At 45.2% G+C, this 230,686-nt stretch carries 241 protein-coding genes, 14 tRNA genes, 4 rRNA genes, 4 pseudogenes and 2 riboswitches (2 of these 265 cut by a window edge); of the genes and pseudogenes, 211 read left to right on the plus strand and 52 right to left on the minus strand.

Translation table 11 applies throughout. The features are described 5' to 3' along the window. The 27 genes from HUG15_RS05700 to HUG15_RS05830 form a co-directional block, all read left to right on the plus strand. Positions 1–687: the 3' portion of a terminase large subunit gene (locus tag HUG15_RS05700; RefSeq protein ID WP_200127665.1), read on the plus strand. 864 nt of this gene lie to the left of the window's left edge; only the last 687 of its 1,551 coding nucleotides appear in the window; its start codon lies beyond the left edge, outside the window; its stop codon occupies positions 685–687. Between the two features lie 9 nt (positions 688–696). Then, positions 697–867, plus strand: coding sequence for a hypothetical protein (locus HUG15_RS05705; RefSeq protein ID WP_200127667.1), 171 nt, complete (start codon positions 697–699; stop codon positions 865–867). Next, complete coding sequence (locus HUG15_RS05710) at positions 836–2,863, plus strand: phage portal protein (RefSeq protein ID WP_211202349.1); 2,028 nt, start codon at positions 836–838, stop codon at positions 2,861–2,863. Before HUG15_RS05705 ends, HUG15_RS05710 begins: the two co-directional genes overlap by 32 nt. A gap of 15 nt (positions 2,864–2,878) precedes the next feature. Beyond that, positions 2,879–3,571, plus strand: a complete 693-nt coding sequence (locus HUG15_RS05715; protein WP_200127672.1) for an HK97 family phage prohead protease — start codon at positions 2,879–2,881, stop codon at positions 3,569–3,571. Continuing rightward, the gene (locus HUG15_RS05720) at positions 3,568–4,803 is read left to right on the plus strand and encodes a phage major capsid protein (RefSeq protein WP_200127674.1); all 1,236 of its coding nucleotides are present in this window, start codon (positions 3,568–3,570) and stop codon (positions 4,801–4,803) included. Before HUG15_RS05715 ends, HUG15_RS05720 begins: the two co-directional genes overlap by 4 nt. Further along, on the plus strand, positions 4,803–5,078 hold the full coding sequence (locus HUG15_RS05725) for a hypothetical protein (protein ID WP_200127676.1): 276 nt from the start codon (positions 4,803–4,805) through the stop codon (positions 5,076–5,078). Before HUG15_RS05720 ends, HUG15_RS05725 begins: the two co-directional genes overlap by 1 nt. Further along, positions 5,071–5,562, plus strand: coding sequence for a head-tail connector protein (locus HUG15_RS05730; protein ID WP_200127678.1), 492 nt, complete (start codon positions 5,071–5,073; stop codon positions 5,560–5,562). The genes HUG15_RS05725 and HUG15_RS05730 overlap by 8 nt, the downstream gene beginning before the upstream one ends. Continuing rightward, the gene (locus HUG15_RS05735) at positions 5,562–5,897 is read left to right on the plus strand and encodes a phage head closure protein (RefSeq protein ID WP_200127731.1); all 336 of its coding nucleotides are present in this window, start codon (positions 5,562–5,564) and stop codon (positions 5,895–5,897) included. Before HUG15_RS05730 ends, HUG15_RS05735 begins: the two co-directional genes overlap by 1 nt. Further along, positions 5,890–6,249, plus strand: coding sequence for an HK97-gp10 family putative phage morphogenesis protein (locus HUG15_RS05740; RefSeq protein WP_200127682.1), 360 nt, complete (start codon positions 5,890–5,892; stop codon positions 6,247–6,249). The genes HUG15_RS05735 and HUG15_RS05740 overlap by 8 nt, the downstream gene beginning before the upstream one ends. Continuing rightward, complete coding sequence (locus tag HUG15_RS05745; RefSeq protein ID WP_200127684.1) at positions 6,246–6,662, plus strand: DUF3168 domain-containing protein; 417 nt, start codon at positions 6,246–6,248, stop codon at positions 6,660–6,662. Before HUG15_RS05740 ends, HUG15_RS05745 begins: the two co-directional genes overlap by 4 nt. Positions 6,663–6,664: 2 nt before the next feature. Then, a complete protein-coding gene (locus HUG15_RS05750; RefSeq protein ID WP_200127732.1) occupies positions 6,665–7,126 on the plus strand; it encodes a phage tail tube protein in 462 nt (153 codons plus the stop codon). 86 nt (positions 7,127–7,212) lie between these two features. Continuing rightward, the gene (locus HUG15_RS05755; RefSeq protein WP_200127688.1) at positions 7,213–7,467 is read left to right on the plus strand and encodes a hypothetical protein; all 255 of its coding nucleotides are present in this window, start codon (positions 7,213–7,215) and stop codon (positions 7,465–7,467) included. A gap of 49 nt (positions 7,468–7,516) precedes the next feature. After that, positions 7,517–7,882, plus strand: a complete 366-nt coding sequence (locus tag HUG15_RS05760; RefSeq protein WP_200127690.1) for a hypothetical protein — start codon at positions 7,517–7,519, stop codon at positions 7,880–7,882. 23 nt (positions 7,883–7,905) lie between these two features. Then, entirely contained in the window at positions 7,906–8,208 is a 303-nt protein-coding gene (locus HUG15_RS05765) for a hypothetical protein (RefSeq protein WP_211202350.1), read from the plus strand. Between the two features lie 46 nt (positions 8,209–8,254). Beyond that, positions 8,255–12,598 carry a phage tail tape measure protein gene (locus HUG15_RS05770; RefSeq protein ID WP_200127733.1) on the plus strand — a complete coding sequence of 1,448 codons (4,344 nt, stop codon included), beginning with the start codon at positions 8,255–8,257 and terminating at the stop codon, positions 12,596–12,598. Next, positions 12,598–13,446 carry a phage tail family protein gene (locus HUG15_RS05775; protein WP_200127698.1) on the plus strand — a complete coding sequence of 283 codons (849 nt, stop codon included), beginning with the start codon at positions 12,598–12,600 and terminating at the stop codon, positions 13,444–13,446. Before HUG15_RS05770 ends, HUG15_RS05775 begins: the two co-directional genes overlap by 1 nt. A gap of 13 nt (positions 13,447–13,459) precedes the next feature. Beyond that, the gene (locus HUG15_RS05780) at positions 13,460–13,648 is read left to right on the plus strand and encodes a hypothetical protein (protein WP_200127734.1); all 189 of its coding nucleotides are present in this window, start codon (positions 13,460–13,462) and stop codon (positions 13,646–13,648) included. 50 nt (positions 13,649–13,698) lie between these two features. Beyond that, a complete protein-coding gene (locus HUG15_RS05785) occupies positions 13,699–14,868 on the plus strand; it encodes a hypothetical protein (protein ID WP_200127702.1) in 1,170 nt (389 codons plus the stop codon). Beyond that, entirely contained in the window at positions 14,868–15,200 is a 333-nt protein-coding gene (locus tag HUG15_RS05790) for a hypothetical protein (protein ID WP_200127704.1), read from the plus strand. The genes HUG15_RS05785 and HUG15_RS05790 overlap by 1 nt, the downstream gene beginning before the upstream one ends. Continuing rightward, positions 15,172–15,426, plus strand: coding sequence for a Gp37-like protein (locus tag HUG15_RS05795; protein WP_200127706.1), 255 nt, complete (start codon positions 15,172–15,174; stop codon positions 15,424–15,426). The genes HUG15_RS05790 and HUG15_RS05795 overlap by 29 nt, the downstream gene beginning before the upstream one ends. Before the next feature lie 40 nt (positions 15,427–15,466). Then, a complete protein-coding gene (locus HUG15_RS05800; protein ID WP_200127708.1) occupies positions 15,467–16,216 on the plus strand; it encodes a hypothetical protein in 750 nt (249 codons plus the stop codon). A gap of 1 nt (position 16,217) precedes the next feature. Beyond that, positions 16,218–16,391 carry a hypothetical protein gene (locus tag HUG15_RS05805; RefSeq protein ID WP_200127709.1) on the plus strand — a complete coding sequence of 58 codons (174 nt, stop codon included), beginning with the start codon at positions 16,218–16,220 and terminating at the stop codon, positions 16,389–16,391. 86 nt (positions 16,392–16,477) lie between these two features. After that, on the plus strand, positions 16,478–18,205 hold the full coding sequence (locus tag HUG15_RS05810; RefSeq protein ID WP_200127710.1) for a Gp37-like protein: 1,728 nt from the start codon (positions 16,478–16,480) through the stop codon (positions 18,203–18,205). Positions 18,206–18,215: 10 nt separating this feature from the next. After that, positions 18,216–18,539, plus strand: a complete 324-nt coding sequence (locus HUG15_RS05815; RefSeq protein ID WP_200127711.1) for a hypothetical protein — start codon at positions 18,216–18,218, stop codon at positions 18,537–18,539. Positions 18,540–18,552: 13 nt separating this feature from the next. After that, positions 18,553–18,888 (plus strand): Gp37-like protein, encoded by a 336-nt coding sequence (locus HUG15_RS05820; protein ID WP_200127712.1) that lies wholly within the window; start codon positions 18,553–18,555, stop codon positions 18,886–18,888. Then, positions 18,889–19,263, plus strand: coding sequence for a phage holin, LLH family (locus HUG15_RS05825; protein ID WP_200127713.1), 375 nt, complete (start codon positions 18,889–18,891; stop codon positions 19,261–19,263). It abuts the gene before it with no gap. Positions 19,264–19,304: 41 nt separating this feature from the next. Continuing rightward, on the plus strand, positions 19,305–20,276 hold the full coding sequence (locus HUG15_RS05830; RefSeq protein ID WP_211202351.1) for a peptidoglycan recognition protein family protein: 972 nt from the start codon (positions 19,305–19,307) through the stop codon (positions 20,274–20,276). 116 nt (positions 20,277–20,392) lie between these two features. On the opposite strand, the gene HUG15_RS05835 is transcribed toward HUG15_RS05830, so the two are convergent. The 6 genes from HUG15_RS05835 to HUG15_RS05860 form a co-directional block, all read right to left on the minus strand. Further along, the gene (locus tag HUG15_RS05835; protein ID WP_200127715.1) at positions 20,393–20,575 is read right to left on the minus strand and encodes a hypothetical protein; all 183 of its coding nucleotides are present in this window, start codon (positions 20,573–20,575) and stop codon (positions 20,393–20,395) included. A gap of 29 nt (positions 20,576–20,604) precedes the next feature. Then, positions 20,605–20,877 carry a hypothetical protein gene (locus tag HUG15_RS05840; RefSeq protein WP_200127717.1) on the minus strand — a complete coding sequence of 91 codons (273 nt, stop codon included), beginning with the start codon at positions 20,875–20,877 and terminating at the stop codon, positions 20,605–20,607. A gap of 32 nt (positions 20,878–20,909) precedes the next feature. Then, positions 20,910–21,125: a hypothetical protein gene (locus HUG15_RS05845; protein WP_200127719.1), complete on the minus strand. Its 216-nt coding sequence runs from the start codon at positions 21,123–21,125 to the stop codon at positions 20,910–20,912. 386 nt (positions 21,126–21,511) lie between these two features. Further along, the gene (gene sda, locus HUG15_RS05850) at positions 21,512–21,646 is read right to left on the minus strand and encodes a sporulation histidine kinase inhibitor Sda (RefSeq protein ID WP_200128852.1); all 135 of its coding nucleotides are present in this window, start codon (positions 21,644–21,646) and stop codon (positions 21,512–21,514) included. A 455-nt stretch (positions 21,647–22,101) separates the two neighbouring features. After that, positions 22,102–23,070 carry a hypothetical protein gene (locus tag HUG15_RS05855; protein WP_200127721.1) on the minus strand — a complete coding sequence of 323 codons (969 nt, stop codon included), beginning with the start codon at positions 23,068–23,070 and terminating at the stop codon, positions 22,102–22,104. Positions 23,071–23,082: 12 nt separating this feature from the next. Continuing rightward, entirely contained in the window at positions 23,083–23,475 is a 393-nt protein-coding gene (locus HUG15_RS05860) for a hypothetical protein (RefSeq protein ID WP_200127723.1), read from the minus strand. 120 nt (positions 23,476–23,595) lie between these two features. Here HUG15_RS05860 and HUG15_RS05865 point away from each other — a divergent pair, with 120 nt between their 5' ends. From HUG15_RS05865 to HUG15_RS05880, 4 genes are all read left to right on the plus strand, one after another. Further along, positions 23,596–23,772 carry a helix-turn-helix transcriptional regulator gene (locus HUG15_RS05865; RefSeq protein ID WP_200127725.1) on the plus strand — a complete coding sequence of 59 codons (177 nt, stop codon included), beginning with the start codon at positions 23,596–23,598 and terminating at the stop codon, positions 23,770–23,772. A 131-nt stretch (positions 23,773–23,903) separates the two neighbouring features. Beyond that, positions 23,904–24,806: a hypothetical protein gene (locus HUG15_RS05870; protein WP_200127736.1), complete on the plus strand. Its 903-nt coding sequence runs from the start codon at positions 23,904–23,906 to the stop codon at positions 24,804–24,806. A 143-nt stretch (positions 24,807–24,949) separates the two neighbouring features. Next, positions 24,950–26,308, plus strand: coding sequence for a transposase (locus HUG15_RS05875; protein ID WP_200127738.1), 1,359 nt, complete (start codon positions 24,950–24,952; stop codon positions 26,306–26,308). A 216-nt stretch (positions 26,309–26,524) separates the two neighbouring features. Continuing rightward, positions 26,525–28,009: a BCCT family transporter gene (locus tag HUG15_RS05880; protein ID WP_200127740.1), complete on the plus strand. Its 1,485-nt coding sequence runs from the start codon at positions 26,525–26,527 to the stop codon at positions 28,007–28,009. A gap of 28 nt (positions 28,010–28,037) precedes the next feature. Here HUG15_RS05880 and HUG15_RS05885 read toward each other — a convergent pair whose 3' ends face one another. Both HUG15_RS05885 and HUG15_RS05890 read right to left on the minus strand, forming a co-directional pair. Next, the gene (locus HUG15_RS05885; RefSeq protein WP_200127742.1) at positions 28,038–28,355 is read right to left on the minus strand and encodes a DMT family transporter; all 318 of its coding nucleotides are present in this window, start codon (positions 28,353–28,355) and stop codon (positions 28,038–28,040) included. Then, positions 28,352–28,693: a DMT family transporter gene (locus tag HUG15_RS05890; RefSeq protein WP_200127744.1), complete on the minus strand. Its 342-nt coding sequence runs from the start codon at positions 28,691–28,693 to the stop codon at positions 28,352–28,354. The genes HUG15_RS05885 and HUG15_RS05890 overlap by 4 nt, the downstream gene beginning before the upstream one ends. 107 nt (positions 28,694–28,800) lie before the next feature. Here HUG15_RS05890 and HUG15_RS05895 point away from each other — a divergent pair, with 107 nt between their 5' ends. The 14 genes from HUG15_RS05895 (at position 28,801) to HUG15_RS05960 (ending at position 39,516) form a co-directional block, all read left to right on the plus strand. Next, positions 28,801–29,388 carry a TetR/AcrR family transcriptional regulator gene (locus tag HUG15_RS05895; protein WP_200127746.1) on the plus strand — a complete coding sequence of 196 codons (588 nt, stop codon included), beginning with the start codon at positions 28,801–28,803 and terminating at the stop codon, positions 29,386–29,388. 294 nt (positions 29,389–29,682) lie between these two features. Next, positions 29,683–30,474 carry an SDR family NAD(P)-dependent oxidoreductase gene (locus tag HUG15_RS05900; RefSeq protein ID WP_200127747.1) on the plus strand — a complete coding sequence of 264 codons (792 nt, stop codon included), beginning with the start codon at positions 29,683–29,685 and terminating at the stop codon, positions 30,472–30,474. A 388-nt stretch (positions 30,475–30,862) separates the two neighbouring features. Further along, positions 30,863–31,138 (plus strand): HU family DNA-binding protein, encoded by a 276-nt coding sequence (locus HUG15_RS05905; protein WP_200127749.1) that lies wholly within the window; start codon positions 30,863–30,865, stop codon positions 31,136–31,138. A gap of 111 nt (positions 31,139–31,249) precedes the next feature. Continuing rightward, on the plus strand, positions 31,250–31,834 hold the full coding sequence (locus HUG15_RS05910) for an EamA family transporter (RefSeq protein ID WP_246516509.1): 585 nt from the start codon (positions 31,250–31,252) through the stop codon (positions 31,832–31,834). Between the two features lie 61 nt (positions 31,835–31,895). Beyond that, on the plus strand, positions 31,896–32,258 hold the full coding sequence (locus HUG15_RS05915) for a hypothetical protein (protein ID WP_200127751.1): 363 nt from the start codon (positions 31,896–31,898) through the stop codon (positions 32,256–32,258). Next, a complete protein-coding gene (locus HUG15_RS05920; RefSeq protein WP_200127753.1) occupies positions 32,249–32,986 on the plus strand; it encodes an RNA-guided endonuclease TnpB family protein in 738 nt (245 codons plus the stop codon). The genes HUG15_RS05915 and HUG15_RS05920 overlap by 10 nt, the downstream gene beginning before the upstream one ends. A 204-nt stretch (positions 32,987–33,190) precedes the next feature. After that, a complete protein-coding gene (locus HUG15_RS05925) occupies positions 33,191–33,433 on the plus strand; it encodes an EamA family transporter (protein WP_246516510.1) in 243 nt (80 codons plus the stop codon). After that, positions 33,430–33,627 (plus strand): YwbE family protein, encoded by a 198-nt coding sequence (locus HUG15_RS05930; protein ID WP_200127757.1) that lies wholly within the window; start codon positions 33,430–33,432, stop codon positions 33,625–33,627. The genes HUG15_RS05925 and HUG15_RS05930 overlap by 4 nt, the downstream gene beginning before the upstream one ends. Before the next feature lie 21 nt (positions 33,628–33,648). Then, a complete protein-coding gene (locus HUG15_RS05935; RefSeq protein ID WP_200127759.1) occupies positions 33,649–34,872 on the plus strand; it encodes a M20 family metallo-hydrolase in 1,224 nt (407 codons plus the stop codon). A 14-nt stretch (positions 34,873–34,886) separates the two neighbouring features. Further along, on the plus strand, positions 34,887–35,420 hold the full coding sequence (locus HUG15_RS05940; RefSeq protein ID WP_200127761.1) for a GNAT family N-acetyltransferase: 534 nt from the start codon (positions 34,887–34,889) through the stop codon (positions 35,418–35,420). 206 nt (positions 35,421–35,626) lie between these two features. Continuing rightward, positions 35,627–36,940, plus strand: coding sequence for a peptidoglycan-binding protein (locus HUG15_RS05945; RefSeq protein WP_200127763.1), 1,314 nt, complete (start codon positions 35,627–35,629; stop codon positions 36,938–36,940). Positions 36,941–37,073: 133 nt separating this feature from the next. Continuing rightward, positions 37,074–37,913: a hypothetical protein gene (locus HUG15_RS05950; RefSeq protein ID WP_200127765.1), complete on the plus strand. Its 840-nt coding sequence runs from the start codon at positions 37,074–37,076 to the stop codon at positions 37,911–37,913. Positions 37,914–37,922: 9 nt separating this feature from the next. Then, complete coding sequence (locus HUG15_RS05955) at positions 37,923–38,699, plus strand: hypothetical protein (protein WP_200127767.1); 777 nt, start codon at positions 37,923–37,925, stop codon at positions 38,697–38,699. A gap of 544 nt (positions 38,700–39,243) precedes the next feature. Further along, positions 39,244–39,516 carry a hypothetical protein gene (locus HUG15_RS05960; protein WP_211202353.1) on the plus strand — a complete coding sequence of 91 codons (273 nt, stop codon included), beginning with the start codon at positions 39,244–39,246 and terminating at the stop codon, positions 39,514–39,516. A gap of 712 nt (positions 39,517–40,228) precedes the next feature. Here HUG15_RS05960 and HUG15_RS05965 read toward each other — a convergent pair. Then, positions 40,229–40,498, minus strand: coding sequence for a type II toxin-antitoxin system PemK/MazF family toxin (locus tag HUG15_RS05965; RefSeq protein ID WP_200127771.1), 270 nt, complete (start codon positions 40,496–40,498; stop codon positions 40,229–40,231). Positions 40,499–40,671: 173 nt separating this feature from the next. Here HUG15_RS05965 and HUG15_RS05970 point away from each other — a divergent pair, with 173 nt between their 5' ends. Continuing rightward, positions 40,672–40,854, plus strand: a complete 183-nt coding sequence (locus HUG15_RS05970; RefSeq protein ID WP_246516511.1) for an SE1832 family protein — start codon at positions 40,672–40,674, stop codon at positions 40,852–40,854. 88 nt (positions 40,855–40,942) lie between these two features. Then, positions 40,943–42,211, plus strand: a complete 1,269-nt coding sequence (locus HUG15_RS05975) for an NCS2 family permease (RefSeq protein ID WP_200127773.1) — start codon at positions 40,943–40,945, stop codon at positions 42,209–42,211. 52 nt (positions 42,212–42,263) lie between these two features. Here HUG15_RS05975 and HUG15_RS05980 read toward each other — a convergent pair whose 3' ends face one another. Next, positions 42,264–43,139, minus strand: coding sequence for a Cof-type HAD-IIB family hydrolase (locus HUG15_RS05980; protein WP_200127775.1), 876 nt, complete (start codon positions 43,137–43,139; stop codon positions 42,264–42,266). A 99-nt stretch (positions 43,140–43,238) separates the two neighbouring features. Here HUG15_RS05980 and HUG15_RS05985 point away from each other — a divergent pair, with 99 nt between their 5' ends. The 3 genes from HUG15_RS05985 (at position 43,239) to HUG15_RS05995 (ending at position 45,217) form a co-directional block, all read left to right on the plus strand. Continuing rightward, a complete protein-coding gene (locus HUG15_RS05985) occupies positions 43,239–43,886 on the plus strand; it encodes a TVP38/TMEM64 family protein (RefSeq protein WP_200127777.1) in 648 nt (215 codons plus the stop codon). A gap of 104 nt (positions 43,887–43,990) precedes the next feature. Then, a complete protein-coding gene (locus HUG15_RS05990) occupies positions 43,991–44,131 on the plus strand; it encodes a hypothetical protein (protein ID WP_200127779.1) in 141 nt (46 codons plus the stop codon). A 240-nt stretch (positions 44,132–44,371) separates the two neighbouring features. After that, positions 44,372–45,217, plus strand: coding sequence for a CAP domain-containing protein (locus HUG15_RS05995; RefSeq protein ID WP_246516512.1), 846 nt, complete (start codon positions 44,372–44,374; stop codon positions 45,215–45,217). Positions 45,218–45,835: 618 nt separating this feature from the next. Here HUG15_RS05995 and trhA read toward each other — a convergent pair. Continuing rightward, positions 45,836–46,465, minus strand: coding sequence for a PAQR family membrane homeostasis protein TrhA (gene trhA, locus HUG15_RS06000; RefSeq protein WP_200127781.1), 630 nt, complete (start codon positions 46,463–46,465; stop codon positions 45,836–45,838). Positions 46,466–47,134: 669 nt separating this feature from the next. On the opposite strand from trhA, the gene HUG15_RS06005 reads away from it, so the two are divergent. After that, positions 47,135–48,208, plus strand: coding sequence for a flagellin N-terminal helical domain-containing protein (locus HUG15_RS06005; protein WP_200127783.1), 1,074 nt, complete (start codon positions 47,135–47,137; stop codon positions 48,206–48,208). Between the two features lie 246 nt (positions 48,209–48,454). On the opposite strand, the gene HUG15_RS06010 is transcribed toward HUG15_RS06005, so the two are convergent. The 3 genes from HUG15_RS06010 to HUG15_RS06020 all read right to left on the minus strand — a co-directional run bounded on the left by HUG15_RS06010 (position 48,455) and on the right by HUG15_RS06020 (position 51,092). Beyond that, entirely contained in the window at positions 48,455–49,048 is a 594-nt protein-coding gene (locus HUG15_RS06010; protein WP_200127785.1) for a cell wall hydrolase, read from the minus strand. A gap of 545 nt (positions 49,049–49,593) precedes the next feature. Next, complete coding sequence (locus tag HUG15_RS06015) at positions 49,594–50,181, minus strand: cell wall hydrolase (RefSeq protein WP_200127787.1); 588 nt, start codon at positions 50,179–50,181, stop codon at positions 49,594–49,596. Positions 50,182–50,357: 176 nt separating this feature from the next. Then, entirely contained in the window at positions 50,358–51,092 is a 735-nt protein-coding gene (locus HUG15_RS06020; RefSeq protein WP_200127789.1) for a GerMN domain-containing protein, read from the minus strand. Between the two features lie 192 nt (positions 51,093–51,284). Between HUG15_RS06020 and HUG15_RS06025 the strand changes: the two genes are divergently transcribed. Next, on the plus strand, positions 51,285–51,851 hold the full coding sequence (locus tag HUG15_RS06025) for an RNA polymerase sigma factor SigX (RefSeq protein ID WP_200127791.1): 567 nt from the start codon (positions 51,285–51,287) through the stop codon (positions 51,849–51,851). Continuing rightward, a complete protein-coding gene (locus tag HUG15_RS06030; RefSeq protein WP_200127793.1) occupies positions 51,814–53,055 on the plus strand; it encodes a hypothetical protein in 1,242 nt (413 codons plus the stop codon). Before HUG15_RS06025 ends, HUG15_RS06030 begins: the two co-directional genes overlap by 38 nt. 34 nt (positions 53,056–53,089) lie before the next feature. Here the strand turns inward: HUG15_RS06030 and HUG15_RS06035 are convergent, their stop codons facing one another. After that, on the minus strand, positions 53,090–54,412 hold the full coding sequence (locus HUG15_RS06035) for a S8 family peptidase (protein ID WP_200127795.1): 1,323 nt from the start codon (positions 54,410–54,412) through the stop codon (positions 53,090–53,092). Positions 54,413–54,661: 249 nt separating this feature from the next. Next, a complete protein-coding gene (locus HUG15_RS06040; RefSeq protein WP_200127797.1) occupies positions 54,662–55,444 on the minus strand; it encodes a rhomboid family intramembrane serine protease in 783 nt (260 codons plus the stop codon). 102 nt (positions 55,445–55,546) lie between these two features. Here HUG15_RS06040 and acpS point away from each other — a divergent pair, with 102 nt between their 5' ends. The 13 genes from acpS to HUG15_RS06105 all read left to right on the plus strand — a co-directional run bounded on the left by acpS (position 55,547) and on the right by HUG15_RS06105 (position 68,542). Further along, positions 55,547–55,909 carry a holo-ACP synthase gene (gene acpS / locus HUG15_RS06045; RefSeq protein WP_200127799.1) on the plus strand — a complete coding sequence of 121 codons (363 nt, stop codon included), beginning with the start codon at positions 55,547–55,549 and terminating at the stop codon, positions 55,907–55,909. 1,512 nt (positions 55,910–57,421) lie between these two features. Further along, positions 57,422–58,459, plus strand: a complete 1,038-nt coding sequence (locus HUG15_RS06050) for a LolA family protein (protein WP_200127801.1) — start codon at positions 57,422–57,424, stop codon at positions 58,457–58,459. 887 nt (positions 58,460–59,346) lie between these two features. Then, positions 59,347–60,486 carry an alanine racemase gene (alr, locus tag HUG15_RS06055; protein ID WP_246516513.1) on the plus strand — a complete coding sequence of 380 codons (1,140 nt, stop codon included), beginning with the start codon at positions 59,347–59,349 and terminating at the stop codon, positions 60,484–60,486. A 295-nt stretch (positions 60,487–60,781) separates the two neighbouring features. Further along, positions 60,782–61,039, plus strand: coding sequence for a CopG family ribbon-helix-helix protein (locus tag HUG15_RS06060; RefSeq protein WP_200128856.1), 258 nt, complete (start codon positions 60,782–60,784; stop codon positions 61,037–61,039). A 198-nt stretch (positions 61,040–61,237) separates the two neighbouring features. Next, on the plus strand, positions 61,238–62,044 hold the full coding sequence (locus HUG15_RS23325; RefSeq protein ID WP_200127803.1) for an STAS domain-containing protein: 807 nt from the start codon (positions 61,238–61,240) through the stop codon (positions 62,042–62,044). 60 nt (positions 62,045–62,104) lie between these two features. Beyond that, entirely contained in the window at positions 62,105–62,461 is a 357-nt protein-coding gene (locus HUG15_RS06070; RefSeq protein ID WP_200127804.1) for an STAS domain-containing protein, read from the plus strand. 2 nt (positions 62,462–62,463) lie between these two features. Further along, positions 62,464–62,865, plus strand: a complete 402-nt coding sequence (locus HUG15_RS06075; protein WP_200127805.1) for an anti-sigma regulatory factor — start codon at positions 62,464–62,466, stop codon at positions 62,863–62,865. Positions 62,866–62,879: 14 nt separating this feature from the next. Then, positions 62,880–63,890, plus strand: coding sequence for a PP2C family protein-serine/threonine phosphatase (locus HUG15_RS06080; RefSeq protein WP_200127806.1), 1,011 nt, complete (start codon positions 62,880–62,882; stop codon positions 63,888–63,890). Between the two features lie 210 nt (positions 63,891–64,100). Further along, a complete protein-coding gene (locus HUG15_RS06085) occupies positions 64,101–64,433 on the plus strand; it encodes an STAS domain-containing protein (protein ID WP_200127807.1) in 333 nt (110 codons plus the stop codon). Then, positions 64,430–64,918: an anti-sigma B factor RsbW gene (rsbW, locus tag HUG15_RS06090; RefSeq protein WP_200127808.1), complete on the plus strand. Its 489-nt coding sequence runs from the start codon at positions 64,430–64,432 to the stop codon at positions 64,916–64,918. Before HUG15_RS06085 ends, rsbW begins: the two co-directional genes overlap by 4 nt. Continuing rightward, positions 64,872–65,669: an RNA polymerase sigma factor SigB gene (sigB, locus tag HUG15_RS06095; protein ID WP_200127810.1), complete on the plus strand. Its 798-nt coding sequence runs from the start codon at positions 64,872–64,874 to the stop codon at positions 65,667–65,669. The genes rsbW and sigB overlap by 47 nt, the downstream gene beginning before the upstream one ends. Then, a complete protein-coding gene (locus HUG15_RS06100) occupies positions 65,669–66,283 on the plus strand; it encodes a SpoIIE family protein phosphatase (RefSeq protein WP_200127812.1) in 615 nt (204 codons plus the stop codon). The genes sigB and HUG15_RS06100 overlap by 1 nt, the downstream gene beginning before the upstream one ends. A gap of 84 nt (positions 66,284–66,367) precedes the next feature. Next, entirely contained in the window at positions 66,368–68,542 is a 2,175-nt protein-coding gene (locus HUG15_RS06105) for a Tex family protein (RefSeq protein WP_200127814.1), read from the plus strand. Positions 68,543–68,614: 72 nt separating this feature from the next. Here the strand turns inward: HUG15_RS06105 and cmpA are convergent, their stop codons facing one another. Further along, positions 68,615–68,737, minus strand: a complete 123-nt coding sequence (cmpA, locus tag HUG15_RS06110; protein WP_114375086.1) for a cortex morphogenetic protein CmpA — start codon at positions 68,735–68,737, stop codon at positions 68,615–68,617. 107 nt (positions 68,738–68,844) lie between these two features. Here cmpA and HUG15_RS06115 point away from each other — a divergent pair, with 107 nt between their 5' ends. From HUG15_RS06115 to tsaD, 40 genes are all read left to right on the plus strand, one after another. Continuing rightward, entirely contained in the window at positions 68,845–69,294 is a 450-nt protein-coding gene (locus tag HUG15_RS06115) for a SprT family protein (protein ID WP_200127816.1), read from the plus strand. Between the two features lie 148 nt (positions 69,295–69,442). Next, positions 69,443–69,517 (plus strand) — tRNA-Asn (locus tag HUG15_RS06120). A gap of 2 nt (positions 69,518–69,519) precedes the next feature. Next, positions 69,520–69,610: transfer RNA gene (locus HUG15_RS06125), tRNA-Ser, on the plus strand. Positions 69,611–69,634: 24 nt separating this feature from the next. Next, positions 69,635–69,709, plus strand: a tRNA-Glu gene (locus tag HUG15_RS06130). Positions 69,710–69,713: 4 nt separating this feature from the next. Beyond that, positions 69,714–69,789: transfer RNA gene (locus tag HUG15_RS06135), tRNA-Val, on the plus strand. A 41-nt stretch (positions 69,790–69,830) separates the two neighbouring features. Next, positions 69,831–69,906, plus strand: a tRNA-Asp gene (locus HUG15_RS06140). 21 nt (positions 69,907–69,927) lie between these two features. Beyond that, positions 69,928–70,002, plus strand: a tRNA-Gln gene (locus HUG15_RS06145). Between the two features lie 37 nt (positions 70,003–70,039). Beyond that, positions 70,040–70,124 (plus strand) — tRNA-Leu (locus HUG15_RS06150). Between the two features lie 5 nt (positions 70,125–70,129). Then, a tRNA-Leu gene (locus tag HUG15_RS06155) sits at positions 70,130–70,217 on the plus strand. 1,687 nt (positions 70,218–71,904) lie between these two features. Then, on the plus strand, positions 71,905–72,096 hold the full coding sequence (locus HUG15_RS06160) for a hypothetical protein (RefSeq protein WP_200127817.1): 192 nt from the start codon (positions 71,905–71,907) through the stop codon (positions 72,094–72,096). Between the two features lie 653 nt (positions 72,097–72,749). Then, positions 72,750–73,103, plus strand: a complete 354-nt coding sequence (locus HUG15_RS06165) for a PadR family transcriptional regulator (protein WP_200127820.1) — start codon at positions 72,750–72,752, stop codon at positions 73,101–73,103. After that, positions 73,090–73,752, plus strand: a complete 663-nt coding sequence (locus HUG15_RS06170) for a permease prefix domain 1-containing protein (RefSeq protein ID WP_200127822.1) — start codon at positions 73,090–73,092, stop codon at positions 73,750–73,752. The genes HUG15_RS06165 and HUG15_RS06170 overlap by 14 nt, the downstream gene beginning before the upstream one ends. A gap of 606 nt (positions 73,753–74,358) precedes the next feature. Then, a complete protein-coding gene (locus HUG15_RS06175; RefSeq protein ID WP_200127824.1) occupies positions 74,359–75,912 on the plus strand; it encodes a spore germination protein in 1,554 nt (517 codons plus the stop codon). A gap of 12 nt (positions 75,913–75,924) precedes the next feature. After that, complete coding sequence (locus HUG15_RS06180) at positions 75,925–77,118, plus strand: Ger(x)C family spore germination protein (RefSeq protein WP_200127826.1); 1,194 nt, start codon at positions 75,925–75,927, stop codon at positions 77,116–77,118. Then, positions 77,119–77,271, plus strand: coding sequence for a hypothetical protein (locus tag HUG15_RS06185; RefSeq protein ID WP_200127828.1), 153 nt, complete (start codon positions 77,119–77,121; stop codon positions 77,269–77,271). A 27-nt stretch (positions 77,272–77,298) separates the two neighbouring features. Beyond that, positions 77,299–78,399: a GerAB/ArcD/ProY family transporter gene (locus HUG15_RS06190; RefSeq protein ID WP_200127829.1), complete on the plus strand. Its 1,101-nt coding sequence runs from the start codon at positions 77,299–77,301 to the stop codon at positions 78,397–78,399. Positions 78,400–78,580: 181 nt separating this feature from the next. Next, positions 78,581–79,180: a class I SAM-dependent methyltransferase gene (locus tag HUG15_RS06195; RefSeq protein WP_200127831.1), complete on the plus strand. Its 600-nt coding sequence runs from the start codon at positions 78,581–78,583 to the stop codon at positions 79,178–79,180. A gap of 118 nt (positions 79,181–79,298) precedes the next feature. Then, positions 79,299–79,826, plus strand: coding sequence for a GrpB family protein (locus tag HUG15_RS06200; RefSeq protein WP_200127833.1), 528 nt, complete (start codon positions 79,299–79,301; stop codon positions 79,824–79,826). 133 nt (positions 79,827–79,959) lie between these two features. Further along, on the plus strand, positions 79,960–80,469 hold the full coding sequence (locus tag HUG15_RS06205) for a YfiT family bacillithiol transferase (RefSeq protein ID WP_200127835.1): 510 nt from the start codon (positions 79,960–79,962) through the stop codon (positions 80,467–80,469). Positions 80,470–80,666: 197 nt separating this feature from the next. Continuing rightward, positions 80,667–81,437: a hypothetical protein gene (locus HUG15_RS06210; protein ID WP_200127837.1), complete on the plus strand. Its 771-nt coding sequence runs from the start codon at positions 80,667–80,669 to the stop codon at positions 81,435–81,437. 17 nt (positions 81,438–81,454) lie between these two features. After that, the gene (locus HUG15_RS06215) at positions 81,455–81,922 is read left to right on the plus strand and encodes a hypothetical protein (protein ID WP_200127840.1); all 468 of its coding nucleotides are present in this window, start codon (positions 81,455–81,457) and stop codon (positions 81,920–81,922) included. Then, on the plus strand, positions 81,915–82,745 hold the full coding sequence (locus tag HUG15_RS23330) for a glutamate synthase-related protein (protein WP_281393598.1): 831 nt from the start codon (positions 81,915–81,917) through the stop codon (positions 82,743–82,745). Before HUG15_RS06215 ends, HUG15_RS23330 begins: the two co-directional genes overlap by 8 nt. Further along, a complete protein-coding gene (locus tag HUG15_RS23335) occupies positions 82,697–83,317 on the plus strand; it encodes a glutamate synthase-related protein (RefSeq protein ID WP_281393599.1) in 621 nt (206 codons plus the stop codon). The genes HUG15_RS23330 and HUG15_RS23335 overlap by 49 nt, the downstream gene beginning before the upstream one ends. Before the next feature lie 77 nt (positions 83,318–83,394). Next, positions 83,395–83,862: a CBO0543 family protein gene (locus HUG15_RS06225; protein ID WP_200127842.1), complete on the plus strand. Its 468-nt coding sequence runs from the start codon at positions 83,395–83,397 to the stop codon at positions 83,860–83,862. A 331-nt stretch (positions 83,863–84,193) separates the two neighbouring features. Next, positions 84,194–84,538, plus strand: a complete 345-nt coding sequence (locus tag HUG15_RS06230) for a hypothetical protein (RefSeq protein WP_200127844.1) — start codon at positions 84,194–84,196, stop codon at positions 84,536–84,538. 132 nt (positions 84,539–84,670) lie between these two features. Then, positions 84,671–84,747, plus strand: a tRNA-Arg gene (locus HUG15_RS06235). Between the two features lie 75 nt (positions 84,748–84,822). Further along, positions 84,823–84,899 (plus strand) — tRNA-Pro (locus tag HUG15_RS06240). A 7-nt stretch (positions 84,900–84,906) separates the two neighbouring features. Then, positions 84,907–84,980: transfer RNA gene (locus HUG15_RS06245), tRNA-Gly, on the plus strand. A 2-nt stretch (positions 84,981–84,982) separates the two neighbouring features. Continuing rightward, positions 84,983–85,059, plus strand: a tRNA-Ile gene (locus HUG15_RS06250). A 174-nt stretch (positions 85,060–85,233) separates the two neighbouring features. Then, positions 85,234–86,790: ribosomal RNA gene (locus tag HUG15_RS06255) — 16S ribosomal RNA — on the plus strand. Positions 86,791–86,987: 197 nt separating this feature from the next. After that, positions 86,988–89,922, plus strand: a 23S ribosomal RNA gene (locus HUG15_RS06260). 69 nt (positions 89,923–89,991) lie between these two features. Beyond that, positions 89,992–90,108: ribosomal RNA gene (gene rrf / locus HUG15_RS06265) — 5S ribosomal RNA — on the plus strand. A 526-nt stretch (positions 90,109–90,634) separates the two neighbouring features. Continuing rightward, positions 90,635–90,793 (plus strand): DUF1540 domain-containing protein, encoded by a 159-nt coding sequence (locus tag HUG15_RS06270; RefSeq protein WP_200127846.1) that lies wholly within the window; start codon positions 90,635–90,637, stop codon positions 90,791–90,793. A 396-nt stretch (positions 90,794–91,189) separates the two neighbouring features. Next, positions 91,190–91,306, plus strand: a 5S ribosomal RNA gene (gene rrf, locus HUG15_RS06275). Together the 16S, 23S and 5S rRNA genes with 5 tRNA genes alongside form the textbook arrangement of a ribosomal RNA operon. An 8-nt stretch (positions 91,307–91,314) precedes the next feature. Continuing rightward, positions 91,315–91,391 (plus strand) — tRNA-Met (locus tag HUG15_RS06280). A 240-nt stretch (positions 91,392–91,631) separates the two neighbouring features. Further along, entirely contained in the window at positions 91,632–92,603 is a 972-nt protein-coding gene (gene thiL, locus HUG15_RS06285) for a thiamine-phosphate kinase (protein WP_200127848.1), read from the plus strand. A gap of 10 nt (positions 92,604–92,613) precedes the next feature. After that, a complete protein-coding gene (gene tsaE / locus HUG15_RS06290) occupies positions 92,614–93,075 on the plus strand; it encodes a tRNA (adenosine(37)-N6)-threonylcarbamoyltransferase complex ATPase subunit type 1 TsaE (protein WP_200127850.1) in 462 nt (153 codons plus the stop codon). After that, positions 93,072–93,770 carry a tRNA (adenosine(37)-N6)-threonylcarbamoyltransferase complex dimerization subunit type 1 TsaB gene (gene tsaB / locus HUG15_RS06295; protein ID WP_200127852.1) on the plus strand — a complete coding sequence of 233 codons (699 nt, stop codon included), beginning with the start codon at positions 93,072–93,074 and terminating at the stop codon, positions 93,768–93,770. The genes tsaE and tsaB overlap by 4 nt, the downstream gene beginning before the upstream one ends. Then, entirely contained in the window at positions 93,763–94,215 is a 453-nt protein-coding gene (gene rimI / locus HUG15_RS06300) for a ribosomal protein S18-alanine N-acetyltransferase (protein ID WP_246516514.1), read from the plus strand. Before tsaB ends, rimI begins: the two co-directional genes overlap by 8 nt. Before the next feature lie 22 nt (positions 94,216–94,237). Continuing rightward, positions 94,238–95,251 carry a tRNA (adenosine(37)-N6)-threonylcarbamoyltransferase complex transferase subunit TsaD gene (tsaD, locus tag HUG15_RS06305; RefSeq protein ID WP_200127854.1) on the plus strand — a complete coding sequence of 338 codons (1,014 nt, stop codon included), beginning with the start codon at positions 94,238–94,240 and terminating at the stop codon, positions 95,249–95,251. Positions 95,252–96,030: 779 nt separating this feature from the next. On the opposite strand, the gene HUG15_RS06310 is transcribed toward tsaD, so the two are convergent. Further along, a complete protein-coding gene (locus HUG15_RS06310) occupies positions 96,031–97,965 on the minus strand; it encodes an ABC transporter ATP-binding protein (protein ID WP_200127856.1) in 1,935 nt (644 codons plus the stop codon). 59 nt (positions 97,966–98,024) lie between these two features. Between HUG15_RS06310 and HUG15_RS23480 the strand changes: the two genes are divergently transcribed. The 4 genes from HUG15_RS23480 to tatC all read left to right on the plus strand — a co-directional run bounded on the left by HUG15_RS23480 (position 98,025) and on the right by tatC (position 99,936). Next, positions 98,025–98,201, plus strand: coding sequence for a hypothetical protein (locus HUG15_RS23480; RefSeq protein WP_343073150.1), 177 nt, complete (start codon positions 98,025–98,027; stop codon positions 98,199–98,201). 118 nt (positions 98,202–98,319) lie between these two features. Beyond that, the gene (locus HUG15_RS06320; protein ID WP_200127858.1) at positions 98,320–98,952 is read left to right on the plus strand and encodes a redox-sensing transcriptional repressor Rex; all 633 of its coding nucleotides are present in this window, start codon (positions 98,320–98,322) and stop codon (positions 98,950–98,952) included. A gap of 19 nt (positions 98,953–98,971) precedes the next feature. Continuing rightward, positions 98,972–99,160 carry a twin-arginine translocase TatA/TatE family subunit gene (gene tatA, locus HUG15_RS06325; RefSeq protein WP_281393600.1) on the plus strand — a complete coding sequence of 63 codons (189 nt, stop codon included), beginning with the start codon at positions 98,972–98,974 and terminating at the stop codon, positions 99,158–99,160. Between the two features lie 14 nt (positions 99,161–99,174). Further along, entirely contained in the window at positions 99,175–99,936 is a 762-nt protein-coding gene (gene tatC, locus HUG15_RS06330; protein WP_200127860.1) for a twin-arginine translocase subunit TatC, read from the plus strand. 165 nt (positions 99,937–100,101) lie between these two features. Here the strand turns inward: tatC and HUG15_RS06335 are convergent, their stop codons facing one another. Further along, on the minus strand, positions 100,102–101,574 hold the full coding sequence (locus tag HUG15_RS06335; RefSeq protein WP_200127862.1) for an MDR family MFS transporter: 1,473 nt from the start codon (positions 101,572–101,574) through the stop codon (positions 100,102–100,104). 819 nt (positions 101,575–102,393) lie between these two features. On the opposite strand from HUG15_RS06335, the gene HUG15_RS06340 reads away from it, so the two are divergent. Continuing rightward, a complete protein-coding gene (locus tag HUG15_RS06340; RefSeq protein ID WP_211202354.1) occupies positions 102,394–103,590 on the plus strand; it encodes a DUF418 domain-containing protein in 1,197 nt (398 codons plus the stop codon). A 341-nt stretch (positions 103,591–103,931) separates the two neighbouring features. Here the strand turns inward: HUG15_RS06340 and HUG15_RS06345 are convergent, their stop codons facing one another. Together HUG15_RS06345 and HUG15_RS06350 are read right to left on the minus strand one after the other, a co-directional pair. Next, positions 103,932–104,123, minus strand: a complete 192-nt coding sequence (locus tag HUG15_RS06345) for a DUF4305 domain-containing protein (RefSeq protein WP_246516515.1) — start codon at positions 104,121–104,123, stop codon at positions 103,932–103,934. Continuing rightward, positions 104,123–104,845 carry a CPBP family intramembrane glutamic endopeptidase gene (locus HUG15_RS06350; protein WP_200127866.1) on the minus strand — a complete coding sequence of 241 codons (723 nt, stop codon included), beginning with the start codon at positions 104,843–104,845 and terminating at the stop codon, positions 104,123–104,125. The genes HUG15_RS06345 and HUG15_RS06350 overlap by 1 nt, the downstream gene beginning before the upstream one ends. A gap of 337 nt (positions 104,846–105,182) precedes the next feature. Between HUG15_RS06350 and groES the strand changes: the two genes are divergently transcribed. Both groES and groL read left to right on the plus strand, forming a co-directional pair. Then, complete coding sequence (groES, locus tag HUG15_RS06355) at positions 105,183–105,467, plus strand: co-chaperone GroES (protein ID WP_200127868.1); 285 nt, start codon at positions 105,183–105,185, stop codon at positions 105,465–105,467. Positions 105,468–105,522: 55 nt separating this feature from the next. Next, a complete protein-coding gene (gene groL / locus HUG15_RS06360; RefSeq protein ID WP_200127870.1) occupies positions 105,523–107,166 on the plus strand; it encodes a chaperonin GroEL in 1,644 nt (547 codons plus the stop codon). Positions 107,167–107,265: 99 nt separating this feature from the next. Here the strand turns inward: groL and HUG15_RS22865 are convergent, their stop codons facing one another. From HUG15_RS22865 to HUG15_RS06380, 5 genes are all read right to left on the minus strand, one after another. Next, positions 107,266–107,523, minus strand: a complete 258-nt coding sequence (locus HUG15_RS22865; RefSeq protein ID WP_246516516.1) for a tyrosine-type recombinase/integrase — start codon at positions 107,521–107,523, stop codon at positions 107,266–107,268. A gap of 117 nt (positions 107,524–107,640) precedes the next feature. Continuing rightward, on the minus strand, positions 107,641–107,850 hold the full coding sequence (locus tag HUG15_RS22870) for an Arm DNA-binding domain-containing protein (protein WP_246516517.1): 210 nt from the start codon (positions 107,848–107,850) through the stop codon (positions 107,641–107,643). Between the two features lie 121 nt (positions 107,851–107,971). Then, positions 107,972–108,547: a DUF4352 domain-containing protein gene (locus HUG15_RS06370; RefSeq protein ID WP_200127872.1), complete on the minus strand. Its 576-nt coding sequence runs from the start codon at positions 108,545–108,547 to the stop codon at positions 107,972–107,974. A gap of 85 nt (positions 108,548–108,632) precedes the next feature. Beyond that, entirely contained in the window at positions 108,633–109,601 is a 969-nt protein-coding gene (locus HUG15_RS06375; protein WP_200127874.1) for a DUF4352 domain-containing protein, read from the minus strand. A 101-nt stretch (positions 109,602–109,702) separates the two neighbouring features. Then, positions 109,703–110,053 (minus strand): ImmA/IrrE family metallo-endopeptidase, encoded by a 351-nt coding sequence (locus HUG15_RS06380; protein WP_425504030.1) that lies wholly within the window; start codon positions 110,051–110,053, stop codon positions 109,703–109,705. A 668-nt stretch (positions 110,054–110,721) separates the two neighbouring features. Between HUG15_RS06380 and HUG15_RS06385 the strand changes: the two are divergent. Further along, positions 110,722–111,279 (plus strand): annotated as a pseudogene (locus HUG15_RS06385) (class I SAM-dependent methyltransferase); the annotation flags it as partial. A gap of 122 nt (positions 111,280–111,401) precedes the next feature. Here the strand turns inward: HUG15_RS06385 and HUG15_RS06390 are convergent. After that, positions 111,402–112,619, minus strand: a complete 1,218-nt coding sequence (locus HUG15_RS06390; RefSeq protein WP_200127876.1) for an IS110 family RNA-guided transposase — start codon at positions 112,617–112,619, stop codon at positions 111,402–111,404. A gap of 239 nt (positions 112,620–112,858) precedes the next feature. On the opposite strand from HUG15_RS06390, the pseudogene HUG15_RS22875 reads away from it, so the two are divergent. The 10 genes and pseudogenes from HUG15_RS22875 to HUG15_RS06435 all read left to right on the plus strand — a co-directional run. Further along, positions 112,859–113,047 (plus strand): annotated as a pseudogene (locus HUG15_RS22875) (class I SAM-dependent methyltransferase); the annotation flags it as partial. A gap of 390 nt (positions 113,048–113,437) precedes the next feature. Further along, positions 113,438–114,141 (plus strand): annotated as a pseudogene (locus tag HUG15_RS06395) (nucleotidyltransferase domain-containing protein). A 317-nt stretch (positions 114,142–114,458) separates the two neighbouring features. Continuing rightward, positions 114,459–114,722 carry a hypothetical protein gene (locus HUG15_RS06400; protein WP_211202355.1) on the plus strand — a complete coding sequence of 88 codons (264 nt, stop codon included), beginning with the start codon at positions 114,459–114,461 and terminating at the stop codon, positions 114,720–114,722. Between the two features lie 540 nt (positions 114,723–115,262). Beyond that, positions 115,263–116,009, plus strand: coding sequence for an SDR family NAD(P)-dependent oxidoreductase (locus HUG15_RS06405; protein WP_246516518.1), 747 nt, complete (start codon positions 115,263–115,265; stop codon positions 116,007–116,009). A gap of 200 nt (positions 116,010–116,209) precedes the next feature. Beyond that, positions 116,210–117,760, plus strand: a complete 1,551-nt coding sequence (gene istA, locus HUG15_RS06410) for an IS21 family transposase (RefSeq protein WP_200123701.1) — start codon at positions 116,210–116,212, stop codon at positions 117,758–117,760. Beyond that, positions 117,757–118,539, plus strand: a complete 783-nt coding sequence (gene istB, locus HUG15_RS06415) for an IS21-like element helper ATPase IstB (RefSeq protein WP_200123700.1) — start codon at positions 117,757–117,759, stop codon at positions 118,537–118,539. Before istA ends, istB begins: the two co-directional genes overlap by 4 nt. Before the next feature lie 28 nt (positions 118,540–118,567). After that, positions 118,568–118,885 carry a hypothetical protein gene (locus tag HUG15_RS06420; RefSeq protein WP_200123699.1) on the plus strand — a complete coding sequence of 106 codons (318 nt, stop codon included), beginning with the start codon at positions 118,568–118,570 and terminating at the stop codon, positions 118,883–118,885. A 168-nt stretch (positions 118,886–119,053) separates the two neighbouring features. Further along, positions 119,054–119,749 (plus strand): SDR family oxidoreductase, encoded by a 696-nt coding sequence (locus tag HUG15_RS06425; protein ID WP_200127881.1) that lies wholly within the window; start codon positions 119,054–119,056, stop codon positions 119,747–119,749. Between the two features lie 171 nt (positions 119,750–119,920). Continuing rightward, positions 119,921–120,409 carry a hypothetical protein gene (locus tag HUG15_RS06430; RefSeq protein WP_200127883.1) on the plus strand — a complete coding sequence of 163 codons (489 nt, stop codon included), beginning with the start codon at positions 119,921–119,923 and terminating at the stop codon, positions 120,407–120,409. Beyond that, positions 120,390–120,824, plus strand: coding sequence for a VOC family protein (locus HUG15_RS06435; protein WP_211202356.1), 435 nt, complete (start codon positions 120,390–120,392; stop codon positions 120,822–120,824). Before HUG15_RS06430 ends, HUG15_RS06435 begins: the two co-directional genes overlap by 20 nt. Before the next feature lie 35 nt (positions 120,825–120,859). Here HUG15_RS06435 and HUG15_RS06440 read toward each other — a convergent pair whose 3' ends face one another. Next, the gene (locus HUG15_RS06440; protein ID WP_200127885.1) at positions 120,860–122,074 is read right to left on the minus strand and encodes a CynX/NimT family MFS transporter; all 1,215 of its coding nucleotides are present in this window, start codon (positions 122,072–122,074) and stop codon (positions 120,860–120,862) included. A gap of 255 nt (positions 122,075–122,329) precedes the next feature. Here HUG15_RS06440 and HUG15_RS06445 point away from each other — a divergent pair, with 255 nt between their 5' ends. The 10 genes from HUG15_RS06445 (at position 122,330) to HUG15_RS06485 (ending at position 129,543) form a co-directional block, all read left to right on the plus strand. After that, positions 122,330–123,256: an aldo/keto reductase gene (locus HUG15_RS06445; protein WP_200127887.1), complete on the plus strand. Its 927-nt coding sequence runs from the start codon at positions 122,330–122,332 to the stop codon at positions 123,254–123,256. A gap of 46 nt (positions 123,257–123,302) precedes the next feature. Beyond that, positions 123,303–123,599 carry a hypothetical protein gene (locus tag HUG15_RS06450; RefSeq protein ID WP_200127889.1) on the plus strand — a complete coding sequence of 99 codons (297 nt, stop codon included), beginning with the start codon at positions 123,303–123,305 and terminating at the stop codon, positions 123,597–123,599. 662 nt (positions 123,600–124,261) lie between these two features. Continuing rightward, on the plus strand, positions 124,262–124,495 hold the full coding sequence (locus HUG15_RS22880; protein WP_246516620.1) for a type I restriction enzyme endonuclease domain-containing protein: 234 nt from the start codon (positions 124,262–124,264) through the stop codon (positions 124,493–124,495). A 58-nt stretch (positions 124,496–124,553) separates the two neighbouring features. After that, entirely contained in the window at positions 124,554–124,697 is a 144-nt protein-coding gene (locus HUG15_RS22885; protein ID WP_246516519.1) for a hypothetical protein, read from the plus strand. Positions 124,698–124,822: 125 nt separating this feature from the next. Then, positions 124,823–125,395 (plus strand): Uma2 family endonuclease, encoded by a 573-nt coding sequence (locus HUG15_RS06460; protein ID WP_200127891.1) that lies wholly within the window; start codon positions 124,823–124,825, stop codon positions 125,393–125,395. A 203-nt stretch (positions 125,396–125,598) separates the two neighbouring features. After that, positions 125,599–125,736 (plus strand): hypothetical protein, encoded by a 138-nt coding sequence (locus HUG15_RS06465; RefSeq protein WP_200127893.1) that lies wholly within the window; start codon positions 125,599–125,601, stop codon positions 125,734–125,736. Continuing rightward, positions 125,737–125,976, plus strand: coding sequence for a hypothetical protein (locus tag HUG15_RS06470; protein ID WP_211202357.1), 240 nt, complete (start codon positions 125,737–125,739; stop codon positions 125,974–125,976). A gap of 163 nt (positions 125,977–126,139) precedes the next feature. After that, entirely contained in the window at positions 126,140–126,955 is an 816-nt protein-coding gene (gene zupT / locus HUG15_RS06475; protein ID WP_200088545.1) for a zinc transporter ZupT, read from the plus strand. 632 nt (positions 126,956–127,587) lie between these two features. Next, positions 127,588–128,355: a 3-hydroxyacyl-CoA dehydrogenase gene (locus HUG15_RS06480; RefSeq protein WP_200127896.1), complete on the plus strand. Its 768-nt coding sequence runs from the start codon at positions 127,588–127,590 to the stop codon at positions 128,353–128,355. Positions 128,356–128,391: 36 nt separating this feature from the next. Then, positions 128,392–129,543 (plus strand): acyl-CoA dehydrogenase family protein, encoded by a 1,152-nt coding sequence (locus HUG15_RS06485; protein ID WP_200127897.1) that lies wholly within the window; start codon positions 128,392–128,394, stop codon positions 129,541–129,543. An 885-nt stretch (positions 129,544–130,428) separates the two neighbouring features. Here HUG15_RS06485 and HUG15_RS06495 read toward each other — a convergent pair. Genes HUG15_RS06495 through HUG15_RS06510 form a run of 4 tightly spaced genes read right to left on the minus strand, consistent with a single transcriptional unit; the run spans position 130,429 to position 133,349 of the window. After that, positions 130,429–130,905, minus strand: coding sequence for a thioesterase family protein (locus tag HUG15_RS06495; protein WP_200127899.1), 477 nt, complete (start codon positions 130,903–130,905; stop codon positions 130,429–130,431). Next, complete coding sequence (locus HUG15_RS06500) at positions 130,895–131,860, minus strand: 3-hydroxyacyl-CoA dehydrogenase NAD-binding domain-containing protein (protein ID WP_200127900.1); 966 nt, start codon at positions 131,858–131,860, stop codon at positions 130,895–130,897. Before HUG15_RS06500 ends, HUG15_RS06495 begins: the two co-directional genes overlap by 11 nt. An 18-nt stretch (positions 131,861–131,878) precedes the next feature. Then, entirely contained in the window at positions 131,879–132,763 is an 885-nt protein-coding gene (locus HUG15_RS06505) for a beta-keto acid cleavage family enzyme (protein ID WP_200127902.1), read from the minus strand. Beyond that, entirely contained in the window at positions 132,756–133,349 is a 594-nt protein-coding gene (locus HUG15_RS06510) for a GbsR/MarR family transcriptional regulator (RefSeq protein WP_200127904.1), read from the minus strand. Before HUG15_RS06510 ends, HUG15_RS06505 begins: the two co-directional genes overlap by 8 nt. A gap of 285 nt (positions 133,350–133,634) precedes the next feature. Between HUG15_RS06510 and HUG15_RS06515 the strand changes: the two genes are divergently transcribed. From HUG15_RS06515 to HUG15_RS06535, 5 genes are read left to right on the plus strand one after another with little or no spacing between them, the layout of a single operon-like run. Beyond that, positions 133,635–134,792, plus strand: a complete 1,158-nt coding sequence (locus tag HUG15_RS06515; RefSeq protein WP_246516520.1) for a betaine/proline/choline family ABC transporter ATP-binding protein — start codon at positions 133,635–133,637, stop codon at positions 134,790–134,792. A 19-nt stretch (positions 134,793–134,811) separates the two neighbouring features. Then, on the plus strand, positions 134,812–135,456 hold the full coding sequence (locus HUG15_RS06520) for an ABC transporter permease (protein ID WP_200127908.1): 645 nt from the start codon (positions 134,812–134,814) through the stop codon (positions 135,454–135,456). Between the two features lie 12 nt (positions 135,457–135,468). Further along, a complete protein-coding gene (locus HUG15_RS06525; protein ID WP_200127910.1) occupies positions 135,469–136,380 on the plus strand; it encodes an osmoprotectant ABC transporter substrate-binding protein in 912 nt (303 codons plus the stop codon). After that, positions 136,380–137,042, plus strand: a complete 663-nt coding sequence (locus HUG15_RS06530) for an ABC transporter permease (RefSeq protein ID WP_200127912.1) — start codon at positions 136,380–136,382, stop codon at positions 137,040–137,042. Before HUG15_RS06525 ends, HUG15_RS06530 begins: the two co-directional genes overlap by 1 nt. 16 nt (positions 137,043–137,058) lie before the next feature. Continuing rightward, positions 137,059–138,717: a CocE/NonD family hydrolase gene (locus tag HUG15_RS06535; RefSeq protein WP_200127914.1), complete on the plus strand. Its 1,659-nt coding sequence runs from the start codon at positions 137,059–137,061 to the stop codon at positions 138,715–138,717. A gap of 717 nt (positions 138,718–139,434) precedes the next feature. Here HUG15_RS06535 and HUG15_RS06540 read toward each other — a convergent pair. Next, a complete protein-coding gene (locus tag HUG15_RS06540) occupies positions 139,435–141,123 on the minus strand; it encodes a penicillin-binding transpeptidase domain-containing protein (protein WP_425504046.1) in 1,689 nt (562 codons plus the stop codon). A gap of 57 nt (positions 141,124–141,180) precedes the next feature. Continuing rightward, positions 141,181–141,875, minus strand: a pseudogene (locus HUG15_RS22890) (transglycosylase domain-containing protein); the annotation flags it as partial. Between the two features lie 226 nt (positions 141,876–142,101). On the opposite strand from HUG15_RS22890, the gene tlp reads away from it, so the two are divergent. Both tlp and HUG15_RS06550 read left to right on the plus strand, forming a co-directional pair. Next, a complete protein-coding gene (gene tlp, locus HUG15_RS06545) occupies positions 142,102–142,329 on the plus strand; it encodes a small acid-soluble spore protein Tlp (RefSeq protein ID WP_200127916.1) in 228 nt (75 codons plus the stop codon). Positions 142,330–142,412: 83 nt separating this feature from the next. Next, positions 142,413–142,592 (plus strand): hypothetical protein, encoded by a 180-nt coding sequence (locus tag HUG15_RS06550; protein ID WP_200127918.1) that lies wholly within the window; start codon positions 142,413–142,415, stop codon positions 142,590–142,592. Between the two features lie 300 nt (positions 142,593–142,892). Here the strand turns inward: HUG15_RS06550 and HUG15_RS06555 are convergent, their stop codons facing one another. Next, the gene (locus tag HUG15_RS06555; RefSeq protein ID WP_200127920.1) at positions 142,893–143,594 is read right to left on the minus strand and encodes an ABC transporter ATP-binding protein; all 702 of its coding nucleotides are present in this window, start codon (positions 143,592–143,594) and stop codon (positions 142,893–142,895) included. Then, positions 143,591–144,679 (minus strand): ABC transporter permease, encoded by a 1,089-nt coding sequence (locus HUG15_RS06560; protein ID WP_200127922.1) that lies wholly within the window; start codon positions 144,677–144,679, stop codon positions 143,591–143,593. The genes HUG15_RS06555 and HUG15_RS06560 overlap by 4 nt, the downstream gene beginning before the upstream one ends. Positions 144,680–144,964: 285 nt before the next feature. Between HUG15_RS06560 and HUG15_RS06565 the strand changes: the two genes are divergently transcribed. After that, a complete protein-coding gene (locus HUG15_RS06565; protein WP_200127924.1) occupies positions 144,965–145,639 on the plus strand; it encodes a response regulator transcription factor in 675 nt (224 codons plus the stop codon). Beyond that, a complete protein-coding gene (locus HUG15_RS06570) occupies positions 145,636–147,018 on the plus strand; it encodes a sensor histidine kinase (RefSeq protein WP_200127926.1) in 1,383 nt (460 codons plus the stop codon). The genes HUG15_RS06565 and HUG15_RS06570 overlap by 4 nt, the downstream gene beginning before the upstream one ends. A 6-nt stretch (positions 147,019–147,024) precedes the next feature. Here the strand turns inward: HUG15_RS06570 and HUG15_RS06575 are convergent, their stop codons facing one another. Continuing rightward, on the minus strand, positions 147,025–148,188 hold the full coding sequence (locus tag HUG15_RS06575) for an MFS transporter (RefSeq protein ID WP_200127928.1): 1,164 nt from the start codon (positions 148,186–148,188) through the stop codon (positions 147,025–147,027). 145 nt (positions 148,189–148,333) lie between these two features. Here HUG15_RS06575 and HUG15_RS06580 point away from each other — a divergent pair, with 145 nt between their 5' ends. The 13 genes from HUG15_RS06580 to HUG15_RS06640 all read left to right on the plus strand — a co-directional run bounded on the left by HUG15_RS06580 (position 148,334) and on the right by HUG15_RS06640 (position 164,065). Continuing rightward, positions 148,334–149,341, plus strand: a complete 1,008-nt coding sequence (locus HUG15_RS06580; RefSeq protein WP_200127930.1) for a zinc-binding alcohol dehydrogenase family protein — start codon at positions 148,334–148,336, stop codon at positions 149,339–149,341. 29 nt (positions 149,342–149,370) lie between these two features. Beyond that, the gene (gene lhgO, locus HUG15_RS06585) at positions 149,371–150,552 is read left to right on the plus strand and encodes an L-2-hydroxyglutarate oxidase (protein WP_200127933.1); all 1,182 of its coding nucleotides are present in this window, start codon (positions 149,371–149,373) and stop codon (positions 150,550–150,552) included. Positions 150,553–151,934: 1,382 nt separating this feature from the next. Beyond that, positions 151,935–152,891 carry an AAA family ATPase gene (locus HUG15_RS06590; protein WP_200127935.1) on the plus strand — a complete coding sequence of 319 codons (957 nt, stop codon included), beginning with the start codon at positions 151,935–151,937 and terminating at the stop codon, positions 152,889–152,891. Then, positions 152,888–154,069, plus strand: a complete 1,182-nt coding sequence (locus HUG15_RS06595) for a DUF58 domain-containing protein (RefSeq protein ID WP_200127937.1) — start codon at positions 152,888–152,890, stop codon at positions 154,067–154,069. Before HUG15_RS06590 ends, HUG15_RS06595 begins: the two co-directional genes overlap by 4 nt. Before the next feature lie 37 nt (positions 154,070–154,106). Further along, positions 154,107–156,290: a transglutaminase domain-containing protein gene (locus HUG15_RS06600; protein WP_211202358.1), complete on the plus strand. Its 2,184-nt coding sequence runs from the start codon at positions 154,107–154,109 to the stop codon at positions 156,288–156,290. A gap of 135 nt (positions 156,291–156,425) precedes the next feature. After that, positions 156,426–157,976: a glutamine-hydrolyzing GMP synthase gene (gene guaA, locus HUG15_RS06605; protein ID WP_200127939.1), complete on the plus strand. Its 1,551-nt coding sequence runs from the start codon at positions 156,426–156,428 to the stop codon at positions 157,974–157,976. Positions 157,977–158,435: 459 nt separating this feature from the next. Beyond that, positions 158,436–158,972, plus strand: a complete 537-nt coding sequence (locus HUG15_RS06610) for a TetR/AcrR family transcriptional regulator (protein ID WP_200127940.1) — start codon at positions 158,436–158,438, stop codon at positions 158,970–158,972. Positions 158,973–159,081: 109 nt separating this feature from the next. Next, complete coding sequence (locus HUG15_RS06615; RefSeq protein WP_200127941.1) at positions 159,082–160,209, plus strand: MFS transporter; 1,128 nt, start codon at positions 159,082–159,084, stop codon at positions 160,207–160,209. A gap of 397 nt (positions 160,210–160,606) precedes the next feature. After that, the gene (locus HUG15_RS06620; RefSeq protein WP_200127942.1) at positions 160,607–161,653 is read left to right on the plus strand and encodes an IS30 family transposase; all 1,047 of its coding nucleotides are present in this window, start codon (positions 160,607–160,609) and stop codon (positions 161,651–161,653) included. 315 nt (positions 161,654–161,968) lie between these two features. Next, positions 161,969–162,520 (plus strand): hypothetical protein, encoded by a 552-nt coding sequence (locus HUG15_RS06625; RefSeq protein WP_200127943.1) that lies wholly within the window; start codon positions 161,969–161,971, stop codon positions 162,518–162,520. Between the two features lie 213 nt (positions 162,521–162,733). Then, on the plus strand, positions 162,734–163,087 hold the full coding sequence (locus HUG15_RS06630; protein WP_200127944.1) for a PadR family transcriptional regulator: 354 nt from the start codon (positions 162,734–162,736) through the stop codon (positions 163,085–163,087). Next, positions 163,075–163,830, plus strand: a complete 756-nt coding sequence (locus tag HUG15_RS06635) for an HAAS domain-containing protein (protein ID WP_200127945.1) — start codon at positions 163,075–163,077, stop codon at positions 163,828–163,830. Before HUG15_RS06630 ends, HUG15_RS06635 begins: the two co-directional genes overlap by 13 nt. Positions 163,831–163,870: 40 nt before the next feature. Then, positions 163,871–164,065: a hypothetical protein gene (locus HUG15_RS06640; RefSeq protein ID WP_200127946.1), complete on the plus strand. Its 195-nt coding sequence runs from the start codon at positions 163,871–163,873 to the stop codon at positions 164,063–164,065. 217 nt (positions 164,066–164,282) lie between these two features. Here the strand turns inward: HUG15_RS06640 and HUG15_RS06645 are convergent, their stop codons facing one another. Then, positions 164,283–165,224: an AEC family transporter gene (locus tag HUG15_RS06645; protein ID WP_200127947.1), complete on the minus strand. Its 942-nt coding sequence runs from the start codon at positions 165,222–165,224 to the stop codon at positions 164,283–164,285. Between the two features lie 213 nt (positions 165,225–165,437). Then, positions 165,438–166,847, minus strand: a complete 1,410-nt coding sequence (locus HUG15_RS06650) for a catalase (protein WP_200127948.1) — start codon at positions 166,845–166,847, stop codon at positions 165,438–165,440. 294 nt (positions 166,848–167,141) lie between these two features. On the opposite strand from HUG15_RS06650, the gene HUG15_RS06655 reads away from it, so the two are divergent. The 3 genes from HUG15_RS06655 to HUG15_RS06665 all read left to right on the plus strand — a co-directional run bounded on the left by HUG15_RS06655 (position 167,142) and on the right by HUG15_RS06665 (position 169,924). After that, positions 167,142–167,834, plus strand: a complete 693-nt coding sequence (locus HUG15_RS06655; protein ID WP_200127949.1) for a DsbA family oxidoreductase — start codon at positions 167,142–167,144, stop codon at positions 167,832–167,834. A gap of 81 nt (positions 167,835–167,915) precedes the next feature. Then, positions 167,916–168,017: riboswitch (purine riboswitch) on the plus strand. A 60-nt stretch (positions 168,018–168,077) separates the two neighbouring features. Next, positions 168,078–169,385 carry an NCS2 family permease gene (locus HUG15_RS06660; RefSeq protein WP_200127950.1) on the plus strand — a complete coding sequence of 436 codons (1,308 nt, stop codon included), beginning with the start codon at positions 168,078–168,080 and terminating at the stop codon, positions 169,383–169,385. Positions 169,386–169,489: 104 nt separating this feature from the next. Continuing rightward, the gene (locus HUG15_RS06665; protein ID WP_200127951.1) at positions 169,490–169,924 is read left to right on the plus strand and encodes a hypothetical protein; all 435 of its coding nucleotides are present in this window, start codon (positions 169,490–169,492) and stop codon (positions 169,922–169,924) included. Here the strand turns inward: HUG15_RS06665 and csaA are convergent. From csaA to HUG15_RS06680, 3 genes are all read right to left on the minus strand, one after another. Then, positions 169,921–170,253: a chaperone CsaA gene (gene csaA, locus HUG15_RS06670; protein WP_200127952.1), complete on the minus strand. Its 333-nt coding sequence runs from the start codon at positions 170,251–170,253 to the stop codon at positions 169,921–169,923. The genes HUG15_RS06665 and csaA overlap by 4 nt on opposite strands. 510 nt (positions 170,254–170,763) lie before the next feature. Next, a tRNA-Ala gene (locus HUG15_RS06675) sits at positions 170,764–170,839 on the minus strand. Between the two features lie 100 nt (positions 170,840–170,939). Next, entirely contained in the window at positions 170,940–171,725 is a 786-nt protein-coding gene (locus HUG15_RS06680; protein WP_200127953.1) for a class I SAM-dependent methyltransferase, read from the minus strand. A 108-nt stretch (positions 171,726–171,833) separates the two neighbouring features. Between HUG15_RS06680 and HUG15_RS06685 the strand changes: the two genes are divergently transcribed. From HUG15_RS06685 to HUG15_RS06755, 16 genes are all read left to right on the plus strand, one after another. Beyond that, on the plus strand, positions 171,834–172,409 hold the full coding sequence (locus HUG15_RS06685) for an LOG family protein (protein WP_200127954.1): 576 nt from the start codon (positions 171,834–171,836) through the stop codon (positions 172,407–172,409). A gap of 83 nt (positions 172,410–172,492) precedes the next feature. Beyond that, positions 172,493–172,879, plus strand: a complete 387-nt coding sequence (locus HUG15_RS06690; protein ID WP_211202359.1) for a hypothetical protein — start codon at positions 172,493–172,495, stop codon at positions 172,877–172,879. A gap of 85 nt (positions 172,880–172,964) precedes the next feature. Beyond that, a complete protein-coding gene (gene queC / locus HUG15_RS06695) occupies positions 172,965–173,627 on the plus strand; it encodes a 7-cyano-7-deazaguanine synthase QueC (protein ID WP_200127956.1) in 663 nt (220 codons plus the stop codon). Continuing rightward, entirely contained in the window at positions 173,627–174,052 is a 426-nt protein-coding gene (locus HUG15_RS06700; RefSeq protein ID WP_200127957.1) for a 6-pyruvoyl trahydropterin synthase family protein, read from the plus strand. Before queC ends, HUG15_RS06700 begins: the two co-directional genes overlap by 1 nt. After that, positions 174,049–174,771: a 7-carboxy-7-deazaguanine synthase QueE gene (gene queE / locus HUG15_RS06705; protein WP_200127958.1), complete on the plus strand. Its 723-nt coding sequence runs from the start codon at positions 174,049–174,051 to the stop codon at positions 174,769–174,771. Before HUG15_RS06700 ends, queE begins: the two co-directional genes overlap by 4 nt. Positions 174,772–174,783: 12 nt before the next feature. Further along, the gene (gene queF / locus HUG15_RS06710) at positions 174,784–175,272 is read left to right on the plus strand and encodes a preQ(1) synthase (protein WP_200127959.1); all 489 of its coding nucleotides are present in this window, start codon (positions 174,784–174,786) and stop codon (positions 175,270–175,272) included. A gap of 147 nt (positions 175,273–175,419) precedes the next feature. Further along, the gene (locus HUG15_RS22895) at positions 175,420–175,749 is read left to right on the plus strand and encodes a MerR family transcriptional regulator (RefSeq protein ID WP_246516523.1); all 330 of its coding nucleotides are present in this window, start codon (positions 175,420–175,422) and stop codon (positions 175,747–175,749) included. A gap of 171 nt (positions 175,750–175,920) precedes the next feature. Further along, on the plus strand, positions 175,921–176,217 hold the full coding sequence (locus HUG15_RS22900) for a hypothetical protein (RefSeq protein WP_246516524.1): 297 nt from the start codon (positions 175,921–175,923) through the stop codon (positions 176,215–176,217). A 515-nt stretch (positions 176,218–176,732) separates the two neighbouring features. Next, complete coding sequence (locus HUG15_RS06720; protein WP_200127960.1) at positions 176,733–177,302, plus strand: Uma2 family endonuclease; 570 nt, start codon at positions 176,733–176,735, stop codon at positions 177,300–177,302. Positions 177,303–177,438: 136 nt separating this feature from the next. Continuing rightward, positions 177,439–178,500 (plus strand): type III polyketide synthase, encoded by a 1,062-nt coding sequence (locus HUG15_RS06725; RefSeq protein WP_200127961.1) that lies wholly within the window; start codon positions 177,439–177,441, stop codon positions 178,498–178,500. A 3-nt stretch (positions 178,501–178,503) separates the two neighbouring features. Further along, positions 178,504–179,034 carry an isoprenylcysteine carboxyl methyltransferase family protein gene (locus HUG15_RS06730; protein WP_200127962.1) on the plus strand — a complete coding sequence of 177 codons (531 nt, stop codon included), beginning with the start codon at positions 178,504–178,506 and terminating at the stop codon, positions 179,032–179,034. A gap of 118 nt (positions 179,035–179,152) precedes the next feature. Continuing rightward, complete coding sequence (locus tag HUG15_RS06735; RefSeq protein ID WP_425504047.1) at positions 179,153–179,641, plus strand: DUF2179 domain-containing protein; 489 nt, start codon at positions 179,153–179,155, stop codon at positions 179,639–179,641. Continuing rightward, the gene (locus tag HUG15_RS06740; RefSeq protein ID WP_200127964.1) at positions 179,642–179,821 is read left to right on the plus strand and encodes an NETI motif-containing protein; all 180 of its coding nucleotides are present in this window, start codon (positions 179,642–179,644) and stop codon (positions 179,819–179,821) included. Positions 179,822–180,053: 232 nt separating this feature from the next. Continuing rightward, on the plus strand, positions 180,054–180,410 hold the full coding sequence (locus tag HUG15_RS06745; protein ID WP_200127965.1) for a hemerythrin domain-containing protein: 357 nt from the start codon (positions 180,054–180,056) through the stop codon (positions 180,408–180,410). Positions 180,411–180,525: 115 nt separating this feature from the next. Next, the gene (locus HUG15_RS06750; protein WP_200127966.1) at positions 180,526–183,210 is read left to right on the plus strand and encodes a cation-transporting P-type ATPase; all 2,685 of its coding nucleotides are present in this window, start codon (positions 180,526–180,528) and stop codon (positions 183,208–183,210) included. Beyond that, positions 183,207–184,481 carry an acetyl-CoA hydrolase/transferase family protein gene (locus HUG15_RS06755; RefSeq protein ID WP_200127967.1) on the plus strand — a complete coding sequence of 425 codons (1,275 nt, stop codon included), beginning with the start codon at positions 183,207–183,209 and terminating at the stop codon, positions 184,479–184,481. The genes HUG15_RS06750 and HUG15_RS06755 overlap by 4 nt, the downstream gene beginning before the upstream one ends. A gap of 293 nt (positions 184,482–184,774) precedes the next feature. Here the strand turns inward: HUG15_RS06755 and HUG15_RS06760 are convergent, their stop codons facing one another. Then, positions 184,775–184,936, minus strand: a complete 162-nt coding sequence (locus HUG15_RS06760; RefSeq protein ID WP_200127968.1) for a hypothetical protein — start codon at positions 184,934–184,936, stop codon at positions 184,775–184,777. A gap of 156 nt (positions 184,937–185,092) precedes the next feature. On the opposite strand from HUG15_RS06760, the gene HUG15_RS06765 reads away from it, so the two are divergent. From HUG15_RS06765 to HUG15_RS06790, 6 genes are all read left to right on the plus strand, one after another. After that, a complete protein-coding gene (locus tag HUG15_RS06765) occupies positions 185,093–186,046 on the plus strand; it encodes a LytTR family transcriptional regulator DNA-binding domain-containing protein (protein ID WP_200127969.1) in 954 nt (317 codons plus the stop codon). 10 nt (positions 186,047–186,056) lie between these two features. Continuing rightward, positions 186,057–186,749, plus strand: coding sequence for a hypothetical protein (locus HUG15_RS06770; protein ID WP_200127970.1), 693 nt, complete (start codon positions 186,057–186,059; stop codon positions 186,747–186,749). Positions 186,750–187,145: 396 nt separating this feature from the next. Further along, entirely contained in the window at positions 187,146–187,442 is a 297-nt protein-coding gene (locus HUG15_RS06775; protein ID WP_200127971.1) for a YfzA family protein, read from the plus strand. A gap of 1 nt (position 187,443) precedes the next feature. Further along, positions 187,444–188,301: an ABC transporter ATP-binding protein gene (locus tag HUG15_RS06780; RefSeq protein ID WP_200127972.1), complete on the plus strand. Its 858-nt coding sequence runs from the start codon at positions 187,444–187,446 to the stop codon at positions 188,299–188,301. Continuing rightward, positions 188,298–188,957 carry an ABC-2 transporter permease gene (locus tag HUG15_RS06785; RefSeq protein WP_200127973.1) on the plus strand — a complete coding sequence of 220 codons (660 nt, stop codon included), beginning with the start codon at positions 188,298–188,300 and terminating at the stop codon, positions 188,955–188,957. The genes HUG15_RS06780 and HUG15_RS06785 overlap by 4 nt, the downstream gene beginning before the upstream one ends. Positions 188,958–189,749: 792 nt before the next feature. Next, positions 189,750–192,860 (plus strand): efflux RND transporter permease subunit, encoded by a 3,111-nt coding sequence (locus tag HUG15_RS06790; RefSeq protein ID WP_200127974.1) that lies wholly within the window; start codon positions 189,750–189,752, stop codon positions 192,858–192,860. Between the two features lie 59 nt (positions 192,861–192,919). Here the strand turns inward: HUG15_RS06790 and HUG15_RS06795 are convergent, their stop codons facing one another. Genes HUG15_RS06795 through HUG15_RS06805 form a run of 3 tightly spaced genes read right to left on the minus strand, consistent with a single transcriptional unit; the run spans position 192,920 to position 195,370 of the window. Continuing rightward, a complete protein-coding gene (locus HUG15_RS06795) occupies positions 192,920–193,693 on the minus strand; it encodes an ABC transporter permease (protein WP_200127975.1) in 774 nt (257 codons plus the stop codon). Further along, the gene (locus HUG15_RS06800) at positions 193,690–194,637 is read right to left on the minus strand and encodes an ABC transporter ATP-binding protein (protein WP_200127976.1); all 948 of its coding nucleotides are present in this window, start codon (positions 194,635–194,637) and stop codon (positions 193,690–193,692) included. The genes HUG15_RS06795 and HUG15_RS06800 overlap by 4 nt, the downstream gene beginning before the upstream one ends. Next, positions 194,618–195,370: a MerR family transcriptional regulator gene (locus HUG15_RS06805; RefSeq protein ID WP_200127977.1), complete on the minus strand. Its 753-nt coding sequence runs from the start codon at positions 195,368–195,370 to the stop codon at positions 194,618–194,620. Before HUG15_RS06805 ends, HUG15_RS06800 begins: the two co-directional genes overlap by 20 nt. A gap of 253 nt (positions 195,371–195,623) precedes the next feature. On the opposite strand from HUG15_RS06805, the gene HUG15_RS06810 reads away from it, so the two are divergent. The 9 genes from HUG15_RS06810 (at position 195,624) to HUG15_RS06845 (ending at position 203,297) form a co-directional block, all read left to right on the plus strand. After that, positions 195,624–196,085 (plus strand): universal stress protein, encoded by a 462-nt coding sequence (locus HUG15_RS06810; RefSeq protein ID WP_200127978.1) that lies wholly within the window; start codon positions 195,624–195,626, stop codon positions 196,083–196,085. A 47-nt stretch (positions 196,086–196,132) separates the two neighbouring features. Further along, on the plus strand, positions 196,133–196,654 hold the full coding sequence (locus tag HUG15_RS06815; protein ID WP_200127979.1) for a GNAT family N-acetyltransferase: 522 nt from the start codon (positions 196,133–196,135) through the stop codon (positions 196,652–196,654). A gap of 117 nt (positions 196,655–196,771) precedes the next feature. Next, the gene (locus HUG15_RS23340) at positions 196,772–196,864 is read left to right on the plus strand and encodes an RAxF-45 family protein (RefSeq protein WP_425504048.1); all 93 of its coding nucleotides are present in this window, start codon (positions 196,772–196,774) and stop codon (positions 196,862–196,864) included. Positions 196,865–196,984: 120 nt separating this feature from the next. Further along, entirely contained in the window at positions 196,985–198,604 is a 1,620-nt protein-coding gene (gene abc-f, locus HUG15_RS06820) for a ribosomal protection-like ABC-F family protein (RefSeq protein WP_200128864.1), read from the plus strand. Between the two features lie 15 nt (positions 198,605–198,619). Continuing rightward, positions 198,620–199,648: a DUF2332 domain-containing protein gene (locus tag HUG15_RS06825; RefSeq protein WP_200127980.1), complete on the plus strand. Its 1,029-nt coding sequence runs from the start codon at positions 198,620–198,622 to the stop codon at positions 199,646–199,648. A gap of 139 nt (positions 199,649–199,787) precedes the next feature. Continuing rightward, positions 199,788–201,611, plus strand: a complete 1,824-nt coding sequence (locus HUG15_RS06830) for a UbiD family decarboxylase (protein ID WP_200127981.1) — start codon at positions 199,788–199,790, stop codon at positions 201,609–201,611. Continuing rightward, positions 201,611–202,117 carry a GNAT family N-acetyltransferase gene (locus HUG15_RS06835; protein ID WP_200128865.1) on the plus strand — a complete coding sequence of 169 codons (507 nt, stop codon included), beginning with the start codon at positions 201,611–201,613 and terminating at the stop codon, positions 202,115–202,117. The genes HUG15_RS06830 and HUG15_RS06835 overlap by 1 nt, the downstream gene beginning before the upstream one ends. A gap of 128 nt (positions 202,118–202,245) precedes the next feature. Next, positions 202,246–202,563 (plus strand): hypothetical protein, encoded by a 318-nt coding sequence (locus HUG15_RS06840; protein ID WP_484593359.1) that lies wholly within the window; start codon positions 202,246–202,248, stop codon positions 202,561–202,563. Positions 202,564–202,667: 104 nt separating this feature from the next. Further along, the gene (locus HUG15_RS06845; RefSeq protein WP_200127982.1) at positions 202,668–203,297 is read left to right on the plus strand and encodes an N-acetylmuramoyl-L-alanine amidase family protein; all 630 of its coding nucleotides are present in this window, start codon (positions 202,668–202,670) and stop codon (positions 203,295–203,297) included. A 390-nt stretch (positions 203,298–203,687) separates the two neighbouring features. On the opposite strand, the gene HUG15_RS06850 is transcribed toward HUG15_RS06845, so the two are convergent. Then, positions 203,688–204,905 carry a cation:dicarboxylate symporter family transporter gene (locus tag HUG15_RS06850; protein WP_200128867.1) on the minus strand — a complete coding sequence of 406 codons (1,218 nt, stop codon included), beginning with the start codon at positions 204,903–204,905 and terminating at the stop codon, positions 203,688–203,690. 346 nt (positions 204,906–205,251) lie between these two features. Here HUG15_RS06850 and HUG15_RS06855 point away from each other — a divergent pair, with 346 nt between their 5' ends. From HUG15_RS06855 to HUG15_RS06875, 5 genes are all read left to right on the plus strand, one after another. After that, positions 205,252–206,130, plus strand: a complete 879-nt coding sequence (locus tag HUG15_RS06855; RefSeq protein ID WP_200127983.1) for an Rpn family recombination-promoting nuclease/putative transposase — start codon at positions 205,252–205,254, stop codon at positions 206,128–206,130. A gap of 151 nt (positions 206,131–206,281) precedes the next feature. Then, a complete protein-coding gene (purU, locus tag HUG15_RS06860; protein ID WP_200127984.1) occupies positions 206,282–207,169 on the plus strand; it encodes a formyltetrahydrofolate deformylase in 888 nt (295 codons plus the stop codon). A gap of 107 nt (positions 207,170–207,276) precedes the next feature. Then, complete coding sequence (locus HUG15_RS06865) at positions 207,277–207,906, plus strand: TetR/AcrR family transcriptional regulator (protein WP_200127985.1); 630 nt, start codon at positions 207,277–207,279, stop codon at positions 207,904–207,906. A 2-nt stretch (positions 207,907–207,908) separates the two neighbouring features. After that, positions 207,909–208,817, plus strand: coding sequence for an ABC transporter ATP-binding protein (locus HUG15_RS06870; protein ID WP_200127986.1), 909 nt, complete (start codon positions 207,909–207,911; stop codon positions 208,815–208,817). Beyond that, positions 208,817–210,409 carry an ABC transporter permease gene (locus tag HUG15_RS06875; protein WP_200127987.1) on the plus strand — a complete coding sequence of 531 codons (1,593 nt, stop codon included), beginning with the start codon at positions 208,817–208,819 and terminating at the stop codon, positions 210,407–210,409. The genes HUG15_RS06870 and HUG15_RS06875 overlap by 1 nt, the downstream gene beginning before the upstream one ends. 112 nt (positions 210,410–210,521) lie before the next feature. Here the strand turns inward: HUG15_RS06875 and hmpA are convergent, their stop codons facing one another. Further along, positions 210,522–211,706, minus strand: a complete 1,185-nt coding sequence (gene hmpA / locus HUG15_RS06880; protein WP_200127988.1) for an NO-inducible flavohemoprotein — start codon at positions 211,704–211,706, stop codon at positions 210,522–210,524. A gap of 128 nt (positions 211,707–211,834) precedes the next feature. Between hmpA and HUG15_RS06885 the strand changes: the two genes are divergently transcribed. From HUG15_RS06885 to HUG15_RS06900, 4 genes are all read left to right on the plus strand, one after another. Beyond that, positions 211,835–212,275 (plus strand): Rrf2 family transcriptional regulator, encoded by a 441-nt coding sequence (locus HUG15_RS06885; protein ID WP_200127989.1) that lies wholly within the window; start codon positions 211,835–211,837, stop codon positions 212,273–212,275. Between the two features lie 141 nt (positions 212,276–212,416). Next, positions 212,417–213,262: an alpha/beta fold hydrolase gene (locus tag HUG15_RS06890; protein WP_200127990.1), complete on the plus strand. Its 846-nt coding sequence runs from the start codon at positions 212,417–212,419 to the stop codon at positions 213,260–213,262. 15 nt (positions 213,263–213,277) lie between these two features. After that, positions 213,278–213,637: a hypothetical protein gene (locus HUG15_RS06895; protein ID WP_200127991.1), complete on the plus strand. Its 360-nt coding sequence runs from the start codon at positions 213,278–213,280 to the stop codon at positions 213,635–213,637. Positions 213,638–213,767: 130 nt separating this feature from the next. Beyond that, entirely contained in the window at positions 213,768–214,346 is a 579-nt protein-coding gene (locus HUG15_RS06900) for a histidine phosphatase family protein (RefSeq protein ID WP_200127992.1), read from the plus strand. Between the two features lie 763 nt (positions 214,347–215,109). On the opposite strand, the gene HUG15_RS06905 is transcribed toward HUG15_RS06900, so the two are convergent. The 3 genes from HUG15_RS06905 to HUG15_RS06915 form a co-directional block, all read right to left on the minus strand. Next, positions 215,110–215,637, minus strand: coding sequence for a GNAT family N-acetyltransferase (locus HUG15_RS06905; protein WP_200127993.1), 528 nt, complete (start codon positions 215,635–215,637; stop codon positions 215,110–215,112). A 114-nt stretch (positions 215,638–215,751) separates the two neighbouring features. After that, a complete protein-coding gene (locus HUG15_RS06910) occupies positions 215,752–215,940 on the minus strand; it encodes a hypothetical protein (RefSeq protein WP_200127994.1) in 189 nt (62 codons plus the stop codon). Between the two features lies 1 nt (position 215,941). Next, positions 215,942–216,418 (minus strand): hypothetical protein, encoded by a 477-nt coding sequence (locus tag HUG15_RS06915; RefSeq protein WP_200127995.1) that lies wholly within the window; start codon positions 216,416–216,418, stop codon positions 215,942–215,944. 189 nt (positions 216,419–216,607) lie between these two features. Then, positions 216,608–216,709: riboswitch (purine riboswitch) on the plus strand. A 75-nt stretch (positions 216,710–216,784) separates the two neighbouring features. On the opposite strand from HUG15_RS06915, the gene purE reads away from it, so the two are divergent. From purE to purD, 12 genes are read left to right on the plus strand one after another with little or no spacing between them, the layout of a single operon-like run. Continuing rightward, on the plus strand, positions 216,785–217,276 hold the full coding sequence (purE, locus tag HUG15_RS06920; RefSeq protein WP_200127996.1) for a 5-(carboxyamino)imidazole ribonucleotide mutase: 492 nt from the start codon (positions 216,785–216,787) through the stop codon (positions 217,274–217,276). After that, positions 217,273–218,388 carry a 5-(carboxyamino)imidazole ribonucleotide synthase gene (purK, locus tag HUG15_RS06925; protein ID WP_200127997.1) on the plus strand — a complete coding sequence of 372 codons (1,116 nt, stop codon included), beginning with the start codon at positions 217,273–217,275 and terminating at the stop codon, positions 218,386–218,388. The genes purE and purK overlap by 4 nt, the downstream gene beginning before the upstream one ends. 18 nt (positions 218,389–218,406) lie before the next feature. After that, complete coding sequence (gene purB / locus HUG15_RS06930; protein ID WP_200127998.1) at positions 218,407–219,699, plus strand: adenylosuccinate lyase; 1,293 nt, start codon at positions 218,407–218,409, stop codon at positions 219,697–219,699. A 12-nt stretch (positions 219,700–219,711) separates the two neighbouring features. Next, a complete protein-coding gene (gene purC, locus HUG15_RS06935) occupies positions 219,712–220,422 on the plus strand; it encodes a phosphoribosylaminoimidazolesuccinocarboxamide synthase (protein WP_200127999.1) in 711 nt (236 codons plus the stop codon). Further along, on the plus strand, positions 220,415–220,666 hold the full coding sequence (gene purS, locus HUG15_RS06940) for a phosphoribosylformylglycinamidine synthase subunit PurS (RefSeq protein WP_200128000.1): 252 nt from the start codon (positions 220,415–220,417) through the stop codon (positions 220,664–220,666). Before purC ends, purS begins: the two co-directional genes overlap by 8 nt. After that, a complete protein-coding gene (gene purQ, locus HUG15_RS06945) occupies positions 220,663–221,349 on the plus strand; it encodes a phosphoribosylformylglycinamidine synthase subunit PurQ (RefSeq protein ID WP_200128001.1) in 687 nt (228 codons plus the stop codon). The genes purS and purQ overlap by 4 nt, the downstream gene beginning before the upstream one ends. After that, complete coding sequence (gene purL / locus HUG15_RS06950; RefSeq protein WP_200128002.1) at positions 221,333–223,561, plus strand: phosphoribosylformylglycinamidine synthase subunit PurL; 2,229 nt, start codon at positions 221,333–221,335, stop codon at positions 223,559–223,561. The genes purQ and purL overlap by 17 nt, the downstream gene beginning before the upstream one ends. Further along, positions 223,537–224,955 (plus strand): amidophosphoribosyltransferase, encoded by a 1,419-nt coding sequence (gene purF, locus HUG15_RS06955; protein ID WP_200128003.1) that lies wholly within the window; start codon positions 223,537–223,539, stop codon positions 224,953–224,955. Before purL ends, purF begins: the two co-directional genes overlap by 25 nt. Positions 224,956–224,968: 13 nt before the next feature. Then, the gene (gene purM, locus HUG15_RS06960; RefSeq protein ID WP_200128004.1) at positions 224,969–225,991 is read left to right on the plus strand and encodes a phosphoribosylformylglycinamidine cyclo-ligase; all 1,023 of its coding nucleotides are present in this window, start codon (positions 224,969–224,971) and stop codon (positions 225,989–225,991) included. Further along, on the plus strand, positions 225,988–226,557 hold the full coding sequence (gene purN, locus HUG15_RS06965; RefSeq protein WP_200128005.1) for a phosphoribosylglycinamide formyltransferase: 570 nt from the start codon (positions 225,988–225,990) through the stop codon (positions 226,555–226,557). Before purM ends, purN begins: the two co-directional genes overlap by 4 nt. Positions 226,558–226,559: 2 nt before the next feature. Then, positions 226,560–228,089, plus strand: coding sequence for a bifunctional phosphoribosylaminoimidazolecarboxamide formyltransferase/IMP cyclohydrolase (purH, locus tag HUG15_RS06970; RefSeq protein ID WP_200128006.1), 1,530 nt, complete (start codon positions 226,560–226,562; stop codon positions 228,087–228,089). A gap of 13 nt (positions 228,090–228,102) precedes the next feature. Beyond that, complete coding sequence (purD, locus tag HUG15_RS06975) at positions 228,103–229,365, plus strand: phosphoribosylamine--glycine ligase (protein ID WP_200128007.1); 1,263 nt, start codon at positions 228,103–228,105, stop codon at positions 229,363–229,365. A 257-nt stretch (positions 229,366–229,622) separates the two neighbouring features. On the opposite strand, the gene HUG15_RS06980 is transcribed toward purD, so the two are convergent. Continuing rightward, positions 229,623–230,686: the 3' portion of a Vga family ABC-F type ribosomal protection protein gene (locus tag HUG15_RS06980; RefSeq protein WP_246516526.1), read on the minus strand. The gene runs 517 nt beyond the window's last position; the window shows 1,064 of its 1,581 coding nt (coding positions 518–1,581); its start codon lies beyond the right edge, outside the window — the gene reads right to left on this strand; the stop codon is at positions 229,623–229,625.

Genomic DNA, 230,686 nt, shown 5'->3' on the forward strand with positions numbered 1-230,686 from the left:
TGGCTCCCTCTCTCTCTGTGGGATCAGACGCAGGGTGAATGGGATTTGTCCGAACTGGTTGGCAAACGTTGTTATGTCGGCCTGGACTTGGCAAGCACGATTGATATTACAGGGGCTTGCTATCTGTTCCCGCCACAATCAGGCGTGGACGAGTGGAGAGCCATTTTTGATGCATGGATACCCGAGGATAATATGAAAGAGCGGATCAAGCGGGATAAAGCGCCGTATGATCGTTTTGTGAATGAAAAGATACTGCAAGCTACACCCGGTGATGTGGTTGACTATGAGTTTGTAGAAAGCCGTTTGATTGGAGCGAGCAAGCAATATAATATTCAAACGCTCGGCACCGACCCATGGAATAGCCGGATGCTTACCCAACGCTTAATGAAGCAGGGTGTTAACGTCATTGAAATATCCCAAACGATCAAAGGGTTAACTGAAGCTATGAAAATGATCGAACGTATGATGCGGTCAGGGCAGTTTACGCATGAAAAAAACTCTCTCGCTCGTTGGTGCTTCGGGAATATGATCGTTTCCACAGATGGTAATGAAAACATTAAACCTATGAAAAATAAATCAAGGGAACGCATTGACGTTGCTGTGGCACTTATCAATGCAATGGCAACGGCGCTTATGTACGAGGAGTCTAGATCCGTATACAACGTACGTGGTATTCGGGCGTTTTAGGAGGGAGACATGGATCTAAGGGACATAACCGCACTGATAGGAATATTACTTATCTCTGTCGGTGTGGGATTAATCTATATACCAGCAGCGCTAATTATATTAGGGCTGTTTTTTATATTACTAGCATTCTTCGGTATTGGAGGTGATGATGATAGGGATAATTACGAGAATGAAGGGTGAGTTTCGTTCGTCTGATGGTGAACGGTTCACGCTAAAAGACGGAAGTTCTATTTTCGGTGGCGGCACCAATACTAATTCAGGCGTGAATGTCTCTGAATCAAGGGCGATGCAGTTAACCGCCGTGTACGCATGCGTACGTATATTATCAGAGACTGTGGCACATTTACCGTTCCCTGTATATAAGCGTGTTAATCACGGTAAGGAAAAGGCGACAGATCACCATTTATATAATATTTTGCAGAGTCGGGCTAACCCGCATATGACGGCGTTTAATTTTAGAGAAACGGCGATGAATCACCTGTTATTGCGTGGGAATTTCTACGCTGAAATTGAGCGAGATGAAGCCAACCGACCTAAGGCGTTATGGCCTCTCCGCCCGGACAAAATGGATGTAAAACGAACGAGAGACGATAGAGGATTGGAATACTATTATGTTGATCCTGATGGCGGTAATAAAATTTTCCCTAACCACCTCATTTTGCATATTCCGGGTATGGGATTTGATGGATTGCTCGGTTATAGCCCTCTCACACTCGCCCGTGAAGCTATCGGAATGGGCGTTGCGGCCGAGAAATACGGTGCAAGCTTTTACAAAAATGGCGGGCGACCATCTGGCGTGCTTGAAAGCCCTCAAGCGATTGGTGATGAAGGGGCAACGCGCATGCAAGAGGATTGGGAAAGGTTGCATGATGGTCTTGAAAATAAGCACCGTGTAGCTTTATTGGAGCAAGGAACAACGTACAGGGAGATTGGCGTTACCCCTGACGAAGCCCAATTTTTGAGCACAAGGAAGTTTCAAACAGAGGAAATCGCGCGGTTTTTCCGTGTTCCTCCTCATATGCTTGGCGATTTAGAACGCGCTACTTTTAGTAACATTGAACAGCAATCCATTGATTTTGTCACCCACTCTATAACCCCATGGATTAAGAGATGGGAGCAAAATGTACACATGCAGCTATTCGGGCAAGGAACACAAAAGACACACTTCCCGGAATTCGTACTTGAAGGATTGCTTCGCGGAGATACTGAAAGTCGATATAATGCTTACTCGAAAGCTATACAAGATGGTTGGATGAGCCCGAATGATGCCCGAGAAAAAGAAAATAAGAACCATGTTGACGGGTTAGATATTTACAGATTCCCTGTTAACATGGTGCCGGCTGATAAGGCGTATGAAAGGATGGAACAACAACCCACGCCGCCTGATAATAACAGTCCGTTTGAGCAAGAGGGCGAAGATCGCTCCATTAAGTACCACACGCAACAATTAAAACCTGCTCAAAAGCGGGCTATTCATTATAGATCAAATATCCGTGACTCGAATAAGAAAATTATTCGTAGCACCTTAAAACGTATTTTTGAACGAGAAGAAAAAGACGTGATGGCTAAGGTCAAGGATACGTTTGAAGAACGAAACGTCGATGAAACCTTTGCGTCTTGGCTCTCTGACTATTACGGGGAAGAACGAGAAACAATTGAACAAGAAATGGCTCCGGTTATGGAATCGATAGGAACACAGGTTTATGCTTCTGTTCAAGATGAATTGGGAACAGCAAGCGATATGCCGACAAGTGTTCAAGATTTCATCCAAGACTATATACAGGGTATGGCGAAACGGATTAGTGGTAACTCGTTTAGTCGATTGATAACCCAATTAGAAAATAACCCTGATGATGTGGTTTCAGCTTTTCAAGGTGAATTTAATCACTGGCAGGAAAATCGTATTGATTCAGTTGCTGACGAAGAAACCGTACGATCGAGCGGTGCTATTACAACGACGGCTTTTGTGTTACTCGGTGTTGTTACTATGCGCTGGGTGTCACAAGGATCAGAGTCTTGCCCGTATTGTCAAGAAATGAACGGAACGGTTGTGGGTGTGAATCAGAAGTTTGTTAATAGTGGCGATACAGTTGGCGAGGATTTTGTAACAAGTAATGATGTTGGGCATCCGCCCCTCCACGGCGGTTGTATTTGTGAAATCGTTGCGGAAGATTAGAAAGGTGGTGAGCAGATGAAAGAACGGCGCTATTTTGAAACAAAGATTGAGTTACGGGATGAAGGTGAAGATAAACCGTCATCTATCATTGGATACCCTGCTTTATATAACTCACTAAGTGAGGATTTAGGCGGTTTCCGTGAAAAAATTGCAGAAGGAGCATTTACACGGACATTGCAAGAGGGTTCAGACGTTCGTGCATTAATGAATCACGACCCCAATTATGTTCTTGGTCGTAACAAATCAGGAACATTGAAACTTGAAGAAGATGGTCGTGGTTTACGCATGGAAGTTGATCCACCTGACACTGGATGGGCAAATGATTTGCGAACATCCATGTCCCGTGGCGATATCAACCAAATGAGTTTTGGTTTTATGGTTGACCGTGATAACTGGGAAGTCCAAGGCGGTCAAAATATACGAACGCTGGAAGAAGTTGAACTATTTGATGTATCGGTAGTCACTTACCCAGCTTACCCCGAAACGAGCGCAAATGTGCGTTCGTTTTTTAATGATGTTGGATTGGAATTTGACCAGATCGCGGCGATCATTGCCCGGTCAAAGCACGGGTTGGATGTATCCGACGCTGACCGGGAGGTGGTTAAGCGGTCGATTGGCTACCTTGAAAGTCTTCTGAAAGATGGAAATCAAGAATCTATGAATCTTAGAAAAGCAAGACTCAAATTACTGGAGGTCGAAAATACATGAATGTACAAGAAATGAGAGAAAAACGGGCGAATCTCGTTAGCCAAGCCCGTGATTTGATTGAGACAGCGGAAAAAGAAAACCGAGAACTGGACACGAAGCAATATGACAAAATCATGGCTGATGTGGACGATCTGAAAGCCAAAATTGACCGTCAAGAAACACTTGAGCAAGAGGAACGTTTTCTTGAGCAATCTCAAGGGCGCGTTGCTACAAATTATCAACCGGGTGAAATGCCTGGTGAAGAACGTGAAACTAATCCACGCAAAACAGAACAGTACCGTAGTGCGTTCTGGGAAGCGCAGCGGAAAGGCAAAAATGCGATCAATTCAGAACAGCATAATCTATTGCACCGCCAAGACGTTCGCTCCCTTGCTATCGGTAATGACGCTGTGGGCGGTTATATTGTTCCGGATGAATTTGAAGCTAATCTCATTCGATTAGTAGAAGATAACAACGTCATGCGTGGATTAGCTACAACCATTCAAACCGGAAGCGGTGTGCGTGAATTCCCGATTGAACGTGATCGTGGCGAAGCGTTTTGGATTGGTGAGGAAGAAGATTATGAGACTAGTGACGCTGAGTTCGGAAACATCACGCTTGGTGCTCACAAGCTGACAACTGCAACGTTTGCGTCGGAAGAACTTTTAAACGACGCTTTCTTCGACATTGAAGCGTATGTATCTGACATTTTCGGAACCCGGATTGCGGAGAAAGAAGAACTGGCGTTTATTGATGGTGATGGAGATAACAAACCGACAGGCGTACTTGAAGATGCTACGGACGAAGTGGAAGTTTCTTCAGCTAGTCAACTAAAAGCGGACAAGCTGCTTGATTTGTACCATTCCTTGCGTCGGAATCATCGCCGAAACTCCACATTCTTGATTCATGATTCGATGGCTAAAGCGATCCGTAAATTGAAAGACGGAAACGGTCAGTTTATCTGGGCGCCGGGCATCCAAGCTGGACAACCGGATACAATTTTAAACCGCCCTGTCGCTATATCTGACCACATGCCTGAGGCTGAAGCAGGCAACCAAGTGATTGCGTTTGGTGACTTTTCTCGTTACTACATTGCTGACCGTGTAGGTATGGCGATGCAACGGTTGGACGAAGTACGTGCCATGAGGGGGCAAATTGGTTTCCGTATGTATCGACGTTTGGACGGTCGATTGATGGATAGTACGGCTGTTAAAACACTATCATTTGCTGATTCGAGTGGAGGCGATAGCTAATGGCTCACGAACCTAAAAACTATAAGACAGACGGTGGCGACACATGGGTTGTCACCGGTAAATTAGATGTCACCGACGGCGAGATTGAAGGTGTTGACGGCGGGAGCGGTGAGAGAGGACCGGAAGGACCACAAGGTCCACCGGGCGAAGATGGCGAGCAAGGACCGCCCGGTGAAGATGGTTCGGACGGTGCTGATGGTTTCCCCTCTGAATCCGACTGGGATGACCTAGTAGCGAGGGTTGAAGCGCTAGAAAATGGTGGCGACGATGAGTAACCTCATGATCGTAACCTTAGATGAAGCAAAGTTATACCTCCGTATTGATAACGATATGGAGGATGACTTTATAAAAGGATTGATTATCACCGCCGAGGAACACATCAAAAACGTCACTCGTTCTAGCTTGAAAGTGCATGATAGAACGTATGTTGTGGATAACCCTGATTCGGTCGTGGAAATACCTGACAAAGACATTGTCCAACTTGACGAGGTGAAGGCATTCGATTCAAACGGTATTGGGTTTAAAACAAAAGCTTTCCGTGATGGAAACGTAATCACCCACACAACACCGGGAGTTCCGCAAATGGAAATCAAATATAAGGTGTATGACGAGTATGTGCCGGAACCATTACGGCAGGCAGCCCTTTTGCTGATTGCTCACCTATACGAAAACAGAGGTATTATCACAGATACCAACGCCACGCAAATACCGTTTACGTTCCAAGCCCTTGTCGCTCCCTATCGAAAGGGCTTTTTCTGATGCGTGCGGTCAGGATAGGTAAGCTGGACAAGCGTATCGAAATTGGCGATGTGGAGGAAGTGCGGCAGGAAAACGGGCGATATGAGGAAGAATTTGTTTCCTATCATAAGTGTTGGGCACGGGTACACCCTCTCTCTGGATCGGAAAAGTTTGCGGCACAGCAAATAGAGTCTGAACTCACGCATCGTGTGGAAATTAGGTATTTCCCCGGCATTCGTCCACAGCAGGTGATTAAATACGGCAGTCGAACGTTTGAAATTGAAGCTGTGATTGATTTGGATGAGCAGCACCGGGAAATGCATCTCGACTGTGTGGAGGTGGTTGGTGATGGCTGATGTTGAAATCGAAGGTCTTGAAAAGGCTATGCGGAAGTTTTCTAAAATAGCTGGTCAATCGAAGAAAGACATGAAAGAAGCGATTAAGAAGAATGCAGAAGCGATTGAGCAGGATCAAAAAAGATCTGTAGCACAGCGATCAGGGGCGACTGAAGGAAGTATCTCCATTGAATATGAGGATGACGGTTTAACAGCCGACATTCGCCCACGAGGAAGCGAAGGGTTTCGCCGGCACTGGATCGAATTTGGAACGGTCAACCACGGAGCGCAGCCGTTTATGATACCCAGTTATGAAAAAAACAAAGATAACTACGTCAAAGATGCGAATGATGTATTGAGGAATCTCAAATGATTGTCGATTATCACGCAATACAAAACAATATTGACCACTTGCTTTACTACGATGACAAACTAAATAACCTTGTCAAAGGCATTTATATCAACAGGGGCGTACCTGACGGTGCGTCCTTTCCTTATGTCTCAAAAGGTTCGGGTTTCGCCAACCCCGGCGACACCAAGCAAACAGACGGTGCTAATGTCACCTATCAAATAGATGTTTGGGGTCGAAGGGATGACTGGGAAATCCACGAAATTATGATGGCGGTACAAGACGCCATGCAGGGCTTCCGGGCGGAGACAGACCGTACGGAAGTTTTTGATTGCCGTTTGAATTACACAGACGTGCAACTTGATCCCGATGGTTACACACGCCATGGGATTTTGCAGTATCGAATCTTTCAAACTCAAAAAGAAAGAAGGTTTTAGCTATGCCAAGAACAGGTGTAGACGTGCTCATTGCAATTGAGGATGAAGATGGGGACAAGAAGTTTATCGGTGGTCAGCGTGAAGCGACGTTGAACCGTGAAAAAGAGGAAATTGATGCTACTCATAAGCTTACGGCTGGTTGGGCTTACAATCTCGCTGGTCAGGGTTCATGGTCCATTGAAATGGATGGTGTCATGCTCGAAGATGATGAAAGCCTAGAATTGCTTGACGATGCTTTTGAAAACGATGAAACCATCCATGTCCACTGGACAAATAAAAGCGGCACGAACTACGAAGGTGACGCTATCCTAACAGATTACCCGATCGAAGCACCGATGGATGATGTTATGACTTACTCCATGACATTTAACGGTCAAGGAAAATACACCAAGACACGCAGGAGCGATAGTGACAATGGTGATGGCGGCGACGGTGGCGATGGGGGAGAGTCCGACGGAGATTGAGGTGTCCCCGTCCTCAGTCTCCATGACAGTAGGGGATACCCAATCATTGACTGCCACAGCTATATATAGCGAGGAGGATGATTAACATGGACGTAACCGAGGAAGCAAGCTATGAAAGTGGCGATACAGATGTTGCGACGGTTAGTGATAGTGGAACGATTACTGCCGTTGGTGTTGGTGAAACTGAAATCACTGTTTCGTATGAAGGTGAAACCGCAACGGTATCTATCACTGTGGAAGAACCTGAGCCGGAAGTGCAAGGGATTTCGGCGTCACCTTCTGAAGCCACTATGGAAGAAGGCGACACCCAAGACATTGAAGTAACAGCAGATTATAGCTAATTCAGAGAGGGGCCTTCCCTCTCTTTTTAATTTATAGGAGGTATATGGAATGGCTAAAAATACAACAAAACCAGTACGTGTGGAATTGGACGGGGAAGAAAAGTTACTTAGGTTTGATTTTAATGCGATGGCGGACTTTGAGGACGTAATGGGGTACGGTTTGTTTGCGGCTGTGCAAGAAGGACAGATCGGATTTAGAACAATCCGTGCTTTTTATTGGGCTGGATTGAAGTGGAAGGAAAAAGGTTTAACTATAGATCGAACTGGACAAATCCTAGGCAAGGAATTGAACAACGGAACTGACTTACAGGATCTCATGTCACCAATTGAAAAAGCACTAACGAACTCCGGTATTATCCCCGATCAAGATGAAGAAGAGGACGTTAGCGAGGAAGATGAAGGAAAAAACGGGTAACTCAGTGGGAGTATGAGGATCTCATGAAATACGTTCTTAGCATCTCTGATATGAGACCATGGGAATTTTGGGAACTTACCCTCGCTGAGTTTAACGTTATGATTGATAGTTACTTATGGCTTGACTATCAGGAAAATGCGAAATTAGCTAAGCACGCACGATGGGTGATGAGCGCTCACGTTAAAGAAAACAAGATACCAGCTATTGAAAAGATGATCGGCAAACCACCGAAAACAGAAGCGGATAAAAAGAAAGAAAAAGAAGAAAAACCGGTCACAGCCAAGCAAGACTTGGAAGATATGAAAAAGAATATGGGAATGGGTTAAGTCTCGCTGTTAGCGGGGCTTTTTTATTTATAAGGAGGCCCTGCTTATGGCAGAGACAGCAAATCTAACGGTTAGAATCGGTGCAAATATATCCGAATTTGAAAAGAAAATGCAAGAGACGCAAAAGAATTTTGACAAACTTGGCGGCGCCCTAAAAACAGCCGGTAAAGGTATGACGGCGGCTGTTACGGCTCCAATTGTTGCTATCGGTGGCGCTGCATTTGCGGCGGCGAATGATTTTGACAAGGCGTATAACCAAATACAGGTGCAGACAGGCGCAACCGGAGATGATTTGGCAGGTCTTGAGAAAAATTTCAAAAGTGTTTTCCGGAGCATCCCGGTTGATAGCGAGACTGCATCATCTGCTATTGCATCTTTAAATAGTAGTACAGGTGCCACTGGCGAAACATTGGAAGGTATGACTACAAGCGTTCTTGAAGCTTCCCGAATGATGGGAGAGGATGGAGCGGCGAATGCCGAAGCATTTGGACGGGCTATGAACCAATGGCAAATACCGGCTGAAGAAGGCGAGCAAGCAATGGATCGCTTGTTTAAAGCCTCGCAAGAATATGACATCGGTATGGGCGATTTGATGGGAACTATGAGCGCTTATGGACCCGTTCTACAAAACGCTGGTTTTGAAATGCATGAAGCGGCTGACTTGTTCGCTCGCCTTGAAGACAGCGGTATATCTGTCTCCCGTGTCATGCCCGGGCTCAATAGTGCTTTTCGTAACTGGGCATCTGAAGGTAAGGATGCGAGAGAGGAATTTGACAAGGTCGTTGCCCAGATGCAGGATGCGGAAACAGAAACCGAAGCTTTGTCTATTGCCACTGAAGCATTTGGAGCAGAAGGTGCGCAACGATTGACCACAGCGATTAGAAACGGTGTTATTCCATCCACGGACGAACTAGGGGATGCATTGGAAGATTCTGAAGGGGCTATTTCTGATCTTTCAGAGGAAACCATGACTGTTGGCGATCGGTTTCAGTTGATGAAAAACCGTATACAAGAAGCGATAGCACCCCTCGGTGAAGTCTTTATGGATATTCTTGAGGATCTTGAACCTTTCTTCATGGATTTGATTGGATGGATAGAAGATTTAGGTAAATGGTTTAGCGATCTTAGTCCTGCGGCTCAACGTATGGTTATTGCTATAGGTGGAATTGCGGCGGCTATTGGTCCCTTGTTAGTCGTAGCCGGAACGCTCATATCATCTATAACAAAAATAGGTGCTGTGTTTAAACTATTCACACCAGTGGTGGCGGGAGTAGGAAAAGCGTTTGCGTTGTTGTCAAATCCAGTCGGATGGGTCATTGCGATTGTAGGCGCATTGATAGCCGTATTTACGTATCTATGGAACACCAACGAAGGATTTAGAAATGCCGTCATCAATATATGGGAAACCATTAGGGATGCAGCAATAGCGATATTCGAAGCAGTCGCTGGTTTTCTGACTGATACATGGGATTGGATTTCAGAAACGGCTATAACCGTGTGGAATTGGCTTAAAGATACCCTTTCCAGTATATGGAACTCTATTTATGACACTGTCGCCCCAATATTTTCTGCTATTGCAGATTTTCTCGCTGCTACGTGGGAAGTTATCTCAACTACAGCTCAAGCGTGGTGGAACGTTGTCACTACTATCCTGAGCGAAGCTTGGGAAGGTCTAATGGCTATTGTTATGCCGATATTCAACGCTATTTCTGATTTTATTTCCAGTGTGTGGGGAACGGTTAGCAGTACATCATCCAGTGTGTGGGGAACGATTACCGATGTCCTTAGTACAGTGTGGGGTTGGATTTCTGACACAGCACTAACCATTTTCGGGTACATTTCAGATTTTCTTACAACAATATGGGAGCCGATTAGAGATACAATCACCACGGTGTGGGGATTCATTTCAGATTACCTTTCTCATTTATGGACATTAATTGTTGACATAGCGGTCGCTGTTTTTGAGCCAATAGCGGCGTTTTTCTCTGGAATTTGGAACACGATTAGTGACGTCACGTCCACTGTATGGGATGGAATTACTAGTGCCCTTTCTTCCGTGTGGGAAATGATTAAAACGTTAGCTTCCGGAAACTTCGACTCGGTTAGAGATATTATTGACATTGTTTGGAATACCATTAAAGATGTTACATCCACAGTCTGGGATACGATTAGAAATATATTTTCAACCGTTGTGCGAGGAATTGTAAATACAGCGTCATCATGGTTCAGTTCTATGCAAGACAGTATTGTTTCAATATTTACTGCGATTTCCACCTTTTTCTCAAACATCTGGTCAACGATTCGTAACACCTTCCAGCGACTGATTCGCATAATCGTCAATTTTGTACGTGATCGCTGGAACGGCACTCTTGATACGACACGGAACATATTTAACAGCATAAGCACATTCTTCTCCAATATTTGGTCCAGCATCCGTGACGCCATATCTAATTTTGTTACCAGAATATGGAATAATATCCGTGATGCTTGGAACAACACAATGAGTACCACTCGAAACATATTCAACCGCCTATTTAACTGGCTATCTGATTTGTGGGACTCTCTCTGGTCTACTGTGACAGGTTTTGCAGATGATATCTGGTCAGGGGTGTCTGATGCGTGGGATAGCTTGTGGTCATCCACACGGCGGATGTTTAACCGGATTAAAAATTGGATATCTGACACATTTGACGATATTGTCGATTGGGCGAAGGAATTACCTGGTCGAATCGGTGATGCCATATCAAACATGGCGAGTGCAGCAGTCGATGGCGCTAAAAGCATGATAAACTCAATGGCTGACAGCTTAGAAGAAGGTGTCAATTTTGTTATTGGCGGCTTGAATGATTTGCTTTCAGCGATTGGCTTGAGTGTAAGCATTGATGAGTTATCTATCCCTCGATTGGCAAGAGGGACAAATAGCCATCCTGGTGGACCAGCTATGGTCAACGACGGGCGTGGTCCGGAACTCATTAAAACGCCCGGTAACCACCCCGGATTTGTGAGTGGTCAAAACAGAGTTGTAAACCTACCACGTGGCAGTAAAGTTGCTTCTTATGAAAAATCTAACCGCATGATGGGCGGTAACCTACCTGCTTACTCCGGCGGCATCGGTAGTTGGGCGTCAAATGCTTGGGATAATGTCACCTCGTTCGGAAGCGACGTTTGGGATGGTATTACAGGTACAGCGTCTGCGGCATGGGATTTTCTCTCAGACGGTGCGAGTGCGGCGATAGATGGATTGTTTGATATGGTCGGCTTTGATATACCAGACGGGGACGATTTCCTCTCTGGTTTAGGTAGAGGGGTCATAGAACAAATCAAAGAAGGTTTGATCGGGTTCACCGATGCGCAAACAATGGCTTTTTCTGATTTTCAAGGAATTGATTTTGGTGATGCCTTCACTCGGACAAGCGGATACGGATGGCGTGTCCACCCAATCACAGGCGACAGACGCCACCATTCAGGTGTTGACTACGCCGCTCCGATGGGTACGCCGTATCCTGCACAGGCAAGCGGTCGTGTGGTCACATCTGGATGGGCTGGCGGTTTAGGTAATTTGGTAGAAATACAGTCGGGAAATATCTTGTACCGTTACGGTCACAACAGCAAAAACCTTGTCGGCGTCGGTGATGAAGTTAGTCGTGGCGACATGATTGCAGAGGTTGGAAGCACAGGTAACAGCACAGGTCCTCACGTCCACTTTGAAATTCATGAGGATGGAGAATCTCAGAATCCAGAAACATGGACGCCGCCAACGTCTGATCCGGGTGGTTCAGGCGTGCAAAGATGGCGCTCGGTGATCCAACAAGCATCCGCACGTATGAATGCAAACGCAAGTTCTTCTGATATCAGCGCTATATTGTCACAAATACAGCTAGAATCAGGCGGGAACGAAAAGGCTGTGCAATCACCTGGGGTCAACGATATAAACATGCGGATGGGTAACCCGGCGCAGGGTCTATTACAGTATATCCCGTCCACATTCGCCGCCTATTCCATGCCCGGACATAGCAACATTTTGTCCGGTTTTGACCAATTGCTTGCGTTTTTTAACAACAGCACGTGGCGACGAGATAACCCAGGAGGCACACGGGGATGGAGCCCCCGAGGTGCGAGAAGGTTCGCCCGTGGCGGTATTGTCAACCAGGATCAAATGGCAAGAGTCGGCGAGCGTGGACCGGAAGCGATTATACCGTTGTCCGCTAATCGACGTGGACGTGCCCAGCAACTCCACAGCGATGTTGGTCGCATGATTGGTGCTGATGACAGTGGCGGAGAAACAAACATCACAGTCAACAACACCTATACCGATGCCAATCCTACGCCAAGTCAATTGGCACGAAAACAAAAACAGCAGTTACGACGCCTCGGAATGGAGTGGGGTTGATGAATACAACACTAACGATTACGAACGCACGTGGAGAGTCCATGACGTTTACAAGCGAGGATCGAAAATGTAAACTCATGGACTTTGAATCAGAGTTGGATGCGGAAGTGCAAACAGAAAAGGCTCCGTTTCAGCAGGGTGAAAGTTATGTGGATAGCTTGTTAGAAACTAAATCTATGACGATGGAGTTTCTTCTATTAAATAAGGATCAAATGGAACTTGAAAAATTGAAACGGAAAGCGTCGAAAATCATGAATCCCACACTGGGATTGTGTGAATTGAAATACGAAAATGACGGCGGTGTGTGGGTGATCAATGCCGCCCCCGAAACGGCGGTTAGCTACCCTACAGGTAGTGAAAACCGTGTCCCGGGATTACAGAGGGGAATGGTTGATTTTCTTGCACCTTCGCCGTTTTGGAAATCGACAGAAATAACCACAGAATCCATGGACTCCTTCCGGGGTCTTTTTATTTTGCCTATGACATTTCCAACGCAGTTTGGGATACAGGGATCATCTGTGGTGATTGACAATACAGGAGACGTTCCTTGCCCTGTGCAAGTGGAATTTCAAGGTCCTTCAGATCGCCCAGAGATACGAAATAATCGAACCGGTGAATATATCCGAATCGATGATGAGTTGGGCGAGGATGATGTTTTGACGATCGATACCACGCAGGGGCAAAAACATGTTCGTATTAATGGCAGAAACGTGATCAACTGGATAGACAGAGGGTCAACATTTTGGCAATTAGAACCCGGAGATAATGAGGTCGAATATTTAGCATATGCAGGTTCGGAAGATGCACAGGTGACAATTAGTTATCAGTTCAGGTATGTGGGGATATAGGAGGGTTTATGTGATGGAAGGTGAATTCCACGGCCTTGAAATTTATGGTCATGAAGGGATGACATATCTCAAGTTTACCCTTATTGAAAAAGATGGCGATCGTATAGATTTTGATGAAATGATGCGAATTGAAAACCCAGAGGATTGTGACCTATTGCGTTCTGTAGAGACATTCATCAATGAAAAAGTAAAGAAAGATTAAGAAGCCTTCCGGGGCTTCTTTTTTATGTCGGAATATAGGAGTGATAAGCAGTGGTTGAAGTATATAGATTCTTTAATTCCACCGAAGGCGACGAGCGGCTATACGAAGCCGATGATTTCGGTCAATTCTTCCAAAACTTTTTAAGCAATGGCTTTTTTATGGGGCTGGGTGTATCCCCTGAAGGTGGAAACATGGACGTCATTGTGTCCGAAGGCAGCGCATTTATTGAAGGTTATGATTACGCAAACACAGATGATCTTACCCTCACTCATGACAGCGCCGACGCACAGTATGACCGGATTGACCGGATTGTGATTAGATTGGATAGACGACAAGAAGAACGAACAATCCATGCTGCTATCTTGAAAGGCACAGCAGAAGGTGATGTGGAAGCGCCGGAGTTAACCCGGGATGATTATATATGGGAATTGTCGATTGCACAGGTACTCATTGAAGCAGGAAAGTCGTTTATTGAGGATAGTCAGATTACGGATGAGCGTGGGGATCGTGATGTATGTGGTCGTGTAGAGCGCCCGGCGAAAATTAATGATCAGGTCCATTCGGTTGATATTAAACGTCCGACCACACGAGCGTATCAATACCACCATGAGGCATCGGCTTTTTATATCCATGGGGATAACCAATCCGAGATATTTCAGGAGTGGTTAGATAGTATAGGCATTGATCATTATTATGGCAGGGATTTAAGTGATTTGCGCATGTACGTAGAAACTTACGCAAGTCAGACCGATACAGGTATCCAAACGGTCACCATTTTTGATTGGGCGCATCAGCAAAATTATCAAATATACGGTAAATTCAATCGTGCCTCCAATAGATTAGGTGCTGATTTGACCTGGGGAAGTTGGCACGAAGAAGTTTTGGAAGCTGAGAGAGTAGAAAGCAGCGCCGGATCGTACTGTATTAGGTATACAAACGGACAACAAGTTTGTTACCACAGTGGTAGAAGCATCACAGGTGTTTCCAACTCGGTTGGTGCTTTATACCGAACACAAGCGCAGAATTGGGTAGTACCATCTCCTTTTCTTGAAGGATCGGGTGTTTATGTGAGTATAACCACAACGGGCAATAACAGGTGGGCGGCTGTTACAGGTGGTACAAGCGATGGGGAAACAATCCCTTATCGTGTCTTTTCTGCGGAAAGTGACCCTAGTGTTAATACAGATATCCGTATTAAAGCAGAAGGCAGGTGGCGTTAATGAAAGTCCTTTTAACTCCGAGACAACATAAAGATCGTATTGAATACGTGTTCACAGATGAAAGGACGGTCGTTGTTACGTATAACGGCGAATTTGAAGAAACGTTTGATCTAATCAATGATTTTGAACAACCGTACGAAGGCGACGATATGATAACCCGGAAAAGGTCTGAAGTATTGCCGATTAATCCTATCATATCTGTACGTTATGAAAACGATGAAAGGCATGTGGATGTCTTTCGTTATCACGGACCGAACCCTTCCGATGACGTTGTGTTTCCTGACTGGCAAGAGGTGAGATTCGGTGAAACCTATCCGTATCCTCTCTCCTAACTTTGTCCTGCAAGCAGAAATAGACCGTTATTCATCTTATCAGCGTACCAACCGCTGGCATTCACCGGGCGAGTTTGAATTACACGTCAATCGGCATATGCAGGGAGCTGATTTATTAAGAAAAGGTAACTATATCGTGACCATGGAACCGGAAACGGAGCAAACGAGCATTGAACGGGATGAGGATTTAAGCAGTGGTATGCTGGCTAACTTGGAGGTTACGTAGCTAGATTAAGGCATGAAGCTAAGCAAAGGAGAGTGACATGATGAGCGTACAACCGCAGCAAATGATGCAACAGTGGGCGGATATGAATGAGAAATTGCAGGAACAGATTGAGAAGCAGGGTGAGATTATTGACCGATTGGGTGAGCAACTGTCCACACAGGATGAAGCCGTGGCTGAGCGGTTGCAGGCGATTGAGGATAGGTTGGATGAGCCGATAGATACTCGACTAACTGGGCGAAATGTTGAATTGATAACAATAGCTGAACAGGTTGAAATTCGGGATGAAAATGTCCATCCATTCTCCTTTAATATACCTGCCGGTTTAAGTGATTTTGATATTATCTTTACTGATACGCACGCAACAAATACTGGCGGAAATAGGTATACATCGTTTGATCTTTACTTTTCAATATATAGACACTCAACTTGGGCGTTTGGTGATTTTAGCGTTTTTGCAGATGATGGCGATTTTTATAATTGGGTGACGCGGACATGGGATTTTTCTAATTTACGCAGACTTAGAACAAAATTACCAGCTAACACGGGGAGAGAAGGAGAAAACAGGAAAAGATTAACGTTAGAACAAATGCTACGGGCAGCAGACCATGAATTTTTTGTAAATCAATCTTTACAAGAAACGAGTTTTGCGGATGCGGATTTTCCGGTTGAGGATATGAAACGGTCTGTTTTGTCGAATGACAGAATGCACTTCAATGTTCAATTTGATGGACTTCCCGAGGAGGATGATATACAAGGGAGCATCTCCGTAATATTTAGGGGGTATTATTAAAATGAAAGAAGCTATTGATTGGGCACTTGAAAATATGAATAAAAAAGGCATTGACTCACCAAAACAGCACGGTTTTATTGATTTAGTGAGGCGCTATTTTAATGAGAATGGTATTGATCACGAGCCGATGAATTTCCAAGATGTTAAGAGGTATTTGCCGGATAAATACAAATGACGTTATTCAACTAACTCCCCAATCATTTGAGTTTTAATAACCACACGCCGAAAGGCGTTTTTATTTTGCTTTCAAGGAGGTGACACATGCTAACCCTAACCTACCAACCCGCCTGGGAAAATGACCAATCACAGGATGATGACCACGATATTCCGCTTGACCGCAATTATTACGAATTTCATGAGGTCTGGGATGATATTTTCGGCGACCATCACCGCCAATACGACACCTACGGCGAGCGACTCTCGCAAAATATCAATCTATCGCCTATCGTCAATTATGTTGACAGCGAAATTACATGGGAGTCAGACGAACCGGATGACACAAGCGTCACTGTCGAAGCTCGTGTCAATGGCGGTGATTGGCGGCAGATCAGAAATGGCGGCAAAATACCATTGCAATCCGGCACGGAAACAAACGGTATGAGGGTCTGCACAAGGCAGATGCTACGAACGTCAAACAACCGTGTCACGCCTGAATTAACTCGGTTTGAAATCAATATATACGGCGAACATGAGGTCTTGCGAATGAACGGCGATAAGGTTGGCATGATCCGTCACAGAGAAATTGAAATGGATGATACCGGTAAAGCATCCGAAGTGTGGACGACACAAGGACCTGATCTTAAAGGTATTGCAGAACAGAGAATTACTGTGCCGCCAGAAGGTAGGGCAGAAGATAGACTCCAAGCGCCAGCCGAAACAATTATGAAACAGTGGGTGGAAAACAATCTTGTCAATCCCACAGACAGTGATCGTGCTATTCCTAACATGCGTATTGCTCCTGATCAAGAACGGGGAGAGACAATCAATAGGGGGACACGATACAAGAATCTTGCAGAAGAATTGGAATCCATCTCTCAATTTACGGGATTAGGCTGGAATATATACGCTGACTTTGAAGAAAATGAACTGGTATTTGACGTGTATGAAGGTGTGGACAGGACAGCCGGGCAGGACGAGAATCCACGGGTGATATTCAGTCCTGAGTTTGACACCCTTGGTGAACTCCATTTTGTGGACAGTCAAACGGATTATAAAAACACAGCTTATGTTGCCGGCCAAGGTGAAGGGGAAGAACGGTTAGTTACTATTACGGGTGAAGGAACAGGCCTTGATCGTCATGAAATATTTATTGATGCCCGTGATGTCGGTGATGAAGATGACGACGGCAACGAGATTGATGAGGATGAACAGATAGATATCCTTCAAGAACGTGGGCAAGAAGAATTGTCGGAAACTGAAGTGGAACAGATGCTTGAAGGTGGCATCCTTACACACTCCACATTTCAGTATGAGAGGGATTACCGATTGGGCGATAAAGTTACCCTCCAAAAAGAAGGTTGGCATTTCATCCCGACGGTTACCGGCAGACCGTTATACAATGGCGAAACTTTTGCAACAGCCCACGATGATTTGTGGCTTGCAGAGAGTGATTTTATTGGCGATTTGCAGGAGTTGCTGGTTAAAGCAGACCGTGACATTGGCGACCACGGGATAGATCGTGTGTTTGGTCAAAATACTTTGGACGCTGTCAGGGATTTTCAGGAGCGGTACGGTATCAGCTATCACGGAGACTATGAATATGGCGTACCCACGGATGAAACCATAGCGGCACTTGAAGCTGTGGTCAATGGCGATGAAGCCAATATACCAAAACCTGGTTTAGCCATAGACACACCCATCACAGAGATCAAGGAAGTATTTGAACCAGGGACCACTGAACTGGAAGCTGTATTCGGGAAGGAAATGCCTAACTTGATATCTAAAGTAAAACGTGAAATATCGCAAATTGGTAACGAAATAAGGCGTTAGGAGGCATACGGTGGATGGCGAAAATAACAAAGCTATGGCTGAAGTGCGTGAATGGCTGACACGCATTGATACGAAGCAAGAACACATCATCCAATTGCTAGAAGATAGCCGAGCAAGGGCAGATGATGCGTACGAAAAAGCAGACAAGGCAGAAGATGATGCGCAAGAAGCACTAAGAACTGTCTACGCTCACCAAAAGGAGTACTACAAGCGACTTGATCGGGACGACGCAAACCGGAAATTTACAATTAAAACGGCAGTAGGATTAATCGGGACGGTGGTGACCATCCTGATTTTTTTAACGCCAATTTTGATTAGTTATTACACGCCTTAAAGGAGAGATTTAAATGCCAGTCGTCGAACTGAACAGTACAGCAAGTCAACGTATCACAATGCCGCCCGAGGGTAAGCAGGCGGACGTGATCAAAGCGCCTGCTGAAACGGTTATGAAGCATCTGGTTCGGAGGAACCTTGTCGAAGCAACTGAACCAGGTAGAAACATTGCTGACCTTATTATTGCTCCTGATAAGGGTCGTGGTCCGGTGGTAGAGGTGACCACAAGATACAGAAATTTAGAGGATGAATTAAACGAGCTGTTAATGCGCTCGGGGTTATCGTGGTCATTTTATGAGTATAGAGAAGGAACGGTATTCGAAGTAAAAAGCATAAGGGAGGAAGCATAAATGGAATTTATCACAGAAAGTTTAATGGAATCCGTTTTTACGATCGTGGGTGTACTGATCGCCGCAATCGTTTCTTATTTAGCGCCGAAAGCTAAGCGGCTAATTGCCATTGCATCCGATGCTGACAATCTAGGGATCATCGACGCTATCACGGATTGGGCGGTTGAGTATGTGGAAGAAGAATTCCAAGGTAAGGAAGGGAAGGAAAAGTTTAACCAAGCGGCAACCGCAGCAGCTCAATTGCTGAACAATTATGGTATTGAGGTGTCAGACGAATTGATTAAAACATCCATTCAAAAAGGATACAACAACCTAGTTGCTGATGGCAAAGAGAAGAAAAAGCAACCTCATAACGGCGAGTTAGAGCAAGGGTAATAGCCTTTGCTCTTTTTAATCTTATAAAGGAGTGATCAATAATGAGTGAAATTAATTATCCTAACCTACGCTGGAACGGCAGTTTGACAAGCCTCAATCCTAGTAATATTAGAGGCACAGCCATACATCACTTGGCACACCCTTCTTGGGGATTGATGGATACTCACACTTATCACCGTGACACGCTGGGTTGGGCGGGTATTGGATATAATTACCTGATACTAAGAAGCGGCACAATTTACGAAGGTCGTGGAGATCATGTAGGCGCTCATGCAAGCGGGTATAATAGCACGTATATTGGCGTGGCGCTTACTGGTGACTTTGAAACAGGTAGCCAAACACCAACCAGTGATCAGATGGATTCGCTTTATTGGCTTATTCCAGAATTAAAAAAGACGTACCCCAACGCTGACAACATTGTCGGTCATTATGATTTGGGGCAGACAAGCTGCCCGGGCAGACGTTTTCCTATGTCTGAATTTAAGCGGAATGTTGGTAGCGGCGGATCAGGCGGTAGCGCACCACGATACGGAGATAACAACGAATCCTTTGCCAACTACCACAGTGATTGGTGGGGGCGAGATGACGAGACAGTAAAGACAATACAACGATTGTTGCAATTGGTCGATGAGCTTCCGTCCGGTTCGGCAGACAGCATATTTGGTCAGCAAACACTAGACGCTGTACGATCATTCCAGGATAAGCACAGCCTTTCTCAAAGTGGTGCTAACTTTTATGGCGTACCTGGACCAGCTACCCTCGAAAAACTTGCAGAAGAAGGAAACACCACAGCAGCTATGCCCGGTGATGTAGTGAGGATGATAAGAAGCTTCAACTATCGCAGTCGCGCCAATTGGGCCGACGATGCTATTGCCGGCACAGTCAGCGAGGGTGAAGCGTTTACGGTTGTGCGACGGGCGATCATGAGCCATACTGGCGATTTGTATGAAATCAAGTCAGGAAACTATATAAGCGTGCTCCCGAGCCATGTGGAAGTTGTTAAACAATCATGATATAATGCAATCAACAGAACCCGCCACGCCTCTCATTTGAAGCGGAAGTGGCGGGTCGTTCATTTTAGAGGTTAGGCTACCTCTAGTCGTGCCGGGGCAGTGGGAGCCTCGGTTTTTCATTCATCGTTTACATTCATTTCACGAAACATGCCTTCAATTTTCATCATTATCCCCGCCCATTCGTCAGTTGAAAAGATTTGCTCCAACACTTCTTTTTTCTGCTCGTCTGTAACTTCAAAATCTAAATTTTGCGCCACATCGTTGATTGTGTCTTTCATAAGTTCTAAGCTTTGTTCCATTTCAATCAACCTTTCGGGCGTTTGCCCAGTTAAATATTTAGATCCCCTTTAATTTTATAAGCCCTTTGCCTTTTGCGCGGGCGATCCCAGTCATAATAACGCAGATCAAATTCCAATATTCCCACAATATATTCAGATGAATTTTTAACGGTTAGTTGATTATCACTAGTTTTTTCAGCATATAACCCTTTATCGTACTTATGCTGTAACACGTTATTTACATCCTTGATCATATCGGCATCGCGAAGTCTCTCTGGCGGTTTATCACCGCCCATTATATTTACCGTGTACTCAAACTTCATTGAAATATCCTCCCTAAAGGAGCGCCTCGGTTTCATTCATAAAATGCTTCTTTGAGTGCTTGTTCAAAACTACCACACTTTTCGCATATTGTCTCTACATCCGGCAAAGCTGCAATAAAAAGATCAAGTTCAATAAATATATACCGCAACCGTTCATACGTTTCTTGATTGATAGGATCGTCCAGTTCCTCGCTTGCTAATCGTAAAGCATTTAAACAGTCATCTTTTGTGTAATTTATTGCGGTCACTCCTCTCTAAAAACGGAGAATGGTGAATTAATTGACTGTCTATTTATCGTACATTTTACTATATATGCAAAGATAAAGTCACACTAAAGCAAAAAACACGAGCCGTAGCCCGTGTAAAAAAATCATCTATTTAATATTTCATAGACGATTCAAGTACATCTAAAAACTCATCAAAAGTTTCAACCTCATTAATTTTATCTTCATCAACCGGCAGAAGATGAGTTATACCTTTCGCCTCATTAAGTAATTCTTTGTTCTGATCGTTAATGAAAATACCTCCATAACGACCCTTCTTGATACGCAGACAATACCAATTGTAGGATAATTATGTAAATGTGACAAGTGCTATAAAAAAACACGAGCCGAAGCCCGCGCTGTTTATAAAATTAATCGTTGTTCAAATCTCGACGTTGGATTTCGCTTTCTAAATGCATGAGAAAGTCTTTATTTAAGTTTAGCTTTTTTGCTTTCTCGTAAGCTTCTGCTAGCAATTCATCAGATAAGGCTTTGAGGGTATTCATGTTCACCTGCTTATAATCTATTGGATTTCTCTTTTGCATATTTTTCAGTGAGCCATTCTAGGAATTCTTTTTCATCATCTGATAAACCTCGTCTAAGACCATCTTCGAATTCACGTTCTAAATTAACGTATATAGATGTTTCGAAGTCTTTGATCAAATTCCTATAAACCCCCTATCCCGAGCTTATTTGTAGTATACCATAACTTAATTTTCACACAACAAAAAACACGAGCGTTGGCCCGTATTAAAAGGGAGTTGTTTTTTGTATAAATAGGCACATGCATTACATACAAAATACAACCTTACATAAAGTACTACATACCCCATTGAGAATAGAAGTGTTTTCAGCGCTTTCTAACTGATCAATGGTATCAGGCAGTTCCCCTATCGCATTCCCTCGGATTTTGTCCGGGGGTTTTTTACATACTCACAAAAACACGAGCCGGAGCCCGTGTTTAGTCGAGTGCTTGATTTTCCATCTGCCTAAATGTTTCGGCGTTTATCGATAACATTTCCATGTCGTGCGTTAGCGCATCATAATCCATGTTTTCTGGGTCGTAATCCAATTCATCTGATATGTTTTGAGCATGTTCACTGAGCGTTTCAGTATTGTTTACGTAAGCATCATGAAAGTCTTCATGTTCCTCCGGTATGTCTCCGTCATAGTCTCTGGCTTGGTCGTGCCAATTGGTGATGTGGGCTAAATCTTCCTGCATTTCCTCGACCCATAAGTCATCTTCGAATGCGCCTTCCTGCATAGTCATACCCACTAAAGACAAAGCGTTGTCCATATAATCGTAGTTTTCTTGTATGAATTCTTTATATTCCTCTGTAGATGATTCATTATCCCCGCCTGTAAATGTAATCTCAAACTCAGCCCTCAAATTATGTCTATAACCATCTTCAGCTTCTTCCTGATTGTAATAACTGGAACTAGAATAAATGTTCTCGCCTGTTTCACCATAGATATTTTGTATATCTTCGCTTTGCACGGAAGGTTCAAAAAGGACGATCATTTCAGCTTGCGACCATGCAGTTTGATCTAAAGCAGGGAAATCAGAAATATCTATTTCCTCGCTTAAATTGGAGTTTGTAACTTCAATTTCTCCGGTTGAAAAATCGTCAATATCTTCACCGATAATATCATAATGAAGAACCGAACCTTCGGCTAGGTTTGTATTAATGTCGAGTTGTATGATGTCATCGCCCATTTCTGCATCGACACTCATTTCAACCTCTTGGTTTCCTTCGTATTCTTCCGTTTCTGTGGACGAAGACGCATCCACACTTTCGTCTTCATCCCCGTCGTCCGCAACTTCTTCACCGTCATCAACAAATGCTCCAAATATCCCCATTACCAGGATGATGGCTCCCCAAAATGTCCACCGTTTATAAATCGGCTTTTTTTGTTTTTCTTCCGCCATATTAACCCCTCTTTATTTCTTTTTCTTCTTTTTCTTATCCTGCATCCACTCAGGTTTATTCGTCCATTCAATGCGGAAGTGGTTTTTACAAGCGCTACACTTTCCGTTTTCAGTTATGAAGTTAGATGCATATTTTGCGCTCTCTTTCCCGCATGCAGGGCAGTCAACACCGACGATTGGTATAGCTAAAACAAAGAACAGGGCGCTTGTTATAACCATTCCGATTCCCGGTATTATCCCGAGGATTGTAAATATGAGAAATAACCCAGCGATTAAAATAGCAGCACCGGTTGTACCTAAAATAATCCCTTTCGGTAATGTCCACAGATAAAATGTTTTCTTACCCGGTCTTTTTCCTTCGGCGTATGCAATGTTTGGGTTTGGTTGTGTTGCTTGATCTTCCATGTGATTCCTCCTTTTCCTATTATATATCTACGTATATAGTACTACAAATTGCATATTGTTGGTAGTCTAAAGTTATGCGTATAATAAATTAAACTGTCTTAAAAATGAGGAGCGATTCAAGTGCGCAAAGTACGAGGCGTCAAAAAAGTTGCTGAATATCTAGAATCTATAAACTGCCCAATCAGTATATCCACGATTCAACGTTACATGCGAGAAGGCGATTTTCCTTATTCCAAACCGACCGAAAGAATTGTGATTTTTGATTTAGACGAAATCGACAAGTGGTTAGGGGAGTGAATCTTTACACTTAAAACTTTTTTACACATATTTTACACACGGTTAAAGTAAAACCCTAATTAGAAGCGGGTTTCTTTCATTATATAGAAGCCTCTCTGAGGCTTCTCCTTTTTTAATCGGAGGGATGTTTCATGAGATGGAGCAAGGGGTTAATTACGGGAGTTTTTCTCTTATTGATTTCGGCGTGTTCGGATGAGGATGTAGAAGAAAATGAAGCGGCCGATTCTGCTGAAGATCTAAACGAGGCATACGGGGACGATGTCGGATTGACGGTCGAAACGCCTGAAAATCTATCTTTTGCGACAGAGGGTACATTTACGTTTGAAGGGAATATTGAGGCGCACGAAACGTTAAATGACGATTACCTATGGGTGATCCTCGACACCGAGGATGACGATGAAACCGAAACCGGCAATGAATCGTTTGAATATTTTGTTCCAATCGATGAAAATGGTTCTTTTTCTGAGGAAATTGCCTTACATTCCGGGGACTACAATCATCACGTAAGTGTGCGGGTGCCGAGCAATGACTCCGGTGAAGAAAATACATTTTATGAAGGCTTGAATTTGGACGTACATAATGCAAGTGAAGAAGTGCAACGGGAGATTGAGTACACGTTATTGGGTCATGAATACGGGCTTCAGATCGAGCAACCGGCCCAAAGCTATATTGAAGAAGAAAATGCGGTTCCGTTAGCGGGGACACTTACCGAGGCAAGTGATGATCAACTTGTAATGGTTCAAGTTGAAAAAGATGGGGAAGAATCCCAATTTACAACCCCAGTTGAAAACGGGGAGTTCAACATAGATGTGCCGTTAAGCTTTGGGGAAGGGGTCCATACCATTAATGTGATGGTTTACGCAGAGGACGAAGACTTTTATTATGATGCGGCTTATCTACTGGCGGACGCTTCTTCCGATGAAGAACTGGTTCAGGTGGAAGCTTATGAAGAGTATTACGATTATGGTATTGAACAAAAAGTTAGCGCCGCATTCCCCTTCAAAATCTTTGATTTAGTGGGGGTTAGGCGCTAAGGTCTTGGTCTGTTTATTTTTAAAATCATTTTGGATAAGTATAGAATTAGACTTTGCATAAAGAGTAAGGTATAATAAAATCAAACAAATGTTTCCGTTATAAATAAATTACCTTGGAAAACGTTTGGAAGGAGGGTTTGATGATGAAGATAGCCAAAACATTGTCGCATAAGATTACGAATCACTCTCGTATCTTTGATGAAACGCTAGATATATACAACGACGCACTGGCTTTTATCATCGAAGTCATAGACAAAGAATTTGATAAACTTGATGATATGACGACGAAGTCTATTACTGCTGCGGTGGAAAGGCTCATTCATACAACTGCATCAAACCCTTCTCCAAAGTACCGGGCATTTAACGCTCGTTTTTATAAGTTTCCTTCGTACTTTCGCAGAAGTGCCCTTGCTTCGGCTTTCGGGAAAGTGAAAAGCTATCGTTCCAATTTGCGTAACTGGGAAGAAGAGAAGGCAATTGCGCTTTCTGAGGGGAAAAATTTTAAAAAGAGCCCTCCGAAATTGCAATTAAAACACAAGGAATTCCCAGTGTTTTATCGAGGCAATATGTTCAAACGAACATCGGATACTACGGCTCAAATCAAAATTTTTCATAACAATGATTGGGTATGGGTCGATATCAAATTCAAAGACCAAGACTTATATAAACGGGGCGTTTGGGATTGGAAAGAAAACAACCCTACGCTTGTTAAAGTCGGAAAAAAATATTTCCTGAATTTTAGTTATCAATCAAAAGTAAAATTAAATAAAACAAAAATCAACGACCAAAAAATCTGTGCGGTAGACCTTGGCATTAACAACTCTGCGGTTTGTTCGGTCATGGATATAAAAGGTGCTGTCTTGGCTCGAAAGTTTATCAACCAGCCAAAAGAAAAAGACCGGTTATATACGTTGACGAACAAGCTGCGCAAAGCGCAACGGGTGTCGGGTTGGATTGCTGCACCTAATTTTTGGCGTCGTATCAATGGGATTCAAAAACACATCGTGAATGATACATCGCATGAAATAATAACGTTCGCAATGGATAATGATTGCGATGTCATTGTTTTTGAATACTTGGATAAGATGAAGATGCCGAAAGGGTTTTGGGGCGCAAAAAAACTTCGCTTCAAACTTCGTTACTGGCGAAAGAAAGGGATTCAAAACAAAGTAACGGAGATGGCACATTATCTCGGTATGCGTATGTCAAGAGTGAATGCTCGTAATACAAGCAAGTTGGCATTTGATGGTTCCGGAGAAGTCGAGCGAAATTGGAAAAAAGACCTCGCCACATTTTCAAGTGGAAAAGTCTATCATGCCGATTTATCGGCTTCGTATAATATCGGTGCACGATACTTTGTTCGAGGTATCCAAAAATCCATGTCGGAAACGAAATGGTTGTCACTTCAGGCAAACGTTCCTGAAGTGGCAAAAAGGACATATACGACTTTGTCTTCATTAATTAGCCTTACGAAAGCATTAGAGTCGCCGAAGGTGACTTAACCGCTTTTGTTTGTGCTGTATTTAAGATAAGGGATGCTCCATCAAAATCTTTGATTTAGGTGGAGAGGTTCACCCTGATGAAGAATTTTTGGAAGAGACACATACACGAACAGAAATTATTTATTAATGACGATTGATATTCATATTGCTGACGAGATTGGGTCAAATTAATGATAAGCGTAGCGATCATTTGACCGAAAGGATCTCGAATAAAATATGAAAAAACACAGCGTGCTGATCTTTTCCATCATCATCATTTTAATATTAGTGGCGGTCGGTTTTTTACTTCCTGAACAGTTGGAACGTTTTACCGGGGGATTGCAGGGGTTGATTAGTGACACGTTCGGGTGGTATTACCTTCTGCTCGTCACATTATTTTTACTCACGAGCTTGTATTTTCTCGTCAGTCCGGCAGGGAAATTGAAATTGGGAAAACCGGATGAAAAACCCGAATTTGGAAGAATTTCTTGGATCACAATGTTATTTAGCGCGGGTTTGGGCATTGGCCTTTTGTTTTTCGGTGCTTACGAACCGTTAAGCCATTACGCGGTACAGTCGCCGACGGGGGAGGTCGGCACACCGGAAGCAGCCACCAATGCGTTAACGTTTTCCTTTTTTCACTGGGGGTTACACGGCTGGGGCGTGTACAGTATGCTTGCCTTGGCTTTAGCCTTTTATCATTTTCGTAATGATCATCCTGCCTTAATCAGTTCGACGGTACAGCCTATCTTTCGGGGCGCCGTGAAGGGTGTTGTCGGCAAAATCATCGATGTTACTGCCGTGATTGCAACGGTGATCGGTGTGGCAACGTCGCTTGGCTTTGGTGCAACGCAATTAAATGGAGGAATTTCCTACTTATTTGGATTGCCCTCGAACTTTTTCTCTCAAGTCATTATTGTGCTCATTATTACCGTCTTATTTATGATTTCTGCATGGTCGGGTTTATCGAAGGGGATTCGCTTTTTAAGCAATACAAATATGTTGGTTGCTGCAGTATTATTCATTCTCATGTTGTTCATTGGCCCGACGATCTTTAACTTAAATCTTTTTACGGATACACTGGGTAATTACATCCAAACGCTGCCGCGAATGAGTTTTCGCATCGCGCCTTTTGATGCGGAGATTAGGGATTGGATCAATGATTGGACTCTCTTTTATTGGGCGTGGTGGGTCGCGTGGGCACCATTTGTGGGAACGTTTATCGCGCGAGTTTCCCGGGGGCGGAGTGTGCGTGAATTTGTTTTTGCGGTCTTGCTTGTGCCATCGATTATTGTCTTTTTATGGTTTGCAATATTCGGGGGTACGGCTATTAACGTGGAACAAAGCGGTGCCGATCTAGCCTCATTATCGGAGGAAATCGTTTTATTTGGCATGTTTATGAATGTCGATTTTGGGATGTTTTTGTCGATTTTGGCGATGCTGATGCTCGTGATCTTTTTCGTTACATCCGCAGATTCTGCCACGCTTGTATTAGGGATGTTTACGACGAATGGATCCGATTCGCCGCCGCAACGATTAAAATTAATTTGGGGGACGCTGCTTTCCGCTACCGCTCTCGTATTGCTTTATTCCGGAGGTTTGCAAGCGGTGGAGAATGCGTTAATTATCGCTGCTCTGCCATTTTCTGTCGTTATGTTATTAATGACTTTAGGGTTAATTGTCGTTATGACAAAAGAAGGACGAAAAACCCGGAACAAATGATTTCCCGGGAAATAATTTTGATAGGCGGTTAATTCGAAACGAGACGCAACCCAACAATGGCGATAATGACAATGCCAATGAAAGTTAATCGCAGACGGTCCTTTGATTCATTATAAAAAATCATGCCGACGAGGGCACTTCCAACGGTGCCAATCCCCGTCCATACCGCGTAAGCGACGCCTAACGGAATGACTGCCATCGCGATAGACAGCAAACTTAAACTGATGATAAATCCGCCAATGAGAACGGTAAAACCTATATATTTTTGCCGCTTTGTTATCATTTGTATACCGGTCACGCCGACAACTTCAAAGAGGCCGGCAACAATAAGCGCAATCCAACTCATGAAGAAGCCCTCCTTGGTTCTTTTTCACCGGTAACCATCTTTAATCCAATCACGCCGACGAGGAGCAACGCAACGAAAAAGAGCATCCAACCATTGATAGGCGCGCTGAAAAGGATAATATCGACAAGGACGGTGCCAACCGCCCCCAAACCGACAAATATAGCATAGACGGTGCTGGTTGGGAGTGCCATTGCCGCGTTGATTAACAACCCAAAGCTAACAATAATAGCAATAACCGTTAACGTCCACGTTGTAAAATCAGTTGCATATTTCAGTCCTGTTGCCCAACCCACCTCAAAGGCAGCGGCTATGACAACCTGAAACCATCGTCCATTCATTTGCAAACACCTCGATTTTTGGTATGATTATTACAAACTAACGTTAGTTAGTCTAACACGCAATGACGGATTTGGCAATCGATTGGTACTAAAGGGGAGAAGGCGAGATGGCAACAAACACGAGAGAAAAAATAATCCAAGCGGCACTTTCTTCATTTGCCACCCGTGGCTATGAAGGAACGACGCTCGCCCAAATTTCAGGTGTTGTTGGGCTTCAAAAACCGTCGCTGTACAATCATTTTTCCGGAAAAGCGGCACTATTTTTAACAGTAGCTGAAAAAGTCCTGGGTGAAATGCTGGAAGTGATGAAGGACAGTTGGGAAAAGCACAAAGATGAACACATAGACAAAAGATTATATTTAGTATTAACAGAAAGTACATCTTTTACTATTCGGGAACACGAAGGGATGATTTATAGACGTTTACTGTTATTTCCGCCGCCGGAACTTGAAGGGGATTTACAAGCGTTGGTTCAATTTGGAGACCAAGCCATCGATCAGCTTTTGCGGGAGATTTACGAGCAAGCGGAACGTGAAGAGGCCATTCGTGATGTATGTTTTTCTGTATTCAGAGCATCCTTTTATTGTTTAATGGACGGTTTGTTTACGGAAAGCATTATCTATGGGGGAGATGAGTTTCGAGAGCGTTTTGACGGATCATGGGATGTATTCTGGAGAGGAATAGCTGCAGGATAAAAAAGGCAGTGGTGGTGTCTCTGTTTCACATGGCGCCCGAAATCGAGGTGATCGTGGTGAAACGGTCGCCATGGAAGTTTCATGGTGCCCGAAATTGCTAAGCAACCAGTGAAACAGTCGCCATGGAAGGTTCATGGTGCTCGAAATCGTTAAACATCCAGCAAAACAGTCGCCATGGGGTTTCGTTACCCCGCGAACCCGGGAAGAAACCGGCTAACAACCTTATGCTAACTTGAAAAACGTTTCAGGAACCATTGTAGGCTTAACCTAACATAAACGGGCAGGTGTTACAGGGTGCGGAAAAAAACAGTGCTAATCACCGGAGCGTCAAATGGTATCGGCCGAGAGTATTCCTATTTTCTCGCGGAAAAAGGCTATAATGTGATCCTCGTTTCCCGTTCAAAAAGCAAGTTGGATCAGTTGGCAGCAGATCTTATAAAGCGATATAACATCGATGCAAGTGTGATTGTCCAAGACTTGAGCGAAGAATGGGCTGCCAAGCATGTATACGAAAAAGTTACGAAAAAAAATCTTACCGTTGATATGCTAATCAATAACGCAGGCTTCGGGACGACAGGTGCTTTTTTGGCCAGCTCCGAAACGAATACACATAAACAAGTCATGCTCAATGTGAATGCAGTCGTGAACATGACGCAAAAGTTTCTTCCGGATATGGAAAGGAGGGGCACGGGGGCGATTGTCAATATCGCGTCAACGTCTTCCTTTTTGCCTATTCCTTACATGAGTGTGTACGCAGCGACGAAGGCCTTCGTGTTATCGTTTAGCGAAAGTTTGCATAAGGAATATAGAGGCAAAGGGATACGGATCTTGGCGGTTTGCCCTGGTACCACTCAAACTGATTTTTTTGATTCGGCGCCTGACACAATTACAGCAGGTGGAATGCGCACGACCCGGCAAGTAGTCCGGACAAGCTATAAAGCATTGATTAAAGGAAAAAATTATGTCGTAGACGGAAAACTCAACTATTTAATTTCATTATCGCCGAGAATCTTTTCCCGAAAATTAATATTAAGAATTACGTCAACATTGATGAGAAGAAATATATTCCGATCAGAATCCAAGTAAGATCGATGAAGTAATTCCTCTCGGTACGGCATTTCGTCCATTTGAGGGATAGGATTGTTGAAGTAATCTCTCCCGGCATCGTAATCTATGCGCTTGAGGGATTAGATTCGGAAAGTAATCCCTCTTGGCCACGCAATTAGCCCGTTTGAGGGATAAGGCCGTTGAAGTAATTCCTCTCAGCACCGCCTCCCACCCGTTTGAGGGATAAGTTCTAAGTAGGACTCCTCCCTCTCGGTATCACTTCCCCTCCACGCCGCGCTCTGCTAATGGGTGTTTCATAACAGTTGAAAGTGACCGCTTTTTAAAAGGAAAAATTGACCAAAACATGTATAAATGTCTGCTAGATCTCCCAAACTATGATTAACCTAAACGTATGGGAGGAAAAAGCATGAACAAATCGGATTTGGTAAAAGTCGTTGCCGAAAAAAGCGACCTTACAAAAAAACAGGCTGAAATCGCGGTGAATGCCACGTTTGATGCTATCACGGAAAATTTGCAAACGGGAGAACGCGTGCAACTGATTGGCTTCGGGCAGTTTGAAACGAGAAAGCGCGAGGCGAGAAAAGTGCGCAATCCGCGTACGGGCGAAGAAATACAAGTCGCCGCAAGCCAAGCACCCGCGTTTAAACCGGGCAAACGATTAAAAGAAGCCGTAAATGTGTAAGGAAGATCTTCGGTCGCTTCGTCAAAAAGAAGCGGCCGATTTCTTTTTCATGTATGAAAATATGTTAAAGTGAATGATGATGTTCCTATTTCTATGAATCGAGGGAGAAAAATGTCCAAAACGAAGGCATACCTTTGTGCGCTGTCAGGAGCTGCCGCGTGGGGGCTGATTGGCGTTTTTGTTGCCCCTCTTTATGCGTGGGGCTTCACGGCTTGGGATGTCGTCGCGATTCGCGTGATCCTTTCCTTTGTTTTTCTTTTTTTATTGATGTTTCTTTTTTTTCGGCCGCAATTGCGTACGCAGTTTCGTGATCATTTGTTTTTTGCCGGGGCCGGGATTTTGAGCATGGTTTTTTTTAATTTCTTTTATTTTGAAGTATTTGCGCAATCCTCGTTATCGCTGGCGGTAACTTTATTGTATACGGGTCCGTTGTTTGTGACGGTTTTGTCCCGGCTTTTTTTAAAAGAACCGTTTTACGTCACGGAAAATGATCGCGTTGGTATTGGCGGTTTTTGGTTGCGCTTTCGTCGTTGGGCTTTTGCCGTTTTGGGAAGCGCAAGTGTCGCTTCAAGTGTTCGTTATGGGGATTTTGCCCGCCTTTTGTTTCGCCCTTTACAGCATTTTCGGCAAGGCGCTCACCCATCGATATTCCGCGTTTACAATTTCGACGTATATTTTTCAATATTGAAAAAATAAAGATATAGCTTGCATTGCAAACACTTGTTTGCTACAATGCTAATTAAGGAGGTGAAAAATCATGGCGATTCAAACGATTCTTGTTCAACTTAAAAATCCGTCCAAATCAAAGCAAAAACAATGGTTATATGAACAACAAGTTTTTGTTTCAACCGTAAACACATGTGTAGAAAGAATGAAAAACGGCGAAAAGCTCTCGTTTAAAAATGTGGATGCTGATCTAAAGGCTGCGATTAAAAATGAAGCAATTCGTTTGGCTAAAAAAGCTGTCACTGACGTCAGAAAGAAAAAGGCTAAGAGCGTTCCGAGGTTTAATCAATCGCTTGGCGTGAAAATAAATTTTCAAAATTGGAACACCGTCGAAAAAACGGTCGCTGGTACATTTCTTTCACCGGAAATAACGGAAAGAAAACAATGCCAGTAGCGGAAAATAGCGACGTCAAAACGTATTTTCCATGGTTAACCAAAAAACACCATAATTATCGTGGAACAATCCAGCTTTTAAGAAAAGGTCGTAACTGGTACATTGCGATTCCTATTCAAGTATCTTCGGCATTAAATCAAGAAGTGAATGTGCAGGCTTATACGCCGATCGGTGTGGATCTGGGTTTAAGGCATCTGGCTGTCCTTTCCGAGCCGATATCAGGCAAGCGTCAATTTTTTTCGGGCAAAGAAGTCGGATACATCCGTCGTCACTTTCGTTCCCTACGACGTTCGTTAGGCAAGAAGAAGGCTCAGCGAGCCATTGAACGTATAGGTCAAAAAGAGACACGTTGGATGAAAGATTACAATCGGAAATTAGCCAAAAATATGATCGATTTTGCTTTGCAGTTTGATCGGCCTCTTATCAAAATGGAAGCGTTGGATGATATTCGCCAAACCGCAAAATCAATGAAAAAAGCGGATAGGACGATTCATTCTTGGGCGTTTTATCAATTGAAGCAGTTTATTAAAGAACGAGCAGTCAAACATAACATTCCTGTGGTAGATATAAACCCTTTCAAAACCAGTCAAACTTGTTTCGTATGCCGCCATGTAGAGAAAGACAACCGACATAGGGGTGCATTCCAATGCAAAAACTGTGGACGTAAAACCCATGCTGACTTGAACGCTGCGAATAATATTGCAACAAGCACGAGCTTGGCGGAGTAGGAACATCGTTCCGATAGACCAAGTGCCTATGCGGTACAATCTGACATAGGAGCCTCACTGTGGCATGAGGTATGGTTGTCGCGTAAGAATGGTGGGCCCGAAAGGGAACAACGGGGCACATAGCCTGAACGGTATAAGCCCTCCACAGGAGCGAGCAACCCCCATTGCATTCACATGGATGCTCGGCATTTCAGTGCCGAGAGGATGTCACTCGCAATCGTCTCGACCGTTCTCGGTTATTTGCTTTATACGACGGGCTTAAAGCATATCGAGGCAAGCAATGCATCGATCTTGGGGACCGTTGAGCCAATTGTGGCCGTCATTACCGGGGTTCTTTTTCTGGGGGACCATCTCATGTTTTGGCAAGTCATCGGTATCGCACTGGTATTATATGCTGCTATACTTGTAACACAAAAACCTCATCGAAAGGAGGCTGTTCAACAGTGACTGACGGAAACCAACGAGCTAACATCCACACCGGCGCCGATGTCGAAATCGTTTTGAAAAAAGACCAAAGAACGGGAAAAAGAACGAAAGGAAAAGTGAAAGAGATTTTAACAAATGCCCCAACACATCCCCATGGCATTAAAGTGAGACTTATGGATGGCCAAGTCGGCAGGGTGAAAAAAGTGAATGAGTGAACAAAAAGGAGTAGGACAAAAATGATGATCAATTTGAAACGGCTCATGGAAACGGTCAATACGAGTGCAGCGATCGGCGCAACAGAAAACGGCGGTTTACATCGGTTAGCCCTCTCAAGGGAAGACACGGAAATGCGTGCCACGTTCGTTCAGTGGCTGGAGACGGCAGACCTTCGGGTTACGGTCGATGATTTCGGCAACATTTACGGCTGGCGTGAAGGCACAAATCCTGGCCTTTCTCCCGTAGTCATCGGGTCGCACTTGGATACCCAACCATATGGAGGAAAATATGACGGGGTCATTGGGGTGCTCACGGCATTGGAAGTGATCCGCACGCTAAATGATAAGGGCATAAAAACAGAGCGTCCGATCGTAATCGTTAATTTTACAAATGAAGAAGGGGCGCGTTTCATGCCCCCATTGCTCGGTTCCGGCGCTCTGATTGGAGATTTTTCAAAAACAAGCGTTTATGAAACGATAGATGCCGAAGGAATAAGCTTTGAAACGGCGCTTTACGAATCTGGTTACCCAGGAGAAAAAGCTCATCGTTTAAAGGATGCACATGCATTCATGGAGTTACATATTGAACAGGGACCGGTGCTTGAACAAAACCAAAAAAGCATTGGCATCGTCCAAGGGATTCAAGGGTTGGCTTGGTTGACGGTGCACGTTAAAGGGAAAGCGGATCACGCGGGCACGACCCCGATGTCCGACCGTAAAGATGCGCTCGTCGCTGCCTCTGCCATGGTTACCGCCTTATCTAGATATGCAGCGTCTGTCGAGGAGTTGGTGATCACTGTCGGCACGTTGCAAGTCGAGCCGAGTGCTCCGAACGTCGTTCCAAGTGGGGTCACCTTCACCATTGATATGCGCCATCCCGATGACCATATGCGCAAAGGGGTCCCGATGGCCATTCGCAAAATTATATCGGATACGTCGAAAATGTATGATGTTGATTTTGAGTTGGAAACGAATGCGCGAGCGGACACGGTTCATTTTCCCGGAAGAATTCAAAACATCCTTTTAGAGGAGACGTCATCACTTGGATATGAAGCGAAACAATTGTACAGCGGTGCTTCCCACGATGCGAAAAATATGATCCGTATTGCGGAAACGAGTATGATTTTCGTGCCGAGCGCCAACGGGAAAAGCCATCATGAAGAGGAATATACGAGTGATGCCGACATCGAAAAAGGGGCGAATGTGTTGCTTTGGGCAACAAAACGGTTGGCGGATGAAAAATAGCGCAGGAGGTCAATATGACTTATACGATTCGTGAGATGAAAGAAGGGGATGCACACGGCATTGCTTATGTGCATGTGCATAGCTGGCACACGACTTATCAAGAGATCGTTCCCCGAAGTTACTTGGATCGCTTACACGTGTCGGAACGTGAGAAAAAATGGGAAAGCATCCTAGCTGAATATCCCCGGAAGTCTAATCATGGGCTCGTAGCTGTCAATGACGACTCAGAGATTATCGGTTTTGCCATCTGCGATCAGGCTGATGAAAAAGAACCGGTGGAAGGGGAACTGAATGCAATATACATTCTCGAAAACGATCAACAACGAGGCATCGGCCAAGCGCTCCTGCAACAGGTGCTCACGAACTTTCGCGAAAAAGGTTGGGCAACATTCATGATTGTTGCCCTCGCCGACAACCCTTCCTTTCCATTTTATGAAAAACTAAATCCTCATTATTTGCGACTGGATACATGGACGGTGGATGGTGTAGACCTCAAGGAATGGGTCATGACGTTTCGTGTTGCGGAAGTAGAAGCATCGCTCCGCTGAGGTTTTCACACACTTTTTCACGATAATTATAGATTTTCGGACAAACAAAAGACGGAGATATGACCTAGTATTTCCTCTGTTACAGTTCCTTTGCAGTTTGTTTAAATATATGATTTACCCTTGCTTACTTTTTCATAGCTTGTTAGGATGCTTCTGGGTGGTTGAAAGGCGTTCGCCCATTAATTACCAAGAGGAGGCGTTGATTGGTGCTGAAGTTACAAGCGACAAACAGGCTAAGAAATTACGGTCTGTCTGCTGTAGCGGCAGGGTTTGTTTTCTTTGCCGGACCGATAGCCGCTGATGCCAGTGATTTCGGAGGCAAATTACTTACCGATGGCATAGAAAATAGTCACGTCGAAACGTTACAGAATCTACTCGTTGAAGAAGGATATTTGCAGCAAAAGGATGCCGATGGCGTCTATGACAATGCAACAACCGATGCTGTTACCGATTATCAAGAAGACCAGCAATTACTTGTAGATGGCTTGGCGGGCGTGCAAACGCTCGGTGCGTTAAAAGTACTCGGAAAAGGTGACGAAAATGAGCTCGTTACCGATTTACAGGGAACGCTACAAGATTCCGGTTATTATAACGGTTCCGTAGATGGATACTTTGATGGTGAAACGCACGATTCCGTTAAATCCTTCCAGTCCGATGCTGACATTGCAGTCGATGGATTGGCCGGACCTGAAACGTTCGGAGCGTTATACTACGGAAAATCCAAAGCAGTAGAAGAAGATACTGCAGAGGAAGAAGTCGCTGAGGAAGAAGCAACAGAAGAAGAACCTGTAGAGGAAGAAGCTACGGAAGATGAAGCAACAGAAGAAGAACCTGTAGAAGAAGAAGCTACAGAAGATGAAGCAACAGAGGAAGAACCTGTAGAGGAAGATGCTGCAGAAGATGAAGCAACAGAAGAAGAACCTGTAGAAGAAGAAGCTACGGAAGATGAAGCAACAGAAGAAGAACCTGTGGAAGAGGCTCCTGAAGCAGAAGCTACAGAAGAAGATGAATCTACAGACGAAGAAGGAACGGAAGAAGAACCTGTAGAAGAAGATGCTTCAGAGGAAGAAGGAACTGAGGAAGACTCTGTTGAAGAAACTACAGGAGACGAAGTTACAGAAGAAGACGCTGTAGAGGACGAAGCTTCTGAAGCAGACGCTACAGAAGATGAAGAATCCACAGAAGACGAAGGCAATGACGAAAATATGACTCAATCTTCCGATGCGGAAGGCGAAACGTACACAATGGACGCTACCGCTTACACAGCTGATTGTGATGGTTGTAGCGGTATTACAGCAACAGGCATTGACCTTAACAACAATCGTGACGCAAACGTTGTGGCGGTTGACCCTAATGTCATCCCACTCGGCTCCACTGTCCATGTTGAAGGATATGGCGAAGCCGTTGCAGGTGACACAGGCGGAAACATCACTGGCGAAAGTATCGATCTTCATGTTCCAACACAAGAAGAAGCCGAACAGTTTGGCCGTCAAAGTGTTGAAGTTACAGTGCTGGATTAAGAATATATATGATCCCTTGCTACTCTGATAGCAGGGGATTTTTCTATGTGGTCGTTAGGAAAAAACTGTTGATTTCGGCCGCCCTGTCGTTTAAACTCCAGGATGGTTCTATGCGAGGGGAGAGGGAAGGCCTATGACAAAAGCAAAATATACGCTGATTTTGTTGGGGATTTTTAACTTGGTTCTTTTCATCGTTCATTTGACAGACTTTTCTTTCCTCTTTTTGAAACCTACAGGCTATATCATTCCTATAGTGATTAATATGATCGTTTTGGCTGTGCTTGGTTTTTGCTCCTCCCTTCGTAATGTATGGGTTTTTACTGGTTTATTCCTTAGCATGCCAATATTGCTCGTCCATAGTTTTATGGTCTTTATGTCGGATAATAGCTATACGACGATTCACTCTCCCCATGGCCAACAGTCACTCTTTATCGAATATAGGGACTTCACGCTCGGAGAAACTACCTATTTCTATAATTTTCACGAGACGAGGTTCGGTTTCATAGGCAGATACCTCGATGATCAGTCCATGCGTATTATGGACAGGAACTTCCCACCCGGTATAGATGGCAAAGAAGTTCTCGGGTTGCATGATGCAGAGTGGATCACCGATGAAACGGTGCGTTTGCCCACTTGGGAAGGGATGGAGGAGATTGAATTGGAATCATCTCCATCGACGCCAGACCCTACTCCACCTACAGCAGATGAGGGGGATATGGAGACTTTCATTGATGCAGTCGAAAAAGAAGAAGACGGCGAAACAATAACGATACATGGCAACGTGCTGGAAACGAGGTATGACGAGAATACCGGCCAGAGTTGGATAGATGTCTCCGACAATGAAGGCGAAGGCGCGATTCCCACCCAACAGTGTAGCCGTGTGGAAGAAGATGAAAAACGTGGCTATTATATGTTGGTGGAGTGTACCCATCAATGGGAATACCGTCTACAATCGTTAGACTCGGAGCAGTGAGGTGAACGTATGGGAGCAATGCTATTTTTATTATTGGTATCCTATGCTTATATAGCCGCGGGGCTTATCGGTTGTTTGTTCTTTTCTTTTTTCAAGAAAAAATGGCTCGTTTTTTTAGCGCCGTTGTTCCTGGTGGTTTTCGCAGTAATTTGGGATATTGGTCGTGGCGGTCTGGATACGCTCATCATATTGCCATTACTCATCACTACTGCGACATGGTCTCTTTTGATTTTTGTTTATCGGAATCCCCCACAAACGGATCAACGAGCATATCAATTTATCCCTTTGATGCGGTTCCTCATCTATTTATTGACGGGGCGAAGGAAATGGAAAGAAAAAGAGGTCACAGAAATAAACAATGTGCTGGAAAGTTACCGGAAGAGGCTTGTCGCCGATGATCGGTTGAGCGGGGATTTAACGGAAGGTACCCACCCCAACCAAAAGAAAAGCACACGAAGATTGGTAGATTCGTTTACATCTCTCCGTGAAAATAAGGATGAAGAAGATTATTATTTGCAAGTGGCACAGCACTGGGCGAGGGGGATGGACAAAAAAATACATGGGCTTTCGCTGGTTTCTATTATTCTTTTTCTATTGTTGTGGATAAGCGGTATTTTTCTTGCACAGTATATCGATGGGATTATGGTTTTTGTTTTCTTATTTGGATTTGTCTTTTTTCCAATTATTGGCCTCGTTTTAGCGCTTATGGGCAGAGGGTGGAAGAAATGGCTTTTAGCAGCGATTAATGTTCTCGCGATGATCGTTGCTGTAATGATTATTTTATGAACACATTGCGCACAAGCAAGTCATTTACACAAACTATTTTACGTCATCCGGAACTAGACGGAGAGTGGAAAAGAAAAAAAGATAAAATACTTTCCCGAGTAGCAGGTAACTCTTCACATATGAGGATGGCTATAATGATAAAACGAAACTTTAAAAAGCTATTGATCGGTTTATGGATTGTCTTACTTATCGGTTTCAGCTATAACCAATATAAAGAACGGGAAATGTATGAAGCAAATATTTAGAGTGATCTGAAGACTGACTTTCACAGTTTAGTTACTGCCATGACCCGTAGTCAAACTTATTATGCAGAAATACTGGAGACGGACCGGATCACGAAGCGCCACGCCCATTTGTTAGCACTTCGAACATACAACGGAGATATCTCGCGGATAAAAGATAAGTATGAGCGTTTGGCTATCGAATTCGAGCGGTTGGAGCCAAGAACAATTGAAAACGATACATCCGTAAACGCAATAAAGGTAGGCAGTTATTTTAGCGAATTGGCTGATTATCAAAGATTTGAACGGAAGAGATGGATGATGTGCTTATTGAACTTGACGCCGATGAAAGGGGGAAGATAGAGCATGTAAAAGCCTTAAACTCAGTATGGCTCGAAGCTGCAGAAAGAAATGTTGAAGGTGTGACGGTGAGGAACGGTAAAGCCAACTTCAATGCACGTACATATGAAAATTATTATGGAGAGGATAGTATTTCAAATGATTTTTGGGTAGATTTGCTCGTTGAATTAGATGAAGAAACACTTAAATTTTTAAAACAACGTAATGTACCCAATATTGGAGAACGGTTGGAGTGATATCGATTTCAATCATAGAGAATGGTCCCCGTCAAAGTCCAAATATAAACAATATGTCCGGTGCTTTTTGCTCCCGATCCTTCTCGAAGTAGCACTATCTTCGTTCGGTGGGGGCAATTTGATCACAAGTAATCCCTCTGATGGAGGTCGAGTTGCTCTGAGAGGAACAAGTGAAGCAAAGTAATCCCTCTGACGGGGGTCGAGCTGCTCTGAGAGGAACAAGTGAAGTAAAGTAATCCCTCAAACGGAGAACGAACTGCTCCCAGGGGAACACGTGAAGCTAAGTGTGGCTTTTGAGAAAGACAGATGAACCCTTATTACGATTAATAAATTGTTGTACTTTGACTTTACCCCCTAAATCATAGAGAATGTGCTATTGACGAGTTTCGTTGCAATTATAAAAGCAGGTATCCGAAGATACCTGCCCCGTGTGAGAACATCATAGTTCCCGATAGTAAACGGTAACGTTTGCCCGCGACCGCAAAATATGCGTCAGTATATGAATATGTCAAGGATCTTATGCGTCCATTTTTTTATTTCAGATTAAAAAAATACTTTAATCGTCGTTTATCATAGCCTTGGACAAAATCAATAACGTCTCCTACCCTTGCTTTACTTATGATTCGAACATCTTCACATTGGACATTGGACGATTGAATCAAATTTCAATTTATATTTAGATTTTTGTAAAATATATTGGCTATTTAAAAGGTTAATTTTCCCAGATTTTTTTCTTGTTTTCGATTTTGGTTAGTGGTACAACTGCAATATTCCCGCTAGTTTTATTGTTAGCATCATTAGATACGACAACGGAGGGTCTTAGGCCTGATTTTTCGTATCCGATATTCTCACCAAAAAATACGCTCACGATAGCTTTGCGAGGGAAAAAATGACCGGATCCTCCAGTGTAATTTTCATTTATCTTCGTTTGTAAAGCAAACCATCTTATATGATCCCCGTGCCTTTTGAATTTATAAGCCACTTTTTGAGCTCCTTTTATTCATATTTCTTTTAATATTTATCTCTGATTTCATCTTATTTGGCTCAATGTGACTAAACACCCCCTGCTAATCCAACACCTTTCGTCCGCCATTTGCCCTTCTTGACCGAAGATGTTACGTTAAAGGCAAAGCAAAGCGAAGGGGTTCCTTAATTATGACAGTGAAAGAATTGGAAGATGAATTAAGTCTATTAAAATCGGATTATGTCCGGGTTCAAGGTGATGTGGAAAAAATGGAATCCATTGGCGGAAATGTACGGCCTGCAACGCGGCAACTCCGTCATTTGGAGGAAGAGATCAATCGTGTTCGTCAACAGCTAAAAGAATCAAAACAGTAACCTAAACGGTGGACTATTTGATGCATGGGCTCCCTATTGACGAGGGGAGCCTGTATTTTTTGCTGAAAATAGACTGGAGAGAATGCTGATGTTGCAAAAGCTATTCCAACTACGGGAACATCATACAACGATCAAACAAGAATTAGTCGCCGGCATCACAATTTTTTTTGCGGCTGCGCACATCATTATCGTTAATCCGACGATTTTAGCTGACAGCGGCATTCCTTTTCAATATGCTATGATCGCGACGGTCCTTGTCACGGTCATTGGCAGTTTGCTCATGGGGCTATACGCAAATGTGCCCCTCGCACTTGCCCCGGGCATGGGGATTAACGCATTTTTTGTATATACGCTCGTCCAAGGGTATGACTTAAGCTGGCAAATGGGACTTGCCGTTGTCATTGTGTCAGGCCTGCTCCTCATGGTTGCTACGTTTACGCCGCTCGCAGCCAGGCTGTCCGATGCTGTACCCGTATCGTTAAAATACAGCATCAGCGCGGGGATCGGCTTGTTGCTAGTGATGATTGGCTTGCAGATGGGCGAAGTGATTGTCGCGGATCCTGAAACGTTAATCAGCCTTGCGCCGCTTGATTCTCCGTCACTCGCGTTTACGCTGTTCGGCTTATTGCTTATTTTAATTCTTTATGTAAAAAAAATAAGAGGCGCCTTTGTGATCGGTCTCTTGTTAACAACAGCGGTCATTTATTTAACGGGGTTCGGCGGGGAACCGGAGAGTGAGCCTCTGGATTTGGGTGGATACTTTGGGATTTTCACCGCGGCTGATTTTGGCGGGTTATTGCACGCCCCGTTTTGGATGGCTGTTTTTTCATTAACATTGCTCGTTCTTTTTGACACGTTGGGGCTCGTGCACGGACTCGTACCATACAATAAAGATGTGAGTAAAGTATATAAAACAAGCGCGATTAACGCCGGGATCAGCGGTTTTTTCGGGACTTCGCCGACAGTTCTCGTCGTCGAGAGCGCAGCTGGGATGGCTGAAGGAGGAAAAACAGGATTGACCGCTGTGACCGCCGGTTTTCTTTTCTTGACAAGTTTCGCGGTAATGCCGTTTATTTCCGCTATTCCGGAGGCGGCGATCGCGCCGATTTTAATGATCGTCGGCATGTCGATGGCGGAAAAATTGCGCGATATCCCGGGGGATTTTACCGAATGGTTTCCCGCCGGGTTAACGGCGATTCTCATCCCGCTCACGTACTCGATTATTGATGGCCTAGCCGCAGGATTCATTCTCTACCCGCTTTTGAAATGGGCGACCGGCCGGCGCAGTGAAGTGCACCCTTATCAATATGTGATCGCGTTGTTGTTTATCTGTAATTATGTGCTGTTAGTTATATAGTTGCACGCCGGGCATAACAAACGTGCCGAGCGCATACACCAATAGACGGGCATTATTGCCGAATACCGAAAATGTGTGTTTCAATTGCTTTTGCGACACCATTGTCATCATTATCGGCGGTTTCCGTATCGGCATATTGTTTGACCTCTGCTTCAGCGTTGCCCATGGCAATGCTGAGGCCGGCTGTCTTAAACATGGACAAGTCATTATAATTATCGCCGATCGCGACCGTGTTTGCGGGAGTGACGCCGAGCTGCTTTGCCATCAACGTCAATCCGCTGCCTTTTTCGGCATCAAAAGGCATGAGTTCAATGTTGTCTCTGCCCGAAGATGTCAGAGCGATGCTCGGGTTTGGTTCCCAAGCGGTGCGAATGGTTTGTAATTTTTGCGGGAATAGGGAGAGAACGAGAAATTTATAAGCGGTAAAATCATAACCCGGGATATCCTCGGGAGACGGAAGCATCTTAACTCCCATATTGTTGAGCTGGCGATCAGCTTGATCCCGTATGATGGCTGCCATTTTCCCCCCGTCGTTTTTTTCGCGGGCATACGCGTGTAGGTCATCCAAAAAGAACTGATAGGTGCCGTCCGTCGTATAAATCCCTTCGGACGTTGCCAGATGAAAATAAAATTGCCGTTCGTGCAACCAGGAAGCGATATCGGTGGCAACGTGAAGACCAAGGTGTTTTTCCGTTAAAATATGGCCGTTGCGGTCGGCGATCATTGCACCGTTTGCACAAATATAACCGTCAGCCGGGATGCCGGCGGTTGAGACAATTTTTTTGGCGTCTTGCAAGGTGCGGCCGGTTGCGATGATAAAGGCGTGCCCCTCCTTTTGAAGACGCTGAATAGCGGAAACCGTGTGATCACTGATTTCTTTTTCTGTATGTAGTAATGTTCCGTCCATGTCGATCGCTACTAACTTCATCGTTCCACCTACTTTACTTGAGGATACCCTTATTATTCTACAACAGTCCGGGTTGAGAGAAAAGCAAATGTCATTGAAAGTGAAAAAGGACGGTTTTATATGGACAAGGGAAAGATAAAAGGGATCTTCGTTGGCATTGCTGTCATCGTCATCGTTTATATGGCCTCGCAAGTCGGCGATGCCTGGAGTCCGGCACGTCTTCGTGATTATATCGAAGGATTTGGGATTTTTGCGCCGCTGTTATTTCTTCTTCTCAGCGGATTGCGGCCCATCTTTTTTGCCCCCGCTTCCGTTGTTGGTTTTGTCGGCGGGCTGCTTTTTGGTCTGTGGGGCGGAGCGGTACTCACCATCATCGGTTCGCTCTTTGCGGCGGCATTGGGTTATTTTATGGCTCAGTACCTCGGGGGCCGGTGGATAGAAAAAAAGATGCAAGGCGGGCGGTTGCTTGTCTTTAGAAACCAACTGTTACGCTACGGGTTTTATTACGTGTTATTTTTACGGCTCTTCCCGATGCTTAGCTTTGATCTAATCAGTTATGTTTGCGGATTCGCGCAAACGCCTTTTCTTAAATATATCACGGCGACAGCAATCGGCATTTTGCCTGGAGTTATCGTTTTCACCTTAATGGGCACCAGTGTAGCCGCCGGGGACACGGAAATGCTGCTTCTTATTCTTGGGATCGTGTTAATTTTGCTTATTGCCGGGTTGATTTACTATACTGTCAAACGACGTTCCGGTAATATATAAAAAAATCGTATTATTGTAAAAGAATCTCGAAAAGCAGGGTGGGACGCATATTTTTTTGCTAAAATGGATATAGATTATTGAGTTACAAAAAGGAGGAAACCAACATGAACAAGAAATGGTTGTATTCTTTGCTTTCCGGTGTATTCGCGGTAGGAATGCTCGCAGCGTGTAACGGGGATATGGATGATGACCCAGGCATGCCAGAAGAAGGCGACGACATGGGTGAAGAAGACGGCGATATTTAAAAATGTGACATAGGAGCACTGGCTTATGAATGAAGCTGGTGCTTATTTTTTAATACGATTGATATTGTTTTTTATCGAAACGTAGTCTTGTTTTTGTTGCCTTGAAATCTTTGAAAAACTATTGTAAATATCTTTCGCAATCTTACTATCGGTGCCAACATTTGGACCATGGTATAATCTTCCCTCCCCTTTTCACGGGCGTTTTGCGTTGCCATAATACATATCAGGAGGTGCTTATACATGCAAAAATATTTATTAGCATTGTCAGCTTTTTTACTCGTTCCGGCAGGAGCGATGGCAGAGGAAGAGGATGTCAGATACATAGAGGGGGATGATCATAAATCGATCGCCGTTTTCGGTTATGCCGGAAGCTTTAACGTCTCCGGCGAAGAATGGGAGACGGTAGAAGATAAGATCAAAGTCATTAGCGAGGAGCTCGATCTTCAAATCCCGGAAGACGTAGATGAAGGTCAAGAAGATAAGGATAAACCGGCAGATGACGAAGCTGAAGAGAATGAGAAAGAAGAAGGTCAACCGGAAGAAGAACCGTCTGATGAAGAACAGCCGGAGCAAGAGCAACCGGAAGAAAACAATGAAGGTTCCAATGAAGAAGAAGGAAATGACGACCAGCAAGAACCGGGCGACGGCCAATATGAAGAGCAAGACAATGAGCAAAATAATGATCAAAACTTCGAGACGGAAAGTGAATTTGAACAAGAAGTTGTTCGCTTGACGAATGAAGAAAGAGAAGCTCAAGGCCTTCAGCCGTTGGAAGCGCATAGCGACCTTTCCGATGTGGCCCGTGCGAAATCCGAAGACATGCGCGATAGCGATTATTTTTCCCACGATAGCCCGAATTACGGCTCGCCATTTGATATGATGGATGAGTTCGGCATTGATTATATGGGCGCGGGTGAAAATATTGCCGCCGGACAGCAATCCCCTGAACAAGTCGTTGAAGGTTGGATGAATTCGGATGGACATCGTGCCAACATTCTTAACGAAGACTTCACACACATCGGCATCGGCCATGTTGAAGGTGGCAGTTACGGCCAATATTGGACGCAAATGTTCATAACCGAATAGGAAAAAAGATAAGCAGCAGGTGGGCTTAATAAGGCTCGCCTGCCTTTTTATGGGAGGATGACAGGTTAAAACTCTAGGGCAAAAGTGCAAATATCCGATGCGTCTAGGGCTCGGATCTAGGTCTCGGACTAGCACCATTTCTTGCAGACGATATCACATGGGGGGCGTCTTGCGGTCTAATTTTAGCGAATGCACTGATATTATATCGTAAGAAGTCGTTTTACGGTTTAATTTTAGCGAATGCACTGATTTAATATCGTAAAGAGTCGTCTTGCGATCTAATTTTGGCAAATGCACTGATATTATATCGTAAGAAGTCGTTTTACGGTTTAATTTTAGCGAATATGCTTATTTACTATCGTAAGAAGTCGTTTTGCGATCTAATTTTAGCAAATACGCTGATTTAATATCGTATGGAGTCGTCTTGCGATCTAATTTTGGCAAATGCACTGATTTAATATCGTAAAGAAGCGTCTAACGGTCTAATTTCAATTAATGTACTGATTTTATATCGCATAAAACCGGGTTGCTGGAACTGCTAAACTAAGTTAACCATTTCCGCTAAATAAAAATGAACACTTTCGAAATTTTACTCCCCCGATCTTGCCCTCGAAGGGATTAAAGGGGGATAACATAGAATAGGATCGCGAAAAAGTGGGCAGCGGACCCGGCAATGACAAAGATGTGCCAAATGGCGTGATGATAAGGAAAGCGGCCCCACAGATAAAAAAATGCGCCTGTCGTGTAGAAAACGCCACCGATGAGGAGTAACACTAATCCACCCGTTGGAACTACAGCGGCAAGGGGGCCCCAAGCGATAACGATAATCCACCCCATCACAATATAAATGAGCGTAGACAACACGCGAAATCGTTTAACAAAAAGGGCCTTAAACACAATCCCGGTGATCGCGAGCCCCCATATGATGCCAAACAATGCCCAACTTAAAGCGCCATCCAAGGCATGGAAAAGGACTGGGGTATACGTCCCGGCAATAAACAAGTAGATCGAAGAATGATCGAGGATTTCAAACAGGTTTTTTGCTTTCCCTTTCGGAAAACTATGGACGAGCGTCGAGCATACATAAAGCAACAACATCGTGGCGCCGAAAATGGAAACACTGACGATGTGTAAAGGGGTGCCGATGTGGGTCGCGTAAACAATGAGCAGCACAAGCGCCGCGATGCTCAGAAGGCTTCCGATCCCATGGGTGACCGCGTTTGCTATCTCTTCTTTTTTCGTGAACATGCTGGAATGGTCAAGCAAAGTAAGCCCCCTTTCTCTCTTTAATTATAACAAAAACCAAGGTTAATGCGAATTTGTTTTAAAGTTTCGTTTATACACCGATATGAATCGTATCATGAGGTCTCTGGACGATGGTGCGATGACAACCGTTTGACGTATGCATATCAATCCGGAAACGAATGGTGGGTACACGAGGAACGATGCTTGGGAGTATTGCTTTCTGCATAGCGAGTATCGGATGAAAACTTGCCGATTCCTTTTCCTCTATCAAAATTAATACAATGGCTTGGGTGAATCCAATTGACATAGACTGCCCTATGTAACTGTCTATGTCAATTTTTATTTAAGTTTCGCTATTATATGTCTAAATATTCATAAATAAACCTTTATTTGAGTGGCCTATTTAAGAAGAGATGATAACAAGTGCAATTTTTTCGGTTTAGCCGCACGAAAAGATGAAAGGATCGGTCGATCAGAATGTTTGGTTGATTCAAGAATAATAAGTGAGTAAGTTTTTTTCATGGAAAGGTTAATATTTTTTTCATCCTGCCGATACGTAAATTAGAAGGGTAATTAGTACTAAAAACCTGGTACATTCTCCTGGAAACAGGGGTTGTATATAAAGGGACACAAGGATGTGGCCCACATTAAATCTACGGAGGGATGATCAGCATGATTATCAACAACAACCTAAGCGCGATGAACGCGCACCGTCAACTGGGCGTCAACCAGAATAACATGCAAAGTTCCATGGAGAAGTTGTCCTCAGGCGAGCAAATCAACCGTGCGGGAGATGACGCGGCAGGGCTTGCCATCTCCGAAAAGATGCGGGCACAAATCCGTGGCCTCGATCAAGCAAGTAGTAACGCCCAAGATGGCATTTCTTTAATTCAAACTGCTGAAGGGGCATTGGATGAAACACACCAAATCTTACAACGAATGAGAGAATTGGCCGTGCAATCTGCGAATGATACCAATCAAGATGACGTCGATCGCGAAGCCATTCAAGCAGAAGTTGATGCCCTCGCTGAAGAGATTGATCGTATATCGGACAACACAACATTCAATGATCAACAACTACTCAACGGGGATTTTGAAGATGAATCTTTGACTTTTCTTATCGGGGCAAATTCCGATGAAAATATTGAAGTGAACATCGATTTGATGTCTGCGGAAGCATTGGGCGTAGCAGGCGATGGAGAAGGTTCTGAAGCGATTACCGGGAGCATTGCAGAATCGGAAGTGGAAGATGGGGTAGAAACATCTGTTTTTACTAGTGCAGAAGGAGATACCACCGCCTATCTTGCTGAAGATGGATCTTGGTACAGTGAAGTCGAAGTGGAGGATGGGGACGTTGTTGCAGCAGACGGAGCCAGCACAGTGAATGTTGAAGTCGATGAGGATGATCCTGAGCAGGGTACGATCCCCGCATCAAGTGGCGATGGTATTGATGTTTCAAATCAAAGTGCGGCTGATGCTGCCATTGATCAAATTAACGAAGCCATAAACGATGTCTCCACTCAACGTTCTGATTTGGGTGCCGTACAAAATCGTCTCGAGCATACAATTTCCAACCTTGATAACGCATCCGAAAACCTTCAAGCGGCAGAATCTCGCATTCGAGACACGGATATGGCTCAAGAAATGATGGAATTCACACAAAGCAACATTCTTTCACAAGCCTCCCAGTCCATGCTTGCACAAGCCAACCAATTGCCGCAAAACGTCCTTCAGTTGTTGCAATAAGAATAGAGGAGAGCGGGGTGATGCTCCGCTCTTTTTTTGTTGTTGTTATTTAGGAGGTGTGCAAGCCGTAGCAGTCATGGCTCTGTGTTAACGCATGAGATTGATAAGCTGAAGACACTCCCCTATGATGGAAGTGTTGCATTTAATATTGCAATTTACGGATTTATTTTATAAAAGTATCAATAATCATCATCAAACAAAAACCGGGCACAAGGACATTCCCCTGCACCCGGTTTTTTTGCTCAGTTAACGCGAAAAGACGTGGTTCCCTATGACTTTTAGTTCTTCTTGCGTGGCATTCCAATGAATGTCCGCAGTTTCAGGATTGTAGAAAAACAGTGCCTCATATTCTTCTCCGTCTGTTGCCAACGCTTCGTGGGCTGCTTGTTTAGCGTCTTCGGCTGCCGGTTCATCGATCGTTCCGTCAAGAACAGGACTAAATTGATAATGGCCGCTTGGGGAAACCTCATGAACAATGTCATGAATGGAATCCGGGAACTGATCATCCGCAACACGATTAAGAATAACTGCTCCAACGGCTACTTTTCCTTCATAGGGCTCGCCTTTCGCTTCCGCGTGGATGAGACGGGCAAGAAGATCTTCCTCCTCAGACGTGGCCGCTAGCGAAGATGGAAGTTCCAATTCTTCACCTGCGTGAAGGGCGCCATCAGGTTTTCCGTTTAATTCTCGAATATCTTCCGGTGCTACACCATAGTCCGAACCTATCGACCAAAGGGATTCTCCTTCATCAACCGTGTGTATATGAGCATTGGCCATTGAAACGTCTATAAAGACGAAGAACAAAGCCAAGGGGAGAGTCGCGATTTTTAATCGTTTCATCGCTCATTAAAGCCTCCTCTGTTTTTGGTACACTTGGAAGATAACAAGGGAGCATGACAAAAGCATCAGGTAAAAATACCCAACGAAAATATGTTTCAACAAAAAAACTGCCATAACAGGCGTGAAAACGGAAATTATCATTTTAGTTACATGAGGTAATGTTTGAAACAATCTATGAGTGCTGGATATGGAAGGGTTTTGTGCTCAAACGGGTCACCAACCGAGGCAGATGAAGCCCTAACTAAAGTTTGCGGGAGCCGTTAGGTCGTCAACCGAGGCGGATGAGGCCCTAACTGAAGACTGCGGAAGCCGTTAGGTCGTCAACCGAGCTAAATGAACCCCTAACTAATGATCGGGAAGGCGTTAGGTCATCAACCGGAGAGAATGAACCTTACCGAGATTTCAGAAGATGTGTCGATCTGTCCCGACATTTTCACGCCTTTCAGATGGCCGTTCCATGTCTCGACTTCCTGCCCATGTTATTTTCCCAAGATAAAAAAGAACCGGGGACGAAAAGTTTCCCTCCCCGATTCTCGATCTCAAGATTAACGCGCAAAGACGTGATCCCCGATTGAAATGGTCTCGTCTCTTGTGGCGTTCCAATGGTTGGATGCTGTTTCAGGATTGTAGAAGTAGGTCGATCCTTGGCCTTGGCCGTCGAAGACAATCGCATCACGGGCGGCTTGTTTCGCTTCATCGTCAGCGGGTTCATAGAGCGTTCCATCCATAACAGGGCTGAACTGGTAACTCCCGCCTTCAATCTCATAGACGACCCCATTGATGGAATCCGGAAATTCATCAGCGGCCACGCGGTTAAGCACAACGGTTCCGACGCCTACTTTGCCGTCATACGGTTCGCCTTTTGCCTCGGCATGTATGATGCGGGCCAGTAAATCCTCTTCTTCGGGTGAGACGGAGGATTCGGGAATCTCCAGTTGTTCCCCGGGGTTAATCGCATCTTCAGACTTTCCATTCTCCGCTTTAATGTCCTCGGTCGCGACACCGTAATCAATCCCGATCGACCAAAGCGATTCTCCCTCGTTCACTTCGTGCGTACCGTCATTGGCTTCTGAAACCCCCGCAAAAGCAAAAAAAGCGGCAAGCGGCAAAGCCGCCCATTTTAATCGTTTCATAGATTTATGTACCTCCTTTATCAATATGTGCAATCTCAAAGTAACAAGGACAAAGGACTATTGCATCAGGGAATGAATCCCAATTACACAAAATGACAAAAGAAAGGTTGTATCCATAGGAAAGACCTAAGTTTTTAACATTTTCGTTACATCAAAAAAACCGGCATATGCCGGTTTCATCCGTCGATTTCTTCATAAGAATCCAAACTATCGTCCGGAGTGTAAGGCTCCGAAGTATCAATGTGCCCGAGCAGGGATTCCTCTATTTCTCCGTCGAGAAGAAATTGAGTGGAGTCATAGCCAAACTGTATCATGATGTGAGCGACTTGGTCCAAAAAAGCGATTTCTGCAGAAGAACCGAAATTGGCATCGGTGATTTCCGGAGAGAACGATATGTGCGCGGTGCCCTCTTGATCTTCTAAGTATTGGACGTGCACGCCCTCATCGCTGAGGAGGGTTGTCAATTCGTCACTTTCCGGTCCGTTTAACCATTCTTCCACCGCGGCAACAGGCAATTCTTCCGTAGAATCAGCGCTCACTGTGTGAGACTCCCGATACATGTTTAACGCTTCGTCATCATAGAAAAGAAGATCGATGTCTTCCGTGGCTGTGCCGTCTTCATTTTCCGCGCCATTTTCCTCTTCTGCTCCATCTTCTTCGGCACCTTCCTCTTCTGTTCCATTCTCTGTCCCCGTGTCGCCATCCGAAGCCTCTTCAGAGCCATTTTCTCCATTTTCGGGTTCTTCTACCGGTTCTTCTCCGATATCTGAATCGTCATCTGTTTCCTCTTCCGTTTCTTCTTCAGGCAGTTCTTGGTCGTTGTCGCCTGCTGAATCGTCTTCAGCATCGTTGCATGCAGCGAGCGTTATCGCCATGGTGGCGGTAACAGCAAAAATAAGCGGTCGTTTCATATGTTTTCCTCCCCGAATAAATGTTGCCACTTTAGTTTAAGAAACCCCCTTTCGTTTGTCAAAACTTTAATCAGGTTCTAGCAGGATGAGCAATCCATGCTATAATAGCAAAGACTGCTTTTTTACTATAAAAAATGATGACACATAATTGTAACGCTTCCGGTTAAAAAACGACTGTTAGGGGGAACGGAAGTGGCTGATCGTACGTTTGACCGCCTCTATGAACAATATCACCAATCCATATACCAATTTATTTATTATATGGTTCGGGATCGAAATGTAGCCGAAGAACTTGTGCAAGATGTCTATATAAAAGTTTTAGGATCGTATGAAAATTTTGATGGAAAAAGCAATGAAAAAACATGGTTATTTTCAATAGCGAAGCATTTGGCGATTGATTATATTAGAAAAGAAAACCGACAGAAAAGAAAATGGTTTGGGACGATCGTGTCGAATGAAAAAATTGATGCCCACGATCCTGATCCTTTGCCTGAAGAAATTGCTGTGAAGAAGGATGAAGTGCGAGTCGTCTATGAAGCTCTTGGCACTTGTTCACTTGCTCATCGCCAAGTGCTGATTCTTCGTTTTATCCAGTCATTATCCGTCAGGGAGACAGCCGAATCGTTAGGGTGGTCAGAGAGCAAAGTTAAAACAACACAACATAGGGCCATTCAACAACTTAGAAAGATTTTGAACACAGATGAAAGGGAGGAGGGAAACCTTGAGACGCAATCATCACGAAGACGAAATCGAACGTAATTTAAAAGCGCTCGATGGAATCAAAGATACGCGCAGCAAAGAAGAGATTTATCGCAACATCCAGCTGAAACTGAAAGAACCCAAGCAGTCGGTTCGCCGATTTAGAAAACCGGTTGTATGGGGTCTGTCGACAGCTGCTGTCGTCGTATTGACAGTGATTGTCGTCTCTCAAGGCCCTTCCCCATCCTCCCAAGGAGAGTTCGGCGCTGAGTCAACAGCGGAACGCGAAGAGGAACGTTCTTCAATGGATGAAGGGGACGTCGATGAAGATACGGAAGAGGACCAAGAGGAAATCGTTATTGAAGAAGATGAAGAGGAAATACAAGAAGAGACGCGGGAAGAAGACGCCCAACCCCCGGCCGATAGCAATGGCGAGGAGGATGAGCAAGAGGAAGATGTGGAAGAAGAGGATTCCATTGATCGAAGAGTAGTGGAAATGGACGAAGTGTATGCCGACGTTCATTACCGGCCCGCGGCTTCTCAAAACGAACAACAACTCCTTGCATTGCCGTTTTTAGCTCCTGACAATGAAACGATCGTGCCAATTACCGTTGACCATTCCGGGGACGCAGAAGAGAATGGCGCTGACGAGATGCTCGATCGTATAGACCCGGATGCACTTGGGTTGCAAGCGTCTCCGTTACTGGACATTGAAGAACAGGAGCAGGAAGATGTGAAAATCCGTGAAGGGCTAGAAGAAATTGCCCGTTTTGATATAGAGCAACCGTGGCCGTCCGAATGGGAGGAATGGTTCCAACAGGAGGATGCTGGCTCCGAAGCATCCGCCGGTTACTATGTTTTTCAAGCCGATGAAGGAAATGCTTATCTTGTAACCGGACAAAGCTTGGATATGGAAGGTGCCTCTGATGAGAATCTGGAAGAAACATTACAGCGGATGGAAACGGAAGAAAATGAATATGTCGATTCGGTGATTCCTCCCTATGTTGAACTGGATGACGTGGATGAACGCGGCGACGAAAGTGTTTTGTTATCATACTCCGGTCTGGATGAATGGAGTGAAAATGACGAAACACAATTGTTGATATTTGTCGAAGGCGTTTTATTGACGGCCGCTGATTTTGGCTATCATGATGTCGAATTTGATGGGGCTATGGACGAAATCGAACAAGTCGGACCATATGATTTAAGCGAAACAATCGATCCGCCCGTCTCCCCAAACTATATTGAAGAAATAGCAAATTAATGCCGGAAGCCCATGGAAGCTTCCGGCAGAGGACCTATACAAAATCAGCTGCACTTTCCATTGCATCGATGGAGCCTGCGCCTTGTGTGTTTTCGTCAAGCCCCATATCTTCTGCGCCTTCGAGCAGTCTTGTTTTGATGTCGTCCGGTCCCCAGTCGTTGTTTAATTCCAACATTTGGGCACAAATGCCGGCAACGATCGGTGTGGCCATCGACGTGCCGGACATGGACGTGTAATGATCATCGACGCGGCTGGATTTTGTTATTTTATCGAGAAACGAACGCGGCGATCGAACGGCAACAACATCGACGCCCGGCGCGAGAATGTCCGGTTTCGTTCCTCCATCGATCGTCGGTCCGCGACTAGAGAATGAAGCAACCGTATCATCGGCGCGCTCCGGGGTGTTTTGATCGTCGAGGGCACCTACGGTAATAATCCGGGGACTGATTCCGGGGGAAGAAATGGTGCCGGAACTCGGGCCTTCATTCCCGGCGGCGGCAACTACGACGATTCCTTCGTCCCAGGCTTCGTTCACCGCCTCCACGACCGGATCATCGTCGGCAGGTTCTGAGGCCGGGCTTCCCAAGGATAGGGATAAAATATCAATGTTGTATGCGTCTTTATTTTCCAAGCACCAATCAATGCCGGCAATGATGTTTGATAATGGACCGGCGCCTGATTTGTTAAGCACTTTGACACCGATAATATTCGCATTTGGTGCCGGGGCTACGTATTTCCCGTCGGATAAATACCCATTCCCGGCCGCGCTCCCTGCGCAATGCGTGCCGTGGCCATTATCATCGTACGGATCGGTACGATCGTTGATGAAGTCTTTAAAAGCTACAATGCGATTCTCCGGTTCGGTGAAATCTTTACTTGGGTGCACGCCGGTATCAAGGATCGCGACGGTTGCCCCATCACCGGTGATGTCGCTTTCTTGTAAAAAGCTGGAACGAGTCGTTTCTGTAGCGGTATTGAGCAGTGCGCTTACGGAACGATTTAAATAGATTTTTTCAATATCATCGCAGTTATTACATAGTTTTTCGAGCGCTTGAGCGGTTAACGTGCCGCTTTGGCATGAAAAACGTGGGAACGATTGTTGCACTTTACAACGGACATGAGCGTCAGCGATGTATTGGAATACGGCACTCCCGTTTTGATAACAGTCTGATTCACGCTTGAATTTGACGAGGACGGGAAAAGCTTTTATGCTGCGAATCCAGTTATCGGTCATATTTTGCAAAAAACACGGGGTGAATCGCAACGGCCTGATCGCCCCGACTAATGCGTGCCTAAGATGAGTGTCTATCAAAGGGCCATACGCGCGGGCAATCTTTACGGTTGATAAATGAAACATAGAAAAAGCCCCTTTTCTTTACTGGTTTCACAAGCACTTTATGCTTGTCGAACCAGCGTCGGGGCGGTTTTTGTTTAGAGATGGACAAAAATGATTGATGTGTTTATGTTTCTCTCGTCTGTTTTCATTTTTAGGTGGCGATCGAATGCAAAATAGCCGAATTCCCTGCTCGCACCTGTTATCCATGACGCCTCTGATTGGAATATTTTTGCTTTTATTGGTGTCATGATAGAGGTTGGAAAGCATGTTTTACAAAAAGAGGTTTGCCAAAACACCTACAATAACGAGAATAATAAAGATGACTCCCAATGTGTTAGCGATCCACGAGCCATTGACTCGAGGCCCTCGTCTTTTTTTCCAGCGGTTGGGGTTAAATTGCGGTGAACCGTCGTCATCTTTCGGTGGTCTGAACCGTTGATAAGGAACGAACGGCCGCGCATTTTTTAAAAACAGCGAAGCAAATGCCACTCCTGATAATGCACCGATAAGGTGTGCCAAAATGTTGATGCCGGGCATTAGAAACGTCATGATAATACCGATGAAGAGAATAATTGTAACGATTTGTCGGCTTTGGGGGTCGATGAGTTCTTTCCGAAAAAGCATCATATATACATATAACCCGAGCAGTCCGTAAATCGCGCCGGAAGCACCGACATGGCGGTAAGAGAGATCCTCCAACAGCAACGTGGCAACATTCGCCGTAACTCCGGTCAGAAAATAAAAAGCAATAAACTTTACTTTTCCGAGCATCTGTTCAAGAGCAGGTCCGAACAAAAAAAGGGCAAATGAATTAAATAACACGTGTTGCAGCCCCAGATGCAAAAAAATCGGTGTGAACAGCCGCCACCACTCACCGGCGAAGATCGCGGCGTTAAAACCGACGAAGTAATATTCGACAAAAAGACCGGGAGGAAATATCCCCCACTGACCGAGTGTTACAACGAGAAACAAAATTAAATGTATGCTAAGTAATGTTGTTATGACCGGATAGTTACGCGTGAACGAATAAAATGATTCATTACGGACGAACATTAGACCACCCTTTCCAAAGAGCTGTTTCCGACGCTTCCTAATATTCTATCATATGACGATGTGCATGATCGAATGAGAAAGAGAACATGAGGAGGAGCAGAAATGATTGTAGGCACCGGCATCGATATTGCGGAATGTAAAAGAATGGAAATGGTTATTTCAAGGCAACCCCGTTTCATATCAAGAATTTTAACAGTGGAAGAACAAAAAAGGTTGGATGAAATGACTGATCGCCGAAAAATAGAATTTATCACCGGAAGATTCGCGATTAAAGAGGCATTCGCAAAAGCGAATGGAAGCGGGATCGGCGAAGCGATCAATTGGAAAGACGTGGAGGTTTTTCATACAGAAGGCGGGGCGCCTCTGCTGATTTGCCCAAAGCTCGATGATTCAATCCACGTGCACGCCTCCATTTCTCATTCCCGCGACTATGCAATCGGTCAAGTCATTTTGGAGACAGTTTAGGGGAAAGGCAGGGGCGTGGTGATCGTTTTTCGAACGAAGTAGCCCGATAGAAAACGCCTATCGGTCTGTTTTCGGCGATCACTTAGATTTCGGATCGATAGAAGTCACCTATCGATTTGCTTTCGGCGGTCGCGTGGATTTTAGATCGATAGTAAGCGCCTATCGGTCTTTTTTCAGCGGTAGCTCAGATTTTAGATCGTTTGGCTACTTCTCACGATGTTTCTGTGAACGAAAAACATGGGCTTTTAAGAAATGACTTTAATCAACCGAAAACGCCTCGATATGAGCCGAAAAACATCAATATATCAGCCAAAAACGGCAATCGCCACGCTTTAGGGCTCCAATGTTGGCGCCCTAACGTTTTCCGGGCCCCACGTGGGCAACACAATCATCGGGTGACGATGAACATTGGGCGCTTCCCCTTTTGGCGCCACGATCACCGGATGGCGACTAATATTAGGTTTTTTTCCAATATACGGGGCCTCGCAATGCCAGGTGATCACGCATTGCAGACGTTCTGCATTAGTGCAAGATGGCTTAATTACCCGATCATGGGGACAGATGGAAGAAGTTCGGTCGGCACGCTTCTGGCTCCCTAACGGACAATTTACCGCATCATGGCGACCGAAACAACGGTCGGTTCTCGTGTTCGGTCGCCATAACCGTTTTATGATGACCGTAATGGCCTGTATCGAAAGAATTCGGGCGTCATAGCCGCTTCATGATGACCGAAAAGGCTTGTATCGAAAGAATTCGGTCGGCATAGCTGCCTCATGATGACCGAACGAGCAATTGGCTTTCGTGTTCGGTCACCATGAACCGTTTAATGGGGACCAGGGAGTCCTGCTTCGCAAGAAGACATTCAGTCATTGACGATAGCCTTTGATACCTTAACTCGGGCTGTGACCGTTTAATCCAATCGATTACTAACCCCAGTTTGAAGCTCTAGTCCAGTCTTCCGGTCGTCGGTGTGATCGCTTATTTCCGACAGGCTGTATTAGACTGTTGCAGGTCCCTCTGTATTTTTCATATGAATATTTCTCTTTCAGACGAGCCGGCATAAGTGCCCAGGTTGTCTCATATGATGTATTGCGGTTAGGAGGGGCCTGCCATGTAAGTGGGAAGGGACAGAATGTCTTGGATTGCGGGGTGCTGCCATAATGGTTGATGGATAATAGGGAGCAATAAATGGAATATTGGCTGTGAATCTTAGCGATCACTTGGCAGGTAAGAAAGTATAAATCAACTTTCTTACCTGCATAAGTGCAACTAAGGCTTTTCGCCATAAGAGCTTGGCGAAAAGCCAAGTTTTCTAATCCCCGTTGTGGCAAGACGGTAGTTGCTTTCGTGCCATCGCGCCGCGACAAAATGGGACCGGCATCACGATGGCGCCAAAGCAATGTCACCCACTAAGAGGATTCACCCCGACCACTTGCATTATCGATCTTTAAACAGCTGCTCAAAAAGGTACCCTCCTTTGTCGTTACATCTGAGACAAAGGAGAGATATTCGGTGAAAAAAGCAAGATGGCTATCTTTGGTAACATTGGCTTCGGTCTTATTGTTGGCAGCTTGCGGTGACAAATCACAAGAAGAAGTCATTGAGGAGCTGGATGAGACACTGCAGACAATGAGTGGTTATCAGACGGAAGCGACAATGACGATGCAAACAGGACAAGAGCCACGGCAATACGACGTAGAGATTGCGCATATGCAAAACGAAGAAAACCGTTACTATCGTGTAGAACTGCAAAATGAAGACGAGGAACAGAATCAAATGATTCTGCGGAATGATGAAGGTGTTTTTCTGCTCACTCCGGCACTGAATAAAAGTTTTCGGTTTCAAAGCGATTGGCCGAATAATAACAGCCAAATCTATTTGTATGAGTCGTTAATCGGGGATATATTAACAGATACCGAACGCGAATTTGCCGTGGAAGAGGATCGGTACGTATTTGAAACGAATACGAATTATCAAAATCAAAACCTTCATCAACAAGAAATTGTGCTCAACAGTGATGATTTATCCCCGCACGCGGTTCGGGTGTTTGACGAAGACTATAATACTTTAGTGGAAGTCGTATTCGAATCGTTCACGCTCAACGAAACATTGGAAAGGGAAGAATTCGATATGGATGCCAATATGGAGAGCGGGGAAGAAGGGGAAGAACCGACAGCGGTTGAGGAAGAAGAAGAGGGTGCAACAACCTTTGACGTGTTTATGCCATCCCATGAACCGGCGAATACAGAGTTGGCCGAAAGTGAAGAAGTTGAGACAGATGTAGGAAAACGTGTGATTTTAACCTATGAAGGAGACCAACCGTTTACCATTATCCAACAGCCGGCAAGCATCTCTGCCGCTTCCGGAACATCGCCAACGGAATTAGGCTATGGTGAGCCGGAAGTTTTGGGGGATGTGGTAGGTGTCATGTCAGAGGAAACACTGACATGGACGAGTGGCGGAATTGAGTTTATCATTGCTTCCGATTCAATGGAGTCCGAAGAAATGTCCGCTATCGCTGAATCCATGACATCTTCATCGGCAAAATAACCCGACATAAACGAAAATAAATAGTCCTAGACCCAGCGTATATTCTGGGTCTTTTTAAGGTAGGCGATTATCATAAACATCTTGTACCTCTCGGAGTAGCTCAACCTCCGTTTGAGGGATTACTTTGCGTCTCTTGTTCCTCTCGAAGTAGCTCGACCTCCGTTTGAGTGATTACTTTGCGTCTCTTGTACCTCTCGGAGTAGCTCGACCTCCGTTTGAGTGATTACTTTGCGTCTCTTGTACCTCTCGGAGTAGCTCGACCTCCGTTTGAGTGATTACTTTGCGTCTCTTGTACCTCTCGGAGTAGCTCGACCTCTGTTTGAGTGATTACTTTGCGTCTCTTGTACCTCTCGGAGTAGCTCGACCTCCGTTTGAGTGATTACTTTGCGTCTCTTGTACCTCTCGGAGTAGCTCGACCTCCGTTTGAGTGATTACTTTGCGTCTCTTGTACCTCTCGGAGTAGCTCGACCTCCGTTTGAGTGATTACTTTGCGTCTCTTGTACCTCTCGGAGTAGCTCAACCTCCGTTTGAGTGATTACTTTGCATCTCTTGTTCCTCTCGGAGTAGCTCGACCTCCGTTTGAGGGATTACTTTTCCTCTCTCGTCCCTCTAGCGGCAGTTTTCTTTTCCTTTGAGGGACGAGAACGGTTCCTCCATTGAAAAATGGTATATGTCATCAATTGTTTGGATCGGACAATTCCATGCCTTTCTCGAGCAAAACGGCCCGGTATAACCTTCTTTCGGACATTTTTTTCGTTCTCCCCCTCGATATGCGCCTCTGACCTCCAGCTTCCGAATTCCGTTTTCCGGACGATTGGTAGCTTGACATCAATAGTAAAGCGTCCAATAATAAAAATGAATAGATTGATAAACAAGGAGATATTATTGTGGATTCGTATCGAGGTCGAGACACTTGGATAGAAATCGATGTAAAGGCAATTGCAAGCAACGTCAAAGCAGTAAAAACGCTCCATCATCCGGATGTTCACATTATGGCAGTGGTGAAAGCGGATGGGTATGGCCATGGTGCGGTAACCGTTGCTCGAACGGCGATCGAAGCAGGGGCGGAATGGGTAGGCGTGGCTCTTCTGGAAGAAGCGGTGGAACTAAGGGAAGCAGGCATAGAAGCTCCAATTTTAGTGCTCGGTCCTATTAACCCCCAAGATGCGTCTGTTGCCCAACGATACCGCATTTCGATCACAGTTTTTCAAAGCGGATGGTTGACGGAGGCGGGCAGTTATCTTGAGCCGGAGCCACCTCTACACGTCCACCTAAAATGTGATACGGGGATGGGGAGAATTGGATTAACGGATGGACAGACATTGCTGGACATGATAAAGATACTGAAGGCTGACAAAAGGTTTGAAATGACAGGTATTTTTACGCACCTGGCAACCGCGGATGAATGGGAGAGCGATTATTTGTCTCGGCAATTAACAGCGTTTCAATCGTATGTTCAGTTGGCAAAAGAAACGGCCGGACACATCCCCTATGTTCATTACAGCAATAGCGCCGCGAGTTTGCGGTATCCTGGAAACGACTATAACATGATCCGTTTTGGCATCTCGATGTACGGCCTTGTCCCCGCGATTGAGACGGCGACGGATATTCCGGTTTCTCTAAAGCCGGCGATGTCGCTACACAGCAGATTGACACATGTGAAAAAAGTACAGCCGAAAACCTCCATCAGTTATGGAGCCACTTATATAGCAAGCGAAGAAGAATGGATCGGAACGGTGCCGATTGGCTACGGGGATGGATGGTTACGGGCGAACGCGACAAACGGGGGAGAAGTGCTTGTGGAAGGGGAGCGCTGTCCAATGATTGGCAGAATATGCATGGATCAAATGATGATCAGACTTCCCGCGGAAGTCCCGATCGGAACGAAAGTGACGTTAATCGGAAAACAGAAACGTGAAGAAATCAGCATAGAAGAAGTATCGGAACGCCTCTCCACCATTACGTATGAAATCCCCTGTACGCTAAACGGCAGGATTCCCCGTATGTATACAAACCTTGACTCCTAATAAAAAATATGATTAATTTTGGCAGAAGAAAGCATAAATCAATTTTCTTATCTGCATAAGTGCAACTAAGGCTTTTCGCCATAAAAGCCAATTTTTCTAAGATATATGCAGGAATTTCTCGAAACACGTCGAATCGTACTGATAATAGCTGTGGTTTTTGATAGCAAAATGGAAAAAATCTGTTTTGCAAATTGGTGGGCGGGATGCTATTATATGTACAGAGTAATAAAAGAGCGTGTCCGAATGGTGTGTGCAGGGGGTGTCCAACTTGTCTCAGGATAACGGCAGACAAATTATGATCAGCCTTCCGAACTATTTATTACAAGAGGTGGACCGAATGACAAAACGCGATGGGTTAAACCGAAGTGATTTTATCCACCAAGCGGCGACAAAGTATTTGCATGAGCGAAAACAGGTCGTGCGGGAATCCATGCAAAAGGGCTATATTGAGATGGCCACCATTAACTTGAACATCGCCGATGAGTCGTTTCAGTTGGAAGAGGAAGCAGAATCACAGGTTCATTACACGACTATTAGAGGGGTACAGCTTTAGTTTTTCTCTTATTATACTTTATATAAGACGACCCCTACGGATTATAGTTGCTTCGATCAAGATGATCGGTGGCAACTTTTTTATTGCACATAAATATCGGATCTGTCTCCTGTAAGGTTTGCGTTTGTGTGTAAATAATGAAATAATTAATCTATATGCTAATTTCCGATTTCACATTGCAATATGGGAGGAATATGAATGAGTTCTTCGGTTATAGATTTTATTCATCAAAGGAAAGATCACTATATTATTCGATGGAAAGAAGATATTGATCCACTTGTTTTTAACGATGCTAGCCTTTCGGAAGGTCTGGCGGACGAGTTAAGAATTGAAATAATAGATATCGTTTTAAATGATTTATATACCGAAGAGAAAGGGCAAGGAGAACGTCTGCGGCGGTTCGCTGACCGTTTGATTCATTACGGCCTCCCGTTGGGCAATTTTATTCGCGGTTTGCACTCCTTGCGGCGTATGCTTAGAAATGATTTGGCGGAAGAATATACGGAAGAATGCATTTTGGAATTTGAGGCTCAATTGGACGGATTGATCAGCAAATTGGCAGACGAGTCCGCGAAAATGAGAGAGAAGATTATTGACACGCAAAATCATGCGCTCAAGGAGTTATCCGTTCCCCTGATTCCGGTATTTGATGACATCAGTGTGATGTCTTTAATTGGCACGGTTGATACAAAGCGTGCCAAGTATATTATGGAGAATGTATTGGAAGGGATTGTCGACCATCGTGCCCAAGTGGTGCTCATCGACATTACCGGCGTGCCGGTCGTCGATACGATGGTGGCGCACCATATTATAAAAGTTTATGAAGCTGTGCGGCTTGTGGGAGTCCATTGCATTCTCGTTGGAATACGGCCGGAAATTGCCCAGACAATCGTTACCCTGGGCATCGATTTACGCAATTTCTCGACAAAAAGCACGTTGCAAAAAGGCGTTGAAGCGGCCTTGGAAATAACGAATCGTGAGATCAAAGAAGCCCCGACAAAATAAAACAGTGTTTCTGTTCACCGTTTTTTCTCACCTCTCACATCTATTACGGAGGTATACATTATGCGAATACCAATATTAAAACTAGGGAAGTATTTACTGATTTCTGTGCAAGTAGAACTGGATGACCAGACAGCACTTCAGTTCCAAGAGGATCTGCTAAACCGGATCCATGAAGAGGGTTCCGAAGGAATCGTCATTGATTTGACATCTGTTGAGATGATCGACTCCTATATTGCAAAAGTAATTGGAGACGTTGTCGAAATGTCCAATCTAATGGGCGCGAAAGTCGTTTTGACCGGCATACAGCCAAGTGTTGCCATTACATTGGTTGAGATGGGTGTCACATTAAACGATGTTCCTACAGCACTAAATTTGGAGCAAGGGCTTGAGAAATTGCAACAGGAATTGGAGGGTTGATCATGCGTGCGCAACCCTCTGTGGAAATTGGGACGGAATGGGGTATTGTATCGGCGCGTCAAGCCGGTCGAGACCTTTCAAAGGAAGTGGGTTTCAGCAATGTCGACCAGGCCCGGATAGCAACCGCCATATCGGAGCTGGCACGAAATATTCATCTCTATGCAGAAAACGGCATAATTGGTTTGGAAGTCGTAGAGCAAGGCATTTCAAAAGGCGTTAAAATTGTTGCCAGCGACGAAGGGCCGGGCATCGAAAATTTAGGAGAGGCTATGACGGATGGTTACTCATCATCAAATGGACTAGGGGCAGGCCTACCCGGGGTAAAACGGTTGATGGATGAGTTTGATATTGAAACCGAACCCGGAAAGGGGACAGTCATTACGGCAATTAAATGGCTTCGGTAGGGAGGTTTACGGAGATGGAAGCATATCAAGTACTGCATAGCAACTATAAACAAATTCTCTACAATTTTCTCCATCAAAAAAGTGAACAAAGCCTGTACGATGCGCAGCAATTTAGCAAAAAAGTGATTGAAGAAGACATTTCACCCGAAGAGATTGTCAGCATTCATCTTGAGGTCATTGAAGAATTATATCCAAATCTGTCGCCGGAAACACGGGAGTCTTTCGAGTTTTTATTGGAAGTGATGATCGGCTACGGAATGGCGTATCGCGAACACCAAATCCTGAAACAAAAACAGTTGGAATTGGAATCGGAAATCGATGTAGCGGCGAGTATGCAAGATACATTTTTGCCAACTGAGATTCCGCAAAGCGAAGGTTTAGACATGGGGGTGATCAGTGTTCCCGCTTCAAAGATGAATGGCGATTACTATAATATCGTCCAACCGGACAACGGAAGCATTAGTATCGCGATCGCAGATATAATCGGAAAAGGGGTGCCCGCGGCCCTTTGCATGTCGATGATCAAATACGCGATGGACAGCCTTCCCGAGGGGTTAATGCAACCTGGCCAATTATTGGCAAGCTTGAACCGGACCGTCGAGCAAAACATTGCGTCTCACATGTTTGTGACGATGATGTATGCGTTCTATGATTTTCGTACACATCTTTTTTCTTACTCAGGAGCAGGCCATGAGCCCGGTTTTTATTATAATGCCCATGAAGATTGGTTCGAAGAATTATACGCCAAGGGATTGGCCCTCGGCATTTCCCGTAACACCCAATACAGAGAGTACCAACTGGCGCTTTCTCCCGGAGATTATATTGTCTTGCTGACGGATGGCGTTACGGAATGCAGAGCAGGCGATGAATTTTTAGAGCGGGAGGAGCTGATGAGACTCCTTCGTCTATACCGAAACAAAAGTGCGCAGGAAATGGTTGAGCATGTTTATCAAGACTTGGAAAAATGGCAGGACTTTCAACTTCATGATGATTTTACCCTTATTATTTTACGGCGAAACGTTTAACTTAAAAGAATAATGGGTATGAACAATTACGGCCTACTCGGGCCGTTTTATTTTACACTATCAGAAGGTATAAATTGTTCGGATGATAGTATAAGAAAGACTTTGACTTTCGCCATGCTTGGCGATAAGTCAAGTTTTTCTAAGCTGCATTTATCTATTTTATACAAAAAAGAGATACCATCGCGAGAAGTCCATCAAGGAGGAAATAATATGAACTTGGATGTAAAGACAGAAACGCTGGGCAACGAGACGAAAATGTTCGTATCAGGGGAAATTGATGCTTATACAGCCCCGCAATTAAAAGAAGCATTAATGCCCTTGGTTGAGAAGCAGGAGCCAGCGGTCACCGTTGACTTGAGAGGCGTCGACTACATTGACAGCACAGGTCTCGGCATTTTTGTCGGTGCGCTGAAATCGACGGATCAGAATAATGGAACGTTACGTCTTGTATCCCTTAATGAGCGAGTGAAGCGTCTTTTTTCGATTACCGGGCTTGATGAAGTGATCGACATCGAGGAGCGAAGGGAGAGTGCCGGGAAATGACAGTGTATGAGGAGCTTATTGAAATGAAGGTGCCTGCAAAACCCGAATATGTAGGGGTTGTTAGACTGACGGTTTCAGGGGTTGCCAATCGTGTTGGTTACACTTATGATGAAATTGAGGATATTAAAGTCGCGATTGCCGAAGCTTGTACGAATGTCGTTGATCACGCTTACGATGATGAAGGTTTAATTTCTTTGCAGTTTCATGTCCATGATCAATTTGTCGAGTTCAAAATTGCGGACGATGGAACAAATGTAGATGTAGAGGAATTAAAAAAATACAGGGGTCCGATTCAGCCAGATGAGCCTATCCAGAAACTTAATGAAGGAGGGCTAGGCCTTTTCCTTATCGAAACATTAATGGATGACGTCGAAATTAGAAAAAACAAAGGCGTGGCCATTGTAATGAAGAAGTATTTTCAAAAGGATGGGGTAGCGCATGGGACCAACGGAATCGAAACAGAAACAATCAACAAACATCGATGAAGCGAACATTTACAAATGGATTGAAAGCTTTCAACAAGAACCGACAGAGGAGATTCAAACAGCGCTAATCCGTCACTACGACCCGCTCGTTCAATCGCTTGCGCGCAAATTCTCACGGAGCCAAGGGCACGATGACGACCTTTATCAAGTCGGTATGATCGGTTTACTTGCTGCGCTTCGCCGTTTCGACCCTGCCTATAAGCGCTCATTCGAGTCATTCGCCGTCCCCACGATTGTCGGTGAAATCAAGCGGTTTATCAGGGATAAAACGTGGAGTGTCCACGTGCCCCGACGAATAAAAGAGTTAGGGCCAAGGATCAAAAATGCTGTGGAAGAGTTAACGACTGAATACCAACGCTCGCCACAAGTGACTGAAATCGCCGCTCATTTGGAAGTTACGGAAGAAGAAGTGCTGGAAACGATGGAAATGGGAAAAAGCTATCAAGCGCTTTCCGTGGACCGTTCGATTGAAGCGGATACCGAAGGCAGTGAAGTAACGTTGTTGGACCTTGTTGGCTCAACGGAGGAAGGCTTTGAAAAGACCGATCAACGCCTTCTGTTGGAAAAGGCGTTTGCCGTGCTCACCGATCGTGAACAAGAAATTTTGCATTGTACCTATTTTGACAACCTTAGTCAAAAAGAGACAGGCGACCGTTTGGACATCTCGCAAATGCATGTCTCCCGTCTGCAACGGCGGGCACTGCATAAATTGCGTGATTCAATCCGCGTTGAACCATCGGAGTGTCTGTGATGGCCAACATTATCGAAGAGGACCATCTCAAAGGGAAAACAGTCGTATATCAAAAGGAAAAACAGGGATACTCGATATGTGGGGATGCTTACTACATGATTGAGAAAGATGGGTACTTTCTTGTTGCCATCGCCGATGGTCTCGGCAGCGGGGAGAATGCCAACCGCTCGGCCCGCATTGCCGTAAATATCATTAAAAAGCAACATGCCGGCACAAGCCTTGAAGGGTTGTTTTCCACCTGTAATGCAGCGCTCAGCAAAGAACGGGGCGTTGTGATGACGATTTTAAAAATCGATTATGATTCGAAAAGAATTTTGTATGGGAACATCGGAAACGTCGGTTGTATATTAACTATTGATGATGGGGTGTGCTATCGCCCGATCCCAGGTACCGGTTTCCTTGCCGGGCGTCGAATCACACCGAAAACATACGAATACCCTTTTGATTCGGAAGTTTCGTTTGTTTTATATTCCGATGGCGCAGAGGTACACAATATGAGAGATCGCTTTGTTCAATACGCTGCAGCACCTTCCGAGTTTGTGCAAAAAATGGTTGGCTCCAATGACGCTACACGCAAAGATGACATAACGATTATATCCGGGCATATGAAGTGAACAGGGAAACCGAGTAACCGTTTTGTCGTTCGCAGACAAGCGGTTTTTCGTATGGTTTAGTAAATTTTAAAAGGAGGATGACCGTTGGAAACTGTCACAATCGATACGGAAAAGACGATCGGGCGGATTGCCCGCGGTATATCAACGGAACAACGGTACGTAAAAGCCATTATTGATCTGCATGAGGATGGGAATACGATTCCTTTTATCGCCCGTTACCGGAAAGAACAAACCGGAAATGCGGATGAACTGAACATTCGCGAAGTGCTCGATCAGTGGCAATATGCGAATCAGCTTCACGATAGGCAGCAAGAGGTCCTTCGCTTAATCGACGAGCAAGGAAAACTTACTGATGAGTTAGCCGAAGCGGTTCAATCAGCGACCAAGCTACAAGATGTAGAGGACATCTATCGCCCTTACAAGCAAAAAAGACGCACAAAGGCTACGATTGCCAAAGAAAAGGGGTTGGAGCCTTTTGCAGAACGCCTTTTCCAATTGCCGCGCGAGATTGACGTGGAGCGGGAAGCGGATGCATACATAAATCCGGAGGAGGATCTTAACGACCGTGCCGCTGTATTGGAAGGAGCGAATAACATTATCGCGGAATGGACGGCAGACGATCCGACTGTTCGACAAACGATTCGGGAGTTGACATTTCAAAACGGACAGCTACAGACCGCACGCAAAAAAGATGCGGCAGACGAAGCCGGTACATACGAAATGTATTATGAATACGCCGAGCGGATAAATCGGATGCCTGAACATCGCATTTTAGCGGTGAACCGAGGAGAAAAGGATAACGTTCTAAAAGTGAATGTGGATGCAGATGATTCATTTTTAATTAATAAAATCGAAAATCTCGTCATTAAACGGTTTGGTTCACCGGCTGTCCCTGTCGTTCAGGAGGCAATAAAAGATGGATATAAACGTTTGATTGCCCCGGCTGTTGAACGAGAGATTCGAAATGAATTGACCGAAAAAGCGGAAACTCGGGCCATTCATGTATTTTCGGATAACCTGAAACAACTATTGCTGCAACCGCCATTCTTGGGAAAAATGGTCCTCGGCATTGACCCTGCCTATCGTACTGGTTGCAAATGGGCGGTTATTGATGAAACGGGAAAAATGTTGGAAACGGGTGTTTTTTATCCAACGCCCCCGAAAAATGAAAAAGAAAAAAGCGCAAAAGAGCTAGAAGCCTTGTTGAATAAGTACGATTGTAAGGTCATTGCCATCGGGAACGGAACGGCTTCACAGGAAACGGAATTGTTTGTTTCGGAGTTTTTATCCGAAACGGATTCAGATGCAGCGTATGTGATCATTAATGAGGCAGGTGCAAGTGTTTATTCTGCTTCAGAAATTGCCCGCGAGGAATTTCCTGACTTGGAAGTGGAGGAACGAAGCGCGATTTCGATCGCGAGACGACTTCAGGACCCCCTTTCCGAGCTTGTGAAAATCGATCCCCAATCGATTGGTGTCGGGCAGTATCAACATGATGTGAGTGCCAAATCACTGGGCAGTTCCCTTGATTTCGTTGTTGAGACGGCGGTCAATCAAGTGGGCGTCGATGTGAATACAGCTTCACAAAGCCTGCTTCAACATGTGTCGGGATTGAATAAAACGGTCGCGAACCAAATCGTCAAATACCGTGAAGACAACGGAAAGTACAATACGAGAAAGCAACTGAACGATGTCCCCCGCCTAGGGGCGAAAACATTTGAGCAAGCCGCCGGTTTTTTGCGGATTTCGGACGGGAACGAGCCGCTTGACCGAACGCCAATTCACCCGGAAAGCTATGCAGTTACCGAGCAATTGCTACAAGAAATGGATGTGCTCGAGAATGCTCTCGGGTCCAACACGATTCAGGAAAAAGTGGAACAACTTGATATCTCCGAGGCATCGAGACAATTGGATATTGGAGAAATGACGTTGCAAGATATCGCGAAGGCGTTGGCCCGTCCGAATCGTGACCCTCGTGAGGACTTGCCGCAACCATTGTTGAAAACGGGCGTTATGGCAATGGAGGATTTGGAGAAAGGAATGGAGCTTCAAGGGACCGTTCGGAATGTCGTTGATTTTGGCGCATTCATCGACGTCGGTGTGAAAGAAGATGGACTTGTGCATATCTCAAAGCTTGCCAATCGCTTCATAAAGCATCCGCAAGAGGTGGTTGCTGTCGGCGACATCGTTACCGTGTGGGTGGATGATGTTGATTTGAAAAAGGGAAGAATTGCTCTGACGATGAAAAAACCTGCGTGAGCGTCCGCAGGTTTTTTCATACCAAAATTGGAATTTGGAATGGTATGATGTATGAAAGGAATTTTTTCATCGTTATAGCGCCTGTTGGGCATTGCGTTTCAAATATGCGTACCAACATTGGTTAAGCATGACAATCTCATAGCGGTTTTTTTCAAAATAGGCTTTTTCCAATTGTTTTTTTAGCCAGTAAGGCACTTGAGATCCCTCCTTGTTCATGAGTCCTTAAAGGCTTTCATTTATTATATGTCGTGAGGCTTGTCAACGTTGAGCAAGATTTATCAGTTTCGGAAAGGACTAGAAAGATGAACGACGAACAACTGCAACGATTAACGGAAAGGTTGTCCGATCTTTATTTTAAGAAGCCTTTCCGGCATCAGACCCGCTTTAATTCACGGTTAAGAACGACCGGCGGGCGCTATATGCTTGCGAGCCATGATATCGAAATTAACCCTAAGCATGAAGAGCACTTCGGCCGTGAAGAACTAAAGTCGATTATCAAACATGAATTGTGTCATTATCACCTTCATTTAGAAGGCAAGGGCTACCAACATAAGGACAAGGATTTTAAACATTTGCTAAAAAAAGTGGGCGGCTCCAGGCATTGTCAAACAGTTCCCGGCATGAGGAGAACGTTGCCGGTTAAATATTATTATCAATGTGAAGGGTGTGGCCATGTTTATCCTCGGAAGCGAGCGATGGACACGAACCGGTATGTTTGCGGGGTTTGCAGCGGGAAGCTAAAAAAATCATGAAAGAGCATTGACGACACTTTATTCCTATGGTATATTATAAAAGGTCGCTTGAAGCGGAATACATAGGTTCAAACGTTTGCAATTATGAGTTGACAAGCGCGTTCAATTCATGTACTATCTTATTTGTCATTAATGAACTGAACCACATTCCACAGTAGCTCAGTGGTAGAGCAACCGGCTGTTAACCGGTAGGTCGCTGGTTCGAATCCGGCCTGTGGAGCCAGCGGAGAAGTACTCAAGTGGCTGAAGAGGCGCCCCTGCTAAGGGTGTAGGTCGCGCAAGCGACGCGAGGGTTCAAATCCCTCCTTCTCCGCCATTCCAGAATACAGAGTTCAGATATGGCCCGTTGGTCAAGGGGTTAAGACACCGCCCTTTCACGGCGGTAACGCGGGTTCGAATCCCGCACGGGTCACCATCTCGGAGGGTTAGCTCAGTTGGGAGAGCATCTGCCTTACAAGCAGGGGGTCGGCGGTTCGAGCCCGTCACCCTCCACCATGTCTTCCACGGTTTAGGGAAGGAAAAGGTATATTAATCAAGGGCCTGTGGTGTAGCGGTTAACATGCCTGCCTGTCACGCAGGAGATCGCGGGTTCGATTCCCGTCAGGCCCGCCATTTTATTTTTACTTTTACTGTTGGGCCATAGCCAAGCGGTAAGGCATCAGGTTTTGGTCCTGAGATGCGCTGGTTCGAATCCAGCTGGCCCAGCCAATAAATCCCCTCATGAACGGATGAGGACGTTGCACAAGCGGGTGTGGCGGAATCGGCAGACGCGCTAGATTTAGGATCTAGTGTCTTACGACGTGTGGGTTCAAGTCCCACCGCCCGCACCATTCTCGCGGTCGTGGCGGAATGGCAGACGCGCTAGGTTGAGGGCCTAGTGGGAGTTAAATCCCGTGGTGGTTCAAGTCCACTCGACCGCACCAACATAAACACTGACACACCAACACTTCGAGCGTGTTGGTTTTTTTCGTTTTGTGATAAAAAGTCGTTCCATGAGTGTATGTTTTTCACTTCGTTGTCAATTTGATTGATTGTTGCCTTAAGAGATACCGATGTTTTTAATTTCTGTAGTCGCCGAATTGATCATGATCGTTTGTTCAAAGAGTTGATTCAGCAATTCTTTGAGGCTTTATGATTCAAAAAAATAAAGAGGAACCCAATTCATTTAAAATGAATTTGCCCTTTTTCGTAGATTGTGGCTCTCCATTAAAATCTATCGTTGACGTCAGTGAATAGTAATGGTGATAACACGAGCTAGTGCAACGTTTCAAAAATTTCATGCACAAAAATCCAGCCAAACGCTGATCAGCCACGGCAACTGAGGACTCAAAATGCGGTTTTAAACCCTGTTGAGTCCTCAAACCAGTCAACTGAGGACTCAAAATGCGGTTTTAAACCCTGTTGAGTCCTCAAACCAGTCAACTGAGGACTCAAAATGCGGTTTTAAACCCTGTTGAGTCCTCAAACCAGTCAACTGAGGACTCAAAATGCGGTTTTAAACCCTGTTGAGTCCTCAAACCAGTCAACTGAGGACTTAAAATGCGGTTTTAAACCCCGCAGAGTCCTCAGATCAGTCAACCGAGGACTCAAAATGCGGTTTTAAACCCCGCAGAGTCCTCAGACCAGTCAACCGAGGACTCAAAATATAATTTTTGACCCCGCTAAGTCTACAAAGAATCGGGAGATATTTGAATAGGCGTTTTGATAAGAACTTCTGATATAGACTACTAACGGAGAAAACACGGATACTGATGTGGGAAAGCGCAGCGGGAAGACCCCGCAGAAAAAAGCGAACGTCTCTTTTGCAGGTAAGAATCAACTTTCTTACCTGTATGAGTACAACTAAGGCTTTTCGCCGTAAAAGCTTGACGAAAAGCCAAGTTTTCTAACGAGGAGGTTGAGCGCAAGTTCACGGAAAACGTCGTGTTTTTTCGTAACAGTTACCATAGCTCGTACTTACACTATTTGTCAGCTATAGATTTTAGTGTTGACCTCAGATTATTGGTTTAAGATTGTAGATGAAATGTGGATTAAGTGTAGATGCAAGTGAAGCCGCTGAAAGATGTTGGGGATGTGGCTGTGAGATCGGCTGGAACGTTGTCACATTGTTCCTAAAGCGCTAGGGATGACTCTGCTGGTAACACCAAATGGACATAGACCTTTTGTTCAGGTTTTCCTTTTTGTCTTTGGCGAGTGAAATAATTAAACAGAAATTTCAGTATTAAATTATGCGACACTAGTGAATGGAAGGTTCCTTTCGCTCTGTCATGCAAAGGAGCCCTTTTTTTCAAAAGTTGTGTAAAGCAGAGCATAATGGTTCCATGCAAATAAAGATTCAAATAGTTGGTTGCAATGAACAACAACTTTGATGGTCTCTTAATCGCAAATATGACGTACGACGAGACAGCCTATGGGGTATTGGAAATGAACGAAATGCGTTCCACCTTTTTCGAGTACACCTTCTCCGGCTTCAATGGCGAGTGAACGAACTTGAAATGACATATTTTACATACGTAATCAAATAGTTTAAAATGAAATATAGTTGTAATGAAAATGTAATGTAAAAATTAACTTAACAAAGATTAAGGTAAATGGAAAGGGGAAGAAGGGATGGACCAACTGGAATGTGTGATGGAAGTTCAACGCCGAGCGGATAATCTACTGAAAAATACAGTGACGAATGAACATGACGTTTATTCTCATGCGATTAATGATTTCATGAATGAACAAAGACAGTATATGCCCACGGATAAGGCTGATCATCTTCATGCCTTTTTACTCCATAATTTTGGTATTGAATAGCCATAACATATGGTTTTAGTAAATAATTACATAAAATGTGAGGGGGAGGAAAGATCAAGGAGATTTTAAAATATTAAGGAGAAGTAAAAATGAAAGGGGGTATTTGTGAATTTTATTATAAACGCTGTATTGTTGTTGAGATTAAGTTAAATAGCTTTAGCTTTTACTCTCCAATTTGACACCCAACCGGATGTTTTTGATAACTGGCTGACGAATGAAGGTGCTGAAATCGAATATTGCCCTTGGGATATCAGCGTGAGCCAATGGCGTAAGAAGTTGTGAATAAAGGTTCCGATAGGCATCTTGGTTATCTTGGTAATAATAACCTTAATACATTTTTTAGATCGGTAAAGGAAACAAACAACAAAAAATAACAGAAAAATGTGAAAATAAATTACACTTATAAAACATTTGGTGATGATGAGATTCTTTTGTATTTGCGTCAATTGGATTATTAACTCATAGGCGCTTGTTGAAGATCAAAAGTTTGTTAAAGGAAAAAAGTAAATGGGACGGCATCATTTATGTGCGCATTCTCCTTCTTCAGGGAATGCTTTTTTAATGGTGAAAAAATCGAGTAATATTTTTTCACAAATATTACATTGACACAAATAGTAATATCACATATGATGTATTTCAGGAGGTGATGATGCTTGGCTTCTACAATTTCAACAGACCTCATCCGTGGCCATACAGTGACGATTATTCTGAATATCCTTCGTCAGGGTGATAGCTATGGGTATGACATCTATAAAAAAATCATTGAGTTGAGTGGAAATCAATACGAGCTGAAGGAAGCAACCTTATATACAGCTTTTCGGCGTTTAGAGAAGGAGGGTTACATCCTTTCTTATTGGGGGGACGAAACGCAAGGAGGCAGGCGTAAATATTATCGTATTACTGCAGAAGGAGAAGAACGTTATGAGCAAAGCAAAAAAGACTGGGATTTTGCCAAAGGTGTTTTAGATCAATTGATAAAAGGAGGGCTTGATGATGGCGAAAAATAAAACTCATTTGGATCGTAAAATCCAAAATTATATTGATGATCTTTTTGCAGACATTGGCGGGAGCCAAGAGCTATTTGATATGAAAGAAGAGCTTTCTACAAACTTGAAAGAAAAAATTGCAGATTATAAGTCACGAGGGTTAAAGGAAGATGAAGCATTTAAAGAAGCCGTCATTTCAATGGGGGATTTAAACGGGCTGGTCGATGATATGCGGAAACATGGCCGGGAGGAAGCGAAAAAATCCGTTTATTCTACGAAAGCCGCACGCATTTCAACCGCTGGGTTGATTGCAGGTACGGTACTTGTATTATTCGGGTTCTTTAATTCGCTCATGCTTTTTTTCATGGATGTACCTAATGTTGCAGTGGTTGGGCCATTGATTTTCATTGTCGCAGGTGGTGCCTTGCTAACGTATAGCGTCTTAACGAGAAAAACCTCCAAAAGATACGCGATGAACAAAATCCGCGCTTCTCTTTATGCCTTGGCTATGGGGATTATGCTTTTTAGCTTCTATGTAGCCGGCTCTTCCGGGTTTGCTACCGGAGAAATGTTTACTGCCATTTCCTCGTTTATGATCTTTTTTATCGCAGGCATTGGTCTGTTCTTAGGTTTAGTGCTTACAGGAACGAATCGTCGTAAAGATGATTAAGAAAAGAAAAAAAGGGTTTTCTTGTGAAAACATCCATTGCTCCCGGAATACCAACTTACTGCGCAATTCTATAATTACATGAATTGCGCTTAATTCTTTATAAGTCTTTAATTGCCGAAATGGTGTTAAAAACGGAACCGGAATTTATGGATGCCAAAATGCGTCTGCAAAGGCGATATTTCCAAAGCCTAATAGATACATCAACACATAGAGCGTGTTGATATTTTTTAGTAGGCAAAAAAGTATAAAGCAACTTTCTTACCTGCATAGGTTGTGCGAAGCCTTTTCGCTATAAAAATTTGGCGAAAAGCCAAGCTTGCTAAATAGATAGTATTCCATGGAGTGACGGGATTCTTGGAAAATAATTTATACTGACTAAATTCTAAGGAGGATCCTTTGTCTTCGTTTTCATATGGGGGTTGATTTATCCCCATTAGTTTGCAGCATTTTTGCATCTTCGCTTGTCCCTTCTCTACATAACGAAAATGTTGGAGATTGAACATGTGAAGTGCTTAAAGTTCGCAAAATAGGTTTTCGTATAAAATTTACTTATTTCCACAAACATAAGTAGAGAAACTAACCATATGGCATCCAGGGTGAAAAAGCATGATCTTCATGAAACGAAAATTTAAGAAACAAAAATCGGAAAGGAACCTTTTGAAAGCAAGTCTTTCTAAAAACATTGCCCAAGTGAAGAAAGCGCTTGGCAATAGTTCCGATGTCATTATCAGAGAAGTGAAACTTGGCGAGAAAGAACAGATAAATGCTGCCTTTATTTTTATGGAGACATTAGCTGATACACAGCTTATTCAAGAATCCATCTTGAAAACGTTGATGGTAGACATAGGAAATGTTGATTTGGATACGGAGGCCACGACTGATAAAGATCGGTTAAAAGTATTGATGGACAGCGTTTTGACGGTTGCTGATGTTCATGTATGCACGGATTTTCAAACCCTTTACCTTAAAGTATTGTCCGGCGATACGGTTATAATCGTAGACGGATGCGAGCAAGGATTGATCGCAGGAACAAAGAGTTTAGAGGGCGATCGCGCGGTGTCCGAACCTACCCAACAAAATGTAGTTCGTGGGCCACAAGATGCGTTTGTCGAGACGTTGAAGGTTAACCTATCCCTTATCAGGAAAAAAATTAAATCTCCGAACCTTAGGGTGAAAACGAAAACGATCGGGGTAGTCACACAAACGGAGGTCTCTGTCCTCTATATTCACGGCATTGCGAATGACAAAGTCGTACAAGAAGCTCATGAGCGATTGGATAAGATCGACATAGACGCCATTTTCGAAAGCGGATATATTGAAGAACTCATTCAAGATGAAGTCCGTACGCCTTTTCCCACAATATATAATTCCGAGCGTCCGGATGTCATTGCTGCTGGTTTGATGGAAGGAAGGGTGGCGATCGTGGTGGACGGCACCCCTTTTGTCCTCCTTGTACCCGCGTTGTTTACGCAGTTTTACCAAGCGGCCGAAGACTATTATCAACGTTCCGATATCGCGACGTTGCTTCGACTCTTGCGCCTCATGGCTTTGTTTATTTCTTTGCTTGGCCCTTCTGTTTATGTTGCCATGAGCACGTTTCATATCGAGGCACTTCCTCATGTGTTACTCGTCAGTTTAGCAGCTCAACAAGAAGGCATCCCCTTTCCTGTCGTTGTAGAAGCGCTCATTATGGAGACCATGTTTGAAATGTTGAGGGAGGCTGGTTTGCGCATGCCTAAGCCGATGGGAGAGGCGGTTTCTATTGTGGGGGCATTGGTCATTGGGCTTGCCGCTGTGGAAGCGGGGTTGGTTTCGGCTGCGATGGTTGTCGTCGTGTCTGCAACAGCGATTGCCAGTTTTATCACACCCGCTTATAATATGGCCATTTCGATTCGGATGCTTCGCTTTGTCATCATGGCTTTCGCCGCCTCTTTTGGCATGTTTGGGATTATCGTTTGTCTGATTGCCCTTGGTCTTCATTTATGTAGTTTGCGTTCATTTGGGGTGCCGTATATGAGTCCGATGGCGCCTTATATTCCTGATGATCAGAAGGATTCGATTTTACGGATGCCGCAATGGCGAATGCATTCGCGCCCCCATTTGATTAGTCAGACAAATGTTATTCGCGAGCAGACCCCACGGCCTAGATCTAAAGGGTAGGAGAGTTACGAGTTGAAACAAAAAGATTATATGGTTGCGCTTACACTGCTGCTTTTTATCGGTGTGGCAGGTTGTTGGAATAATATGGAGTTGCCAGATTTGGCCATTGTCATGGCTTTGGGTATCGATCAAACCGATGATGGTTATCGAATGTCCATTCAGGTCCTTGATCCTATAGAGATTGATCCCCTTCGTGAAGGAGGGGGACAAGACACTTCTGTTACTGTCTATCAAGCGGAAGGGGTGACCATCCAGGAAGCTATTCGCAAATTGCATACGAAAGTGCCAAGGCGAGTAAATGTGTCTCACACCCAAGTCATCGTTATTGGAGAAACCCTGGCCAAAGAGGGGGTCAGGGATACATTGGATCTCTTTGTTAGGGATCATGAATTCCCTCCTTACATGTTGATGGCGATCAGCCGTGGGATCGAAGCTCAAGATGTTGTGAGCGTTCTTACTCCTATTGAAACAATCCCGGCAGATCAATTACGAGCATCGCTTGAAACGAACGCAGAAGTTTGGGGAACTACGATAGTGGTTAATATCAATGATCTTGTGGATCATGTTAACAGTAATGATCAAGAAGCCGTTGTCAGCGGGATACAAGTGCTCGGAGATGCGAAAAAAGGAGAGGTGACGGAAAATCTGGAAAGCAGTAAAGCTTTTACCTCCCTTAATTATGACGGGCTTGCCGTATTTAAAGACGATCGATTGGAAGGATGGCTCAATGAAGAGGAAAGCCAAGGATACAACTACGCGCAAGGGAACATCACCAGTACGGTTATAAATGTGCCATGTGGAGAAGAGGGGCACATTTCGCTAGAGCAACTTCGCATGAATGAAGACAGCACGAGCAATATAAAAAATGAGCACCCCCATATTGAAGTAAACATAAGCCTCCAGGCAAACATATCAGACGTAGAATGTGGCATGGACATAACGAAACCGGCGTCTGTTTCTCGGCTCGAAGCCGCTGCCGAAGGCGTGGTGGAGAAGAAAATGGCAGCAGCGATCGAAAAAGCACAAACCGGAGTTCAAGCGGATATTTTTGGGTTTGGACATGTGATTTATCGGGAGCATCCAGACGTGTGGAAACAAATCGAAGATGATTGGGACAACCATTTTGTCGATTTGCCTGTTAACTTAAATGTAGATGTTCAACTTTTACAAACCGGAGAGATTGATGATTTATATGAAGAGGAGTGAATGTCCATAATGATTGCAGTGACGCTTGCCATTGCTGTTGTCATAGCGATCATCGAAGTTCCTTATCTCGTGAAAAACACATTCATAAAAGAAATATGCTTGTTTGCGATACTTTTATGCATAGCGATTGTCCTGAGTATCGTTCATGAATAAAAATGGATCATTTAAGAAGGGAAGGCTATGTTGGAAAAAGGAAAAATTAGTCTGCGGCAATTTTCGGTCTTAGTCATTTTAATTACAGTAGGCGGATCTATGATTAATGCGCCTGCGTTTATCGCTGCATATGCCAAACAAGATGCTTGGTTGGTCCCTTTTATAGGAATGGGCGTTGGATTATTGATGGCATGGCTCTATACATCGTTAAAGTCTATGTTTCCGGACCAAACGTTAGTGGAATATAGTGAACGTATATTGGGGAAATGGATGGGGAAAGCCCTCTCGCTCGTATTTATTTTGCACTTCTTCGTTACGTCTGCGTTGTTACTTAGACTAGGCAGCGATTTTATCATTGTGCAGATTTTGATGGAAACGCCCCTTGAAGTGATTCATATTCTGTTTGTGCTTATTGTCGTCATGGGTGTGGGGCTTGGCATTGAAACGCTGGCTCGAATGGGTGAATTGGTTTTGCCCGTATTGTTTTTGCTCATTCTTGTTCTCTTCTTAGGTAACATTACTAATATAGAGATCCGAAATCTCCAACCGATGCTTGTAGAAGGCCTGTCCCCGGTTCTGAAAGGGACCCTGGTGTTTACCAATATTACATTTTTTGAACTTGTTTATTTAATGATCCTTCCGCGGGTGAACCGAGTAAAAGGCATTTATCCGGCATTTGCCAAAGGAATCCTCATTGGTGGGGGTGTTTTATGGGCAGGGGTTTTCAGTGCAGTTAGTGTGCTAGGTGTTGATGCTACTGTACGATCGATTTATCCTAGCTATACATTGGCGAAAAGCATAAGCATTGCCAATATTATCGAAGGTATTGAAGTGTTTATCACGATCCTTTGGATCGTCACAACCTATTTTAAATTGGCCCTTTATTTTTATGCAGCCGTTGTCGGACTAGCCCAGACCTTCGAGTTGCGAACATATCGAGCAGTGCTGTTGCCTCTTGGCATGATATTAGTTATCTTAGCCGTTGTTATCAGCCCGAATGAAGTTGTTTTTATGACCCTTATGAAGAGCCGTTCCTGGTTTTATTACAGCGCCGTAGTTGCTTTGCTAATCCCTTTGATTTTGTTTTTCGTCGCTAAAGTTCGTAAAAAGCAGGATTGGAATGGATAGCTCAATATCACCGTTCAAAAGGCTGGATTGTTAAGAAAGTTTTATGTATCATTAAGAAATAAGTATGGAGGATTTCCAACCGTCGTATTGTTACCAGCAGCTGGCATAGTCGAATTTATTATCTTAATATTCTCAATGAAATTGATCAGCATACTACATGAACAGGAGATTGAGGGTTGATATGGATCGTCAATCATTAATTAAAAAGTTTGATAAGCAGGCAAAAAAATACGATAAAAGACGTAAAAACGGTCAGGCTTATAAGTTTCGCCGACGAATTTTTCAAGAAGCCAATGGAAAGGTTTTGGAAGTTGCCATTGGTTCTGGACTTAATTTTCCTTTCTACAATAGAGAAATTGAATTGACAGGCTTGGATTTTAGTCATGAAATGTTGAAAACAGCACAGAATGCGGCAAAAAATTATCCTTTTAAAACGACCCTTATACAAACAGATGTTGAGACAGCTGAATTTAACGAAAACAGCTTTGATACCATCATATCTTCTGCCAGTTTATGCGCCTATCAAGAACCCGTTAATGTCCTAAATAGCTTTCAAAAATGGTGTAAGCCAGAAGGGAAAATACTAATGATGGAGCATGGCATTAGTGCAAACAAACCGTTAGCATGGTTGCAAAAATCTTTGGATCCATTGGCATTAAAGGTTGTAGGGTGCCATCAAAACAGAAATATTTCTGAAATTGTAAAAAAGTCGTATTTAAAAATTAACAGAGAAGAGCGTTATCTGGCAGGTTATTTATATTTAATATGGGCTAAACCATAAGGTTTTTCCTTAATCTTAAAACATCTATATGATTTATTCGTTCATGTTGAACCGATGGCTTCTTACCAATCAACATTTAATGAGGAGCAAAATTTGATTATGTTGAGGTGATTGATGCATGAGAAAGGCTGAAATAACTCCCTATAACAATCATTGGCCTATGATGTTTTCTAAAGAGGCCAATAAATTACACACCATATTTGGTTCTGAAATCATTCAAATTCATCATATTGGCAGTACCTCAGTGAAAGGATTAAAAGCAAAACCAGTTATTGATATAATGCCTGTCGTAAAGAGCATTAGTCAGATTGATCGATATAACTCGGCAATGATCGATATTGGCTACGAACCGAAAGGAGAACACGGAATACAAGGGCGGCGTTTTTTCCAAAAGGGAGGGGAGGAGCGTACTCATCATGTGCACGTTTATGAGTCAGGCAGTTCTAATATTGAACGCCACCTAGCATTCCGTGACTACTTGCGAACGCATCCTGAAGTTTTGAAAAAATATGCGGATGTAAAAGAAGATTTGTCCAAGCGTTTTCTTTATGACGTTGCCTCATATACCAGGGAAAAGGAACAATTAGTATTGGAAATTGAAAGCAAAGCATTGGCTTGGCACAAAACTCAAAATGAATTACAGTAATAGGGAATGAGGGTGTGATCCTGCATAGTTCCGAATATTCCCTGATTAATTAATGATTACCATGCGGAAATAGATCATTGCTCTGTGTGGCCTGAGGAAGATAAAAATAACGAATAAGGAAATGGGGATTAAAATGGATGTAAGATTTCCGATTGGGAAATTAGAAGTTCCGAGCAAAGAAACATTAGAAAATGTTCACGAATATTTACAGGAAATCGAAACTTACACGATTCGATTAAGAGAAACTGTTGATGCATTAAATGATGAGGAATTAAGCAGAACATATCGTGATGGTAGCTGGACAATTCGTCAACTTGTTCACCATATAGCAGATTCCCAGTTGAACATGTATCAACGTTTGAAACTGGCGCTAACAGATGAGAATCCGACAGTACCGGCTTTTGATCAAGATAGGTGGGCGACTGAGCCGGATACAAACCTTCCTGTAGAAAGTTCTATTAAATTGCTGGAAGGTTTAAATGAACGCATTGTATCGTTAGGGCATCGTTTAACTGAAGAGCAATTAGATCGAACGTTTACTCTCCAAAAAGGTGACGAGATAACAGTTGCAACAAAAGTTGCAAAATTAGCCTGGCACGAAGAACACCACTTAGCCCACATAAAAATCGCATTATCAGATTAATCCGGCCTCACTTGACTGTCGTAGTTCTTGTCATAAGTAGGACGCCGTATCCTACGTTTGCTTTCCCGTTGTCATCCTCTCTGACAACGGGTTACTTATTTATTTATGTATTGATTACCTACGATAATGATTGGCATGTATATTTCTGTGAAATAAACAGACACTATATTTCCAGTCTGGATGAGGTGGTGCCATCATTGAAACCGACAAAATCAACGGAAAATTACCGTAGCGTCATCGCTGCTATCAGTCCCTTTATGACAAACAATATTGATATAAAAAATCCTTCGGTGGTTGCGTGGTGGTCTGCTGCCTATCCTGGTTTCGGGCATTTTATTTTGGGCAATTACTTCATCGGGTTTATCCTTTTTGTTCATGAAATAGCACTTAATATTTTAAGCGGTATAAATTGGGCTATCTATTATTCGTTTACCGGCCAGTTTGAACAGGCGGTACAAGCGATTGATAAAAAATGGTTTGTGGCGTACTTTCCTGTTTATTTTTTTACGATTTGGAATAGTTATCAACAAACTAGACTGCAAAATGAAGATTATATCATTGCCCGCCAAATTGGCTATAACATCTATTCCAACAGCATATCTTTATACAGTTTTAACAGGTTGGAAGAAAAAAAACCGTATGTCGCCGTTGTTTGGTCGATCCTGGCACCGGGGCTCGGTCATATTTACATAAACAGATTGTTCATCGTTCTGTTGGTTCCTTTGCTTATTCTTTTTATGTATATGTCCAACTTGCTCCCGGCTGTCCAATACACGATGGTTGGAGATTTCGAATCGGCCCGAAATATAACAAATCCCCAATGGTTAATGAATCTCCCCTCGTTTTATGGGTTTATGGCTTATGATGCCTACTTAAAAACGATTGAGTACAACAAATTGTACAAACGGTATCAGCAACTCCACTTGGAAAAAACTTATCAACATCAGCAGTTTCAAATGCCTATCTAAATGGAAAGGGAGAAGCCATGTATGTCGTTGCTTCCTTTAAGCTAAATAAAAACCTGGAAAGGGTTATCGCGGAAATTGAATATAACAACATCGATCGAAAAAACATCCTTGCTCTCCCGCTAGCTAAGAAAATTGAACAGAAGACCGAAAAGAGTTACCACCAGAAATCGTTTGAAATCTTGCCTATCACGGGGTCCATCATTGCGTTGTTCGGTATGATCTACGGTTTTATTTTAGAATGGGGGCCGATTCTTTGGGGACTCATCGGATTAGGTTTAGGAGTAATGATCGGTGGCGTAATCGATGTGCTTAGAATCAAAAAAACGCGGGAGCAGAAAGAAAATGAATCATTGACGGAAGTGTTTCTTTTGATTCATTGTTCGAACAAGACCCAAGCCCAGCAAATGAAAACATTAATTTGGAAATGGTCTCCGGCTGGGGTTGCAACTTATACAAAGCAGGCGGAGGACGGTAGCAATGATTGAGATTGATTGGACGCTTTTTCTCCTAAACACGCTCATTATCGTGAGCTTATCCGTCATCCTCAGCGTGTTATATATTGTTATTTTTTCCAGGCCCATTGTCAAACGGATTTTCGCGGGGATGATGAAACGATTTATGTCCAAAAAGTATGAGGACAATCTGTGGGAATTGATCTCCGCCATGACACGGGTGACCCCGAACACGATTATGGAGAACAGCCTCCGGTCCGCTTCGGGAACAATCATCAGTCGCCCTTTTGGCAGCCCTCGCGATTTTCACCATTTTGAAGGACTTGTTTTTTCCCCTGGCCAGTTAGCAAAGCCGCCCGCGGATGCAAGTGATTCCGTAGAAATGACGACGACAATCGGCCCCCATGCAAAACATCCGCTCGTCCTCGATATCCCGTTAATGGCTGGCGGGATGGGGTATGGGAATGCACTCAGCAAGAAGGTGAAAAAAGCGATTGCAAGGGCTACGTGTGCGACGGGAACTGCGACGAACTCCGGAGAAGGCGCGTATCTTCCGGAAGAAAGAGAATTGGCAGAGCATTTTATTTTGCAATATGCCCCGGGGAACTGGTCAAAATCCCCGGAAATTCTCGGTCAAGCCGACGCCATTGAAATACATATCGGACAAGGGGCTCGGGCTGCGGCTACATATCGCATTCCCCCGGAAGATTTGCCCGGGGAAATCCGTGAAACATTTCAGCTATCCCCCGGTGAAACGCTCGTCGTCCCGCCGTTCGAAGAAACGAAAGAACCGGATGGATTGAAAAAATGGTCGATAGGGTCCGTAGAGAGACAGATGGTGTTCCCATTGGGGTGAAAATGGTGACAGGCGGTGATTTGGAAGCGGATTTGAAGATTGCGGTACAAGCGAACGTTGATTTTATTTCGATCGATGGGGGGCAAGCCGGGACAAAGGGAGATGCGCCGATTTTCGAAGACGATTTTGGTCTGCCAACGATCTATGCCCTTGCTCGGACTGTGAAATACTTGAAGAAGAAAGGCTTAAAACATAAAATTAGCCTGCTCGTCGGCGGTGGCCTGACTACACCTGGTGAATGTTTAAAAGCGATGGCGTTAGGGGCGGATGCCGTCTATATGGGAACCACGTTCATTTGGGCGATGTCCCACGATCAAGTCATCAAATCATTGCCGTGGGACCCTCCGACCTCACTTGTTTTCTATGCAAAAAAGAAGGAAGAAAAGTTTGACGAAGAAAAAGCCGCTTATTATCTGGAAAATTTCATCACCTCCTGCTCGGAGGAAATGGAGGAGGCGGTTCGCGCACTCGGGAAATCCTCTATTCATGACGTTAATAGCGAAGACCTTGTCGCCCTCGACGAGGTAACGAGCGATATTACTAATGTGAAGCTGGGGTATGATCGTGAATAATGCCTTGGCACAATTGAGATAATAGCACTAAAACGGTCACGATAATTTCACGGAAAGTCAGGCAGGTGGAAAATACATTGGAACGATCGGTCACACGTATCATTTTTGTTCTCTGTTTGTTTCTCCTTCCTTTCACCCTTCGTAAAAAGGGAGTGAAAGAATGGGGGCTTATTTTCTTCTCCACAGGATATGTTGCCTCTATACTTGCTCAGTTGGCGGTAAAAGCAAAAAAAATAGAGTATACCGTGCGCCCTCTCCCGCGATATTTTGATGGTAATGTCGTTTATGAATATCTCGTTCTCCCTCTATTTTGTGTCTGGTTTAATCAATCTACCTATCATGCAAAGATATGGGGTGTTGTTGGGAGAGCTTTTTTTTACAGCGGTATTCACACTTTGATCGAATACTTTGTGGAGAAAAAGACCGGGGCAGTGAGTTGGAAATCATGGAATTGGTTCTATAATACAACATCTATCGCAATGGTTTTTATAGGGAGCAGGGGCATTCTATCTTTATGGAAATGGTTGTCAAAGCGATATGAATAACACATTCCGGTGAACCTCTCCAACTAAATCAAAGATTTTGATGAAGCAGTGAACCCCTTCGGGAATTACAGCGCCAAATGTAGGCTAATGAATGAAGACAAGTTCCGAAAGTTCTTATTCACAGCATAGTTTTCTAACGAGCAAGAGATAAAAAGGGCGCCTAACCTCCCCGCTAAATCGAAGAATTTGAAAAAGAATACGGCGTTGATATTGTTAAAACTGAATAAACGTGGTGCAAGCATGGCAGTCTATACGTGTGCCCTCGCTTTGCCGGCTATTTTCAGCACTGCGAAGGAAGAAAAGTGATACCTAGAAAGGAGAAGTGGTGTTTATGGCTCAACAGCAAAACCCACAACAAAATCAACAACAGCAGAATCAGCAACAGCAAAACCAGCAACAACAGAATCAACAACAGAACCAGCAACAAAGTCAAGCGTTGCAGCAAGCACAACAGGCTGCCCAGCAGGCCGAGCAGATGGTGCAACAAGCTGTTCAGCAAGCTGATCCACAAGCTATGCAACAAGCACAACAGGAATTGCAACAGGCCGAGCAACAAATGCAACAAGCGGAAACCAACGCACAGCCCGGCCAGCAACAGCAAATTCAGCAAGCGCAGCAACAGTTGCAGCAAGCAAGCCAGCAACTTCAACAAGCTCAAAATCAATCCGGTCAATAAACACTATTGGGATCTGCATCATTCTTTTATGGTGCGGATCTTTTTTTGTAAAAGACATGCTTGCGTTATGTATGTGTGTATGCTATATTATTTGTGGCGAAACGACGAGGGAAACTCTTTATTGGGCAATAGGCGCCCGTAGCTCAATTGGATAGAGCATCTGACTTCGGATCAGAGGGTTAGGAGTTCGAGTCTTCTCGGGCGCGCCAGTAATAATTTTAGATATATAAGATTAACGTTTTATTTTTTTGTCAAAAAGTTAAGGGTATATAAAGGAAAATGCCCGGGAAGTAGCTCAGCTTGGCAGAGCGCTTCGTTCGGGACGAAGAGGTCGCAGGTTCAAATCCTGTCTTCCCGACCATTGATTTGCGGGTGTAGTTTAATGGTAAAACTTCAGCCTTCCAAGCTGATAACGTGGGTTCGATTCCCATCACCCGCTCCAATGGGCCTGTAGCTCAGTTGGTGAGAGCGCACGCCTGATAAGCGTGAGGTCGGTGGTTCGAGTCCACTCAGGCCCACCATTGATTCGATTTAAAAAAGTCGTTGACAACAAATCGATTCGCTGATATAGTTGTAAATCGTGGTTGTTAACCATCATTTGCCCATTGAAAACTGAATGAAAGCCAAGCGAACGAAAGAAAGAAGCAACGAGTCAGCGCTTTGCCCACCCCCCGTGAGCGAAGCGGAACTTAACATTTATGGAGAGTTTGATCCTGGCTCAGGACGAACGCTGGCGGCGTGCCTAATACATGCAAGTCGAGCGGGCCACCGGAGGTGCTTGCACCTCCGGCTGGTCAGCGGCGGACGGGTGAGTAACACGTGGGCAACCTGCCTTTGAGTTTGGGATAACACCGGGAAACCGGTGCTAATACCAAATCGATCCTTACTCGCGCCTGCGAGCGAGGAGAAAGACGGTCAATGGCCGTCGCTCAAAGAGGGGCCCGCGGCGCATTAGCTGGTTGGTGGGGTAAGGGCCTACCAAGGCGACGATGCGTTGCCGACCTGAGAGGGTGATCGGCCACACTGGGACTGAGACACGGCCCAGACTCCTGCGGGAGGCAGCAGTAGGGAATCATCCGCAATGGGCGCAAGCCTGACGGTGCAACGCCGCGTGAGTGAGGAAGGTTTTCGGATCGTAAAGCTCTGTTGTGAGGGAAGAACAGCTTTTGGAGGAAATGCCAAGGGTTTGCCGGTACCTCACCAGAAAGCCACGGCTAACTACGTGCCAGCAGCCGCGGTAATACGTAGGTGGCAAGCGTTGTCCGGAATTATTGGGCGTAAAGGGCACGCAGGCGGTGAGGCAAGTCTGATGTGAAAGGCCGGCGCTTAACGCCGGAATGGCATTGGAAACTGCCTGACTTGAGTACAGAAGAGGAGAGTGGAATTCCACGTGTAGCGGTGAAATGCGTAGAGATGTGGAGGAACACCAGTGGCGAAGGCGACTCTCTGGTCTGTGACTGACGCTGAGGTGCGAAAGCGTGGGGAGCGAACAGGATTAGATACCCTGGTAGTCCACGCCGTAAACGATGAGTGCTAGGTGTTAGGGGTTTCGATACCCGTAGTGCCGAAGCAAACGCAATAAGCACTCCGCCTGGGGAGTACGACCGCAAGGTTGAAACTCAAAGGAATTGACGGGGGCCCGCACAAGCGGTGGAGCATGTGGTTTAATTCGAAGCAACGCGAAGAACCTTACCAGGTCTTGACATCCTCTGACTGCCTTGGAGACAAGGTTTCCCTTTTGGGCAGAGAGACAGGTGGTGCATGGTTGTCGTCAGCTCGTGTCGTGAGATGTTGGGTTAAGTCCCGTAACGAGCGCAACCCTTGAATGTCGTTGCCAGCATTAAGTTGGGCACTCGACATTGACTGCCGGTGACAAACCGGAGGAAGGCGGGGATGACGTCAAATCATCATGCCCCTTATGGCCTGGGCGACACACGTGCTACAATGGACGGTACAACGGGCAGCGAAGCCGCGAGGTGGAGCCAATCCCCAAAAAAGCCGTTCTCAGTTCGGATTGCAGGCTGCAACCCGCCTGCATGAAGCTGGAATCGCTAGTAATCGCGGATCAGCATGCCGCGGTGAATACGTTCCCGGGCCTTGTACACACCGCCCGTCACACCACGAGAGCCGGCAACACCCGAAGTCGGTGAGCGAACCCTTATGGGACGCAGCCGCCGAAGGTGGGGCCGGTGATTGGGGTGAAGTCGTAACAAGGTATCCCTACCGGAAGGTGGGGATGGATCACCTCCTTTCTAAGGAGCACCACGGCCCCTCGGTGAAGGGGCCGGAGGCCAAGCGCTTAGGCTTTCATTCAGTTTTGAGCGGGCAACTGCTCAAGTGGGAAAGGCGTTCTTTGAAAACTGAATAACGCGATAAAGCTTGAAACGACACACACCGGGTGTCAAAAAAGAAACGAGCGTTTCTTGGAAGAAAGGCCCATGCCTTGTGTGGTTAAACAAGGAAGGGCGCACGGTGGATGCCTTGGCACTAGGCGCCGATGAAGGACGGGACGAACACCGAAATGCTTCGGGGAGCTGTAAGTATGCTTGGATCCGGAGATGTCCGAATGGGGGAACCCCTTCTCCGTCATGGGAGAAGATCATCTGCCCAAAGGATTAAGCAGATGAAGGCAGACCCGGCGAACTGAAACATCTTAGTAGCCGGAGGAAGAGAAAGCAAACGCGATTTCCTGAGTAGCGGCGAGCGAAACGGAAGCGAGCCCAAACCGGACGGCTAGCCCGTCCGGGGTTGTAGGACACGCCATACGGAGTAAGAAAGGGGCAGTGTAGCGGAAGCGACTTGGAACGGTCCGCCACAGAAGGTAAGCGCCCTGTACGCGAAACACAGCCCTCTCCGGCGTGGATCCTGAGTACGGCGGGTCACGAGCAACCCCGTCGGAAGCAGGGAGGCCCATCTCCCAAGGCTAAATACGACCTAGTGACCGATAGTGAACCAGTACCGTGAGGGAAAGGTGAAAAGCACCCCGGGAGGGGAGTGAAAGAGAACCTGAAACCGTGTGCCTACAGGTGGTCAGAGCCCATTCAAGGGTGATGGCGTGCCTTTTGTAGAATGAACCGGCGAGTGACGATGGCGTGCGAGGTTAAGTTGAAGAGACGGAGCCGCAGCGAAAGCGAGTCTGAAAGGGGCGTATGGAGTACGTCGTCGTCGACCCGAAACCGTGTGATCTACCCATGTCCAGGGTGAAGGTCGGGTAACACCGACTGGAGGCCCGAACCCACGTAAGTTGAAAATTACGGGGATGAGGGGTGGGTAGGGGTGAAATGCCAATCGAACACGGAGATAGCTGGTTCTCCCCGAAATAGCTTTAGGGCTAGCCTCGGATGAGAGAGTCCTGGAGGTAGAGCACGGATTGGATGAGGGGTCCCCACAGGATTACCGAGTTCAGTCAAACTCCGAATGCCAGCGACTTGTTCTCCGGGAGTCAGACGGCGAGTGCTAAGATCCGTCGTCAAGAGGGAAACAACCCAGACCACCGGCTAAGGTCCCCAAGTATGGATTAAGTGGGAAAGGATGTGGCGTTGCTTAGACAACCAGGATGTTGGCTTAGAAGCAGCCATCATTGAAAGAGTGCGTAATAGCTCACTGGTCGAGTGACGCTGCGCCGAAAATGTACCGGGGCTAAATCCATCACCGAAGCCGTGGCCCGGCGCTCAACACGTTGAGTGCCGGGGGTAGGGGAGCGTTCTGTGTGCGGGGAAGGTCGACCGAGAGGACGGCTGGAGCGCACAGAAGTGAGAATGCCGGTATGAGTAGCGAAAAGAAGGGTGAGAATCCCTTCCGTCGAAAACCTAAGGTTTCCTGAGGAAGGTTCGTCCGCTCAGGGTTAGTCGGGACCTAAGCCGAGGCCGAAAGGCGTAGGCGATGGATAACTGGTGGAAAGTCCAGTACCACCGATGGCTGTTGGACCGAAGGGGGACGCAGAAAGGTAGGGCGAGCGTGCTGCTGGAGTAGCACGTCGAAGCGACCGAGGCTGTTGGGCAGGCAAATCCGCCCAACGCGAAGGCTGAGGCGTGAGCGCGAGGGAACTAAAGTACCGAAGTCCCTGATCCTCCGCTGCCGAGAAAAGCCTCTAGGAAGGCCATGGGTGCCCGTACCGCAAACCGACACAGGTAGGTGGGATGAGAATTCTAAGACGCGCGGGATAACTCTCGTTAAGGAACTCGGCAAAATGACCCCGTAACTTCGGGAGAAGGGGTGCTCTTGCGGGTGATGAGCCCGCGGGAGCCGCAGTGACAAGGCCCAAGCGACTGTTTACCAAAAACACAGGTCTCTGCGAAGTCGAAAGACGATGTATAGGGGCTGACACCTGCCCGGTGCTGGAAGGTTAAGAGGAGGCGTTAGCCGAGAGGCGAAGCGTCGAATTGAAGCCCCAGTAAACGGCGGCCGTAACTATAACGGTCCTAAGGTAGCGAAATTCCTTGTCGGGTAAGTTCCGACCCGCACGAAAGGTGCAACGACTTGGGCACTGTCTCAACGAGAGACCCGGTGAAATTATATGACCTGTGAAGATGCAGGTCCCCCGCGACTGGACGGAAAGACCCCATGGAGCTTTACTGTAGCTTGATATTGGGTTTTGATATGGCTTGTACAGGATAGGCAGGAGCCTAGGAAGCCGGAGCGCTAGCTTCGGCGGAGGCGCTGGTGGGATACTGCCCTTGCGATATGAAAATCCTAACCTCGAACCGTGAGCCGGTTCAGGGACAGTGTCTGGTAGGCAGTTTGACTGGGGCGGTCGCCTCCTAAATGGTAACGGAGGCGCCCCAAGGTTCCCTCAGAATGGTTGGAAATCATTCGCAGCGTGCAAAGGCAGAAGGGAGCTTGACTGCGAGACATACAGGTCGAGCAGGGACGAAAGTCGGGCTTAGTGATCCGGCGGCCCCGCATGGAAGGGCCGTCGCTCAACGGATAAAAGCTACCCTGGGGATAACAGGCTAATCTCCCCCAAGAGTCCACATCGACGGGGAGGTTTGGCACCTCGATGTCGGCTCATCGCATCCTGGGGCTGAAGTCGGTCCCAAGGGTTGGGCTGTTCGCCCATTAAAGCGGTACGCGAGCTGGGTTCAGAACGTCGTGAGACAGTTCGGTCCCTATCCGTCGCGGGCGCAGGAAATTTGAGAGGAGCTGTCCTTAGTACGAGAGGACCGGGATGGACACACCGCTGGTGTACCAGTTGTTCCGCCAGGAGCATCGCTGGGTAGCTACGTGTGGATCGGATAAGTGCTGAAAGCATCTAAGCACGAAGCCGACCTCAAGATGAGATTTCCCGCGAGACCCCTTAAAGACGATAAGGTAGATAGGTCTGGTGTGGACGCGTGGCGACACGTGGAGCTGACAGATACTAATCGGTCAAACGGTTTATCCACCCATGGGTCACCCGGAAGCCGTCGGTCAAGCTTAAGCGTTATTCAGTTTTGGGAGAATGGCTCCCACGGTCAGGTGGCGAGAGCGAAGAGGCCCCACCCGTTCCCATGCCGAACACGGACGTTAAGCTCTTCAGCGCCGATGGTAATCGGGCGGCAACGCCCCGTGAGCGTAGGACGCCGCCTGGCGATAGAAAGAAAAACACCCGCTTGTTCCTGATTCAGGGATAGGCGGGTGTTTTTTTGTTAAAGTGACAGATTATATGGCGAAAATGACAGATTCCACGGCAAAAGTGACAGAATAATTAATCCTGTTTACGACACGTGTGCCGATTTTAAAACGTTCTTAGTATGTACGGCTAGCGATAGGCGACACAAAATCGATGCTGGACACCTTGTCATTGGTTGTTTTTTTCCGTTTATAGGTGCCATGAGCTGCTCATGACACCTATAGTTGGTGTAATCATCCTTTTACAGGTGTCATAAGTGATTCATGGCACCTATGATTGGAGGATTTCCCCTCTTAATGGTGTCATACTATGGTTATGGAATGAAATTTAAGGATATGGGAGTGTTTTTATAAGAGCAGATCCGTAGCTAATCGTCGTGGTCAGACATCGGATATGACATCTGTTCCTAACCCCATATATTTTCTAAATTTCCATATCAATAGGACACGTTTTTTGGACATACTGTTGATGAGGGGGATGTGTATATGGCACAGGATGTTTTGTGTGAAGTGGAAAACTGTGTGCACTGGGGAGAAGGAAACATTTGCCAGGCGGATCGGATCTACGTTGTGACGAGAGCAGATGATATAACGACGGAGCAAGCCGATACGGATTGCAAAACATTTAGCCCTGTAGAGCACTAAATGTTTAGGCTGCCCACTTGCGTGGGTGGCTTTTTAAAATAAAAAGGGATGGACCCATGAAATGTTTTAACAGGAAAATGATGCATGATCGTGAACATGATTATGACGGTATAACCGATATTATCCAAAATACTTGGCGGGGCAAGGAAACGGTGCAATGGGTAGCTTTGAACTGGTTGAACCTTATGATACCCACAATTTTTTTGCAGTGGGAATGAGTAAAAATCGTGTCATGCTACCTAGTGTAGAAACCCCGGTTTCCTATCCGCTGAAAGCATCCCATTGCATTAAATCGGCGTGAAAAGCATTCGAGATAAAAAATTCTCGAATATGACTTGAACAGGTTTGCAGAGTATGTTATATTATTTAAGGTGACGTTGAGAGACGTCAAATAAATCTGGTGACGATAGCGAAGAGGTCACACCCGTTCCCATGCCGAACACGGAAGTTAAGCTCTTCAGCGCTGATGGTAATTGGGCGGTAACGCCCTGTGAGCGTAGGACGTTGCCAGGTTTTCATATCGCGGGGTGGAGCAGTCAGGTAGCTCGTCGGGCTCATAACCCGGAGGTCGAAGGTTCGAATCCTTCCCCCGCAACCAATATCGTTTGCGAAGCAAACATCAGAAGTACTCTGGAGTGCAACCAAAATAGTTCATACACTTTTAAGCAAAAACAAACCTTGGCGTTTGTTATTTTTTTTGGTAGGTAAGAAAGTATAAATCAACTTTCTTACCTACATAAGTGCAACCAAGGCTTTTCGCCATAAAAGCTTGGCGAAAAGCCAAGTTTTCTAATTCTGTTCTACGATAGGGTAAAATACAAGGTATAAGGTGAAAATCATGCATGAGTTCGATCTTATTCGACAAATTGACTCGTTCACGACAGCCCATGAGGACGTTAAAGTTGGCATTGGTGATGATGCGGCTGTTACTTCTTCCAGTGCTCATAAAGACATGATTAGCTGTGTGGACACAATATGTGAGGGCGTCCATTTTAAACGTTCCACGTTACATTTGTCCGATATCGGTTATAAAGCACTCGCCGTCAATCTCAGCGATATCGCGGCGATGGGTGGGACGCCCCGCTATTATCTCGTTTCCTTGAGCATATCGGAGGATTGGAAGCAAGAAGAGATCCTCGAAATTTATAGAGGAATGAATGACTTGGCCAATCGATACGACGTTCTTTTAATCGGAGGCGATACTGTATCTGCGCAGAATGGTTTGGTGATTTCTGTCACTGTTTTAGGAGAAATCGAAAAAAATTGTTCGCTTCTCAGAAGCGCAGCCTGTGAAGGGGATATCGTGTTTGCTTCCGGCACGTTGGGCGATTCACGTGGAGGATTGGAACTTCTTTTATCGCAGGGGTTAACGGGAGAAGAACATGCGCTTGTTGGTGTTCATCAGCGTCCCGAGCCGCAACTAACCCTTGGACAATTGTTAAAAGAAAGCGGTTTTCGTATCGCGCTCAATGATATTAGTGACGGATTATCTTCGGAAATTTGGGAGTTGGCGGAAGCGAGCAACGTATGCATTTGTTTGGAAGAAAAAAACATCCCCGTCAGTGAAGACGCAATAAAGCTTTTCGGGAAACAGACGGCTTATGAATACGCGCTGACCGGGGGCGAAGACTTTCAACTTGTCGGAACGGTAGCCAAAGCCCATTGGCCGACGATACAATCAACCGCACAAGAAAAAGGGATTCGCCTTTCAGCAATCGGCTCGGTAGAACAAGAGGGGGCATCACAAGTACTCATGCAAAAAAACGGAGAGAGAACACGAATAAAAAGGGCCGGTTATCGCCATGAATGAGGTGACAGCGATGTCTCAATTTCAATTTGTAAGCCATTCTACAGAAGAGACAATGAGGATTGCGGAGCGTCTCGGCCAAGAAGCAGAGGCAGGTGATCTTTTCGCGTTGGATGGCGATCTCGGTGCAGGGAAAACCCATTTCAGCAAAGGACTTGCCAAAGGACTCGGCGTCGAAGCAATGGTGAACAGCCCAACGTTTACGATTTTAAAAGTATATAACGGTCGCCTCCCTTTTTATCATATCGATGCCTATCGCCTTGATGAAAATGAGGAGGAAGAACTTGGGTTGGAGGAGTATATGGAAGGTAGCGGTGTAACGGTTGTTGAATGGGCGAGCAATCTCCGGACACAATTGCCGGGCCGACGGGTCAATATTACTTTCAAACGCGTGGACGAGCAAGAGCGAGAATTGATTGTTTGCACCGATCATGTGCGTTTTGAACGCATCTTCAAGGAGTTTATGGATCAATGATACTAGCCATGGATACTTCAACCTATGTTTTAGGGGTTGCATTGGGGGATTCATCGACCATTCGTGCGGAGTGGACGACACATGAAAAGAAAAATCATTCCTTACGGTTAATGCCGGGGATCGACCATGTGATGAAAACGGTCAATGCCAGCCCTTCCGATTTGGAGGGCATAGCGGTAACGACCGGACCAGGCTCTTACACCGGGGTTCGTATTGGCGTGGCCACAGCAAAAGGGATGGCGAGTGCGCTCCGTCTTCCGATGTACGACGTTTCATCGTTGGAAGCCCTTGCGGGCAATCGGCGTTTTGCTTTTGGCCTTGTCTGTCCTTTTATCGATGCGAGGAGGGGGCAGGTGTATGCCGCCGTGTACGAAGCTGACGACGGACACCTGAAAACCGCGTATGAAGAGCGTTTGTGGTTAATGGATGACTTGTTAAAAATATTGGCTTCGACGTCTTTGCCGGTTTATTTTTTAAGTTTGGATGTTGCCGGGCATCGTGAAAACATTGAGCGAGTGTTGGGCTCTAGAGCACATGTGGGCGAAGGGATGGATGGCAGGATAAAGCCGGGGGAGATTCTGCGAATTGCCTCGGAATCCGTGCCTGTGACGGATGTTCATGCTGTCGTCCCCCGTTACTTACAGCTTGCGGAAGCGGAGAAAAATTGGCGAATGGCGCAAGGCTATCATGAGTGAGCGGTATACCATTCGCCCCATGATGCTGGATGACATCGAAGATGTGTTAGTCGTGGAAAGGGATGCGTTTCAAATGCCCTGGATTCGGCAGGCATTTATGAATGAATTGATGAAAAATCCGTTTGCCTACTATTTGGTTGCGGCGAATCAAGAACAAATTGTTGGTTATTGTGGCATTTGGATCGCGCTGTATGAGGCCCATATTACGAATATCGCTGTTTTGTCTTCCCATAGACATCAAGGCGTCGGGCGATTGCTGTTACAGGGGATGATCCGACGAGCGCTTGAATTAGAGGCTATATCGATGACGCTGGAGGTTCGGGAAAGCAATACGGATGCGCAGAGCTTTTATAAGACATTTGGTTTTAAAAAAAGCGGAGTGAAAAAGGGGTATTATACGGATAATTGCGAAGATGCTTGGATCATGCGCCTGGCTTTTTCGTAGTTTTGAAAAGGAATGTGTTGCCATGAATGACAATCCTCGAATATTAGCCATCGAAACAAGTTGTGATGAAACAGCGGCAGCGGTTGTCGAGGGCGGAAAAAACATAATCTCTAACGTGGTCGCGTCGCAAATGGACATCCACCGACGGTTCGGAGGTGTCGTCCCGGAAGTAGCGTCCCGGCATCATGTGGAAAATATGACGGCTGTCATTGAAGAGGCGCTTGTCTCCGCGGATATGGATTATAAAGATTTGGACGCGATTGCGGTTACTGAGGGGCCCGGGTTGGTAGGGGCGTTGCTCGTGGGCGTGAATACGGCGAAAGCGCTCGCGTATGCCCATAATCTGCCGTTGCTGCCGGTCCATCATATTGCCGGTCATATACATGCGGCTGAACTTGTTGGAAACATGGCATACCCGGCTATGGCGCTCGTTGTGTCCGGCGGCCATACGTCTCTCATTTATCTCCCGGAAGAAGGGAAATATGAAACGATTGGCGAAACGAGAGACGATGCTGTCGGGGAAGCCTATGATAAAGTGGCGCGAACATTAGAGCTTCCCTATCCCGGCGGTCCGGAAATCGACCGTTTAGCGGCTGAAGGAGAGGTATCCATTGATTTCCCCCGGGCATGGTTGGAAAATGGCTCTTATGATTTCAGCTTCAGCGGATTAAAATCAGCGGTGTTGAATGCGGTGCATAATGCCGAGCAGCGGGGAGAAAAGCTCGTCCCGGAAAACGTTGCCGCGAGTTTTCAGGCAAGCGTTGTGGACGTACTCGTGGAACGGGCAGAGCGGGCAGCCTCGGAATATGAGGTGAAGCAACTGATCGTTACAGGTGGCGTCGCCGCGAATCGCGCGCTCAGGGAAGCGATGAGACACTCTTTCCCGAGCGACGGGGAGGTTGAGCTGATCATTCCCCCTCTTTCGTTATGCACGGATAATGCAGCGATGATCGGGGCTGCCGCAAATATCGCCTGGAAAAAAGGGGAGCGGGCAGGCTATGATTTGAACGGAGAGCCGGGGTTGGCGCTCGGATAGCACGAGATCCGTGACGGTCTCATGGCACCTTTGGATAGGAAAATATACCATTGATCAGAAAAATTAACTAATAAGAGGTGTCATGTACGCCTTGATGTGCGGTTCTTGGAGCCCGAAACGGCTTGGGGTCACCCAATTCGGTCGCCATGAATGGCTTATGGCGACCGAAACCGTACCGGAGCTTCCGTTTCAGTCGTCATAGAAGGTTCATGACGACTGAAACCACACGGGAAGACATATTTCGGTCGTTATGGAGGTTTCATGAGTCCCGAATTAGCCGCGATTTGATATACCCGATCGCCATGAACGGTCCAACGCACCCCGAATCGGTAAAGATTGCTAATCCGGGGTGCGATGAATAATACAACCAACGGGGAAACTGCCCGGCAAAGGAGCGATGTGATGGATCATCGCTTCTTTTTTTGATTGTCAAAGCTCGCGGGTGCAGGGGTCATATCCGTTCCAATATATCAGCGGAAATGAGCATTTTATCAGCCGAAAAAGCACATATATCAGCCAAAATCAGGCGTTTATCAGCCGAAACAAGGGATATTTCAGCCAAATAGAGTTAGTCACCCGATTGTCCCGCTGTCTGTGGAAAAGAAAAATGTGCACGAAGTGGATAAGTAAACGCGTCCCCCGCGAGCCAATCATCGTCCTGTGAACAGTAAATCCGTGGATAAACGGTCTGTTTTGTGGGTAAAGGCACCGAATGCCGTCGGTTCAACTCTGAATCTGTGCATAACTCTGTGGAAACTGTGGAAAGCCCGGCATCCCTCTCACTGGGATTCGTCTAATTGCAACGCCTCCCATTGTTCCATCAGTTGTTCCAATTCGGTTTCCTTTTCATCGATGTCTGCTTGCGTACGGTTTGCGCGGGCATAGTCTTCATAGACCTCCGGCTCAAGCATGGACGATTGCAACGTTTCCGTTTCTTCTTCCAGTTGGCTGATTCTATTTTCAATCGCTTCAATCTCCCGCCGTCTTTTGCGGGCGATTTTTTTATCTTCTTTTTCCTGCTTAAACGACTGTTTATTTTTGTTTTCCACAGGCGCTGCCGCGTGAGTTTCCTGAAGTTGCGCCCGTTCTTCGGCTTCCGCTTTCTTTTCCAAGTAGTAATCATAATTGCCGAGGTACGTCTGCAGCTTATCATCTCCGGAGAACTCGACGGTTCGTGTGGACATACGGTTCAGGAAATAGCGATCGTGTGAAATAAATACCATCGTACCCGGGTAGTCGATAAGGGCAGCCTCCAACACTTCTTTGCTGTCGAGGTCCAGGTGGTTCGTCGGTTCATCGAAGAGGAGCAAGTTTGCTTTTTTCATCATTAGTTTGGCGAGGACGAGTCGTGCTTTTTCCCCACCGCTGAGGCTGTGGACAAGTTTGTGCACGTCTTCGCCGCTAAAAAGAAACCGACCAAGCACTGTGCGTATGTCCTTTTCGACGTCTTGAGGGTGCTCGTCCCATAATTCATCGAGGACCGTCTTTGTCGCATTCAGTTGGGCTTGCTCTTGGTCATAATAGCCGACGGTTACTTTGCTGCCGTAATGAACATCTCCTTCCGTGGGGGCCAGCCGGTTCCCGAGGATTTTAAGAAACGTTGTCTTTCCGGTTCCGTTCGGGCCGATGATGGCGATGTTTTCTCCCCTTGTCACCGAAAAGTCGACGGCGCGAAACAGTGGATCGCTGCCGGAGTAGGCAAATGTGACTTTTTTTGCCGCCAGCACGTCATTTCCACTCGTTTGCTCAATATCAAAGGCTATTGATGCGCTTTTGGCATCCGCGAGCGGTGCGTCCACCCGTTCCATATTTTCTAATTTTTTCCGTTTACTTTGCGCTCGTTTGGTTGTCGAGGCGCGCGCGATATTTTTAGCGACAAACGTTTCCAATTGGGCGATTTCCGCTTGTTGTTTGTCGTACGCTTTTTGCTGAAGTTCAGCGTCTTTTGCCCTATTTTCCAAAAACGCACTGTAATTTCCGTGGTACAGCTTCGTTCTCGTATGCGCCAATTCGTATACTTTTGTAACCACTCTATCCAAAAAATAACGGTCGTGGGAGACGATGAGTATCGCGCCTTCATAGCTGTTTAAGTAATTTTCCAGCCATGTTAACGTCTCGATGTCCAAATGATTCGTAGGCTCGTCCAAAACAAGCAAATCTGGTTTTGTAAGCAAAAGCTTGCCAAGTGCGAGGCGTGTTTTTTGCCCGCCGCTTAAAGAAGCGATCGGCAAATCATAGGAAAGCCGGTCAAAATTCAACCCTGACAAGATGCTTCGTATATCGGCTTCATAATGATAGCCGCCGGATGACCGAAAATACTCTTGTTTTTCATCGTATTCCTTTAATACGGCTTCGTAGGACGGCGGATCGTCATAGACGGAAGGGTCTGCCATTTTTGCTTCCAGGTCGCGCAACTCATTTTCAACGCTGCGGAGGGAAGCAAAGACGGTTAACATTTCTTCCCAAATCGTGCGTGTGGATTCAAGACCGGTATCTTGGGCGAGGAACCCCATTGTTTGCGATTTGGGCATCAAAACAGACCCGCTGTCGTAAGGCGCATCTCCGGTAATGATATTGAGCAACGTCGTCTTCCCGCTTCCGTTTCGTCCGACGAGCGCGACACGATCCCCGCTTTTGATTTCCATCTTAATATCTTGTAAAATCGTTTCAGCACCAAAAGACTTGGTCACACGATCGCATTGTAAAATATTCATCGTAATTCGGCAAGGATACCCTCACCTCTTAGCGTAGCGTAGGTGGGGAGGAATTGCCGTTGGCGAAAGCCAACCAACCCTTGCCTTCCTCCTTTCTTATTGCCCTAATTTCACTGGTTATATTGTATAATAATGGTAAGTGGAAGGTGGTGATAGCCTATGAAACTGACATTGACCGCGAAAATAAACATCAATCCAACCGACGAACAGGAACAATTACTGTTAAAGACCGTTAAGGTTTAAGTGGCGGGTAGTTGACTAGAGCTTCATCCTTTTCGCCGTTTATGCTACTGACAAGTGTAGCAAACATGTTATACTTAAGAAACGAAAAGCAAGCTGAATTGTGGAGGCCCTATGGACGAACTGCAAAAAATTCCACAGGCAACAGCGAGACGTTTGCCGCTTTACTATCGATACTTGGAACATTTCTATGCTTCGGGAAAAACGAAAGTATCTTCGACAGAACTAAGCAATGCAGTCAAAGTTGATTCAGCGACAATTCGGCGGGATTTTTCGTATTTTGGAGCGTTGGGTCGCAAAGGATATGGGTATGACGTCCAACGTTTGATTGCTTTTTTTCGAAAAACGTTGGATCAAGACGAGGCAACACCGGTCATTCTCATCGGTGTCGGGAATCTTGGGAAAGCATTGCTTCATTATAACTTCGGGGAAAACAATAACACGCGAATCGTAAAAGCGTTTGATAATGACGAGGCAGTCATTGGAAAAAGCATCGGTGGCGTCCCCGTTAGTCATATGGACAATTTGAAAAAAGAGGTCGATGAATCGATATGGGCTGCAATTGTTGCCGTGCCGTCGACTGCGGCACAAGAGGTCGCGGATCGGATCGCCGGTACACCCATCGAGGGGATTTTGAATTTCACCCCCTCCCGTATGACGGTGCCCTCGCATATTCGGGTGCATCACATTGATTTGTCGGTGGAATTGCAATCGCTCATCTATTTCTTAAAACATTATCCGCTATGAAAAAAAGGAGGAATATCCCATGGGAGGAATGGGCGGTCCGAGCATTATTTTAATCATTATTGTCGCTTTGTTGATCTTTGGTCCGGGTAAATTGCCGGAAATGGGCAAAGTAGCCGGAAATACATTGCGTGAATTTAAAAATGCTACGAAGGGACTCACAAATGATTCCGAAGAGCATAAGAAAGAGGACAAGCAAAATCAGAGATAGGATGGGTGTGTTCGATGAAACAACGGGAGATGCCGTTCCGTGCCCATTTTGAAGAGTTACGGAAACGATTGATCTTTATCGCGATATTTCTTGTCGTAGGGTTGCTTGTCGGTTTTTTCCTGGCGCCCCCCGTTATTGCTTATTTGCAAAGCATCCCTGAAGCGCAGGATTTTCCAATGAACGCGTTTCAATTGACGGATCCGTTGCGCGTATACGTCAACTTTGCTTTTTTTATCGCGATTATTATCATTTTGCCGGTGATTTTCTATCAACTTTGGGCGTTTATCGCCCCGGGCTTGGCGGAAAAAGAACGGAAGGTGACCCTTTCGTATATCCCGATCGCGATGGTTCTTTTTCTGGGAGGGCTCGCTTTTTCGTATTATGTGCTTTTGCCGTATTTCATGGAATTTCTCGGGAACATTGCCGAGCGCCTCAATATTACGGAGCAGTATGGAATTAACGAATATTTTTCTTTCTTGTTTCGGATCACAGTGCCGTTTGGTTTTCTTTTTCAGCTTCCGGTCGTGGTTATGTTTTTGACCCGGCTGGGTCTGATTACACCGAATTTTTTACATCGGATTCGCAAATATGCTTATTTTGTGCTGCTCGTTATTGCCGGCTTTATCACGCCCCCTGATTTGGGGTCTCATCTCATCGTAACCGTACCGCTTTTCTTGTTGTACGAGCTAAGTGTCGTGATTGCCCGATACGCGTTCAGGAAACGAATGAAAGAAGAAGTTGCCCGACAGAAAGAAATGACAACGTCCGATCAATAGCTATGAAGTGAACCTTCCATCCGAGCATTCCCCTCTGGTGGTTAGTATCGGGGTGTTTACCGCCGGGATAAAAAACGAGTGTATGGGCACAGGACCCAACACTCGTTTTTTTGGTAAGGTTATTTTCAGGTATGATGATTGAGTTTCGGTCAAAGCACCCCAAAATTAATTGGTCGGTGCTTCGTTTTGTACATTCGCGGTCATGGCTTTTTCCTGTTTCGGCGAACGGAGGAATAATGAGAGCAAGAAAGCAATAAACGCAAGAATGGTACTCCCCATAAACGCCCATTCAAAGCCTTCAATTTGAGCCAATTGCGGGATCAAACTTTCAGTGACAGAACTCTCGGGTCGATACTGTTGCGCACCCACACTGACGAGTGTGACGAGAATGGCTGTACCAATAGATGCGGAGATTTGTTGCATCGTGTTCGCCATTGCTGACCCGTGGGCGTACCATTTGACGGGCAACTGGTTCAAAGCCGAGGTCATCACAGGCATAAGCGCAAAAGAGAGTCCGAACATTCGAATCGCATACACGATTGTTAAAAAGGTGAAGGACGTTTCTAATGATAAATCCGTAAATAGGAACGTCGTTACGGTTACAATAGAAAGCCCGATGATGGCAAGCCACTTTGCTCCGAACTTATCAAACAGGCGTCCGGTTATCGGTGACATAATCCCGATCACAATCGCTCCGGGAAGGAGCATCAAGCCTGATTCAAGAGGAGAAAAGCCGAGTACATTTTGCATATACAAAGGAAGCAGCGTTTCCGCCCCGATTAATGAAATAAGCACTGCCATTGTAATCGTAATCGCGAGTGCGAAGATATGAAATTTAAATACGCGGAATTCAAGCATCGGTGAACGTAAGCGAAATTGCCTTAAAATAAACAGACCAATAATGACAGCGCCGCCCACAATGCAAAGAAGTACACTGGGGCTGTTCCAACCACTTTCAGATGCCGTGCTGAACCCATAAAGGAACGCGCCGAACCCGAATGAAGAGAGAATGATAGATGGGACATCTAGCTTCGGTTTGCCCAGTTCGGTGACATTTTTCAAAAATATGGAAGCCATAGTCATCGTAATTAAGACGATGGGTAAAACGGTAATAAACAGAGCACGCCATTGAAAATGTTCTAAGAGCCAACCGGAAAGCGTTGGCCCAATCGCCGGCCCAAAGGAAATCACAATACCCATGAGCCCCATCGCGGTTCCTCTTCGTTCTACAGGGATGATGGCAAGCAGCACGGTCATTAGCAACGGGAGCATAATGCCCGAGCCGGAAGCCTGAACAATCCTGCCTAACAAAAGAATAGAGAAAGCGGGCGCGATCGCGGCAATGAAAGTACCTGCGCCAAACAGCGAAATCGCGGTTAAGAATAACGCTCGTGTGGAGAACCGTTCGATTAAATAAGCTGAGATAGGAATCATAATCCCATTCGTCATCAGAAAGGCCGTCGTTAACCATTGCACGCTGCTTTGCGTGATATCAAAAGAGGCTTGAATGGTCGGTAACGCGGTTGCCAGTAATGTTTCGTTAATGATGCCCATGAACGCGCCAGTCAAAAGAGAGGCAATCATGGCTACTTTTTGACCTATAGGTAAATCCCAGGTCGAGCTAGTGGAAGCGCTCATTTGATCGTCTCCTCTCTTTCTATAAATTAAATTTGATGAGGCAACTTTACTATCTTACACACAGAGCAATTTCTTTTCAACAAAAGTGCCTATTTGGAACACATGTATATATAATCAGGCGCGTTGATTTACCTTAAAATACCTTCACATGGGTGTTCTATGTTCGATTACGTAGCAATCCAATGCATCTTAGTGCCAATGTTATCTATCGGAAGTTTCTAATGATAGAAATACCTTTCGGTATGAAACGAGAAACCAATGCTTAGTATCAAATGAGTCCTCAGGATCGGGTTTTGGGGACTCATAATGGTAGCTGAACGCTAAACTAGTCCACAAATAATAAAACACGGTATGTTTAACATCGTTTTCATCCTTAATAGGGCTTCACGAAGCGTTTTAAGTTTTTTATTGGATAAATTTGGATAATAAACGCGCCTGATATATAATCTAGACAAAGAAATCTTGTACACCGTTTCGCCAATGTGTAAAGCGGAAAGCTTGCCAAATTTACTTGGACTGCAAATCGTTTCTTCAAAGGGCGCTGTAGGATTTAGTCCTCTACATGATCCCAACCATCTGAAATATATTTCAGATGAATGTCAATCTCATGGGAAAGTCTAAATAGGAAGTCAAAAAAAGACGCAATGGATATACGAATTGTTCATGCATTGATAAGATAGCCATGGTTAACGAGGTCCGCTTCAGCTATGTACGGCACCCTTAAAAAAGGGACGTGCCTTTTGAGAATTAATGTTAGTCGTTTTGATGGTTATTATTGTTGCCTGATCGACAAGAGATTATTTTAGAGGTAGTCATAAAATGATGAATAAAAATCATACAAAGGAAACGGACGGCAACCCCTCACTCGCTCGTGGTTCTGTTTCGAATAATGAGCGTTCGCTTGCCCCGGACTTAGCTCGAGGGTTTATGCTGTTAATGATAGCTTTGGCCCATGCCCCATTGTGGCTCGATATCACGGAGACAAATTTATTAGGCCGTCCGGAAGACGGGGGTCCCCTCAGCGAAGGCATTAACTTCGTTAGTGCTCTATTTGTGGATAATAGAGCAGTCCCTATGTTTGCGGCATTGTTTGGTTACGGGATGGCTATGATGGTTAGACGACAGCTTTCTGCTGGTACGTTAGAGACAGAATCCAGGCGATTATTATGGCGGAGATCCCTGTTCCTCCTACTGTTTGGTTTTATTCATCTTGTATTTATCGGCGGAATTGATATTTTGGCGTTTTATGGATTCGCCGGGCTGCTCATCGGCTGGGTATTATTCTGCCGAGATAGTATTCTTCTAAAAACTATCCTGCTTGTCCTCTTATTTTCTCTCATCCTTATTCCTGTCGTGTGGATTGGAGTCGCGTACGGATATGGAATGAACATAGATAGAACGAACCCGGATTCATATTTAGAGGCTATGCTGGTTAATTTGATTAGATTTCCATTTAGGATCATAGCTCATCTTTTCATGCACCCGATACTTCTCCCTATCCTTGTTGGAATATGGGCGGCACGCAAGAATTTGTTAAATGGTACATCTCATCGCCAACTTTTGATACGCATCGCGATCATTGGGATTTCGTTCTCGGTGATGGGTGCCCTTCCGCTCGCTATGATCGGTATTCAATGGTGGGAGCCGCGGCCAATAATGGTTGGATTAGCCACTGCCCTTCAAATGTTAAGCGGACTTGCTGGCGGCTTTGGGTATCTGGCAGTGTTTGGGCTCATCGGTCCGATTGCTAGTCGAACGGGTCACTTTACCCGTTCATTGGTCGCTTTGGGGAAACGATCGCTCACCTTTTATGTATTCAATGAAACCATGTTGGTTATCATTATGTCACCGGTGGCATTCGGTATGGGGCGGGTATTAAATAGCCCCGGAGCATTTGTGGTCGCCGTGATTGTTTGGATCATAAGTCTTATTTTGGCTGCAGTTTTGGAGCGCAAGGGAATACGCGGGCCGGTAGATGCTTTGTTACGTCGATTAATCTATCGAACCAGTTCATAATGAAGCAATCACTTTCGATGAGGGATGTTCCTTGTGTGGAAACATTCCCAAAAGAGGTGCGATAGATGGTTGATCGCGCCTCCAGTATAAATTTTCTCAAAATACAGATATAATGCTACGGAGACGGACATAAACCGCTACGAACATTATAGCAACAAAAACATGATCTTGACGGTTTAAAAACGCCTTTCCGATAGACTGAGTGTCTATGCAGTGAAACTGCCGTAGGGGTTACCCTATGACTCGCGTAAGACCTCCAAAAGGGCACATCCCTTGTACGGTATATGCCCTCCTCAGGCGTATTACACATGGAAGTTCGGTCCTTTAGTGCCGGGAAGGTGTCACTTATCGTTAGGGCTTTTGCCTGTTTTTTTTATAAAGTGCCAAGCAATGAGATAATCAAGGGCGGCTAACCCAAGAAGCAAAATTGGAAGGAAGCCCCATCCTTCCAGCTGCACTAGGAGAACCGCGAAAAGAACAAATAACGTTCCGATGGCAACATAGACAAAGCTTAAGAAACCCGGTGAGCGCATCACATCCATGCTCCCAAGATGCCGAAGATAAACTGAAGGTTTTCTTCTATCTCTTCCAAGTCCTCCATGTCGATATCGAGAAGGATCGGCAGAGACGCAAAAGCATTCATGAGCACGTGGGCAATGATGGGAACGATAATTCGTTTGCTCCACACATACAGACCCGCGAATATGAAGCCGACGGCTGCATAGACGAGGATATGCGTAAAATCCAAATGGATGGCAGAGAAAATCAAGGAACTAATCAATGCTGCCCAAAAGAAATTCATTTTTTTGTAAAGATGCCCAAAGATTGCTTGTCGGAAAACGAGCTCTTCAAGAATCGGACCAACAATGACAACGGCTAGGAGGAGCCAAATGTTTTCATTCATAATATCGAGCAACATTTGCGTGTTTTCCGACTCGACCGGAGCGTCATATAACAATTGTTGAATTTGAAAAGCAATATTTTGCGCGAAAAGCGCAGCGATTAATCCGCCAAAGCCCAATAATAACGACCAACCGAGGTGCATCGGCGGTTCGTTTCCGCGCACCGGGTCCCTCTCTTTACGGATTAAAAGCCAAATGATGAGTAACCCGAGGGAAAAACTTGAAATCGTCGAAATGGTGATAACATCACCAAATTCGAATCCGAGCGCGTACAGCGGAATGGCCAAAACGGCGCTAAATAGTTGCGCGACGACCACAAATGTAATGATCACAAACCAGTATCGTAAACTCAAAAAGCACGACTCCTTTTATTTTTTTAGTAGGTAAGAAAGTATAAATCCACTTTCTTACCTACATAAGTTTGGTGAAAAGCCAAGTTTTCTAACAATGACTTCACACATTGTATCACAGCAGAACGGTATGCGCAGAGAATTCAATATCTTGTCATCGCATAAAAAAGCAAAAAAATTTTCCGTGGGGCTTGCAAAAGACGCATGAACCTTTTATTATTGTAAGTGGTGTTAGCACTCAAACATAAAGAGTGCTAACAATAGACTAGAAACGTAAGTTTCGTTTTTGCAACCCGCAAAACGACACTTCACATTTCCATTTTAAAGGAGGGTGTTTTCCTTGTTGAAGCCATTAGGTGACCGAATTGTCATCGAGCAAGTGGAACAAGAAGAACAAACGGCAAGTGGCATTGTACTTCCTGATTCCGCACAGGAGAAACCGCAAGAAGGAAAAGTCATTGCTGTCGGAAATGGACGCGTGACGGAGAATGGCGAAAGAGTTGCTCCGGAAGTGAACGAAGGCGACGTAATCATTTTCTCCAAATACGCGGGAACGGAAGTGAAATACAACGAAAAAGAATACCTGATTTTGCGAGAAAGTGATGTACTCGCGGTTGTTGGGTAAAGACGTTTCGTAGGCCGGCTGCCTACATATTTTCCAAAACAGGAGGGAATAAACGATGGCGAAAGATATTCGTTTTAGCGAAGATGCCCGCCGTGCCTTGCTACGTGGGGTAGACGAGCTCGCTAACGCCGTAAAAGTAACATTGGGACCAAAAGGACGGAACGTCGTTCTTGAAAAGAAATTCGGTTCTCCGCTTATTGCCAATGATGGTGTAACGATTGCCAAAGAAATTGAACTTGAGGACAACTTTGAAAATATGGGTGCGCAACTCGTATCCGAAGTTGCCAACAAGACAAATGACATTGCTGGTGACGGTACGACAACCGCCACAGTTTTAGCGCAAGCGATGATTCAAGAAGGGCTTAAGAACGTGACATCCGGTGCTAGTCCGGTAGGATTACGCCGCGGGATTGAGAAAGCAACGACAGCTGCGATCAAAGAGCTTCAAAGCATCTCCCGCGAAGTCGAAGGCCGTGAGTCTATTAAACAAGTCGGTTCCGTCTCTGCGAACGACGAAGAAGTCGGTGAATTTATTGCGGAAGCAATGGGACGTGTCGGAAACGACGGCGTGATCACGGTTGAAGAATCGAGAGGTCTTGACACGGAGCTAGAGGTCGTGGAAGGGATGCAGTTTGATCGTGGGTACGCGTCTCCTTACATGGTGACCGACAATGACACGATGGAAGCGAGTCTCGATGACCCTTACATCTTGATTACAGACAAGAAAATCACAAACATCCAAGAAGTATTGCCATTGCTCGAGCAAGTCGTGCAGCAAAACAAGCCGATCCTTATCGTTGCTGAAGACGTAGAAGGGGAAGCACTCGCGACACTTGTATTGAACAAACTTCGCGGAACGTTCAATGCCGTTGCCGTAAAAGCACCGGGATTCGGCGACCGCCGAAAAGCAATGCTCGAAGATCTGGCCATCCTCACCGGTGGAACAGTCCTTACGGAAGACCTTGGACACGACTTGAAATCATCAACGATTGATCAGCTCGGACGCGCCGGAAAAGTTGTTATTACCAAAGATAACACGACCGTTGTCGAAGGTGCAGGCGAAGCGCAACAACTCACCGGACGCATCAACCAGATCAAATCGCAAATTGAAGAAACCACATCTGATTTTGATCGTGAAAAACTTCAAGAGCGTTTGGCTAAGCTTGCCGGCGGTGTAGCTGTCATGAAAGTCGGCGCTGCTTCCGAAACGGAAATGAAAGAGCGCAAACTTCGCATCGAGGACGCTCTCAACTCCACGCGCGCTGCCGTGGAAGAAGGCATTGTATCCGGCGGCGGCACTGCCTACGTTAACGTTTACAAGGCTGTGAAAGCCGTGGATGCTTCAGGCGATGAAGCAACCGGTGTAAGCATCGTGTTGCGTGCGCTTGAAGAGCCTGTCCGTCAGATTGCTACCAATGCCGGACTGGAAGGCTCAGTCGTTGTTGAACGTCTCAAAGGCGAAGATGTAGGCACCGGCTTCAACGCGGCAACAGGCGAATGGGTAAACATGGTGGACGCCGGTATCGTCGATCCGACAAAAGTGACCCGTTATGCCATCCAAAACGCAGCATCCGTTTCTGCAATGTTCCTCACAACCGAAGCGGTTGTAGCTGACCGTCCCGAAGAAGACGACGGTGGCGGTGGCGCCCCAGACATGGGCGGCATGGGAGGAATGGGGGGAATGGGCGGCATGATGTAACGAGGTTTTCAAAACCTTGATACACCGCACCATACACCCTTTAAACTCCGTGAAAAGTAGCCAAATGGCATATTTTTGGCATACTTTTTCTTCAAAAGATTAATTTTGTGTTCGTTTCATGAGGTCGCTGAACTTATCAGCGGCTTCTTTTTTACGTGATTTTGTGACATGCAAATATACACTTCTTGTTGTATCGTCGTCTTTGTGACCAAGCCTGTCCATTATTTCATCGAGATGCACACCAGCCTCTGTTAAAAGCGATGTATGGGTGTGCTTTAATGAGTGGGACGTTAGGCTTTCATTCAGTCCGGCTTTCTTCATTAGGCGCTTCATGCGACGCTCAACTGTCTTGATCAATACCGGGTATCCATATTCTTTTTCGACCTTACCGAAAATGTAGCCTTTATTGTAGTAGTCCGACCCAACGATGTTGATAAGTTCATTTTGCGCTCCGGTTGACGCATAATGATTAAGCTATTCATCCGCAAAGTCAGCAAAACTGATGTCGGATTCTTTAATATACGTATCTTCATCCAATGTTTTTTCAACATCTGCCACCGCCAACTCTGCCTCTTTCTTGCGCTTAAACTCTCCTTTCGTAATGTACTCACGATCGCCTGTTACCGGGTTGCGGTACGCAATTTGGTAATACCAGGTCTTACCTCGCTTCCTGTACGATGCCATTTTATATCGCTCCTTCCAAGATTATTTTTGATTCTAATTGCAGCATTGCTGGTTGTTAATTGAAACTCATGTTCGATAATCACTTGAAAGAAAAGCCCTAATGAAAGGGCTGTGTGCGTCTTTAATCTTCTAAACTAATCTCAACCGTATCATCTGTAAAGAGGTTTTCCTCATAAATAAGAATAAGTTCGTCATCATCTTCTGGCGTTTCGAAAGTTACGGTTCCGCTTGTTTCTCCGTCAGGGGCCAACTCCCCAGAACTTAACTCATCGTCAGAAGTCACTATAGTTGTACCTTCGATATTACCACTACCATCTTGCACCGAAAAATCAAGAGGATTGTAGGAAACATTTTCATCGCTCTCGTTTTCCAATTGCAATTCGACGGCTGTAAAAACATTTCCGTCTGCTGGCGATTCAAATTCTTCGCCTTCTACTTCATCTACGCTTGTAACTTCGATCATGTAGCCGTCTATGTCAACGGTTTCCCCTACACTGAAAGTTTGATCTAGGTCATCAATATCCTCATCTTCATCTTCATCTTCATCTTCTTCATCGCCATTCTCGTCTTCACTTTCTTCGCCCTCGTCAGTATCTTCGGCATCTGCTTCCTCAGCGCCGTTTCCGTTTTCACCTTCGCCACAAGCTGATAAAACTAACAATGATCCAATTCCTAATGCAACTAAGTATTTTCTCATACATTTAACCCCCTAAATATAATTACAATTTACATGATACTATATATAAACAAACTTTTGTAGTAATACGCAGAAACTATTTCCATCAATCATTTGTAGTAATAGTCTCATCTTCTATGTCAATTATAAACCCTTGGTTTTCATCGTATTCGCTGCGAGGGATGAACGAGATTTCTACTACATCTTCGACATTTTTTAGCTCGTAAGTTGAATCAACGGTGGCTCTTGCTCCTCCAGAAGGTACTTCTCTGTATACATTGGAGTTAGTATCGGAGTATCCTCCCGCCACTTCATCTAAAAGTTCACCACTCTGGTGTACATCTATACCGCTTGCCATCAAAAATGTGGCTTCGTCATTTTCGTCGGAAAGTAGGTTGTTCGTCCAGTAAAAACGAAAATCCATTAACAATTGATCGTCTTCTTCGTATACGTGAACCTCATCAGCTTCTACTGAAAAACTCATGAAAAAAATAGATTCATCTGATTCGATGGTGAGGTCAATTGGTTCTTCCACAGAATCTTCGTCGTCCTCGCCTTCTTCCTCACGCTCATAATAAGTAGCGGCGAATGACTGAATATCATCTATTCCTTCGTCTTCATCCATTTCCTCAACATCTTCTGCTGCAAACTCATAACTGAAAACTATGTCTTCGTTATCATCTAACAAGTAAAATGCAGAATCAGGAGTTTCATCTAAATGATGATATTGTTCTAAGATATTTTCAATATCTCGCTCAAACCCTCGTTGTCCACTGAAGAAAGGGTCACCGTAATCAATTTTAACCGATGTTCCCCCGTCATCCGAAGAACCATCTTTATAATCGTCGCCAAGGATTTCTTCTGCTATGTCTAGCGGATCATTGGATATCAAGTCGTATTCTTCGCTTTCATCTTCATCTTCTAATGCTTCGGCGTTCACTTCTTCTTCGTTTTCTTCCTCTTGGGAAGCTGATTCTTCATCTTCGTTACCAATAGCACCAATTATCAGAATACCGATGATGACGAAAAACCACCATCGTTTATAGAACGGTTTCTTTACTATTTCTTCACTCATAATATTAACCCCCTATAATTAATTACAAGTGAAATAATACTATACAAACTAAAGCTTTTGCAGTAATACACAGAAACTATTTCCATTAAAAGATAAAAAAATTAATCACTAATCCTTTTCAGATGCGTCACTTCTTCAGGAACACCATAAATGCTGCCTAATTCTTGGATTGTCATATTTGTATCTTGATAATTATAGATTATATCGTCCTGTAATAGTAGTTTAGCAGCGAAAGCGTTGGCCTCCGTTTCAATCTTATCCATTGAGAAAAAAGTATTTTTCTTTAAAAAAGGAGTGTTCACGTCCGGATGTAACACGGAATGCCCAAGTTCGTGAGCACAAACAAACCTTTGCATGCTCTCGTTCAATTTATTATTTATGTGAATAAAACGAATCCGCCTGGAAGTGTGAAAATAACCAAGAGTGGATCCCAACTCCTCGTACAGGATCACAATATGTTTTTGTTCTGCAATCTTAAAAGGGTTATCGGTTCGGTGTTTCTTAATTAGACTGTGTGCACATCGCTGTTCATATAATATTTAACTTCGAGAATATTTGGCATTTTTGTTGCCATGGAAACGGTGTTTGCAATCAATCTCCACTCTGATTCTGTATGCTTCGGATTTGCGATAAACGTTTGCTTACTCCTTGTATAACCCCCAAGAATGTGTGTTCTTGTTATATTATATAGGAACACCTGTTTTTAATCAAGGGACGGAAACAAGATAATTTTAATGGCATACAAAAAAGCAAATGACATACCTTTTTTTATTATTTGAGTAAGTGTTGATTATTTAAAGTGACTAATAATAAAATGGAATTGCTTAAGCGAGGATAATTTTATGTAGCATTTATTCGATGAAAAATGCGTGGAGTTAAGGGCGGCATGTTGTAATGCCCGCCTGAATCCCTTCATACGAGGGTTTTAAGCTATTCTCCTTAGCCTTTAAGAGCGAAAAACTAACATTTTGTGTTGAAAATTGGTTTTCCGAGCTAGCCGCATTCTTTTAAAGAGTGCGGCTAGCTTTTTGTGTTAAAATAAAGTTTGATGGTTCGATCACTATTATTTGTTTCGTTAAAGGACCATTAAATGAATAAGGTAACAGGAGATGTATTGACGATAAAACAAAACAAATATGATAATCCAAAATTTTTTTCTGCGTACGAACAAATGCCTCGATCAGTTAAAGGACTTGAAGGAGCTGGAGAATGGCATATATTAAAAGAACTTATACCAGACCTGAAAGATAAAAACGTACTCGATTTGGGTTGCGGTTTCGGTTGGCATTGCTTATATGACCGTGAGCAGCAAGCGTGCTCTGTAATAGGTGTAGATATATCTGAAAAGATGATACAAAGCGCTCGTGAAATGACAAAGGATCCCTTCATTTCGTATATTAAAGCGCCAATTGAGGATATCGATTATTCAAACTCTCCATTTGACGTGGTATTCAGTTCTCTTGCTTTTCACTATATTAAGTCGTTTAAGTCAATCTGTGAAAAAGTTTATGATTCCCTAAAGCCTGGAGGAAGCCTTGTTTTTTCTGTGGAACACCCAATTTTTACTTCTCGAAGAGAACAAGAATGGTGTTATGATGACCAAAGGAATCGCCTGCATTGGCCAGTTGATAACTATCAAAAAGAAGGCGTACGTGAAACATCATTCTATCCTGAAAATAAATCATGACACTGGCATAAAAAAGGCAATAGGAAACTAAGACCTATTTACAGTCCAATATTTACCAATTTTTTATTATGGTGGTCGTCCCCTAATGACAAACCTCCTTGAGATGAGAGCAATTAAGCCGTTGGTTCGATAGTCACGTCATAGCCTAGATCTTCTAAACGTTTGATTGCTTGTCGAGTGACCACTTCTTTCTTTCGCTCGTCAAAATAGGTGGGGCCCAATTCCCGATAAGGTTCCCTCCGTTGCAGCATATGGTAAGCGCTCGTCAAAATCGAATGGGCAACGGCGACGGCGCCTCGATTCTTCCCTCGGCGTGCAGCAATTCGATGGTATTGGGAAGACAAATAGGTGTCTTTGGTTCTTGCTACGGCGCGGGCGGCTTCTGTAAGGGCGGATTTTAACTTTTTGTTGCCCTTCCTGGTTTTACCTGACTTTCGTTTTCCCGCACTTTCATGGTTCCCTGGAGCGATCCCGGCCCATGAGCATAAATGAGCGGCCGATGGAAATCGACTCATGTCGTTGCCGATTTCAGCGATGATCGCCTCTGCGGTTCGCAGGCCGACGCCGGGAATGGTATCGAGAAGGGCCAGGTCTTCCTCAAAAGGGCGCATCCGCTCCTGAACTTCATTGTCCATCTCGGCGATTCGTTCACTTAAATCGTCAATATGCCCCAGTTGCATGCGGAGCATCATCCGTTGATGCGAGCCCATCAAGCCTTTTAACGCGCGTTCCAGTTCGGCCTTTTTGTTTTTGAGTCGGCGTTGGGCGAATTGCGCCAAAACTTTGGGGTCTTCCTGGCCGTTGGCCAGGGCTTCCAACATCATGCGTCCGGATTTGCCAAGGACATCGGACGCGACCGAAGACAGCTTGATGTTCGCTCCTTCCAACACTTTTTGAAGACGATTCACCTCCCGGGTGCGTTCTTCTACCAGACTTCGACGGTACCGTACCAACTCTCGAAGCTCTCGTTGCTCGCGAGTGGGAATATAACTTCCTTGCAACAGCCCATGCTTGAGAAGGTCGGCCAACCACTCGGCATCTTTGACATCGGTTTTGCGTCCGGGAACCGCTTTGATGTGCTGGGCATTCACCACAATTGCTTCAATGTCTTCGAGCTCTAACAGATTATAAATCGGTTTCCAGTAGACCCCAGTGCTCTCCATCGCAACATGGGTGCATTGCTCTTCTTTGATCCAGTCGACAAGAGCCATCACCCCGTCCGTCATGGTATTGAACGTTTGTATATCCTTGCCTTCCGGGGTCATCCGACAAGCGGTCACTGACTTCTTGTGAACATCAAGCCCACAACATCGCTCATACATCACCTTCATGATTCCAGTCTCCCTTACGGCTGAGGTAATTGAAAGGCTGGTGCAACAACCAAAATGGGTTAATCTACCCTCCGTGCTCTATGGCAACAATCTACGGTGCACCGGGTCGTTGTGATCAGTCTTAAAGACGGGTTCGAAACACCAAAGAATGACGACCTACCTTCGCCAGCCGTATAGACTACATTCGACAGAAACCATTTTCATTCCTCTATTGGTGCAGCGTCAGCTGCATGGGGGTCTTAAATGAAAATGTTACAAAATACCATCGTACAATTTCAACTTATATAAATAATCTTATTGACACCCATTTTATTATAAAAGCAGTGAAAGAATCGTTTCCTTCAGATGAAATGTCAAAAAATAATCCCCAAATGGAAGATGAAAATCGGAGGCCCATGTTCTTAATGATTTCAGCAAATAGGAAATGAAGATCAAGCTAATAGGATCTCCTACAAATAAAATTTGAGTCAAGTGAAAAATTTGTTGTGCACATTGAGTAATTAGGGACTGCTGAATAACGGAAAAAGATTCGCACATAAGCATTTTCCGTTGATGTTGTCAAAACTAGGTGCAAGGAAATCTATCCTAAAAGCAGAAAACCCTTGCACCATACGGAGGAATGACGCTGCAATGGCGAGATTGCTACGGAAAAACGGATGCGTCAAGACCCCGCAGCGCCGGTTTTGTGCGAGGAGGCTTGATCGTTCGTCCGCGGAAAGTGAAGCCATGGAAGCGGCCTCCCGGCTTCAGTTTATATTTGCAAGTTGTTCAGCAATCCCTAATTATATATAGCTGTAGCTCTTTCGGAGGGAAAAGCTTTGAATAATAATTTATCCTTCATTAAATATGCAACGATTTAGACTTAGTAAAAACAGTTTTAAATGCCTCTTTCCCGGATGATAAATTAATTGGGTTAATGGTTACTGGTTCTGTTGCACGAGGAGACGCATATCCAGATTCTGATTTAGATTTATATATTCTTTTAGAAAATGGACATATTAAAAGATTTCATTCAGAAGTAAAAGAAAATATCCTAATCGAATATAAATATGCGAATTTTAAACAAGCGCAATTGAATTTAGAGAAAAATTCTATGGAAATATACTTATTTCTAGATGGAAAAATATTGTTTGATAAAAAAGGGGTGTTGGTGCGATTAAAAACAATCGCCCAACAAAAATTTAAAGGTTATTGCGTATCCGAAAAAGAGGTTAAAAGCATTTCCCATTGGTTATGCAGTTCACTTTACAAGATTAAAGCAGCGGAAAAGATGCAGGGTGAATTTAAAGCATCCTATGTAGTGAGTACATCTATTTGGGCGATGCTAGAAGGGATTTGGGCTATAAACAACAAGCCAATGCCACCTTCTGGCGCGGTTTGGGCACACATACAAGCGTTAACCATTCGTATGAATGATATGGATGAATTGCTTAATAATGTGTTCTTGGGAAACACACCTGTACGTATTGCTTCATTTAAAAAAATTAGCGAGTGGATTATAGCAAAATTAGAACATAAATGAAATATTGATCGTTCATTTCTCTTTTAATGGGGATGCTTTTTACTAAAAATATCCTGATAACCCTTCCAATGCTTTCGAAGAAAAAACAAGGCTTATCCAAATCAAATCATACCGAAGAATAATCGCACCCCCACTCGGGTGCTTTTTTTATTTCCTGATTAACACGAGCCGGTGCTCGTTTGAACCAGGAGAGTCGTTTGTTTTTTGTACAAGTAGGTATATGCATTACAAGCAATGTACGATCTTACATAAAGTATTGTATGCCTCATTGAGAAAGGGGGTATGGAAAATGTATAATAAGTGGGATGAACTCGTCTTTGGCGTTAACTTCGATGGTGATCGATACAAGTGTAAATGCGAAAAAGAAAGAAGCAAACACGATCATTGCGGATGTAATAAGCGCCACGATCACTGTGGATGCAAGAAAAAAGACGACCACAAGCGCGAGCAAGAGTGCACAGTCAAGTTCTATTTTGATTGTGACTAATTGTAATCCTCCGTTGTCCCCCTTCAATGATCCCTTGGCAGATGCCAGGGGATTGTTTTTGTGGGAAAAAAGCACGAGTCAGTGCCCGTGCTAATATCCAATTGCACCTCTATAAACTACATTACCAGATGTCTCTTGAGAGCTTCGTGACTCATTGTCACCGTAGTATGTTTCAGATGCCATACCGAGAATTTCAGTTCCGCTTGCGGACTAAACTCCTTAAATGGAGTACAATTTCTTGTATCAGCGTTACACAAACGAACCTAAAGAAGCCTGAGATGCATTGTTGTATTAAACTTCAATATTTACATCAAATGAACGGTTAGGATTTGATATTTGCTCATCCAACACTATCGTCTGTTGTGAAATAAAACCGTTCTTCATTTTGAATAGAGGAGTCATTTGCAAATGCCGTTGATGATAGCCCGGTAAATGCAAAAACAATGGCAAAGGACATCATGAAAACAGCACTCGGTTACTTCGTTTACTTTTGCGGGAGCATTCTTGCATGACGTCTTGTTGTGCAACACCTGAACTTAGTATACTAAACAAAGGTATATCTAATTTTTGAAATGGGCTCTGCATTTTTTTGATTTCCGGAAAAGGGTCAGATCGAATAAGGAGGTAAATTATAATGACACAACAAATAATGCGTTTTGAAAACAAAGTGGCGCTGGTGACAGGCGGACGTTCGGGGATTGGCAGGGCTATCGCTCGTCGGCTGAGCGACGAAGGAGCGACCGTGATTACCGCACAGCGTGGCGAGGATGAGGAATTTGACTGGATCGCGGCAGATTTCTCCGATCCGCATACACCGGAGCGGATCGTTGCAGAGGTCATCGCTCGCACAGGTAGGCTCGATGTGCTGATCAACAACGCGGGCATGATGATGGAAGCCGGGATTGAAGAACTGAGCCTTGAGGATTGGCAACGTAATCTCAACTTGAATCTGACGGCTCCCTTCCTGCTGATCCGCGCGGCGCTGCCTTACCTGCGTAAGACGCGAGGCAACATCGTCAATACTGGTTCGGTTGAGGGATTGGCCGCCAACCCAGGGCATGCGGCCTACTGCGCCTCCAAGGCCGGACTTCACGGACTGACCCGTTCGGTAGCGGTGGACCATGGCTATGAAGGCATCCGTTGCAACGCGGTGGCGCCCGGCTGGATCGACACCGATCTCAACCTTGATTTCATCGAAAACGCACCTGATTCAGAAGCATTCCGACGCGACATCGGGCGCATTCACCCTGTGGCCCGTACAGGCTCCCCTGAAGAGGTGGCAGCGCTCGTGGCCTTTCTCGCCGCCGATGAGGCTGGGTTTGTCACAGGAAAGATCTATACAGTAGACGGCGGCCGGATGGACAAGTTGAGCCTCCCCTGAATCATAACTTCATATCGCTTTAATGCTATATTCTAAGGAGGTGAGTATTGCATTCGGTTTGTACCACCCTTGCAATCTTTTTTACCACCAAGTGCGGAGATATTTACCACTTATTGCGGAAGCCTTTACCAATACACCACCTCCTGTATACTTAATGGGCATGCCAAACGGCATGACATTAGGAATACAGGAGGTTTTTTATGTTCCCATATCGACAGATGCTGGAATTACATGACGAGGAAAGGAGTTTACGAAGTATCGCAGCTATGACCCGCCGTTCAAGGCAAAAAGTAACGGAAGTCATACGCTTGGCGGAGAAAAGAGGGTTGAAGTGTCCGCTCGATGAGGAAATGACAGATGCTTGGATTGAAGATTTTCTATATCCAGAGAAAAAGTTAGAAGCTTCTGGACGGCAAATGATTGATTTTGATTATTTGCATGAGGAGTTGGCCAAGCCCCATGTCACTTTGACATTGCTTCATGAGGAATATGTGAGGAAAGCCCGGGACCAAGCGAAGATTCCCTATGCCTATCGGACTTTTACGGAACACTACCACAATTTTGCCCAGAAGTATAAAGCGACCATGAGAATTAAGCGGAAACCAGGGGAATTGTTAGAAGTCGATTGGGCAGGTTCTACCCTATTTATCATTGATCCCGATACCGGGGAAAAAGTGAAAGTCTATGTATTTGTGGCAGCTTTACCGTGTTCTCAGCTTTCCTATGTGGAGGGCTCTTTATCCATGGATTTAGCTTCTTGGATTAAGCTTCATCAACACGCGTTTGAATACATGGGAGGCACCACCCAAATTATTGTGCCCGATAATTTAAGGACAGGGGTGACCAAGCATACCTCCAAAGAGCTGGTGTTAAACAAGACGTATGAAGAAATGGTCCGCCACTATCACTCCGTGGTCATGCCAGCACGCGTGCGTTCACCCAAAGATAAGCCGAGTGTGGAAAGTTCGGTGAACACGGTGTCGACGTGGATTATCGCTGCGTTAAGGCATGTCCAATGTTTTACGTTGGAGGAAATGAACCAAGAGATCCGAAAGAAGCTAGGGGAGTTTAACCACCGGCCCTTCACAAAAAAAGAAGGCTCTCGCTGGTCAGCGTTTATGGAAGAAGAGAAGTTCGCCCTTACTCCTCTTCCCGTTAAACCCTACGAGATGTCTGAGTGGCGAACCGCCAAGGTGCAGCCTGATTATCACATCTCTGTGAAAAGCATGTTCTACTCCGTTCCCTATGAATACATCGGAAAGCACGTCGATGTGAAAGTCTCAGATCATGTGATCGAAGTCTATTTCGATCACATGAGGATTGCCTCACATCAAACATTATATGGGAAATACGGCCAACATTCTACTGTGAAAGATCATATGCCGGATAACCATAAGCATTACGTGGAACAAACGCCGCAAAATGCATTAGATTGGGCTACAGATGTTGGGGAACATACGCTTTCCGTGGTGAAGTTCTTGTTGGAGAGCTACGGGGTTGAAAAACAAGCGCTGAAGTCTGTTTTTGCCTTAAAGAAATTGGAACGCACCTACACGGTTTATGATATCGAACGTGCGTGTAAAATGGTCCACCAGATCACGAATCGGCCTACAGTAAAAAGTATTCAAACGCTCATCAAGAACAATAAAAAAGCAGACGCAGAGAAAGCTTTCACACAGAAGCAACAGAACGTCAAAAATAAGCATGCGTTTACACGTGGGGCTTCCTATTTTGGAGGGAAAAACAAATGAACCAGCAGAATATTGATAAACTAAAAACATTGAAACTATCAGGGATGGCAGAAGCCTATGAATCTCTTTTCACGAAGGCAGAAAATAAAGAGATGGATTTTGATACATTATTCGGCATCTTAATTGACCATGAAGAATCCCGCCGGAAAAGTAATAAACTCAACCGTCTTCTCAAACAGGCAGCGTTTCCTGAACCGGCTTCAATCGAAGAGATCATGTATTATGATGACCGGAAACTAGACAAAGATTTACTCCAGCGTTTAGCCAGCGGAAGCTATATTCTGGATGGGCGAAATATTATCTTTAAAGGCGTGTCTGGAGCCGGGAAATCGTGGATGGCCGCCGCATTTGGCGTACAGGCGTGCCGACAGTTCTTCAAAGTACATTACACACGGCTTCCTGATCTATTAGAGGAATTTAAACTTGCAAAATATCAACAGGATGACAGCTATGTCAAACTCATGAGAAAGCTTCTAAAGGTAGATCTTCTTATTCTTGATGAATGGCTGCTTCACGCCTTAACCAATGAAGAAGCAGCTCTCCTTCTTGAAATCATAAACGCAAGACGTCAGGCAAAACAATCCAACATCTTTTGTTCTCAATTTGATATTGATGGATGGTACGAGAAACTGGGAGATGGCACCTTGGCAGAAGCCATTCTCGACCGAATTATTCATGATTCCTATGATATTTTCATTGACGGAAAAGTGTCGATGCGCGAACGTCTTGGTGTGCAAAAACAAACGGCAAACGATAAAGAGAACAACAATTTTTTATAAAAAACCTAGAAATGAAAGGGTGTTTAAAATGAGGGAATACATGACACTCGCGGAGACTCTCGATCTCCTACACAATTATGAGATTGACTGCGATGAATTAGATGTTAGAAAATGGATCGCTGAAGGTGAAATCGAAGCAACAGAAAATGGAGAAGATTTCAATATTACAGAGCCAGCAGTATTATCGTTTTTGGTCGATTTAAGTCGTGTTGGAACACCCTATGAAAAAGGAATTAGTGATAAAACCAAAATCGTAAGACTCGAGGAAAAAGTGGAAGAGTTACAAAAAAAGATTGATAAGCTGAAATGTGAGCTTGACTTTGAATTAGGGAGACTCCCATTTTAATGGCTAAAGATATTCCCCGCCCATGGGCGGGGAATATCTTATTTCAAGCCGTTCTTTTCATCTGTGGTAAAGGGATCCGCATTGAGTGGTACATTTTCCTGCAAAAGGTGGTAAAAAAGACCGCACAAGTGGTAAGAATTGTCCGCCGTACTCAAGGAGGAGATTGTAATGACAAAACAATTGATGGGGAAAACAGCCATTGTTACAGGAGCAAGCGGTGGTATGGGAATGGCAATTACTAAAGAACTTGCTAATGCAGGAGCGAACGTGGCACTTGCGGATAAAGAAAAACCTAAAAACATAGAAGAAATTGGCAATATGGAAAAACTATTATATATTCAAACGGACGTGACAAATAAACACGATGTTGGATCTATGGTTGAGCGTGCAAAGCAAGCATTTGGCCATATAGATATTTACGTGAACAACGCCGGAAAAATGGGTTCAAGCAGAGTTTTGCAAGGAGATGTTTCGAACTGGGATCAGATGATTGATCTCAATATAAAAGGGGTGCTTTATGGCATTAATTCCGTCTTGTCTGATATGCTTGAGAAAAAAAGCGGCCATATTGTAAATATTGATTCTGATGCAGGGCATGAGGTGTATGAGAGGCTTACGGTGTACTCTGCAACAAAATTCGCCGTACGTGCGCTTTCCACTGGACTGGAAAAGGAGCTCGCCAATACGGGTGTACGTACCACCAACATTTCACCAGGAATGGTAGAAACACCATTAAGTGCAAAAAGCCCTTTTGAAAATGGTAGAAAAAAACTCAATCCGGCTGATATTGCAAAAACAATCGTCTATGCTGTGACCCAGCCGGATTATGTGAACGTGAATGAGATTACGGTTAGACCGGTTTAACAAAACTATTTTGGTGAGCGCACTCTTGCAGAGGGTGCGACTCGCTTTTTTTGTAAATCGTGAGTTCGAGGCCTCAAGAACGTGTCCAAATAATGGAATAACACCTTTTCCGTGAAAAAATGTATTTTTTATCGTTTGTGTCGAACATTATGACAGGAAGAGGTGAAAAGGATGTTAAGAAAACATTCAAAAAAATATGTTTTACTGATTGTGCTCATTTTGCCTTGGTTAACCGTACCACTCCTGGGAAGTAAGGCATTTAAACGATTTCTTCCGGCTGCAATATTTATTTGTACATTTACGAAAGCGATCGATATATTTGGTCAAAATAAGAAATGGTGGACATTTTATAAAGGCATACACTCCTTTGACAGCATGAATTTCTTTAATTTTGGCCCTTACTTGGTGACAAGCCTCTGGGTGTTAAAAATGACATACGGTAATTTGCCTTTGTATTTTATATCTAATACCATTCTACATATTTGTTTTATCTATTTTGGAGGTTTAAGGATTGTTAAGCACTTTAAAATATTTTCCTTAGTAAAATTAACGAGATTTCAATACCTATTGATTGACGTTTTGAGAGGCTTACTTCTATATGGTTTTCAATATATGACGGAATTAAAGGAGTGTGTTCATAGTGACCGGAGTGGAAATTGATATGGTTGTTACAGATAGCTTAAAAGCATTGGAATTATACGAAGAAATATTTGAGATTCAACGTGTTGAAGTTACTGATTTCCCCAAAGGTGAAAATGAAGTCATTTTTAGCATATACGGCGTGAATTTTCACATGCTGGATGAAAATCCAACATTCGGATTGAAAGCACCAAACCCGGACGAGCCCAATACGATTTGGTTTAACATCACGGTTCCCGACATCAATGAAACATTTTCAAAAGCGATCCGTGTTGGCTGTACGGAGGTGCAACCGGTGACGGAAATTCCTGATTTCGGAGTTTCAAATGCTATATTTAGCGACGTTTTCGGCTATCAATGGATGCTTCATCAAGTTCACAAAGAAGTGAGCTTTGAAGAGCGCATGCGGCTTTTTGAGGAAAAAAGGGGGAATTAACATGACGCTAAGCGCCATGTTTGTTTGTATGAACGTTACGTCCCCCTTGCTTTAGTTGAAACCGTTTCGTTTTTCCCGGCTATCACTCCGGAGATAGCAATTAAAAGGGATACGATCATTAGTATGATTAAAGGGACTGTCCAGCCGTGAAACCATTCTGCTATTCCGCCTAGAAAAATAGGCCCGGTTGCGGCAAGTATATAACCAATGGATTGAGCCATGCCTGACAGTTGAGAGGACTCGGAAACCGTATTGGTACGAAGCACGAAAAACATCATTGCTAAACTAAATGTTGTTCCTGCACCAACACCCGCCAATAGTAAAAATACAATAATCAGTTGTGAAGATATAAGGGAAACCCCCAATAATCCAAAAAAGAAAAATAAGCCGGATGCAAAGGCAAGGATACGTTGATTATTTAATTTAGAAGCAATAATAGGTACGATAAAATTTGCCGGTAATAAGCCAATTTGAAAGAGTGCGATCAACCAACCGGCTTCTCCTTGATTAAACCCTTTTTCAAGCAGAATATCCGGCAGCCATGTGAAAAGGCTATATGGAATCAAAGATTGCAAACCCATATAAATAGTAACTGCCCACGCAATTTTGGATTTAAACAAATTGTTTGTTGGCTGCGCCTTTACTTGCCCGGGAACTTTTTTATTGTTAGAAAGAATGGCCGGTAATCGCAAGAGTAATACGAGTACGGCAAAAAATGATAGAACAGTCCATATTTGCAAGGAGTTTCGCCAGTCTAGAAGTTCTAAATCGGCTAAAGGAACGGATATTCCTGAAGCAAGTGCGCCAAATACATTCATAGCAACGGAATAAAGACCGGTCATTAGCCCAATCCGATAAGGAAAACTCAACTTGATTAGACCAGGCATAAGAACATTCCCTGCCGCAATAGCAATTCCAACAAGTAACGTCCCAAATAAAAGAATTGAAATTCCACCGAGTGAACGGATGAAAGTTCCAATAGATAAGATAACCATAGCTATTAATAATGTTTTTTCCATTCCTATTTTTCTAGATAAAATTGGTACAAACGGTGAAAATAATCCAAATGCAATAAGGGGCAATGTGTTTACCATCCCTATCAAGGCATTTGATACTTGTAACTCTTCCCTCAATAAGGGGATTAGAGGACCGACTGACGTCATAGGAGAACGAAGAGTGGCGGCTATCAACATCACAGCCGCAAGCAATAGAAACGTATAATACCGATCCCGGTTTGTTGTCATATCCATATATATAGACACCTTCTATGATCAAGTGATAAAGGAGGGTTAGAAACACCAATCTAGTATATCTTAATCACGAAACTTCAACAAGCGAATAGCCTTCATCGTTTCGGGCATCCTGAGGTTGGTTAGTGAAGAGCCTGGGGATAAGTATAAAATTATGTTATTGTTGAAAATAGAAGTTGGATAAGAGCACCATAATGTGAACCGTCCCTAAAGCTGCTCGCGATTTATTACATAAAATAGGAGGTCAAAGCCATCATGAAATACACGACATTACCCGGAACAGATTTGTCGGCGTCCAATATTATTATGGGCAATATGCGCATCGATTCCCTTTCTCTGCGGGAAATTGATCAACTTGTGAAATCGGCTCAAGAGGCAGGCATTAATTTTTTCGACCATGCCGATATTTACGGCGATGGTGAATGCGAATCCCTTTTTTCACAAGCGCTTTCCATGGACGCTACCATGCGGGAAAAGATGATTATTCAAAGCAAATGCGGGATTCATAAAGACGAAGGTTATTTTGACTTCTCCAAAGAACACATTTTGAGGTCAGTCGAGGGAATCTTATCGCGCTTACAGACGGATTATCTCGATATTTTACTTCTTCACCGGCCAGATCCGTTGGTGGAACCGGAAGAGGTAAGTCAGGCATTTGATGAATTGGAGAAAAGTGGTAAGGTCCGTTATTTTGGCGTCTCCAATCATAATCCAATGCAGATCGAACTGCTCCAGAGCGCTTTATCGCAAAAACTTATTGTTAATCAAATGCAGCTTGCGATTGCCCATACCCCACTTATCGATTCGGGAATTGCATTGAATATGACAAAAGATCAGTCGATTAACCGCGATAGCAGTACGCTTGAGTATTGCCGCCTCAAAGACATCACCTTGCAAGCATGGTCGCCTTTCCAAACGGGCTTTTTTGAAGGGGTCTTCCTCGGGGATTACGACCGTTTTCCCGAACTGAATAAGGTGTTGGACAGGCTTGCCGAAAAATATAAAGTATCCCCTGATGCCATCGCGGTCGCGTGGATCACCCGCCATCCGGCGAATATCCAAGTCGTTACCGGCACAACGAAAATCGACCGCCTGCAAAAAGCAAGTGACGGATCCGAAATCCCACTTACACGGCCTGAATGGTACGAGCTTTATAAAGCAGCAGGGAATATAGTCCCTTAAAAGGTTTATAGTCGATGGATAACCAAGATGGAGAGGAATGAAGCCAATGGGGAAGAAAAAGAATGCCACTTGGGCAGAAGCCAAAAAACGTTGTCGTCTGAATCAAGCTGACATCCAAATGGCAAAAGAACTGGGGATGACACCGAAAAGCTTATTGAAAAACATCCCTTCCCCTTCACAACAGTGGAAAGCGCCTGTAAAGGTATGGGTTCGTGATTTATATGAGAAAAAATTCGGGAAGCAACTTTCGATTGAGCACTCTAATCAACCACAGGATCGTAAAAAGAAGGGGAATCAGTCTGAAAAAACAAGTCGCATTCCGGATGAGGATTTGCCATTTTAGCCATGTAAAAATGAAAAAAGTTTGGCTGATAAAAGGGCTGCATTGTATCAGAATAATGGATCGTCCTTGTCAACGTTGGGTGAAAAATATCGGCCCTGCCCGCTCCATATCAAGTACGTGAAAGCAGATAAATTAAGCCGAAATTACAATTACCGCTAGGCGTACGCGCCGGCGGTTTTTAACGTTCGAACGGAGGCGTACAATTGGGAGTTAGAACCCGAACAGCAGTGAAAAACGGGTTGAAGGGTGACTAACCGAGTCATTAGCACCCGAACAAAGGGAAAAATATGCTCGAAAGGTCACTAATCATACAATTAACACCCGAACAGTGGAGGTGGACTGATTAAAAGGTCACTAACCATATGATTGGTATTCCGGTCAGCGGTAATGATCGTCACTAAACATAATCGGAACCTTTACCTTGACTCAGGTGTTTGAAATGTTTTGATAGAATTCTTCTTATTTTTTCTTGGAACCATTGATCCCGTACCATTCACTAATGACGTTTGTGGTCATTTTTCTATTCGGGAATAGAAATTGATATTCCTTTGCACTTCGCAGAGTGGCTGTTTCGTTGTCTTCCCGTAGTCGCAATATAGGAGGTAAAGAAACAGCATGAAGATTTACGGCTCAAACTGTTAAAGAAACTGCTGGAAGACCATATTCAAGTGAATTTCAAGCAAAACAGCCCGAAAGGAAAAGACATGAGGGAATTGCTCAAGAAAACACTCACCTATTATCATAACCGCATTATTCAGGCGGCAGATGTGCTACGTATGATGGTTGATATGAAAAAAGATGTCGATTATGAAGCGGACTTTCGCAAAGAACTTGGCCTGTCCGACGAAGAAGCGGAGTTTTACAAAGCAGTTACCATCAGTTTCTCGCGAAGCTAATCCACAAGGTCGTCAAAGAGTTGAAAAAGAACCTGAGTCACGATTGGACAAGCGAGGAATGAGCATTCATGCGAAAGTGAGTATGTCCGTAAAACGGGTATTGACGCAAGAAGGAATTAAAGGCGAGCAGTTGAAGTTTATAACAAACGCGATTATGGATGAAGCAAAGGAACAGTACAAAGATTGGCCACATGAGGCTTGATGATGGAAATGCCCGGATAGAGTTGAGATTCCGGGCTTTTCTATTGCCACAAATGCTGTTTAGTGTATATCGGTTATTTTTGCTCGAAACGTGATATAATAATGGTAAATACGTGGGGTGATTGCATGTCATTACCTAAGAAAAATCAGACCTATACCTATACAGATTATTTATCATGGCCCGAGGATATAAGAGCGGAAATCATTGACGGTATTCCATTTATGCACGCTACCCCCTCAAGAATTCATCAAGAAATATTATCGGAATTGCATCGGCAAATTGCCAATTTTTTGGTTGGAACAGATTGTAAAGTATATCCGGCTCCGTTTCATGTCGTATTGGGCTTAGAGAATGAAGATGAAAAGGACAGTAAGGATGTTTTTGAGCCCGATATTACGGTTGTTTGTGACTCTGCTAAACTTGATGATGATGGATGTAAAGGCAGCCCTGATCTTGTCATGGAGATAACGTCACCATCAACAGCCAGAAAAGATAAAATTGAAAAATTCAATAAATATGAGCAGGCGGGTGTTCATGAGTTTTGGATTATTGAACCTCAGGATAAGGTTGTTAGCGTTTTTACCTTGGATGAGAAACAACGATTCGGAAGACCGGGTGTCTATTCGGAAAACGACAAGGTGAAAGTATCGATTTTTGCTGACATGGTGATTGACCTTAATATGGTATTTTCTTGGTAGGTAAGAAAGTATAAATCAACTTTCTTACCTACATAAGTGCGACAAAGGCTTCCGCCATAAAAGCCTGGCAAAAAGCCAAGTTTTCTAATAAAGATGTAGGGGTTTAAAATGAATAAACAGTTTTGGATAAAGGGGAGATAGATATGATTGCGGAAAACATCTCAAAGGAGCTGTTTCCGGACGTCAGAAAGGATGGATAAAACATGGAAAGGGTTTACAGTATAATACATGCAGCTGATTTTAATATTGCGTTGACAAATCTGCTCATTGATTTGTATTCTGCGAGTTATGAAAAGTATTTTGATGAATTGAGTTTCGATGAACAAGAGCTAGATATCTGAGTGAATCCGACCTGGAAAAACTCACAAAGGTTGCCGCAGTTATCGAATATGTCGGTAACAGGCAGAGAAAACGCCATATTGTACAACTGGATATATTCATCAAAATTACAGCTGGATAACCCTTATACACCCGGCGTCGAAAACGCAAGCATTGCTCGCGTGAAAAGGATTATGACTGCACCCAAAGAATTTGCCAGCCGTAATGTATTCTATGATGAAGATACGTTGAAACCTGTGTAGAGTACCGGAAGGCCATGCATCAAGTGGTTGAGCTTGATGCATGGCTCTTTTTGTACAGTTGTTTTGTGCTAAAATACCTTTTGGGTCATCCTTTATGTCTGCATGGATGTTCGACATATGAGAAACGTATAAATAGAAAATGACAGGACGAGGAGGGATGGTTATGCCTGATGAGGTATGGTTTGCCTTTGCCTTGACTTTATTCGCAGGGCTTTCAACCGGTGTGGGCAGTTTAATTGCATTTTTTGCATCAACGACTAATACACGCTTCCTTTCATGGGCGATGGGATTTTCCGCAGGCGTAATGATCTACGTTTCTTTCGCGGAGATTTTTCCTGAATCGTTGGAAATTCTTGTAGGTGCTACGGGGGAAGTGGCAGGCAATTGGTTGACAGTCATCGGTTTTTTCGGCGGAATGCTATTGATTGCCTTGATCGATAAAATTGTACCTGACCTGGGCAATCCCCATGAAGTGAAAAAAGTGGAAGATATGGATGAATCACCAAAAAAGGCGAGAGCAAAACATCCGGAATTATTGAAAATGGGGACGTTTACCGCGCTCGCGATTACGATTCACAACTTTCCGGAAGGGATCGCCACCTTTACTGCCGCGGTTCAGGATCCTACGCTCGGTGTTGCTATTGCCGTAGCGGTAGCTATTCATAATATCCCGGAAGGCATCGCTGTGTCTGTTCCGATTTACTATGCAACCGGGAGCAGAATAAAAGCACTCACGTATTCTTTTTTGTCAGGGCTGGCGGAACCCCTTGGCGCGGTTGTCGCGTTTTTGATTCTAATGCCATTTTTAAATGATATTTTATTTGGTATTGTGTTTGCATCCGTTGCCGGTATCATGGTCTTCATTTCACTTGATGGCTTAATCCCCGCGGCCAAGGCCTATAACAGGGAACATTCCTCCATCTACGGATTTGTGTTGGGCATGGCAGTGATGGCAGTTAGTTTATTGTTGCTCATGTAATGGAATAGTATCAGGTTTATATGTGTCACGGAATCCTTGCCGCGCAAAGGACAAGAGTAAGTTGAAAATAAATTTCCCCCAAAATACCAAAACTCAGTATCCGTTTAGCCCTCGATTGGGTTTTGAGGACTCTTTGTGCTGCACGCGATTCATATGAGTCCGCAGGATAGTGTTTAGCGGACCCTGAGCGCTGCTTGGGAGCCAAATGAGTCCTCAGGATGGAGGTTTGGGAACTCATAATGTTTTCCGAGCGCCAAATGAGTCCGCAAATGCAAAAAACACGATATGCTCAACCATCCTTTTCGTCTTTCCATGGGTGTCGCGACGCGTCATGGTTGTTTTGGGGCATAAAAACGAATGATCTACGAACAGAAACGATGTTGGTTCGTGGAAGTAAATTTTGAGTGTAGTATAAACGAGGCGTGAACCAGGTCCCGTTTTTATGCCTAAAGCAATGGCTCCTTAAGGTTAGACGTCGTTTCTTTCGCATGAAACCATTAAAATTATGAAAGGGCTTACTTTAGCGTTGAAATAGTGGTAACGTTGTAATATGCTAGAGTAGCATTCAGCAATTTTGCCCAAAAACTGACTGAGCGCTCAGTATGGAGCTTGAATCCAAGGAGTTGTATGATATGCAAATAAAAGACGCAACAGCTATTGTGACCGGAGGTGTCTCCGGTTTAGGTGGAGCGACGGTAAGAAAAATTGTTTCCCAGGGCGGAAATGCAGTAATTTTTGACGTGCAAGAGGAAAAAGGAGTGAGCTTGGCCGAAGAGCTCGGCGAGCAAGTCCGATTTATCAAAACGGATGTCACCAGTGAAGAGAGTGTGCAAAACGCTGTGGACCATGCGGTTGAAGCGTTTGGCAAGATTGATATCGCGGTTAATTGCGCGGGGATCGGAGCTGCGGAGAAAACCATCAGTAAAAAAGGGCCGCATGACCTTGGTTCTTTTTCAAAGGTCATTCAAGTGAACTTGATTGGCTCGTTTAATGTCATTCGCTTGGCTGCGGAAAAAATGGCCGAAAATGAAGCGAATGATGAAGGGGAGCGTGGCGTGATCATAAACACCGCTTCCGTTGCCGCGTATGAAGGGCAAATCGGTCAGGCTGCTTATAGTGCTTCCAAAGGCGGGATCGTCGGGATGACATTGCCGATTGCAAGGGATCTCTCACAGCACGGCATTCGGGTGATGACGATCGCGCCGGGGCTTTTTGACACTCCGCTTTTTGCGGGATTACCGGAGAAAGCCAGAACAGCATTGGGAGAAATGACACCGTTTCCACAGCGGCTTGGCGACGTGGAAGAATACGCGCAATTGGCGGAAAGCATCATGGAAAATCCGATGCTCAATGGGGAAGTGATCCGTCTCGACGGAGCCATTCGTATGCAACCCAAATAATTGGCACGTAAAAACGAGGATTGGAGGTACGCAACCATGAGTCAGTCCCACCCTTATTTACAAGAAGAACATGATATTTTTCGTCAATCGTTACAGAAATTTTTGCAAAAAGAAGCCGTTCCCCATTTTGAGGAATGGGAAAAAGAAAAACGGGTCCCTCGCGATTTTTGGCGGAAATTGGGGGAACAAGGCTTTCTGTGTCCTCAAGTTGAGGAGAAATACGGCGGTTTAAGCACGGATTTTGGATACTCGGTGATCATTAATGAGGAACTGGAAAAGGTCGGTACAGGGTTGATCGGTGTCGGTCTTCATAATGATATTGTTATCCCTTATATTGAAGCTTATGGAACCGAGGAACAAAAACAACGCTGGTTGCCGAAAGCGATTAGCGGAGAAATGATTTCCGCGATTGCCATGACGGAACCGGGCGTGGGGTCCGACCTTGCTGCTGTTAAAACAACGGCAGTTAGAGATGGTGACCATTACATTTTGAACGGGGAGAAGACGTTTATTACCAATGGCGTTCAGTCCGACCTTGTCGTTGTCGTTTGCAAAACGGACCCACAGGTTCAACCCGGCCACAAAGCGATTAGCCTTATCGTAGTGGAAGCGGGCACCTCGGGATTCTCGAAAGGAAAACAGTTGGAAAAGGTGGGCCAACATTCTCAAGATACCTCCGAGTTGATTTTTGAAGATGCGCGTGTACCTGCAGAAAATCTCTTGGGAGAAGAAAATGAAGGGTTCTACTATTTAATGAAACAACTACAACAAGAGCGGCTTGTCGTTGCCATTGGAGCCATCGTCGGAGTAGAAAAAATGTTGGAGCAAACGATGGATTACGTTCAACAACGAACGGCCTTCGGCCAACCGATCGGCAAATTCCAAAATACACAATTCAAAATGGCGGAAATGGCGACAGAAGCTAAGATTGGCCGTACCTTTGTCGATCAGCTGATCGCTAAACATATAGCTGGCGTTGACATGGTCACCGAAGTTTCGATGGCAAAATGGTGGACAACGGATTTGGCACAAAAAGTCGCCACGGAATGTATGCAACTGTATGGTGGCTTCGGCTATATGGAAGAATATGAAATCGCGAGAAGATACCGTGATGTCGCCGTCGGTTCGATCTATGCAGGTTCAAACGAAATCATGAAAAATATTATTGCGAAAAATATCGGGCTGTGATAGAGCACATGCTTTGCTGAGTTATCTGATGAGGGTGGCTTCTTGATTTTCTCAAAGATTGGGTGAAGGAGACTTAGTGCAGCCTGTCGGAAATAAGCGATCACACCGACGATCGGAAGACCGGATTAGGGCTTCAAACTGGGGTCAGTGATCGATTGGATTTAACTTCCACTGCCCGAGTTAAGGTATCAAATGCTATCGTCAAAGACCGAATGGTTTCTTGCGAAGCAGGCTCCCCGGTCCCCATGAAACAGTTCATGGCGACCGAACACGAAAGCCAATCGCTCATTCGGTCGCCATGAGGCAGCCATGCCGACCGAATATCTTTGATACAAGCCTTTTCGGTCACCATGAAGCGGCTATGACGCCCGAATGCTTTCGATTCAGGCCATTACGGTCGTCATAAAACGGTTATGGCGACCGAACACGAGAACCGACCGCTTTTTCGGTCGCCATGAGGCGGTCAATTGTCCGGGTTAGAGGCCAGAAACAACTGTTGTTGACGACCGAATGTCTTCCCATGATCGGGTAATTAAGCCACCTTGCACTAGCTCTGAGCGGCTGAAATAAATGATCACCTGTAGTTATGCCGCCAAATAATCGAAAATGACTGATATTAGTCTTCATCGGGAGTGAGTGCGGACAGAGTACATCAGTAGATCCATCTCATTTGAGGAGAGGTCGGATTAGTCGTCCCTCTAAGAGTAATATTCTCTCTCTTAAAGGGACAGGAACAGGGTTGCCGTACCTCTAGCGGCAGTTTTCTTTTCCCTTGAGGGACGAGAGAACGGCTCTTGCAGAATTTCTGGTACGTTCCACTAATTTGTTAAAAAAACGTATGGCGCATGATAAAGAGGTACTCGCTTTATCATGCGCCATAATAGCTTAGCTTCGTTGCTCACCCTTTCGGATACCCATTGGCATGTTTGCTGTTTCGGGCCATTGGCTTTTTTCGAATAGCGGGAGTTCTAAAATGGTTTCATATATCTCTTGGGGGAACGGCGTGGGTTTGCCGATCGTTTGATCCATACCCATCACCATTTGTTCACTTGTAGCGACTGCCTCATCTTGTTCGTTTTTCAAGGTAAACCAAAGGTGCATGCGTTTGGCATCAACATCAAGGAGAGCGACATGCGCGCGAAGGGTCTGACCTTTGTGCGCTTCCGCCAAGTACTTCAAGTGCGCCTCCAAAGTAAAGATCGTATAACCATGTTTAGTTCGTCCTGTCTCATCAAGTCCAATACGTGTCATGAGCGCGTCTAAACTACTGCTAAAAACTGTGGCGTAGGCAGCATCATTCATGTGGCCGTTATAATCGACCCATTCCGCAAGTACTTCACCTTCCCAAATATCAACCGTCATGGCGTACCAACCTTTCCGAGGGCCAGAAGCCTTCCTCCTCCAGCAATTGCATGAGTTTGATCAAGAAACGGTCGCGTCTGTGTTCCATCTCCTGGACGGTCCGTTCACCACTTTGATCCTCTGTCCCTTCGATGACTTTCCGACTTAATTCTTCCGTTAGTTCAGGAGCGACCAAGCGCGTCCACGGGAGTTTAAGGGCAGGGCCAAACTGCTTCAACATATGTGCCATCCCTTGGTTTCCTCCTGCAAGGTGAAGCGTTAAGAACGGGCCCATGAGTGCCCAACGTAAGCCCGGCCCGTAAACAATCGCTTTATCCACCTCTTCTGTCGTTGCCACGCCATCATTTACGATATGAAGGCTTTCTCTCCAAATGGCTTCCATTAATCGATCGCCAATATGCCCGTCAATTTCCCCTGACATCACGAGTGGCTTCATGTTAAGCCCTTCATAAATACCGCGTGCTTTTTCTACCATCGAAGGATCTGTTTTCTCTCCCTTTGCCAACTCCACGAGTGGGATTAAATAAACAGGGTTGAAAGGATGCGCGACGATAACCCGTTCCGGATGCAATGTACAATCTTTTTGCAGAACGGTAGGCTTATATCCCGAAGTGCTGGAAGCGATAACGGCTGTCGCGGGCGCGGCCGTATCCACCTGAGAAAGTACTTCTGTTTTCATATCCTCTCGTTCAGGTACATTTTCTTGAACGAGGTCCACGTGTTGAACCGCTTCTTCCAGCGTTTTTGCAAAGGATAAATGATCCATTGACGCTTCGTTAGCCATCCCATACGTGGCAAGGGTCGGCCAAACATCATGCAAGAATGCTTCTGTTTTCTTTTTTGCATCGGAGGCCGGATCAAACGCGATGACTTGGTGCCCATTGGCTAGAAATCGGGCAATCCAGCCATTCCCAATTACCCCTGTGCCAATGACTGCTATCGTTTTTTGTGGCATGGACACGCACACCTCTTTCTATTTCACTGCCTTTTGCAGTTGTAAAGTTTCACGTGCTTCTGCGGCAGTCATGGGCTCAACGCTCACACCGCGTAAGATCTCGACAGCTTTATCAACCAATTGCGCGTTTGTGCCGAGGACACCCTTATCAAGATATAAATTGTCTTCCAATCCAACGCGCACATTGCCGCCGAGCAAGGCCGCTTGCGCAACCATTGGAAGTTGCATACGCCCGATGCCGAACGCAGACCAAGTGGCCCCTTCGACAATTCGACTCCTCATATAGGAGATGGTTTCGGCATCTGCGGCTGCTCCCCAAGGGATGCCAAGGCAGAATTGATACATGGGATCTCCGTCAATGAGCCCTTCGTGGATGAGCTGATTGGCGAGGCGGATTTGTCCAGTGTCAAAAATCTCTAGCTCCGCTTTCACGCCACTTTCCTGGATGAGCTTTGCATGCTCGCGTAACCACCCAGCCGGGCCTAGATATACTTGATCACCGAAGTTCAAGCTTCCACAGTCCAGTGTACAAATTTCAGGCAGCAATTCGCCGACAGGCTCGTGACGCTCTTTAGGTGTCTGGATATCTGTTCCGACGCCGCCTTGAGTAGGATTGTCGAGATCCGGAACAAAGTCTCCGCCGCCACCTGCGGTGATATTAATAACGACGTCTGTGTCTGATTCACGAATACGCTCGACCACTTCCCGGAACAGAGCAGGGTCGTGACTTAAACCGCCCGTTTTCGGATCGCGCACATGGATATGTGCAATCGCAGCGCCCGCCTTCGCAGATTCAATCGCTGCTTCGGCAATTTCTTTTGGTGTCACCGGTACGTGTGGGCTTTTCTCCGTCGTTTCTCCTGCACCTGTTACCGCGGCCGTAATAATGGTTTTTTTAGCCATTTGTTTCTCCTCCTTCTGAGTATTGGTTTTCTTCCCTGGGTTCTTTAACGGGTACAGCGTTTAAAATCTCACCGCTCTCAAAATAATCAACCAATCGTCGAATCCATTGATAGTACGATGACCAATCGTCAAGCTCTTGTTTGAACGATGCCATCCTATCTTGTATCTCCGCCGATGGTTCATCTTCGATCGACGCTTCGAGCTTTGTGATGCGTTCGCGCAAACGACGCTCAAGGGCCATGTTTTTACTAATGACCTCTTGCCAGTTTGTTGTGAAAAGGGAAATAAATGTCTGTACATAATCATTTTCTACGTTATAGTGTTCCTTCCGACTCCCTTTCACAAATTCTTTTTCAGCAATATTCAGGGCCATCATCTGACGCATGACTTGACTCATCCTTGTTTTGCTCATGCCCGTATGTTCTGCGAGCTGATCTAAAGTCATCGCGCTTCGGTTCATATAGATGATGCCAAGCAGGCGTCCAACTGTTGAAGAAACCCCGAACGTTTCCATATTGTCAGCGATCCGATCGGTAATCTGATTTTCTGCGTCCTTCAGTTCTTCCAGTAATTGATCGTTGTTCATTCGGCGTCCCGTCATCCCCTTTCTGTGCCAGAGTCAATCCCCTAGTTATATAACCTATCTGTAACAATAGCACGTTTTTTTCCCCGTGCAAAAAAGCAGTTAGGGTAACATTATAAAGCAAAAGTGAGGAATTGTAAGATAGACTCTATTGTAAAACTTATAAAATAAAAATTGCATAAATTACATGGCGAGAAGCTATTTTTTTCGACTTTCTTTTCTTGGATGCCTATCACTATACTGAAATAGTCGAATTAAACGAGTGTATCAACTATGGAGGTGCTTTACGTGCTAGCGTTCAATGATGTAACGAAACGTTTTGGGAGCGAGTCCAAACCCGCGGTCAACAATTTGAATCTTTCTATAGAAAGGGGAGAATTTGTCGTATTTATCGGACCAAGTGGATGTGGGAAAACCACAACGATGAAAATGATTAACCGATTGATTGATACGACGGATGGTGAAATAAAAGTTAACGGGGAAGACGTGACCCAAAAGGATCCTGTACAACTTCGGCGCTCCATTGGGTATGTTATTCAGCAAATCGGTCTTATTCCGCATATGACCATTGCGGAAAATATTGTTCTCGTTGGTTCTTTGTTGAAATGGAATAAGGAGAAAAAAGAAAAACGGGCGAAAGAACTGATTAAACTTGTCGGTTTGCCGGAATCCTACCTCGATCGTTATCCTCATGAACTAAGCGGCGGACAACAACAGCGCATCGGGGTGCTGCGGGCATTAGCGGCAGATCCACCGTTAATTTTGATGGATGAGCCTTTCGGGGCGTTGGATCCGATTACGCGTGACGGGCTTCAGGATGAGTTCAAAAAACTGCAAAAAGAAGTGGACAAAACAATCGTTTTCGTCACGCATGATATGGACGAGGCGATAAAACTGGGAGATAAAATCGTGATCATGAATGAAGGAGAAATCATCCAAGCAGACGCTCCGGAAGTCATTCTTCGCCACCCTGCAAACGAATTCGTAGAAGATTTCATCGGGAAAGATCGGTTGCTGCAAAGCCGTCCCGATGTGACCACCGTCGAGCAAATCATGAATCCCAATCCGGTCACGATCCAAGACGGCCAAACATTGAAAGACGCGATTCAAAAAATGCGTGCAGAACGTGTGGATTCTCTGCTGGTGATCGATGGAGAACAAAAGCTTCAAGGATTCATTGACGTGGAAATGGTGGATCTCAACTATCGAACGTCCACTTATGTGCATGAGGCTATGAACACCCAAGAGTACGCCGTGCAAAAAGACAGTTTGCTTCGCGACACGGTTCACAAGATGTTGCGCCGGGGAAGTCCATACGTGACGGTCGTTGACGAATCTAATCGTCTGGAAGGAATCGTTACACGCGCGACACTTGCCGACATGGTGTACGACACTATTTGGGGCGACGGGATGCCAACTGAAACTGAAGCTGTCGCTAACGGTTGAGAAAGGAGGATACAAACAAATGGAAGCGATTATTGAAACTTTTTCTACCTATGGGTGGGATTTGCTCATGAAAACAGGCGAGCATATGTACATTTCATTTGCGGCCATTTTTTTAGGGGTTATTGTGGCTGTGCCCGTCGGCGTTTTTCTTACTCGTATTCCCGCGGTGGCAGATCGGTTAATCTCTTTTGTTGGGATTTTACAAACGATCCCGAGTCTAGCCATTCTTGCTTTTTTTATGCCTATTTTGGGCGTTGGGATGACACCGGCGATTATTGCTTTATTCGTTTATTCTGTGCTTCCGATTTTGCGGAACACTTACACGGGTGTCAAAGACGTCGATGCAAATGTACTGGAAGCGGCAAAGGGTATGGGCATGAACAATATCGAAACAATTCGTAAAATCGAACTTCCAATGGCACTCCCCGTTATTATGGCCGGCATTCGTTTCGCAACCGTCTACTTAATCGGTTGGGCAACACTTGCTGCTTTTATTGGCGGGGGTGGACTTGGAGATCTCATTTTTGATGGTTTAAACCTATATCAACCGGAACTCATCGTCCTTGGAACAATACCGGCAACGATTCTAGCCTTGCTCGCCAATTGGGGGCTTTCGCTTTTGGAAAAAAGAATGACCCCCGAGCCACTTAGAGAAACCGCCTGAGGAGGAGATACTATGAAACAAAAAGGAATCGCTGTAATGTTGGCGACCATGCTCCTTCTTTCGGGGTGTGCGTTGCCCGGCCTAAGCGGTCCATCCGATAGCACGGTTCGAATTGGAACGTTGGATACGATCGAATCAGAGGTTTGGGGAAATATCATTGCCCAAATGATTGAACACCATACCGATTTGGAAACGGAGCTGATTACGAATCTCGGTTCTTCCATTGTCCAGCACCAAGCGATGATGAATGATCAAGTTGACATCACCTCTACTCGGTATACCGGCACAGATTTAGCCGGTGTCCTTGATATTGAAGGTGTTACGGATACGGACAAAGCGATGGAAATTGTACAAGAAGAATTCGACCGGCAATTTGAGCAAACATGGGGAGATTCTTATGGCTTTGAGAACAGTTATACCGTTTCTGTGCCGGAAGCTTTTGCACAGGAACATGATATTCAACATGTAGATGACCTTGAACCTTTTGCCGATGAAATGAATTTTGGTGTAGATAATGCCTGGGTCAATCGGGTAGGGGACGGTTACGAGGCGTTTACGGAAACGCATTTCCCGTTCGGAGATGTGTATCCGATGGCAATAGGCCTTGTATATGACGCGGCTGCCAATGGCAATATGGATGCTGTGCTAGGCTATTCTTCGGATGGCAGAATTGCAGCTTATGAGCTAACTGTACTGGAAGATGAATTTTTCCCGCCTTATGACGCATCTCCGGTTATTCAAAACGAAGTGATCGAGGAACATCCGGAACTCGAAGCCATCCTTGATTCACTGGCGGATACGGTTTCGACGGAAGATATGCAAGACATGAATTATCAGGGGGATGTTAACCTCGTAAATCCATCCCATATCGCGGAACAATTCCTTGATGAAAATAACTATTTTGAACAGGAGGTGAACGAGTGATGAGTGTTTGGGAACAGATGGTGACCTACGTATCTCAAAATGGGCTTTACATTTTGGAAGAATTTTATCGTCATTTTTTAATGGCTGCCTATGGTGTTTTGTTCGCTGCCATTGTTGCCATTCCGCTAGGAATTTTGATCGCTCGCTACGGAAGGCTGAGCAAATGGGTGCTATCATTTGGAAGCATTATTCAAACCATTCCCGCCCTCGGTTTTATGGCGCTTCTTATGGTTACCCTTGGATTGGGAACGACGACAGTAGTCACGACACTGTTTTTCTACTCTTTGCTTCCAATCATTCAAAATACGTATGTTGGTATGAAGGGCGTTGACGGAACCGTCATCGAAGCTGCCCATGCTTCCGGCATGACACGCTTTCAGCTTCTGAGAAAGGTCGAGCTTCCGCTGGCTGTCAGCGTGATTATGGCTGGAATACGCACCGCACTCGTTATAGGGATAGGAATTGTAGCGATTGGAGCATTTGTCGGAGCTGGTGGCCTCGGTGCGATCATCGTGCGCGGAACCAATGCTACCGACGGAACGGCCATTATTTTGGCCGGGGCAGTGCCAACGGCATTGATGGCGATTATCGCCGATCTGTTGATGGGGAAGATCGAACGAAATTTAAACCCTGCGAATAAAGCGAGTGCTGCTTCAAAATAAAGAGGAGGTCGTCACGATGTACATGGAATACGACGTAGAATGTCAATGTTCGGACGGCACTGTTCTCAAGGCGGACGTTTACCGTCCGGAAGAACGGGGCCTCTATCCGGTTCTACTTCTTCGTCTTCCTTACGATAAAACGAACCCTCATTATTATAATGGTTATTTGGATGTGCCGAGAATGGTGACAGCAGGATACGTGGTGATCCTTCAAGATGTGCGAGGACGATATGCATCCGGCGGAAGTTATTATCCGTTTGTGTATGAAAGAAAAGATGGTTACGAAGCTGTGGAATGGGCGGCTGCACTCCCTTATTCAAATGGCAAAGTAGGGATGTTCGGCATGTCTTATCACGGATACACACAGTTGGCAGCCGCTGCAGAAGCGCCGCCCTCCCTTTATGCCATTGCCCCGGTAATGGCGATCGCGGATGGGTGGGTCGATATGGTGCAGGATGTAATCATGCCATTCGATCATGGCAGTCTGGCAACGTGGACTTTGGAATCGATCCTTCCTGATCAGTTGAAGCGACAAGGTCATGATGCAGCACTTGCTCACACTTACGCTTATATGGAGGAGTTATCTTCTTGGCTTCATGATCAGCCGATGACCGAATGGGCACCCATGAAAAATACGGCGCCTAACTCCTTTTACTTTGATTTTGTTAATCGTCAAGTCAATAAACAAACAATCCAACAGGTGGATTTACGGGAGCAGCTGAAGCATATTCATATTCCTGCCCTTTTTATCGGCGGCTGGTTTGATTCACTTTTGGGGCAAACACTTGGGGCTTACCAACAATATGGCGGTAAACGAATGCTTTGGATAGGTCCGTGGACGCATTCCAATCTGGACGGTTGGGCAGGTGACGTATTTTTTGATCATGCCACTACTCCGCTGGGAGCGGATCAACTGAAAGACCTCACGGATCTTCATATTAGATGGTTTGATCATTGGCTCAAAGATAGATCGTTGAACATCGAAAAGCCGGTGCATGTTTATCGCATGGGGCAACGCCGATGGGATAGACAAGAAAGCTGGCCGCTAAATGATGTCGGTATTTCCTATTATTATCTGGACCGTCACGAGAATATGAGCGTACAAAGCAGCGTTCGGGCACTGGAAAAAAAGAAACCGGAAACCAACCACACCGATCGGTGTCCAAGAAATCCGGCAGTTCCATTTCCCACATGTGGAGGAAATTTGTTAATGGCAGGGCATGGAGCAGGGATGTTCGAACAAGGCGACCTGCATAAGAGAGAGGATACCCTCGTTTTTACCACTCAATCATTGGATAGACCGCTCGATGTGCTAGGCGCCATAACAGCAAATGTATGGGTGTCCAGTGATTCGCCGCTTGTGGATTTGTTTTTGCAAGTGAGCGATGTCACTCCCGACGGAAACGTGTACAATGTGGTCGACACATTTACTCGAGGCACGGGGAGCGATAGCGGAAGACCACAGTGCGTACAGGTTGATCTAATCCCCACAAGTTATCGCTTCGGGAAAGGGCACGCGATTCGATTGGCAATTTCGGGAAGCAATGCTCCTCGCTTTGACGTTAACCAAAACAATGGCATGACATCAAGAACTACGACAGGCGGAAAACCTGCAAATGACGTTTTCTTTTATGGAAAGAAGTATCCGTCATTTCTATCGATCCCGAGGAGGTAATAGAAGGTCCTCGGAAACATTGAAAAAAATGAATAATTATGATGTAACAGCGAGAGGGTTCCGTTTTCGGAGCTCTCTCGCATAGTTCATTCTAGTGCAGCCTGTCGAAAAAAAGCGGTCACACCGACGATCGGAAGACCGGATTAGGGCTTCAAACTGGGGTCAGTGATCGATTGGATTAAACCGCCACAGCCCGAGTTAAGGTATCAAAGGCTATCGTCAATGACCGAATGGTTTCTTGCGAAGCAGGCTCCCCGGTCGCCATGAAACAGTTCATGGCGACCGAACACGAAAGTCAATCGCTCATTCGGTCGCCATGAGGCAGCCATGCCGACCGAATATCTTTGATACAAGCCTTTTCGGTCACCATGAAACGGCTATGACACCCGAACGCTTTCGATTCAGGCCATTACGGTCGTCATAAAACGGTTATGGCGACCGAACACGAGAACCGACCGCTTTCTCGGTCGCCATGACGCGGTAAATTGTCCGTTAGGGAGCCAGAAGCGTTGCCGACCGAACTTCTTCCAACTCTCTCCATGATTAGGTAATTAAGCCACCTTGCACTAGTGCAGTTTGGCTGAAAAAATGCCACACTTGCAAAAGCCAAAGGGGACACGGATTCGATTTGGTTTGTCAGCATCATTTCTAGCGTTAGGGGTACGGGACCACCGGTCTTGCCTGATGTGAGTGACCAAGTAATTCAATCACTCTACACTAATCTTCTGTGTCATCCCCCTCATCGTTTTCGTCGTTTCCGGCGTCCTCGCCATCAGCATCCTCGTCCCCGTCCCCGTTATCCCCGTCATTCCCGTTGTTTTCCCCACTATCATTGGGGTCATCTTCGGGCTCCTCCTCCGTTGGTTCTTCCGGCGCTTCATCCTCCGGTGTTTCTTCTGTTGGTACGTCTGTTTCCTCTTCCGCGGGTTCTTCTTCCGTGGATTCTTCTTCTGTCTCTTCCTCTTCAGTGGAATCATCCGTCGCTTCTTCTTCTTCGATAGGTTCATCGACGGAGTCGTCATCCGGCGCTTCTTCAATCGGCTCGTCAGGAATGTCTTCTTCGGTGTCTTCTTCCAATGGGTCATCTACATCGTTTTCTTCTTCCGGTTGTTCGGAATCGCGATCAGAAGAATCATCTTGCCGCGGTGTTGTTGGCTCTGCTCCGCAAACAAATAGTTCGCTGTCCCCGCAAACGGAATCCGGGCGGGGGAAATCTTCTGTTCCTTCCCCTGCGTGGACGTGGGTCATTATATGGCGGAATATATCCCTGGCGATTTGCTGTTCTTCACCAGCGGCTAAATACCCGCTTCCGCGTCCATCTCCGTATCCTGTCCATACCGCAGCGGTATAACGGGTCGTATAACCGTTAAACCAAATGTCCGGAACGCCACCGTCAGGGACCCCAAACCGATCTCTTTCTTCTTGGGAAAAATTTGAAGTTCCTGTTTTTCCGGCGAGGGGCAAACCGTCCACATTTGCCCGCCGACCGGTTCCGGCGGAATCGGTGACGACGCCCTTGAGCATATCCGATATCATATAGGCAGTGTAATCGTTCATCGCGCGTTCTGATTCCGGGTTAAGGTCAATTTCCTGTCCGTCTCGGAAAACGATTTTGCGCACGCTGTGCGGTTCATTGTATCTCCCGCCGTTTCCGAAGGCAGCGTATGCACCTGCCATATCCAAACTCGAAACCCCTTCCTGGAAGCCTCCCAAAGCGTAGCTTTCCTCAATGTTATTTTCAAAGGAAAGTCCAAGGCCCTCCGCAAAGGACTGGGCGTTTTCAAGACCGACTTCCTGCATCGCTTTCACCGCGGGAATATTTAATGAGCGCACCAAAGCTTCGCGCATGGAAACACTGCCGCTATAGTTGCCGCTATAGTTTGTAATCGTTGTACCGTCGGAATATTCGTGCGGGGCATCGACGATTTGCTCTCCGGTGGACCATTGCAATTGGTCAATGGCCGGACCATAATCCAGCAATGGTTTTACGGTAGACCCCGGTTGGCCGCTGGCAGCTGTTGCATGATTCCAGCCTCTTTCGGCCTCGTTTTCTTGTCGATTGCCGACGATGGCGCGGATCGCTCCGGTTTGGGTATCCAAAAGGGTGAAACCAACCTGGAAATGTTCCTCGTCCGGATATTGATGAATGTATTCATCGCTTTGGATCACAGCTTCCGCATATTGTTGCGCATCCGGTTCAATGGTCGTATAAATGTCAAACCCGGCGGCGTACAAGTCGATGGTCTCAACCCCATCAATGGACTCCACCTCTTCCATGACATGGTCGACAAACGATTGGTAAGCGAAGTCATTATTTGCAGGTGTGAAATCCAGTTGATCCTCAATATCTATGGCTCTGGCCGCCTCTGCTTCGTCACTTGTAATGAGCGCTTGTTCCTCCAACATGGAAAGGATCAAGTTCCTCCGCTCTTCGGCAGCTTCCGGATTGCTGTCCGGATTATAGTAGGAAGGACGGCGAGGGATGGCCGCCAATACCGCGGCATCGGCAATGGTAAGTTCACTTAAATCTTCTTTGTTAAAATAGCGAATGGAAGCCTCTCCAACCCCCAAGCGCCGCTGTCAAGATAACTGATATTCAAATACATTTCCAAAATCTCATCTTTGGAATATTGCCGTTCCATTTGTAGGGAAAGCCATTGTTCTTGCACTTTTCGCTTGAGTGTTTGGTCTGTTGACAAAAACGCTTGCTTGACGAGCTGTTGCGTGATGGTACTCGCGCCTTCAGCCCCAAAGCCATCGGTAATATTCGCGGTGATGGCCCCGCCGATTCGATAGAAATCAATGCCTCCGTGATCATAAAAGCGGGTATCTTCAACGGCAATAAAAGCATTTTTCAAATGCTCGGGCATTTCTTCGATATCACGGTACGTACGATTTTCCGTCCCTTGCAGCTTGCCGACCTCCTGATCATTCATGTCATAGACGGTCGCTCCTTCGGCAAACACGAGCTCATCGGGGTCCAGGGGAGGAGCATCCCAAATATATACGGCTGCTGTTGCCGTTCCTGCAAGGATGGTGACGAACAAAACGATCAGCGCGATGCCTGTTAATCTTTTGAATATGGGGCGTTTTTTATTTTTTCCCTTTGTTGTTTTTTCTGCGCGGCGTCTTTCCGTCCGCGATTGGTAGTCGGTCATTCGTGCCTCCTCATTTCAGTGCGAGAAGAAGTGATATTTGTGAAAATCATTTTAATTTTTAATATGGTTATCCTCTATCGGCTATTTCTTCTCTTTTCGTTTAAACCTGTCTTTATTTTAATACAGCCTTCTGAAAACGGCAACGAAAATATTTTCATCAAGCATTTTCACATATATTTGTTCACATAAGGTCAAACTACATTAAACGCAAAGGGAGGTAGATATCATGCCAAAACCGGACGATCGTTCCGACAACCCGGAAAGAATTGAAAGAAATATTGGCCATACGATGCAAAATATGAATGAGGCAAAGGATTACGTAAAAGCCCACGCTGATGAAATGGGCGAAGAACAAAAGCAACAAATTGAAGAAAAGAACGAGCGCCGCGAAGAAAGTATCGAAGCGATGCGCGATGAAATCAAAGATGAAGCGCGCGACCAACAGCGCGATTAAAAAATGTAAACGAACAGGCAAGTCCACGATGGCTTGCCTGTTTTCATTTGACAAATTTCGCAAATAATATGGGAGGAGAATTGATGTCATCACAACAGCACATGCAAATTAATCCACGTCTCATTTCCATGCTGTCCGTCGGAGACATAGCGAAAATTAAAAACAACCGAACGATAGCTTCCCCGGGGATAATGGAAAACTTATCTATAAACATGACGTCGCATTCAAAGATCGGCATTGCGACCGCCATGGAGAAGTTATAGCGCACAAACACAGGCACTGATCGCTTTTTCGGTCACCATGACGAGCGCATGGTGACCGAATTTTCCAGAATATGATCTTTCCGGTCGTCATGGAACGTTTATGGCGACCGAAATCGTAAGAGTTTAACTTTTCCGGTCACCATGAAGCAGTTATGGCGCCCGAACGCAGGCGCTGATTGCTTTCCCGGTTGCCATGAAGATTGCGTGGCGTCGATGAACACATTCCTTGACCTACGGCGAGGCAGTGTACACGCCTCGAAAAGAAAGCCAAATTTCTAATCATCTGTGTACTCTAAAGCCTTATTTTGACCTATCATCCCCATTCTCAACTTGGTCCACCTTCCCGTCTGAAAGAGTGATCACACGATCGCAAAAGTGAAATAAACGGGTATCATGCGTAACCATAACGGCTGCTTTTTGCTGTTGTCTGACTTGGGTGGCTAAAGATTCCACTACTTCCTGCCCTCTGGAGGCATCCAGGCTCGCGGTCGGCTCATCGGCAAGCAGCAATTGCGGATCATTCATCCATGCACGCGCGATGGCGACCCGTTGACGTTCCCCTCCTGATAAATGAACGGGGTAATGGCGGCGGCGAAGATCCAAACCAAGCATTTCCAATAGCTCGTCGGCGCGTTTTCTTGCTTGTTGTTTCGGGGTTTTAGCAATTTTTCCGATATAGAGCAATTGATCCACAACGTTTAGATAAGGGATCAAGTGGGCGGACTGAAAAATAAACCCAATTTGATGTAAGCGTACATTCGCGCTTTCTTTCGCATTTAAACGTGTCAGAGACTGGCCATCGAGAAGCAAATGGCCGTTAGTTGGCGTGAGAAGTGTGCCTGCCACCGACAAAAGTGTGCTTTTACCCGACCCTGATGGACCGGTAATGGCCACGAATTCCCCGGCATCAATCGAAAAATTTATACTGTCTAAAATGGTCGTAGCATGGTCGCTTGTTCCAAATTCAACGTGTAAATCTTCCATTAAAAGTTTTGCTGTCATGCTTCCATCCCTCCGATCGCTTCAAGCGCATCAACTTTTTTAACTTTATACAATGAAAGAAGAGAGCCGATGACGGCAACGAGAATAAACACACCTGCAAGGATGGCGACCAGATTAATTGGGAGCATAAACGGCATGTCTGCCGGCAATAGAGCCGCGGCAAGGAAAGTAGCGCCGATGCCCGCGCCCACACTGACAATGGCGACGATCCCAACCTGAGTAAGAATCGTGCCGGCCAACCCGCTTACCTTCGCACCGAGTGCCTTTAAGATTCCGAACTGCGTTAACTTCTGGATGGTAATGACATAAAAAAAGGCAGCAACGACGAACGCTGAGATGATAAATAAAAAGATAATCATCATCCACAACGATCCTTGTTCCTCGCTGTAGCCGGGAATGCCGGAAAGGGAATCTTGGATGGTAACGACTTCCGCGTCATCCATTTCGTTATTTAACGTATTCACGACGTCATCACCGGTGTCCGGGAGAACGAGCGCGCTGGCAAGCAATTCATCCCCGCCGCTTAAATCGAGCCAATCGTCTTCGGTCATGTACAGAACAGGGGTGTGGCTGTATCTTTGATCGTTTGTGAATCCAGAGATCGAAAAAATCTCTTCCGTCGTATCTTCCTGAAATTCATCGCCAACGCTATATCCTTCTTCTTGAATGGATATATCGGCCAGTACTTCCCCTTGCTCAGCTGGCCTTTGCCCTTCGACAACCTCCGGAAATAGTGCGGAGTCATGATCAACGTAAAATTTTGCCACATCTGTGATCGTTTCTGTTTCGTCCTGAATGGTTCCTTGGTGGATACCGAGGATTTGAGCTTCTTCCAAGGTGTCGTCAACCGTTTGCTGATCTTCGTCAGTGACCAAGGAGCGTGTGAGTTGCAGTTCTGCTTCTTCATCGATCACGAAATATTCCGCTTCTTCATCCATATTTATAATCGAAGAAGCATTGTCATCGGCAAGCCCTTGAGCAAGCCCGGAAACAAATAACACTAAGAAAGATAAGAGAAAAATGATCAACGCGACCATCATATAGCGGAGTTTAAAATATAGCAGCTCTCTAATCGCTAAAAACATGTCATGACCTCCCTTGTCATTGTCATCATGAAGGAGGTCGATGAACGCAATATGAATAAAAAGAAACGGAAGTTTGACAGTGGGGGTTTTAACATAGAAGAGAGAGGAGATTAGGTGTTGATCTGTTGCACGATTGATTAGATCAATTATCTCTTTATCCAAAACGTAAATATAGATAACAATTTTATTATAGCATATATATGGGGAATATAGGTTCTGTAGTGCATAATTTTTTGTTAAAACTTGTTTTTTTCGAGATAATAATAGAGAGAGGAGGTGGCCGGTATGATTTCATTATTACTCGCGGATGACGACTCCCATCTACGGGAATTTGTTGGTGGCGATCTTGAAAATGAAGGCTATCGCGTCTATCCGGCTGAAGATGGCGAGGTTGCTTTATCGATCCTTGAAAAAAATAACATCCATTTGGCCATTGTTGACGTTATGATGCCGAATGTCGATGGTTTCACTTTATGTGAAGACATCCGCTCTTTGTATGATATTCCCGTATTAATGCTGACCGCGAGGGGAGAACTGGAAGACAAAGCGAAAGGCTTTGCGGCAGGAACGGATGATTATGTCACAAAGCCATTCGAGCGCAAGGAACTGATTTTTCGTATAAAAGCGTTGCTTCGCCGCTTTCAGTTTGTGAATCAGGAAACGATCGCGATCGGCGATGTGACGATTGATCGCAGAAGTTTCGAAGTGGCGTGTAATGGAAAAACGATGATGTTGCCGATGAAAGAATTTGATCTCCTTGCTCAACTGGCGAGTTTTCCGAACCAAACGTTCACACGCGAAATGTTAATTGAAATCATTTGGGGCCGCGACTTCACGGGGGATGATCGTACCGTCGATGTTCACGTCAAACGATTGCGCGAACGATTTTCGGAAGAGACAGATGCTTTTTCAATCCGGACAATTCGCGGTGTCGGGTATAAAATGGAGGTTCACCGTTGAAAAGTTTTTATGTTCGCATCGTTCTTATTACGTTATCCGTCATGATGATCAGCAGCCTGCTCGCCTTTTTAATTAGCAATATGTATTACCAAGTTTCATTGAAACCGGAAAATGATGCGCAGATATCGGCTTTAGCCGAGAACATTCAACAGTATGCGGAGCATGAGGCAGACGGAGCTCCCTCTGTTTATTTTTCCCATGTCGGGGATTTGGGCTATCAACTCGTTTTGTTTGATGAGAATAAAAACATGAGCCAATTTGGAAGTGCGTTTCGGGATATGGCGTTACCGGAACACGAGATTGAAAATGTTCTTGCCGGCGGACAATACCATGGAGTATCCGAGCAGCCTGCAGGTTTTTTCACGACCGGTTTTTTTAATAATGAGCTAAGCAATACGATTGGCGTTCCGGTGGAAACGACAGAAGGGACTGGGGCGTTGTTTATTCGGCCGGATCATCAACAGCAACTTGGGGAATTTCGCATTTTCCTTGCCGTTTTACTCGGACTAACCGTTGTTTTAAGCTTTCTTTTTGTTGCGTTGGCTGCCCGTAGAATCGTAAAACCGGTCACTTCTTTAACGGAAGCGACAAAGAAAATTTCCGATGGTTTTTTTGATATTGAATTGAATGTCAAACGCAGAGATGAGATCGGACAGCTTGCCCAACACTTCACATCCATGAGCAAAGACCTTCGGCAGCTGGAAGCGATGCGCCAAGAATTTGTCTCCAATGTCTCCCATGAAATTCAGTCTCCACTCTCGACGATTCGCGGCATCACACAGACACTGCAGCAATCGGAATTGGAAAAGGAACAAAAGCAAAAGTACCTGCAGATCGTAGAAAAAGAAAGCACTCGACTCTCCACATTAAGCAAACAATTGCTCACGTTGTCTTACTTGGACAACGAAGAGAAAATCATCGATAAACACCCCGTTGATATCCAGCAACAACTCAAGGACATTATGCAAACGCTTCGTTTTCATTGGCAGGAGAAGGAATTGTATATTGAAATCAATGGAGCAACGGAAAAGGCGATGGGGGATGCGAACTTACTGTATCAAGTCTGGATGAACTTGATGACAAATGCGATTAAATATAGTGACATCGGTGGTGACATCCATATTAACATGCAACGGGTGAATGAAATGGTGAACATTACCATTCAAGACTATGGCGTCGGCATGAAACCGGGCGAAGTCGGAAAAGTATTCGAACGTTTTTATAAAGGTGACCAAGCGCGTACGCCGGGAAATGGCAGCACCGGTCTCGGACTCGCGATCGTGAAAAAAATCATCGATCTCCATAGCGGAGAGATCGATGTGGAGAGTAATCCCGAGGAAGGGACAAAAGTGAACGTACGCTTAGAAGCAACGAGGTAACGTTTGTCACTCCTGTCTCGCCGGTTTCGTGTCTCCGGCCGGTTTCCGAAAAGAATAAAGCGCAAAACCGAGCGCCAGTATCACAAGCAGGCTCCCGGCCCAAGCGGTGGCCTCCACGGATGTTTGCTGGACGACAAGCCCACCGAAACCGGATCCGGTGGCGATCCCGAACTGCAAGGCGGACGTGTTCACACTTTGTTGGATATCCGATGTTTCCGGTGCCGTTTGAATTAGGTAGCTTTGCTGCGCGGGCGCGATCGACCAACTTAACATTCCCCAGATGACAAGCACGAGGGGAAAAAGCATGGATGAAGTGGAGATCGGCAGGAGTAACAGTATGACCGCGAACAAGCTAATAAAAGAAATCACGGTCCGTTGCGGGCCAATCCGGTCTGTTAACCATCCACCGACGCCGCCCCCGGTCACCGCGGATATCCCAAATACGAAAAAGGCGACGCTCACCCAAAACGGTTCCAACTGCATGGTGGACTCCAAAAACGGGGCAAAATACCCATAAAGTGTGTAATGGCCGGCAAGGATCAATAATGTGACGATGTGGGCACTGAAGATTTTTTTACTTTTCAACGATGTCATTTGTTGGCGTAAAGAGGTGACATGATCAGGTTTGATCGGTTCGAGAAAATAAAAAATGATGACACCTGCGACCAAGGTTAGCAGCGCGATTAATAGAAAGAGCATCCGCCATCCAAACATATCGCCGATTAATACCCCGATCGGAACACCCAATACGAGGGAAGAGCTCACGCCCATCGTGATAATCCCGATACTGCGGGAACGGTACGCAGGTTTGACGATTTTCGGTGCAATCGTAAGCGACAGAACGATGATTAAGGAAGCACTCATCGCTGTTATTACTCGAGCGGCAATCAGCATTTCGAAATTCGGGCTTCCGTAAGCAAAGAGGTTTGCGAAAAAGAAAACAGCAAGCGAGCTTAAATATAAACGTTTTCGCTCGATTTTTGATGTGAGAGACAGCAACACAGGACCCGAAACGGCAAATATAAGGGCGAAAACGGTGATCAGCTGGCCGGCCGCCGCGACGGAAACGTTTAGATCTTCGGCGATCAACGGCAATATTCCCCCTATAATCAATTCAACCATGCCAACGACGAATGCTGATACGGCAAGGACAAACACACGAAAGTTCATGATACAGGACCTCTTTTTCCATGTTGATAACTGCTCTATTTTAACGTAAGCAGCAGATGACTACAACATATCAAGGTTTTACAATGAATTTTAGAGGGTACTTTTACAGTAGGGAAATTTCCACGATGAACAGGAGAGTGTGACAATGAAAGCAGTTGGATTTTTTGAAAGCCTTCCCATTACGGATGAAAAGAGTCTGCAAGATGTGGAAGTGGAAAAACCAAAAGCAATGGGGAAAGATATACTTGTTCGCGTGCAGGCGATTTCGGTGAACCCTGTGGACACGAAACAAAGACGCGGCGCCCCTCCGGCTGGTTCGGAGCCGAAAATTCTCGGATGGGATGTCGCCGGCGTTATTGAAGAAGTCGGTAACGATGTAGAACTTTTTTCGGTTGGCGATAAGGTTTTTTACGCGGGAAGCGTGACAAGGCAAGGAGGCAATAGCGACTATCACTTGGTCGATGAACGAATCGTCGGTCAAAAGCCCGAAAGCTTGGACTTTGCAGAAGCTGCCGCATTGCCGCTTACGACGATTACTGCTTGGGAAGCATTGTTTGAGCGCATGAATCTTTCGATCGATCCGTCCGCTAATAAAGGGAAAAGCATCTTGATTATCGGTGCCGCCGGCGGGGTCGGTTCGATTGCCGTGCAACTTGCGAAATTGGCAGGCTTATACGTCATCGGGACAGCTTCCCGAAAAGAAACCGCCAATTGGGCAAAGGACACCGGCGCCGACAAAATAATTAGCCATTACGAGGCATTCCGTCAGCAACTGGAAGCGAACGTCGATTACATTTTTTGCTTGAACAATACCGATCAACATTGGGAAAACATGGGGGAAGTTTTAGCACCGCAAGGCCATATCGTAAGTATTGTCGAAGCCGTGGAAAACCAAGACCTTAATGTACTTAAAAATAAAAGTGCTTCTTTTTCTTATGAGTTTATGTTTACGCGTTCGATGTTCGAGACGGATGACATGATCGAACAGTACCTCCTTTTAAACGAAGTCAGTAAGTTGGTTGACGAAGGAAAAATCCACACGACCTTAACGGATCGCGGGGGACCGATCAATGCTGAAAATCTTCGCGCTGCCCATGAAAAAATTGAAAGCGGGAAAACGATCGGAAAAATTGTATTGGAGAATGATGAATAGATCTGTGTGAAAGTCGGGAGGAGCGGCAAATGTACGATTATATCATTATCGGCGGTGGTATCGTAGGGCTTTCGGTGAGCAAAGCCATTTATGATCGGCAACCGAAAGCAAAGATCCTTATTTTAGAAAAAGAAAAGGAGGTTGCCGCGCATCAAACCGGTCATAATAGCGGTGTGATTCACTCCGGCATTTATTATAAACCCGGAAGCCTGAAAGCAAAATTTGCAACGGCCGGCAATCAATCGATGAAAGACTTTTGTCGCGCGCACGGCATTCATTTTGAAACATGCGGTAAAGTGATTGTTGCGACCGGGCAAGAAGAAATTCCCGTTATGGAGCGATTGTATGAACGCGGGAAGCAAAATGGATTGGCCGTCGAAAAGCTGAATAGAGTGGAACTTGCAGAAGTAGAGCCCCATGTACGCGGATTAGCCGCTCTTCGAGTGCCGAGTGCCGGCATCGTTGATTTTAAAAGTGTGGCAAAAACGCTTGCGGCACTCGCCGTAGAGAAGGGCGGCCATGTGCAATTGGGCGCCGAAGTCACCGGTATCACCGAAAAAGCAGATCATGTACGTGTGGATACATCGAAAGACTCTTTTAGCGGAACATTTATGATTAATTGCGCCGGTCTGCATAGCGATCGTGTCGCCCGCTTGGCTGGGTATCATACGGATGTGAAAATCGTGCCATTTCGCGGGGAATATTACAAGTTAAGAGCTGACAGGCGCTCCCTAGTCAATCATTTAGTCTACCCTGTCCCGAATCCCGATTTTCCTTTCCTGGGGGTACATTTTACGCGGATGGTCAACGGGGAAGTGGAAGCCGGGCCGAATGCCGTTCCCGGATTAAAACGGGAAGGGTATAGGAAGCGGGACGCGAGCCTTCGCGATACGGCTGAAGTCCTTACATATGAAGGTTTTTGGCGAATTGCCCGCCAATATGCGAAAACCGGCATGAATGAAATGGCGCGGTCGTTTAGCAAGCGTACATTTGTAAAAGGTTTGCAGAGGTTGGTCCCCGACGTGCGAGCGGAAGATATTGTTTCTGCTCCTGCCGGAGTTAGAGCCCAGGCCTTATCCAGCGATGGGCAGCTGATTGACGACTTCATGTTTATCAAAGGGAAAAGAAGCCTGCACGTTTGCAACGCCCCTTCCCCGGCCGCTACCGCGTCGCTGGAGATTGGGAAGGAAATCGTGAGGCAGCTGGATTGATTTTTTTACACTTTATTGAAAAATGGTATATGTCTTCATTTCGTCTAAGGTGAATGATACGTATCCTCTGGACACATTCTGTCTACCATGGATCGGACACTTCCATGCCCTTTTCTAGCAAAGTTGTCCACTATAATAACTCCCGGATAGTTTCACTATTTTCTTTTGCAAATGTGCCCGATGTTTCACTTGCTGCAAACGCAGTGATTTGATTGAGTAAAGCATCTCTTTAATAGACCACCAGTAGCTTTAGGATTTCGCCGGTGACTGCTTTTGCTGTATTTGACGCCCCGCGTATGTTCGTTCTCGGAGAAGCACCGACGATTATACTTACCTCAGGCGCGTTGATTTATCTTAAACTACCTTTTAGTGTAAATGTTATCTATCGGAAGTTTCTAATAATAGAAATACCTTACTGTATGAAACGAGAAAACCAATGCTTAGTATCAAATGAGTCCTCAGGAGCCCGATCTGCGGACTGAAAGCGTTGCAGAGAAGCCAGACGAGTCCTCAGGGACCCGATCTGCGGACTGAAAGTGTTACAGAGAAGCCAGACGAGTCCTCAGGAGCCCGATCTGCGGACTGAAAGTGTTGCAGAGGAGCCAAATGAGTCCTCAGGAACCCGATCTGCGGACTGAAAGCGTTGCAGAGGAGCCAAATGAGTCCTCAGGAGCCCGATCTGTGGACTCAAAGTGTTGCAGAGGAGCCAAATGAGTCCTCAGGAACCCGATCTGCGTACTGAAAGTGTTGCAGAGAAGCCAGACGAGTCCTCAGGGACCCGATCTGCGTACTGAAAGCGTTGCAGAGAAGCCAGACGAGTCCTCAGGGACCCGATCTGCGTACTGAAAGTGTTGCAGAGAAGCCAGACGAGTCCTCAGGAGCCCGATCTGTGGACTGAAAGTGTTGCAGAGGAGCCAAACGAGTCCTCAGGAGCCCGATCTGCGTACTGAAAGTGTTGCACAGAAGCCAAATGAGTCCTCAGGAGCCCGATCTGCGTACTGAAAGCGTTGCAGAGAAGCCAGACGAGTCCTCAGGCATCGGATCTGTGGACTCAAAGTGTTACTCAGGAGCTTCAGGCTCGGGTTTTGGGGGCTTATAATGGTAGCCGAACGCCAAATTAGTCCACAATAAAACACGTATGTTTAACATCCTTTTTAGCTTTAATAGAGCTTCACGAAGCGTCATATTTGTTTAAATTATTTTATTGGATAAATTCGGATAATCAATGCACCTGGCTTATCTATTTTTCAATCAATGAATAATCGATAAACCGAAAGCCGTATGATCTTTTTTCCATTGTTCATGTTTTCGTAGGTTTTGCCTCTGTACTCATGCTACAATTAATATTAATGACGGTCTGATGATAGAGGAGGAGCCGTAATTTGACTTATTACGCTGAAAAAATACGCGATATCATAGATACAGTGGAAAAAGTAGTTGTAGGAAAGCGAGAAGCGATTACGTTAACATTAACCGCGTTGCTTGCCCGGAGGCATGTTCTTATCGAGGATGTCCCGGGGGTGGGAAAAACGATGCTCGTGAGGGCGATGGCCCGTGCGACGGGGGCTGACTTCAAACGTATTCAATTCACCCCTGATTTACTTCCTTCTGATGTAACAGGGGTTTCTATTTATAACCAACACACGAAGGAATTTGAGTTTCGACCAGGTCCGGTGATGAGTCATATTTTGCTTGCAGATGAAATCAACCGGACATCGCCAAAAACACAGTCCGCACTTTTGGAAGCAATGGAAGAAGGCAATGTGACCGTTGATGGATACACCCATGAGTTGTATGAACCTTTTTTTGTCATGGCGACACAGAATCCGATTGAGCACGGGGGCACATATCCGTTGCCTGAAGCGCAGTTGGATCGCTTTTTATTTCGGATTATGATTGGTTATCCGAGCCAAGAAGAAGAATTGGATATGCTGGAACGCATGGAATATGGCCATCCCATTGACGATTTGCCGGCAGTCGTTGATATACGGGATGTCCAACAGATGCAAAGAGAGGTGCCGAGCGTATTTGTAAGCGAGGCGGTTAAACAATACATCGTTGCCATCGTTCGTGAAACGAGAAACCTCGATCAGGCAGAGCTTGGTGTAAGTCCGAGAGGGTCAATTGCCCTGTTGCGTGCCGCCCAAAGCTATGCATATGTGCAAGGAGTGCCATACGTTCGCCCGGATGATGTGAAATTGTTGGCACCGTATGTCCTGGGGCACAGATTAATTTTGGAAAGTGACGTTCTTGGTCCGCAAAGACAAGCGCAGGCTTTGATCGAGCACATGCTCACGCGGATCGCTGTGCCGGCAACAAGAAAGGATATTTTAAAATGAAACGGACATTGCGGCAAGTGGGACGTGTGATTGCCGTACTTTTTTTGCTAGCGATTCTTTTCTGGTACGCGATGGTCCAGGGCGGTTTTGTCAGCTGGTTTCTTTTTTATAGCGTATCCGCATTATTGCTGGCGGGATTTGCAATGGCTGCCGCCCCCCTCCGCTTTTTGCGTGCGGAACGTTCGGTAACGCGTCGGCATCTGTCCCAAGGGGAAACGATTAAGGTGCAAATAAGTGTTTATAAAACGAGTCGCTGGCCATGTTTTTTCGTCGGGGTTCGTGACCTGGTGCCCCGTGACTTAACACTTGAAAGCGATCCGGGTGCTTTCTTTTTCATGATGTTTTCACGGAAAAAAACCTACAGCTATCTCGTAAAAACGGAAAAGCGCGGCGCATATACGTATGATTCAGTACATGTGGAAAGCGGAGATCCGTTTGGCTTTTTTAAAAGTGAAAAAGATTTACCTGCGGTGAATGAACTGCTCGTGTATCCGCGTATCAAACCTTTGCCTTTTAACCTTCAAAACAAACGGTGGCAAAGATCGAATACCGATCGTGTTTGTGCTGCTCAAAGGGTCTACCATGAGGAGTCATCCAATTTTTCCGGTGTCCGTGAATACGTCGCGGGCGATCGTCTATCAAGTATCGATTGGAAAGTTTCTGCCCGTCTCGGAAACTTAGCAACAAAAGAATTTGATACGGAAGAAGGGAAAGGGTTTACGGTTTTACTCGATACACGAGCCGGCAGCGGACAAAACTTTGAAGCAGCTGTTGAGTGGGCTGCTGCTACTGTGAACACTGTGTTTGACAAGCATTCACGTTTAAATTTTGCTGCTTTAGGCGCAACCCCCGTCGTTTCGCCTACAGGAAATGATCGCGCCCATATGCACCAGGTGATGAAGGAGCTCGCGAGAATTGAGCCGTCTCTGCCTGAGGCTTCGAATGTTCGGGCGCCTTTGCCAAGCACGTTTAGTTTTTTACAAACGGTCATCTATGCAGTGCCCGAAATGAACACGGCTACACTGCAAGAAATCAAATACTTGCAGCAACGGGGGCTCGATATTCTCGTTTTATACAATGAGCGGGAAGCTTTCCATCTTCCTTTGAAACAACGAGGGGTCCAGTCATACGCGATGCCTATCAAAGAAGAAGGAGGCGCCATTAATCACACGTTTTAGCTCTTTTTTTAAACATCCGCAGGAAGGGATCGCCTACGTGCTCGCGTATTTCATCGTGGCAGAGTGGCTCTATCCGTTGCCGCAAATTAGCGATACCGGCTTTTTGCCGTTTTTTCTTATAATCGCGGCGGTTTTCTTTGTGATTACCGCGATCCCCATGCATTGGCTCTTACGCCTTGGCTTTTATACGCTTGTGATCACGTATAGCTTGCACGTCCTGTTTATGCCCGGCACGTATATGTCGATTGATTGGTGGTCCTTGTTTCTCACGGAAGCTTGGCAGCAGAGCACACTTTTATTCAGTGGCAGTTTGTTACAATTAAGTGATATGTATCGCAGTTTATTGCTTATTTTACTGTTGGCGATGGTCAGCTATCTCGTCTATTACTGGGTCGCCATCGCGCACCGAATTTTCTTTTTTGTGGCTGCGAGTGTCGTTTATATCGGCATTCTGGATACATTCACGGTTTATGACGGTTCGTGGGCGATTGTGCGCTTAGTCACAATCGGATTTGTTCTTTTTGCGTGTACGCGGTTTTTGCGGCTTCAGCATCGCTACTCGAACCTTGGAAGCAGCCATTCGTTCCATTATTTGACGATTGCGGGTGTCGTTATTCTCCTTTCTGTTTTGGTTGGTTGGCAAGCCCCGAAATATACGCAACAATGGCCGGATCCTACCTCATATATAGAAAGGACGACCGGGGTGGATGTGATTAGTTGGGGTTCTTCTTCCAACGGCGACGAGACGCGTAAGATCGGCTACGGCGACAACGATGAACGCCTCGGTGGCGGATTCGTCATGGACGACATGGAAGTATTTACGGCAAGATCGGAAACATCTGCTTATTGGCGTGGGGAGTCAAAGCACGAATACACCGGCCATGGTTGGGAAAGCGAAGAAAGTGGGGAGTTGGCCGAACAATCTGAAGGGTATTTGGATCTATATGAAGAAGCGACGGAAACAGAAACCCTTGAAGCGGATGTCGCTTATCATGATTCTCGCACGGGTGAAGGGGATTTGCTATTCAGTCAGGGCGCATTGCAAGAAGCAAATGCTGAAATGGATGGCGACTATACCGTGTACTCCGATGAAGAAAGCGGCAGGGCCGAGGTTTGGCACAATGAAGGGGATGTGGATGATGCCGGTGTGTTCACCCTTACGTATGATTATCCCGAATTTCCCGTTGAGCAAATGCGAGACGTGGATGCGGGGGATGTGCAACAAGACCCGCAAGCGGTGACAGATAGGCATTTACAACTTCCCGAGGAACTTCCGGACCGGGTTGGGGAACTTGCCGAAGACGTAGTGCAAGGCGAAGACAACCGCTATGACCGGGCACGCGCGATCGAGGATTATCTGACCGGGCCTGACTTCGAATACGAAACGAGCGACATCCCTGTTCCGGCCGAAGACCAGGATTATGTGGATCAGTTTTTGTTTGAGACGCAGATCGGTTATTGCGATAACTTTTCCACGGCAATGGTCGTCATGTTGCGGACGCTTGATATCCCTGCCCGTTGGGCGAAAGGGTTCACGGCCGGGGAAGAAGTAAGCGTCGGCGATGATGGGTACAGTGAATTTGAAGTGACGAATGAAAATGCTCATTCATGGGTGGAAGTTTATTTTCCCGACGTTGGCTGGGTGCCGTTTGAGCCTACGCCCGGCTTTTCCAATACGGCAGATTTTGCTTCGGCGGATGTTGATCGTGATGAAAACGACGAAGAGATGATGTTTGAACAGGAAGTCGAGCAAGACTCGGAAGAAGAGGGGGATGCATCAGAAGAGGAAGAAGATGATGATGAGAGGGAGACAGATACAGAGGAACAGGAGGAAGAGCAAATGGCGCTTCCATTCCGATTGCTGACAGGAATGGGTGCCGCTTTATTATTGGCCGGTTTCGCGGCTTTTAAATTCCGAGGAAAAATCATACAGACGTGGCTGAGGAGACGTTACTCGGGGATGGACAACGGATCGACATTCATCCGCGCCTATGAATCTGTGCTAAAATATCTTGGTTGGGCTGGGATGAAAAGGGCTGCGCATGAGACACCGAGCGAATTTGCAGCGCGCGTTGATTTTCGGTTTGAATCGGAAGATATGCGCGCCTTGACGATGCTGTATGAAGATCTTTATTACGGAAATGAAAAAACAGACCATTTGCCGGCAGATACCGAACGACGTTGGATTCAGCTTCTGGATAACATCGCGAAAGGGCGTTAACGACAGATTATGAAGCCCTGACGTATTGTCACGGGAGACGTTAGGTCGCCCACGGCGACCTTCCGCAAAATTGACCCTTAATCCCGAGGCTGGTAAAATAATCATCATGATTTAATAAATTTGAGGTGCCGTTTCATGGAGCGAAATAACGAAGAAATGAATGAAACCATTGCCGTCCTTGATTTTGGCGGGCAATACAATCAATTAATCACGCGCCGAATTCGCGATTTGGGCGTCTACAGTGAACTTTACCCCAACACGGTGAGCGTTGAAGAATTACGTTCGCTCAACCTCAAAGGGATTATTTTTTCCGGCGGACCGGGCAGTGCTTACGCTGAAGACGCTCCCGTCTGTGATCCTGCCATGTATGATCTTGGCGTCCCCATTCTCGGGATTTGTTACGGCATGCAACTGTTGACCCACCACTTTGGCGGAAAGGTGGAAGCAGCCGATCATCGTGAATACGGGAAAGCGACGCTGGACGTAAAGGGGGCGTCGGGGTTATTCCGAAAAACCCCAGCCGAGCAAACGGTTTGGATGAGCCACGGGGATCGCATTATTGAGCCGCCCGAGGGATTTACAACAGATGCAACGAACCCGACGACTCCGGTCGCTGCGATGAGCCATGCGGAAAAAGGTATTTACGGTGTGCAATTCCACCCGGAAGTGCGCCATACCGAATACGGAAACGACATCCTTCATAATTTCGTCTTCGACATTTGCCAAAGCAAAGGCGAGTGGACGATGGAGAATTTTATTGACCTTGAAGTGGAAAAAATCCGGGCGAACGTTGGTGACCGTCGTGTGCTTTGTGCGCTGAGTGGCGGCGTTGATTCGTCGGTGACCGCCATGCTCGTCCATCGCGCGATCGGGGATCAACTGACGTGCATGTTCATCGATCATGGCTTGTTGCGAAAAGATGAAGGCACGCGCGTTATGCAAATGTTTGAAGGGAAATTTGACATTAACGTTGTAAAAATTGATGCGTCGGAACGCTTTTTAACGAAGCTGAAAGGTGTTTCCGACCCGGAACAAAAACGGAAAATTATCGGTAACGAATTCATCTTTATTTTCGAAGAAGAGTCATCGAAACTGGAGAACATGGATTTTCTCGCGCAGGGAACTTTGTACACGGACGTGATCGAGAGCGGAACGGCAACGGCACAAACGATTAAATCCCACCACAATGTGGGTGGACTTCCCGAAGATATGAAATTGGATTTAATCGAGCCGTTAAACACGTTGTTTAAAGACGAAGTGCGAGAACTGGGCACGGAACTGGGATTGCCGGAAAGCTTTGTTTGGCGGCAACCATTCCCGGGCCCCGGCCTTGGCATTCGCGTGCTCGGGGAGATTACGTCGGAGAAGCTTGAGATCGTGCGCGAATCGGACGCAGTCCTTCACGACGTCTTGGAAAAGGCCGGATTGGATAAAGAAATCTGGCAGTTTTTCACCGCTTTGCCCGATATGCGAAGTGTGGGAGTCATGGGCGATAATCGCACGTATGATTACACGGTCGGCGTTCGTGCAGTCACATCTATAGACGGGATGACGTCAGACTGGGCGCGCATTCCCCATGACGTATTGGAAACGATCTCGACGCGGATCGTGAATGAAGTCCCGCAAGTGAATCGTGTTGTATACGATATTACATCGAAACCGCCGGCGACGATCGAGTGGGAATAAGAATACAACCTCATTTGAAAAGAGAACGCCTATTTAAAAGGATTTTCCCTAACCTAATATGGATAAAATGACTTAAAAAAATATGGTTCCCTGCCAAAACCCTGCCAAAAAATAAATTGGTAGGGTTTTTGTGTTTTATTAAATTTTGACATGAAATATTTTCTGTTTTCACCGGACCTAAGTTTAATTTGCTTACAGAACATAGTATCGCTTCCTTTCGTCGTAAAGTTTATTTTGATACATTCTATATCTTTCCCATGGGAAAATAAGAGAACTATAAGCAATATTTATGAATAAACTAAGGAAAATCCACATTTTTGGAAAGAGCATATAAAATGATGAACTCGTCATTGTTTCGTCACTGAAATGGAGAACAGTTACATACAATCAGGCCAGTTTGTAATAGAAATGGTCTTATGTTATTATAATGATCGATCTATATAAAAAAGGGTGTTCTTTATGAGCAAAAAGAAACAAAATCTCATTGAACATGCGGAACAATTATTTTATGACCATGGTTTTCACGCTGTTGGTCTACAAAGAATCATTAAAGAAGCAAACGTTGCTCTTATGACGTTATATCATCATTTTGATTCGAAAGAATCTCTAGTTCTTGAAGTGCTTAAAAGACGAGAAGAAAAATACTTTTCTATCTTGAAATCATCCGTGAGAAATTCCGACAGTTCCATTGTATGGTCGTTATCGGTTGCTCATAGTGATTGGATTCGAAAACATGATACGAATGGATGTATGTTTTTAAGGGCTAAAGAAGAATTTTCTTCTAATGATGATCATGAAATTGCTCAATATGTAAACCAGCATAAAAGGTCATTGTTGGCTTTTTTTGCGGAAGTTGGTTTAAGCCATAGTGAGGCTACCCAATTAGTACTATTATTCGAAGGGGCCACAGCTTTATCAGAAACACTAAATGTGGATGACGTGACTGCAGCACTTATGCATTCCATAAAGTCTATGGGGCTTCATAAGGTCAAATGAGACAATGTCTTGCTACTAATGGGGAAAATCTTGGAGTGGTATTACTTCGGAGATTTTTTCTTTTTGCAATAAGTATATTGATCGATCTATATAATAAGAGGTGTTGTTGGTGGATTCGAAAAGATTAATCATGGTTGGTTTACCCATGATTGCGGTAACTTATGGTTTTGCAAGGTTTAGTTACGGGTTAGTTTTGCCTTATATACGTGAGTCGCTGGATATCAACCAATCTATAGCTGGAGCGATCTCTTCACTATCGTATCTGGCATATTGTATAGCGATTATCTTGGCTATGTTGTATATGCAGAAAGTCGGTTCCCGTATGCTAATTTTAATTGCAGGGGTCACAGCAGCTGCGGGAATGGGGATCATATCCATGGCCAATGGTGCAATAGCCCTTGGTATTGGTATCTTTATTGCTGGCTTAAGTACAGGGTTGTCTTCTCCCCCATATGCAGATGTCATAAAAAAATGGGTGGCTCTGGATAAGCGTTCGCCAACGAATACGTGGGTGAATGCGGGCACTAGCTTGGGAACTGCATTAACTGGTGTTATGGTTATTTTTATGGGTAGTAATTGGAGATTGACGTTTCTACTATTTACAATCATAGCGATTATCATATTGATCCTTAATTATAAGGTCATTCCTCAAACAAAGGTTACGAACAAAATTCATCAGACTCGAGCATTTCATGTGACAAAAAAGGAACTTATGAATGCTTATCCCTTAATTATATCTTCTCTATTATTAGGGATTTCGAGTGCGGCTTATTGGACATTTTCAAGGGATTTGGTGTTTCAAATGGAGAATATTCCTGAAGTTCTCACGCAAGGATTTTGGATCATCATTGGTTTGGCAGGAGTATTAGGTGGTTTCGCCGGATATTTTAGTTCACATATCGGATTATTACCTTCTTACAGATTATGTGTCATTTTTCTAGGTGCTTCTTCCGTATTATTGGGTTTATTTACAAACGTCCTCCCTGTTGTCATATCGGCGATTTCTTTTGGAAGTTCGTATATATTCATGACAGGTGTTCTGATCATTTGGGGCATCAATATCTTTAAAACAAATGCTTCATTTGGTCTTGGTTTTCCATTTTTACTATTAGCTTTAGGGCAAGTGTTTGGCTCGTTGGTTGGAGGAGTGGTTGCTGAGTTTCTAGGTTATGAAGCAATGTTTATTTTGTTTGCTATGATGAGTTTTATGGCTTTACTTTTTAAGCCGAAAAAATAATGTTTACCAACTCAAGGATATGAACAATTGAGTGGGAAAAAGAATACAACTTAATTTGAAGAGGGAACGCCTATTTAAAAGGATTTTCCCTAACCTGATATGGATAAAATGATTTAAAAAAATATGGTTCCCTGCCAAAAAATAAATTGGTAGGGATTCTTGTGTTTTATTAAATTTTGACATGAAATATTTTCTGTTTTCACCGGACATAAGTTTAATTTGCTTACAGAACATAGTATAGCTTCCTTTCACCGTAAAGTTTATTTTGATACATTCTATATCCTTACCATGGGAGCTTCATTGTAAAATCAAATGCAACACTCTGAAACTAGGAAAGCCATGGTAAGACCGTGTATCATGAAAGTTACCAAAACCCATGATTACGGAGGTCTTACCGATGGCTCACACCGATTCTAGCACAGCGGAGCGTAAGAACAAACATCTCACCCAAACCGAGCGCGGCGAAATCCAGGGCCTACACAAACAAGGATTGGGTCCTCGTGCCATTGCAAGGGAACTTGGCCGTCCAGCGAGTACCATCAAGCGCGAGTTAGATCGTGGGAGCGTAGAGCAGCTCGGTTCCAACTTGAAGGTGACACGGAAATATTTCGCCGATACGAGTCAGCGTGTGTATGAAACGAACCGGCAGAACTGCGGACGTAAGCGCCGATGGTTGATGGAGGCAGCCAGCCCATTTTTGGGTTGGGCGGTAAAGAAAATGCTCCAAGAGAAATGGTCACCGGATGTGTGCGTGGGACGTGCAAGAGCGCAAGGAGACTGGGAGGTTCCGATCCCGTGTACGCGCACCCTTTACACCTACATCGACGATGGGCTCCTTGACGTGAAGAACATTGATCTGCACTTGAAAGTGCGCCGTTCCACGAAGAAGCGACGTTCTCGCCAGCACAAAAAAGTGTTGGGCCCGAGCATCGAAGAACGTGAGTCGGACGTGGACACCCGCGAAACCGTCGGGCATTGGGAGATCGACACGGTACGAGGCAAACGCACGAAAGGCCAGGCCCTCCTGACGCTTACGGAGCGAAGCACACGCAAGGAGATTGTGCGCCGGTTGTCGGAGCCGACAGCTGAAGCCGTCAACGCTGCCCTCACCGATCTTTTCAAAGGGTATGGGCATCAGGCCCCATCGATCTTTCAAACGATCACCGCAGACAACGGCGGAGAATTCAGCGACCTTCATGACTGGTGCCAGTATCAGAACGTCCGTGCTTATTTCGCCCATCCGTATGCTTCATTCGAACGAGGCACAAATGAACGACACAACGAGCTTCTGCGCCGCTTTATCCCGAAGGGCAAAGCCATCCAGGAGATTCCGGACGAAACCATCGAACGGGCCGAAGCGTGGACGAACGAGCTGCCGCGAAAGATTTTGGGCTATCAAACGCCCGACGAGGCCTTTGAGGCCGCGATCCAAGGGGCGGGCTAGCCCGCCCCTTGGAAGGAAAACCCTTTCCGCTGATACACGGAATCCCAAGTTGTCCCAAAGTGTTGCATTTATACTTGCATTTAAGGCCTTACCATGGGAAAATAAGAGAACTATAAGCAATATTTATGAATAAACTGAGGAAAATCCACATTTTGGAAAGAGCATATAAAATGATGAAGTCGTCATTGTTTCGTCACTGAAATGGAGAACAGTTACATACAATTAAAATAATTGGCTGTGTAAAGGTTTTTGATGTTAATGTGGAAATACAAAGCCATTAAATGGAACAAGGTAGTGTGTTTATAGGATAGGTTGGTGGATAGCGTGGATATTTTATTTTGGATTATAGGCGGTTATATTTTATTACTCATGCATATTTGGTTTCATGAACTGGGTCACTATACTGTAGGACGATTTTTAGTAAGAATACCAAAAGAAAATATACAAATAAGATTATTTCAATATCCACCACATGTTGCGTTAAGAGATCAAGATAAAAACTGGATAAAGCCTAATGATGAGGAAGGGAATTTTGTACGTACATATTTCACCTATGATCCAGACGGTAAAAGATCATTTCTGTTCGTTATGGGCGGGTTCATTTTACAATCATTTATTTTTCTTTGTATTGCTTTTGCTATTTATTATTTTGTTGATAATGCTATGATCGCTAACTTTATCATTGGAGGATCATTTGTTTTTAATATCGTTTATATTGTCGGGGATTTAATGGTATTTTACTGGAAACGTACCCCTGTTGGAGATACAAGTTCGGCCTTTCAATTTGCTCCGATTAAGTCCGCACTTTTTATTATTAGCCTACTGCTAAGTTACGGTGTATTATATGTTTATATTGGGTTTTATTAATACTGGAACTACAACAATCCTATCTAATATCAGTTCATTCACTCTACTGCAAACGGGCGCAATCCTTTAATAACAAGGGGTTGTGTTTTTCTTTATAGCTTTGCTTATAGCTGGTGACAGAGGAATTAAATTTCATGTCTTGCATTACAAGGTATTGTAAGTTAGTATATCCATATGCCTTGTTAAGCAAGATATATGGATGGTGTTGTAAGTATGTCGCAAACACAAATGCTTAAAGGAATTATGGATGGTTGCCTTTTGGCGATTATAAAAGACGAAGAATGTTATGGCTATGAAATGGCTTCTCGCTTAAATCGTTATGGATTCATTAATATCAGTGAAGGAACCATTTACCCGTCATTATTAAGAATGCAGAAAGAAGATCTAGTTACTTCTACTCGCAGAAAGTCAACTGCAGGACCACAGAGGAAGTATTATAGGCTTACACAGAAAGGTGAAGAAGCCTTGGAAGAATTTTTAATGCAATGGAATGAGTTAAGTAAAAATGTAAATTCGGTTATAAATAAAGAAGTGACAGGGAGTGAAGTGGATTCATGCAACATGTAAGCTTAAGTAGAACTAGTAAAAAGTTTATTGAAGATTTAAGAGTTTATTTATTCACTAATGGGAAGAGCCATGAGGAGGTCGATGATATTATTCAAGAACTCTCCGATCATCTTTATGATGCCGAACAAAATGGCAAATCAGTGAAAGAAGTTGTTGGCAATTCTCCAAAAGAATATATGGATAATATATCTACCGAAATAAACAATGATTTTAAGTCTTGGTGGCTTAAGTATATTCCAATGATCATTTTAGGAGCCATTTCTTTTCCAGTTATTAATGACATAATACAAGGAGAAGTAAGTTACAGTGTATTGCATATCATTGCTTACTTTCTTTTTAGTTTAGTGTTTATTTCAGGGGTTTTTATTGTTTTCAAGTATTCAGCTAAAAACCAATTATCAAAGACAAAAGAGGTTTTACTGGCTGCGATTCCCGTATCCATAAGTACGCTGTTGTTTATAGGCATTTTAACGATGGATAATGCAATGAACGCTCCAATTGTTGATTTTGGTTTTTGGGGCCAGGTAGTTCTTATTGCGCTTATGACTATCTTTATCATAGGGTTTTCAGTATGGGCTAAGACCGCCATTCTCCCTGTTATATTGATTGTTTGGTCTCTACTACCTCATCTACTTTCCTACACTTCTTTAGGGGAAAGTTTACAATCAACAATAAATATAATTCTCGGTTTATTTATTATTGGATTGTATTTAGTATTTGGTTTTAAAGATGATGAAAAATAGAGAGAACTTTGGAGAAATTGACTCGAAAGGTGGATCGAAAATGAATCAATTAGATGCCATTTTAGAAGTCCAAAAACTAGCGGATAAAAACCGAAAACGAAAAACAGCGACTAATGAGCATTATACTTATCTTCATGCAATCAACGATTTTATGAGTGAACGAGGGAAAAAAATGCATCCTGACGATGCTGATCATCTCAAAACTTTTTTGCTTCGTAATTTTTGGATTGAGTAACTAATGTAACAGTAATTTTCAAAAGGTTAATCAGATTGATTAGCCTTTTTTGTTTTAGGAATAAGAAGATTATGATAATGGGTAGAACAAACATGCTATTGAAGCATAGATCCCGTGTTGAAAATTGTTCACTTTTGCTTGTCGAACGCTTTTTATAGAAATAAGAATTAACGTTCTAAAAATAAACCGTCTTTCGCTTGCTCAAATTTTTGAATGGTTAGAGAAAGGTCGTCAGAAAATAAAGCGCCGGAATCGTAATGATGGTCATAAACGTAGACAGCAAAACAACCGTTGATGAAAAATTCGTATCACCGCCGTATTTAATGGCGTAGATGGTAATGGTGTGCGCACACGGCATCGCAGCTAACAACAATGCAATCACTAATAACTCTTGAGGAAATATAGACAAGAAAAATAAAGGGATAAATAAGATGCCTGGAAGAATAAGGTTTCTTAACATAACGGTCAAGTATAGTAAAGGTTCACGAATAAGAGATCGCAGCTGGTCGGCGGTAATGCTTGATAGGCTTACCCCGATGACGAGCATGGAAAGTGGAATCGTCATATCACCGAGCATCTGTATAGGAGACGCTATGAGGCTTGGAATTTGAAACGGCACGATAAATAAAACAAAGCCGGTAAACGTAGCCAGAAACCCCGGATTTTTAAGAAAGGTCGTAAAAGGCGGGCGTGCTGTGTCATTTGGCGTCATAATCATAATGGCATAGCTCCATATGAGCAAAAAATAGATGAGGTTAAAGACGGTAGCAATAAATAAGGCATCTGCTCCAAACAGTGCAGAAATAATAGCCATCCCGATAAATCCTTGGTTTCCAAATATCAGTAGGTTTTGAAATACACCATTGCGGTCAGCCACTTTATTAAGTTTTTTATTGAGAAATCTACTCAAGACAATCGCCATGATTAAGTAATAAACAGATAATATCAGCATTGTAAAAGCTGTAAAGGCTTGAGCATAGGAGAACGGGATATTTAAAGAATTAATAATCAGGCAAGGCAATGTCACGTATAGCAATAAATTAGATAAAATGTTTTCGCTTCCTGTAGGGAGTAGTTGTTTCTTTGCACAAAAAAATCCGATAAAGGCAATCACATATAATGCAAATAATTGAAAAGAAAGCACATACATCGGTTCCATAATGATCCTCACGTTTCGTTTGAAAATTTTTCACAGTGTATGTAAGGTAGAATGGGGGTGTGTTTGCCCAAACAGGAGAGAAGTTACTTGAAAAAGAAAAAACCCGAATAACGTATGTATTATTCGAGCTTAGATAAATGGCTTAAATCATTTACAACCAATGGACAGAACGTCTGTACATTAATGGAAAGAAAACGATTCAGCCAGGGGATGTTATGCTCGCAATCCGTCCGCTACACGTTCGCCAAGCTCACGGGAAGCAAGGGATAGATACTCGATCACCTTGACCTGTAAATCCCGTCGTATACCTGTCAGGGCGGTGACAAGATTCGAAATAAGTTGAGATTTTCCGGTTTGCGATAACGATTGATAGAATTCTCCTGCCTGTGAAAAATCATCTTGTTTTGCGATATCCGAGCGCACGAGTTCCCCTTCTACAAATCTGCCTTCCCCACTTGTCTGTAGATCCCCCGGCTGCCAATGTTTTTGCGCATTCACCGGCACCTGGCGAAATTGTGGGCCGATACGATAACGCTGAGAATCCCAATATACATTCGCCCGTCCCTGTAATATTTTATCATCGGACAATTCTGCCCCGTCTAATAAATTCGATGGAGAGAACCCAATCTTCTCCACTTGCTCCATATAATTGTCAGGATTGCGATTGAGCACCATCTTCCCAATAGGGTGGAGAGGAAACATCTCTTCATCCCACACCTTTGTGTCATCAAGGGGATCGAATGGCAGCTGTTCTTCATCCCCTGGGTCCATTATTTGCACGTACAGCCCGTATTCTACCGGTTCTCCGCTCGCGATCGTTTGGTAAAGATCTTCGCCGGCGTAATCGGGGTTGATTGCTGCAAGTTTCTCTGCTTCTTGGGTTGTAATGTATTCAACCCCATCAAATGGAATCCAAAGGTATTTAATATAATGGCGTTTCCCTTCCGCATTGCGCCATACGTACGTACTGACGCTGTGACCGGGGATTCGCCGGAAGCTTTTGACCGTGCCGTGGTCAGAAAAGAGACGAACGATAAAATGAGTGGATTCCGGCGTGCTGGCGACAAACCGCCAGAGCAAGTTCGGGTCCATTAGGTTATTCCGGGGTGATGGCGATAGCGCCGCGATACTTTCTGGAAAACGCATAGGATCGCGCAACAAAAAAACGGGGATATGGTTGCAAATAAGGTCGAAGATCCCATCATTTGTATAGAACTTCGTTGAAAACCCGCGAATGTTTCGTGATGTATCCGGCGTGCCTTTATTGCTCGCCCCGAGTGAAAAACGGACGGCGACAGGAACGGTGTGACCCGCCTGCTGAAGAAAGGGAAGTTTTGTGTATGCGCTCATGCTATTCAACGTCTCAAAATAGCCGAAAGCTCCAAAACCTTTCACATGTAATGGTCGTTCAACGATTTTTTCGTGAATAAATGTTTCCAGTTTTTCATGCAAAATGTTGTCTTGCTCCAGTATCGGCCCATTCTTGCCAACCGTTTGCGAATAAGGTGGGGCAGGATGATTCGATGGCTTATGGTAACGAACCGAATTTTTTCCAGTTGCTGCTGCCGTTTTTCGAACAGGGATGCGTCTTTCTTGTTGAGGGTTTTGCTCGTAATCGCTCATGATGTCCTCCTTGTGAAAAAATGGTCCCATCATATTGTTATGAATGGTGCTTGTTTCAATATGCAGGAGGTAATCATGTTTATTAAACGCAAGCATGAAGACTACCGTGTAGGCCTTGGTGAAGTATCTGGATGAGGCCACAAAAGCAATGAAGTTTCTACAATATGTATTGGAAAAGATTTAATTGGCAGAGAAAAACCCATCGGTGGTCCTTCCAAGCAATCAAGCACATTAATTGTGTTCTGCGTCCGATCCGTATAGTGTAAACGTGAGATACGAAAAGGAGGCAAAAACATGAACGTCGAAATCTGGTCGGACATCGCTTGTCCGTTTTGTTATATCGGAAAAAGAAAATTTCAAGACGGCTTACAACAATTTTCACATCGTGATGACGTTAATATAACGTATAAAAGTTTTCAACTCGACCCTAATGCGGCAGTCGAGCAAACACAAACGAACGCGGAGATGCTTGCCGGAAAGTACGGCATGTCAGTGGAAAAGGCGAAGGAAATGACGCAACAAGTTACGAATCAAGCAAAAGAAGTCGGCTTGGATTATAACCTGGAATCGTCCGTGCTCACAAACACGAAGGACGCCCATCGTCTCAGTCATTTTGCGAAAGAAGAAGGCAAAATGGACGAAATGATGGAGCGTTTATTAAAGGCATATTTTACCGAAGGAAAACATGTCGGCGATCACGATACGCTCGTATCCCTCGCCGAGGAAGTCGGACTCAACGGAGAAGCCGCTCACGCCATGTTGGACAGTGATCGGTATGAAGATATTGTCCGGGAAGACATGCAAGAAGGGGCAGATATCGGCGTGCAGGGCGTTCCGTTTTTTGTCTTTAATCGTAAATACGCGGTATCCGGCGCCCAACCGGCAAATGCTTTTCTGGAAGTGCTGGAAAAAGTGCAAGAAGAAGAGACTGAAAACAAGATCAATATTGTTGGCCAAGGGGACAGTTGTACGGATGAATCATGCTAAAACCGAATAATAAACCATTGATCGTAAGTTATTATTCGGCTTTTGTTGACAAGTCGCCGCCAACATTGTAGAATAGCGTCGTTATCAAAAATAAAATAGGTTCATATAATCGCGGGAATATGGCTTGCGAGTCTCTACCGGAGCACCGTAAATGCTTCGACTATGATCGATAGATTTTTATCATCGGTCGTTATGCTTGAGTGCAACGGCCGTTTTTTAATTCACCCGAGGGAGGATGAACCATTGAAGAATTATTTTCGTTTTGAGGAAAATAACACCACATATGGCAAGGAGACGATGGCCGGGGTAACGACGTTTCTGGCGATGGCTTATATCCTTTTTGTAAACCCGCAAATTCTCGGTGACTCGGGCATGGATATGAACGCGGTGTTCGCAGCGACTGCGATTGCTGCGGCTATCGGTACGGCGATCATGGCATTATGGGGAAAATATCCAATTGCTTTGGCGCCGGGCATGGGTCTGAACGCGTTTTTTGCCTATACGGTCGTTTTGGGCATGGGTATTGACTGGGAGATCGCGCTTTTTGGGGTTTTTGTTTCCGGAATTATAATGATTCTCATAACGTTATTTAAAATCCGTGAAGTGATTATTAACGCGATCCCTGCGGAACTCAAATATGCGGCAGCCAGCGGGATCGGGCTGTTTATCGCGTTTGTCGGGCTGCAGAATGCAGAAATTGTCGTTCCTGATGAATCGACCTATGTGGCGCTCGGTGATATGGCTTCTCCGACAACGCTTCTGGCAATATTTGGACTTGTCGTAACTGTCATCTTTTTGGTGCTGGGTGCTCGCGGCGGTATTTTTTACGGGATGGCTATAACTGCTGTCGCCGGGATCATTACTGGTTTAGTGGAAATGCCATCAGCGATCGTTGATTCGATTCCGAGCCTTGCCCCCACATTCGGCGCGGCGTTCACCGGCCTGACAGAGGTCGAATGGACATCGGCGCTAATTATGCAATTAATCATCGTTATTTTGACCTTTTTATTTGTCGATTTTTTCGATACGGCGGGAACGCTTTACGCGGTTGCCAACTCAGCAGGTTTTGTAAAAAATAATAAATTACCTAACGCCGGCCGTGCGCTTTTGTCTGATGCTTCTGCTACGTCTGTTGGGGCAGTGTTAGGGACCTCAACGACAACAGCCTTCGTTGAATCAACCTCCGGCGTTGCCGCCGGCGGACGTACCGGGTTCACCTCGCTTGTCACAGCAGCGTTGTTTATGTTGTCGCTTTTTTTCTCGCCGTTGCTTGCGGTGGTTACAGAAGCTGTTACGGCAGCGGCACTGATTGTCGTCGGTGTGTTGATGGCGGCAGCACTTAAATTGATCGATTGGGATAAGTTAGAGATCGCACTGCCGTGTTTTCTCACCGTTGTGGTGATGCCACTCACGTACAGTATCGCAAATGGCATTGCGCTCGGATTTATGTTTTATCCGATTACGATGATTTTAAAAGGAGAAGGTAAAAACGTTCACCCGATTATGTATGTGCTGTTTTTTGTTTTTGCCGGTTATATTTTCTTTTTGTAATCAAAAACCCGCATTTAGAAATGCGGGTTTTGTGTTGTGACACGGCGGTATAGTTTTTGCCGATCGGATAACAATAGGGTAAAAGCCGGAAGGTCGTGCTTAGCATGAAACAACATATTTTTTTAATTTCCTCGCTTGTGCTATTGTTTTTACTCCCGAATGAATTGATGGCTGCTGAACTTCCGCTCACTTTAGAAGCGGATGATTGGCGCTTGACCGTTCGCACAGCTGATACTGACAGTGACCGCTTGTGTCAACCCAGTGATATTGATATGTATGAGTTGAAACTTGAAAATACGTCGGGCAACAAAAAAGATGTAAGCATGCACACGTTCCGGCAAGAGGAAGGTAAGGATCGGGATGAAGGGTTGGTTGAAGATGCAGCAGACGTACTAGCAGCAAATGCTTCCTTAGGTGCCAGGAATCTTCCAATTTCTCAGGATGTGGAAGCGTTGGACGTATTGATTCTCTGGCAAGAGGAAGACGACGCCCAATACTTTAAGCAACAATTTATGGTTCCCTTGCAGGCGGCTGATTAGGAAATGCTCGTCCCGTTCGGCAATGGCATGTCCGGTTTCAGTAAAACGACATCCCCTTTTTCCGGAACACCGCCAATGACAAGCACTTCGGAAGTGAAGCCGGCAATTTTTCGCGGAGGAAAGTTAACGATCGCCACGACTTGCTCTCCGGTTAATGTGTCGGGTTCGTAACGTTGCGTGACTTGTGCACTTGACGCTTTAATGCCTATTTCATCTCCGAAATCAATCTCCATTGTAATGGCGGGAATGTTAGCACCGCTGAGGTATTCGGATTTTAATACAGTGCCAATGCGAATATCCAATTTAGAAAAGTCTTCGATCGTTGCCATGGGTTCACTCCTTAAAATCTATTGCAGGTTGAGCGACAGACACCGTCCAAAATTTTCTACAGTTCAAGTCGCTCGTAACTATCAATATTTATAACAGCTATACGACCTCAATCTAACATATATTTTATCAAAATAACGATGGGATGAAAACGCTGTCATGTGCATAATTAGGGTACAGTCAAAGGACAACAATTTATTAATCGAAATAAGGTTCGTCTTGTGTAATCCTCCAAACTTTGCCTCACTTGTCCCTCTCGGAGTAGCTCGACCACCGTTTGGGGGATTACTATGTCCCATCAAACAAAGGGAGCGCTACTTCGAGAAGGATCGGAAGCGAGATGTGATCCCTGAATGAAGAGATAGGTATTTTCGCGTCTCCGACTAAGCGACACAATGTTCATATGTGGATTGTGTCGTGACTTTTTGTACATCAGCTGCATGGTTCCGCATATAAAAATAAACGCAGCCCCCCGATTGAGGAACTGCGTGGGTTCACGCAAATTATGTAACTGGTGGAGCCAAGGGGGCTCGAACCCCTGACCTTCGCGCTGCCAGCGCGACGCTCTCCCAGCTGAGCTATGGCCCCGATCCCGGCTAGCTTTGCAACAATTATTAATATATCAGGAAACAGGGACGAGCGTCAAGAAATTTCGCGGATTTTGTCGTCTGGAAAATAATTTTTCCGTTTAATCATCCTTGACCGCCACAAACCGAAGCCTTACATAATCGGCAAACCATGTGTCGTCATCAACGAGCGCCGGTTCTGCATAGGTGATCGTTCGTTCCAATACAAATTCCCGGTCCTCTTCGCTAAGGGGATCCAAGAGTGGGTCGGCAAAGTTTCGCATCCAAGACTTAAGCCCATCGGGGCCGTTATTTAACGCTGTCGGTCTTTGGAACTGTGCCATTTGCTCAACGGTGAATCCATTTTCTTCGAGTAACGTCGCGTATTCTGCTAGACTTGGGAAATACCAAGGGAATATGGCGGGCATCGGTTCTTGTCCGATTTCGACAAACGCCATATTGATCGCGGCAATAATGGTAGCGATGTTTTCTTTTGCGCCCATTTCGCCGATGAATCTTCCGCCCGGTTTCAGCGCTTTTGATACGGAAGCAAGTACCGCTTGCGGCTCTGTCATCCAATGAAGCGCGGCATTGGAAAATACAGCTTCAACCGGTTCGTCCAACTGAAAATTCGTTGCGTCAGCTTGGATAAAAGGAATCTCCGGGTATTGTTTTTTCGCTTCCCTTATCATGGCTTCAGAGTTGTCAATCCCGGTTACTTTCGCACCGGATTCTGCTATTTTTGCTGTCAGGTTTCCGGTCCCGGATCCCAAATCAATGATATGTTCGCCCTTTTTCGGAGCTAGCCATTTTATAACATCTTCTCCATAGTAGAGAACATATTGAGCCGTATTATCATAGAGGGTTGGATCCCATATCTTAGCGGCAATTTGCTGTTGATCAGTCAAGGTGGTAACTCCTTTCAGGCGCAAAATATGATATCTTATTATAGAGAAGATACAGGATACATCGAAAAAAATCAACTTCTCATTGGAAAAAAGAGGTGAACAAACACAATGAACACGATTTGTGTCTTTGCAGGTTCCAATGCCGGGGAACGAAAAACGTATGCTGAGGAAGCCCGCCAACTCGGGCGCTGTTTATTGGAAAATAACATCAGGCTTGTCTATGGCGGGTCCAGCATTGGTTTGATGGGCGAAGTGGCTAATGAAATAATCGCATCCGGCGGTGAAGTCATTGGCGTGATGCCGAAAGGCTTGTTTCGTGGGGAAGTCGTACACCGATCACTGACGAGTCTCGTCGAAGTAGATGGTATGCACGAACGGAAAGCGAAAATGAGCGACCTGTCCGATGGTTTTATCGCATTGCCGGGAGGGGCAGGCACATTTGAAGAGCTGTTTGAAATTTATAGCTGGGCGCAAATCGGGATTCATGATAAACCTATCGGTCTTTTAAATGTAGAGGATTACTTTTTGCCGCTTTTGAAAATGATCCAGCACAGTGTGCAAGAAGGGTTTTCCAACGAAGATAATCTTGATTTGCTCATGGTTGACCCTTCCCCTCAAAAACTGCTGGAAAAAATGGCCTCCTATCAACGTCCGCAATTGCGTCCAAAATGGAAAGGTAACTAGAGTGAAAAGATAGGAATATCCGCCGGTCTGGTTTCATAGAGTTGCTAGTGAAAGGGTACACTAGTAATCCGGGGGTGGTCGCTGTGGAAGAAGGGTCTGTTCGAACGCAAACAATCAAAGAGATTCATCAAAAGCGATTAAAACGGAGGCTTCGTACGTTTGCGTTCTTTTTTTCCATTATTGTTTTAACGATCTTTTTTTCCTTGAATTACATTGGCGATTTAACCCGGCAACAAACGCTGGAAACGAATATTCAAGCGGAAACGGACTGGCCGGTTTTTTTATATGAATATATCGGAAGCGGATCGAACAATAGCTGGGGCGGGAATCCGAATTTCTATCTCGCGCACAATGGACAAGATTATTACTTGCTTCACGTCCAACAGGATAATCGTACCGTGGAGCAAGTCACGCCGCTCCCGGATCGACGTACGTTTGCGGTTGTTTATGATAACTATGGTATAGAATAAAAACAGAATCCTTTAAATTTATGGATGCATCCTGTATTATAAGAGAGATTGAATTCTGTGGACGGATCGAAAGGAGGGGGCTGTGGTGAACAAAGAGAGCGCTGTTGTCGTGTTCAGCGGCGGACAAGACAGTACGACTTGTTTATTTTGGGCGTTGGAACGCTTTGAGAAAGTATACGCGGTGACATTTGCTTATGGACAGCGGCATGATGATGAAATCGAAGTCGCCAAAGAGATCGCTGCTGATGTCGGGGTTGAGCATGAGGTGCTTGACATGGACTTGCTGAACCAACTGGCACCTAACGCACTCACCCGCGGGGACATTGAAGTGAACGAGGGTGAAGACGGAGAGGTGCCGAACACATTTGTCCCGGGACGTAATTTGTTGTTTTTTTCTTTTGCGGCAATCTTTGGGGAGCAGCGCGGTGCCAAGCATATTGTAACCGGTGTGTGCGAGACGGATTACAGCGGCTATCCGGACTGTCGGGACGGATTTGTGAAGTCTTTGAATGTGACGCTGAATTTGGCGATAGACGAGACTTTTGTATTGCATACCCCTCTGATGTGGCTGGATAAAGCAGAAACGTGGAAGTTGGCTGATGATCTGGGGCGGTTAAACTATATTCGTGAATACACGCTTACGTGTTATCATGGCATTCGCGGCAACGGTTGCGGTGAGTGCCCAGCGTGCAAATTACGTAGACGAGGGCTTGAAACGTATTTGAACAGCAAGGACAGGGATGTGTAATGCTACAACAGTTTTACCCGCAAGTCTTTCATGATTTTCGGTACGAATTGAATAAAGACATGCAAATCGCTGCCGCCCATTTTATTGATCACGATGATGCAGGGCTTTGCAGGGAGACGCATGGCCATACGTATTTTATTAATCTAACGATCGCGGGGGACACGCTTAACGATTCGGGATTTCTCGTGAATTTTAAAGCTTTGAAAGAGGAGATTCACGGGATTTATGATCATTCGCTTTTAAATGACCATCCCGAGTTTGTAGAAGGGCTGCCAACGACAGAAGTGGTTGCCCGCGTGTTTTGGGAGAAGGTTGATGCACGCTTGGCAAAACAAGGTAACCGACCGTATTGCCTGCAAGTGCTTGTACGTGAAACGCCTACAAGTTACGCGCTGTATCGTCCGAAGCGAGATGAGCATCAATGAGTGGAAAAATCCCTGTTTTAGAAATATTTGGCCCTACGATTCAAGGGGAAGGAATGGTGGCTGGCCAGAAAACGATGTTCGTTCGCACCGGCGGCTGTGATTACCGGTGTGCATGGTGTGATTCTGCCTTTACGTGGGATGGAAGTCAGAAAGCAACACCGATGACCGCGGATGAAATCATGGCACAACTTGAGCAGGTTGGCGGAGACCGTTTTTCGCATGTGACGATTTCCGGCGGAAATCCGGCGCTTCATGCCGGCATTGCTGAGTTAGTTGAACGTTTTCGGGAAAAGGGTATCGAGTCAGCCGTGGAGACGCAAGGTTCATTTTGGCAGGATTGGTTGTTGGAAGTCGATGATGTGACGATTTCCCCGAAACCGCCAAGTTCGGCCATGAAAACGGATTGGGCACGGCTGGACACATTCATGACGCGATTATCCGATCGCCAGGCCGGGAATCATAATTTGAAAATCGTAATTTTTGATGAAGAAGATTTAGCTTATGCCAAGCATGTACACGGACGTTATCCGGACGTGCCTTTTTATTTGCAAGTCGGGAATGATGATTTGGACAATCAAAACCCCGCCCGACTCAGGGATCATCTCTTGGAAAAGTATGAATGGCTCGTCGACCGGGTGATGGAGGATCCCGCATTCAATCGTGTGCGTGTGTTGCCGCAAATTCACGCGTTGCTGTGGGGAAACAAACAAGGCGTTTAAAGGAGCTTTACGATGACCGAAGAAAACCGTCCCGAGTTGACGCATCTCGGAAATGAAGGAACGAAATATAACTTCGAATACGACCCCGGACTGCTTGAAACGTTTGATAATCAACATCCTTACCGGGATTATTTTGTTAAATTCAACACCCCGGAATTTACAACGCTGTGCCCGATCACGGGTCAACCGGATTTCGCCACGCTTTATATTAGCTATATCCCCGATGAGAAAATGGTGGAAAGCAAAGCTTTGAAAATGTATCTGTTCAGTTTTCGCAACCACGGGGATTTTCACGAGGACGCGATGAATATTATCGTTAATGATCTAGTTGAGGCGATGGCGCCGAGATATATTGAGGTATGGGGGAAATTTACACCGCGAGGCGGGATCTCGATTGATCCTTACGTCAATTACGGCAAACCCGGAAGCAAATATGAAAAAATGGCAGAGCAACGCTTGCTCTATCATGATATGTACCCGGAGAAAATTACAAATCGGTAGTGAGAAACAGGCCTGGAGGGATCCGGCCTTTTTTTTCGCAGGTGAAACGTCGTTTCATTAACTATGGCTATGCTTTTTTATCCTCTTGCCCCCTCCGTTACGTCATCTGCTAATCTGAATGTAACACAGTAGGAAAGGATGGTTTTCATGGAAAATCAAGATGCTACTTTCACGATTGGGGAGTTTGGACGGCGAGCGGGTGTGACTGTAAGAACCCTGCGATTTTATGAAGAATTCGGCTTGCTTATACCGACACAACAAAACACCTCCGGACACCGAATGTACGGGTTGGCAGAATTGGCGAAACTGCAACAGATTCAGTCTCTGAAATTCATCGGATACTCTTTGCAGGAAATTAAGCGCTTACTTGAAGTCAACGAGGATGCTTTTTCTCAACTGAAAAATTCATTGCCTTTGCAGCATCAACTTCTGACAGAAAAAAGAGATGAATTAGATCGAGCTATAGAAGCTGGTTGAGCATGTTCAATTACTGATCGAAGAAGGGAAGCCAATCACTTGGACGATTGTAGGTTCTCTCCTTTATCAGATGGCGTATGAGGAAGACCAACAAGCGTGGTTGAAAGAGAACTTTTCAGATGAGGTCATAGATCGTTTTATTATTCTTTGACAAAAGAAGAGCGACAGCAGATGAATTTGGAAATGTTAGATTTGTTAGCGACGATAAAAGAACTGGTGCAAAAAGATGCTTCTCCGAGTTCACCGGAAGCCTTTGACGTTGTTAAAAAGATGACTGAATTGGCAACAAAAAACATCAAAGATGAAGACTTGGAAATGTTCGCAGAGCAATTGGAAAAAGCACAAGCAATAACGGAATCGGAAGAGATAGATTTTTATCTGCCTAATTTTTTCACGTCTGAAGAGGAGGCTTTTATAGAGGATATATTGAAGGAAATGGAGGCATTACAAAATAAAAAGGAAGACTAGTGATCAATTATTAAATCGACCATCGTTGTGATGTAGCTGGGACAAGATTGTGAAACAAGCATCTGATCCAAGTGGACAGGTGCAGGACAATATGAGGGGCGGTGCCAACGTTTGTCCTGAAAAAAGTGAATGCGAGACAAAATGACGGATGATCTCAAAATTTTGTCTTAAGTAACAAAAAGAAACCAAGTAATCCCCGTCCCTCTCATAATGCATATGAAAACCATCGGGATGTGACTAATGGGGAATTTTCAGAAACAGACTATTAGTGGCAAGCGGCTAAGGATAAAGTTACACTTGTGTAGGAACACCTTTGATTTTCCCTACGCATCCATTTTCCCATTTGCCCGCCCAATGGTCGGTGACCGAGTCATCATTCTGCATTAGCCAATTGGTTATATACAGTTGTCCAACGTTCTGTTTTTAATGTCGTGACGTTAGAAAGCGCACTGGTCATCAATAGGCTCTGAGCTTATGTTATAATGGCAAAAACATCTAAAGTGAGATGATCTCTGATGGTTATGCCTGATCCGAAAAGAAAATTTTCCTATCGAGATTACGCTACATGGGCGGAAGAAAAAAGAATCGAGATTGTTGGTGGTGAGCCATATGACATGACACCGGCACCATCCAGAAAACATCAGTATACGTCCAAACAATTATTTGCAGCTTTGAATGATTATTTATCCGGTGATCCATGCGAAGCGTATTATGCCCCTTTTGATGTGCGGTTGTTTGCAGAGGATCGTGCTGATGATCAAGTATTCGATGTGGTGCAGCCGGATCTTGTTGTCGTCTGCGACCCAGACAAGTTGGATGATGCCGGTTGCAAGGGTTCACCGGACGTAATCATTGAAATAGTATCCCCTTCTTCAATTAAAATGGATAAAAAGGTTAAAAGACATTTGTATGAAAAAGCTGGCATAAAAGAATACTGGATCATAGATCCTATTCATGCGTACATTGAAGTCTATACGTTGGAGAATGAAAAATACGGCAAACCGCTCTTTTATAGCAAAGAAGATCATCTAAAAAGTGCTCTATTCAAGGATTTGAAAATTGATCTTGAATACATTTTTGAATAACCCATAATGGTTCTATAAGAATACAACTGCCGAGATTGCCTTTCAAACCTTGCATAAAAAGCGTATGCAAGGTTTTTTAGTGAGCAGCATTTTTTTCGCATAAATGGTCATACTAGGGAGACAAGGGGGCGATAGAATGCCTGCGATTCAAGCGGTGGCAACAGCGATCCCGCCTTATGAAGCTTCGCAAACGGAGGTTGCCCGTATGGTCCGTGCACTTTTTGCGGACGACTTCGCTGACATCGATCGTTTGCTGAAAGTTTTTGATCATGGACAAATTGAGACTAGACAGTTTGTGAAACCGCTGGAATGGTATGAAAAGCCACGGAGCTTAGGAGAAAAAAATGAAGCGTTCATAGAAAATGCCGTTCAATTGGGTGCCGAAGCTGTTGAATCGTGTATAAAAGAAGCGGGGACGAACCATGAAGATTTAACGGCATTTATCTCTGTGACGAGTACAGGTTTCGCCACTCCTTCCATCGAAGCGCGAATAATGAATAAGTTGCAATTGCCTTTACATATGAACCGAATTCCGTTATGGGGACTGGGATGCGGTGGAGGTGCCGCGGGCCTTGCGCGTGCCCATGAGTATTGCCGGGCTTATCCGGAAGCGCAAGTGCTCGTTCTATGCATTGAATTGTGCAGTTTGACGTTTCAGCACGAGGATCGTACTAAGAGCAATTTAATTGGAACGTCTTTATTTTCCGATGGAGTGGCTTGTGCGCTTGTTACGGGGGAGAAGGTGAAATTGGGGGACGAACCACATCCCCACGTTACCGACACGCAATCAACTTTGATGCCGGATTCCGAACGTGTCATGGGCTGGGATATTGGCAATGACGGTTTGCATGTCGTATTCTCCCGCGATATCCCTTCTATCGTCCATTCATGGGTAGGACCGAATATCGATCAGTTTTTAGGGCGATTGGGGAAACACTATAACGACATCACAGCACTTGTGGCGCACCCGGGCGGAAGAAAAGTGTTGGAAGCTTATGAAGCTACACTGGACTTGCCGTCGGACCTTTCTGCACACGCGCGAAAAATCCTCGCGAGCCACGGAAATATGTCGTCGCCAACGGTATTGTACGTACTTAAAGAAATTTTACAAAAAAAATATCCTCGAGACGCTGAAGGCCTAGTCACTGCCCTTGGGCCGGGTTTTAGTTCCGAGTTGCTTTGGTTGGAATGGAGGTAAACAATGATACTTTTCGTGATTTTATATTTGTGGGTCATTACCCAACGGTGCTTTGAATTATGGTTGGCACGAAAAAATGAAGCATGGATGAAGGCAAGAGGAGGCGTTGAACACGGAAGCGGGCATTATCCATGGATGGTAGTGATGCATAGCGCATTTCTGTTGTCGCTTTTGTTTGAAGCGTACTTTAATGCATTTGCTTTAATGCCGGGTTGGCCGGTTTTACTCATCTTGTTTCTCGGCGCGCAAGGTTTGCGCGCGTGGGTGATGGGTTCACTCGGACGTTTCTGGAATTTGAAAGTGATGATTTTACCGGGAGAAAACATGATTAAAAGAGGCCCGTATCGCTGGTTAAAGCATCCGAACTACCTCGTTGTAATGACAGAAATTCTGCTGTTGCCGCTGATTTTTCAAGCGTACGTAACGGCTGTTGTTTTTACGATCGCCAACGCATGCATACTCTTTTTTGTTCGCATACCCGTCGAAGAACGCGCGCTTAATGGCTATCGTCATGTCGAACCGCGCGAAAAATAATGCTTCCCGAAACCGGGGATTCGTGATATATTTTTCCGGAAAATAATCTTCGGGAGGATTGACCGCCTTGGGAAGTTTTTTGCTCGAAAACGCCTGGGCGTTGATTTTCATTATTTTGATGATCAACGTGGCCTATGTCAGTTTATTTACGCTCCGCATGATTTTAACGTTAAAGGGCGTTCGTTACGGAGCCGCGGTTGTCGGGATGGCGGAAATCACCATCTATGTAACCGGTCTTGGCATTGTGCTCGATAACATGACGTCTGTCCTCCATGTGATGGCTTACGCCTTGGGGTTCGGCATCGGTGTCATCGTCGGCATGAAGATTGAAGAAAAGCTGGCGTTAGGGTATATTACCGTTAATGTGATTACAAAAGAATACGAGCCTGATATTCCGAATCGTTTACGGGACAAAGGCTATGGCGTGACGAACTGGGTGGCTTACGGCAGAGAAGGCGAACGGTTGATGATGGAAATTTTGACCTCCCGTAAATCGGAAAAAGATTTGTTTGACACCGTAAAAACACTTGATTCAAAAGCTTTTATTGTGTCTCATGAACCGAAAAAATTCAACGGCGGTTTCTGGGTAAAAGGAGTGCGACGATAAATGGGGAAGAAGATAACCTATGAGGTTGAAGAAAATGAAACGATTGCCGAATGTTTAGACAGAATTGCAAAAGACGGATATCAACCTGTGCGCAGGATTGAAAAGCCTGTTTTTCGGCAAGGAAACAGTGAGGTTGAGGTTGCAGAACAGCGGGTGAAATTTGAAGTTAAGAAGCAATAGGGGTGGGGCTGGTCCATTAGGATCGGTCTTTTTTCTTTGTTTCCTGTGATAGACTGGATAGATGGAGGGGTTGAAATGGCTAAAAAAGGAAAAGGCATCAAACGGCATGAATCATTATACCCGTTATCGCATCATCATCAGAATGGATTGGCGATTGCCCTATTTTTGAAACGGGCGGAAACCGAGGGAGTACGTTCACAGTTGAAGAGATCAAGCAAAAGCTGCAGCGATTTTGGGAAGTGGCGGGAACGAACATTTTCGCGACGAAGAGGAACTTTTACTCCCTGCGTATTCGCTTGATGAACCGGAGATTTCGGAAATGTTAGTAGAGCACGTGCACATACGCGCATTGGTTCAACAGGTGTTGGAAACGACAGATGGTGGGGGAGAAGCGATGCATCACCTAGGAACAATGTTGAAGCAACATATTTGTAAAGAAGAACGCGTGATTTTTCCAATGATGGAAAAAGTGTTGCCGGAAGACGTTTTAGAGCGTCTTCACCCTCGTTTTCATCAAGTAGATCCCTCTCAGAAGGTGTTTTCTTCAATCCTCTCTAATAGTCGCCGCACATATCACCCGAAAAAATGAATGTTTAACGACAATCAATTGTGGGATCGCTCACAATTGATTGTTTTGCTTTATAATAAAAATAGGTATTTAATCCTAAAATATACACTGCATAGCTTCACCCGGAGGGGATTGAATGAATGAGGAACAGAAATGGTTCAGTAAGGACGCGGGCGATGTCCTAAAAGAGTTGGATACTGAAAAATCGCAAGGTTTAAGCGAAGAAGAAGCAAAGCGAAGACTTGAACATTACGGGAAAAATGAACTGCCGGAGGAAGATAAAGAACCTTTACTTAAAAAGGTTGCGAAGCATTTCAATGATGTCCTTATATATGTTTTGCTGGCCGCAGCGGTGATTACCGGTATTCTCGGCCATTATATTGATACTGCGGTAATTGCGGTCGTCGCGATCGTCAACGCCGCCATTGGTTATTTTCAGGAAAATAAAGCGGAAAAGGCGCTCGCCGGCATTAAAAAGATGCTTTCCCTGTTCGCAAACGTACGCCGAGATGGAGATCGGACAGAAGTCGCTGCTACCGATGTTGTCGTCGGTGATATTGTCTTACTCAACGCAGGCGACAAAGTTCCCGCAGATGTCCGGTTGTTAAAAGCCGAAAATTTAAACGTGGAAGAGTCTCCATTAACCGGGGAGTCCACGACCGTTGAAAAACATACGTATGCCCTTGATTCAGAAACCGTTCTGGCGGATCGCAAAAACATGGCTTTTTCCGGGACATCGATTGCATCCGGTTCAGGCGTCGGCATCGTAACAGCGACAGGTGAGGATACCGAGATCGGGAAAATCAACCAATCGATTGCCGAGGTCGAAGATTTGCAAACCCCGCTCATTAAGCAAACCTCGCAATTTGGAAAGATGGTCGCGATTGCCATCGTCGGCTTTTCCGTCTTGATGTATATCTTCGGCTTGCTCTTCCGTGATTACCCGCTCGGTGAATTGTTGCTTTACGTCATCGGGATCGCGGTTGCGGCTATCCCTGAAGGTCTTCCGGCTATCTTATCGATTATCCTGGCCATCGGCGTCCAAAATATGGCTGGACGAAATGCGATTGTTCGCAATCTCCCTTCGGTTGAAACCTTAGGGTCTGTATCCATTATCGGTTCGGATAAAACCGGTACCTTAACCAAAAATGAAATGACGGTTACCTCTGTTGTCACCAGTGAGCGGGAATATGACGTATCCGGCACCGGTTATGTGCCGGAGGGTGATATATTATACAAAGATGAAGTGGTTCGAACGGAAGAGGATCCTACATTGAAGGATCTGCTATTAAGTGTGAAAACATGCAACGATGCTAGCTTAAAAAAGGATGAAGAAGGCAGATGGGATATTAAAGGGGACCCGACTGAAGGTTGTTTGCTCACATTGGCTGCAAAGGCAGACATACCTGTGGCGAGCCCGGACGTTGAAGCGAAAATACCCTTTGATTCCTCCTATAAATACATGGCTACATTGGTGGATGCTACCGAGGAAAAGGTGATTTACATTAAAGGTGCGCCTGATCGCATTTTTGATATGGTGGATCAGGAAGGGTTTAAAAAACCGAAGTGGGAACAACTGATGAAGACGCATGCCAAAAAAGGGGAACGCGTAATCGGAGTCGCGATGAAAAAAGTGTCGAAAGAAACCACTTCCATCGATCACGGAGATTTAGATGATGGGGTTATGTTCTTAGGCCTTGTCGGCATTGTGGATCCGCCGAGAGAAGAAGCAATGGCGGCGGTTAAAGCTTGCAACCAAGCGGGTATACAAGTCAAAATGATTACCGGCGACCACGTCGATACAGCAAGCGCGATTGGTTATCAATTGGGAATAGGTGATGGCCGTCACGCTTTGGAAGGCAAAGAAATCGATACAATGTCCGATGATGAACTTGTCAAAGCAGCCAATGAATACGATGTGTTTGCCCGAACAACACCCCAGCATAAATTACGATTGGTGCAAGCGTTCCAGCAAAATGATAAAACTTGCGCTATGACCGGGGATGGTGTTAATGATGCGCCGGCGCTTAAGCGCGCGGATGTCGGTGTAGCGATGGGGATCAAAGGGACAGAAGTTGCCAAAGAAGCGTCCGAAATGGTTCTCGTCGACGATAACTTTAAAACCATCGTCAACGCTGTCGAAGAAGGGCGCAGAGTTTATGACAACCTGAAAAAAACGATTTTATTTATCTTGCCGACAAACGCAGCTGAAGCGTTTCTCATCACGGCTGCCATATTTCTAGGCATTATGATGCCGTTAACACCGGTACAGATTTTGTGGGTGAATATGGTTTCTTCTGTCACGGTATCGCTCGCGCTCGCCTTTGAACAGCTGGACAAAGGGGCGATGACACGTCCGCCGCGCCCGCCGAACACCCCATTATTAAGCGGGTATTACATTTTCAGGATCATTTTTGTCGCGCTTTTAATCGGTGGTGGAACCTTAGCGATGAACCTGAGTATGATCGATCAAGGGTACGATCAAGCGATCGTTAATACCGTTACGCTCAACACGATTGTCATTACGCAAATGTTTCACTTGTTTAACTGTCGTTCTGAACTTGAGTTTGCCTTTAATAAAGATTTCTTTTCCAATAAAGCTGTCTTTGTCGTTTCCGGTTTGCTGATTCTCTTGCAACTGTTCATCACGTATGTACCGTTTATGAATACCATCTTTGAAACGGAACCACTACAAGCCGGTTATTGGCTGTTCCCAATCATTATGGGGGCTATCGTCTTTATCGTTGTTGAGATTGAAAAAGTGATCACAAAGCAAGTCGTGAACAATAAGAGGTACAAAAGAAAGGAGGGCTCAACATGACCGATTCGAAAAAAATGCGTCCCGAAATGTTCCTAAACTTTGTTCATAATGGCGATGACGTTATCGTTTCCATGGCAAATGGAGAACCAGTCGAGTTATTGAATACGCTTGAGGAACATGCTGCCCGTTTTACAGATGTCCGTGTTCACCAAATGCATGCACAAAGAAAGCGTGCTTATATTGAAAACAAATATCCCGGAAGTCTTCGGCATGTGGCTTATTTTTTAAGCGGGGCTTCGCGAGAAGCATTCAATGATGGGCGGTGTGATTTGGTTCCGAACCATTTCCATGATGTTCCACGGATCATGTGGGAAAGAACCAATCATCAACTCGTGCTCGTCACGGCTTCGCCGATGGACGAGGATGGTTATTTTACTTTTGGAACCAATGCTGATTACGTGTCGGCATTGATTGGAAAAGCGCCTTTTTTCTTGGAAGTGAACCAACAAATGCCGACAACCTACGGGCAAAATCGTATTCATGTGTGTGATATTGAGGGTTATATTGAAGTGGATAGGCCCAATCATACGATTATGCCCCGAGCCCCCTCTGAAAAAGATGAGCAGATGGCCGCGCACATAGCGGAACTTATTCCTGACGGCGCTACGCTTCAGGTAGGCATCGGCGGGGTTCCCAATGCCATGATTCATTTTCTGAAAGAAAAACGCGATTTGGGCATTCACACGGAAATGCTGACTGATGGCATTGTTGATTTAGCAGAAGCCGGTGCTGTGAGTGGTGGCCGGAAAACAAACGATCCGGGAAAGGTTGTCGGAACGTTTGCATTAGGCACACAAAGGCTGTACGATTTTATCCATGAAAATGAAACCGTCAAAATGATGCCGGTTGATTACGTGAATGATCCGAAAGTGATCGGCCGTGAACAAATGATGATTTCCATTAATGCGACGACGGAAGTGGATTTTTTCGGCCAGTGTGCTTCCGAAACGATCAAAGGGCGTTATTATAGTTCTACAGGGGGTCAATCGGATTTTGCGCAAGGCGCGGCATTTTCCCAATTCGGCAGAGGTTTTATTTGTTTGGCATCGACAACGCGGGATGAAAAAATTTCCCGCATTCGCCCTTCGCTCACCCCGGGTTCAGCAGTGACGACATCGAAAAATGATGTGCACTATATCGTTACGGAATATGGAGCTGTTAACTTGAAGGGAAAAAGCATATCGGAAAGGGCCAAATTGCTCATCGGCATTGCCCATCCCAAATTCCGGGAGGAACTGACACACGAGGCCAAGGCATTAAGTATTATTTAAACGTTGGAAGGGACAAGTTGGATCTCCCGGGGCTCAGTTCCTCGGGGCGATTCAGTATTTGAAAATAATTTTGCTTATTGACCGCACTTGGAATCATTATCGTTAAGCTGCTTGCTCAATGATTAACTGTGTATTTTCCAAAGTTTCCGCGGAGAGGATCTGTTTTAGCAATTCATTAAGTAATTCTAAATTATCGATAGATCGAACTTTCTCTTGTTTCGCGTTGTGCAGATAGCATCTTGTTTCCCTTTCCCCATCCCTCGCTGTTCGTAAGACGTCATCAGTTCCATAACTTAGATCATTTCTTTATCCAAAAATCTGAGATGGATATAATCAATGTTTTCGTGAATTTTCGGGAAGAATAATACCATAAACTCTTCGAAAAATTCTTGAATTAAAGCTTTGAACAAGCGATTATGATCGATTCGGTTGTTTTTATCATCTGTATTTGCCATTGTTGGTCTCCATATTCTATTCTAACCATTATATCGAACAAATGTTCAAATTGCAAGCTTTATTTTCATGCTCATCACATATTTTCATCCGGCTATATGTTACAATTTCCGTTATGAGGTCGATGACATAGAAATACAACAGAGGAGCCTTTAAGCATGTCATTAACGATTCAAACGTCTGCTGTCCTTAACAACAATAACCTTCTATTGCCGGACATTCACTTTACTGTTGAACGCGGCGAACCTGTGGCCATTCAAAGTGATATCGAATGGCTCGAATCGTTCCATTCCTTATTCCTTTCCTCGTCACCTTTTATAGCAGAACAGCCCAAAAACGTTTTTGTCTTCCTCCAATCAGACGGTTTGTATACGCGGCTGACCCCGCGACAGCACATTCGCTTTTGGAAAAAACTTTATGGTCAGCCCACTAATGAAGAAAATGTGTTAGCGATTTGTGAGCTTTCGCAAGTTGCCGATAAGCGTTTGAAACACTTGTCCGCCACCGAGCAACGCCGCTTGCATTTTGCTCGCTGCCTAATCATGCCGTGTGAGGCTTGTCTGTTTGATCAGCCCATCATTCACGCCGACCGCCAGACAAAACTTGCCTTTTATGCTATGTTGGAGCAGTTGTCTGATCGGTTCGTTATCATGACGGCGACTTCGCTGGAAGAAGCGATTCAACTCGGCAAACCGTATCGCTTAAATGAACGAGGCCTACACGAAGTCGATGATGGAACCGATACCGGGCAAAATCAAACACAGGCCACACCATTTCATCTTGAAAAAATTTCCGCTAAAGTAGACGACAAATATATTTTATTTGATCCATTGGAAATCGATTATGTAGAGAGCAATGAGGGCGGGTCTTGGCTACATGTCAACAACGAAACGTTTGCGGCACCGTTGCCTTTGAAGGAGATGGAAGAGCGCTTGCGCCCATTTGGGTTCTTTCGTTGTCATCGTTCTTATGTCGTCAATTTGCAACGCGTGCGCGAGATTATTATTTGGAGCAAAAATAGTTACAGTTTAAGTCTTAATGACAGAGAAAAAAGCAGTATCCCTCTATCAAAAGGAAACTACGCTACGTTAAAAGACATGTTGAACATGTAAGGGGTCAATCATGAAATTGAAACAACTGAAAGCATTGCTTTATAAAGAAACCGCCAATTTGCGCTATAACGGGCAATTTTTTGTTATGATAATCCTTCTATTATTCTTCTATGCAATTTTGTCTTTGGAGCCATATCCTTCTTGGATGTTTCTCGTCGTTTTGACTTTAATTATGTTGCCGCTCCAAATGCAGGGGCTTTTACTTGCCGAAGAAAAAGAGCAACAAACGTGGCGGATTCTCAAGGAACAAGGGGTCTATCTTTATGGCATCGCGCTTGTGAAAGCTATGCCCTTGTTCGTCATAACGTGTGTCTTCGTATTTTTCATTTCAATTTTTAGCGGTTTAGGTTTTGTTACATCGTTATTCGTCTGTATCTTCATTACGCCGGCTCTTCTCGTTATGCTCTCTATCGGAACCATTGTCGCTAGTTACGCCACTGATAAAATAGAAGTCGGTATATGGGAAGGGCCCATCATCATTATTTTTATTGCCCTGGAAATAATGCGTGAATTTCTCCCGCGTGACGCATCATTTACACCACTGGGTTTGCTCCCCAACTACCAATTTTATGAAGGGTTAACCCTCATCACTCATCAGCCAACGGAGGCATTCTTGTCTCATTTTATCTATTTTCTCCTCTGGGCAGCAGGTTTTGTTTTTCTGGCCGCCTATGTTCTTCATAAACGTAAACATACTTTTTAGCCTCACCAAAGCGGTGAGGTTTTCTCTTTTTGTGGACGTTGTTCATCCACTCATCCTCTTTTCCCCCCCTTTTATCCTTTTTTTAAGGCAGCAACAGCACTTTTTCTCTACACTGGAGTTATCCCTTTGGCGAGAGGAGAACATCCTAGTGGCGTAAGCTGGGCGATTACTCTGGTCGTGTTCATCCTCGTATAACTGTTTTTGGTTTTCATTGATGGACTGTTTTGGAACCGACGCAGTTCAATAATTCTGGTGACATCGGCGGCAGGATTGTACAATTGTCACTTTTTCGGGGTGGATTGTCCCTTACAGCAATCCTTCTTTAAACGTAGCTATAACCTGATTCGTCGTCATCATTTTTCATGTTACTACCTGAAAATAATTAAGGAGGTGAAAATGATTGGAAATAAAAGCGGGCGTTCATTAATAAAAGATATTTGTTTATCAATGTTAGCTGTTGTTGCTGTCATCGTTGTCTTTTTTCTCATTGATAGATCTTCATGGGAACCAAATACAAGAGAAAGTGAAAATTTATTTTCAAATTTATATGAGTTACTCCCGGACGAACTGTTTACAGAAACCTTCGCACCCTTTGACATGGTTGAATTTAACTTCGTGACAGCGCTAGTCGCCATCGCTACGTTCATGAGTATTATTGGGCAAGTTATGTCATGGATACTAAGGAGAGAATGATATGTCAGCTATTTTGGAAGTAGACGAATTGAGCAAACGATATGCGGATTCCGAATTTGCATTACAGGACGTTTCTTTTTCGATTCCATATGGTTCCATTGTCGGCTTCATCGGAGAAAATGGAGCAGGAAAATCAACGACGATGGGGTCCATTTTAGGAACGCTTCATAAAGACGGCGGCTCCGTTCATCTATTTGGCGAAGAGATGGATCCGGATAATCGAAACATGAAAGAAAACATCGGGGTTGTCTTTGATGATATGAAACTGCCCGGAGACTTAACGATCGCTAAACTCGGAAATGTCTTTAACAATATTTATCAACAATGGAATCAAGAGACGTTTAACCATTACGTTGACTTTTTTTCCTTACCGCATCAAAAGAAAATCAGTGGGTTTTCACGGGGCATGTCGATGAAACTATCGGTTGCGGTCGCCTTGTCCCATAATGCCAAATTGTTGATTTTGGATGAAGCAACCGCGGGTTTGGATCCATCCGGAAGAGGTGAACTGTTGGAAGTGTTGCGAGCGTTCGGCAAAGATCGGGAGCGTGGCATATTGCTATCGTCGCATATTACGAGCGATATTGAAAAAATCGCGGACGACTTAATTTTTATAAAAGATGGGAAAATCCTGTTAAACGTCCAAAAAAAGATATTGATGAAGCATTACGCGATTTTGCAATGCGAGCAAAGTGAATTTAAGCAAATTGATCCAAGCTTGATTATCACGCATAAAAGTAACGGAGCAATGATTGACGTGCTCATATCCAACCGAGAACAAGCGCCTTCTGAAATCAAGAAAAAAGACTTCTCCATCGACGATATTTCGCTCCTGTTAATGCGAGGTGAACAAACATGAAAGGTCTACTCTTAAATCAATATTATTCAGTTGAAAAAAGTCTCTGGAATTATTTGTTGTTAAGTGTAGTCATTACGGCGATTCTCCTCTTTTCACAAAATGAGATGATGATGGCTTTCGCGACATTTTTGCCAATCCTTTTTATGGTCACGCCCGCACTTGAGGTATTAAAGCACGAATCGATGTCGGGTTGGAATAAATTTGTGCTTACGTTGCCCATAAAAAGAAGCCAAGTTGTGCAAAGCCATTATCTTTTTTACTTCATGGTGATGCTCATTGGCTTGCTGGTAACGATCGTTTTATTCATCTTAGCTGAACTTATAGCAGGGCAAATTTTGACCGATCAATCCATATACTCGATGATGAACGGCGTGGGCATAGCCTTTATCTTAGGTTTCATCGCCTATCCATTGACGTATCAGTTAGGGACAGAAAAGTCGGATATGGTGCTCATGTTTGGCGTTATCGCGGCATTAGGGTTATATCTGCTAAGCGGTTGGCTTTTCGAAACGATTTTGAGCAATATGTCGCCGGATACACTGCAAGGGATGAATATGGATCTGTTATTTTCCAGTGGTTTCTTGGCGGTTACCCTGGTGTTTTTCATCGTTTCCTACCTAATCACGCAACAGATTTATAAAAGAAAAGAATTCTAGTGTAATGTTTCAAAAAAGTTCTTTCCTATGGTGGTATTCTCAAAAAATACGGCAAATAATGTGGAAAGCGGTCACCGTATACCTGGATATATATGAATCATGGTCTAAATCAGACCCGATCTTAATTTAAGGGACGAAATCAGGTTTATCGTCCCATTGGACGTCGTTTTCCTTCCTAAAGTGGGACAAAATCGAGTTTATTGTACCATTTGGAGTCACTTTTCTTCCTCTAGTGGGACGAAAAGGGGTTTATCGTCCCATTGGGAAGCGTTTTTCTTCATCTACGGGGACAAAATCGGTCTGTTGAACCATTGGCCTGCTTGCGCTTCGCTTGAGTTCGGGAACGGGTCTAGGTTGTCATATCTCTTGGGGAAGCTGAAATAAGTGATCACACCGGCTGCCGGAAGTCCGGATTAGGACTTCAAACCAGAGTTATTGACCGGTTTAAACTGCTACTGCCCGGGTGCATTGTCAATGACCGAGTGTCTTCCTGCGAAAGAGGATTCCCGGTCTTCATGAAACGGTTATGGCGACCGAAAACGATAGCCAATCGCTCGTTCGGGCGCCATGAGGCGGTCAATTGTCCGAGTTAGGGAACCAGAAACAGTTGTTGACGATCGAACATCTTCCCCATGATCGGGTAATTAAGCTACATTGCACTAATCGGAGACTTGAGGATTATTAAAATTATTCTTAATAAATTTCATGGAAAAGTATTGCTTCTAACGCTACGTCATGTAGTATAGTTGTTGGTCAACCAAGGAAAAAATTTTCTGTAAATGGAGTGGGAAAATGAACTGGTTAAGGTTGTTGTTGAAACGAAAGCTAATCGTAGGGTTGTTATCCATCTTTGTTTTAATGTTTGGCCTTTTTGCCAGCAATGATCTCGATGTAGAGATGATGCCCGGCATGACGATGGACATGGGGATGGTGCAAATTGATGCAGGTGAGCTGAATACGCTGGATATGGAAGAGACCGTCGTCAATCCCGTTGAAGATCGTTTGGATGAAATGGAACATATTGATACATATGAAACAACGATCACCCTCGGCAATGGTTCGTTCATGATCATGTTTGAAGAAGGGGAAGGGGATGATGCCTTTACCGAATTAGATGCAGCCATGAACGAATTGGAAAATGAGATCGATGACATCGACAATGTTTTTTCCATGCAAGCTTCCATGAACCCTCCCTATGAGCTGCATTATGATTTATACGGGGCAGATAGTGAAGAATTGGCATATGTTGCGGAGGAAGTTATTCAACCTCGGCTCGAGTCCCTTGCTGAGGTTAGGGAAGTCGATGCGGCCGCTGAAGATAGTGAAGAACTCAGCATCGAGTTGGACCATGAAAAATTGCAGGAAGACGGAGTTGATCCCGAGAGCATCGTTCAAATTTTCCAGGAGGAAAACCAGAACAGAGCCATCGGGGAATTATCGGAAGAAGACGATGAACCTCGTTTAAGATGGGATGGCACGATGTTTAGCGTGGAGGATATCGAAGAGTTGCAGATATCGACCCCTGATGGCCCGGAACCATTGGAAGAGTATGCGTCCATTGAAATCGTTCAGGCGGATACAACGACAACAGCGTGGAAAAACGGAGAAGACGACTACGTCTTTTTGCAAATCGGACGCGCCGACGATGCAACCGAGGTGGAAATGACGGAAGCCGTGCGGGCAGAAGTTGAAGACATAAAAGAAGAGGGGCTACCGGGAGACATCGAGCTCGAGGAGATGTTAGCCACGGCCGATTATATCACGAATGACCTCCGTGACATTCAGACGAATGTGTTATATGGCGGACTCCTGGCGCTTTTGGTATTATTTACTTTTCTAAGAAGCATTCGTGCCACCGCGATTGTCGGTATTTCCATACCCCTGTCTCTTTTGCTCACATTTTCGGTTATGTGGCTCATGGACTACAGTATCAATGTGATGACACTCCTCGCCCTCGGGTTGGGAATCGCGATGATGGTGGATGCCTCGATCGTTATTCTGGAGTCTATTTTCCGCAAACTGCAGCAGGGACTTTCCAAATTTGATGCCGTCATTGAAGGAACAAAAGAAGTATCGACCGCTGTACTGGCATCGATGCTGACGACGGTTGTCGTGTTTTTGCCGATCGGTATTTTAAGCGGGGACGTGGGAGAATTTATTATGATGCTGGCGATGGTCATCATTATTACGCTCGTCAGTTCCGTGATCATATCGTTCACCGTCATTCCAGTGTTGTCAGACAAGTGGATCAGGGCGAAAGAATCCAACGTTCACAAAGAGGAAAACGCGATCTTGCGAATGTATGGCCATTTTGTTGGTTGGATGTCATGGGAAAAATGGCGCAGATGGTTGGTGTCAACCGGATTCGCGTTTTTATTTTTACTCTCTCTTTTCTTGATTGCGTTTGTGCCCATGAGCATGATGCCGGACGTATTGGAGCGCCAATCCGAACTCATTGTGAATTTGGATAGCCATACGGATGATGAGGAAAAAGCAGCCATTGCCGATGCCATGCATGAGCGATTGTCCGAGATACCTGATGTGTCCGATTATACAGTGATGACCGAAGAAGATATGATGATGGCTTTTATAAACATGACACCAGAAGAAGAAGCGAATCTTCCGCAAGCGCAGGTAAACATGGAAATCATGAATAACTTGGAAGCGCTGGAAGAGGATCACCCGATTGAAAATGTTGTGATGTCTATGGAAGCGGGGGAAATGGGGAATCCCGTAGAAATTATTGTGCAAGGGGATAGTCTGGAAGGACTTCGTGAAGTAGCCGAAGATATGGAAGCTGGATTGGAAAACATCGAAGGCGTCACGGGCATCCACCATTCCATGTCCGATATGGAAACGGAAGAACAGTTTATCATTGATGAAGAGGAAGTCGAAGATGCAGGTTTAACGACCGGCCAGGTTCGTGAACAAATAGAAGCTGCGTTCATGAGTGAGCAGATTGATGAAATTTCCTTGGATGGCCGGGACTATCCGGTCTTTATGAATTCGGATCTCGAAGTGGCGAGCTTTGATGAACTTGAAGATTTGGCGATTGACATTCCACCGGAAGAAGACACTCTGATGCCGGGTGAAGAGCCAGAAGAAGCTGAAACCATGGATTTGGCAGAGTTCGTGGAACTGGAAACGACGGAAGCTCCGCAAGAGCTGGAACATGAGGATGGCGAGCGGATCATAAAAGTCATGGCCAGTCTGGAAGACCGTGACCTCGGTTCCGTTAATGCAGATGTACAGGAAATGATTGCCGGTTATGACTTTGATGATGGCTATTCGGCCGGATTTGGCGGTCAGATGGAGCAACAGCAAGAGATGATGACGGAAATGATGTACATTTTCTTGATTTCCATCTTTCTCGTATATATGGTGATGGCAATCCAATTTAACCATTTGATCCATCCTCTCGTGATCATGTCTGTGATCCCGATGACGATCGTTGGGGTTATTCTTGGCCTGTTGATCACGCAACAAGAATTAAATCCGATTTCCGCGATGGGTGCTCTGATTCTCGTAGGAATTGTCCTCAATAATGCCATTTTACTCGTCGATCGTACGAAACAATTACGAAAACAAGGGTGGGAGCGTGCCAACGCTTTACAGGAAGCCGGCAAAAATCGCATGCGCCCGATCTTTATGACGACACTAACCACTGTGGCAGGTATGTTACCTCTCGCATTGGCAACAGGAAGCGCCAGTAATTACCAAGCGCCAATGGCAACGGTGATCATATTCGGATTGTTATTCGCGACGTTAATCACGTTACTCCTCGTCCCTTCCGTATATATGATCATGGAAGATATATTGGGGTGGCCTAAGCGCTATTTGAAAAAGCGAGGAGAAAAGAAAGCGGCCAAAAAAGACAAAGGAATCACTACGGAGAAGCATTAGTTTTGAAGGATAGGAATCGACCCATTCGGGGGAATGGGTCGTTTTGCTGCTTTGGACAGTTATAACGATCGCTGGTAAATGCGAAAAGCTCCGAGAACGAGTACGCATGAAAGAATGAACATTACGAGCAAATAACTGCTATATTGAAAAGCAAGCCCCCAATCCGTCTGGATGCCAACCACTTCCCGGCCTGCCTCGACAGCCCAATTCAAGGGATTGAAGGCGGCTGCGGTTTCAATCCACCCCGGCACGAGATCAAGCGGCATGAACAACCCTGACAAAAATAATAAAGGCAATTGCGTAAATCCAACCGCAGCTGTCAAACTCTTTTCTTGTCGGACGATTAAACCAACCGACATCGACAACGCTCCCATTCCCAGACCTAGTACAACAGCGATCAATATGAGCAAGAGGATTCCCGAGAACCCACCGGAAAATTGTGTGCCGAGAAGCATAGCAATGCCTACCATAATCACTACTTGCAAGACCATTGTCAATGCATCTTGGAGCAAGCCTCCCAACAATAACGCCGAGCGATGGATCGGGGAAATCAGAAAACGATCCAAAACCCCATCACGATAATCGCTGATAATTCCCATTCCGGCGTAGGCCCCTGCCATCATCGTGCTCATCATCACAATGCCCGGGCCGAGAAAATCCATATACGAGTTCCCCCCAAATCCCGGCAGATCAGCCATGCTTGAGAATACTTGCCCGAAAAGAAACATCCACAACACCGGTTGGACGACGGTCATCAAAATAATAAAGGGAGAACGCAGAATACTTCTTAGGTAACGGATGAACACCCACCATAGATCCGTGATTAATTTCATTGCTTAGTCTCCTCACTCAGTGCTTTGCCCGTGTATATGAGATAAACGTCCCCAAGTGCAGGCCTGGATACCGCCGCGGAACGCACTTCAGTCTGTTCACTTTCTAATACTTTGAAAATTTTTGGCAGTTCTTCTGCTCCTTGTTCCGAGTGCACATATAACGTACGCTCGTCGCTTGTAACATGGTATAACGCTCTTAAAATTTCTTTCGCACGTTCGGCTTGCGCGTTGTCTGTACATTGAATCGTTAGCGTATCGCCGCCAAGTTTATTTTTCAGCTCCTCGGCTGTTCCTTCCACGACTATTTTGCCTTCGTTCATAAAAGCGACGCGATCAGAAAGTTCATCAGCTTCTTCCATGTAATGGGTCGTTAAAACCACGGTCAATCCCTCTTCCGACTGCAATTGCCGGATTGTTTTCCATAAATCTTCTCTAGCTTCGGGATCTAAACCGGTCGTCGGTTCATCAAGAAAAAGCAGTTTCGGATGATGAATCAGCCCCATCGCAAGGTCGAGCTTTCTCTTCATCCCACCGGAATATTTCATGCTGAGACGGTTTGCATCTTTTTGAAGATGGAAACGCTCGAGCAGTTCTTCTACACGCTTCTTTAGTTCTTTCCCTTTTAACCCATGGATTCTCCCCTGTAACATTAAGTTCTCTCTGCCGGTGCCCATTGGATCTACACCTGATTGCTGGGCGACACATCCTATCCATTTTTTCATATTGTGTGTGTTCAATTTTTTGTCGAAAAGAAAGATGTCCCCTGCATCAGCGGCAGCTAGAGAGGTGAGTATCCGTATCGTCGTCGTTTTCCCGGATCCGTTCGGCCCGAGCAGCGCATAAATCGTTCCTTCTTCTATAGTAAGCGAGAGATCATTGATGGCGACAACATCCTTGCCATAGGTTTTGCGGACGTCTTTCATTTCAATTGCTGTTTTCTTCATTATCCCCATTCTCCTTCATTTCTTTTGCGCGAATGGCTTCTGTTATAAACGTAACGACTTCTTTCGTCATTGGATAGAACATAACATCATCGCTTTCCTCAGATATCGCATCCCATGCGCTGCCTAAAAATTCTTCATCGTCACCAAACATGTTGTAAACGCCTTCCATCCAACGATCTGCCAATGCTTGCGCAACGTCGGATTCCGGTGACACATGCAAATGCTTCCGAATTTCAAGGATGAGCGCCGTCCATTCCTTCGTTTTTTTCTCGTCATGGTTAACGGACAGCATCTTTTCCTTTTGTTCCGCATTTAAATAGCGATCAAGCACGCGCGTGACTTTGTCGGGATCTTGCTGAAACAATTGCATGGCGCCAAAGATTAACGGCCATTTCACTTCATCTTCAATTCGAATGGAATAGAGCACAGCCGTAAGTGATTGTTCTAACTCGTCTAGTCTTTTCTTCTGGTCTTTGACCATCAATAGCTGTTCGGACAATGCTTCTTCCCACGTGCGCGCAGATTCATGTAAAATCGCCTGAATTTTTTCCAATGAAAATCCCAAGTATTTCAAAGCGAGAATATGCTCCAGGCGCATGACCTCTTCGTCGCCGTATAGACGATGCCCGCCTTCGGTTGCACTTTTTGGTTTCAATAAACCGACTTCATCATAATAATCAAGCGTCCGTATCGTTACACCGGTCTTTTTTGACAGCTTGCCGATTGTATACATAAGAGCACCTCCACGCTCCTTTCTTGTTTGATAATATAAGTATAAAACAGCACGTAACGTTAGGTTCAACATCTTTTTTTGAATAAAATATATTAGGCGTGATTTTATGAACAAAAGGCTTAGAACGAATTGAACAAAGCATACGTGAAGCTCAAACACACGCTTATTGCTTTTCCTCTTGACAACCGCTATGTGAAGGTGTTATTTTCCTTTAGAGTTTTATCATTGGCTAAGAGTAAAAGGGGGAATGACGTTGTCTGATTACAAGAACGTTCTCGTCTGTGTTTATGGGGAAGAATTTTCATCAGAAGAAACGTTTGATCAAGCTTGTGAGTTTGCATTGAAAGAAGACGCAAAACTCTATATTACAACCATTGTTGATCCTAAACCATATGCCTCCATGTCGAGGTTTGATAAAAAAATTGTGGAAAGGGTTAAACAGCAGGCTTTTGAACAATTGCAAGCGTTTAAACAGAAGGCGGAAGAAAAAGGAATTGGTGAAGTCGAGACGATTCTTGATGTTGGAACGCCAAAGGTGAGGATTGCTCGCCATATTGTCCCGAATTATAAAATCGATCTTATTATAGCCGGTGAAACGATAGGAAGAATCGCGGAACGTGCAATTACCGGAAGCATCTCAAAAGGCATTGCTAAACGAGCTGCTTGTGATGTCATGATTGTAAACAATAGCGGGGAACAGACCACCAAAGCCTAAACGATAAGGGCGGACGATCCGAAGATGAGGACCCCGCCCTTGGAGGAATGACATTGTATTTGACTCAACCCACAATGCGGTTAAAATCAGCCTATCGCTCTTTTTACCAAGAATGGAAAGATAGCGGGGAAACGATCATTCCTTGGGTCGTGAATGAAGACCCTAATGATTTTGGAAAAATGCTGACTACTTTGTCGGGTTATGAATATGGTAAAAATGTTCCGGTATCCTGGATACCGGAAAGTTCTACGTTTTGGTTAGTAGATGGGTACGAAAAAGTGATAGGCGTAACAAACATCCGTCACCGTTTAACGGAGGAGTTACTGAATGCCGGCGGGCATATCGGATATGGCATAAGACAGTCAGAGCGAGAGAAGGGCTATGCCACGACAATACTCATGCTATCGCTGGAAGAAGCAAGAAAGTTAGGAATCGAAAATGTACTTCTCGTTTGTAACCGGGATAATGTGGCTTCCGAAAAATCTATACTAAAAAATGGAGGCCGCCCGGATGCGGATTACATTGATGAAGAAGGACATGTGTTAAAACGGTATTGGATTAAAACGTGAAGGCGGCATATGACTATTGCGCTTGAAGTTTAAATTCTATACAATATGACCTATCTCATTAAAAAGGAGGTGGAATTGATGATTATGACCGTTGAGCGCAAGTGTGTAGATATATACATGTATCTTTGCCGCGCGCTTTTTGCCGCTGTAGTTGCTAACGGGACACGTATGTCTTTTTTTAGCAACTGCATAGCATTCAATCAACGGTAACCATCAATTCCCCTGAACGTAAATCTAAAGCCGCAGGTAAACCAGAAGCCTGGGTCACCATGGGAAGCGAGTTTCCCATGGTTTTTTATGTTCAATTTTAATGAGGAGAGAAATAAAAAAATGATTATGGCAAGTTTGCAACATATTAAACATTCGTTTGGAGAAGGTTCCATTTTGAATGATATAAGCACAGAAATTCACGATGGTCAGTGTGTAGGCTTAATTGGTGCGAATGGCTCCGGAAAATCTACGCTTATGCGTATGTTGGCACAGGAAATCCATCCGGATGAGGGTCAGGTCAGCTGGAAAAAAGGATCCCGGATCGGTTATTTGCAACAGATTCCATCGGAAGCTCATGAGAAAAAAGTTCGTGCTATTTTATATCACCCATTTGTCCATTTAATGGATATTGCGGAACATTTACGATTATTGGAAGCTAAAATGGCCAAAGGGATTGCCACAAAGAAAGAGTTTGAACAATATGGCGAGGATCTCGAAGCATTTGCGCGTCACGGCGGTTATGAAATGGATGCTCGGATTGAGGAAGTGACGAACGGTTTGGATATCAACGAATGGCTCGATGCACCGTGGCATTCGTTGAGCGGTGGAGAAAAAACCAAGGTTGGGCTAGCGCTTGTTTTATTGAAAGATCCTGACTTGTTGCTCCTGGATGAGCCGACCAACCATCTGGATATTGGCGCGGTGGAATGGCTATCCCGATATTTGCGCCAATTCAAGGGAGCGGTAGTGGTCATCTCCCACGATCGCTATTTTCTCGATGATGTTGTGACCAATATTATTGAAATTGAGAATGGCGATCTGCATGCATATGAAACGAACTACAGTGACTACTTGACCGAACGCGAAAATCGCCTCCTTCGTGAATTTAAGGCTTATGAAGACCAACAAAAGAAAATAAAGAAGATGAAGGAAACGATCAAGCGCTTAAAAATCTGGGCGAATCAAGCAAATCCGCCGAATGATGGTTTGCATCGCCGGGCAAAAAGCATGGAAAAAGCCTTAAACCGAATTGAAATGGTAAAAGCTCCGGCAAAAAACAAAAGTTTCAGCGTTGACCTGAAACGGACAGACCGCAGTGGCAATGATGTTGTTATGTTAGAAGCGGTTCATAAAGCGTTCGACGACCACCCTTTGCTTACCAATGTGCATATGCATATTCGCTTTCAGGACCGGGCTGCTATCATCGGAAACAATGGGACAGGAAAGACGACATTGTTGAAAATAATGCTCGGTGATATAAAAGCCGATCAAGGAGAAGTAAACGTCGGCAGGCATGTCCGGATCGGTTATTTATCCCAGCATGTGTTCGTCGGTGATGAAGATAGCACCGTCATTGACGCGTTTCGAGCCCGTGTAAATGTCGCTGAATCTGATGCTCGGCACATTCTCGCTCGTTTTCTTTTCTACGGGAACCATGTTTTTAAAAAAGTAGCCATGTTGAGCGGGGGTGAACGGGTCCGGTTAAGATTGGCACAACTTACCTATGAACGGGTGAATACCCTTGTGCTCGATGAACCGACGAACCATTTGGATATAACCTCGCGGGAAATTATTGAAGAAACTGTTAACGATTTTTCCGGAACGGTTATCGCGATTACGCATGATCGCTATTTTTTGGATCAGTTTTCACAACTTTATTGGATTGACGATCAAACGGTTTATTATTACGAAGGAAATTATGATCGGGCAAAGAAGAAGCATGAAAGACGGCATTTTTAGGAGAGGGGATCTTCATTGGAGAAAACTACGCTATCCAAACGCTTTAAACATTTTGCCGTAAACGAATGCAGAGGTTCGAGCCAATTGTACGAGCATTTATCACAATGCGTTTCTGAAGATGAGGAAATGCTATTGTTATGTGCTCACGCGCGAGAAGGACAGCCTGTCCCGAATTTATTTTTCGGGGCTGTCCACTATCTTTTGTACAAGGGTAAAGATCATGAACTTAAATGCTTTTACGGCAGCATCGTTGAATCACCGGAGGAAGAAGGAGGTTGTTTTCCTTATTTCAAGGATTTTTGTCAAAAATATCGAAACGAGATCATTTCCATTATGGAAAATAAATCTGTGCAAACTAATGAGGTTAGGCGTTGCAGCTACCTTTATCCATGCTTTTGTTTGATATATGAAAAAGTAAAAAAGCCGCTAGCTCTAATTGAAATTGGTACGAGTGCCGGGTTTCAGTTGTTATGGGATCAATACAGTTACTCTTATGGCACAGCTGAAGTGTATGGAAACCATCATTCCGACGTTCATATTAAAGCCGAAAACAGAGGTAAACATTCACTGTTTTTGCTGCCGGAAAGCCCACCGGTGACATATAGAAAAGGGCTGGATTTACATGTGAATAATTTGAACGATAACGAAAATTATTTATGGCTAAAATCGTTGATTTGGCCAAATCATTATGAGAGAAGAAAGTTGTTTGAGCGCGCTGCACAAGAGGTGACAACAACCCCATCAGACTTAATCGAAGGGGATGGTGTAGCATTATTGTCCGGTGTAGTAAAAGAAATCCCGCAAGATACGGCCATCTGTATTTTTCACACGCATGTGGCTAATCAAATGCCGCATCATACAAAACGAGAACTTTTAAAAAAAATAGAGGGTATCGGTCAAGAAAGAGAAGTGTTCCACCTTTACAATAATATTCATGACGGCGATCTCCACTTGGACTATTTTATAAATGGGGAAGAAAGTAATCTCACGATTGGAAATACAGATGGACACGGGCGCTGGTTTTCTTGGAATTTACAGAGATAGATTTTGATTGCGTGATTAATAAAGGAACTCATTGGTATTTTTTTGAATATATCGGCGATCTACGTTCCTTTCGAGATAAATTTCACAAAATGATATGATAGAGAGAACAATGCTAATCGAAGGGTTGGGGTCAGTCCAGATGTATAAAAGCCTGGAAGAATGTGTACTCGATTTAGAGCAACAAGGTGAACTCGTCCGGATTCGCGAAGAAGTGGATCCTTATTTGGAAATGGCAGCCATCCACCGGCGCGTTTATCAAGAGGGAGGACCGGCGATTTTATTTGAAAATGTGAAAGGAACGAAGTACCGCGCGGTCTCCAATTTATTCGGAACGCCAGAGCGTAGCAAATACATGTTTCGCAAAACGTGGGATGGCGTGCATGATGTGATTGCCATGCGCGATGATCCGATGAGTGCGCTTAAGAATCCCTTGAAAAATGCCGGCACCGGTTTCTCGGCGATGAAAGCGTTGCCGATGCGTTTGACGAGCGTCAATGCATCCAAATTGGAAGAGATAAACATATCTGACTTGCCGATGATCCAATCATGGCCTGATGACGGCGGGGCTTTCATAACGTTGCCACAAGTGTTGACAGAAGATCCCGATAATCCCGGGCTCATGAACGCCAATCTCGGCATGTATCGTGCGCAATTAAATGGCAATGATTATGTGCAGGACAAAGAGATCGGTATGCATTACCAGATTCATCGCGGCATCGGTGTGCACCAAACCAAAGCTGTGCAAAAAGGGGAGCCATTAAAAGTCAGCATTTTTATCGGCGGTCCCCCGGCGCACACGTTAGCAGCGGTGATGCCACTCCCTGAAGGGTTAAGCGAGATGTTGTTTGCAGGTCTTCTCTCAGGCCGGCGTTTTCGCCATAGTTATGAGGACGGTTATGTGATCAGCCATGATGCGGATTTTGTTATCACTGGGGAGGTTTACCCCGAGGATACGAAACCGGAAGGCCCGTTTGGCGATCATCTCGGTTACTATAGCCTTAAGCATGAGTTTCCCGTCCTGCATGTGCATAAAGTGTATGGAAAACCGGATGCCATCTATCCATTCACTGTTGTCGGCCGTCCGCCCCAGGAAGACACGAGCTTCGGCGAAATTATTCATGAATTGACCGGAAATGCCGTCACGCAAGAACTTCCGGGTGTAAAAGAAGTCCATGCCATTGACGCGGCAGGGGTACACCCTCTTCTGTTTGCAATTGGCAGTGAACGCTATACTCCATTTGAAAAAGTAAAAAAACCGATGGAACTGTTGACGATCGCCAATCGCATTCTCGGCTTTGGGCAATTAAGTTTGGCCAAATATCTATGGATCACGGCCGATGATGAATCGCTCAACACCCACGATGAACTGGGTTTTATGCAATATATTCTTGAACGAATTGACCTTCGCCGTGATCTGCATTTTCAGACGAACACAACGATTGACACCCTTGATTATTCGGGGACAGGCTTGAATACCGGCAGCAAGGTTGTCATGGCCGCTTACGGCGAGAAAAAACGTTACCTTTGCCAAGAGATCCCTGCCGGGTTGGACAACGTCAAGGAGGCGTGCAATCCTCAGTTTGTCTTGCCCGGCGTGGTGGCGGTTGAATTGAACGCCTATCAAGATGAAACGTCGGCAACGGACGAGATTAACGCGGTGGCCGCAGCGATCTCTAAAAACAGTGACATGTCTGCTTGTCCACTCATTGTCGTTTGTGATGACAGTGACTTCGTCAGTAAGACCAAAGATAATTTTCTCTGGACAACGTTCACACGCAGCAATCCGTCCCATGACATGCATGGCATCAATAGTTTTATTGAAAATAAACATTGGGGCTGTGACACGCTGATTATCGATGCGCGCATTAAACCGCATCATGCGCCGCCACTCATTGAAGACGAAGAAGTGGAAGCCAAGATCGAGCGATTTTTTGAAAATGGCCGCTTCGTGGGCGATCAATGATGATTTCGGTCGTAAAAGCGAATCAACAACATATCGAAGGAATAGCGCGTGTTTGCACGGATGGCCATTGGGCGACATATGGACATTCCAAACCTAAAGCATACATTGAGAGAGTGGTCGAAGCGTTTTACAACTATGATCGAATACGGCAGGAAGTCACGGAAACGAGCAAACATTGGGGCGGTTACTTCGTTGCCTTGGACGATGGCGAAGTCGTTGGTGCCGGTGGCGGTGGCATGACAGGAGATACAACGGGCGAGCTTTTTGTATTGTACCTTGATCCTGATAGAAGAAATGAAGGGATCGGAACGAAGATTCTGGATGCCGTTACCATCCAGCAAAAGGAATTCGGAGCCATTGAACAATGGGTATCAGTTGAAAAAGACAATGATATGGGCATCACTTTCTATGAAGCTAGGGGTTTTTCATACCAATATGAAAGAGAGAGTTATGGAAACGAGGGGGAGGAAGATTATATATCCTTGAGGTATTATCGATTAATATAGAAGAAAGCGGGGAGTTTAATGAAAATCATCAGGATCAACAACGAAGCTTTGATTTAGACAAATTCCTCAACAAAGCCCTTTTCGCACATTTATCCACGGTGTCAGAAGAAGGTCCGCGGGATTCCCCGGTGTGGTTTCATTGGGAGAGCGCTTTTCTATGGATAATAGGGACGCCAGATGATAGTTTTCCCAAGCGAATCGAAATCAATCCGAAATGCGCGGTTGGTATCGTTGATTTTGATCAAAAAAGCAGGAAAGTCTTTCATGCCGGATTCAGAGGCCAAGGCTTCGTTGAAGATTTTGATAGTGGGATAGCAAACCGTCTGCTCTCTCGTTATTTAGGAACCGATGATCCTCGTTTGAATAATAGTAACGTGCTCATTCGTTTTATGATGGAAACTGTAGTTGTTCGGGATCAATCTTATCTGATCCGGGGTGACTATTGATTTAATTTAGTTAACAAAAGTACTATTTTTCCTTAAACCCCTTGGAGATAGACGCTCTTTTTTTTAAAATAAGAAAATATATTACAAAAAAAGGAGAATCTATTATGGGAAGGAAAAATTTTGTTTTGAAAGGAGCCGCAGTTTTCATTTTCAGTGTGGCGAGTGTTGCCGGATTATCTGCTCAGAAGGCAGATGCAAGTGTCTCGGGTGAAACCATTGCGATTGATGCCGGTCATGGGGGGCATGATAATGGAGCTACTGGAAATGGTTTATACGAAAAAGAACTTGTATATGATGTGGCTCACCGTACCCAAGAGTTGTTGGAAGAAGCTGGGGCGGAAGTAATCATGACGAGAGATGGAGACTATTTTGTGGAACTCATCGAGCGGGCGAATTTGGCCAATGATGGCGGAGCTGATTCTTTCGTCAGCATTCATGCCAATTCTGCTTCAGATGCTTCCGTAAGTGGCACGGAAACCTTTCATCATCCATCGGATTCGGAGGGGGAAACATTAGCCTCCGACCTGCAAAGTAGCATGGTACAAGAGTTTGGCAGCAACGACCGCGGTGTGAAATCTAGCGATTTCAGCGTTCTTCGTAACTCGGACATGCCCGCTGCCTTGGTTGAATTAGGGTTCGTCTCTAATCAAGCAGAAGCCGATACGATGTTGACCGATGCCTTCCGTAACGAAGCAGCCAACGCGATTTATCAGGGGCTTTATGAATATCATTAATAAACATAAAATCAATCAAGGGGGTCCTCTCCCTTGATTGATTCATTTTTAGCAGGAAAGTATAAATCAACTTTCTTACCTACATAGAGATTGCTGAACAACTTGCATATATCAGCTGAAGCCGGGATGCTGCTTCCATGGCTTCGCTTTCCGCGGATGAACGGTCAAGCCTCCTCGCGCAAAACCGGCGCTGCGGGGTCTTGACGCGTCCGTTTTTCCGCTGAAGTCTCCCATTGTAGCGTCATCCCTCCGTATGTTTCCAGAAGTGCAAGGGTTTTCTGCTTTTAGGATAGATTTCCTTGCATCTAGCTTTGATAACATCAACGGAAAATGCTTATGTGCCAATCTTTTTCCGTTATTTAGAAGTCCCTACATAAGTGCAACTTGGCTTTAGGGATTTTTCTCCCGACGGTTCTCCCATTGTTGCAATAGACTTGCATTTGCTGTGTTTCCGACGACATTTAACAACGTTCTAAACCCTTCGGTTATCCGGTCGATACCGGCGACGATGGCGATTCCTTCTAGCGGAAGATTCGCTGCAGAAAGCACGGTGGTCATCATAATGATCCCGGCACCGGGGACGCCTGCCGTACTGAATGAAACAAGTAATGCGCTTAGAAAAATGGTTAGCACGAGTTCAATCGTCATATCCACTCCGAACAATTGCACCACGAAAATAGCATTAAAACCTTGCAAGATCCCGGCGCCATCTCGTTTTAATGCAGTGCCAAACGGAATGGCGAAGCGAGATAGCTCATTTTGCAACCCTGCTTTTTCAGCCCCATTCAGAGCAACTGGGAGCGCTGCATTGGAACTTGCCGTGCCAAAAGCTAGTGTGAAGGCAGGCGCGAATCCTTTGAAAAATGTTTTTGGCTTAGCGCCTGTGATAAATAGGAACAACGCATATAAACCAATCATCAGGACGATGGCTAAAATTAAACCGAGTACGTAAACGGCTAGGTTTGCAATAATATTAAATCCTTGGGAGGCTACCATGGAAGCAATTAAGGCAAAAACACCAAAAGGCGCAATTTTTAAGACAAGCGCTAGAACTTTTTGTACAATCTCGTATACACTCTCGATAACATCGATAAAAGGACGCGTTTGATCTCCGCTCAACAAATTAATGGCTGTGCCGACAAGAGCTGCAAGAACGATAACTTGTAGGAGATTCCCTGAAGCCAAAGCCTCGAATGGATTTTCAGGAACAATGCTCACAAGCCAGTCGATTAATGATTGCCCTTCCTCCGTTTCTCCTTCTCCAGTAGCAATCGGTTCAGCGCTATCTCCCGGACGGATAATAAACGCAATGACCAAGCCAAAGAAAATGGCAATCGCTGAAGTTACAATATAAAGGCTCATTAACTTTGATGTATAACGGGCAATATACCCTGATCCTCTTAATTGCGTTAAGCCCATAATTAAGGCCACAAATACAAGCGGAACAACGATTAATTGGATTGCCCTTAAGAAAATATCGCCAACAGGCTGCAATAGATTTTCGTCAAGCGGCTCTACCCATCCCGGGAAGTAAAGGTTGAGTAAACCTCCAAATAATATCCCAGCACCTAAAGCAAGGAAGATTCTGGTTGATAGAGATATGATAATCTCCCCCTTTTTTTATTTTCTATTTTACAAAGGCGAATGACTAAAGTAAATACATAAATCTTATTTGTTTAATATGCTTTAGTTTCCAGTTTAATTTCGTTTTCTGTTGCAGAATTTGAGAAACCGTTATCTCCGGTAGTTTTATTTTTTATACAAAGTTTATGGATTTTTAAAAGGAACATTTGTTTTTATTAATGGTATGTGCTATTCTTTATATAATGGATTTTCTCTTACAAATAGGGTGTGATAAAATAATGATAACCGAAACGTTGATGCTTATTCAGGAAAAACCGGTTCAGTATTTGGATAACGGAAAAAGATAATTACTGATCTGTTTGAGCCATTCATGTTATTTTTTGCACCCGATCTTTATGAAGAGATGGATTGGAGCAAAACCCCCGACTCGTTGGAACAGGAGCTACACCGCATTTTCCCGAAGTGGAAGAAAGGCACGAAATATACGGATAAATTGATGAAAGTCCCGTTGAAAAGCAGCAAAGAACAATGGGTGCTCGTCCACGTTGAAGTTCAAGCGGACGAGGACAATGATTTTTCCAAACGCATGTTTCAGTATTTCTACCGCATATTTGATAAATACAATAAAAATATATACGCAATCGCTCTTCTTGCTGACCCCACTTACACATTCAAACCGACGGCTTATGAATACCAATTTCACGGAACGCATCTAACCTATGCATATAATGCTTATAAATTCCTTGATCAGGATGAGGAAAAATTATTGCAGTCAGACAATCCATTTGCCTATGTGGTTTTAGCTGGTATATACATGCAAAAAAGTAGAAACGATGCTGACAAGCGATACCAATTCAAACGCCGATTGTTCGAATTGTTGCTCCAAGACCCGGAGAAAAACGCACGTGAATACGTTCACTCATTGTTATATTTTATCGACTATGTATTGCAAATACCTGAAGACATGTCAAAGAAGCTACAAGAAGAAGTGAAACCAATGATCGGAAAGGAGGCGAACGATATGGATAAAACAAAGCACCCTGATCCCCCGACGCTCAAACCGTTGCTTGATGAATTGAGGCAGGAAGGAAAAGAGCTGGGAAGAAGGGAAGGAATAGCAGAAGGTCAAAGGGAAAGAACGAAAGAAATAGCGGTGGCGATGTTAAAAGAAGGGATTCCGATCGAATCCATTATGAAAGTGACTGGCCTTAATGATGAAGAATTGAGTGAGATAAAGAGCCGTATGTAGTGATAAACAGGTTTGTCCCAATAGAGGGGGCAAACCTTCTTTTTCAATGGATTACAGCATTGCTAGCTTCGTAGGAACGATATACGCATGTTATAATAACCAATAGGGAGTATATACCAAAAACTACATACCAAGGAGTTGCCATCGATCAATGAAAAATCATCGTCAGACTTTTCAACAGGACAATAAGAATCGTGGTCGGCTGCTCATTACATGCCCTGATCAACCGGGTATTGTTGCCGCTATTTCCCAATTTTTATCTCATCATGAAGCGAATATAATCGAATCCAGCCAGTATTCGACAAATCCTGAAGGGGGCGTTTTTTTCATTCGGATTGAATTCGAATGCCCGGATCTTGAATCGAAAAAAAACGTAATGCGGGAAGAGTTCGATACCATTGCGCGAAAATTTTCCATGGATTGGAAGTTATTCTTTGTTCAAGAATTAAAACGGGCAGCCATTTTCGTGTCAAAGGAACTCCATTGCCTGCGCGAACTTCTTTTGGAATGGGAAAGCGGGGACCTTATGGCTGACATTCCTCTTGTCATTAGCAATCATCCGGATGCAAAAGATTTTGTGGAATCGTTTGGTATCCCTTTCGTCCATGTTCCGGCAAACAAAAATAACCGACAAGAGGCTGAACAACAGCAACTCAAGCTGTTGGAAGAACATGATATTGATGTCATCATTCTCGCGCGTTATATGCAAATTTTGACATCGGGATTTGTCGAAGCTTACGCTGAAAAAATCATCAATATCCATCACTCTTTTTTGCCGGCATTCGTAGGTGCAAAACCGTATGATCGCGCATTCGACCGCGGAGTGAAAATCATCGGCGCCACCTCCCACTATGTCACTAATGATTTGGATGAAGGGCCGATTATCGAGCAAGACGTTAAACGGGTGAACCATCGCGACCAAGTGGAAGATTTGAAAAAGAATGGCAAAATTATCGAAAGAAGCGTCCTTGTCCGCGCGGTCAAATGGCATATTGATGACAGAATCATTGTCCATGAAAATAAAACGATTGTCTTTTGAAGGGGCTTGCCAGCGATGGCGAGTTCTTTTTTTCTTATGTATTGACCGTATTGGTCGATTGTGTTAACTTGAAATCGACCAACATGGTCTAAAAGGGGTGAATGCATATGAATCAAGCATTTAAAAATATCGATGAAACGAAACAAAAACGGATATTGAACGCGGCTATGAAAGAATTCGCCGAGAAGGGATATGAGCAAGCTTCTACGAACAAAATCATAAAAGACGCCGGGATTGGGAAGGGAATGCTCTTTCATTATTTCAACAATAAAAAAGATCTTTATGAATATCTTGTCGATTATGCCATAACTGTTATGCACGATGAATATCTAAGTTTGATCGATACGAATGAAGTGGATTTTATCGAAAGGATGAAACAAATCGCGCAAGTTAAATGGAAATATATCGCTCAACATCCGAATGTCTCTAATTTTATCGCGATGGTATATCTAAGTGATGAGGTCTTGTTACCGGAGGAATTAGACACTCGTTTGGCTGATCTTCAAAAAACCGGATACGCTCTGATCTATAAAAATGTGGATCAAAACTTGTTGCGTCACGACGTCGATGTGGACAAAGCGTTCCAGCTGATACGATGGGCAATCGAGGGGTATCAGAATGAGTTGATGCGACAATTCCAAGGCGAGACGATTGCACACATCGATTTACAACCGTACTGGGACGAATTTTATGAATACCTGGACGTATTAAAGACGACTTTTTACAAGGAGGGGTAGACATGAGTGTGCTCACCGTGAATAACTTAACGAAACGATTCGGAAAATTTACCGCCTTAGACGGCGTTAATATTGAAGTAAACGAAGGTGAAATCTATGGCTTTATCGGGCCGAACGGAGCCGGGAAATCAACGACGATTCGCGTGCTTCTCGGTATTTTAAAAGCAACACAGGGAAGTGCGACGATCTTTGGGCAAGACGCGTGGTCGGATGCGGTGGAGATTCACAAGCATCTCGCATATGTGCCGGGCGATGTGAACCTTTGGCCGAACTTGACGGGCGGTGAGGTGATTGATCTTTTCGTAAAACTGCGAGGAAGTAACAATAAAAACAAACGGGAAGAATTGATCGAAAAATTCAACCTCGATCCCACTAAAAAATGCCGGACGTATTCCAAGGGGAATCGTCAAAAAGTCGCGTTAGTGGCTGCTTTTGCCTCCGATGCCGATCTTTATATTTTGGATGAGCCGACTTCCGGATTGGATCCGCTCATGGAGCAAGTTTTTCAGGAATATGTGATCGAGAAGAAAAACGAAGGAAAAAGCGTATTGCTTTCCAGCCATATCTTATCGGAAGTGGAAAAGTTATGTGACCGTGTCGGGATTATTCGGCAAGGAAAAATGATTGAATCGGGTACGTTAGGTGAATTACGGCATTTGACACGTGTCCATATGCTTGTGGAAACGAAACAACCGATGACCGATTTGAATGAATTAAAAGGTGTTCACGCCATAGAAGAAAAAGATCAAGCCGTCACCTTTCAGGTTGATGCCGAAGCGTTGGATAATGTTATCAAGCATGTCAGTCAATTTGGAATCGTGAAGTTGGAAAGTTCTCCGCCAACGTTGGAAGATTTATTTATGCGCCATTACGAACAAACAGATTCACCCGAGGTGGGAGGTGCATCCTGATGGTTTTTAAAAATACCGCTTCCCTTTTTAGATTTATGTTGAGGCGGGATCGCCTCCGTATGCCGTTGTGGTTAATCGGGATTACTTTCTTCACCTTGATCGTGCCGGTAGCTTTTACTGATTTGTATCCTTCCCAGGAAGAGAGAGATGGGATGGCTGAAACAATGGCTAATCCCGCGATGACCGCTATGGTAGGACCGGCGGATTTAGATAATTATACGATCGGCGTGATGACCGCTCATCAAATGTTGCTATTAACAGCCGTGGTCGTCGGGCTGATGAGCATATTGCTTGTGACTCGCCATACGCGTGCGGATGAAGAAGAGGGGCGGCTTGAAATGATTCGCTCTCTCCCGGTCGGACGTTTATCCAACTTAAACGCGACGTTACTGGCTCTGTGTGCCACATACGTTATTTTAGCCCTCATCACGGGTTTTGGTTTATATGCCTTAGGGATTGAAAACATGGGACTCGAAGGATCTTTACTGTATGGCACTACTTTAGGGGTTACCGGTATTTTCTTCGCAGGTGTGACGGCTCTTTTCGCCCAACTTTCTGAGAGTTCACGCGGGACGATTGGTGTTTCTATTGCCGTATTGCTCGTTGCTTACCTTGTTCGCGCGGTGGGTGATGTCGGCAATGAAACGTTATCATGGTTCTCGCCTTTAAATTGGGTGACTCGGACCGAGGTGTATGCGAACAACCAATGGGAGCCGCTTGCCTTGATGCTTGGTGTGGCGATCGTTTTGGGTATGCTGGCCAATTATTTAAACGCCATTCGTGATTTGGAAGCGGGCTTTTTTTCGGCAAGACCGGGGAAGAAAAATGCTTCAGCCTTTTTGCAAAGTCCGTTGGGGCTTGCTGTCAAACTGCAGCGTACCGGCATGATTGCGTGGGCAGTTGGCTTATTTGTAATGGGTGTTGCTTATGGGTCCGTGTTAGGGGACTTGGAAGCTTTTTTTGAAGGCAATGAAATGATGGAACAAATGCTTGTGGCCGGGGAAGGATATACGCTGACAGAGCAGTTTATTCCGACGTTAATGGTTGTTATGGCTTTACTCGCCACCGTGCCACCGGTCATGGCCATGTTGAAACTGTACGGCGAAGAGAAAAAGAACCGTGTTGAACATTTGCTTGGAAGGGCTGTCTCGCGCACAAAGCTAATGGGTAGTTATCTGATTATCGCGATCGTGAATGGGTTTGTCATGCTCTCTCTAACGGCTATAGGTCTTTGGGCAGCGGGCGATGTCGTTATGGAAGAAGGCCTTGATTTTGGCACGATCTATGGCGCAACATTGGTTTATTATCCGGCTGTGCTCGTGATCATCGGTCTTGCTGCTTTCTTCATAGGCGTGCTTCCAAAGCTGAGCAGTATCATTTGGCTTTATGTTCTGTACTCTTTTATTGTTCTTTATTTCGGTGAATTATTCGATTTGCCGGACTGGGTTGGGCAATTGTCCCCTTATGGGTATATCCCCGAGCTTCCGGTGGACGACATGGAATGGGCGCCGGTAAGTATTCTGGCTATTGTCGCGGTTATTTTGATGACTGCCGGATTTATCGGATATCGCCGTCGGGATATGGAAGGGTAATGTGAACGAAGCCTCGATTATGGTGAATCGGGGCTTTGCTATTTTTCTAGAATGATAAATGATACTGCCTATTTTGGCATAGGCAGTATATTATCCGGCTCAAGTATTTTCGTTAAACAAACGGCTTGAACATTTCCCTTTGAATATTACTCTCGCTGATGTTGAGGTCATTCTCGAGTATTTCTTTCATGTCTGCTGTAAACGAGCCGGGTCCGCACAAAAAGAATTCCGCTGCATCGTTCTTGGTCACTGCTTGTAGCAGTTCCCGGTTAATGTGGTCGTCTGTATCTGTATAGCGCACATGGGCTTGGAAATTATCGTATTGGTCATTGAGGACGTTCATTTCTTTAAGTAACGCGTGATTGTCTTCATTTTTGGCGGTATAAACAAAATCAATTTTTCGATCCGGATTTGCATCAAGTGCCCCTTTTGCCATGCTAATCAGTGGTGTTTGCCCAACGCCGGCGCCAAGGAGGACGAGGGGATGATCGGCATTTGTATCGACAGTGAATACACCGGCAGGGGCACTGATAGGGATTTGGTCCCCAACGTCTAGGTGATCGTGAAGAAAATTGGAAATCGCTCCGTCAGGATAGCCTGGTGCTGTCTCCCGTTTCACGGAAATGCGGAAATGATCTTTGCCCGGGGCATCGGATAAGCTATAATGGCGTAAATGGGTGTACGGATCATCAGGCAATAACACACGTAGCGTAATGTACTGGCCGGGTGAAAAAGTCGGCAATGCGTTGCCATCCTCGGGTTTGAAATAAAAAGAAGTGATCCCGTCACTTTCTTTGGTTATGGCGTCGACTACGAAAGGACGAAAACCATTCCAACCGCCGCGTTGATTTTTTGTTTCCTGGTATAACTTTTTTTCTGCTTCAATGAAAATGTCTGCCACAATTTCATAGGCTTGACCCCAAGCTTCCAGCAATTCATCACTCGCTGCGTCCCCGAGCTCTTCTTTCATAGCTTTGATTAGATAGTGACCAACAATTGGGTACTGTTCCGGCACGATTTGCAAAGCGACGTGTTTATGTGCAATTTTTTGAACCGTTGGGAGTAACGCTTCAAGGTTTTCAATGTTAACGGCTGCAGCGTAAAGCGTTTGCATAAGCGCTCTCGGTTGAGTTCCTTGCTTTTGGTTGCGATGGTTGAAAATGTTCAATAGTTCAGGATGGGCTTCAAACATTTGCTCGTAAAATCGTGTTGTGATGGCTTCGCCTTTTTCAGCCAGGACGGGGGCACTTGCTTTAATTTCGGTTACATGTTTTGAGGAAAGCATTGTGGTGGTCATAAAAAAGCACTCCCATTTTTAAGTAGTATTTGAAATACATCTTTATCGTAATGTAAAATATCTCTTAAAGCAATATTTTAAATACATCTTTAAATAAATGTTCACATTCTAAAGAGAGGGGGATCGGGATGCAGCTCACATCCTATACTGATTATTCATTGCGCGTACTGATTTACGTGGGAAGCCTTCCCGAGGGTGGACGTACGTCCATTAAAGAAATTGCCTCTGTTTACCAACTTTCAAGCAATCATTTGCAAAAAATTGTCCATGAATTGGGGAGGAAAAAATACATTGAAACCATTCGAGGGCGTAATGGGGGGATTCAGCTCGGAACGAATCCCGAAAACATCAATGTTGGGACATTGGTAAGAGAATTTGAAGACATGGCATTGGTGGATTGCTTTAATGAAAATCAACTTTGTGCCATCAGCCCGGTTTGCCGTCTTAAAAGCGTGTTACACAAAGCGAACGATGCTTTCTTACAAGTACTCGATGCGTACACGTTGGCGGATTTGTTAGTAAACAAGGATGATTTGGCAAGTATATTCAGAGCTCAGCTGAAAACATAAGTAAAAGCGCGGGTGCCTGAAACTAAAGAACGCCGCATCACTTTGATGCGGTCGTGGGTGTTATGTCAAAATTTTTTAAAATAAGTGCCGCAAAATGCACTTATCGTGTTATGATACTGACATTAAACACTTTCGGAGGTGATGAACATCAACTTGAATGTTAAGGAAAGAACCCTTGAAGTTAATGGCACACATATTCATGTTGTTGAACAGGGAGAAGGTCCGGCCGTTCTATTGCTGCATGGCTTTCCGGACTCCTGGTACTTATGGCGTCGTCAAATCCCGGCGTTGGCTGAAGCGGGCTACAGGGTGATCGCGCCGGATCAACGCGGGTTTGGTGAATCTGATAAACCGGTGGGAAAAAGCGCTTATCTCATGCCCGCTTTGGTCAATGACGTGTTAGCCATCCTTGATGAATTAGATGTGAAACAAACCCATATAGCGGCCCATGACTGGGGAGCGATCGTCGGGTGGATGCTCGCCGGTATGTACCCAAAAAGGGTTGAACGTTTAGCTGCATTATCCGTTGGCCATCCGACAAAATTCACTGAGTTTTCGATCAATCAACTGGAGAAATCATGGTATATTTTTTTATTTCAGTTTGAGGACGTAGCAGAAAAAATGTTAAAGAAAAATGATTGGGCTTTATATAAACAATGGACACGCCATCACGAAGAGACAATTAAGCAGATCAAAGCGTTATCACGACCCGGGGCTTTAACAGCCGGAATAAATTGGTACCGGGCAAACATGGCCCCGGAAACCTTGCCATCGTTGCCTTTGAAAGCACCTGATGTCAAGGTGCCGACACTGGGCATTTGGAGCGATGAGGATGCTTTTGTAACCGAGGAACAAATGAAACGTTCCGCTGAATACGTGACGGGACCTTGGCGTTATGAAAAAGTAGAGAATGCCAGTCACTGGCTACAACTGGATCAACCGGAAACGGTAAATGAACTTCTGATAGATTTTTTCGACAACAGATAAGCGGAGGGAAAATGAGTGAAGAAGATGGGTTGGTTGCCGATATTAACACTGTTGATAGCAGGGTGTGCGCAAGAAGCTGAGTCAGAGGAAACGTTTTACAAAGAAGAGAGCACAGAAGATTGGCAGGTGGAGATTGAAGATGTAGGCGAAGAAGAAGAGCGTAGATTGACCGTCACATACATTGGTGACGATGACATCGAGCGCTTACAGGTCGAGTATGAAGGGTTTAGGATTCGTCCAAATTCTGAAGAAGACACTTCAGCAACCATCCGCGACCTATCTGAACGACCAAGTTATGAAGTTATCATTCATTGGCGCGATGAAGAGAACGAACGCTATGAGGAGTCAGTGACTTTAGACATCGATGAAGAATAAATGGATTAAGGCTGCTCACTTTTTTTGAGCAGTCCTTATCATGTGCAATGGGAGAAAGTTCGATGACTGGAAAATGCGCCGGACTTCTTGCATAATGTATGGAAAGTATTGCAAAGGGAGTTGACTTCATTTGACGACACTTGGACTCATTAGGCACGGGATAACCGATTGGAACGAGAACGGAAGAGCACAGGGAATTACGGATATTCCTCTTAATATGACGGGAAAAGAACAAGCCGCCGCGGTCGCCAATAGGCTAGCATTGGAAGAAAAATGGGATATGATCGTTGCCAGTGATTTGTCTCGAGCCAAGGAAACGGCGGAAATCATCGCCGCTAAATTAAAACTGCCGGTTGCGAATGACACGCGAATACGGGAAATGAATTGCGGAGAGATTGAAGGCACCACTGAAGAAGAAAGGGTACAAAAATGGGGAGAACATTGGCGGCAGTTAGACTTAGGAATCGAAACGGCGGAAGAGTTGTCGCGGCGAGGCTATGAATTTTTGGAGGAGACTGTGGCCGCAAACGAGAATAAGCGGGTATTGATCGTCAGCCACGGCGGACTAATCAGCCACACCATCCGGCGGTTGTTACCGGAAAAACTTCCATTCACACGTCTCGAAAACACATCGGTAACCAATCTTAGAAAGTTGGAAAACAACTGGGATTGTACATTGTATAATTGCACGAAACATTTGGGGGTATAAATAACGAACTTACGCTTGTGCTTATTGACATTGACGCAAATAATCCTCTAAAGTCAGGTATTTTTCTTCTGGTAACGTAGTTTTTTTGGTATCGTCAATTCACCTTTTGATTTTGGGGTCAAGTGATCAATCGTGTCACCATAATTACTACAGTTAAAAGCACATAAAATGATTCTCTGTAAAAATAAATTGGTAAAGTTCTGTTCTATGATACAATTGATGAATCAAGTTTACATGGACGATCCCGGTAACCCTTTCAATGACCAACTGTTTTGTTTTTATTGTAGTAATGTCATATTGCAAACTCTGTTATTTGACAAGTTAGGGCGTTAGTCTAGCTTTTTTTGGTCATCGCACTGGGATTAGATACCCTTGGATCAGTTTTTTGTCTTTGTTCGGTCGCTAAAGGTGCGGTTAGATACCCCCTGACTTAGATTTCCCCCTCTGTTCGGGTTCTAATCGAACGATTAGCGACCCTTGAGCCGGTTATTCTCCTCTGTTCGGGTTTTAAAAAGTCTGGATGGGATACCCTTTTTAATTCTCGCTAAGCGAGATCTAACTACCAAGCGTAGTCCAATTATATTAGAAAGGCTCGCGGATGACGACCAAGTTCCCCATATGTCGTTTTCTCCGATGCCACATTGCGAAAATGTGCGCACGGTTGCCTGTAACGTAACAAGCCATGTTAAATGTCAAAGGGGTCGGAAAACGACATCGAACCGGATAAATGCTCGAGGATTACATCTGCCAAAACTCAAGGGAATCATAGTTCAGAAAAACGATTCTCTCCCCATTCGTCTTCCAACATGCTCATTTCCCACAGACTCCAATAGTCGTCGCCCATCTTCCGTAGGTCTCTGAGCAAACCATCCCTTTTAAAACCCACTTTCTCATAGCAGGCAATCGCTGGTTCATTAAAAGAAAAGACACCGAGGCTGACTCTATGAAGTTTCATATCATCAAACGCAATCGCGAGGATATCGCGCATCATGCGCTCTCCAATTCCTTTGCCTCTGGCACTCGGTTCACCGACAAGCACTTTGCCGACCCTTGCCGAACGGTTTGCTCTGTCGATTCTTCCCAATGAAATATGCCCGATCACTTCTCCCGTTTCTTGTTCCGCGACGCTATAAATGTAGCGGTCAGGCTCTTCCATATAACGTTCGAGTTGTTTTTCATTCAAAGGATAAGTGAAGATAGGACCACCCCATTGCAAGAGAAATTCGGGCGAATCGATCCATTCGATTAGTTTGTGCATGTGAGATTGTTGAAACACTTGTAAAGTAATCATAGTTAAACGCCTCTATTCATTAGTATTATAACCGGAGTATTCTTGGGTTGCCCGCTCAATCCTATCAAAATAAAAAAGCCCACGTATTTAGCGTAGACTTGTAAGTCATAAAATTTAGCGAGTAGAATAGGAATTTTTTTGCTTTTGGATAATCTCGTTCATCAATCGATCAGTTTCCTGTCGCTCTGTTTCTGTATCCTGAGATTCAGCGTAGACGCCTTGATGTTTACGGTCAATAATGTTTGCAAGTTCGCCGACGGTCATATTCGATTCATGACATCGCTCGCTTTTATATGAAGTCATTTTAACGCTCTCCTTTCCTTAAGTATACATCAATTAATTTGTTGGAAGCAACGTCATCAAAATAAATCCTGTTCTTAGAGATCATTTTTGCGCCAAAACGACGGTAGTGACGAATAAGGGTATTAACGTGTTTAATGTGAATGGCAACAAATCCATCAAAACCTTGATGAAAGCTTTTCATGCATATTGTCGACAATATAGATGGTGTTATCATTAATTCCGATTGGTCGCCAATATTAAAAGGGGATGACTCTAAATAATGAATAAGAAGAAAATTTTCGCGATACTCGTAAGAAATTAATGCTTGTATAGCATCGCTTCCTATAATTGTAAGTTTATCCACTTCTCTTTTAGTATGAACGTATTCCTTTCTCAAATAAAATAACCAATAATCGGCATTTTTAGAAACCTCAATATATGTAACGGGGGATACTTTGCCTACATACGTTTCTTTTCCGTCTTTGGTGTGAACATTCACCTGTATTTTGGTCCTCCATTTTCCGTCATCATTATTTATATCGGCCAGGGGTGGCGATTATGAAGACATGTAGGTTATTGTCACTGAATAATGAGCAATTCCCGAACGATTACATGCATATATCTTGCGAACATTCGACTTTTACATTGACATTTTTATTTATAGATACTACGATAAAAAAAGAGATGAACAACTGACAAATCAAATCCTCATATAAATTCGAGAATATGGCTCGAACGTTTCTACTTGGTCGCCGTAAACGGCTGGTCTATGAGGGAGCTTTAGATGTGCGCAGAATTAGCCCACTGTGACTTCAGGCTTCCTCCTGGACAGTGGGTAATTTTTATTGAAAGCGGAGGTTGAATGATGGCTGTTGAGGTTGGCGTTATTATGGGCAGCACGTCTGATGAAGCGACGATGGCCCATGCTTGCCGGATTTTAGAAGAATTTGAAGTCCCTTTTGAAAAAAGAATTGTATCGGCACATCGTACGCCTGATACGATGTTTGCATATGCGGAAGAAGCACGCGAGCGTGGATTGAAAGTGATTATCGCGGGAGCCGGCGGCGCTGCTCATCTTCCGGGGATGGTTGCGGCGAAGACGACCCTTCCGGTGATCGGCGTGCCGATCCAATCGAAAGCGTTGAGTGGTTGGGATTCGCTGCTTTCGATCGTTCAGATGCCGAAAGGCGTGCCGGTGGCCACCGTCGCGATCGGGGAAGCCGGAGCGGAAAATGCAGGACTGCTTGCCGTACAACAACTATCGGCGTTTGATCAAGCTTTGGCACAAAAATTACAAGTGCGCAGGGATAACAAAGCGAATGAGGTATTGGCGCAAGGGGGAGGAGAAGAGTCATGATTACGCCCGGGAAAACGATTGGCATCCTCGGCGGCGGCCAGCTCGGGCGGATGATGGCGCTGGAAGCAAAGGCGATGGGGTATCGCATCGCCGTTCTTGAACCGGAGCCGGATTCTCCGACCGCGCAAGTAGCGGATGAAGAGATCGTCGCCCCTTATGATGATGCCACAGCCATCCGAAAGCTGGCAGCGATCAGCGATGTCGTTACCTTTGAATTCGAAAATGTCGATGCGACGACGGCCGCCATTTTATCGGAAGAACAAAAGTTGCCGCAAGGGGTCGATCTCTTGCGCATATGCCAACACCGTCTGCGTGAAAAAGAAGCGCTCACCTCGGCAGGCCTTAACGTCGCCCCTTATGCGGAAGTCACATCAGAGGAAGATTTAAGGCAAGGCATTGAAAAGCTGGGAACCCCTTCGGTGCTTAAAACGTGCCGTGGTGGCTATGATGGCAAAGGGCAAGTGGTGATCAAAGATAAAGACGAAGTTTCCGCCGCTTTTCGGCAATTAAAAGATACAGGGGATCTTGTGTTGGAGCAATGGGTGGCTTTTGCCAAAGAAATCTCCGTCATCGTGACGAGAACAAAAGCGGGTGAGATTGTTACGTTTCCGGTGGCCGAAAACGACCACGAAGACAATATTTTAAAGCGAACGGTTGTCCCTGCCCAAGTGGGTGAAAAAGCCGAACAATCCGCACGGGGAATGGCTGAAACATTCGCGGAAAATATAGCTCTCGTAGGAACGCTGGCAATGGAAATGTTTTATCTCGAAGATGGAAGCCTATACGTCAATGAGCTTGCGCCGCGGCCCCATAATTCGGGCCATTACTCGATTGATGCTTGCAATGTGTCGCAATTTCACTTGCATATACGTGCCATCTGCGGGTGGCCGCTAATCAAACCGGAGTCAACTACGCCGGTGGTGATGGACAATGTTCTTGGTGAACATGTCGAAAAAGCTATAGAAATTATCCCGGCGTATCGAAATGCATTTCTTCATCTATATGGGAAAGAAGAAGCTCGCCCGGGCCGGAAAATGGGCCATGTGAATATTACCGGAAAGACGAGAGAAGAAACATTGATTGAAAGTGAAAAATTGGCAATCCGATCTTAAAAGCAGAGGAGACCGACGATGATTGATCGTTATACGCGCCCGGAAATGGGGCAGGTTTGGACGGAAGAAAACCGATTTCAAGCATGGCTGGATGTGGAAATCGCAGCCTGTGAAGCTTGGGCGGAACAAGGGGTTATTCCGAACGAAGACGTTGTGAAAATCAGGGAAAATGCAGGGTTTGATATTGAACGCATCCTTGAAATCGAAGCAACCACCCGCCATGATGTCGTCGCGTTTACGCGTGCCGTATCCGAGACGCTCGGAGAAGAACGAAAATGGGTGCATTACGGATTAACGTCTACGGATGTTGTCGATACCGCCCAGTCTTACTTGTTAAAACAAGCCAATGACATCCTTCGTAATGACTTGCACCGCTTTAAAGACGTTCTGGCTCGCAAGGCAAATGAGCATCGCTATACATTGATGATGGGCAGAACCCATGGCGTGCACGCAGAACCGACAACATTCGGTGTCAAGCTCGCTCTTTGGTATGCAGAAGTGAAGCGGCAGATCGAACGTTTTGAAGCGGCCGCCGAAGGCGTCCGCGTCGGGAAAATGTCGGGAGCAGTCGGTACGTTCGCGAACATCCCCCCTGAAATTGAGGCGTCCGTTTGCGAGCGTCTAGGGCTTGCGCCGGCACCGATTTCAACACAAACGTTGCAACGCGACCGCCACGCCCACTACATCTCCACGCTCGCGCTTATCGCGACGTCGATTGAAAAAATGGCTGTTGAGATTCGAAACTTGCAAAAAACGGAAAGCCGGGAAGTTGAAGAAGCATTCGGCAAGGGGCAAAAGGGGTCATCCGCGATGCCTCACAAACGTAACCCAGTCGGTTCGGAAAATATGACCGGCTTATCCCGCGTCATTCGCGGGCATGTACAAACCGCATTTGAAAATGTTCCCCTTTGGCATGAACGGGATATTTCCCATTCGTCTGCCGAACGGATAATATTCCCTGACAGCACGATTTTACTCAATTATATGCTGAACCGTTTTACGACCATCATCGATCAACTCACCGTCTACCCTGAGAATATGAAGGAAAATATAAACAAAACCTTTGGCCTTGTCCATTCGCAACAAGTTTTGCTTGCGCTCATCGATCGCGGCATGACGAGGGAAGAAGCCTATGACCTCGTGCAGCCGAAAGCGATGGAAGCATGGGAGACGAAAGTTTCGTTTCGAACACTTGTGGAACAAGAGGAAAATATAAGGAAAGTGCTTGATAAAGAAACCCTTGATGATTGTTTCGATGAACGGCACCATTTGAAAAACGTTGATGTATTATTTTCCAGAGTTGGCCTTTGAAAGGATGTCTATATGACACTTTTATATGAAGGAAAAGCAAAGCAACTGTTTACGACTGACGACGACAACGTTCTGCGGCTTATGTATAAAAATGACGCGACGGCGTTTAACGGCGAGAAGCATGATGTTCTGGATGGGAAAGGGCAGCTGAACAACGCGATTTCCGCGCTGTTTTTTGATGTGCTGGAGACAGAAGGCGTGCGGACGCATTTTATAAAAAAAATCAGCGACACAGAGCAACTCGTGCGTCCGACGGAAATCATTCCGCTTGAGGTTGTTGTGCGCAACATTACCGCTGGCAGTTTGGCACGGCGGCTCGGGTGGGAGGAAGGCAAAACGCTTTCCGAACCGATTGTGGAATGGTACTACAAAGACGATGCTCTCGGAGACCCGCTCGTGAACGATGACCATATTGCCGCTTTGGGCATAGCCAAGGAAGAGGAACTGGAAGAAATGCGCAAGCGGGCGTTGCATGTCAACAACATTTTGCTTGAGCTTTGCCGGAAGGCGAATCTTTTGCTCGTTGATTTTAAATTGGAATTTGGTTTGCAAGAAGACGGCACGTTACTGCTTGCCGATGAAGTTTCGCCGGATACGTGCCGGTTCTGGGATGCGCAAACGAAAGAGAAGATGGATAAAGATCTTTATCGCTATGGTCTCGGTTCACTGCAAGCCGGTTATGAAAACATTCTCTCCCGTATAGGAGGCGTCGTTCATGATTAACGTTCATGTGTACATTACATTAAAAGAAGGTGTGCTCGACCCGCAAGGGCAAGCCGTGCAGCGTTCATTGGCCGCGCTTGGCTATGAAGAGGTCGACACGGTGAATGTCGGTAAATGGTTAAAATTAGAAATTGTGGATGGCCCGGATGTGGAAACGCGTGTTGAACAGATGTGTGAACAGTTGCTAGCCAATCCGGTGATTGAAAACTATACGTATACGCTCGAACGGGAGGAAAAGGTATGAAAGCAGCGGTCATTGTTTTTCCCGGATCGAACTGTGATAGGGATATGTATCATGCGCTGACGGATTTTACCGACGCGGAAACCGTTGATCTTGTCCCCCATACTTCAGAGACTGTTGAAGCCTATGATGCTATTTTCCTGCCGGGCGGATTTTCTTATGGGGATTATTTGCGCTCCGGGGCGATTGCCCGTTTTGCGCCGGTGATGCAAAGTGTAATCGCCGAAGCTGAAAAAGGAAAGCCGATTCTTGGCGTCTGCAATGGCTTTCAAATTTTATTGGAAGCGGATTTGCTGCCCGGAGCCATGAAAAGAAATAAGCATTTGAAGTACATGTGCCGAACGGTTGATGTGAACGTTGAAAATGCCGATACCTGTTTTACACGCGCGTATGAGCAAGGCGAACGTTTGCGGATGCCCATTGCCCATGGCGAAGGAAACTATGAATGTGATGAAGCGACCTATGAAGCATTGAAAGCGAACAACCGTATTGCGTTCACCTATGCATCCGATGTGAACGGGTCGATCGGGAACATCGCGGGGATTACAAATGAGGCAGGCAATGTGCTCGGAATGATGCCCCATCCGGAGCGTGCGATGGAGAAGCTCCTTGGAAGTGAGGATGGACGCCGCTTGTTTACGAGCGTGTATCGCCATTGGAGGGACGCACATGCCGTTACGACTTGAACCAACAGCTGAAGATATACACGCCAAGCGTTTATACGCGGACATGGGGGTGAAAGACCACGAATATGACCGAATTGTTTCCCTCTTGGGCAGAAAACCAAACTTTACGGAAATCGGGATGTTTTCGGTGTTGTGGTCGGAACATTGCAGCTATAAACATTCTAAGCCTTTGCTGAAACAATTCCCGTCCTCCGGTTCCCATGTGCTCGAAGGCCCTGGCGAAGGAGCCGGTGTTGTGGACATTGGCGACGGGCAAGCGGTGGTTTTTAAAGTGGAAAGCCATAACCATCCATCGGCGGTTGAACCGTACCAAGGGGCTGCAACCGGTGTTGGCGGGATCTTGCGCGATGTCTTTTCCATGGGCGCGCGCCCGGTGGCTTTGTTGAATTCATTGCGCTTTGGTCCGCTTACAACACCGCGTACGCGCTATTTGTTCGAGGAAGTGGTAGCCGGCATTTCCGGGTATGGCAATTGTGTCGGTGTGCCTACGGTCGGAGGCGAAATACAGTTCGATGAGACGTATGACGGCAATCCTCTTGTCAATGCCATGTGCGTCGGATTGATCGATCAGAATCATTTACAAAAAGGGATTGCTGCCGGTGCCGGCAATACCGTCATGTATGTGGGCGCTTCTACCGGACGCGATGGCATTCACGGTGCCACGTTCGCTTCCGAAGAATTGAGTGAAGCATCTGCGGATAAACGACCTTCCGTGCAAGTGGGTGATCCGTTTACGGAAAAACGGGTGATGGAAGCGTGTTTGGAAATTACCCAATCGGACGCCCTCGTCGGCATTCAGGATATGGGCGCTGCCGGACTTACATCCTCAGCGGCGGAAATGGCGAGTAAAGCCGGTACGGGGGTCGATATGAACTTGGATCTCGTCCCTCAACGGGAGACGGGCATGACTCCGTACGAAATGATGCTTTCCGAATCGCAAGAGCGTATGCTTATCGTTGCGGAAAAAGGACGGGAAGCTGAAATAGAATCCATTTGTAAAAAATGGGATCTTGAAGTTGCAGCGATCGGCACCGTGAAAGAAGAAATGCAACTCACGTTAACGTTTCAAGGAGAGACGGTGGCTGACGTTCCGGTCACAGCTCTTACGGATGAAGCGCCTGTTTACGACGATATGCCGTCGACAGAACCGAAAGCCTTTCGGGAACATCAACAGTCACCTGTTTGGCAACCGCCGGTCACTGATCATAACGAGACATTGATCCAATTGCTTTCGCAACCGACGATCGCGAGCAAAGAATGGGTGTATGACCAGTACGACCATATGGTACAAACGAACACGGCCGTCATGCCTGGTTCGGACGCAGCCGTATTGCGGGTACGCGGGACGGAGAAGGCGCTTGCTATGTCTATGGACGGCAATAGCCGCTACATTGCCCTCGACCCTTACACAGGCGGGAAAATTGCCGTCGCCGAAGCCGCGCGCAACATTATTTGTTCCGGGGCGCAACCGCTCGCGCTTACCGATTGCCTCAACTACGGAAGCCCGGAACAACCGAATATATATTGGCAATTGGAGCAGTCAACCGCCGGTATGAGTGAAGCGTGCACCACATTTGGCACCCCGGTCGTGAGCGGGAACGTTTCGCTCTACAATGAAACGAACGGAGAAGCCATTTATCCAACGCCGGTCGTTGGGATGGTCGGACTTGTAGAAAACCTCAATCATATAACGACGCAGCATTTTAAAGCGGCCGGCGATTATATTTATGTCATCGGCGATGCAGAGCCGGCATGGGGCGGAAGTGAACGCCAACACCTTGAAGATGGCCGATTCAGCGGTCAAGTGCCACGCTTGGATCTTGACCTGGAACTTAAGCGACAGCGCCAAGTGTTGGAAGCAATACGCGCCGGGTGGATCACCTCCGCTCATGACCTTGCCGAGGGCGGGCTGGCGGTTGCAATTGCTGAATGTGTGATGGAAACGGAATTGGGCGCGGAGCTGACGATGGCCGACGATGCCTCCGATCTTTTCGCCGAAACGCAATCGCGGTATGTCATCAGCGTTGCGCCGGAATATGCCGAGAAATTAGAACAGGCAATTCCCGCCGCCAAACGCTACGGCACCGTGACAAAAGAAAAAGCGCTGCGGATAAAGACGGAAGCAGCAGTTACGTTGATCGATCAACCGACGGATCATTTGAATCACGTATGGAAGGGAGCGATTCCGTGTTTCCTGAAGTCAAAGGCATAAATGAAGAATGCGGATTATTTGCGATTTGGGGACATTCGGAAGCGGCGCAACTGACGTATTACGGCCTGCACAGTTTGCAGCATCGCGGGCAGGAAGGGGCCGGCATTGTTACGAGTGACGGAGAGGAACTTCACGTTCATAAAAACACGGGCCTATTGACCGAAGCCTTTCAAGCAGGTGATTTGGATCGTTTGCCGGGTCGCCAGGCACTGGGACACGTACGTTATGCGACTGCGGGCAATGGTGGTTACGAGAATGTTCAACCGCTTCATTTTAAATCCGAAGATGGAAGTCTCGCTATGGCCCATAACGGCAACCTCGTCAATTATCAAGAATTAAAAAGTGAGCTCGAGCGGAGCGGAAGCATTTTTCAAACGACGACCGATACGGAAATTTTGGCTCACCTGATGAAGCGCCACCGTTCCGATGAACTCCGAAACCAACTCAAAGGGGCGTTGCCACAGTTGATCGGCGCTTATTCGTTTGCCGTGATGACCGAAGAGGAGCTCATTGTTTCGCTTGATCCTCACGGGTTGCGTCCATTATCGCTCGGGCAGTTGGGAGACGCGTACGTGGTCGCGTCAGAGACTTGCGCGTTTGATCTTATTGGGGCCGAATATGTTCGTGATGTCGAACCGGGCGAAATGATCGTTTTTAACTGTGACGGTATGTTCTCCGAACGATTTACGGAGGCAAGAGAACGAGCCCTTTGCAGCATGGAATACGTGTATCTTGCCAGACCCGATTCCAACCTTGAACAAATTAACGTGCATACAGCAAGAAAACAACTGGGCAAACAACTTGCCCGTGAAGCGGATGTCGATGCCGATGTAGTCACCGGTGTGCCGGACTCTTCGATATCAGCCGCGATCGGTTTCGCCGAGCAAACAAACATCCCTTATGAACTCGGCTTAATAAAAAATCGCTACGTCGGCCGCACCTTTATTCAACCGTCGCAAGCGTTGCGGGAACAAGGCGTGAAAATGAAGCTTTCCGCCGTGCGCGGCGTTGTGGAAGGAAAACGGGTCGTGATGGTTGATGATTCCATCGTGCGCGGGACGACGAGCCAACGAATCGTGAAGTTGTTGAAAGACGCAGGCGCAAAGGAAGTGCACGTTCGCATTAGCGCTCCGCCAATTATACGTCCTTGTTTTTATGGCATAGATACGTCAACAACCGATGAATTAATTGCTGCTAACTACACGATAGAGGAAATGCGCGAGAAAATGGGCGCGGATTCCTTGCGCTTCCTATCGATCGACGGCTTGAAGACGGGCATTGGCCGAGATGCTTCGCAGCCCAATTGCGGCCAGTGCCTCGGTTGCTATACAGGTGAGTATCCAACGGCGATCCCAAATGGAGAAAAAGAACTTGTCGGATTGGGAAAAAGATAGGGGGGAAAACGACGTGTGTGATGCATATAAAGAAGCAGGCGTAGATGTGGAGGCCGGTTACGAAGCCGTCTCCCGCATGAAAAAACACGTGGACCGGACGAAGCGCCCCGGCGTTCTTGGTGCGCTTGGCGGTTTTGGCGGCACGTTTGACCTTTCCTCTCTCGATTATAAACAGCCGGTGCTCGTTTCCGGGACCGATGGCGTCGGAACGAAATTGCTGCTTGCCATTGCTGCCGATCAACACGATACGATCGGCGAAGATGCTGTCGCCATGTGTGTCAATGACATCCTCGTTCAAGGTGCGGAACCGCTTTATTTTCTTGATTATATCGCTGCCGGCAAGACCGACCCCGCGCGTATGGAATCAATCGTCAAGGGCATTAGCAATGGCTGCCAATTGGCAGGGTGCGCGTTGATCGGCGGGGAAACGGCGGAAATGCCGGGCATGTATGGCGAAGAGGACTATGACGTGGCCGGCTTTGTCGTCGGAGCCGTTGAGAAGGAAGCGCTCATTACGGGGGATGAAGTGCGGGCGGGAGATCGCTTGCTCGGATTGCCATCTTCAGGGGTGCACAGCAACGGGTTTTCCCTCGTTCGGAAAATCATTAACGATCAAGGATTGGATTTGGAAAAAACATACGCGACCATGGAGATGCCCCTCGGATCAACGTTATTGGCGCCGACGAGGATTTATGCGCGGGAAATACGAGAATTGCTTTCGGAAGTCCAGGTCAACGGAATGGCGCATATTACCGGCGGTGGTCTTTTGGAGAACGTTCCGAGAATGTTGCCGAATGGGCTTGGCGCGCACATTGTTCCCGCCTGTTGGGAAAAGGCGTCCATTTTTCCTTTTTTACAGCGGGAAGGGCAATTGAGTAATCGGGACATGTACGGGACCTTCAACATGGGCATTGGCTATGTCATCGCGGTCAGGCCGGAACGGGAACAGGAAGCGCTTGAGGTTCTCGGCAATGCGTACGCGATCGGGACGGTCAATCGGACCGGAACATTGAGCCTTGAAGGGGTGTCGGTATGAGGATCGCCCTATTTGCCTCGGGGACGGGAAGCAACGTGGAATCCATTCTGGAAGCGATCCGGGAAGGGAAAATCGATGTAGTCCCTGCGTTCGTGTTTAGCGACCGTCCGGACGCGTCCGTGTTGGAAAAAGCGAAGCGTTATGAAGTGCCTGCACATACGTTTCAGCCCCGGGATTTTGAAAGCAAGCAGCAATACGAAGAATCATTGCTGCAACTTCTGGAAAATTACGGTGTGCAATGGGTTATTTTAGCCGGCTACATGCGCTTGTTGGGAGCAACGATCGTCGAGCCTTACGCCCATCAAATCGTGAATATTCACCCGTCCCTGTTGCCGGCGTATCCGGGACTCGATGCGGTCGGACAAGCATTGGATGCCGGCGCGGATGAAACAGGCGTAACAATTCATTACGTAGATGCCGGCATGGACACGGGCACGGTCATCCGGCAGAAAGCCGTGCCAATCACAGCGGATGATACGAAAGATTCATTGGGAGAAAAAATCCAACAGGTCGAACATCAATTATATCCGGAAACGCTGCAACAATTGTTCAGGAAGGGGTATTAAGCGTGAAACGACGGGCTTTAATAAGCGTCAGTGATAAAAGTGGAATATCCGACTTTGCAAAAGCATTGCAAGATGCGGATTTTGAGATTATTTCGACGGGAGGGACACAACGCGCACTGGAAGAGGCAGGCGTGCCGGTCACCGGAATTTCCGAAGTGACGAACTTCCCGGAAATTTTAGACGGACGGGTGAAGACGTTGCATCCGGCGATTCATGGGGGCCTGCTGGCAGACCGGGAAAAGGAAGCACATTGGGAAGCATTGCAAGCACAAGCGATTGATCCGATTGATCTCGTCGTCGTGAATCTTTATCCCTTTAAAGAAACGATCAGTAAAAAAGGCGTGGAAGACGCGGATGCGATTGAAAATATTGATATCGGCGGTCCGGCCATGTTGCGGGCGGCCGCAAAAAACCATGCACACGTAGCGGTCGTGACGGATCCTGGCGACTACAAACGGGTGTTGGAAGAAGCCCGTGGCAGCGGCATCCGTTTTGATACCCGCAGGCATTTGGCGGCGAAAGCCTTCCGGCATACCGCGGCCTATGATGCATTAGTCGCTGATTATATGACGGAAGAAGCGTTTCCGGAAACGATGACGCTCACGTACGAGAAAAAACAAGCGTTGCGTTACGGGGAAAATCCCCATCAAGGCGCTTCGTTTTATGAGCATCCGTTGCCGGCGGTTTCATCGATGGCAGCTGCCGAGCAGTTGCATGGAAAAGAACTTTCTTACAACAATATCAATGATGTGAATGCCGCGTTCGCCCTTATTTCCGAATTTAGCGACACGAAGGCAGCAGTCGCTGTCAAGCATACGAACCCGTGCGGGGTAGGCATTGCCGATAAGCTGCCGGCCGCTTTTGAAGAGGCTTATGCCGCCGACCCTGTTTCCATTTTCGGCGGGATTGTCGCGGTCAATGACACGGTGGATGCCGATACAGCAGAGCAGTTGGCGAACATATTTCTGGAAGTCGTGATTGCGCCGGATTTTAGCGATGAGGCGCTTGCAATCTTGCAAAAAAAGAAAAACATTCGCTTGTTGAAAGTTGACATGGACGGAGACCGGAAGGGCTCCTACGCACTGACGTCGGTGAGTGGCGGGATGCTCGTGCAAGATGCAGATGTGAAAGGGCTTGTGGATGCAGATGTAAACGTGGCGACGAAACGAGAACCTACATCCGCAGAATGGCGCAGCCTGGGTTTTGCGTGGCGTGTTGTTAAACACGTGAAATCAAATGCCATTGTGTTAACGAAAGGCAATCGGACGGTCGGTGTGGGAGCAGGACAGATGAATCGGGTAGGCGCCGCTGAAATTGCGATTGCGCAAGCCGGATCCGAAGCGCAAGGAAGCGCGCTTGCTTCCGATGCATTTTTTCCCATGAAAGATACGGTGGAAGCCGCGGTGAAAGCAGGCGTAACGGCGGTTATTCAACCCGGCGGCTCCAAACGGGATCAAGAATCGATCGATGTCGCCGATGAAGCCGGGATCACGATGGTGTTTACGGGGATGCGGCACTTCAGACACGCTTGAGGGGGACGAAAAGATGAACGTTTTAGTCGTTGGCAGCGGTGGCCGCGAGCATGTGCTTGCTTGGAAATTGAGCGCCAGTCCAAATGTGGATCGCGTTTATGCAGCGCCTGGAAATCCCGGGATGGATCATGTGGCTGAGCGGCTGCCCATAGATGCCACAGATGGAGAAGCCTTGGCGGAAGCTGCGAAAAAACACGAGGTGAAACTAACCGTCATCGGCCCGGAAGCAGCGTTGCTTGCAGGCGTTGCCGATGTTTTCGAACGGGAAGGATTAAACGTATTCGGACCAAAAAAAGATGCCGCCCGCATCGAAGGGAGCAAATCCTTCGCAAAAGATATAATGAAAAGGTACGGCATCCCTACGGCAGGATATGCGGTATTTGACAATTATGAAGAGGCATGTGCCCATGTGAAAGACAAAGGGGCGCCGATCGTTGTCAAAGCGGATGGCTTGGCTGCCGGAAAAGGGGTGACGGTCGCCATGACGATGCAGGAAGCATATGCTGCGTTGGCAGATGTTTTATCGGACGATGCTTTCGGGTCCGGTGCAAAAGTTGTGCTCGAGGAATATTTGCAGGGCGAAGAGATTTCTTTGATGGCGCTCGTAAACGGAGATACGGTCGTACCGCTTGCGGAATCCCAGGATCACAAACGTGTTTATGATAATGACCGGGGACCGAATACCGGTGGGATGGGCGCTTATTCCCCTGTTTCTCACATCGGAGCGGACATGGTTGCAGAGGCCGTTGATTCGATTCTTCAGCCGGCGGCAGCGGCGATGGTGACGGAAGGCTCTCCGTTTACAGGCGTATTGTATGCCGGATTAATGGTAACCGAAGATGGGCCGAAAGTGATTGAATTTAACGCCCGTTTCGGCGATCCGGAAGCGCAAGTGATCTTGCCGCGTCTCGATAATGACCTGGCCGAAGTACTTCTGGACGTGCTCGACGGCCGCGTGCCCAATCTTTCATGGAAACCGCAAGTGTTGGTCGGGGTAGTAGGGGCAGCAGGGGGTTATCCCGGACCTTACCAAAAAGGATTGGAAGTGCCGAGCAACCTCTCGTTTGACCCGGAAGATAGCCTGATGTTTTACGCCGGGGTTGACGGAAAAGCACAAGAGATGCGAAGCAGCGGTGGCCGGGTATTTTTACTGGCCTCATACGGAGACACGGTCGAGAAAGCACAGAAGCGAGCGTATAACCAGATGAAGAAGTTGAATCTTGAAGGCTATCATTACCGTGAAGATATTGGCAATCGTGGGATTGAAAAAGACTAATGTACTTTAGTAATAACAAAATAGCAAATTTAGAGACCGCATTTTCTATGGAGAATGCGGTTATTTGTCCATTGGCGAAGGCTTTTCGCCATAAAACTTGGTGAAGTTTTACTAACCACGGAGGCTTCCGTGGAGATGCGCAGGGCGGAGCCCCCGCGGGAAAAAGCGAACGTCGTTTTTCGAGGAGGCACGCTTTTTCCGGAGCGGTTGCCATGATCAAAAGTCCATTTCGTTTTGGGAATAATTTTCTTCCAAACTCAATGCTGCAATCGTTCATTTATTTCTTTTTTTTCACGGAGCAACTGTTGGAATTCTGCTTCTAACGCATCCGTTGGTGTGATGCTAAGGCGGCTTAGTACGTCGGAAATTCTGGTTTCTACTTTAAGCAATTCGTCTTGCAGTGGGTCGTGATTATTTTGAGGCGTTGTTTGCATATAATCATTATAGGAGCCGTCAAACGTATGGATAGTCGTGTTGCTTATTGCGAAAATCCTCGTTGCCACGTTCTGCAAGAAATGCCGGTCGTGAGATACGAAAATGACGGTTCCCGAATAGTCGACGAGTAAGGATTCGAGCGCTTCCACGGCCTCGATGTCCAAATAATTGGTAGGTTCGTCAAGGATCAATGTGTTTGCATGACTTACAAATATCTTGGCGAAAGCTACTTTTACCCGCTCACCGCCGCTCAGGACATTGACCGGTTTAAAGACATCGTTCTGAAAAAAGCTCAGGCGGGCCAATACCGTGCGGATTAACGTTTCATCATGAGACGAGGTGGAACGTACGTTATCCAGTATGGAAGTGTCCGTTTCCAATACATCCAGCGTTTGGCTAAAATACCCAAACGACACAGATGGCGAGACTTGAATGGTAGGATGCCCATCCATCATCATTCGGAGGAATGTGGTTTTACCGCTGCCGTTTGGGCCAATAACGGCAATTTTATCGGCCCCGATTACGGAGAAATTGAACACTTCCCATAAAAGGCGATTGCCCACGGTTCCGGGAACTTGTTCACCGTGTATGATCGTCCGATTACGAAGAGATTCTTCGTGGGTGACTTGCATCTTGATGGGAGGAAGCTCTTTGATTTTCTCCACTTTATCAAGTTGGTCAATCCGTGATTGAATGGATGATACGCCTTGGTTTAATTTCTTTTGTTTTTTGGCAAAATAGGGTTTTGCGCCTGTGATTTTGGCCTCTGATTTCGAGACGTTCTTCGGTTTTTTAGTGGCACGCTGGGCTTTTTGTTCTTTTTGTTGCATTGCTTCTTCCAGTTGTTTTTTCTTCTGCACGTATTTTTCGTATTCTTTTTCGTGAT

Origin of the sequence: Salicibibacter cibarius, from assembly GCF_016495725.1 — a bacterium.
GTDB lineage: Bacteria > Bacillota > Bacilli > Bacillales > Marinococcaceae > Salicibibacter > Salicibibacter cibarius.

Excerpts from the sequence above, each read along its gene's own strand:
- HUG15_RS05705 (WP_200127667.1), top strand. The coding sequence starts at position 697 with ATGGATCTAAGGGACATAACCGCACTGATAGGAATATTACTTATCTCT.
- HUG15_RS05710 (WP_211202349.1), top strand. The coding sequence starts at position 836 with ATGATAGGGATAATTACGAGAATGAAGGGTGAGTTTCGTTCGTCTGAT.
- HUG15_RS05715 (WP_200127672.1), top strand. The coding sequence starts at position 2,879 with ATGAAAGAACGGCGCTATTTTGAAACAAAGATTGAGTTACGGGATGAA.
- HUG15_RS05720 (WP_200127674.1), top strand. The coding sequence starts at position 3,568 with ATGAATGTACAAGAAATGAGAGAAAAACGGGCGAATCTCGTTAGCCAA.
- HUG15_RS05725 (WP_200127676.1), top strand. The coding sequence starts at position 4,803 with ATGGCTCACGAACCTAAAAACTATAAGACAGACGGTGGCGACACATGG.
- HUG15_RS05730 (WP_200127678.1), top strand. The coding sequence starts at position 5,071 with ATGAGTAACCTCATGATCGTAACCTTAGATGAAGCAAAGTTATACCTC.
- HUG15_RS05735 (WP_200127731.1), top strand. The coding sequence starts at position 5,562 with ATGCGTGCGGTCAGGATAGGTAAGCTGGACAAGCGTATCGAAATTGGC.
- HUG15_RS05740 (WP_200127682.1), top strand. The coding sequence starts at position 5,890 with ATGGCTGATGTTGAAATCGAAGGTCTTGAAAAGGCTATGCGGAAGTTT.
- HUG15_RS05745 (WP_200127684.1), top strand. The coding sequence starts at position 6,246 with ATGATTGTCGATTATCACGCAATACAAAACAATATTGACCACTTGCTT.
- HUG15_RS05750 (WP_200127732.1), top strand. The coding sequence starts at position 6,665 with ATGCCAAGAACAGGTGTAGACGTGCTCATTGCAATTGAGGATGAAGAT.
- HUG15_RS05755 (WP_200127688.1), top strand. The coding sequence starts at position 7,213 with ATGGACGTAACCGAGGAAGCAAGCTATGAAAGTGGCGATACAGATGTT.
- HUG15_RS05760 (WP_200127690.1), top strand. The coding sequence starts at position 7,517 with ATGGCTAAAAATACAACAAAACCAGTACGTGTGGAATTGGACGGGGAA.
- HUG15_RS05765 (WP_211202350.1), top strand. The coding sequence starts at position 7,906 with ATGAAATACGTTCTTAGCATCTCTGATATGAGACCATGGGAATTTTGG.
- HUG15_RS05770 (WP_200127733.1), top strand. The coding sequence starts at position 8,255 with ATGGCAGAGACAGCAAATCTAACGGTTAGAATCGGTGCAAATATATCC.
- HUG15_RS05775 (WP_200127698.1), top strand. The coding sequence starts at position 12,598 with ATGAATACAACACTAACGATTACGAACGCACGTGGAGAGTCCATGACG.
- HUG15_RS05780 (WP_200127734.1), top strand. The coding sequence starts at position 13,460 with ATGGAAGGTGAATTCCACGGCCTTGAAATTTATGGTCATGAAGGGATG.
- HUG15_RS05790 (WP_200127704.1), top strand. The coding sequence starts at position 14,868 with ATGAAAGTCCTTTTAACTCCGAGACAACATAAAGATCGTATTGAATAC.
- HUG15_RS05800 (WP_200127708.1), top strand. The coding sequence starts at position 15,467 with ATGAGCGTACAACCGCAGCAAATGATGCAACAGTGGGCGGATATGAAT.
- HUG15_RS05805 (WP_200127709.1), top strand. The coding sequence starts at position 16,218 with ATGAAAGAAGCTATTGATTGGGCACTTGAAAATATGAATAAAAAAGGC.
- HUG15_RS05810 (WP_200127710.1), top strand. The coding sequence starts at position 16,478 with ATGCTAACCCTAACCTACCAACCCGCCTGGGAAAATGACCAATCACAG.
- HUG15_RS05820 (WP_200127712.1), top strand. The coding sequence starts at position 18,553 with ATGCCAGTCGTCGAACTGAACAGTACAGCAAGTCAACGTATCACAATG.
- HUG15_RS05825 (WP_200127713.1), top strand. The coding sequence starts at position 18,889 with ATGGAATTTATCACAGAAAGTTTAATGGAATCCGTTTTTACGATCGTG.
- HUG15_RS05830 (WP_211202351.1), top strand. The coding sequence starts at position 19,305 with ATGAGTGAAATTAATTATCCTAACCTACGCTGGAACGGCAGTTTGACA.
- HUG15_RS05835 (WP_200127715.1), bottom strand. The coding sequence starts at position 20,575 with ATGGAACAAAGCTTAGAACTTATGAAAGACACAATCAACGATGTGGCG.
- HUG15_RS05840 (WP_200127717.1), bottom strand. The coding sequence starts at position 20,877 with ATGAAGTTTGAGTACACGGTAAATATAATGGGCGGTGATAAACCGCCA.
- sda (WP_200128852.1), bottom strand. The coding sequence starts at position 21,646 with ATGAATACCCTCAAAGCCTTATCTGATGAATTGCTAGCAGAAGCTTAC.
- HUG15_RS05855 (WP_200127721.1), bottom strand. The coding sequence starts at position 23,070 with ATGGCGGAAGAAAAACAAAAAAAGCCGATTTATAAACGGTGGACATTT.
- HUG15_RS05860 (WP_200127723.1), bottom strand. The coding sequence starts at position 23,475 with ATGGAAGATCAAGCAACACAACCAAACCCAAACATTGCATACGCCGAA.
- HUG15_RS05870 (WP_200127736.1), top strand. The coding sequence starts at position 23,904 with ATGAGATGGAGCAAGGGGTTAATTACGGGAGTTTTTCTCTTATTGATT.
- HUG15_RS05875 (WP_200127738.1), top strand. The coding sequence starts at position 24,950 with ATGAAGATAGCCAAAACATTGTCGCATAAGATTACGAATCACTCTCGT.
- HUG15_RS05880 (WP_200127740.1), top strand. The coding sequence starts at position 26,525 with ATGAAAAAACACAGCGTGCTGATCTTTTCCATCATCATCATTTTAATA.
- HUG15_RS05885 (WP_200127742.1), bottom strand. The coding sequence starts at position 28,355 with ATGAGTTGGATTGCGCTTATTGTTGCCGGCCTCTTTGAAGTTGTCGGC.
- HUG15_RS05890 (WP_200127744.1), bottom strand. The coding sequence starts at position 28,693 with ATGAATGGACGATGGTTTCAGGTTGTCATAGCCGCTGCCTTTGAGGTG.
- HUG15_RS05895 (WP_200127746.1), top strand. The coding sequence starts at position 28,801 with ATGGCAACAAACACGAGAGAAAAAATAATCCAAGCGGCACTTTCTTCA.
- HUG15_RS05905 (WP_200127749.1), top strand. The coding sequence starts at position 30,863 with ATGAACAAATCGGATTTGGTAAAAGTCGTTGCCGAAAAAAGCGACCTT.
- HUG15_RS05910 (WP_246516509.1), top strand. The coding sequence starts at position 31,250 with ATGTCCAAAACGAAGGCATACCTTTGTGCGCTGTCAGGAGCTGCCGCG.
- HUG15_RS05915 (WP_200127751.1), top strand. The coding sequence starts at position 31,896 with ATGGCGATTCAAACGATTCTTGTTCAACTTAAAAATCCGTCCAAATCA.
- HUG15_RS05920 (WP_200127753.1), top strand. The coding sequence starts at position 32,249 with ATGCCAGTAGCGGAAAATAGCGACGTCAAAACGTATTTTCCATGGTTA.
- HUG15_RS05925 (WP_246516510.1), top strand. The coding sequence starts at position 33,191 with ATGTCACTCGCAATCGTCTCGACCGTTCTCGGTTATTTGCTTTATACG.
- HUG15_RS05935 (WP_200127759.1), top strand. The coding sequence starts at position 33,649 with ATGATGATCAATTTGAAACGGCTCATGGAAACGGTCAATACGAGTGCA.
- HUG15_RS05940 (WP_200127761.1), top strand. The coding sequence starts at position 34,887 with ATGACTTATACGATTCGTGAGATGAAAGAAGGGGATGCACACGGCATT.
- HUG15_RS05950 (WP_200127765.1), top strand. The coding sequence starts at position 37,074 with ATGACAAAAGCAAAATATACGCTGATTTTGTTGGGGATTTTTAACTTG.
- HUG15_RS05955 (WP_200127767.1), top strand. The coding sequence starts at position 37,923 with ATGGGAGCAATGCTATTTTTATTATTGGTATCCTATGCTTATATAGCC.
- HUG15_RS05970 (WP_246516511.1), top strand. The coding sequence starts at position 40,672 with ATGACAGTGAAAGAATTGGAAGATGAATTAAGTCTATTAAAATCGGAT.
- HUG15_RS05975 (WP_200127773.1), top strand. The coding sequence starts at position 40,943 with ATGTTGCAAAAGCTATTCCAACTACGGGAACATCATACAACGATCAAA.
- HUG15_RS05980 (WP_200127775.1), bottom strand. The coding sequence starts at position 43,139 with ATGAAGTTAGTAGCGATCGACATGGACGGAACATTACTACATACAGAA.
- HUG15_RS05985 (WP_200127777.1), top strand. The coding sequence starts at position 43,239 with ATGGACAAGGGAAAGATAAAAGGGATCTTCGTTGGCATTGCTGTCATC.
- HUG15_RS05990 (WP_200127779.1), top strand. The coding sequence starts at position 43,991 with ATGAACAAGAAATGGTTGTATTCTTTGCTTTCCGGTGTATTCGCGGTA.
- HUG15_RS05995 (WP_246516512.1), top strand. The coding sequence starts at position 44,372 with ATGCAAAAATATTTATTAGCATTGTCAGCTTTTTTACTCGTTCCGGCA.
- trhA (WP_200127781.1), bottom strand. The coding sequence starts at position 46,465 with ATGTTCACGAAAAAAGAAGAGATAGCAAACGCGGTCACCCATGGGATC.
- HUG15_RS06005 (WP_200127783.1), top strand. The coding sequence starts at position 47,135 with ATGATTATCAACAACAACCTAAGCGCGATGAACGCGCACCGTCAACTG.
- HUG15_RS06010 (WP_200127785.1), bottom strand. The coding sequence starts at position 49,048 with ATGAAACGATTAAAAATCGCGACTCTCCCCTTGGCTTTGTTCTTCGTC.
- HUG15_RS06015 (WP_200127787.1), bottom strand. The coding sequence starts at position 50,181 with ATGAAACGATTAAAATGGGCGGCTTTGCCGCTTGCCGCTTTTTTTGCT.
- HUG15_RS06020 (WP_200127789.1), bottom strand. The coding sequence starts at position 51,092 with ATGAAACGACCGCTTATTTTTGCTGTTACCGCCACCATGGCGATAACG.
- HUG15_RS06035 (WP_200127795.1), bottom strand. The coding sequence starts at position 54,412 with ATGTTTCATTTATCAACCGTAAAGATTGCCCGCGCGTATGGCCCTTTG.
- HUG15_RS06040 (WP_200127797.1), bottom strand. The coding sequence starts at position 55,444 with ATGTTCGTCCGTAATGAATCATTTTATTCGTTCACGCGTAACTATCCG.
- acpS (WP_200127799.1), top strand. The coding sequence starts at position 55,547 with ATGATTGTAGGCACCGGCATCGATATTGCGGAATGTAAAAGAATGGAA.
- HUG15_RS06060 (WP_200128856.1), top strand. The coding sequence starts at position 60,782 with ATGATCAGCCTTCCGAACTATTTATTACAAGAGGTGGACCGAATGACA.
- HUG15_RS23325 (WP_200127803.1), top strand. The coding sequence starts at position 61,238 with ATGAGTTCTTCGGTTATAGATTTTATTCATCAAAGGAAAGATCACTAT.
- HUG15_RS06070 (WP_200127804.1), top strand. The coding sequence starts at position 62,105 with ATGCGAATACCAATATTAAAACTAGGGAAGTATTTACTGATTTCTGTG.
- HUG15_RS06075 (WP_200127805.1), top strand. The coding sequence starts at position 62,464 with ATGCGTGCGCAACCCTCTGTGGAAATTGGGACGGAATGGGGTATTGTA.
- HUG15_RS06080 (WP_200127806.1), top strand. The coding sequence starts at position 62,880 with ATGGAAGCATATCAAGTACTGCATAGCAACTATAAACAAATTCTCTAC.
- HUG15_RS06085 (WP_200127807.1), top strand. The coding sequence starts at position 64,101 with ATGAACTTGGATGTAAAGACAGAAACGCTGGGCAACGAGACGAAAATG.
- rsbW (WP_200127808.1), top strand. The coding sequence starts at position 64,430 with ATGACAGTGTATGAGGAGCTTATTGAAATGAAGGTGCCTGCAAAACCC.
- sigB (WP_200127810.1), top strand. The coding sequence starts at position 64,872 with ATGGGACCAACGGAATCGAAACAGAAACAATCAACAAACATCGATGAA.
- HUG15_RS06100 (WP_200127812.1), top strand. The coding sequence starts at position 65,669 with ATGGCCAACATTATCGAAGAGGACCATCTCAAAGGGAAAACAGTCGTA.
- HUG15_RS06115 (WP_200127816.1), top strand. The coding sequence starts at position 68,845 with ATGAACGACGAACAACTGCAACGATTAACGGAAAGGTTGTCCGATCTT.
- HUG15_RS06160 (WP_200127817.1), top strand. The coding sequence starts at position 71,905 with ATGGACCAACTGGAATGTGTGATGGAAGTTCAACGCCGAGCGGATAAT.
- HUG15_RS06170 (WP_200127822.1), top strand. The coding sequence starts at position 73,090 with ATGGCGAAAAATAAAACTCATTTGGATCGTAAAATCCAAAATTATATT.
- HUG15_RS06175 (WP_200127824.1), top strand. The coding sequence starts at position 74,359 with ATGATCTTCATGAAACGAAAATTTAAGAAACAAAAATCGGAAAGGAAC.
- HUG15_RS06185 (WP_200127828.1), top strand. The coding sequence starts at position 77,119 with ATGTCCATAATGATTGCAGTGACGCTTGCCATTGCTGTTGTCATAGCG.
- HUG15_RS06190 (WP_200127829.1), top strand. The coding sequence starts at position 77,299 with ATGTTGGAAAAAGGAAAAATTAGTCTGCGGCAATTTTCGGTCTTAGTC.
- HUG15_RS06195 (WP_200127831.1), top strand. The coding sequence starts at position 78,581 with ATGGATCGTCAATCATTAATTAAAAAGTTTGATAAGCAGGCAAAAAAA.
- HUG15_RS06200 (WP_200127833.1), top strand. The coding sequence starts at position 79,299 with ATGAGAAAGGCTGAAATAACTCCCTATAACAATCATTGGCCTATGATG.
- HUG15_RS06205 (WP_200127835.1), top strand. The coding sequence starts at position 79,960 with ATGGATGTAAGATTTCCGATTGGGAAATTAGAAGTTCCGAGCAAAGAA.
- HUG15_RS06215 (WP_200127840.1), top strand. The coding sequence starts at position 81,455 with ATGTATGTCGTTGCTTCCTTTAAGCTAAATAAAAACCTGGAAAGGGTT.
- HUG15_RS23330 (WP_281393598.1), top strand. The coding sequence starts at position 81,915 with ATGATTGAGATTGATTGGACGCTTTTTCTCCTAAACACGCTCATTATC.
- HUG15_RS23335 (WP_281393599.1), top strand. The coding sequence starts at position 82,697 with ATGGTCGATAGGGTCCGTAGAGAGACAGATGGTGTTCCCATTGGGGTG.
- HUG15_RS06230 (WP_200127844.1), top strand. The coding sequence starts at position 84,194 with ATGGCTCAACAGCAAAACCCACAACAAAATCAACAACAGCAGAATCAG.
- HUG15_RS06270 (WP_200127846.1), top strand. The coding sequence starts at position 90,635 with ATGGCACAGGATGTTTTGTGTGAAGTGGAAAACTGTGTGCACTGGGGA.
- thiL (WP_200127848.1), top strand. The coding sequence starts at position 91,632 with ATGCATGAGTTCGATCTTATTCGACAAATTGACTCGTTCACGACAGCC.
- tsaE (WP_200127850.1), top strand. The coding sequence starts at position 92,614 with ATGTCTCAATTTCAATTTGTAAGCCATTCTACAGAAGAGACAATGAGG.
- tsaB (WP_200127852.1), top strand. The coding sequence starts at position 93,072 with ATGATACTAGCCATGGATACTTCAACCTATGTTTTAGGGGTTGCATTG.
- rimI (WP_246516514.1), top strand. The coding sequence starts at position 93,763 with ATGAGTGAGCGGTATACCATTCGCCCCATGATGCTGGATGACATCGAA.
- tsaD (WP_200127854.1), top strand. The coding sequence starts at position 94,238 with ATGAATGACAATCCTCGAATATTAGCCATCGAAACAAGTTGTGATGAA.
- HUG15_RS06310 (WP_200127856.1), bottom strand. The coding sequence starts at position 97,965 with ATGAATATTTTACAATGCGATCGTGTGACCAAGTCTTTTGGTGCTGAA.
- HUG15_RS06320 (WP_200127858.1), top strand. The coding sequence starts at position 98,320 with ATGGACGAACTGCAAAAAATTCCACAGGCAACAGCGAGACGTTTGCCG.
- tatA (WP_281393600.1), top strand. The coding sequence starts at position 98,972 with ATGGGAGGAATGGGCGGTCCGAGCATTATTTTAATCATTATTGTCGCT.
- tatC (WP_200127860.1), top strand. The coding sequence starts at position 99,175 with ATGAAACAACGGGAGATGCCGTTCCGTGCCCATTTTGAAGAGTTACGG.
- HUG15_RS06335 (WP_200127862.1), bottom strand. The coding sequence starts at position 101,574 with ATGAGCGCTTCCACTAGCTCGACCTGGGATTTACCTATAGGTCAAAAA.
- HUG15_RS06340 (WP_211202354.1), top strand. The coding sequence starts at position 102,394 with ATGATGAATAAAAATCATACAAAGGAAACGGACGGCAACCCCTCACTC.
- HUG15_RS06345 (WP_246516515.1), bottom strand. The coding sequence starts at position 104,123 with ATGCGCTCACCGGGTTTCTTAAGCTTTGTCTATGTTGCCATCGGAACG.
- groL (WP_200127870.1), top strand. The coding sequence starts at position 105,523 with ATGGCGAAAGATATTCGTTTTAGCGAAGATGCCCGCCGTGCCTTGCTA.
- HUG15_RS22870 (WP_246516517.1), bottom strand. The coding sequence starts at position 107,850 with ATGGCATCGTACAGGAAGCGAGGTAAGACCTGGTATTACCAAATTGCG.
- HUG15_RS06370 (WP_200127872.1), bottom strand. The coding sequence starts at position 108,547 with ATGAGAAAATACTTAGTTGCATTAGGAATTGGATCATTGTTAGTTTTA.
- HUG15_RS06375 (WP_200127874.1), bottom strand. The coding sequence starts at position 109,601 with ATGAGTGAAGAAATAGTAAAGAAACCGTTCTATAAACGATGGTGGTTT.
- HUG15_RS06390 (WP_200127876.1), bottom strand. The coding sequence starts at position 112,619 with ATGAAGGTGATGTATGAGCGATGTTGTGGGCTTGATGTTCACAAGAAG.
- HUG15_RS06405 (WP_246516518.1), top strand. The coding sequence starts at position 115,263 with ATGACACAACAAATAATGCGTTTTGAAAACAAAGTGGCGCTGGTGACA.
- istA (WP_200123701.1), top strand. The coding sequence starts at position 116,210 with ATGTTCCCATATCGACAGATGCTGGAATTACATGACGAGGAAAGGAGT.
- istB (WP_200123700.1), top strand. The coding sequence starts at position 117,757 with ATGAACCAGCAGAATATTGATAAACTAAAAACATTGAAACTATCAGGG.
- HUG15_RS06420 (WP_200123699.1), top strand. The coding sequence starts at position 118,568 with ATGAGGGAATACATGACACTCGCGGAGACTCTCGATCTCCTACACAAT.
- HUG15_RS06425 (WP_200127881.1), top strand. The coding sequence starts at position 119,054 with ATGACAAAACAATTGATGGGGAAAACAGCCATTGTTACAGGAGCAAGC.
- HUG15_RS06430 (WP_200127883.1), top strand. The coding sequence starts at position 119,921 with ATGTTAAGAAAACATTCAAAAAAATATGTTTTACTGATTGTGCTCATT.
- HUG15_RS06440 (WP_200127885.1), bottom strand. The coding sequence starts at position 122,074 with ATGGATATGACAACAAACCGGGATCGGTATTATACGTTTCTATTGCTT.
- HUG15_RS06445 (WP_200127887.1), top strand. The coding sequence starts at position 122,330 with ATGAAATACACGACATTACCCGGAACAGATTTGTCGGCGTCCAATATT.
- HUG15_RS06450 (WP_200127889.1), top strand. The coding sequence starts at position 123,303 with ATGGGGAAGAAAAAGAATGCCACTTGGGCAGAAGCCAAAAAACGTTGT.
- HUG15_RS22885 (WP_246516519.1), top strand. The coding sequence starts at position 124,554 with ATGAGCATTCATGCGAAAGTGAGTATGTCCGTAAAACGGGTATTGACG.
- HUG15_RS06460 (WP_200127891.1), top strand. The coding sequence starts at position 124,823 with ATGTCATTACCTAAGAAAAATCAGACCTATACCTATACAGATTATTTA.
- HUG15_RS06465 (WP_200127893.1), top strand. The coding sequence starts at position 125,599 with ATGGAAAGGGTTTACAGTATAATACATGCAGCTGATTTTAATATTGCG.
- zupT (WP_200088545.1), top strand. The coding sequence starts at position 126,140 with ATGCCTGATGAGGTATGGTTTGCCTTTGCCTTGACTTTATTCGCAGGG.
- HUG15_RS06480 (WP_200127896.1), top strand. The coding sequence starts at position 127,588 with ATGCAAATAAAAGACGCAACAGCTATTGTGACCGGAGGTGTCTCCGGT.
- HUG15_RS06485 (WP_200127897.1), top strand. The coding sequence starts at position 128,392 with ATGAGTCAGTCCCACCCTTATTTACAAGAAGAACATGATATTTTTCGT.
- HUG15_RS06495 (WP_200127899.1), bottom strand. The coding sequence starts at position 130,905 with ATGACGGTTGATATTTGGGAAGGTGAAGTACTTGCGGAATGGGTCGAT.
- HUG15_RS06500 (WP_200127900.1), bottom strand. The coding sequence starts at position 131,860 with ATGCCACAAAAAACGATAGCAGTCATTGGCACAGGGGTAATTGGGAAT.
- HUG15_RS06505 (WP_200127902.1), bottom strand. The coding sequence starts at position 132,763 with ATGGCTAAAAAAACCATTATTACGGCCGCGGTAACAGGTGCAGGAGAA.
- HUG15_RS06510 (WP_200127904.1), bottom strand. The coding sequence starts at position 133,349 with ATGAACAACGATCAATTACTGGAAGAACTGAAGGACGCAGAAAATCAG.
- HUG15_RS06520 (WP_200127908.1), top strand. The coding sequence starts at position 134,812 with ATGGAAGCGATTATTGAAACTTTTTCTACCTATGGGTGGGATTTGCTC.
- HUG15_RS06525 (WP_200127910.1), top strand. The coding sequence starts at position 135,469 with ATGAAACAAAAAGGAATCGCTGTAATGTTGGCGACCATGCTCCTTCTT.
- HUG15_RS06530 (WP_200127912.1), top strand. The coding sequence starts at position 136,380 with ATGAGTGTTTGGGAACAGATGGTGACCTACGTATCTCAAAATGGGCTT.
- HUG15_RS06535 (WP_200127914.1), top strand. The coding sequence starts at position 137,059 with ATGTACATGGAATACGACGTAGAATGTCAATGTTCGGACGGCACTGTT.
- HUG15_RS06540 (WP_425504046.1), bottom strand. The coding sequence starts at position 141,123 with ATGTTGGAGGAACAAGCGCTCATTACAAGTGACGAAGCAGAGGCGGCC.
- tlp (WP_200127916.1), top strand. The coding sequence starts at position 142,102 with ATGCCAAAACCGGACGATCGTTCCGACAACCCGGAAAGAATTGAAAGA.
- HUG15_RS06550 (WP_200127918.1), top strand. The coding sequence starts at position 142,413 with ATGTCATCACAACAGCACATGCAAATTAATCCACGTCTCATTTCCATG.
- HUG15_RS06555 (WP_200127920.1), bottom strand. The coding sequence starts at position 143,594 with ATGACAGCAAAACTTTTAATGGAAGATTTACACGTTGAATTTGGAACA.
- HUG15_RS06560 (WP_200127922.1), bottom strand. The coding sequence starts at position 144,679 with ATGTTTTTAGCGATTAGAGAGCTGCTATATTTTAAACTCCGCTATATG.
- HUG15_RS06565 (WP_200127924.1), top strand. The coding sequence starts at position 144,965 with ATGATTTCATTATTACTCGCGGATGACGACTCCCATCTACGGGAATTT.
- HUG15_RS06575 (WP_200127928.1), bottom strand. The coding sequence starts at position 148,188 with ATGAACTTTCGTGTGTTTGTCCTTGCCGTATCAGCATTCGTCGTTGGC.
- HUG15_RS06580 (WP_200127930.1), top strand. The coding sequence starts at position 148,334 with ATGAAAGCAGTTGGATTTTTTGAAAGCCTTCCCATTACGGATGAAAAG.
- lhgO (WP_200127933.1), top strand. The coding sequence starts at position 149,371 with ATGTACGATTATATCATTATCGGCGGTGGTATCGTAGGGCTTTCGGTG.
- HUG15_RS06595 (WP_200127937.1), top strand. The coding sequence starts at position 152,888 with ATGAAACGGACATTGCGGCAAGTGGGACGTGTGATTGCCGTACTTTTT.
- guaA (WP_200127939.1), top strand. The coding sequence starts at position 156,426 with ATGGAGCGAAATAACGAAGAAATGAATGAAACCATTGCCGTCCTTGAT.
- HUG15_RS06610 (WP_200127940.1), top strand. The coding sequence starts at position 158,436 with ATGAGCAAAAAGAAACAAAATCTCATTGAACATGCGGAACAATTATTT.
- HUG15_RS06620 (WP_200127942.1), top strand. The coding sequence starts at position 160,607 with ATGGCTCACACCGATTCTAGCACAGCGGAGCGTAAGAACAAACATCTC.
- HUG15_RS06630 (WP_200127944.1), top strand. The coding sequence starts at position 162,734 with ATGTCGCAAACACAAATGCTTAAAGGAATTATGGATGGTTGCCTTTTG.
- HUG15_RS06635 (WP_200127945.1), top strand. The coding sequence starts at position 163,075 with ATGCAACATGTAAGCTTAAGTAGAACTAGTAAAAAGTTTATTGAAGAT.
- HUG15_RS06640 (WP_200127946.1), top strand. The coding sequence starts at position 163,871 with ATGAATCAATTAGATGCCATTTTAGAAGTCCAAAAACTAGCGGATAAA.
- HUG15_RS06645 (WP_200127947.1), bottom strand. The coding sequence starts at position 165,224 with ATGGAACCGATGTATGTGCTTTCTTTTCAATTATTTGCATTATATGTG.
- HUG15_RS06650 (WP_200127948.1), bottom strand. The coding sequence starts at position 166,847 with ATGAGCGATTACGAGCAAAACCCTCAACAAGAAAGACGCATCCCTGTT.
- HUG15_RS06655 (WP_200127949.1), top strand. The coding sequence starts at position 167,142 with ATGAACGTCGAAATCTGGTCGGACATCGCTTGTCCGTTTTGTTATATC.
- HUG15_RS06665 (WP_200127951.1), top strand. The coding sequence starts at position 169,490 with ATGAAACAACATATTTTTTTAATTTCCTCGCTTGTGCTATTGTTTTTA.
- csaA (WP_200127952.1), bottom strand. The coding sequence starts at position 170,253 with ATGGCAACGATCGAAGACTTTTCTAAATTGGATATTCGCATTGGCACT.
- HUG15_RS06685 (WP_200127954.1), top strand. The coding sequence starts at position 171,834 with ATGAACACGATTTGTGTCTTTGCAGGTTCCAATGCCGGGGAACGAAAA.
- HUG15_RS06700 (WP_200127957.1), top strand. The coding sequence starts at position 173,627 with ATGCTACAACAGTTTTACCCGCAAGTCTTTCATGATTTTCGGTACGAA.
- queE (WP_200127958.1), top strand. The coding sequence starts at position 174,049 with ATGAGTGGAAAAATCCCTGTTTTAGAAATATTTGGCCCTACGATTCAA.
- queF (WP_200127959.1), top strand. The coding sequence starts at position 174,784 with ATGACCGAAGAAAACCGTCCCGAGTTGACGCATCTCGGAAATGAAGGA.
- HUG15_RS22895 (WP_246516523.1), top strand. The coding sequence starts at position 175,420 with ATGGAAAATCAAGATGCTACTTTCACGATTGGGGAGTTTGGACGGCGA.
- HUG15_RS22900 (WP_246516524.1), top strand. The coding sequence starts at position 175,921 with ATGAATTTGGAAATGTTAGATTTGTTAGCGACGATAAAAGAACTGGTG.
- HUG15_RS06720 (WP_200127960.1), top strand. The coding sequence starts at position 176,733 with ATGGTTATGCCTGATCCGAAAAGAAAATTTTCCTATCGAGATTACGCT.
- HUG15_RS06725 (WP_200127961.1), top strand. The coding sequence starts at position 177,439 with ATGCCTGCGATTCAAGCGGTGGCAACAGCGATCCCGCCTTATGAAGCT.
- HUG15_RS06730 (WP_200127962.1), top strand. The coding sequence starts at position 178,504 with ATGATACTTTTCGTGATTTTATATTTGTGGGTCATTACCCAACGGTGC.
- HUG15_RS06735 (WP_425504047.1), top strand. The coding sequence starts at position 179,153 with ATGATCAACGTGGCCTATGTCAGTTTATTTACGCTCCGCATGATTTTA.
- HUG15_RS06740 (WP_200127964.1), top strand. The coding sequence starts at position 179,642 with ATGGGGAAGAAGATAACCTATGAGGTTGAAGAAAATGAAACGATTGCC.
- HUG15_RS06750 (WP_200127966.1), top strand. The coding sequence starts at position 180,526 with ATGAATGAGGAACAGAAATGGTTCAGTAAGGACGCGGGCGATGTCCTA.
- HUG15_RS06755 (WP_200127967.1), top strand. The coding sequence starts at position 183,207 with ATGACCGATTCGAAAAAAATGCGTCCCGAAATGTTCCTAAACTTTGTT.
- HUG15_RS06760 (WP_200127968.1), bottom strand. The coding sequence starts at position 184,936 with ATGGCAAATACAGATGATAAAAACAACCGAATCGATCATAATCGCTTG.
- HUG15_RS06765 (WP_200127969.1), top strand. The coding sequence starts at position 185,093 with ATGTCATTAACGATTCAAACGTCTGCTGTCCTTAACAACAATAACCTT.
- HUG15_RS06770 (WP_200127970.1), top strand. The coding sequence starts at position 186,057 with ATGAAATTGAAACAACTGAAAGCATTGCTTTATAAAGAAACCGCCAAT.
- HUG15_RS06775 (WP_200127971.1), top strand. The coding sequence starts at position 187,146 with ATGATTGGAAATAAAAGCGGGCGTTCATTAATAAAAGATATTTGTTTA.
- HUG15_RS06780 (WP_200127972.1), top strand. The coding sequence starts at position 187,444 with ATGTCAGCTATTTTGGAAGTAGACGAATTGAGCAAACGATATGCGGAT.
- HUG15_RS06785 (WP_200127973.1), top strand. The coding sequence starts at position 188,298 with ATGAAAGGTCTACTCTTAAATCAATATTATTCAGTTGAAAAAAGTCTC.
- HUG15_RS06790 (WP_200127974.1), top strand. The coding sequence starts at position 189,750 with ATGAACTGGTTAAGGTTGTTGTTGAAACGAAAGCTAATCGTAGGGTTG.
- HUG15_RS06795 (WP_200127975.1), bottom strand. The coding sequence starts at position 193,693 with ATGAAATTAATCACGGATCTATGGTGGGTGTTCATCCGTTACCTAAGA.
- HUG15_RS06800 (WP_200127976.1), bottom strand. The coding sequence starts at position 194,637 with ATGAAGAAAACAGCAATTGAAATGAAAGACGTCCGCAAAACCTATGGC.
- HUG15_RS06805 (WP_200127977.1), bottom strand. The coding sequence starts at position 195,370 with ATGTATACAATCGGCAAGCTGTCAAAAAAGACCGGTGTAACGATACGG.
- HUG15_RS06815 (WP_200127979.1), top strand. The coding sequence starts at position 196,133 with ATGACATTGTATTTGACTCAACCCACAATGCGGTTAAAATCAGCCTAT.
- HUG15_RS23340 (WP_425504048.1), top strand. The coding sequence starts at position 196,772 with ATGTATCTTTGCCGCGCGCTTTTTGCCGCTGTAGTTGCTAACGGGACA.
- abc-f (WP_200128864.1), top strand. The coding sequence starts at position 196,985 with ATGATTATGGCAAGTTTGCAACATATTAAACATTCGTTTGGAGAAGGT.
- HUG15_RS06830 (WP_200127981.1), top strand. The coding sequence starts at position 199,788 with ATGTATAAAAGCCTGGAAGAATGTGTACTCGATTTAGAGCAACAAGGT.
- HUG15_RS06835 (WP_200128865.1), top strand. The coding sequence starts at position 201,611 with ATGATTTCGGTCGTAAAAGCGAATCAACAACATATCGAAGGAATAGCG.
- HUG15_RS06845 (WP_200127982.1), top strand. The coding sequence starts at position 202,668 with ATGGGAAGGAAAAATTTTGTTTTGAAAGGAGCCGCAGTTTTCATTTTC.
- HUG15_RS06855 (WP_200127983.1), top strand. The coding sequence starts at position 205,252 with ATGTTATTTTTTGCACCCGATCTTTATGAAGAGATGGATTGGAGCAAA.
- purU (WP_200127984.1), top strand. The coding sequence starts at position 206,282 with ATGAAAAATCATCGTCAGACTTTTCAACAGGACAATAAGAATCGTGGT.
- HUG15_RS06865 (WP_200127985.1), top strand. The coding sequence starts at position 207,277 with ATGAATCAAGCATTTAAAAATATCGATGAAACGAAACAAAAACGGATA.
- HUG15_RS06870 (WP_200127986.1), top strand. The coding sequence starts at position 207,909 with ATGAGTGTGCTCACCGTGAATAACTTAACGAAACGATTCGGAAAATTT.
- HUG15_RS06875 (WP_200127987.1), top strand. The coding sequence starts at position 208,817 with ATGGTTTTTAAAAATACCGCTTCCCTTTTTAGATTTATGTTGAGGCGG.
- hmpA (WP_200127988.1), bottom strand. The coding sequence starts at position 211,706 with ATGACCACCACAATGCTTTCCTCAAAACATGTAACCGAAATTAAAGCA.
- HUG15_RS06885 (WP_200127989.1), top strand. The coding sequence starts at position 211,835 with ATGCAGCTCACATCCTATACTGATTATTCATTGCGCGTACTGATTTAC.
- HUG15_RS06890 (WP_200127990.1), top strand. The coding sequence starts at position 212,417 with ATGAACATCAACTTGAATGTTAAGGAAAGAACCCTTGAAGTTAATGGC.
- HUG15_RS06905 (WP_200127993.1), bottom strand. The coding sequence starts at position 215,637 with ATGATTACTTTACAAGTGTTTCAACAATCTCACATGCACAAACTAATC.
- HUG15_RS06910 (WP_200127994.1), bottom strand. The coding sequence starts at position 215,940 with ATGACTTCATATAAAAGCGAGCGATGTCATGAATCGAATATGACCGTC.
- purE (WP_200127996.1), top strand. The coding sequence starts at position 216,785 with ATGGCTGTTGAGGTTGGCGTTATTATGGGCAGCACGTCTGATGAAGCG.
- purK (WP_200127997.1), top strand. The coding sequence starts at position 217,273 with ATGATTACGCCCGGGAAAACGATTGGCATCCTCGGCGGCGGCCAGCTC.
- purB (WP_200127998.1), top strand. The coding sequence starts at position 218,407 with ATGATTGATCGTTATACGCGCCCGGAAATGGGGCAGGTTTGGACGGAA.
- purC (WP_200127999.1), top strand. The coding sequence starts at position 219,712 with ATGACACTTTTATATGAAGGAAAAGCAAAGCAACTGTTTACGACTGAC.
- purS (WP_200128000.1), top strand. The coding sequence starts at position 220,415 with ATGATTAACGTTCATGTGTACATTACATTAAAAGAAGGTGTGCTCGAC.
- purQ (WP_200128001.1), top strand. The coding sequence starts at position 220,663 with ATGAAAGCAGCGGTCATTGTTTTTCCCGGATCGAACTGTGATAGGGAT.
- purL (WP_200128002.1), top strand. The coding sequence starts at position 221,333 with ATGCCGTTACGACTTGAACCAACAGCTGAAGATATACACGCCAAGCGT.
- purN (WP_200128005.1), top strand. The coding sequence starts at position 225,988 with ATGAGGATCGCCCTATTTGCCTCGGGGACGGGAAGCAACGTGGAATCC.
- purD (WP_200128007.1), top strand. The coding sequence starts at position 228,103 with ATGAACGTTTTAGTCGTTGGCAGCGGTGGCCGCGAGCATGTGCTTGCT.